Consider the following 224824-nt stretch of genomic DNA (forward strand, 5'->3'; position numbering starts at 1 on the left):
GGCCGAAGACGTGAAGTTTCACCGGGCCATTGCCGACGCCACATGCAATCCGTTTTTGATTCAGACTCTGGAATATTTGGGCCAGTTTTTGCATGGGGCGACGCAAGTGACCCGAGCCAACGAAGCCAGGCGCATGGACTTTGCGACAGAAGTTCAATCCGAGCACCAAGCCATCTTGCATGCCGTCAAAGCCGGCGACGCTGCTGCAGCCAGGCAAGCTGCAGCCACGCACATGGGCAACGCCATCACCCGAATCCGCAGCGCAGACCCCGCCTTCTGGCTGCAAGAAGGCGAGCGACTGGCGCAGCCCCTGGTCAAAGGTCTTAAGGCTTGAATCACTCCGCCTTGATGTTGGCCCCTTTGACCACCGCCGCATAGCGCGAAAGGTCACGCGACAGGTCACGACCAAAACGTTCCGGGCCGCCTGGGCTGGCTGCGATACCCAAGGTGTTCAAGCGCTCGCGCACAGCCGGGTCGTTGAGCACGGCGTTCAGCTCGGTGTTGAGCTTGTCCACAATCGCCCGGGGCGTTTTGGCTGGGGCCAGCAAACCCACCCAAGAGTTGATGTCGAAATCGGCCACACCCGATTCCATAAATGTCGGCACATCGGGCATGGACGGTGCACGCTGCGCACTCGACACCGCGACCGCATGCAGCTTGCCCGACTTGACGTGCTGAATGGCGCCCGCCACGGCGGTGTAGACCAGGGGAATGTTGCCGCCCATCACATCGATCATGGCCTGACCGCCGCCTTTGTAGGGGATGTGCGTCAGGTTGGCACCCGTGCGTTGCTTGAGCAGCTCACCCGCAATGTGCGGTGTGCCGCCCGTGCCGGATGTGCCATAAGACAGGCCACCCGACTGGGTTTTGGACAAGGCAATGACCTGTTGCAGGGTCTTGGCAGGGACGCCGGGGTGTGAGACCAAAATCAATATGGCATCGCCAATTTTGCCAATCGGTGCAAAGTCCTTCACGGTGTCAAAACCCACTTTGGGAAACACATGCGGGTTGATCACCAAGGTGCCGTCAAAGCCCAAGAGCAAGGTGTAGCCATCGGGCTCGGCCGCGGCCACCATTTGCGTGCCGATGTTGCCCGAGGCCCCCGGCTTGTTGTCCACAATCACCTGCTGCCCCAAACGCTTGGACAGCTGCTCGGCGATGAGTCGGCCACTGGTGTCGGTCACGCCACCCGTGGCAAAAGGTACCACCAGACGAATGGGCTTGGCAGGGTATGTCGCTTGCGCAGACGCCGTGCTGGCGCTCAGCCCCAGACCGCCGCAAGCGGCAGCCATCCAAGCGATGCTCAGCGTGGTTTTGAGCCATTGGCGGCGGGGTGCTGTGGTCTTTTTTTGCATGTTTGTCTCCAAAGGGTTTCAGGGGAAATCACTCGGTCTCGGCGTAGCGTTTTTCAAATGCCCACACGTCTTCAAAACCCATGAGCTGGGTCAGGTCGGCAAAGTCATACAAAGGTGTGCTGCCCTTGGCCGACGAGCCCGTGTCCTTGAACTGTTTGTACACCTGCGTCATGGCCTGCACACCTGCCAGCAGGGCGGTGACCGGGAAGATGGCGATCTTGTAGCCCAGCGCTTCCAGCTCGGGGCGGGTCAACACGGGGGTGCGGCCTTTTTCAACCATATTGGCCACCAATGGCACGTCAAAACTTTGGCCAATGCGGCGCATTTCCTCCTCGGTCTCAGGCGACTCGACAAACAGAATGTCAGCCCCGGCCTTGGCATAGGCCTCGGCCCGGCGCAAGGCTTCATCCAGGCCCAGCGTGGTGCGTGCGTCGGTGCGGGCGATGATCAAAAAGTCTTTGGACTCGCGCGAGTCCACCGCCACCTGGATCTTGCGCACCATGTCGGCCATGGGAATGACGCGGCGACCTGGCGTATGGCCACATTTTTTGGGGAACTCCTGGTCTTCGAGCTGGATGGCGCAAGCGCCAGCCGCCTCATAACCCCGAATGGTGTGGCGCATGTTGAGCAAGCCCCCGTAACCCGTGTCGGCATCGGCAATCAAAGGCGTGCGGGCCATGCCCGCCATGGCCGTGACGCGCCCGACCATGTCGCTGTAAGTGGCCAGGCCAGCGTCGGGCAAACCCATGTGCGAAGCGACCGTGCCGTAGCCCGTCATGTACAAGGCATCAAAGCCAAAGCTGTCGGCCAGGCGCAATGACACCATGTCAAACACGCCCGGAGCCACCACCAGACCGGGTTGGTTCAATCGCGCACGCAAAGCAGAGGTTTTGGTATTCATGAGGCAAGTGTGGTTGAAGGGTGTTTAAATTGCGAAATCCAATTTCATCATTTCATCAGAAGAGAACCCCATGGACCTGCACCTGCGCGACAAACATGTTTTGATCACTGGCGGTAGCAAAGGCATTGGCTTGGCTTGCGCCCATGCCTTTTTGGAAGAAGGCGCCAAAGTGACCCTCGTTTCACGCGAGGCCGCCAACCTGAGCGCGGCGCGTCAAAAACTGCAAGCCACTTTTTCCGCCGAGCGCATCCACACCGTGGCGGCCAATTTGCGCGATGCGGCTGCGGCCTTGAGTGTCCTGGATTCGGCAGAAAACACTTTTGGACCCGTCGATGTACTGGTCAATTCGGCAGGCGCGGCCAAACGAACACCCGCTCCAGAGCTCACACCCGTAGCCTTTGCCGACGCCATGCAGGCCAAGTACTTCACCTATGTCCACATGATCACCCCCACCATCCAGCGCATGGCAGCTCGTGGCGCGGGTGCGGTGGTCAACGTGGTGGGCAATGGCGGCAAAGTGGCCAGCCCCATCCATCTGCCCGGGGGTGCTGCCAATGCCGCGCTGATGCTCGTGAGCGCTGGCTTGGCAGCGGCTTATGGCGAGCAAGGCATTCGCGTCAATGCCATCAACCCCGGCCTGACCCTGACCGACCGTTTGCAAGAAGGCTTGGCGGCCGATGCGCGTCTCAAAGGCATCGACACCGCAGAAGCCATGGCCCAGGCCGTGTCCAAAATCCCATTGGGCCGCATGGCCGAGCCCGAAGAAATCGCGAATGCCGTGCTGTTTTTGGCATCGTCCAAAGCCAGTTACGTCACTGGCATTTGCATGAGCATGGACGGGGCGATGACCCCGATTGTGGTTTGATGCGCCGCTTCTTCACTGGCGGGCTGGGGCTGGTCCTGATCTGCTGCACAGCCCTGAACCCTGCACTGGCTGAGCTGGCACCGCTGAAAACCGTGCCCTCGGTCGATGTACCGCGTTACATGGGCACCTGGCATGAGATTGCCAAATACCCCAACTGGTTTCAGAAGAAATGCGCCAGCAGCACACAAGCCACTTACTCGCTGCAAGCCAATGGCCAAGTGCAGGTGCTCAACCGCTGCAAAACCGACAAGGGCGAATGGAGCGAGGCCTTGGGTGCGGCCCGGCAAATCGGCGGGGCGAGCTCCCCCCAGCTCAAGGTGCGCTTTGCACCCGAGTGGCTGTCTTTCATCCCCTTGGTTTGGGGCGATTACTGGATCATCGACCTGGACCCGGACTACCAATGGGTGGTGGTGAGTGAACCCCAGCGCGAGTACTTGTGGATTTTGTCGCGCACGCCGCAAATGCCTGCAGCCACTTACCAGGCGCTGCTGGGCAAGCTGGACAGACTTGGCTTTGACACCCAGCGCATAGAAGCCAGCAAGCCCTGAGAACCTTCGCTCACAGGGGTGAGCTCCATCAAGAGTCAAATAACTTGAAGGTCAGTGCGCCGTTTCGGCCACACGCACCAAGTGCGCTTCACTGGACTGCAACCAACCATGGTTGGCAGCGGCGTGTGCCAGCTGGGCGATCAGAGCGTGGACATCTGCATTGACCATGGCCACGGGTTGCAAACGCAGCGCAGCGTCAGAAAAATGGTGCACCACTTCGGCCACGTCGTCAGCGTCCAGGGCCGTGGGTTTCAAGACGGGGATGCATGGGGCTTTTTGGCCCAAGGCGCGGTAAAACACCGCGGCCAAGTGGCTTGACGCGCCATACACACTGCGCTGCTGGCCCGCAGCGGTCACACGCAGGGTGTAGCCATATTTGCCCTTGACGCACTCGGCTTCGCTGATGTCTTTCAGGGCCACATGGTGGACCAAGGTGCCGCTGTCATTCTCTGAAATCAGCAAGTTTTGATCGGTCAACAACCACAAACCACGGCCCGCCATAACCACACGACCCAACACATAAGCCAACACGCGCTCGCCAGGCTGAAGGTGGTCACGCATCTGGTCGACATCGGCTTGCTTGAGCAGTTGCGCACCATAGGGGTTTTGGCCCTCGATCAAAAGCTCACTCAGTTCATTGCCATTTTTCAAAAAGTCCAGCCAAGCCATCAGGTTCTCCCATTGATGCACGATGTTCGGTCATCCACCACCCCAACTGGCATGCCCAAGGACAATAAACCCACAAGCTACAAGGTCATCGCCCAAAACCCGTGGGGGAGAACGTCTATTGGCTGCGTCCCTGCAAACTGGCGACCGCTGCTTCAAACTGCTCACAACGCAGATTGCTCGCCCCATGCCCATACCCTCATTCTTTTTACCGCCCTGCCCGGCATGGCTAGAACCGATCCAAGCGCAGGTTTCGGCACGGCTCAAAACCCAGCTGGGGGAGCGGGTCCGGACCATGACGGGGGCCACCGGGGATGCGCGTGACTTTCTGCAGCCCGCGGGCGACCTAGGTCTGTTCGGACCTGACTCGGCCGCTTGGCAAGTCCATGCGCACTTTGTGGCGATGATGACCGGCGGTTTGTCCTCACTCATGCTGCAAGCCTTGCACCCTCGGGCTTTGGCTGCGGTCTGGGACCATTCCAGTTTTCGCACCCAGCTCCAATCTCGACTGGGGCGTACAGCCTTGTTTGTGGCCACCACCACCTATGGCGGCACGGCTGCCGCCATGCAAACGATTGAGCGGGTCAACCACATCCATGCACGGATTCGCGGCACGCTGCCCGACGGCACGCCCTATGTGGCCAATGACCCCGCGCTGATCCGCTGGGTGCACCTGGGCGAGACAAGCAGCTTTTTACGCGCCTACCAAGACTTGTCCTTGCAGCCTTTGGGGGCAGCGCGGCAAGACCAGTACTTTGCAGAAATGGCACGAGTGGGCCATCTGCTGGGGGCCCGAGACTTGCCGCAGACACGGCACCAAGCCCTGACGCAATTGCAAGACTACCGGCCTGAACTGCGGGTGGATGAGCGCACCCGAGAGACCTTGCACCTGATTGAAAACTACCCCTGTGCGCCGCTGGATCGCCCTTTGGTCAGTCTGATCGTGCGAGCCGCTTTTCACCAGCTGCCTGAATGGGCGCTGAACCTGCTGGGACGAGAACGTGCATGCGCTTTGGAGCAAACCGCTGTGCGCACCGCCTTGCAAAGCGTGGGCGCGTCACTCGCTTGGGCTTTTGCCGACACGGGTGTTGCAGCGCGGGCCCTGCAGCGCATGGCACCCCAGGTGAAGACTGCGGGGGCGAACCTCGAACACTGAGCTGGAAAGTTGAATCGGCCGGTCACTGGGGCGCAAGAGTGCCTTGTCAGCCGTGCCGCCGATCGGAAATTCCGCCGGTGCTTGCGCCCAAGCTGTGGCTGTGGTCGCCAGCATGCTGGCGACCACACACTGACACATGTTGTGTTGGGTCATGACGGGCTCCGGTGTTTGTCCATCGGCCCATCTTCGGCTGCTGCGGTTGACGCGTCTGTGCGCTGTCACGCCCAGACACGAAGCTTTGACACTCAGGCGTGGAAGATCGACACCGTCTTGGTGTTCAGGTAGGCCTCCAGCGCCTCTGGGCCGCCTTCGGAGCCGTAACCCGAATCCTTCATGCCGCCAAAAGGCAACTCAGGCCATGGCGCTGCGGGTTGGTTGACCCACAACATGCCCACGTCCAAACGCTGGTTCAACTGGTGCATGGTTTTCATCGAATTGGTGAAGGCATAGCCGGCCAAACCAAAAGGCAAGCGGTTGGACTCGGCGATGGCGTCTTCGATCTTTTCGAAACTGCGGATTGCAGCGATCGGGCCAAACGGTTCATTGACCACGACGTCGGCGTCGAGCGGCACATGCGAGAGCACCGTGGGCGCAAAGAAATTGCCTTGCGTGCCGATGCGCTCACCGCCTGTGAGGACCTTGGCGCCTTTGGCTCGGGCGTCTTGCACGATGGCCTGCATGGCTGCCAAGCGGCGCTCATTGGCAAGCGGCCCCATTTGCGTGCCGGCAGCCAACCCGTCGCCGACCTTCAGTGCTTGCGCTTGTTCGGCAAAACGCTGCGCAAATTCGTCGGCAATCTTGTGGTGCACCAGAAAACGGGTGGGCGAGATGCAAACCTGTCCGGCGTTGCGGAACTTGGCAGCTCCTGCGGTCTTGAGGGCCAGGCCGATGTCGGCGTCTTCGGCCAAGATGACCGGCGCGTGGCCACCCAGCTCCATCGTCACACGCTTCATGTGCTGACCAGCCAAGGCGGCCAGTTGCTTGCCCACGGGTGTGGAGCCAGTGAAGGTGATCTTGCGGATCAGGGGGTGCGCGATCAGGTAGTTCGAGATTTCGGCGGGCGTGCCGTAGACCAAACCGATCACGCCAGCGGGCACACCCGCATCATGGAAAGCGCGGATCAATTCGGCTGGGGCGGCAGGCGTTTCTTCGGGCGCTTTGACGATGATGGAGCAGCCTGTGGCCAAGGCGGCGGACATCTTGCGCACAGCCTGGTTAATGGGGAAGTTCCAGGGTGTGAATGCAGCCACAGGTCCTACTGGCAACTTCAGCACTTGCTGCTGCACGTTCACATTGCGCGGCGGCACGATGCGGCCATACACGCGTCGGCCCTCTTCGGCAAACCACTCGATGATGTCAGCGGCCGACATGGCCTCGACCTTGGCTTCGCCCAAGGGCTTGCCTTGTTCTTGTGTGAGGAGTTCGGCGATTTGCGGGGCCCGTTCGCGCATCAGCGCCGCGGCTTTGCGCATGATGGCGCTGCGTTCATTGGCAGGGGTGTCGCGCCAAATTTCAAAACCCTTTTGCGCGGCTTGGGCGGCTCGCTCCAGATCCGGAATGCCCGCATGGGCCAAGCGACCGATTTCGGTGCCCGTAGAAGGGTTGAACACGGGCAGTGTGCGGCCGCCTTCGGCATCGCTCCATTCGCCGTTGATGAAGAGTTGGGTATTGGGATAGGTCATACCGGCATTGTGGCGCGAAACGAAGGAAGCAGCGTCAACACCGTGACACTCCCAACCCGGCACTCGCAGGGTCCACCACCGCACATCCAGTAGTCTCTACACTTGGTACTGTTCATTTTCAGCACAAGAACCCTTTCATCTTTCAGGAACAGACATGCAAAGCCTGCGCATCGGCATGATCGGCCTGGGCCTTATGGGCCTGGGCATCGCCACCAACATCGTTAAAAAGGGCTACGCCCTCACCGCCATGGTGCATCCGGGCAACCAACCTTTGGCCGCTTTGATTGAATCTGGCGCACGCACCGCCAGCACGGCCCAGGCCGTGGCACAGGCCAGCGATGTGGTGATTTTGTGTGTCAACGGCTCTGCACAGGTCGAGGCTATCTTGGCGGGCGACACCGGCTTGCTGGCCGGTCTGCGCGAGGGCATGACCGTGATCGACTGCTCGACCAGCATGCCCGAATCCACCTTGCAGGTGGCTGAACAATTGGCACAGCGGGGCGTTCGCTTCATGGACGCGGCCATGACCCGAACTCCCAATGAGGCCATGCAAGGGAGGCTGAATTTGTTGGTGGGGGGCGATGCCGCATGGCTCGAAGCTTGCCGTCCCCTGCTGTCCACTTTTGCCGAAAACATCGTCCATGCAGGCGCTGTCGGTGCCGGCCACCGCATGAAACTGTTGCACAACTTTGTCTCATTGGGTTCGGTCACCCTGCTGGCAGAAGCAGCGGCATGCGCACGCAGATCGGGCATTGACGACGCGGTGTTTGTGGAAGTTTTGGAAAAAGGCGGCGGCTGGGGTGCAGCACTCGAACGCCTCAAACCCTATCTGCTGCACGGCGAAAGCACGGGACTGCGTTTTTCAATGGGCAATACCCTGAAAGACTTGGGCTACTACGGCGACATGGCGCGAGAAACAGGCGCTCACGACACCGTGGCCAAGGCGTTGCACGCGACAGTCGCACAAGCCTGCCAACAGCAGGACCCCCAAACTTTGCTGCCAGAAATCGTGCAGTACTTGTCCACCAAAGGCGCCTGAGGCCCATCCCACCCCCATGACTCCCAACCGCTTGCCCGCATTGCGCCCTGTCTTGTTTGTGCCCCATGGCTCGCCCATGTTTGCCCTGCACCCTGGCGCTGCGGGTGCTGCCATGAGCGCATTGGTGCCTCAACTGGGCTCGCCCCGAGCCATTGTGGTGATCAGCCCCCATTGGGAAACCGCCGTGCCGACCGTGGGCTTCGCCAGCCGACCCGAGACCATCCACGACTTTGGCGGTTTTGACCCCCGCTTGTACGACATGCAGTACCCCACCCACGGCAGTCCAGAAGTGGCGGCGCTGGTGGTCAGCGCCCTGCAAAACGCAGGACTGCCTGCGGCGCAAGATGCGCAACGCGGCTTAGACCATGGTGCTTGGATTCCGCTGCGTCAGATGTTCCCCATGGCCAACGTGCCGGTGGTCCCTTTGTCGGTTCAAAGCCACCTTGGCCCTGCACATGCTTTGCGGATCGGGCAAGCCCTGTCCTCTTTGGCCGATCAAGGTGTCTTGCTCATCGCTTCGGGCAACATCACGCACAACTTGCGTGATCTGATGATCTTGCGACGCCAAGGCGGATCTGCCCCAGACTATGTTCAGGCATTTGCAGACTGGGTTCACAGCCGCATGATGGCGCACGATACAAGCGGCTTGATGGCCTACCGGTCACAGACTGCCGGCGAACGCGCCCACCCCACAGATGAGCACCTGCTGCCTTTGTTCAGTGCCATCGGTGCAGCGGGGCAACAGGCCCAAGCCAGCGCTTTTTTTCGAGGCATCAGTGACGACGTCATTGCCATGGATGGCTACACGTTTCACTGAGCCCTGCAAGAGAAACCCCCTGCGTCAGTCGATCTTCGCGCCCGAGGCCTTGACCACTTGGGCCATGCGCACATAGTCCGCCGCCAGCAGTTTGGCGAAGTCGGCGTTGCTCATGTCCCGTGGCTCGATACCCTGCTTGTCCAGACGCGCCAAAACTACCGGATCTTTGAGCAACTTGCTCACAGCCGTGTTGATGCGATTGGCCTCGGCAGCAGGTACGCCCGCAGGGCCCAAAAAGCCGAACCAAGAGTCAAACTGATACCCAGGCAGGCCGCTCTCGGCGATGGTGGGTAAGTCCGGCAGGTATTTGCTCCGCTGGGGCGAGGTCACGCCCAGCAAGCGCACGCGGCTGTCTTTGGCAAAAGAGAGCGCTCCAATGCTGGCTGCGATCACCGCTTGCGCACGGCCTGAGAGCACCTCGTTGATGGCTTCGCCCGTGGCCTTCAGCGGGATGTGCACCACGTCCGTGCCCGACAGGCCCGTGAAATAGGCCATGGCCAAGTGGGTGGCACTGCCCACACCAGCGCTGGCGTAGTTCATCTTGCCGGGGTTGGCCTTGGCGTAGCGGATGAATTCGGCCGCGTTTTTGGCGGGCACATCGGGGTGCACCATCAGTACATAGCTCGCGCTACCGATGTGGGCCAAAGGTGTGAAATCCTTTTGCGGGTCGTACGCGAGCTTGGTGTAAAGCGATCCGGCAATGTTATGGCTGGCCGCAGCCGCCACCATCACCGTGCCATCGGCCTCAGCACGCGCGACATAGCCGGTTCCCACGGTGCCGCCAGCACCGGCGCGGTTTTCCACAATGACCGTTTGGCCCAAGGCGGTTGTCATTTCTTGTGACAGCGCACGGGCGAGTGTGTCTTGCACGCCCCCGGCCGCAAAAGGCACCACGATGCGCACCGTTTTGGTGGATTGCGCTTGGGCCAAACCCACAGCGGACAGCAAAGCTGTCCCCAAAGTCGCCGTCAAAATTTCACGCCGTTGCATCATGAGAGTTTCCTTGTGAAAGTTTCAAACCGTTAAAAATCAAGACACGATCAGGCCACACAGACCCTGTCGGCCAGGCGGCGCATGAAGCGCTCGCACCAGGCCAGCTGATCCAGCGTGACCCATTCGTTGGGCTGGTGCGCCTGCGCAATGTGGCCGGGGCCGCACACGATGGTGGGCACACCCGCCTGGTGGAACAGAGCCGCTTCCGTGCCAAACGACACCTTGCCTGCGCCACTGGCCGGATCGACCTCAGCGCAGTCAAAACACAGCTGCGCGATCTCGCTGTCAGCCGCCGTGGCGAAGCCGGGCAACACCGATTTGAGTTCGTGGGTGATGCCCGTGTCCGGCGCGACCGCTTGCATGGCGGGCACCAGGCTCTCGCCAAAGGCCTTGGCCCGTGCAAACAGGTCTTCGGGCGTGTTCATGTGGTGGTGGCGGATTTCCCAGGTCACCTCGCACTGACGCGGGATGATGTTGAGCGCGGTGCCGCCTGCGATCACGCCTGTATGGACCGTGGTGTGGGGCACGTCGTAGATCGGATCGAACGGGCCGTTTTGCACCAGCTCTCGGTGCATGCTTTTGAGGTTGGCGACAAACTCGCAAGCGATCTCGACCGCATTCACACCCAGCGGCGTGAGCGAAGAATGCGCCTCAAAACCGTGCACCGTGGTTTTGTACGAATGCTTGCCTTTGTGCGCAATCACCACCTGCATGCCGGTGGGCTCGCCCACGATGCAGCCTGCAGGCTTGTACCCCTGGGCCTGGATGTCGGCAATCATGCGGCGCACGCCAATGCAGCCAACTTCTTCGTCGTAACTGAAGGCCAAATGGATCGGGCGCTTGAGTTTTCTTTTGAGCAACTCGGGCACCATCATCAAACAAGTGGCCCCAAAACTTTTCATGTCGGTCACACCCCGGCCATACATCTTGTCACCGATCACCGTGACCTTGAACGGGTCGGTGTCCCAGGGTTGACCGTCGACCGGAACCACGTCGGTGTGGCCCGACAACACCAGGCCGCCGATTTTGGTTTCACCGTCGTGCGCGGGCAGCGTGGCCCAAAGGTTGGCTTTTTGACCACTGTCGTCGTAGGTGCGGCTGCAGCTGATGCCCAGATCGTTCAGGTAGGACTCTGTCCAATCGAGCAAAGCCAGGTTGCTGTCACGCGAGACGGTGGCAAAGGCGATCCATTTTTCAATCAGGGGCAGGGCGGCCAAATCTGCGGCTTGGACAGCGGCCGCAACAGGGGCCAGCGCGGCGGGGGAGATTGGAGCGTTCATGGCAAATTCCATCAAAAATGCCCATGGCGGGCGTTTTTTGATCTTACAGGGCCGGTTACATCAAGGCGTCACCTTGCCGACAGGTCAACAGGGCGTGTGACCCTAAAGTAAACCGTCGTTTTTAACCACTGTTGGAGATCCCATGGCCATTTACGAGCTGCGCACCTATTCCGTGATCGTCGGAAAAATGTCCGAAGTCATTTCGCTCTACAAAAACGAAGGCTGGCCTGCGCTGGCCAAGCACCCACAAAAACTGGTGGGCTATTTCACGGGCGATGTGGGCGCGATCAATGAGCTGATCCATGTCTGGAAGTTCGACGACGATGCCGACCGCCGCGCCTTTTGGGCCGGGGTGTTTGCCGACCCCGAATTCATGGCCTTTGCCGCCAAGATTCGCCCGCTGATGCGCGAGCAAAACAACAAGCTCATGCTGTCTGCACCTTGGGGCCCGCAGCCCTGATGCAGGCGACATGATTTTGCAGGTCTATGACTCTGCCGCGGTCGCTTGCTGCATGGGACCGTTGATCTTCTGGGTTTTATAAATCCAGGTGGATCACCCCCCCGGCCTGCTGGGCGCGTGAGCAGCACAAAATGATTTTGTGCTGACGCTCTTTTTGGCTCAGCACAAAGTCGCGGTGCTCCACCGCATCAGAGGCTTGTGCATCGTAAGGCAGGGCGCACACGCCGCACAGGCCGTCGCTGCATTTCACGCTGACGCCCACGCCCGCCTCGGCCAACACCTCGGTGGCGCTGCGCTCGGCAGCCACCTGCAGGCGGCGGCCCGACTTTTGCAGCACCAATTCAAAGGCTTGGTTCACCCAAGCGTCGGCCTCGGGCACGCTGAAGTATTCGCGGTGCAAGGCGTCTTGCGGCCAGCCGTGCGCTAGGGCGGCTTCGAACACACCGTCCATGAAGCGCGGCGCGCCGCAGGTGTAGACATGCTGGCCAGGCGCAAAGTCGGGCAAGATCTGCAACAAGTCAGCCCGCTGGCCTTCGTCCTTGAAGTGGAACTGCACCCGATGGGCCCAAGGGGCCTCGGCCAGGTCTTTCAAAAAGCCCGCTGTTGTTCGGCTGGCCGCGCTGTAGTGAAAGTCAAACGGTTTGCCCAGCGCGTGCAGGCGGTGCGCCATGGCGATCATGGGCGTCACACCAATGCCACCGGCCATCAGCCAGCTGTGGGTGGCGTCTTCGTGCAGTGCAAAGTGGTTGACCGGGCGCGAGACAAACACCCGGCGCCCTTCGCGAAAGGCCCGGTGCATCAGCGCCGAGCCGCCGCGCCCGCCCGACTCGGGCGGCTCGCGCAAGACGCCCAGCACATAGCGGCTGCGGTCGGCCGGGTCGCCCGCCAGGCTGTAAGGCCGCTGATATTCGGGGGCGATCACCACGTCAATGTGCCCGCCTGCCGTGAAGGGCGGCAGCTCGCGGCCATCGGGTGCTTTGAACTCGTAACGCGCCAGGCCCTCGGCCATCTCTTCGCGTTTGTGCAGCACCACCGGAAACACGGGCGGCTCGGCCGGCAAGGGCTGCGGCCCCGGGGCCAGACCCTCGGTCTGGCCTGCTGCCAAGCGGGCTTGGTATTGCGCGGGCGTGAGCAAGGCCTGGTAGCGGGCAATGCCTTCTTCGCGGTTGACCGGGTAAGTCACCGGGTAAGGCTGCGGCATTTTGTCGGCCGGGTACACGGCCAGAGTCTGGTCTTCGTAGCGCAGGTCCAGGTCTTTTTGCAGGGTGCGCTGGTGGGTTTGCGCCGCTTCCACATAACGGCCCGTGCGCTTGTCCAGCTCGATGTCCCACCACCACTTCTTGACCGGGTTGATGCTGCCGCGATCGAGCAAGTCATCGAGCCGCGCCAGCGCCGGTGCAGCGGCGGGCAGCTTCATGGCCACTTGCCGCCACAGGCTGTCGGCCAGCAGACCTTCCAGGTTCCAGGGGCAGGTTTTCATGCAGCGCCCGCACATGCCACCTGCCGCGTTGGTGATGCGGTAGCGGGCGCATTTTTCGGCGTCACTTTTCCAGATTTCGTAGCCGTTGTACATCAGCTTGGGGCCAGCGGTGATGGCCCCGGACGGGCATTCGCGGGCGCACTTGTTGCAGCTTTCACAAAAGCTTTGCAGGCCAAAGTCGATGGGGCGGTCGGGGGCCATGGGCATGTCGGTGGTGACGCTGCCGCTTTTCAGGCGCGGACCCAAAAACGGGTTGAGGATCACCTCGCCAATGCGGCTGACTTCGCCCAGACCCGACAGCAGGAGCAATGGCGGCTGCAGCACATCGCCGTCCAGCACCGAATGCACCCGGGCCGAATAACCGAGCCGCCGAATCTGCTCGGCCAAGATGCCACCCATCAACGAGAAGCGCAAATAAGCCCGCATGCTCTGCGCCACCGAAATCCAGTCGTCGCCGCTGGCGCCCTCCATGGTTTCGTGGCCTTGGTCGATCAACAGGTTCAGCGCGTTGGCGTGGTAGGCCGGCATGGGGTTGCCGCCCGCGTCGTGCGAGTAATAGGCCCACTCGGGCACGGCGCACAGGCCCACCGCGTCCACCCCCAAATAGTAAGAAGCGGCTTTGAGCTTGTCGGCGTTGCGTTGGGGGTCGAGCGTGCTGGCGGCCACCGGGCCACGCGCCGGGCCAAACTGCAAGAGCAGCAAAGCGCCCAGCGCCCTGCGGGCACAAGCCCCGATGGGGCTTTTCATCACGTAGTGCGCGTTCTTGGCATCGTCTTGCACCGACTTGCCCAAGTCGCCAAACAAGGCCCGGGCAAAAAAGTCGGCCCGCTTCGGGAATCGAGGCACCCGGTCGTGGTCGATGAAGGTGGTGGGCGTGTCTTGACGCTTGAGCGTTTCAAACGGGTGCGCCCCTTGGCGAAACTCCCGCCGAGCATAAGCGTCGCGGTGAAACGCGCCTTTGAAGGTGCCTTGGCCCAGCCACCAGGCCGGGCCGTGGCTTTGCCAGCGGTTTTGTTGTGGGTCTAAGGCTTGGTCCGGAGCCAGCGCCAAAGTGGTGCTGACGGCGGCCAGGGCATAGCGCTGGCCCACATAGGGGTTGCCGCCATCGGGCAAGGTCAGGCCTGCGGCCAGGGCCAGGCGGGCCAAATCCACATCGCTGCAGCTGGCGCTGTGGGCGCGGGCCTCGTGGCCCAGCATGCGCAAATAACTCGACAGCAGCACGGCTGTTTGCGCCGCCAGCACGGCGGCACGGGGCTCTTGTGTGCCCTCCAGCCAGTCGCAGCCGGGCTCACCCGGTTTCGGGTCCCGCGCAAATTCCACCAGGATCACGATGGCGTGGCTGTGGTGATTGATGGGGCCATGCACCGTGCGCGCCGACTCCAGCACATCGGCCAAGATCATGTCCATGCCCGCCGCAAAACTGGCGGGCTGGCTTTGTGCCAACTCTTCGCCCAAGGCAGGCACAGCGGGGTTGCGGATCGGCTCGGCGAGCCAGGCGCTGGCGGGCAGGGCGCAAATACCCATCATTGAGGCGTCAAAGTAATACCCCGCAGCCTTCAGATGCCGGGCGCGTTCGTTGGGCTCGGCCGGGATCTCGCCGCTTTGCGGGTTCACGGCCCCATCGCGCACCAGATCGAACATGGCCATGTAACGCGCCATGGCGTGGGCCATCGATTCGGGGTCATCGTGTTCAAAGCGCAGCGCCTGCATGGGCGGCAAGGCGCTGTCGTCGGGGGCTGCAGTGGTGCAGCGCAAGCGCTCCAGAGAGTAGGGCCCCAAGTGCACGGGGCGGTCGCGGTAAGAGAACAAGCGCATGGGCTAGCCAAGTAGGGGTCAATCTTTCAGCTTACAGGCAGCATGGACGTACGCGCTGTCACCTGCGCATTGCATGATTTCAGTATTTGGCAAGCTGACACCCATCGAATCACTTTCAGCGGTTCCCCGTGTTCTCCCTGATGCTGGGGTCTTGCAAAATTTGTATGATGACCTGATTAATTTAGATCAGGAGTTCCCATGCAACGCAGAAATTGGATCGCCGCAACAGCTACCGTGCTCGCCATGTCGCCCTTTTTGGCCACCACCGCTTCGGCGCAGGCCTGGCCCGCCCGCCCCATCAAACTGGTAGTGCCTTTTCCACCGGGCGGCCTGATCGACAACATGGCCCGCCTGATCGCCCCCAAGCTGGGCCAAGAACTGGGGCAGCCCATCGTCATTGACAACAAGCCCGGTGCCGGGGGCAACTTGGGCGCGGCCGAAGCGGCCCGTGCCACAGCCGATGGCTACACGCTCTTGATGGCGTCGCCACCGCTCACCATCAGCCCGGCGCTGTACACCAAGCTGCCCTACAAGCCTGAGCAAATCGTGCCAGTGGGCCTGCTCGGCCGCGTGCCCAATGTGCTGGTGGTCAACCCGGCCTCAGGCATCCAGAGCGTGGCCGATTTGAGCGCCCGCATCAAAGCCAAGCCTGGCCAACTCAATTACGCATCCAACGGACAAGGCACGTCCTTGCACCTGAGCGCTGAGCTTTACAAAAGCCTGGGCGGTATTTTTATCACGCACATCCCTTACCGGGGTGCCGCGGCGGGCCTGACGGCGGTGATGGCCGACGAGGTCAGCATGATGTTTGACAACCTGCCCTCGGCTCTGGGCCTGATCAATGGCGGCAAGCTCAAGGCCTTGGCCGTGACCACACCCCAGCGCAGCAGCGCCTTGCCCAATGTGCCCACCATGGAGGAGGCAGGTATTAAGGGTTACCAAGTGTTTGCCTGGTTCGGCGTGGCCGCGCCTGCGGGCTTGCCTGCACCGGTGGCACAAAAGCTGGAACAAGCGCTGGAGCGCGTGGCCAAGCAGCCCGAAGTTCAGGCGGCCATCCAGAAGGCCGGCGCCGAACCCACCTGGGTGAACGCCCAAGGCATGGCCAGCTTCATGCAAGCCGACATGGCGCAATGGAAAAAAGTGGCGGCCTACGCCAAGATCAACCTGGATTGAGAGAGCAAACATGACAACAGTTGGACTGATTGGTTTGGGGGCGATGGGCTCGGGCATGGCGCAGTCTTTGCGCCGAGCGGGGCACAGCGTGCAGGTGTTTGATGTGCGCCGCGAGGTGGCCGAGGCCTTCACCCATGCGGGCGGCACCGCGCACGACACACTGGCCTCGTTGGGCGCAGCCTGTGATGTGGTGGTATCGGTGGTGGTCAATGCCGCGCAGACCGAAGCCGTGCTGTTTGGCGATGGCCAGACGCCCGGTTGCGCGGCCAGCATGAAGCCCGGCAGCGTGTTCGTGATGTGCTCCACTGTCGACCCCAACTGGTCGGTGGCTTTGGAAGCGCGCCTCGAAGCCATGGGCCTGCGCTATGTGGACGCGCCCATCTCAGGCGGTGCGGCGAAAGCGGCATCCGGCCAGATGACCATGATGACCGCGGGCAAGCCCGAGGCCTATGCCGTGGCCGAGCCGTTTTTGAATGCCATGGCCGCCAAGGTCTACAAGCTCGGCGACAGCGCGGGTGCGGGCAGCAAGGTCAAGATCATCAACCAACTGCTGGCGGGCGTGCACATCGCCGCTGCGGCCGAAGCCATGGCCCTGGGCTTGCGCGAAGGCGTCGACGCTGCCGCTTTGTACGAGGTGATCACGAACAGCGCAGGCAACAGCTGGATGTTTGAAAACCGCATGGCCCATGTGCTGGCAGCCGACTACACGCCGCTGTCAGCCGTGGACATTTTTGTGAAGGATCTGGGCATCGTGCTCGACATGGCGCGTGCCAGCAAGTTCCCACTGCCACTGTCCAGCACCGCGCACCAGATGTTCATGCAGGCCAGCACTGCGGGCTTTGCCAAAGAAGACGACAGCGCTGTGATCAAGATTTTCCCGGGCATTGAGTTGCCTGGTCCCAAAGGTTCCTGAAGCTTGTGGGCGGCCGCCCCTGCGGCCGAAAGCCTTCGCGCGAAGGGAGCGCGCTCCCACAACAATGCGCACGCAGGGACGGCCTTCCACAACAACACCCAAACACAAGCCAACCATGACCAAAACATTGAAACTGGGCTGTATTGCAGACGACTTCACTGGCGCCACGGATCTCGCCAACAACCTGGTGCGCTCAGGCATGCGTGTGGTGCAGACGATCGGTGTGCCCAAGTCCCCGCTGGCCGCTGATGTAGACGCGGTGGTGGTCGCGCTCAAGTCGCGCACCACCCCCGCCGCCGAAGCCATTGCCCAATCGCTTGACGCCTTGAAGTGGCTACAGGCACAAGGTGCAGAACAAATCTATTTCAAATACTGCTCCACCTTTGACAGCACGCCCGAAGGCAACATCGGCCCGGTGACCGAGGCGCTGATGGACGCGCTGGGTACCGACTTCACCATCGCCACCCCGGCGTTCCCCGATAACGGGCGCACCGTGTTCAAGGGCTACCTGTTCGCGGGCAATGTGTTGCTCAACGAATCGGGCATGCAAAACCACCCGCTCACCCCCATGCAGGATGCCAACTTGGTGCGCGTCATGCAAGCGCAGACGAAGCGTAAGGTGGGTTTGATCGACTACAAAACAGTGGCGCAGGGCGAAGCCGCGATCCGCGAACGCATCGCCGCTTTGCGTGCTGAGGGTGTGGGCGTGGCCGTGGTGGACGCGACGAGCAACGATGACCTGCACCTGCTCGGGCCTGCCTTGAAGGGCATGCCGCTGGTGACTGCCGGTTCGGGCGTGGCCATTGGCCTGCCCGCCAACTTTGGCCTCCAGCCTTCGCTGCAAGCGAGCCAATTGCCAGCGGCCAGTGGCTTGCAAGCGGTGGTCTCGGGCAGCTGCTCTTTGGCCACCAATGCGCAAGTGGCGCACTTCAAAGCGACAGGCCGCCCAGCGATGGCGATCAACCCCGCCAGCCTGATGAATGGCCAAAGCGGAGCTGTCGTGCAACAGGTGCTGGCCTGGGCCGCGCCGCTGCTCCAGGGCGGCCCGGTGCTGGTGTATTCCACCGCAGAGCCCGAAGCCGTCAAAGCCGTGCAAGCGCAGCTGGGCGTGGCCGAGGCGGGTGCTTTGGTCGAACACGCACTGGCCGCTGTGGCGCGTGGTTTGGTCGGTCTGGGTGTGCAGCAGCTGGTAGTGGCAGGCGGCGAAACCTCGGGCGCGTGTGTGCAGGCGCTGGGCATTGCGCAGCTGCAAATCGGCCCGCAAATCGACCCCGGTGTGCCTTGGTGCCATGCACCAGGTGACAACGGTGGCGTGCACATCACGCTCAAGTCGGGCAACTTCGGCACCGAAGACTTCTTCACCAAAGCCTTTACAGTGTTGGCATGAATCTCACAGAATCCCAAGCCCGCGAAGAAATCTGCCGCGTGGGCCGCAGCTTGTTTGAGCGCGGCTACTTGCACGCCACGGCAGGCAACATCAGCGTGCGGCTGGACGATGGTTTCTTGATCACGCCCACCGACGCGTGCCTGGGTTTTCTCGACCCGGCGCGCTTGGCCAAGCTGGACCTGCAAGGCCAGCAGCTGAGTGGCGACAAAGGCAGCAAGACCATCGCTCTGCACCGCCAGATTTACGCTGCGGCCTGTGAGTCGGATACCGACACACGCTGCGTGATCCACACCCACAGCACCCACTGTGTGGCGCTCAGCCTCAACACCCACGGGCCTGAGTTGTTGCCCCCGATCACGCCCTACTTTGTGATGAAGGTCGGCCATGTGCCGCTTGCGAATTACCACCGCCCGGGCAGCCCGGATGCGGCCCAAGAAGTGGCCGATCTGATCCGCAGCCACGCCGCACAAGGCACACCGATCCGCGCCGTGATGCTGCCACGCCTTGGCCCCAATGTGTGGCACAACAACCCAGCGGCGGCCATGGCCACGCTCGAAGAACTCGAAGAAACCGCGCGGCTCATGCTGTTGCAACCCCACACCCCGCCGCTGCGGGCCACCGATCTGGATGAGTTGCGCCAGACCTTTGGCGCACGCTGGTGACCCCGTCAGAGCGGCGCCCTCGCCGCGAAAAACTTATCTGAACACCGAAAGAACCTCATGCCCCGTTTTGCCGCCAACCTCTCCATGATGTACCCCGACCTGCCTTTTCTGGACCGCTTTGAAGCGGCGGCCAAAGACGGGTTCAAGGCCGTGGAGTACTTGTTTCCTTATGCCTTTCCTGCACAAGAGCTGGCCGCGCGTTTAAAGGCCAATGGTTTGCAGCAAGTGTTGTTCAACACGCCCTCGGGTGGGACCGAGACCGACAGCTTTGCCCAAGCTTGGGAAACAGGCAGTCGCGGCACAGCCAGCGTGCCTGGGCGCGAAGCCGAGTTCCGCACGGGCTTTGCGCAAGCCTTGATTTATGCAGAGGCCCTGAACTGCCCGCGCATTCACGCCATGGTGGGCTTACGCGCCGAGGGTGCCAGCTCAGAGGTCGCAGATGCCACCTTGGTCAGCAACTTGAAGTGGGCAGCCGCCGAAGCGGCCAAAGCTGGACGCGATGTGCTGGTCGAGCCCATCAACACCCGCAGCGTGCCTGGCTTTCACCTGAACCGCCAAGACCACGCACACCGCATCGTACAAGCCGTGGGGGCGTCCAATGTCAAAGTACAAATGGACCTTTTCCACTGCCAGATTGTTGAAGGCGACCTCAGCACCAAAATCGCCCAGTACCTCCCCACGGGTCAAGTTGGACATTTCCAAATCGCCGAGGTGCCTCACCGCCACGAGCCCGGCACAGGCGAAGTGAACTGGACGCACATCTTCCAGGTCATCGACAAGGTGTCGGCCGAATGCGGTTGGAATGGTTGGATCGGCTGCGAGTACAACCCGGCCGATGCCACATCAGGCGGCACATCAAGCGGCCTCGGCTGGGTGCGTCCTTATTTGTGAGTCAGGGGCGGCATGACTTGAGCTGTGATGGGTGATCTTCACTACCTGGTCTGGGCGGGACTGGCTGCAGCCATGGTGGGCTTGTCCAAAGGCGGCTTGCCCACGGTGGGCATGCTGTCTGTGCCCATCCTTTCGTTGTTCATGTCCCCGGTCAAAGCGGTGGTGATGCTGCTGCCGATTTACATCATCTCTGACATGGTGGGGCTGTGGCTGTACCGCAAAAATTTCAGCGCCATCAATCTCAAAATTCTCGTTCCGGCGGGTGTGGGCGGTGTGCTGGTGGGCTGGCTCACGGCGTCGTTGGTGTCTGACACGGCCGTGAAAATGATGATCGGCCTCATGGGCGTGGGCTTTGTGCTCAACGCTTGGCGCAAGCGCAACACCGCGCAAGCACCTCGGCCAGCCAGCTGGAAAAAGGGGTTGCTTTGGGGCAGTTTGTCCGGCTTTACCAGCTTCATCTCGCATGCGGGTGGCCCCCCGTTTCAGGTTTACCTGCTGCCCCAACAACTGCCGAAACTGGTGTTTGCCGGCACATCGACTTTGTTTTTTGCTGTCATCAATTTGGCCAAGTTGGGGCCCTACCACCAGCTGCAACCTTATGGCAGCACTGAACTGACCAGTGCATTGGTGCTAATCCCATTTGCCTTGGTGGGCACGGTGGTGGGTGCTTACCTGACCCGCAAAATCGCCGACGACTGGTTCTTCAAATGGGTGCAACTGGGCTTGCTGGCCATTTCCATCAAACTGATCGTCGACGTCATCGGGGCTTGAAGCTAGGCCTCAATGCCAAGGCATGGCTGCCTTGGCATTGGGGGGGTCACGCTCAAACCATTGGCAGTGGCAAGGCTCGCAAGCGTTTGCCATTGATCGAGGCGATCGCGTTGGCAATGGCTGGAGCCAAGGGAGGCAGGCCCACTTCGCCAATGCCGCCAGGGTGGTTGTCGGTGGGCATCACCTTCACCATCACTTCGGGCGCTTCGTTGGCACGCAGCACTTGGTACTTGTTCAAGTTGGTTTGCTGGGGCTCACCCGCCCTGAAGTCCATGTGTTCGTGCAAGGCCGCCGACAAACCAAAGATCACCGAACCTTCAATTTGCGCCTGTACGTTTTGCGGTTGCAAAGCGTGACCGCAATCTACCGCCGACCAGACCTTGTGCACCTTGGGACGACCGTTGACGATGGAGACTTGCACCACCATGCCGCAGAAGGTGTTCCAGGCGTCCGAGAACGCCAGACCCAGTGCGTGCCCTTTGGGCAGCTTGGCTTTGCCCCATTGCGACATGTCAGCCACCGCTTTGAGAACAGCCTGTCCACGCGGGTTTTTCTTCAGCAAGTCCATGCGGTAAGCCAGGGGGTCTGCTTTCACGCCACGCGCGACTTCGTCGATCAAGGTCTCGATCGCGAATTTGGTGTAGCCAGGGCCCACCGCACGCCAGAAGCCGGCTTGGATGCCGCGCTCTTCAATCATGAACTGCACGCTGTGGTCGGGGATGTCATAGGTGATTTCGGTGCCTTCCATCACAGGCGCGTCTTTGCCACCCGAAGCCTTGAATGCAGGCGGTACCACACGGGCGTAAATGCCCTCGGACACCACGCGGTGCAACAAGCCAACGATCTTGCCTTGGGCATCCACACCGGCCACCAAATGCTGCCCGGTCATAGGGCGGTATTTGTCATGAACCATGTCGTCTTCGCGGGTCCAGATCACCTGAATCGGTGTGCCTGGCATCGCCTTGGCCACCAAAGCCGCATCGGCCGAGTAGTCGGCTTCCACACGGCGACCAAAACCACCACCCAACAAAGTGATGTTGACTTTGATGTTTTCTGGCTTGAAGCCGGCTGCGCCCGCCACTGTGCCCGTCACAAACGAGGCCGATTGGGCAGGTGCCCAGACTTCGATTTTGTCGCCGTCTACCCGCGCCGTGCAGTTCATCGGCTCCAGGCAAATGTGGCTCACCATTTCGCTGGTGTAGGTGGCGCTGAAGGTGCGGGTGGCACCTGCCAACTGCTTGGCCGCATCACCGTGGGCAATGAAGGCGATGCCTTTGTCGTTCAAGTCTTCTGCGCGCTTGGTGTATTCCACGCGCATTTGGTCGGTGTACTGCACACGGGCCTTGGACTTTTGACTCCAGACGACCTTGAGTTTGTCGCGCGCCATTTTGGCGGTGTAAAAAGAGTCAGCGACCACGGCCACGCCGTAAGGCAAACGCACCACGTTTTTGACGCCAGCCACCGCACGGGCGGCGGTGTCGTCCACGCTCTCAGGCGTCTCACCTTGCACCGGCGCACGCAGCACCGAGGCCCACAGCATGCCGGGCAAGCGCTGGTCAATGCCGTAGAGCGCCTGGCCGCTCGACTTGGAAGGCACATCCACACGGGGGATGTCTTTGCCGATCAGGCGGAACTGCGCCATGGGCTTGAGCATGCTCTTGTCCACCTTGGGCAACTCGGCAGGAACCGTGGCTACCTTAGCGATGTCGGCATAGGTCATGGCACGTCCACTGCTATGGATCACGCGGCTGGCTTCGCTGCGCAGCTCGGCAGCTGGCACACCCATGGCTTGCGCCGCAGCGTTCACCATCACCAAGCGGGCTTGGGCACCCGCCAGGCGCAGCGGCTCGTAATAACCCTGCACCGTGCGCGATGCGCCTGTGGTCATACCCCCACCAAAACGGGGATTGCCAAAGCGCTTGGGATCGCTGGGCGACTGCACCACACGCACTTGACTCCAGTCCAGATCCATCTCTTCGGCCAGCAGCATGGGCATGGCAGTCATGGTGCCTTGGCCCATTTCTGCAGCGGGCGACATCAAGGTCACCACGCCATCCAAGCCAATGTTGATCCAGCTGTTGGGGGCAAAGCCGCCCGCGCCAGGAGCCTGGGCCAGAGCCAATTCGGTTTGTGTGAGGCCAAAGGACAAGCCCAAAGCCAAACCGCCCGAGCCGAGGATGAAGGAGCGGCGAGAGACGCTCGGTGTCAGAGAGGTGTTCATCGTTTTCATGCCTTGCCTCCTTTGAGGGTTTTCTGGGCGTGCGAGACGGCGCTGGCAATTTGGTTGTAAGTGCCGCAGCGGCAAATGTTGCCGCTCATGGCTTCCAAAATTTCGGTGCGGCTCAGGTCTTTCTTGACCACGCTGATCACCTTGGCGGCTGTCATGAGCTGGCCCGACTGGCAGTAGCCGCATTGAGGCGCTTGGGCTTTGACCCAACCGGCTTGCAAAGCTTGACCGGTCGGCGTCTTCATCAGGCCTTCCACGGTGGTGATGTTTTTGCCTTCCACGGCCGACACGGGCAATGCGCAGGAGCGCACCGGGTCACCGTTCAGGTGCACCGTACAGGCGCCGCACTGGGCAATGCCGCAGCCGAACTTGGTGCCCGTGAGGTTGAGCTTTTCGCGGATGACCCACAGCAAAGGGGTCTCCGGCGTGGCATCGACCGAGACGGCCTCGCCATTGACTTTGAATCGAACCATGCGTGTCTCCATTGGTGTCTTGCGGTGCAGCCTGCCAGCGGCCGCGCAAAACCCATGCTTTGCGCCTGCACCGTCAACCCATGAAGTTAAAGCGACCACAGCGTCCAACATGTCGCACAAGGCTCAAACCCGGGCAAACCCTGAGCGTCTTGGCGCCTCAAGGCACCGACACAAGGCTCAAGCGCTCAGCCCGCACACCGTTTTGGAGCCTTGCCAGTTGCTGAGCGCCTGGCTCAAATCCGTGCCCCGGCGCATGGCGGTCATCTCAGCCACGATGCTCATGGCGATTTCGGGGGGCGTCAGAGCGCCAATGTTCAGACCCACTGGGCCGTGCAACTGCTGCACTTCCGCTTCGCTCACGTCAAAGTCCAGCAAGCGTTTGCGGCGCTGCGCGTTGTTGTGCAGCGAGCCCAATGCGCCCACATAAAACGCGGGCGTTCGCAGTGCTTCCATCAAGGCCAAGTCGTCCAGCTTGGGGTCGTGCGTCACCGCCACCACCGCGCTGTTGTGGTCCAAGCGCATGGCCAACACCAGGTCGTCGGGCATCTGCGTAGACAAGGTCACACCCGCCATGGCCTCCCAGCCCTCGTGGTATTCCACACGCGGCTCGCACACGGTGACCTGGTAGTCCAGCATCACGGCCATGTTGGCCAAATAGCGCGAGAGCTGCCCACCACCAATGATGAGCAAGCGCAAGCGTGGGCCGTGCACCGTGGTCAAACTTTGACCATCAAATTGCAACTTGTCGCCTTCGGTCGCAGCCCCCATGCGCACCATGCCGGTCGCCATGTCCATGCGGCGCTCGACGCGTTGGTGCTGCTCGATCAGCACCAGCAATTCGCGCAGTTGCGACTGTGCAGAGAGCGGCTCCAGCACCACCTGCACCGAGCCGCCGCAAGGCAGACCAAAGCGGCGCACCTCTTCAGCGGTCTGGCCATAGGTGGTGCTTTCGGGCAGGCGCAGCGCCAGCTCGCCAGCGGCCACGCGGCGGATCAAATCGTCTTCGATGCAACCACCCGAGACCGATCCGGCCACTTGGCCGTCGTCACGGATGATCATGAGCGAGCCCGGCGGGCGGGGGGCCGAGCCCCAAGTGCGCACCACCGTGCCCATGACCACGCGGTGGCCCCGGCTTTGCCAGTCCAGCGCGGTGCGGATCACGTCGATGTCGATGCTGTTCATGTTTGTCTCTGAATTAGCGGTCCAAATCGTTGGGCCAGCGCAGGCTTTGCCCCGTCAGTTGCTCCACAGCTTGGCGGTCTGCTTCATTGTCCACATCCAAGCGGTAATGGCCATGGGGAGTTTCCCAGTGGTAGACGGCTGCGGGGTGGGCCAACTGCCATTGGCGTGCGCCCATGAGGTCGTCTCCCGCCAGAATTTGCGCCATCACCGAGCCAGAAAAAACCACCGGGTTCCCAGGCAAACCTTGCACTTTGGGTTGGAGCAGTTGGGTGCCTGCCGGGCGCTGTGCAAAGGCTGCCAGCAGCGCTTGTACACCTTGCACATCGATCAAGGGCTGATCGGCCAGCGCCACCACCACCGCGTCCAGCCCAGCGGGCAAGGCCTTCAAGCCCAGGCGCAATGAACTGACATGACCGTCATCGGGCTGAGGGTTGTGCACCGGCTGGGCCGACCAACGGGCCAACACCCCTTCTTGCAAGATGCGCTCTGCATGGTGCCCCAGCACCACCCGAATGGGCGTCACACCTGCCAAGGTCAAGGCCTGCAATTGACGCTCCAGCAGAGTCATGCCATCGAATTGCAGCAGGCATTTGGGCCGGTGGCCCATGCGGCTGCCCGCACCCGCGGCCAGCACCAACCCGCCCACGCGCAGGGCAGGCTCTGTGGTGTGCTGAACCAGCGTTGTCACGTTCAATCGGGCGCTCCGTGTGGGTGGTGGAGCGGCCATTGTGCCGAGGTCCTGCGCCCGAGCTGCCGCTTTGGCGTCACCTCTGTGAATGCCCGCCGTGGTCAGTCTGTTCCAAACACGCTAAAGTGTTTTTCTTTTGTGCCGCCCCGAGGAGCCCCCACCATGAACGCCCCCCTGCACCGCGAAATGCCCGGCAACCTGCTCGACAGTGCCCGCGCCCTGAACGACGTGACCCAAGCTTGGGACAGCTCCATCGTGCCCGAGCTGAAAAACTACATCGAGATTCCCGCCAAGTCGCCTGCGTTTGACGCCGACTGGGCCGCGCACGGCCACATCGAATCGGTGTTGCGACGCGCCGCCCAATGGGTCGAGGCGCAAAAGGTGGAAGGCCTCACGCTCGAGATCATCCAGCTGCCCGGTCGCACGCCCGTCATGTTTTTTGAAGTGGCCGCCACCCGCGCGGCCAGCGAGGGCTCGGGCCAAACGGTGCTGATGTACGGCCACCTGGACAAGCAGCCCGAGTTCAACGGCTGGCGCAATGACTTGGGGCCTTGGACCCCTGTGTATGAAGACGGCAAGCTTTATGGCCGAGGCGGCGCAGACGATGGTTACGCGGTCTACGCCAGCATTGCCGCCGTGCAGGCGCTCAAAAGCCAAAAGACACCGCACCCGCGCATCGTCGGCCTGATCGAGACCTGCGAAGAGTCCGGCTCGTACGACCTGCTGCCTTATGTGGACGCGCTGCGCACCCGCATGGGCGATGTGGGTCTGGTGATTTGTCTCGACAGCGGCGCGGGCAACTACGACCAGCTGTGGCTCACCACCAGCCTGCGCGGCATGGCCAGCGGCACGCTCAAGGTGCAAATCCTGACCGAGGGTATCCACTCGGGCGACGCCTCGGGCCTGGTGCCGTCGAGCTTTCGCATCATGCGCCAGGTGCTCGACCGGCTCGAAGACAGCACCACCGGCCGCCTGCTGCCCGCGAGCTTCCATTGCGAAGTGCCTGCCGAGCGCTTGGCGCAAGCACAGGCCACAGCCGCCATCTTGGGCGACGAGGTGTACAAGCGTTTTCCCTGGGCGCACTACGACTGCGGCGGCTCGACCAGCTTTGCCCTGCCCACCACCACCGACCCGACACAAGCCCTGCTCAACCGCACCTGGACACCCACGCTGAGCGTGACCGGGGCGGAAGGCTTTCCGGCGCTGAAAGATGCGGGCAATGTGCTCAGGCCTTACACCGCCTTCAAGCTCAGCCTGCGCCTGCCCCCGCTGGTGGACGCCGCGCAAGCCGTGGCCGAAATGAAAGCCCTGCTCGAAGACAACGCGCCCTACCAGGCCAAGGTCACGTTTGAAAGCGGCGGCGGTGCCACGGGCTGGAACGCGCCCGACACCTTGCCTTGGTTTGAACAAGCCCTCAACAGCGCCAGCCAAGCGCACTTTGGCGCGGGCGTGGGTTACATCGGCCAGGGCGGCACCATCCCGCTCATGAACATGCTGAGTGCTGGTTTCCCCAAAGCACAAATGATGGTTTGTGGCGTGCTCGGCCCCAAGAGCAACGCGCATGGGCCGAATGAATTTTTGCATGTGCCTTACGCCAAGAAACTCACAGCGGCAGTAGCCGAAGTCATGGCGCGGATGCCTTGATGAACGTCATCGCACGTCCCTCTTTGCCACGTCCCCAAGTTTCAGGCTTGCAGGGCGAGGCAGGCCCTCTGGCCTTGTACGACTGGGCCATGCCTGCCAGCAAGCCGCTGGGCACCGTGCTGTTGGTGCACGGCCTGGGCGAACACGCCGGGCGCTACGGCGAGGTGGCCGCGCATTTGCACCAGTGGGGTTTTGCCGTGCGGGCGTACGACCAGCAAGGCCACGGCCAGTCAGAAGGTCCGCGCGGTGACATGCTGCACCCCGGCAGTTTGCAGGCCGATCTGTGCCGGGTGATCGACGACACCCGGCAGCGGCCAGACCTGGTGGGCACCCCGCTCATCTTGCTGGGCCACAGCATGGGGGGCTTGGTGGTGGCCCGCACGCTGGCCGAACAACTGCGCCCAGTGGATGCAGCGGTGCTGTCATCACCTGCACTGGGCGCGTTCCCCAACTTGTTTCAAAAAATGCTGCTGGCCACCTTGCCACGCGTGCTGCCCCACCTGCGGGTGGACAACGGCCTGAAAGCCGATTTCGTGTCGCGCGACCCCGACGTGGTGAAAGCCTACAAAGCCGATGGTTTGGTGCATCGCCGCATCTCCACAGGCCTGGCCGCCTGGATTTTGGAAAACGGCGAGAGAACCTTGCACGATGCGTCGAAGTGGCAAGTACCCACCTTGCTGCTTTATGCGGGCCAAGACAAGCTGGTCAACGCACAAGCCACCGCTGACTTTGTGAATGCCGCGCCGCAGGCGGTGGTGCAGGCCCAGTGTTTTGAGGCCATGTACCACGAGATCTTCAACGACCTCTACCGCGCTCAGGTGTTCACCGCGCTCAAGCGCTGGCTGCTGGCACGCTTTTCTGTTTGATCACCATCCACACCAGCGCCAAGCCGGTCAGCGTCACGGGCAAAAGAGAGCCAATGTTGAGCCAAGTCCAGCCCTGTGTGGTGACCAAGGCGCCAGAAGCAAACGAAGTCACCGCCATGGTGGCAAACACAAAGAAGTTGATCGCCGCCTGACCTCTGTCTTTTTCAGCAGGGGTCCAGGCCTTCATGGCCAGCGTGGTGCTGCCGGTGAACAGGAAGTTCCAGCCCAAGCCCAGCAAGAACAGTGAGATCAGGAACTGGTGCAGTTCGACCCCCGTCAATGCAATGGCGATGCAGGCGAAATTGATGAGCACACCCACCGCCATGATCTGCAGCGTGCCGAATTTCTTGATCAAGTGGCCCGTGAAAAAGCCCGGTGCGAACATGCCAATCACATGCCACTCGAGCACCAGCGCTGCATCGTCAAAACTGAAGCCGCACACCTGCATGGCCAATGGGGTAGCGGCCATGAGCAAGTTCATCACGCCATAACTCAAGGCTGCAGCGGCTGCGGCCACGATGAACACGGGCTGGCGCATGATCTCGGACAGTGGGCGGCCCACACTGTCGCCCGGCTTTTTGGCGGGTACGGCTGGGAAGCGGATGAAGTTCATGCACACCATGGCCAAAATGGCCACCATGCCAAGCGCCATGTAAGCGCCCAAAAACGGCACCTCGTACAAAGTGCGGGTGCGTGAGGCCAAATTGGGGCCGACGATGGCCCCGATCAACCCCCCCGCCAGCACCAGCGAAACCGCTTTTTCCTTGAACCCATCAGCCGCCAACTCGGCTGCGGCAAAACGGTACAACTGGCCGTTGGCGCTGTAATACCCCGCAATGACCGTAGCCGCGACCAACAACCAGAAGTTGTGGCTCCAAGCGGCATAAGCGGCCAGCAGCGCCGACAACAAGGCCACGCCCAAACCCAGCTGAAACGACACCTTGCGCCCCCAGCGAGACTGGCTCTTGGCCACCAAGCCGGTTGACAGTGCGCCGCCCACCACATAGCCCATGACAGGCAAAGTGGCCATCCAACCCAAAGGGGCCATGGACAAACCCACCAAGCCGTTGATGGCAATGAAGGTGACGTTGTTCGTAAAGAACAGCCCTTGGCAGAGGGTGAGGAGGATCAGGTTAGGGTTCATAAAGGGCAGTGTATCGCCAGTCGCTTATGAATTGATGTCGCCTCGGCGCCCTCGCCGCGACGAAGCTTCGTGGTCCACCACCCATCGCCCACCACCCATCGCCCGCAGGCTTCAGGCGCAAATGGCCAACACCGCCAAGGGGGCGGTTTCGGCCCGCAGCACGCGCGGGCCCAATGTGATGGGGGCAAACCCTGCGGCCAAGGCACTGGCTTCTTCGCTCGGGCTCAGGCCCCCTTCAGGGCCGCTGAGCACGGTGACGGGGCCGCTGCCGGTCATGGCAGACAGGGCTTGCGTGCCTTCTGACAAAGACAACACCCAGCGTTCCCCTGCCTCGGCCCATGCCAACCACTCTTTGAGCGTGACCGCCGCGTGCACCGTGGGCACACGGTTGCGTCCGCACTGCTCGGCCGCCGCCACGGCCACGCCTTGCCAATGCGCCAATTTTTTTTCAGCGCGTTCGCCTTTGAGCTTGAGCACGCTGCGCTCGGCCACCAGGGGCGTGATGCTGGCCACGCCGAGCTCGGTGGCTTTTTCGACCAACCAGTCCATACGCTCGTTGGCGGTGATGCCAGCCAACAGGTGCACTGGGCGGGCGGCCTCGCGCTCGATCGGGTTGTGAACGCCCACCTCGATATCGACATCGCTGCGGCCCATGCGGGTGACGGTGGCGTCAAACTCGCCGCCCTCGCCGTTGAACAAGGTGATGACATCGCCAGGCTGCAGGCGCAGCACCTGCACATGGCGGGCAGCGCCAGCAGGCAGGCTGAGCGCCAAGCCGGTTTGCAGGGGAGCGGGGCAATAGAAACGGGGCATGAGGAACTTACATCCGTCCGTAAGCAAAACCGACCTGGGGCGTCGTGCCCTCGATTTCGTCGATCAGCTTGAGCAGCGGGCCCAGCTCGCGGTAACGGTCACAAGCTTTACGGATGTAGTGGATGAAGCGCGGCGCATCGGCCAAATACTTGGGCTTGCCATCGCGCAGGGTCAGGCGGGCAAAGATGCCCGCCACTTTCAAGTGGCGCTGCAGGCCCATCCACTCCACGGCGCGGTAGAAGGCGCCAAAGTCGCTGTGCCAGTCTTCAAAATCCATCAAGCCCGCTTTGCGGGCTTTTTCCCAGTAGCGGATGGTGACGTCGAGGACAAAGTCTTCATCCCAAGTCAAAAACGCATCGCGCATCAAGCTGGCCACATCGTAGGTGACAGGGCCGTAGACCGCATCCTGGAAATCCAGCACCCCCAGTTGTGGATTCGCGCCGAAAGGCATCATCAGATTACGCGGCATGAAGTCGCGGTGTACGTACACGCTGGGCGCGGCCAGATTGCGCTGGACGATGAGGGCGAAGGCCTTGTCAAACACCTCGCGCTGCGCGCCTTGCAGCTGCACGCCCCGGTGCTGGGCCAAATACCAATCTGGAAACAAACTCAATTCGCGGTTCAGCAAAGCAGCGTCATAGGGCGGCAGCACACTTGGGCGCGAGGCCAGTTGCCACTGCACCAGCGTGTCCACCGCTTGCATGTACAGGCCATGGTTGGCCTGAGGGCGCTCGGGGTCAATGGCCGACATCATGGTGGCGTCGCCCAAGTCGCTCAGCAACATGAAGCCGTGGGCCTCGTGCCAATCCAGCACTTCAGGGGCATTGAGGCCTGCTGACGTCATCAACGCAGCGATGCGCACAAAGGGTTCGGAGTTTTCCTTGTCGGGCGGTGCGTCCATGACGATGCGGCTTTCGCCTTGAGTCGTGTCTACCCGCAGGTAGCGGCGAAAGCTGGCGTCGGCCGAGGCAATCCTCAGGGTTTCAGGCAACAGTCCGTACGCCTTGGCCATGCTGGCCATCCAAGCCGTGAACAAGCCTTGTCTTGCGGGGTCTGCCCAAGGAACAGCGGCAAAAGGTACCGACGAAGGTGCGGTCGAAGAAGTCAACGGGGAAATAGGGGGGGAGGAAGGGTGGCTCATGGATAATCCCATTCTACAAAGCCTGTTGCGGCCTCCGTGAGCGGGCGACAGGCTGACTCTTTTGTAACTTTCCCTATTTTGTGGCCTCTCATTTCGCATTTTTCTGTTTGTCGATCAGCCGGTCAACGGCTCATGGCCGTTCCGTCCGGGTCATGGCCTTGCTGTTGGCTTGGAGCATCGGTGCGACTTGGGCCCAACCCGCGCCATTGCCCCTGCGCACCAGCCCTTTGCTGGAAGAGGCTGTCTCGGAGCGCCAGCGCTCCGAAGGGGCCGTATTTGTCAAGGGCGCGCAAATCACCGCACGCCCTGACATGGATCTGGTGGTGCAGGGCGAAACCAGCATCCGACGCCCCGGCTTGGCATTGAGCGCAGATCGCCTGGACTACGACCAAACGCAAGACGTGGTGGACGCCAAAGGCCAAGTGCGCATCAGCACGCCCACCAGCGTTTTTTCAGGGCCACACCTGAAACTCAAAGTGGACAGCTTCCAAGGCCGCTTTGAAAGTCCGGAATTCGAGCTGTATGCCAGCGGGGGGTACGGACAAGCCAGCGAAGTTGAGTTTGTGGACAACCAACGAACCATTGTTCGCCAAGCCAAATACACCACTTGCCGCAGAACGCCTGGCCCCGAGTGGCTCCCTGAGTGGCTGCTGAAGGCCACGAAACTGACCATCGACGAAGAAGAGTCAAGCATCCTCGCGCAAAACGTTCAGCTGCGCTTTCAGGATTTGACCGTCTTCACCGTGCCCTCCATCAGCTTGCCCCTGACCAATGAGCGCAAATCGGGTTTTTTACCGCCCCTGTTGAGTGTGGACACGGTCAACGGCATCGAGGTGGCACAGCCCTATTACTTTGACATCGCTCCCAACCGCGATGCAACGGTGACCACACATGTCATGAGCCAACGCGGCATCGCCGCCGACACCGAGTTCCGCTACCAGGAGCGCGACTACAGCGGCCAGCTGCGCCTGAACCTGATGCCCTCTGACAAGTTGCGCGACGAGCGTCGCTGGGGCTTGTCCAGTCAACACAACGGCAGTATTGACACAGGCAATGACAGCGTTGGGCGCATCGGGCTTGGCCTGACCCTGAACCGCGTCAGCGACAACAATTACTGGCGAGATTTCCCCCGCTCGGGCTTGGTGCTGACCCAACGCATCCTGCCCTCTACAGGCGTCCTGTCGTGGGGACGGGGTGACTTCAGCATGAGCGCCCAAGTGCAGCGCTGGCAAAACTTGCAAGACTCGGCTCCGCCTTATGACCGGGCCCCACAGATCACCATGCGCTATGGCCAATGGAATGCCGATGGACTCGACTGGTCGGTGATGGGCGACACCACCCGTTTTGAAGCCGATTACTCGCGCGTGGCGAGTTTGGTCAACGCCGGGACGCTGCCCCGTAACGGCGAGCGCAGTTTTGTGCAAGCCCAAGTCAGCCGTCCCTGGATTCGCCCTTGGGGATTCATGACCCCCAAACTGCAACTGCACGCCACGCGTTACCAGATGGACCGGGCGCTTGACAACGGCGCCACGGCGGTGAACCGGGTCTTGCCCACCTTCAGCCTGGATGCAGGGTTGGTGTTTGAACGCGAAACCCGCTGGTTCGGACGCGACGTGCTGCAAACCCTCGAACCCCGCGCCTTTTATGCCCGAACACCTTACAAAGACCAAAGTCTCCTGCCGGTCTACGACAGCGGTGCGACCGACTTCAACCTGTCCACCATTTACAGCGAAAACACCTATGTAGGCCATGACCGGTTGGTGGACAACAACGCCCTGACGCTGGGCGTGAGCAGCCGGTTTTTTGATGTGGGCACAGGCGCTGAAATGCTGCGGGTCGGAATGGCACAACGCATCCGGTTTTCAGACCAGCAGGTGGTTTTGCCGGGGCAAATCCCCAGCACCACGGGTCTGAGCGATATCTTGTTCGGTGCAGGCATCCGCTGGGACGACCGCTGGTCACTTGATGCCACCGTGCAGGCCAACAACCAAACGCACGACATCGCCCGGACCACCTTGCAGGGACGCTACAGCCACAGCGCTTACCGCGTGATCAATGCGGCTTACCGCGCCAACAACCAAGCAACGCCCAAGTCTGAATTTGTGGAAGTGGGCTGGCAATGGCCTTTGAGTGACCTGGTGGGCGCCACAGACCGGCAAACTGAAAACGCTTGGTCGCGAACGCCCGGACAAGGCCTGGGGCCAGACCGTTGGTACTCGGTCGGTCGACTCAACTACAGCCTGAAAGAACGCAGCCTCGTGGACACCCTGGTCGGCCTGGAATACGATGCGGGCTGCTGGCTGGGCCGAATTGCCTTTGAACGGCTCCAAACCAACATTTCCAACATCGTCGTCAGCAACGCCACCAGCGCCACCAGTCGCATTCTTTTTCAACTGGAGTTCATCGGTTTGGCACGCGTAGGCGTGAGCCCCTTGAAGAGCCTCAGTGACAACATTCCACGCTACCAATACCTGCGCGACAGCACGGTTCAACCCAGCCGGTTCCAGCACTATGAATAAATCGTTTTTTCCTGTTCGCTCGATGCTTTGGCAAACACTTTGGGCCGGTATGGGCTTGCTCAACGTGAACGCAGCCATGGCTCAAGCCAGCGCCAGCAGTGCTGCAGTCACACCTGTTCGCCAAGCCGATTTCATTGTGGCGGTGGTGAATTCAGAGCCCATCACCAACCGCGAGGTGCAGCTGTTGCGCCAACGTTTGGCCAACGATGCGGCGGCCCGCGGTGGCAACAAACCAGAAGCCTCTGAACTGACCCGCGCGGCGGTCGAGCAGCTCATCAATGAAAAGGCACAGCTTCAGCAGGCCAGAGAAAGCGGGATCAAAATTGAGACCGAAGCCGTTGATCAGGCCGAATTGAACGTGGCCAGCAGCAACCAGTTGTCGCGGGAAGACATGCACAAGCGCTTGGCTCAAGAGGGCATCTCGGTCAGTGCGTTTCGCGAACAGTTGCGCACCCAACTGACCCTCACCCGTTTGCGTGAGCGCGAGGTTGAAGGCCGTGTCCGTGTGAGCGATTTGGAAGTGGAACAATTTTTGAGTGAGCAGCTCAAGGCCCAAGCAGCCCAGGTGCCCGCCCAATTGAATTTGGGCATGGTGCTGATTGCGGTGCCCGAAAACAGCAATGAATCCGCCATCAAAGTCTTGGGCGAACGCGCTGCCGATGTGGCCCGTCGCGCCCAAACTGGCGAAAACTTCGCCGACCTGGCCAAGGCGTTTTCTCAAACGTCCGACCGGGGCGCCAATGGCGGCGAGATGGGCTTGCGCCCTGCCGACCGCTACCCTGAACTGTTTTTGGAGGCCACGCGCAACCTCAAGGCGGGTGAAGTGGCTGCGCCCGTGCGTTCTGCCGCTGGTTTTCACATCCTCAAAGTGCTGGAACGTCGCCAAGTCACCACCTTGCTGGTGACCCAAACCCGCGCCCGACATATTTTGTTGCGGCCATCGGCACAAATGTCACAGGCCCAGGCTGTGGCCAAATTGACCGACATTCGGCAAGCCGTGGTGTCCGGGAAATCCGATTTTGCGGCGCTGGCCCGCGAGATGTCGCAAGACGGCAGCGCCCAGCAAGGTGGCGATTTGGGTTGGGCCAACCCCGGCATGTTTGTGCCCGAGTTTGAACAAGTCATGAACCGCCTGCGCCCCGGCCAAGTCGCGGAACCCCTAGTCTCCCGCTTCGGAGTTCACCTGATCGAGGTGACCGATCGCCGCAATGCCCCCATGAGCGATCAAGAACAACGCACATTGGCACGCAGCGCCCTGCGCGAGAAAAAGCTCGACGAAACCTACGCCGCTTGGGTGGAAGAGATCCGTGGGCGTGCTTACGTTGAGATGCGCGAGCCCCCTCAATGAAACACATCGCCCGCAAACGGTTCGGTCAGCATTTTTTGACAGACGGCGGCATCATCGATGCCATCGTGGACGCCATCAACCCCGAAGCAGGGCAGCCGATGGTCGAAATCGGCCCAGGTCTAGCAGCCTTGACACAGCCCTTGGTGGAGCGTTTGGGCCACCTGACGGTGATCGAGCTGGACCGCGATTTGGCCGTACGCCTGCGCGAGCACCCTCACCTGTCGGTGGTGGAGTCGGACGTGTTGAAGGTCGACTTCAGGACACTGGCCTCGCAAATGCTGGCCAAAGCGCAAACGCCAGCCACCGCCGCCAAAATCCGGGTTGTGGGCAACCTGCCTTACAACATCTCCACACCCATCTTGTTCCACTTGCTGGAGCAGGTCGATGTGATCGAAGACCAGCACTTCATGCTGCAAAAAGAAGTCATTGACCGCATGGTGGCCAAGCCTGCCACCTCTGACTACAGCCGCCTGTCGGTCATGCTGCAATGGCGCTACGACATGGCCAATGTGCTGTTCGTGCCACCGGAGAGCTTTGACCCGCCCCCGCGCGTAGACAGCGCGGTGGTGCGCATGGTGCCCTTGGCCCAACCACCCGATGTCCATGTCAAAACGCTGGAGACGCTGGTGCAGGTGGCCTTCAGCCAACGCCGCAAAATTTTGCGCAACACATTGGGCAAATGGCTCGATGAAAAAGGCTTTAGCGGCACATTTGACCTGCAGCGCCGCGCCGAAGAAGTGCCTGTCGCCGAATTCGTGGCTTTGGCACAGGCCGTTTAAACCGCATTGCACACCCTGGTCGAGGACCAAACCAACGAAAAAGCCCGTCTTGAACGGGCTTTTTCATGGATGCCGCATGAGCGGCTCTCAGGGTATCAGGCTGCGGCGAGCCAGTAACCTGCGTTGAATGGGCTGCTCATGCGCAGCGCCAAAGGCGAGACATCCACCAGTTTGTCGGTGGGCATTTTTTCGCCTTCTTCGATCGATTCGGCCATCACGGCGTCCTCGGTTGTTTGTGCCTCAATCGCCCGTCCTGCTTGGCTGTTTTGCGCAGAACGGGCTACAGAAAAGAATAGAAGCATCGGAAGGGTATCTTCCTGTCTCCCCAGTAATCGGCGGTGTCACGGAAGATGTCCAGCAATTGCTCGCGGGCTTCCTTGTCAAATTTGACGTGCGCAGGAATTTGCTCCAGCACCACGATGAAGCCAGGCTGTGGGCCTGACTTGTGCAAGGGGTCGGTCATGCAGTCGTACAAGGCATCAAAGTTCTTGCCAAAGTGCGAAGGCAGCGTGAATTGCGCACCAATGAGGTCGAGCACGTCTTGTTTGCTCTGGGCTTCGGCCAGGTTGGCGTACAAAAAGTGGTGGCCCAGTCCTTGGGCGGCTTCCTGCAGATCGCTCACGCGGTAGGCGCGAATCGACTGCACGATGTTGGACCGCACGCCCTTCAGGGGCGCCTCTTGGTCGTGACGAATCGGCATGTCCATCTTCGTGGTCTTTCTCTAAAATCAACAATCAAGGCTTGACGACAATCATGCGAAAACTCGCGTAATGGTCGCTCGTGTAATAACAGGCTTCTGGCTTTCGAGGGGCTTGCCCACCACAAACGATGCGCCGCGCTCCGCGATGCTTGATACCCGGTGTTCTGACGGTGTATTCACGGTAAAACCCCCGCATCGCACGGGGCAGCAGTCGCTCACGGTTGCCAAAAACTGTCCCGTCCTTTTCGTAGGGAAAAGGACCTCCTTGATGGATAAGTTGGTACGTTTCTTGGCCTTCCCGCGGCAAGTCTGACACCCACACCGTGGGCGAGTCTTGTGCGTCGGCGGCTGGACGGGCTTGCACTGCAAGAGTGCAAATTGATAAGAACAACCCCAAAAACACCGTTATCCAGCGCTTTGGGGCGGCCATGGGTCGAGCCACCTTCATGAAAACACCTTTCAGAAGCCTCCGGGTTAACCCGAAAACTCGAAGGCGCTAGTGTGAGGCAATCGCGCTAAAAAAGCAAGCGATTGCCCAATAAACAAGCAGGACTTGTCAGGGCACTCACTGTTTAAGTGAGCGCCCGCTCTAGTTTTAAGCCTTACCGCGCCGCATTGGCATCGGCCACCGTGAGTGCCGTCATGTTCACAATCCGGCGTACCGTAGTGCTGGGCGTCAAAATGTGCACCGGTTTGGCCGCACCCAGCAAAACCGGCCCGACAGCGATGTTGCCACCGGCCGCGGTCTTGAGCAGGTTGTAGGCGATGTTGGCGGCGTCGATGTTTGGCAAAACCAGCAAATTCGCGTCACCGATCAAGCTGGAGTTGGGCATGATGACCTGGCGCGCGGCTGTGTCCAAGGCCACATCGCCGTGCATTTCGCCATCCACTTCGAGCCAAGGCGCGTTTTGACGCAACAAGGCCAACACGTCGCGCATTTTGATGGCGCTGGGTTCATTGGATGAACCGAAGTTGGAATGCGACAACAGCGCGGCTTTGGGCTGAATACCGAAACGGCGCATTTCTTCGGCAGCCATGACGGTGAATTCGGCCAATTGAGTGGCTGTGGGGTCGTAATTGACGTGGGTGTCCACCATGAAAACTTGACGACCGGGGAGCATCAGGCCATTCATGCAGGCAAATGTGTTGACGCCGGCTCGCTTGCCCACCACTTGGTCAATGTAATTCAGGTGCATGGGGTTGGTGCCCCAAGTGCCACAAATCATGCCATCCACATCGCCTTTGTGCAGCAACATGGCGCCAATGAGCGACAAACGGCGGCGCATTTCGATCTTGGCGATCGACTCGGTGACGCCTTTGCGCTCGGTCATGCGGTGGTAGGTTTGCCAGAAATCGCGGTAACGGTCGTCTTGCTCCACGTTGACCACGTCGTAGTCCAGTTCTTCTCTCAGACGCAGGCCGAATTTTTCGATGCGCTCGGCGATGACGGCTGGGCGGCCAATCAAAGTGGGGCGGGCAATGCCTTCGTCCACCACGATCTGGGAAGCGCGCAACACGCGTTCCTCTTCGCCTTCGCTGTACGCGATGCGCTTTTTCAGGGCGCGTTTGGCGGCGGTGAAGATCGGCTTCATCATGGTGCCCGAGGCGTACACAAAGCCTTGCAGGCGCTCGCGGTAGGCGTCCATGTCAGCAATCGGGCGCGAAGCCACGCCGCTCTCCGCTGCGGCTTGGGCCACGGCAGGGGCGATTTTCATCATCAGGCGCGGGTCAAACGGCTTTGGAATCAAATACTCGGGGCCAAAAGCCAGCGGCTCGCCCACATAGGCTGCCGCCACCACTTCGCTTTGCTCAGCCTGGGCAAGCTCGGCGATCGCGTGCACGGCGGCGATTTCCATCTCCAGCGTGATGGTGGTGGCGCCGCAATCCAAAGCACCCCGGAAGATGTAGGGGAAGCACAGGACGTTGTTGACCTGGTTGGGGTAATCGGTGCGGCCTGTGGCCATGATGGCGTCGTCGCGTACGGCTTTGACGTCTTCGGGGTTGATCTCGGGATTGGGATTGGCCAGCGCAAAGATCAGGGGCTTGGGGCCCATGGACTGCACCATGTCTTGCTTGAGCACACCGCCTGCCGACAGGCCCAGGAACACGTCCGCCCCGGCAATCACGTCGCGCAATGTGCGGTGCTCGGTCTTTTGCACAAACTGAATCTTGTCTTCGTCCATCAGTTCGGTGCGGCCTTCGTAGACCACACCCGCCAGGTCGGTGACCCAAATGTTTTCACGCGGAATGCCCAGCTTGACCAACAGCCCCAAGCAAGCCAAAGCTGCTGCGCCTGCGCCGGATGTGACCAGCTTGATCTTCTTGGGGTCTTTGCCCACGATTTTCAAACCGTTGAGGATCGCCGCGCCCACCACGATGGCGGTGCCGTGCTGGTCGTCGTGGAAGACCGGGATCTTCATCCGCTCGCGCAACTTGCGCTCGATGTAGAAGCAATCCGGGGCCTTGATGTCTTCGAGGTTGATGCCGCCAAAAGTGGGTTCGAGCGAAGCAATGATCTCGACCAGTTTGTCCGGGTCTTTTTCGTTGATCTCGATGTCGAACACGTCGATGCCCGAGAACTTCTTGAACAGCACGCCCTTGCCTTCCATGACCGGCTTGCTGGCCAGCGGGCCAATGTCGCCCAGGCCCAGCACGGCGGTGCCGTTGGTCACCACGCCGACCAGGTTGCCCCGGCTGGTGTATTTGAAAGCGTTGGCCGGGTCTTTGACGATTTCTTCGCAAGGTGCAGCCACACCGGGCGAGTAGGCCAGCGCCAAGTCGTGCTGGTTGACCAGCTGTTTGGTGGGGGCGATGGCGATTTTGCCGGGGGTGGGGAACTCGTGGTATTCGAGTGCGGCTTTGCGCAGTTGGGCGCGTTTTTCTTCGGCTTTAACCTTGTCGGTCATTGTTTTGGCTCCGTTGTAGGAATGTGCTGTCAGGGTTGCCGGGGTTCAGCAAACACGAGCGAAAGGCAATCATTTGTCAACGCTCTGGGCGACAGTCGGTCGATATTTTCATTGTAGACCTCGGATTCAAGTCCTGTAGCCCGGGTAATACCCTTCTCAAGTGAGTTGGCTTTTGACTTTTGCGCACAAATGGCGGTGGTTCAGCGCAAATGCTTCCAGGCTTTGTGTTGCAGGGCCTCGGTCACGCAGGTCGAGCGCGACCCTGGCAGAACTTGGCATGGAGCCCCAGCTTGCAAAAAGCCGGGTTTGTCGACCGCCAAGTAAAAGCCACAGCGCCCGCTTTGCACCATGTCTTTGGCGGCCAAGGGGTAACCCATGACGGCGTTGAACTTGCCGCAGGGCTCGCGCGGCTGCGTCACACGCAAGACCACCTCACCAAAGTCAAGGCGGTCACCAATGAACAGCTCTTGCTCGATCAGGCCTTGCAAGCTCAGGTTTTCGCCCAAATAGCCTGGCGCCAAGGGTTCTTCAAACATCGTCGCGCCATGCAACTGGCGCTGTGCCTGCCACCAAGGCAGGTGCTCCGAAGGCAAGGCGTACACCGCTTTGCTCAGGCCCCCATGGACCGACAAATCGGCTTGCTCGTCACCCGCCAGACCCAAAACACCAACCTCGATGGGACCAGCAACAGGCGTTTTGCCAATGGCCGACACCAACTTTCGCCCACCCACCATCAGGGGGCGAACCCGGCCGGTCTGGATGGCAAGCAGCGTGCCCGATAAACCCGGCGGCGAACTCGTCGGCATGGCCGCTTCAGCCACGCATCAATGCTTCGATCTCGTCGGCCTTGACCGGCACGCCGCGTGTGATCAGCTCACACCCGGTAGCGGTCACGATGGCGTCGTCTTCGATGCGGATGCCGATGTTGTGGAATGGCTCGGGCACGCCGGGGGCAGGGCGCACATACAGGCCCGGCTCGATGGTCAACACCATGCCCGGCTGCAGGATGCGGCTCGGGCGGTCCTTGATCAGCTCACCACTCAGCGGGTCTTGGCGTTCACTGACCTGGCCCACCTGCGAGGGCTCGACATAGCTGCCGCAGTCGTGCACGTCCATGCCCAGCCAATGGCCGGTGCGGTGCATGTAGAACTGGAAATAGCTGCGGTTGGCGATCACGTCTTGTGCGTTGCCCACCTTGTTTTTGTCGAGCAAGCCCACATCGAGCAGGCCCTGCGCCAGCACGGCCACGGTGGCCTCGTGCGGGTCCACAAAACGGGCACCCGCTTTGGTGGCGGCCACGGCGGCGTCTTGCGAGGCCAGCACCAAGTCGTACAAAGCGCGTTGCGGCCCGGTGAATGTGCCGTTGGCCGGGAAGGTGCGGGTGATGTCGCTGGCGTAACCGTCCAGCTCGCAACCTGAATCGATCAGCACCAAGTCACCGTTTTGGATCAAGGCCGTGTCGGCACGGTAATGCAGCACGCAGGCATTGGCACCGCCCGCCACGATGGAGCCATAGGCCGGATACTGCGAACCGCTTTGGCGGAACTCGTGCAGCAACTCGGCGTCCAGGTGGTATTCACGCACCTCTTGGCCTGCACGCAACATGGCCGCGCTGCGCTGCATGGCGCGGATGTGGGCGCGGGCGCTGATGGTGCTGGCGCGGCGCATGATGTCTTGTTCGTGTGCGTCTTTCACCAAGCGCATCTCATCGAGCAAACTGCACAGATCTCGCTGCTGCTCAGGACACAAAGCGCCGTAACGCACCCGCGCACGCACCGACTGCAGCCAGCTGTTCACCAGACTTTCCAGCCCGGTGTGGATGGCAAAGGGGTACCAAACAGTGCTGCGGTTTTCCAGCAGCTTGGGCATCTGCGCAGCCATCTCGCCGATCGGCAAAGCCCGGTTCACGCCCAAAGCAGCGGGCGCGGCTTCTGGGCCCAAACGGATACCGTCCCAGATTTCGCGCTCCAGGTCTTTGGCTTGGCAAAACAGCGTGCACTCGCCCTCGGCCGTGATCACCAAACTGGCGTGCGGCTCGGTGAAGCCGGTCAGGTAATAAAAGTAGCTGTCGTGCCGGTACAGGTAATCGCTGTCGCGGTTGCGCTGGCGCTCGGGCGCGGTGGGGATGATGGCGATCCCGCCTGCGCCCAGTTGGGCAGCGAGGCGGGCACGGCGTTGGGCGTAGATCGTGTGAGAGGTCATTTGAACATTGTAGGAGCGGTGACGCTTGTAGGAGCGGCGCCCTCGCCGCGATAGGCCAGCCATGAACTGGAAACCATCGCCCCGGGGGCGGGGCTCCCACAAAATTTCCACCCCAGTGGATCAAGGGTGACGCTCAAATGTTTAACAGCGCTAACCGCTCAGGGGTGCCCACATCGGTCCAGTCGCCCGCATACACCTCACCCGTCACCTGCCCACGGTCCATCGCCGCACGCAACAAGGGAGCCAGCGCCAGCGCGGCGCCCTGGGGGTTGCCTGCAGGCACACCGCAATCGGCAAAAAAGGCTTTTTTGTAGAGCGCAATGGTGCTGAAAGTATGGTCACGGCCTGCCGCCTCTTTGGGCAGGTTCAACACCAGGCCTTCGGCTGACAAGCCAAAGTCTCCGCCCAGGTTGTGCGCCGGGTTGGGCACCAACCACAGGTGGGCCAATGCAGGGCTGGCGGCAAAACGTTGAAAGGCCTGGGCCGTGAACACGAAATTGGGTGCAAACACATCGCCGGCCACCACCCAAAACACCTCGGCCAAGCGGGGCAGAGCGCGAACAATGCCGCCAGCGGTTTCCAGCGCCTGGCCAAAGTCCTGGCCTTCATGGGAGTAATTGATCTGCACCTCGGGCAATCCGGGCCAAATGGCGCGGTCGCCAAAGTGCGCGGGAATCTGCTCGCCCAACCAAGCGGTATTGATCAGTTGATGGGAAAAACCGCCCCGCGCCAAGGCCTGCATGGGCCACTGCATGAGTGGCTGGCCGCGCACGGTGAGCATGGGTTTGGGGGTGGTGTCGGTGAGGGGGCGCATGCGCTCGCCGCGTCCGGCAGCGAGAACCATGGCTTGGGCTGGGGCCGTAACGAGCGTAGACGGGATCGGAGCGTTTGAAATCGACATGGTGGGATGTTGCCATGCTTTCAGGCGCTCACGAGACAGAGCAAACCTACCCGTCAGTCCTACACTGTTCCCTGCACAGCCAACCCTCAGACTCCTATGACACGCCCCCTGCCCGCCGTCATTGCCGCCGCACAAAACGCCTCCGATCGCATGGCCGACCGGCACACACCTTTTGTCATGAACGACTGGTACGTGGCCGCCTTTGCCGAGGAAATCAAGGAACAACTGCTGGCCCGCACCCTGCTGGGACGCCGTCTGGTTTTTTACAGAACCAGCACGGGGCAGGTGGTGGCACTCGAAGACCGCTGCCCGCACCGCTCCATGCCACTGTCGGCTGGCACATTGACCCAAGACACTATCGTGTGCGGTTACCACGGCCTGCGCTTCAACGCCAAAGGCGACTGCATCGAAGTCCCCTCACAAGCCAACTGCCCCAAAAACGTGGGCATCCGGTCCTACCGCACCCATCAGCGCGGTGCGGTGGTTTGGATTTGGATGGGCGAGGCAGAGCTTGCCGACCTGTCCAAGCTGCCGCCACAAGACTGGATGGAGAGCCCTGAGTGGGAGCGCTCACAAGGCTATTTGAGCCTGCAAGGCAGTTATGTGCGCCTGCACGAAAACCTGCTGGACCTCACACATTTGAGTTTTTTGCACGCCAAAAGCTTTGGCACGCCCGATTACGCCAAAGCAGCTTTTGAAAGCGTTATCGGCGATGGCCAATTCGCCTTGCTGCGCAACGTGGTGCCGACCACCTTGCCCCCGGTGTGGGCCATCCCGACAGGCTTGACCGGGCAGGGCCAGGCTGCCCGAATCGTGCGCTCGGAGTTCCGCAGCCTGGGGCTGCATGAGGTGTCGGTGACTTTCTACGATTGCCACCTGCCGGAAAACGAGCGTCCCGAGTACCGCATCCGCACCGCCCACATGCCCACCCCGGAAACAACCACCAGCAGCCACTACTTCATCGTGCACGGGCGCGATTTTGCATTGGGCAAGCTCGAGACCACGCGCTTCATGCACGATCAGTTGTTTGTGGCTTTTCAAGAAGATGTGGACGGCTTGGCGCTGCAAGAGCAGGCCTTGGCCAGCACCCCACCCGAAGATTTGTACGAGTTTTCTGTAGCGGCCGATGCCCCGGCCGTGGCCATGCGCCGTTATGTGCTGGCTCGCCAGCGCCAGGAAGCACCGAACTGAAGCTGGCTTGGTTCTTCGCCCTCCCAGCGCTATCCCAGTGACTTAGGCCCCAGCGGACAACCGCTAAAATCACGGGTTTTCCCGACCTCATCACCGGAGTTGCCCCCATGGCCAATACACACAACATGGCGAACGCCATCCGCGCCCTCGCAATGGACGCCGTTCAACAAGCCAACTCCGGTCACCCCGGCGCCCCCATGGGCATGGCCGACATGGCCGTGGCGCTGTGGGGCGATCACCTGCAACACAACCCCAGCAACCCGCACTGGGCCAACCGCGACCGTTTTGTGCTGTCAAACGGCCACGGCTCCATGCTGATTTATTCGGTGCTGCATCTGACCGGCTACAAGCTGCCGATCGATGAACTCAAGAAATTCCGTACCTTGCACAGCAAAACCGCTGGCCACCCCGAAGTGGGCGTGACGCCCGGCGTGGAAACCACCACCGGCCCGCTGGGCCAAGGCATCACCAACGCCGTAGGCATGGCCCTGGCCGAAAAAATGCTGGCCGCCGAGTTCAACCAAGAAGGCCACGCCATCGTCAATCACCACACCTACGTGTTCTTGGGTGACGGCTGCCTGATGGAAGGCATCAGCCACGAAGCCGTGGCCCTGGCCGGAGCCTGGAAGCTGAACAAACTGATCGCTCTCTACGACGACAACGGCATCTCGATCGACGGCAAGGTCGCCCCTTGGTTCATCGACAACACGCCCCAGCGCTTTGCCGCTTGCGGCTGGAACGTGATCGACGCTGTGGACGGCCACGACGCAGCGGCGGTCTCCAAGGCCATCGCTACCGCCAAGCACAGCGCGGACAAACCAACCCTGATTGTCTGCAAGACCGCCATCGGCAAGGGCTCGCCCAACCGTGCAGGCACCTCCAAAGCCCACGGCGAGCCATTGGGCGCCGAAGAAATCAAGCTCACCCGCGAAGCCCTGGGCTGGACGGCCGAGCCTTTCAAGATCCCCAAAGAGGTCTATGCCGACTGGGACGCCAAAGTGGCTGGCAAAGCCCGCGAAGCCGAGTGGAACACCACTTTTGCCTCATACAAAGCCGCCTTCCCGGCACTAGCCAAAGAGTTTGTGCGCCGCATGAAGGGCGAGCTGCCCAAAAACTTCAACCAAGTGGCGTTTGACGCCGTGGTCGCAGCTCACACCAAGGGCGAAACCGTGGCCAGCCGCAAGGCCAGCCAGCTGGCGCTGGAAGCCTTCACCGCTGCCCTGCCCGAAATGCTGGGCGGCTCGGCCGACCTGACCGGCTCCAACCTGACCAACACCAAGAGCACCCCCGCTTTCCGCGTGGACTTGGCCGGTGATGTGGTCAAGACAGCAGAAGGCCAAATCGGTCGCCACATCAACTATGGCGTGCGCGAATTCGGCATGGCTGCCATCATGAACGGCGTCGCGTTACATGGCGGTTACATCCCATACGGCGGCACCTTCCTCACTTTCTCTGACTACTCACGCAACGCCATACGCATGGCCGCGCTGATGAAGCAGCGTGTGATCCATGTCTTCACCCACGACTCCATTGGTCTGGGCGAAGACGGCCCGACCCACCAGTCCATTGAGCACGCGGCCAGCCTGCGCCTGATCCCTGGCTTGGACGTGTGGCGCCCCGCCGACACGGCCGAAACCACCGTGGCCTGGGCCGTGGCACTGCAAAACGCCCACCGCCCATCGGCCCTGCTGCTGTCACGCCAAAACCTGGCTTATTCACCCAAGAGCGATCTGGGCGACATCAGCCGTGGCGCTTACGTGCTGGCCGAGCCCAGCGAAGTCGGCATCAAGAAGACCCACGGCGTGATCATCGCCACCGGCTCTGAAGTGCAACTGGCCCTGGCCGCACAAAAACTGTTGGCCGAACGGAAAATCGGTGTGCGCGTGGTCTCCATGCCCAGCACCAATGTGTTCGACCGCCAGGACACCGAATACAAGCAAAGCGTGCTGCCCAAAGGCCTGCCCCGCGTGGCGGTCGAGATGGGCTCCACCGACGGCTGGTGGAAATACGGCTGCGCCGCCGTCGTCGGCATCGACACCTACGGCGAGTCGGCCCCAGCGCCTGTGCTCTTCAAACACTTCGGCTTCACCGCCGAAAACGTGGCCGACACGGTCCACGCCGCACTGCTCAAGGCCTGATCGTTCGCCACGCCGCCCCTCACGGGGCGCTGCGTGCCACAACGGCCACTGACCGGCCGGACACCTTCCTCGCCCAAAAGGCGCTGAAGCCACGTCCGGGGATCAGGATTCTGAAAGGGTCTTGGTTTCCAATCCGGTTACGTAACGGTTTAGTAACTTATCTCCTGAGGCTCTCACCATGACCATCAAGCTGGGTATCAACGGATTTGGCCGCATCGGCCGTCTGGCTCTTCGCGCCGCCCTCAAACACGGCTATGACGACATTCAGATCGTCGGCATCAACGACCCCAAGCCGTCCGACTACTTGGCCTACATGCTCAAGTACGACAGCGTGCACGGCCGCTTTGATGGCACGGTGGACTTCACCGAAGACACCCTCATCGTCAACGGCAAAAAGATCAAGCTTTCGCACGAGCGCGATGCACACAACCTGCGCTGGGGCGAGATGGGTGTGCACACCGTGCTCGAATGCACAGGCCATTACCTGACCGAGCCCACCAGCCAGATGCACTTGGCCGCTGGTGCCAAAAAGGTCGTGATCTCGGCCCCGTCCAAAGACAGCATCCCCATGTTCGTCTATGGCGTGAACCACAAAAAATACGCCGGCGAAGCCATCGTGTCGAATGCGTCATGCACCACCAACTGCCTGGCACCGGTTGTGAAGGTGCTCAACGACAAGTGGGGCATCAAGCGCGGCCTGATGACCACGGTGCACGCCGCTACCGCCAGTCAAATGACCGTGGATGGCTCATCGCGGAAAGACTGGCGCGGCGGCCGCGGCATCTTGGAAAACATCATCCCCAGCAGCACGGGCGCAGCCAAGGCCGTGGGCGTGGTGATCCCCGAGATCAAAGGCAAGATCACCGGCATGGCCTTCCGTGTGCCAACCTCTGACGTGTCGGTGATTGACCTCACGGTTGAGCTCAACAGCGACGCCAGCTACGCCGACATCTGCGCCGAAATGAAAGCGCAAAGCGAAGGGGCCCTCCAAGGCGTGCTGGGTTACACCGACGAAAAAGTGGTCTCTACAGACTTCCGTGGCGAGTCCTGCGCGAGCGTGTTCGACGCGACGGCCGGTATTGCCTTGGACAAGAGCTTCGTCAAGATCGTCGCCTGGTACGACAACGAATGGGGCTACGCCAAGCAGTGCCTAGAGATGGTGCGGGTGGTGGCCAAGAAGAAGTGAGTTGAACCGGCAGGCAGCGTCAGGGCTCCCCGCAGGAGCTCAGAGGCGCTTCGCTTTGCCACATCGCCCCTGCGGGGAGCCCTGACGCTGCCATGGGCCATCGCTCAAAGCGCCTTCGGGCGCTTTTTTCATGGCCGACTGGCGCGTATCCAATCCGCCGCCTTCTCTGCAATCATGATCGTCGGCGCGTTGGTGTTGCCGCTCACGATGCGCGGCATGACCGAGGCATCGACCACGCGCAGGCCGGGTACACCGTGCACGCGAAGCTGAGCGTCCACCACCGCCATCTCGTCTTGCCCCATGCGGCAGGTGCCCACCGGGTGGTAGACCGTGTCGGCGTTTTGGCGAACCCAGTGGTCGAGTTGTTCGTCGCTATGGGCATCGGCGGATGCTGCCCACTCTTTGCCATACGCCGCCAATGCGGGCTGGGCCAGAATGCGCTGGGCTTGGCGAACCCCTTCGCGCAAGCGCTGCAAGTCTCGCGGGTCGCTCAAAAATTGAGGGTCAATCAGCGGCGCACTGTTGGGGTTGCGGTCGGCGAGTTGCACACGCCCACGGCTGTCCGGTTGCAACAAGCACACATGCAAAGAGTAACCATGCCCCAGCGTGAGTTGCCGGCCGTGGTCCACCAATTTAGCCACCACAAAGTGGAGTTGGATGTCCGGGTGCGCCTCATCAGGTCGGCTTTTGTAAAACGCGCCGCCCTCGGCAAAGTTGGTGGTCAGGCGCCCTTTGCGGTGCTGCCGCCAGGCCCACATGGCCTGCAAGGTGTGCCACATGCCTTTGGGTGACACACCGATCAAATCGGTTTGCCCCGGCGCATCGGCCACCAGCACCGCGTCCGGGTGGTCGTGCAGGTTTTCGCCCACGCCGGGCAAGTCGCGCAGCACCTCAATGCCCAGGCTTTCCAAATGCGCGGCAGGCCCCATGCCTGAGCGCATCAGGATGGCGGGCGACTGGAAAGCGCCTGCACTCAAAATGATTTCGCGGCGGGCCGTCAAGCTCATGGGCTGGCGGCCTTGCAAGGCATGCACCTGCCGCGCCACACCATCCACCAAACCAATGCGGTCCACCGTGACGCCGGTCATGACGTGCAAGTTGGGTCGGCCCAAGTTGGGCGTCAGGTAGCCCTTGGCGGCGCTGAAACGCTCGCCTGCCTTTTGCGTGACCTGGTACAGGCCCACGCCTTCTTGTGTGGGGCCATTGAAGTCGGTGGTGTGCGCCAAACCCGCTTGTACCCCCGCCTCGACAAACCGTTTGGCAAAAGGATTGGGGCTTTGCAGATCGGCCACGTTCAAAGGGCCGTTTTGGCCATGCCACTCGTTGTGAATGCGTTCGTTGTGCTCGGCCTTGAGAAAGTAGGGAAACACCTCGGCCCAAGACCAACCTTGGCAACCCATATCGGCCCAGGTGTCGTAATCCACGGCTTGGCCACGGATGTAGGCCATGGCGTTGGTGGAGCTAGAGCCGCCCAAAGTACGGCCACGCGGCTGGAATCCGATGCGGCCGTTCAAGCCGGGCTGCGGCACGGTGTTCAGGCCCTCCGAGACGATTTCGGTACGGGCCATGAGCGCGATGCCCGCAGGGCAATGGATCAAGGCGCTGTTGTCGGGCGGGCCGGCTTCGAGCAGGGCCACCTGCACGGCAGGGTCTTCGCTCAAGCGACTGGCCAGCACACAACCGGCCGAGCCGCCGCCCACGATCACATAATCAAATTCCATGGCTTACCCCACCCAAAGTTTTATGGAACCAATGTAAGGGCTGGCGCCTGTCAGGGCCTGTCATGCATGCGTCAAACCTGGCCGTAGACAAACCCTCACAATGGCTGGACTTTCAGGAATACACCATGTGGACTGTCATTGATATTTCTCGCACGCATCGTCTCAACAGGCCTCAGCCATGAGCAACGCAGCGCTTGAATTCAAAGAGGATTGGCAAGACAAGCGTTGGTGGTGGCTGCTGAGTCCTTCCATACCCCTGGCGTTCACGGCCTCCTTGCTGGCTTTCGTCTGGACGGGCCAATGGTGGTGCATGCTCCTGGCCCCGGTGGTGATCCATGTCTTGTTGCCACTGCTCGACCGCGTGTTTGGCGAAGACTTTAGCAACCCGCCCGAGTCTGCGGTGGCGCAGCTCGACCAAGACGTGTTTTACCGCGCCTTGGTGTGGGCCTATGTGCCCGTGCAATGGATCGGCACCGTGTTGGGCGCCTGGATCGCGGCCACGCAGCCCTTGCCCTGGATGGGCTATGTAGCCTTGGTGTTGACGGTCGGGGCCATCAACGGCATTGGCATTGGCACCGCGCACGAGCTGGGCCACAAAAAAGAGGCCCTAGACCGCTGGCTGTCCAAGATCGCATTGGCACCCAGTGCGTACGGCCACTTCTTTGTAGAGCACAACCGGGGGCACCACAAACGCGTGGCCACCCCGGAAGACCCGGCCAGCGCACGCATGGGTGAAAGCTTTTGGGCCTTCTTGCCGCGCTCGGTGTGGGGCAGCTTGCAATCGGCCTGGGCTCTGGAACAAGAACGCTTGAACAAACAAGGCCACAGCGTTTGGCATCTGCAAAACCACAACCTGCAAGCATGGGGTTTAACGCTGCTCTTGTTTGGCGCTCTGGTGGCGTGGTTGGGCTGGGTGGCGCTGCCCTTTTTGCTGGTGCAGGCCGTGTATGCGTCCTCCATGTTGGAGGTGGTGAACTATGTGGAGCACTACGGTTTGCTGCGCCAGCGTGACGCGTCTGGCCGCTATGTGCGCTGCGAGCCCGAGCACTCCTGGAACAGCAACCACTTGGTGGGCAACTTGTTGCTTTACCAGCTGCAAAGGCATTCGGACCACCACGCACATCCCAGTCGGCGATACCAAGCACTCCGGCATTTCGCAGCTGCGCCGCAACTGCCCGCTGGCTACGCCACCATGATCACGGTGGCTTATCTGCCACCCCTGTGGTTTGCGTGGATAGACCCACGCGTGATGGCGCACTATGGCGGCGACTTGGGTTTGGTCAACCTGCAAACGTCGGCTCGAAAAAAACTCATGAAGACATGGAATTGAGCCATGCATCACATTGGGCACAGTGGCGGATATCCCAAAGGAAAAAGCTGCCGTCCCTTGTGAGGCAGGCAGCTTTTTACAAGCTACAAGTTGATCACTTGGCGGCAGGCATGGCCTTTTTAGCGGCTTCTGCGTGCGTTTGAGCGTGCATCAAGTGCTCTTGCGCCACTTTGTCGTGGGCTTGAGCGCCAGTGTGGTCGTTCGCGGTGATGAGCTTGGCCACTTCTTTGTGTGATTTGGCGGCCAATTCCAAATGCTCAGCTGCCTTGCTGTGGTGCTGCTCAGGCTTGAGCAACGTGGGCGCAGGTGCAGCGGTTACGGGGGTTTTGGTTTCGAATGTCATGGTGAGCGCTTTCAAAAAGGGTGAAGATGCCGAGGTGTGAACCATGTGCACCTGATTCACCTGGTCATTCTTGAGCGCCCACATCCTTCCGTATGTGGGTCTGCACACGGATGGCATAAATGATGAAAATTCTGCTTCCAACGATCCGTTGGGCTGGCCCACCTCAGACGGGAAATTGGTACAACCGCTGCGGGTTCACCACCAACAACTTTTCCAGCTGTTTGGGCGTGGGTGCAATTTCAGACAGTGCATCCACCAGTTCGCCATCGTCCGGGATGTGTGTGTGGTTCGGATGCGGCCAATCCAGACCCCAGACACATTGGTCCGGAAACTTCTCCACCAAGCGCGCTGCCAATTTCACGCCCAAGGGGTAGCCACTGCCTGCACGCGATGTGGATTCAATGCGGTCAATGCCGCTGACTTTCACATGCAAATGCGCGTGGTCTAACAACTTCATCAAGGCTTGGAAATCTTCGTGGCCCTCACCCAAAGTGGCATCCACTCGGCCCATGTGGTCGATGACCACGGGAACGGCACTTTTGGGCAGCTCTTGGCCAATGGTGTGCACCAGTAAGCTTTCAAAATGAACCTGTAAATGCATGCCTACGGCGGCCAAACGCGGCGTGAGTTTGACCACGTCGGCCACATCATGGCCGCCAGCAAGGTGCTTCATGAAGTTGAAACGAACCGCCCGAAATCCACGACCGGCCAACCTTTTGAGCTCTTCATCGCTCACACCCATCTCCACCAAAGCCACGCCAAGGTAGCGTCCGCCCCCGGCCTCGATGGCATCCTCGATCACGGCATTGTCCGTGCCGTGTGTCATCGATTGAACGATCACACAGCGGGTGATGCCCATCTTTGCATGCAGCGCAAACAGCTTTTCCTTCGGGGCTTCAGCGGGTGTGTTCTGGCGCAGTGGTGAATAGGCAAACCGCGACATGGGACCAAACACGTGCACATGGCTGTCACAGGCATTGGCGGGTAAAACCAGCTTGGGAAGTCGAGGCTGATCCAAATAGGTTTGGACCACGGTGTCTAAGGATGTTGTGTTCATGTCAGCTTTCAAGCCTGCAAAGGGCGCACGGGCAATCCAATCAATTTGGAAAGTTCAGACACATCCAGACCATCGACAATGTCGATCAATTCGAGGCCATGGGGTCCACATGCCAGGGTGGCCAAATCAGAATAAATGCGGCTAACGCAAGCCACGCCGGTCAATGGGTATGTGCAAGTCGCCACCAGTTTGCTGTCTCCGGACTTGGTCAGCAAATCCATCATGACCCAGGTTTGGCGTGCGCCAACGGCCAAGTCCATCGCACCGCCCACTGCAGGGATGGCACCCACCTCACCCGTGCTCCAGTTGGCCAAATCCCCTTTTTCAGAAACCTGAAATGCGCCCAGCACGCAAATGTCCAAATGGCCGCCACGCATCATGGCAAAACTGTCTGCATGGTGGAAGAATGCCCCACCTGCGAGCAAAGTCACGGGCTGCTTGCCCGCATTGATCAAATCAAAATCTTCATCACCCGTTTCGGGGGCTGGGCCCATGCCGAGGATGCCGTTTTCGCTTTGAAGAACGACTTCCCGACCTTTGGGAATGAAGTTGGCCACCAAGGTGGGCTGACCAATGCCCAGATTGACATAGGCACCCTCAGGAATGTCTTGGGCCACTTTGGAGGCCAATTCTTCTTTGGTGCGTCGTTTGTACGGGTTCATAGAAGTTCCTTACACCGAGGGCTTGAAGCCACCGCCCAGGGTGGCCTTGTGGTCGATCTGAACGATGTGGCTCACAAAAATACCTGGCGTCACAATGGACTCAGGGTCCAGCTGACCCAGCTCCACCACTTGGTGAACAGTTGCAATGGTGCGTTTAGCCGCCATGGCCATCACAGGCCCAAAGTTTCTGGCGGCTTTGCGGTACACCAAATTGCCCCACCGGTCCCCTGTCTCGGCTTTGATCAGGGCCACATCACCATGAATCGGGAATTCCAAAACTTGGTGTTTGCCATCCAAGAAACGGGTCTCTTTGGGCGTGCCGTCCGCATTCAATGCCAAAGGGGTGCCATAACCCGTGGGGGTGAAAAACGCCCCCACACCTGCGCCTGCAGCCCGAAGGCGTTCGGCCAGGTTGCCTTGTGGCACCAACTCCAGTTCAATTTTTCCGCTGCGATAAAGTGCATCGAACACATGCGAATCGGCTTGGCGAGGAAAACTGCAGATGATTTTTTTCACACGACCTGCTTTGAGCAGCGCTGCCAATCCGGCCTCCCCGTTGCCCGCATTGTTGTTGACCACGGTCAGGTCGCGTGCGCCTTGAGCCATCAGGCCATCAATGAGTTCATTGGGAATACCTGCCGTCCCAAAACCGCCTATCAACACCGTTGAGCCGTCTTGAACGCCTTCAAAAGCTTGCGCCATTGAATCTGCAATTTTGTTGATCATGTTGGCGCTTGAGAGGTGTGGCGAATAAACAGTTGGCGAACGGTGTTCATGAACATGGGGCGAATTCTGGAACTCCACGCCGTGTGCCGAATGGCCAACCATTCCTGGCTTTCCATGACTGCAGGGGACAACAATTCGTAGCAGGCGATGTAACGGGGCGAACCGGAAAGGCGCAAATAGCGCTGGGCACGGATCGTTCCAGGCACTCGCGATAAACCCGGCAAATGCTCAGTGTTGTACCAAGCATTGAATTCTTCTTCTGACGCTGTGGAGATGTCGGTCTCCACAATGTAGTGGTAGTTGCCACGCTCACCATGGCTTGCACCCTCCAACGAAGTCAAGAGCTGAATTTCTGTCGCCTTGCCTGATGTGTCTGGAGGGCCATCAACATAAGCACGCCAGTTCTGGCCATCGGCCGACTTCCACCAAGTGAAGGTGGATGGCGTTGCCGCCAACGCTGGTTGTGCAGCACCTGCTTGCTCAATGAGGAATTGGGTTGTCATGGCTGCCCCATCAATGAACAATGTTCAGGGCCACCAGAAAACGGGACACCATGTTGTACGCCGCCACGGTGGCCACCAGTTCAACCACTTGCCCCGTACCATAACGTGCGGTCACCTCTTGCATCAATGCGGCGGGCACTTCAATGTCACGCGTCATGTGGTCGGTCATGGTGAGGATCAGCTTTTCTTCGGGGCTGAATCTGGCCGACAAGTCCATCCATTGGATGTCGTCAATTTTTTCTTGCAACACGCCTGCTTTTAAAGCGTGAGGAATGTGGGCCTCAAATTCAAAACTGGCCTTGTTGAGCACCGCCACACGCAAGATCATCAACTCACGCAAATCGGCAGGCACCGATGTTTTGTTGCGCACCGCAGTGAGCATCCCCTCCCACCCTTGGGCGATGGGTGCGCTGTTGAGCAAGACTTGGTAAAGCAGTGAGATGCGGCCCCGCTCTTGAAGGATTCGGTCCTCAATCTCTTTGAGCTCAGGCCTGGTGCCTTGCACCACCAAAGGCACGCGGATGTGATCGGTGCTCATTCGTCACCCGTGATGTTGCGAGACTTGATCACTTGCGCCCACTTTTCGGTATCCGCTTTGAGGATGGCACCCAACTCTTCTGGCGTAGACGACTTAGGCTCGGCGCCCGATTGCGTCATCTTGGCATTGGCCGTTGGATCTGCAACGGCTTGTTGCACCGCACGGTTCAACTGCTTGATCACCTCTGGCGACGTTTTAGCGGACGCAAACATGCCATACCAGTTGTTGGTGTCCACTGATTTGAAGCCTAGTTCTTCAAACGTTTTCACATCGGGCAGCAAGGGATGGCGGGTCTTGGAGGCCATGCCCAGCGCTTTCACACGCCCACCTTTGATTTGTGCCATCACAGCAGGCACATCTGCAAAGAAACCATCAACTTGGCCACCCAGGAGGTTGTTCAAGGCAGGCGCCATGCCATTGAATGGGACATGCAACAAATCTGCCCCGGTCGATTGTTCGAGTTGCACCAAAGCCAAATGGGGAATGCTGCCCTTGCCTGATGAGCCAATCGGTGTGGGCTCTTTCTTGGCTTTGGCGTTGGCAATGAACTCCTTGGCGTCTTTGGCAGGATTTTTCTCATTGGCGACAAACACCTCCACGTTGTTGGCCACCAAAGATACAGGCGTGAAATCCCTTTGCATGTTGTACGTCAGCTTGGGGAAGAGCGCTGGGTTGATGGCCGCAGCACCCACACTCGTCAACCACATGACACTGCCATCGGCTTCGCTTTTCAAAACTTCACCTGCCCCGATCGCACCGCTCGCGCCGGGCTTGTTCTCGACAATCACCGTGCGGCCAAGGCTCTTGCCCAAGGGTTCGGCGATGGTCCGCGCCATGGCGTCCACAGGGCCACCGGGAGCAAAGGCCACGATGATTCGCAAGGGCTTGTTGGTCACTTGGGCCGTAGCGTATGGCGCAGAAAATACAGACAAAAGGGCGATGAGCAGTGTGCGTTTTTTCATGGTCGATCTCCTGGGTTGATGTTAATCGCAGCGTGCTGTCATGCCGCCGTCGACGATGATTTCGGTCCCGGTGATGAAGCGCGCCTCATCACTCGCCAAAAATAATGCTGCATTGGCCGTGTCGCGGCCATCGCCCATAAAACCAAGCGGTATACGTTTGACGCGAGACGCCAACAGTGCCTCCACATCGCCGCCCGTGCGTTGCTTTGCCAATCGCACTTCCACCATGGGCGTGTGGAGTTGACCAGGCACCACCGTGTTCACGCGGATGCCCATAGGGGCATGCTGAACCGCCACCACTTTGGAGAGTTGAATCACCCCCGCCTTGGTGGCTGCATACGCCACCTGTGCGCTGCCCGTCCAACGAATGCCTGAAGTGGAGGCTACGTTGACAATCGCACCACTTTTTTGGGCGATCATGGTGGGCAATACATATTTGCAGGTCAAGAAAACACTTTTTAAATTGACATTGATCTGTGCGTCAAACACCTCTTCGCTCATCTCAACAGGTCCACCGGCAGCAGAACCGCCCACGTTGTTGATCAATATGTCTATCGTTCCAAACTTGTCCAAACACGCTTGAACCATTTTTTGAATGCTTTCAGAGCTGGTGACATCGCAGGCATACGTTTCTATGGCGCCTTTGGCGTCACCGGCCAACGCCAAGGTTTCGGCCAGACGTTCTGGGTCGTGGTCAACGGCAAAGACACGGGCACCCTCCTGCGCCAACTGAACGGCCATGGCACGACCATTTCCCCATCCGGACCCTACACAACCAGCACCCGTGACGATGGCGACTTTTGATTTGAACCGATTCATATTTCACCGCTTGATAGAAGTTGATTTCAGAGAGTTTGAAGGAATCAAACCCAGAGGTAAACTACATACGACCTATATCAGATATGTTTTTAAACTATGGATTTGAAGCAGCTGGCCTATTTTGTTGAAGTGGTCGAACGGGGCAGTTTCAGCAAAGCCGCCGTGTCGCTCAACCTCGCCCAGCCCAGCCTCAGCAGGCAAATTGCCTTGCTGGAAAAGGAACTTGGCCACCGCTTACTGGAAAGGACAGGGCGCGGGGTCAACATCACAGAGGCTGGTTTGGCGCTAATGTCCCACGCCAAAGTCATGCTGAACGCGGCTGAAGAGGCCAAGTTTCAGATCAAAGAGATGAGAAACGACCCGACCGGAAAAGTCGTGGTGGGTCTGCCGCCTCGTGTCTCCATGGGTTTGTGCGTCCCCCTGATCCAAAGGTTCAGAGCCCAATGGCCTAACGCTCTGATCACCGTTGTTGAAGGATTGAGTTTGTCGCTCAGAGAGGGGCTGATCAACGGACGCATCGACATTGCGTTGCTGTTTGATCCTGCCCCCACACCCTTGCTGAAGTACGAAACCTTGATGCGAGAACGATTGATGCTGGTGGCCCCCGCATCGGTGCATTTGCCCAAACAAGCCAGCCTGCCAATGCTGAAAGACTTTCCCATGGTGCTGCCCAGCCGCCCCAACCCCATCAGAAACCTGATTGATGCTTTTTTGTTGCCCAAGAAAATTGATCTGAACATCGTTGCCGAGGTGGGTGCCGTGCACTCAGCGCTCGCGCTGGTGGAGACATCCATGGCTTGCTCTATCTTGCCGGAGAGCGCCTTGAACTTGGGCGCGGACAACCCGAAGTTTTCGTTTTCACCGATCGGCCCACCGGCCATGTGGAACCAATTGATCTTGGCCATCCCAGCTGCACGGCCCATGAACAGGTTGACCACCGAAACCAGCAAGCTGTTGCGCGGGCTGGACTTTAGAAACAGCCGTGCGCCATCCACCCCTTGAATGGGTCCAAACGCTCCACAAACTCATCTTTTGAACTGGCACAGTTCCTGAGTTACTAAACCCGAACAAACCAAGAGACAGGGCATTCCCTGTAATAAAGTTTCACAAGTTCGAATACGATGGTTACATCGCCAGCGCCTATGTCGCTGTCTGGCTGCTGCATTCATACCTCTAACGAAAGTGAGACCCCTATGACCACCAAGATCGGCATCAACGGCTTTGGCCGCATCGGACGCATGGTACTGCGCGCTGCAGTGCAAAATTTCCAGGATGTGCAGATCGTGGGCATCAACGACCTGCTGGAGCCTGAATACCTGGCCTACATGCTGGAATACGACAGTGTGCATGGCCGTTTTCAAGGCACGCTGGCCGTGGAGGGCTCCACCCTGATCGTGAATGGCCAACGCATCCGCCTCACACAAGAGCGCGACCCGGCCAACCTCAAGTGGAACGAGGTGGGCGCGGACGTGGTCATCGAGGCCACAGGTTTGTTTCTGGACAAAGACAGCGCGGGCAAACACTTGACAGCGGGCGCCAAGAAGGTGGTGATGTCGGCCCCCTCCAAAGACGATACGCCAATGTTTGTTTATGGGGTGAACCATGCGTCGTATGCGGGTCAAGCCATCGTCAGCAACGCCAGTTGCACCACCAACGCGCTGGCCCCCATCACCAAAGTGCTGAACGACAAATGGGGCATCAAGCGCGGCCTGATGACCACGGTGCATGCCACCACTGCCACCCAAAAAACCGTGGATGGCCCCAGCAACAAAGACTGGCGCGGCGGACGCGGCATTCTGGAGAACATCATCCCCAGCAGCACCGGCGCGGCCAAGGCGGTGGGTGTGGTGATTCCTGAGATCAAAGGCCGACTGACCGGCGTAGCCGTGCGTGTGCCCACCAGCGATGTGTCGCTGGTGGATTTGACCGCCGAGTTGAACACCCCGGCAACCTATGCCGAAATTTGTGCCGAGATGAAAGCGCAAAGCCAAGGGGCCTTAAAGGGCGTTTTGGGCTACACCGAAGCCAAGGTGGTGTCGACCGATTTCCGGGGCGAGGTGTGTACCAGTGTGTTCGACGCCGAAGCGGGCATGGCGCTCGACAGCACCTTCATCAAGGTGATGGCTTGGTACGACAACGAGTGGGGTTACTCCAACAAGTGCCTCGAGATGGCGCGGGTGGTGGGCAAGGCATAAGCCCTCGCGCTCGTGCTAAGGGTAAGGTTTGCGCCGTACCCGCCAAGCCACCTAAGGCCTTAAGCCTTGACGATCGTGACCTGGTTGAGCTGGGCTTGCGCCTTGACCAGCGAAGGCACCATCTCGCTGCCATAACCCAAAGCCACGGCCGTGTTCAGGGCCTGGTGCACGCTGGTGCCGATCATGGAGGGCACTTTCATGCTCTCGGTCAGGTGAGAGTAGTAACGCAAATCCTTGGCCGCGTTGTTCAGCTCGAACTTCATGGCGCCGTAGTCCCCCTGCAGGGTTTTGGCCATCAGCTGGAACAGGCCCGAATTCACGCCGCCAGCCGAGATGACCTGCACCAGTTGGTTCAAGTCCACCCCCGCCTTGGCCCCCACCGCAAAGGCTTCTGCTGTGGCGGTGCAAATGGCCTGCGCCACAAAGTTGTTGAGCAATTTGATGACGTGGCCTGCGCCCATCTCACCCACATGGAACACGTTTTCGCTGTAGGCGCGAATCACTGGCTCGATGCGGGCAAACACCTCGGGCGTCGCCCCCACCATGGAATTGAGCTTGCCCGCCTCTGCCTCGATGGGCGTGCGTGTGAGCGGTGCGTCCACATAAACCACGCCTTGCGCAGCGCACAGCCCAGCCAGGCGGCGGGTGGACTCGGGCTCGCTGGTGGAGGTGTCGATGACGATCAGGCCCGCGCGTGCCTTGGACAACAAGCCGCCCGGCCCGGCCACCACCGCCTCGACTTGGGGTGAGCCGGTCACGCAAATGAGCACCACATCACAGACGGCCAAGTCGGCATAACTGCCCACCTGAAGGGCACCTGCGGCCAACAGGTCTTGCACGGGCGCGGTGCGCTGGTGCACCGTGATCGACAAATCAAACCCCTTGGCCCGGATGTTCTTGGCCATGCCATGGCCCATCAAACCCGAAGCGCCGACAAATCCGATGTGTTGCATGTGAGTCTCTGGTGTGTGGTGAAAGAGATGTTCATTTTGGAAGAAATTCCAAGGTCAGGGTGTCGCCTGGGCAGCCTTCACAGCTTCAAAGTCTGACTACCATCGTGCATGCACCTGACCACCACATCCCCTGTCTTGTCCTTGGCCGACATCCGGCACATCGAAGCCACCCCGTTGGCACAAACCATGCCCTGGGCCAGTACCTACACACTGATTGCCGCCAGCGCACAAGCCCATGCAGACCAACCCGCCCTGACATTTTTGAGCACCGGGCGGCCGGGCGGCGCTTCAACCACTTGGTCCTACCGTGACTTGCTGCAAGGCATTCACCAGACAGCCAATTTGCTGCACAGCCTGCACCTGGGTCCACAAGACGTGGTGGCCATCTTGCTGCCCGGCGGTCTGGCCTACCACCTGGCCCTGTGGGGTGGCGAGGCGGCGGGCATTGTGCAACCGCTCAACCCTTTGCTGAGCGAAGACAAACTGCTGTCTCTGCTGTGCGCCAGCCAAGCCAAAGTGCTGATCGCCCACGGCGTAGACGATGACAGCCGCCTGCGTGAAAAAGCGCTGCGACTGCAAGCCCAATTGCCCGACTTGAAAACCGTGTTGCTGGTTCACCCGGAGGGCGCCCCCTTGCCACCCGATCTGCCGCCAGGCACACAAGACTTTCATGCCCTGCGCCAGCAACAAGTCAGCGACCACCTGCTGAGCGGGCGGGTCTTCCAGCCGAGCGACATCGCCGCTTACTTCCACACGGGCGGCACCACGGGTGCGCCCAAACTGGCACGGCACAGCCATGGGGCGCAAGTCTTCACGGCTTGGGCCAACGCCACGATGCAAGGCTTTCAGCCCACCGACGTGACGATCAACGGCTACCCGCTGTTCCATGTAGCGGGTGTGCTGCCCGGCGCACTGTGTTCACTGGCCATCGGCATGCATGTGATCATTCCCACGCCCAGCCTGTTTCGCAACCGCGAAGTGGTGCAAAACTACTGGCGCCTGGCTGAGCACCACGGCTGCACGCTGATGTCGGGCGTGCCCACGGTGCTGGCGGCTTTGGCGGGGGTGCCGCTGGATGGCGCAGACATCTCACGCCTGCGCTCGGTGCGCACCGGGGCGGCGCCGCTGCCGCCTGAGCTGGCGCAGCGCTTCGAACAAACCTTTGGCCTGCAGATCAACGAAAGCTTGGGCATGACCGAGACCGCAGGTTTGAGCACCGTGGCCCCGCCTGGCCTGAGCGCCCCGGCAGGCTGTGTGGGCTGGCCATTGCCCTATGCGCAGGTGCGCATCGTGGCCTTGAACAACGACGACCAAGCCACCGGGCAGGACCTGCCCGCTGGCGGCAAAGGCATGGTGCTCTACAAAGGCCCCAATTTGTTCTCGGGCTACCTGGACGCAGCGGAAACCGCACGCAGTTTCACGCCGGATGGCTGGCTCATCACCGGCGATGTGGGCTTCATCGACGAACAAGGTCGATTGCACCTGTCTGGCCGCGCCAAAGACTTGATCATTCGTGGGGGGCACAACATCGACCCCAAGGTGATCGAAGACGCTTTGGGGGCGCACCCTGCAGTGGACTTGTGCGCCGCCGTGGGTGCGCCAGATGCCTATGCGGGTGAACTGCCTGTGGCATTTGCCACGCTCAAGGCAGGCGCACAGGTGAGCGAAGCCGAGCTGCTGGCCTTCACTGCCGAGCGCGTGGACGAAGCCCCTGCCAAACCCAAGCGCATCACCATCCTTGACCGCATGCCAGTGACCAACGTCGGGAAAATTTACAAACCCGAACTGCGCACCTTGGCCACAGCGGCGGTGGTGCAGATCCTGATCGACCAAGCGCTCAAACCCTTGCAAACCCCAGCACCGCAATGGCCGAGCGTGCATGCGGCAGGCGATGGGCCTGTCGAGGTCGATGGCCGCGCGACGCCAGCAGCTGTTTGGGCGAGCCTTCAGCCCCTGCTGGCCGCACTGCCGGTCAAGCTGGTGCTGCACGCGCCCTGACAGCTTGTGTCCAAAAAATGCCACAACTACCGTGGCATTTTTCAGGGGGGCATGTGCAGACTCAGCTCAGGTGCTTGCCGATGATCCCGGCCAACTCGAACATGGTGGCGCTGTCCTTGCCAAACACCGCTTGCAGCTTGCCATCGGCCTTGATGGAGCGCTTGTCTGCCGGGTCTTGCAGGTTGTTGGCCTTGATGTAGTCCCAGATTTTCTTGACCACCTCGGTGCGGGCATAGGTGCCGTCACCGATCACGGCGGCCAATGAAACGCTGGGCTTCAAGGTGCCCACAGCCGCTTTGCGCGGCGCTTTGGGCGCGGCAGTCTTGGCGACTTTTTTGGCAGCGGGTGTTTTGGCTGACGTGGTTTTGGCCGCGGCTTTCTTCACCGCCACCTTGCCAAACGGCGTCTTTTTGGCTACCGTTTTGCGGGGTGGGTACTTCTTGCCGCCTTCGCGCTGCTCAAACTCAAACGTCACCTTGCCCTCTTCGGGGTTCCAGGCCAGCATGGCCTTGAAGCTTCGGCGGGTGCGGTTGCTGATGAATTTGTCGAGCAAATCGGTCTTGCCGGTTGCTAACAGCTTGGTCACCTGCTCGCGCTCCACCGGTTGCTGCAAGATGATCTTGCCACTCTTGAAGTCGCAGCTGGGCGTGGGTTGCTCGTTGGTGGGAACGGCTTTGCTGCAAACGTAGTTGCTGCCGTGCTCATGCACCGGGCTGCCGCACTTGGGGCAGACGCCCAGCGACTCGTCGGTGAACTCAACAATCTCGCCACTCTCTTCGTTCTTCTTGTCGTCACCGAAGTCGAACTCGAGCTTCCAGTTCTTTTCTTCTTCGTTGTACTTGAGCGCCATCTCGGCCACAAAAGGCCAACCGGCTTTGGAACGGAAGCCTTCCAGCGGCCCGATCTTTTTGTCACGCATGAATTGCTCGACTTCGGCTGGCTCAAAAGTGCGGCCTGCAGGCGTCTTGCCAAACGAGAAACCGCAGCCTTCGCTGGCGCCGTCGATACCCGTGCAGGTGTAACGTCGGTAGTTTTCTTTCACCACGCCACCACAGGTGGGGCAGGGCGTGGTGACGGTGGCGTAGTCACCGGGCACAGTGTCGCGGTCGTACTCTTTGGCTTTCTTGACAATGTGCTCGGTCATGGCCGCGATCTCGGCCATGAAGGTGGCGCGGCTCAATTTGCCTTGCTCCATTTGGGCGAGCTTGTATTCCCACTCCCCGGTCAACTCAGGTTTGGAGAGTTCTTCCACCTGCAGACCACGCAGCAGCGTCATGAGCTGGAAGGCCTTGGCCGTCGGGATCATCTCGCGGCCTTCGCGCAGCATGTATTTCTCGTTGATCAGGCCTTCGATGGTGGCAGCGCGGGTGGCAGGTGTGCCCAAGCCTTTTTCTTGCATGGCTTCGCGCAGCTCGTCGTCGTCGACCATCTTGCCCGCGCCTTCCATCGCGCCCAACAGCGTGGCTTCTGAATAACGTGCCGGGGGGCGGGTCTTCAGGCCCTTGGCCTCCACCGAGTCCACACCGACCTGTTCGCCCGGCTGCACGGGCACCAGGTTCTGGCCTTTGTCGCCGTCCTTGGCGTCTTCCACTTCTTCTGCGGCTTCTTTGCCGTAAATGGCCAACCAGCCCGGCTTTACCAGCACCTTGCCCACCGTCTTGAAGCTGTGGCCTGCGGCCACGCTGATGCGGGTGGTCACTTGGTATTCGGCGCTGGGGAAGAACACCGCCATAAAGCGGCGCACCACCAGGTCATACAGCTTTTGCTCGGCCTCAGACAGGCCGCTGGGCGCTTGCAACGTAGGGATGATGGCGAAGTGGTCCGAGACCTTTTTGTTGTCGAACACACGCGGGATCTTGCGCACATAACTGTTGTTGAGCGCGGTGAGGGCGTGTGGGGCCAAGTGCTTCATGCCGCTGTCCGCCAGCATCTCGAAAGTCTGTTTGGCCACGGGCACATAGTCTTCGGGCAAGTGACGCGAGTCGGTACGGGGGTAGGTCAGGGCCTTGTGACGTTCGTACAGGCTTTGTGCCAGCGCCAGCGTGGTCTTGGCCGAGAAGCCGAACTTGCCGTTGGCTTCTCGCTGCAGGCTGGTCAGGTCAAACAGGCCAGGGCTGGCTTGTGTGGTGGGCGTGGCCTCTTCGGTCACGCTGGCCGTTTTGCCGCGCACAGCGTCCACAATGGCTTGCGCCTCGGCAGCTGTCCATTTCCGGTCGGCTTTTTTCTCAGCGTCTTCTTCTTTCTTCCACTTAGGGTCGAACCACTTGCCGGGGTAGGTCCCGGCGGTGGCCGCGAACTCGGCATGGATTTCCCAATAGTCACGGCTCACAAACTTGCGAATCTGCTCTTCGCGCTCCACCACCACGGCCAGCGTGGGGGTTTGCACCCGGCCCACGGTGGTCAAGAAGAAGCCGCCGTCGCGCGAATTGAAGGCGGTCATGGCACGCGTGCCGTTGATGCCCACCAGCCAATCGGCCTCAGACCGGCTACGGGCGGCATCGGCCAGGCCCTGCATCTGGGTGTTGGTGCGCAGGTTGTCAAAACCGTCTCGGATGGCTTGTGGCGTCATGGATTGCAGCCACAGGCGCTGCACGGGCTTGTCCAGCGTCTTGGTGCCGCCTGCATACTGCTCGATCAAGCGGAAGATCAATTCCCCCTCGCGCCCCGCGTCACAGGCATTGATGAGGGCGTTCACGTCTTTGCGCTTGGCCTGCTTGACCACCGCAGAGAGGCGGCTCTTGGTTTTGTCCACCGGCTTCAAGTCAAAGTGTGGCGGAATCACCGGCAAGTTGGCAAAGCTCCACTTGCCGCGTTTCACGTCGTACTGCTCGGGGGCCTGGATCTCCACCAGGTGACCCACAGCGCTGGTCACGACGTAGGTGTCGTTCTCAAAGTGGTCATCGTGTTTCTCGAACTTGCCCGAGGTCGGGGTCAAGGCTTTGACGATGTCTTGAGCCACCGAAGGCTTCTCTGCAATTACCAAGGTCTTCATGTCATTACAATCCGTTGTCTCGCGTGTGCGCACGCGCCCGGGCACGCGCTCACGCACGCGCCCACATGAATTCACCATAACAAATTTTTGACGCCGTGGCCAAAACCCTTGTTTCATCCCCCAGCCGCTCCACCGACAAACCTGCTGTTGCTTCAGGCAAACGCATTCAGGTGCGCCGCTCAGGTGTGCATGGCAAAGGCGTCTTCGCGCTGCAGGACATCGCTGAAGGCGAAACCCTGATCGAGTACGTGGGCGAGGTCATCAGCTGGGACGAGGCGCAAGACCGCCACCCCCACGACCCCAAAGACCCAAACCACACCTTCTACTTCCATGTGAACGAAGACCGTGTCATTGACGCGCTGTTTGGCGGCAACTCTTCGCGCTGGATCAACCACAGCTGCAACCCCAACTGTGAAGCCGACGAAGACAATGACCGCATCTTCATCAAGGCGATCCGCAACATCAAGGCGGGTGAAGAGCTGAACTACGACTACGGTCTGATCATCGACGAGCCCTACACCAAGAAGCTCAAGGCCGAGTACCCCTGCTGGTGCGGTGCCAAGAACTGCCGCGGCACGCTGCTCTCCCCCAAAGACCGCGCAGACACCCCCAAGACTCCCAAGCAAAAAAAGGGCAAGACCCAAGTCAAGCCTGAAGTCAAATCCAAAGGCAAAGTGGCCAAGCCTGCAAAAGCCGACAAGGCCTTGAAGGGCAAGAAGTCGGCCAAAGACGCCAAGCCCGTCAAAGCGGAAAAGGCCCCAAAGTCGGCCAAAAAGCGCTGACGCCTGCTGGCCTGCAGCCCTTGCCCCTCGGATGAACACCCCTTGGCCCGCTGAAGCAATTTGGGAACAGGTCTTCCCCCTGTTGCCCGACTTCACGGTCGAAGTGCTGCCCGAGATCGATTCGAGCAACAGCGAACTCATGCGCCGGGCGCGCGCAGGCCAACATGAAGCGACCTTGCTGGTGGCCGAGCGTCAAACTCAGGGCAGGGGCCGGATGGGACGTGCCTGGCAAAGCCAGCCTGGCGACTCGCTCACCTTCTCACTGAGCTTGTCCCTCGCACCCCAAGACTGGTCCGGCTTGTCTTTGGCCGTGGGCTTGAGCTTGGCGGAGAGCCTGCATCCGGGTGTGCAGCTGAAATGGCCCAACGATTTGTGGTTCGAAGACCGCAAAATCGGCGGCATCTTGGTGGAAGCGGCCAGCATGGCTGGGCGCAGCCAAGTGGTGGTGGGCGTGGGACTGAACATTCGTCTGCGCGGAGCCGACGGCCTGAACACACCGCCTGCTGCCTTGACCGAATTGCTACCCAACTTGACCGGGCCCGCATGTTTGGCACGCGTGGCTCTCCCGCTCATCCAGACGCTGCTCACATTCGAGAGCGAAGGCTTTGCGCCGCTGCAAGGCCGATTTGAATCGCGTGATGCACTCAAGGGCCGCCGGGTTCACACCAGCGATGGCCAAGTGGGTGAGGCGCTGGGTGTCGGCCCCACAGGCGCCTTGCGCTTGCAGACCGATGCGGGGGTGCAAGAAATCCACAGCGCCGAGATCAGCGTCAGACCCTTTCCTGTTTCGGACCCGAAGCCATGACCCGTTTTTTGATCGCTGTTTTGTTGGTCTTGAATGCCCTCACACTGGCTTGGCAGTGGGACGCTTTTGCACGCTGGGGCTTTGGCCCCAACACCGCACGCGAGCCTGAGCGGCTGGGCCAACAGATTCGCCCAGAAGCCTTGACCATCGAAAGCCCTGAAGCTGTGGCGAAACGCTTGGCCGCTGAAACCCCTTAAAACCCACTGAAAACCGAGATTGACCATGACCCTGAAACTTTACTTCTCCCCGGGTGCTTGCTCTTTTGTGCCCCATGCCCTGTTAGAGATGAGCGGCGCCGAGTTTGAGCCGAGCATGGTCAAGCTGTACAAAGGTGAGCAAAACAGCGATGACTACAAAGCCATCAACCCACGCGGCCAGGTGCCCGTGCTGGTGAGCAACGGCCAAGCCATCACGCAAATTTTGGCCATCGTGCTGCACCTGGACCAAGTGTTCCCTGAAATGGGTTTTCTGCCCACCGAGCCGCTGGCCCGTGCCCAAGCCTTGTCCACCTTGGCTTGGATGAACAACACGGTTCACCCCACTTTCACGCACATTTTCATGCCGCAAAAGTTCTCGGACCTGCCCGAAGTGCAAGCGTCACTCAAACCCTACAACATCCAATTGTTTCGCGGCATGTTGGGCGAATTGCAAGCGCTGGTGGAAAAGGCCGCAAGCCAAGGTCAAGCTTGGCTCAGCGGTGACCGATTCGGCCCGCTCGACGCCTACAGCCTGACACTCACGCGATGGGGAACGATCGCCGGCATTGCACCCGAAGAACACCCCGTGCTGTGGGCCTTTGTGCAAAAAGTCGCGTCAGAGCCTGCTGTCGCCCGGGTGATCGAGCGCGAGCGTTTACAACTGAACATGGGCAAGCCCGCCTGAGCGGGTTCACGCCAAAGGACTGAAGCGCAGCGTGAAGCATGCACCCGGGGGGGTGTGCCCGGGGTGTGACGCATCCACCGTGATGGAAGCCCCGTGCTGCTGAGCAATTTCCTTGACGATGGGCAGGCCCAAGCCCGACCCGTCCACGTTGGTGCCCAGCGCACGGTAAAAGGGCTGAAACACCAGTTCACGCTCAGCCACCGGAATGCCGAGGCCGTTGTCTTCGACCTGAATGACCAAGGCTTTGCTGTAGGGGTCGACCAACACGCGCACCGTGACCACGCCTTGGCGCTCGGGCGTGCTGGGTGTGTAATGCACCGCGTTTTCCACGAGGTTGCGCAGCATTTCCTTGAGCAGGATAGGGTTGCCCATCACCTGTGCGCCCGGCGTGCCCGGGTCCACGCCTTCGTAGCCCAGGTCCAAGCCTTTGTCCATGGCGCCTGGCAGACAGTCTTGTAAGACATCGCTGGCCAGTGTGACCACGTCGCAACTTTGTTGGGACTGGTGCACGCCGCCGCCTTCGGCGCGTGCCAATGACAACAACTGGTTCACGGTGTGGGTGGCCTGAACGCTGGCGCGTCCAATCTGCTTCAACGATTTCTTCAAATCCTCTTCACTCGAGCCCGAACGCTGCGCCAAATCGGCCTGCATGCGCAAACCGGCCAAAGGGGTCTTGAGTTGGTGCGCAGCGTCGGCCAAGAAACGTTTTTGCGTGACGATGGAGTCTTTCAAGCGCTCAAGCAGATCGTTCACCGAGACCACCAAGGGTGCCACCTCCATGGGCACGGCTTTGTCGTCGAGTGGGCTCAGATCGTCGGGTTTGCGGGCGCGGATTCGCTCCTCCAGCTGCGACAAGGGTTTGATGCCGCGCACCAGTGCCAGCCACACCAACAGCACCGCCAAGGGCAACAAGGCGAACTGGGGCAGCATCACGCCCTTGATGATCTCGGCCGCCAGCACCGAGCGCTTTTCACGCGTTTCGGCCACCTGTACCAAAGCCGGATTTTTGCCCTCAGCGTCCAGGCGGATCCAGGTGTAGGCCACACGCACTTCCAAGCCGCGCATTTCGTCGTCGCGAATGTGCACTTCGTAACTGCTGCCCTTGTCTTGATCGCTCGGTGGCATGGGCAAATCGCGCTCACCGCTCAGGTGCTCTTTGGCACCACCCAGCACTTGGTAATAGACCAAGTCGGTCTCATCGGCACGCAGCAGTTCACTGGCCGGTTGCGGCAAGTTGAACTGCACGCGTTTGTCTGGCCCCAGCTTGACCTGTTGCGCCAGCGCTTGCACGTTGTAAATCAAGGCACGGTCAAAGGGTTTGTTGGCCAAGCCCTGCGCCACCAACCAGGTCAAGGCCAAGCTGATCGGCCACAGCAAGAGCAAGGGCGTGAGCATCCAATCCAGGATTTCGCCGAACAAGGAGCGCTGCTCACGCTTGAAAAGTCGCACACCCCAGCCGCGAGACTTCATGGCGTGCTGGTCCTTGTTGCTGCGAATGTGGATTTCAAATCAACCGGCGTTCAGCCCGGGATTTTTTCGAGGCAATAACCCAATCCACGCACAGTGGCGATGCGGATCGGGCCTTTTTCGATCTTCTTGCGCAAACGGTGGATGTACACCTCGATCGCGTTGTTGCTGACCTCTTCGCCCCATTCGCACAGGCGTTCGACCAGTTGGTCTTTGCTGACCAGGCGGCCTGCGCGCTGCAACAAAACTTCGAGCAAGCCCAACTCGCGGGCCGACAACTCGACCATCTTGCCGTCGATGGTGGCCACCCGGCCAGATTGGTCGTAAATGAGCGGGCCATGCTTGATTTGTGATGTGGCACCGCCCATACCGCGGCGGGTAAGGGCCCGCACGCGGGCTTCGAGTTCTTGCAAGCTGAAGGGCTTGGCCATGTAGTCGTCAGCGCCGTAATCCAGCCCTTTGACCCGCTCTTCCACGCTGTCGGCCGCGGTCAGGATCAACACGGGCAACACTGAACCACGCGAGCGCAAACGTTTGAGCACTTCCAGTCCGTGCATTTTGGGCAAACCCAAATCCAGGATCAACAGGTCAAACTCGTTGTTGGTCATCAGGGCGGCATCGGCCTCGCTGCCACTGGCCACATGGTCTACCGCAGCACCCGCGCTGCGCAAGGTGCGCAACAAGCCATCGGCAAGCACCTGGTCGTCTTCGGCTATCAGAATGCGCATGTCTGTCTCCTGTTGTTGTGGCGGCGGCCTGGGCTCATGAGCCCTGCCGCTTGATTTTAGTGTCAGGTTTGTGTCTTGCCGCCCGTTGTTTGCCGTGTTCGCATCAATGGGCGTAGGCTTCCAGGCCCAAAGCGACCACCGTGGCCACCTCTTTGCCCACCGCTTCGCGGAACTCGGCCTCGGCTTGGGCCACCGCGTCCTTGAACGCTTGCAGCCAAGCCAAGCCGACGGGCGTGAACACCACGCGCCGGGCCCTCGCATCCAATGGGTCGGGTTCGCGTTGCACCAAGCCCCATGCGGTGCATTGGTCCACCAGATCACCCATGGCCTGCTTACTCATGCCTGCCGCCTTGGCCAAATCGGTCAACCGAGAGCCTTTCAGCCCCAAATGCCGCGTGATGTGGACATGCGCGGCGCTGATCTGGTCACGCGAGGCCAAATTGGCCAAAGCCAAGGGCACGCCCTCGTTACCGGCCATCAGGTGCAGCACCCGCTCGTCAAAGCGCCGCATGGCGTGGCCCAGCAAACGACCCAAATGCGTCTGACGCCAGCGATCGTCCTGCGTTTCAGGGTCTTGCGGGTGTGTTTCAAGGGCCAATGTCATGGTCCCACAATGATAAGGCAAACTGACCAAAAATATCGTTTACAGGTTTGTACAGGTCGTTTACAGTACTGTTCACGCATCCAGTAAGCAGCACATCAGCGCTGAGCCAGGTGCCCCAACCCATTGATATTCAAGGAGATTCCCATGAGCGACGACAACAGCGAAAAGTCCAAAGCCCTGCAAGCCGCCCTGGCCCAGATTGAAAAACAATTCGGCAAAGGCACCATCATGCGCCTGGGCGAAGGCGAAGTGATCGCCGACATCCAGGTGGTCTCCACCGGCTCTTTGGGCCTGGACATCGCTTTGGGCGTGGGCGGCCTGCCCCGTGGCCGCGTCATCGAGATTTACGGCCCTGAGTCTTCCGGCAAAACCACCCTGACCCTGCAAGTCATCTCTGAAATGCAGCGCCTGGGCGGCACCTGCGCCTTTGTGGACGCCGAGCACGCGCTGGACGTGCAATACGCCCAAAACCTGGGCGTCAACCTGCAAGAGTTGCTGGTCAGCCAGCCCGACACGGGCGAGCAGGCCTTGGAAATCGTGGACAGCCTGGTGCGCTCCGGCGCAGTCGATCTGGTCGTCATCGACTCGGTCGCGGCCCTCACGCCCAAGGCCGAAATCGAAGGCGACATGGGCGACAGCCTGCCCGGCTTGCAAGCCCGTTTGATGAGCCAGGCCCTGCGCAAGCTGACCGCCACCATCAAAAAGACCAACTGCACCGTCATCTTCATCAACCAGATCCGCATGAAGATCGGCGTGATGTTCGGCAGCCCCGAAACCACCACCGGCGGCAATGCGCTCAAGTTCTACGCCTCGGTGCGTTTGGACATCCGCCGCACCGGCACCATCAAAAAGGGTGACGACGCGATCGGCAACGAGACCAAAGTCAAAGTGGTCAAGAACAAAGTCGCGCCGCCCTTCAAAACGGCCGAATTCGACATCCTGTTTGGCGAGGGCATCAGCCGAGAAGGCGAGGTCATCGACATGGGCGTCACCGCCAAGATCGTCGACAAGTCCGGCGCTTGGTACGCCTACCAAGGCGAGAAAATCGGCCAAGGCCGTGACAACGCCCGCGAGTTTTTGCGCGAGAACCCGGCTTTGGCCCGCGAGATCGAAAACAAGGTGCGCGAATCGCTGGGCATCCGCTTGCTGGAATCGGCCATTGCCGTGCCCAAAGGCGAATAAACAGCCATTGCCAAGAGACAAAGCTTGAACAAACCAGGCTTTCAACCCTCGCTCAAGGGGCGCGCTCTGCGCCTTTTGAGCCAGCGTGAACACTCGCGCATGGAGCTGGAACGCAAACTGGCCCAACACGAGGAAGTGCCCGGCGAGTTGGCCAAAGCGCTGGACGAGTTGCAAGCACGGGACTTCATCAACGACGGGCGGGCGATTGAGTCGGTGGTACACCGCCGCGCAGGCAAACTGGGCGCAGCTCGCGTCAAGCAAGAGCTGGCGGCAAAGGGTTTGTCGGGTGAAGCCGTGGCCGCCGCCATGGAAGGGTTGCGAGAGACCGAACTCGACCGCGCACTGGGCGTCTGGCGCAAAAAGTTTGGAAGCCCAGCCACTGACGCGAACGAGCGGGCCAAGCAAATCCGGTTTTTATTGACCCGCGGCTTCAACGCCGAGGTCGTGCGCAAAGTGGTGCAGGGCGCCGACGAGGACTTTTAAAGAAGCGGTTGACAACGCGATTTACAAACCGAGCATCAACTCGATGTTCTGAACCGCAGCGCCACTGGCGCCTTTGCCCAAGTTATCCAGACGGGCGATGACCACCGCTTGGCGAGCCTCTTCGTTGCCGAACACCCGGATTTCAAGCTTGTTGGTGTCGTTCAGCGCCGTGGCGTCGAGCTTGGCGTCGGCCGTGGCAGGCAGCACACTGACCCAGCCTCCTGCTTCTTGGCTTGCGGCGTAGTGCGCGCGCAAAGCTTCGTGCACAGCAGCAGCCGTCGGTTTGCCTGGCAAGCTGTCCAGGTGCAGGGGCAGCTGAACCAGCATGCCTTGGCGGAAATTGCCCACTGCCGGCACAAACAAGGGGCGGCAGGTCAGCCCGGTGTAGCGCATGATTTCAGGAATGTGTTTGTGCTTAAGGCCCAAAGCATAGGCCTCAAACAGGGGGGCTTTGCCGGATTCGTAATCCTCGATCATGGTTCGGCCGCCACCGGAGTAACCACTCACAGACGGCAAACAGACCGGAAAGTCACGGGGCATCAGTCCCACGTCCACCAAAGGGCGCAAGATCGATATGGCGCCCGTTGCATAGCAACCGGGGTTGGCCACGCGCTGGGCTTGGCGCACAGCAGCCAACTGGTCGGCAGCCAATTCTGGAAAACCAAACACCCAGTCCGGGTGGCAGCGGTGGGCGGTCGAGGCGTCCACAATGCGTGGCTTGCGCCCGGGCAGGCTATCGATCATGGCCACCGACTCGATGGCAGCATCGTCGTGCAAGCACAGCACGACCAAATCGGCGGCGGCCATCAACTCACGCTTGGCCTCAGGGTCTTTGCGGCGGGCCGGGTCGATGCTGAGCACCTCGATCTGGGGCATCAACGCCAAGCGCTCACGGATTTGCAAACCTGTGGTGCCGGCTTCGCCATCGATGAATATTTTGGCCATGGGTATTACTTCCTCAATGATTCAGGTTCTCAGCGTCAAGTCAATGTAAGACGCAAGGATCAGGATTGGTGCATTGCAGCATGATACAGTCGCAGGCTGCAGTGTCCAGAGCCTACTGGCGGATGAATCACCCCAGCGGACCGGTCAATCAACTACCCTCTGAGAGAAGACCTCATGAAGATTCACGAGTACCAAGGCAAGGAAATCTTGCGTCAATTCGGTGTGCCAGTTCCACGCGGCATCCCGGCGTTCACCGTTCAAGAGGCTGTCGAAGCCGCACAAAAACTGGGCGGTCCAGTGTGGGTGGTCAAAGCCCAAATCCACGCCGGTGGGCGTGGCAAAGGCGGCGGCGTCAAAGTGGCCAAAACCGTCGATGACGTCAAACGCATCTCTGGCGAAATCTTGGGCATGCAGCTCAAGACACACCAGACCGGCCCTGAAGGCCAAAAAGTCCGTCGCCTGTACATCGAAGACGGCGCCGACATCAACAAAGAGTATTACGTGTCTGTGGTCACCGACCGCGCCACCCAAAAGATCGCTTTCATCGCTTCGAGCGAAGGCGGCATGGACATCGAGGAAGTGGCTCACTCCACCCCCGATAAGATCATCACCGAGTTCATCGATCCCCTGACTGGCTTGGGCGACGCTCAGGCCAAGAAGATCTCTGATGCCATCGGCATGCCAGCTGACTCCACCGCACAAGCCGTGGACATCTTCAAGAAGCTGTACCAGTGCTACATGGAAACTGACGCTTCTTTGGTGGAAATCAACCCACTGAACCGCGACAGCAAAGGCAACGTGATGGCACTGGATGCGAAGTTCAACTTCGACTCCAACGCCCTGTTCCGTCACCCAGAAATCGTGGCTTACCGCGATCTGGACGAGGAAGATCCTGCAGAAGTGGAAGCTTCCAAGTTCGACCTGGCCTACATCAGCCTGGACGGCAACATCGGTTGCTTGGTCAACGGCGCTGGCTTGGCCATGGCCACCATGGACACCATCAAGTTGTTTGGCGGCGAGCCCGCGAACTTCTTGGACGTGGGCGGCGGTGCAACGGCTGAAAAGGTCACTGAAGCCTTCAAGATCATGTTGGCCAACAAGAATGTCAAAGGCATTTTGGTCAACATCTTCGGCGGCATCATGAAGTGCGACACCATCGCCAGCGGCGTGATCACCGCTTGCAAAGCCGTGAACCTGTCCGTGCCATTGGTGGTCCGCATGAAGGGCACCAACGACGAGCTGGGCAAGAAGATGCTGGCCGATTCCGGTCTGCCCATCATCTCCGCCGACACCATGGCCGAAGCCGCGACCGCCATCGTCGCAGCCGTTAAGTAATGACTTTGGGGACAGATCTTTAGCTCTGTCCTCAACTGATTAGGAACAAACATGTCCATCTACATCAACAAAGACACCAAAGTCATCACACAAGGTATCACCGGCAAAACCGGTCAATTCCACACTGAGAAATGCCAGGAATACGCGAACGGCAAGAACTGCTTCGTCGCGGGTGTGAACCCCAAGAAGGCTGGCGAGTCCATCTTCAACATCCCAATCTACGCATCGGTCAAAGAAGCGGCTCACAACACAGGCGCCACCGTGTCCGTGATCTACGTGCCCCCAGCAGGTGCAGCCGCTGCCATCTGGGAAGCCGTTGAAGCCGACCTCGACTTGGCGATTTGCATCACCGAAGGCATTCCAGTGCGTGACATGCTCGAAGTACGCAACAAGATGAAGGCCAAAGAAGCGGCTGGCGGCAAGCGCACTTTGCTGCTGGGCCCCAACTGCCCAGGCCTGATCACCCCTGACGAAATCAAGATCGGCATCATGCCCGGTCACATCCACCGCAAAGGCCGCATTGGCGTGGTGTCCCGTTCGGGCACTTTGACCTATGAAGCCGTGGCGATGTTGACCGAAGTGGGCTTGGGCCAATCCAGCGCTGTCGGTATCGGTGGTGACCCGATCAACGGTTTGAAGCACATCGACGTGATGAAGGCTTTCAACGACGATCCAGACACCGACGCCGTCATCATGATCGGCGAAATTGGCGGCCCAGACGAAGCCGAAGCCGCTCAGTGGTGCAAGGCCAACATGAAAAAGCCCATCGTGGGTTTCATCGCCGGTGTGACTGCCCCTCCCGGCAAGCGCATGGGCCATGCTGGTGCTCTGATTTCTGGCGGCGCCGACACGGCAGATGCCAAACTGGCCATCATGGAAGAGTGCGGATTCATCGTCACACGCAACCCATCTGAGTTGGGCAAATTGCTCAAGGCTCAGCTGAAGTAATCAGGGTTTACCCGCGGGCAAAAAGCCCGTTCCCTGAACAAGGCTGTGGTTTGCCACAATAGCCAAGCCGGATGTCCTGCGGGACAATCCGGCTTTTCGTTTTTTGAACTCATGATTCGTCGAACCCGCGTCGGCGACTAAGGAACACCGTGGAAGAATTTCTGACCCCTACTTTCTGGTTTGCCGTCGGGCAGATCATCATGATCGACATCCTGCTGGGTGGCGACAACGCTGTGGTGATCGCGCTGGCGTGCCGCCAGTTGCCTGACCACCAACGCACCAAAGGCATCATGTGGGGCACCGCCGGTGCCATCGTCTTGCGCGTCATTCTGATCTTTTTCGCGCTCACCCTGTTGGCTATCCCCTTCCTCAAGTTTGTCGGGGCGCTCTTGCTCATCTGGATTGGTGTGAAACTGCTCACCCCTGATGAAGATGACGACCACAGCAACATCCAGGGCAGCGACAAGCTCTGGGGCGCAGTCAAAACCGTGATCATTGCAGATTTGGTCATGAGCGTGGACAACGTGATCGCCATCGCCGGTGCCGCCCAGACCTCGGGCAACGCCGACCACCAAATGCCTTTGGTCATCTTCGGCTTGCTGGTCAGCATCCCGATCATCGTCTGGGGCAGCCAGTTGGTGCTCAAGTTGATGGACCGTTTCCCGATCATCATCACCGCTGGCGGTATGCTGCTGGGCTGGATTGCCGGCACCATGATCCAAACCGATCCAGGCTTGGTGGCTTACCTGCCACAAGACAAAGCTTGGGGCTACGGCTTGGGCATTGCAGGCGCCTTGCTGGTGTTGGCCTTGGGCAAACTGATCATGGCCCGCCGCACTTCCAATTCAGAAGACGCGGCAATTTGATCCTAAAGTAGGCATTTTTTGGTGAATGATTTACCATCGGGTGCCCTACTACAGGAGACTAAACCATGGCTAAGAAACAACAAGGTTTGACACTGATCGAGCTGATGATCGTGATCGCGGTCATCGGCATTCTGGGTGCACTGGCTTTGCCTGCGTACCAAGATTACGCCATCAGGGCCAAAGTGTCTGAAATGCTGTTGGCCGCCAACGGTTGCAAAACAGCCGTCAATGAGGCCATCAGCTCTTCGGCCGATACCAATGTGTCTTCCGCTTTGCCCAAGGTCTGCGACAGTCAGGCCAGCAAATACGTGGCCAGTGTGGCGGTCGATGGCAATGGTGTGATCACCGTCGTGGGTCAGCATGATGCACTGCGTGGCAGCACCAGCGCTTCAGCCAACGCCATTGCCCTGACCCCGCTGCAAACCGGTGACACCCCAGTCAACGGCAGCACCGATGGTGGCAAAACCATTTCGGGCTGGCGCTGCGGCCCAGCCAGCAGCAATGGTTTGCCCGTGAAGTACCTGCCCGCTTCGTGCAAAGCGTCCTGATCTTGTTCAGCCCTTCCAACGCCCTGCTGAACCCAGGGCGTTTTTCATGGTGATGCCCGCATGTTGAGTCGCCCCACACCGCACATCGCCAATCAGAAGCAAACGCATCTGCAAAGCTTGCTGTGGGGGCTGCTTTTGGTCCTGCCATGGGTGGCGCCCTGGTCGCCCGGGCCGCAAGCCAACACGGTGCCCTTGCTCATCAGCTGGGGTTGCATTGGTTTGCTGTTGGTCATTGGGCATGGCATTCAAGCCATCGACATCGCCAAGGCTTGGGCCATCGCGGCCTTGATGAGCAGCGCCATGGGGCTCATCCAATACTTTGGGGTGGCCGAGGGCTTGAGCCCTTGGCTTCATCCATCTGCACTGGGTGACGCAGGCGCCAACTTGCGCCAACGCAACCAACTGGCCACCTTGCTGGCCATCGGCACCTTGGCCGTGCTGTGGTGGCAGGCCCATGGACTCAAAACCGGGCACGCTCTGTGGCTGCTGGCACTTCTGGCCCTCGGCAATGCGGCCACCTCGTCGCGTACAGGCTTGCTTCACATGCTGCTGGTCAGTGGTTTGGCCGTGTTTTGGACTTATCGCTCCCGGCTACAAACAACCCGACTGTCTGCAATCTTGAGCTTCTGGGCCTTGGCCCTTTATTTGCTGGGCAACTGGGCGTTGCCTTGGAGTTTGAGCGTGCTGTCTGGACAAGACATCGTTGATGCCTTGAGCCGCATGGGCCACAACGAGGGCTGCGGGAGCCGACGCGTGCTGTGGGCGAATGTGCTGGAGTTGATCAGCCAAAAGCCCTGGACCGGTTGGGGCTGGGACGAGCTCAAATACGCCCACTACATCACACCCTATGACGGCGGCCCCGAACAAAGGTTCTGCAACATTTTGGGCAATGCCCACAACCTGCCTTTGCACATGGCATTCGCACTGGGCGTTCCGGTCGCCGCTGGATTGGGTCTTTTACTGCTGGCAGTCTTGGCACGCGCAAGGCCGTGGAAGAGCCAAAACGCAAGTCATCAGTTGGCGTGGTCGGTATTGGCCGTGATCGGTTTGCACAGCCTGCTGGAATTTCCGCTTTGGTATGGGCCGTTCCAGATGGCCGTATTGCTCTGTGGGGTGTTGCTGCTGCGCCCAAACGCTGGCATCGGGGCTGGCACCTCACGCGGCCTTCAACTGGTGGGCTGCTGGGTGCTGTTGATCGTTTGCATGGTGGGAGCGGATTACGTCCGTGCACGCCAAATCTATATGCCCGCCACGCAGCGCTGGGCCGTGTGGCGCAACGATCCATTGGCGGCGTCCCGCAGCAGTTGGTTTTTCAAGCGTGCAGGCACTTTTGCCGAACTGACCACCACCCCCATCACACCAGAGAATGCCGAATGGGTGCTGGCCACCAGCCAGGAGATGCTGCACTACTCACCCGAGGTCAAAGTGGTGCGCCAACTGATTTTGAGTGCCCACAGGCTAGGGCGACAGGATTTGGTGGACTTGCATGCCGCCCGATGGCAGGCGGCGTTTCCTTCAGAGCCGCTACCGGGGAAAAAGCTCTGACATTCGGTCCATCGCGGATATCACTTCCCCGCGACAAAACTCCCACTCTTGCCCCCATGCTTTTCCAGCAAGGTCACGCCGTTCATCGTCATGCCGCGGTCCACGGCTTTGCACATGTCATAGATCGTCAGCAATGCCACTTGCACAGCCGTCAAGGCTTCCATTTCCACGCCAGTCTGTCCGATGGTTTCGGCAGTCGCGGTGCAAACGATCGCGTTGTCCGCGGGCAGCACCTCAAATTCGACCGCCACACGGGTCAGGCCAATCGGGTGACACAAGGGGATCAGCTCGCTGGTTTTCTTGGCGCCCATGATGCCGGCGATGCGGGCAATGCCCAGCACATCGCCTTTTTTAGCAGTACCTGAAGTGACCAGTGCCAGCGTCGCAGGCAACATCTCGATGCGCCCCGTAGCGACCGCGATTCGGCGGGTACTGGTCTTGCTGCCTACATCCACCATGTGGGCTTGGCCTTGGGCGTCAAAGTGTGTCAAAACATCGGTCGACTGGGTCATGGCTGAATTGGTAAAAACCAGTTACAAAGGGTTGATCAGATTGGCGCATCATACGGGTAACACCAGGAGAAATGATGGCTCCTGTTCTCTCTTGATTCATGAAAACCAAGACCTTGAAACCCTTCTTTCGTTCTTCCAATGGGCTCTTGGCCCTGCTGGTCGGTGCCTTGGCCATGCAGCCGGCCTGGACCCAAAACAACACCTTGCCCTCTTTGGGCAACGGCGAAGGGATTTCGCTCGGTGTGGAGCGCCAATTGGGCGACCGGATCGCCCGCGAGCTTTACCGCGATCCTGACTATCTGGAAGACCCGGTTCTGGACGAATACATCCAGCGCCTGTGGACGCCCTTGGTCAAAGCCGCTGCTGCGCGCGGTGAGTTGTCACCCGAATTACAAGAGCGTTTTGCTTGGCGCATCTTGCTGGGGCGCGACCGGTCGGTGAACGCGTTTGCTTTGCCTGGCGGCTATCTGGGCGTGCATTTGGGCCTGATCGCGGTGGTCAGTTCCGATGCCGAGTTGGCTTCGGTCTTGGCGCACGAATTGAGCCATGTCACTCAACGCCACATCGCCCGCTCCATGGATGAGCAGTCCAAAATGACGCCGTGGGTGATCGGCTCGATGATTTTGGGTGCGATTGCAGTGAGCAAAAATCCACAAGCCGCACAAGGGCTGATCGTCGGTGGCCAAGCAGCGGCTATTCAGTCTCAACTCAGTTACTCGCGAGACATGGAGCGCGAAGCCGACCGAGTGGGCTTTGGCGTGCTGAGCGATGCCGGCTATGACCCGCAAGGCTTTGTCGGCATGTTCAACAAACTGCAGCAGTCGGCTGGCGTGAATGACAACGGCGCTTACCCCTACCTTCGCAGCCACCCATTGACCACCGAGCGCATCGCCGACATGCAGGCGCGTTTGCAGCTGAACGGACCGGCTAAAACCACGCCCGGCGACATGGTGCAAGCGATGCTGGGCGCTCGGGCCAAGGTGATGTCACAAAATGGCGTGGAAGCTTTGAGGGCTTGGACACTGGACAGCAAGGCCACATCAGCACAAGTCACCCTCGCCCAAAAAGCGGGTGCCCTGTATGCCGCCACATTGGCTCATTTGCAGCTCAGAGACGGGCCCGCTGCCGAAACCGCTTTGCAAAGTCTGCTGCCATTGACGGTCCAAAACCCTGAGGCCCATCGATTGGCCACACTGCTGCAAGCAGAATTGGCCATCCGGCAAGAGCGCTTTGCATCGGCCCTTCAAATATTGGAAGCCGCCAGCAGCAAACCTTTCAAGCGCCCAGAGTTGATGGCCGCTGCACAGGCCTTGCTGCGGTTGCCACCACGCCCTGAGCGCGCCGCCATCACACTTCAACTGCGCGAATGGGTCACTCAAGTACCGAACGATGCACAAGCTTGGAACACACTGGCCAGCATGCTCAACTTGCAGGGCCAAGCCCTGCCATCGCTGCGCGCCGAAGGCGAAGCCCAAATGGCCCGCATGGACTGGCCAGGTGCGGTAGACCGATTTCGTGCAGCGCAAGATTGGGCAAGGAACAACCGACTTCAAGCAGGTGACCACATCGAGGCATCGATTGTGGATACGCGCTTGCGACAGGCTCAAGCCCAAATCAGGGCGATCCAAACTGAGCGTTGAAATTGCATGCAGGATGGCGCTATGATCGCGCTCCCATTTGAGACAGAACATGGCCGGCATCCACATCACCGACATCGAAGCCGCCATCAACCATTGGCGCACCAAGAACCCCTCGCCTGATGGGGTGACACTGCCGCGCGAGTTGCGGGCACTGGCCGAGGTGTATGCCTTGATGGTGTATTACAAACAAGACTTGGCAGACGAATTCACCTTGCCCTTGGCCGCTGCCGAAGCTTGGCAGGACTGGTACGCCAGCACGCCCGATACGCCTTGCATCGCCATTTGCTCCACCAGCCAAGGCGATGAAGTGTGCAAGGGCTGTGGACGCAGCTTTGAAGAGGTCCAGCTGTGGATCGAAATGACGCCCGGAGAGAAGCGTGGCATCTGGCAACGCATCACCGCCGACGGCACGTCGTGGCGTTTCAACAAATACGCTGAACGCGCCGCCGAAGATCGCCACTGGGCGAGAGCGGCGGCCGAGGCGCAAACAGCACTCGACCTGAAACCAGCCGATTAAAAAGTCACTTCCAGCGAATCAGCTCGATGTGCACGCTGCCTTTGTCGCTACTGAAGGTCACGCTGCCTTCTTGAACGGTGGCTTGCAGCTGCATGCTGCGCTCGGCCAGCTTGGCCAGCTCTTGAGAGCCTTCGGTCGGGACACGCCAGACTTGCAACTTGTCCAAACGCGTGAGTTTGGTCTCGATGCCCTTCCACCAAACTTCGGCCGCGTGGTTGAAGCAGTACAACAAGACTTCATCGGCTTTTTGACAAGCTTTCATGATCGGCTTGTCTTCGGGCTGGCCGACTTCGATCCACATCCGCGTTTGGCCTGTGAAATCGCGCAGGCTGCAATCGGGGTCATCCGGGTCTGACAAACCGGCTCCAAAAGCCAGCTTGCCGTCACCGTTGCACACTGCCTGCAACTTGTAGGCATTGATGGCCAGCGCCAGCAGGCGGATCATCATGCGCTCGTCGGTCTCGCTGGGGTGGCGTGCGAGCGTGAGCTGGTGGTCTTCGTAATAGCTGTGATCGATGTCAGCGATCGACAGATTGGCTTTGTAGATGGTCGATTTGAGGGCCATGGTTCAGACCCGGCGTGCCAACTCAGCGGCTTTGCCGATGTAGCTGCCCGGCGTCATGGCCAGCAGGCGGTCCTTGTCGGCTTGCGGAATCTCCAGCGCGGCGATCAAGCCATGCAGATCGGCCGCAGTGACGGTCTTGCCGCGTGTCACTTCCTTGAGCTTTTCATACGCGCCCTGCACGCCATAGCGGCGCATGACGGTCTGGATCGGCTCGGCCAGCACTTCCCAAGCGGCATCCAAGTCCTCCGCCAGCGCTTCTTCGTTCAGCTCCAGTTTGTTCAATCCGGTCATGAGCGACGCATAAGCCAGCGCGGTGTAGCCCAGACCCACGCCCATGTTGCGCAGCACGGTGGAGTCGGTCAGGTCACGTTGCCAACGGCTGATGGGCAGCTTTTCACTCAAGTGTTTGAGCACGGCATTGGCCAAGCCCAAATTGCCTTCGGCATTTTCAAAGTCGATCGGATTGACCTTGTGCGGCATGGTGGACGAGCCGATCTCGCCCGCCTTCAAGCGCTGCTTGAAATAGCCCAAGCTCACATAGCCCCAAATGTCGCGCGACAAGTCAATCAGGATGGTGTTGGTACGCGCCACGGCGTCGAACAACTCGGCCATGTAGTCGTGCGGCTCGATTTGAATGCTGTAAGGCTGAAATGTGAGGCCCAAGCCCCAGTGGGCAGACTGCGTGTCGCTGATCTCGGGCGTCTCGACCACTTGGCGAGCGAAGGCTTCCCAATCAAAGTCTGGCCAAGCAGACAGGTGGGCGTTGTAATTGCCTACAGCGCCATTCATCTTGCCCATCAGCTGAACTGCCGCAATTTTGGTGCGGCAGCCGTTCAGGCGCATCACCACGTTGGCCATCTCCTTGCCCACGGTGGTGGGGCTGGCCGTCTGCCCGTGTGTACGGCTGAGCATGGGCACCTCGGCAAATTGGTGCGCCATCTCACGCAATTTGGCGATCAGGCCGTCAAGCCCCGGCAAGATCACTTGGGCGCGCGCCCCCTTGAGTTGCAAGGCGTGGCTGGTGTTGTTGATGTCTTCACTGGTGCAAGCAAAGTGGACAAACTCCGCGGCTTTTTCGAGCTCGGGCCGGTCTTTGAACTTGGACTTGATCCAGTACTCCACCGCCTTCACATCATGGTTGGTGGTCTTCTCGAACTCCTTGATGGCCAAGGCGTCCGCTTCAGAAAAGTTTTTCACCAAACCGGTCAAGTAACTGCGTGCACCTGGCGTCAGCGGCTTGAACTCGTCAAAACCCGCGTCAGACAAGGCGATGAACCAGGCGATTTCAACCTGCACACGGCGGTGCATATAACCTTGCTCGCTCATGAGCGGGCGCAAGGCATTGAGTTTGCTGGCGTAACGGCCATCCAGCGGCGACAGAGCGGCAATGGGGGTGAAATTCATGCTTTGATTGTAATTCCCGCCACCCTCACGTTCTGCGCCATGTCAAATGGGCGCAGGGCCTGAATTTTCCACGGTGTTTCACCTAGAATCGGCCATCATTCAACGGCATTACCCGCATCCTCTATGAAACTCATCGGCTCCGTCACCAGTCCTTATGTTCGCAAGGTGCGCATCGTCATGGCCGAGAAAAAATTGGACTATCAGTTTGTCACTGAGGATGTGTGGTCCGCACAAACGAGCATTCACGCCACCAACCCATTGGGCAAGGTCCCTTGCTTGGTCATGGAAGGTGGTGAAGCGGTGTTCGATTCGCGCGTGATCGTGGAGTACTTGGACACTTTGTCACCCGTGGGCAAACTGATTCCAAGCGCTGGCCGTGAACGCGCCGAAGTCAAAACCTGGGAAGCTTTGGCAGACGGTCTGCTGGATGCGGCCTTGCTGGCCCGCATGGAAGCGGTCTGGACCGAGCGCCAGGACAGCCAGCGCAGCCAAGCCTGGATCGACCGTCAACTTGACAAAATCCAACACGCCTTGCGCGCCATGAGCCACGGCCTGGGGGAAAAACCCTTTTGCTCCGGGATCCACTTGACTTTGTCTGACATCGCGGTGGGCTGTGCCGTGGGCTATTTGGACTTCCGCTTCCCGCAAATCGACTGGCGCACGCCGCATCCGAATCTGCACAAGCTGTACGATAAATTGTCTCAGCGGCCAAGCTTCGCGGACAGCTTGCCCGGCTGACATTCGGCAGCGCTTGCGCGCACTCAGGTGTTGGCGCGTTTTTTCAGCCAGCGCATCACCCCACCCAGCACCGGAAGTTTCTCGTAGAGCTCTTCCGCAGCATCCCAATAGTCACGGTGCATCGTCACCAAGCCCTGTGCGTTGAACGCCACGTGGCTGGCGCCGCGCACGCTTTGCAAGGTGGTGGTGTCAAAGCGCTTGAAGCGAAAGCGGAACTCCCACGTCAAAAAGGCCTGTGCACCATCAACCACTTGCCCAGTGATGACGAAGTGCGGCTGGTCCAGCGCCACGTACATGTGCCGAAAAATGCGTTCGATCTCGGGCAGGCCCTGCACTGCGTTGAACGGGTCCTTGAAAGTGGCTTGCGCGTCATAGACCGTGTGCAACTGTGCCACGCTTTGTGGCGACAGGGTTTCAAAAAACGTAGCGAGGTTTTGTGTGGCTTGTCGTGTGTCCATGATCGGCTTTCATTTCAGGCTCACAGCCCCGTGAACCGGCGTACCAAGGGGAAGTACAGGCGATAAGGCAGCACGCGCAACAGTTTGAGCCAAAGCGTGAAACGCTTTGGGAAATGGATGTCAAACTGCCCTTTGGCCCAGCCCTTGAGCATCTCGCGTGCAGCCTCTTCGGGGCTGATCAAGGCCGGCATGGTGAACTGGTTTTGTGCGGTGAGCGGTGTGGCCACAAAGCCGGGGTTGACCACGCTCACATCAATACCCTGGTCTTGCAAATCCAAATACAGCGTCTCGGCCAAGTGGGTGAGCGCAGCCTTGGTCGGGCCGTAGGCCAAGCCGTTGGGCAAACCGCGCCAACCCGCCACACTGCTGAGAAAACTGATGTGGCCGCGCCCTTGGGCGAGCATGCCGGGCAGCACCGCATCGATGACCTGCAGCGCGCCTTGGTAGTTGACTTTGTCGTGCTTGAGCATCTCTGCCAAATCCATGGCGCTGGCGCGTTGGGCTTGGTAGTAACCTGCGGCATAGACCACCATGTCGAGCGAACCTTCGGCCAGCAGGGCTTGGGCCGTGGCCTGCACTTGGGGTCCGTCGCACACATCGAGCGCGCGCCACTGCACGCCAGTATCTTGCTCGGCCCACTGCGCCACGCCTTGCGGGTTGCGCGCTGAGACCACCACTTGGGCGCCCGCCGCACGCAGTGCCTGTGCGCAAGCCAAACCAATACCGGTCGATGCACCCACCAACCAAACGCGGCGGCCTTGCCAGTCTGAAATTTTCTGATTCAAGCTCATGCGCATCAACCTGGCTTGGCCGTCAAAGGCGTGCGGCGGGTAAAGGACAAGGTGACCTCGCCCAGCTTCACGCCCCATTTGCTCATGCTGGCTTTGTTGAGCATGACGCGTTCGTCCATCAGGTACATCCAGTCGTCAAAGTCAACGTGCCAGACACGGCCATCCACCGGCAACGCCAGGGTGTAGCCCCAGCGGAATGCGTTGCCGCTGACTTGGCCCCTGGCCTCGCCCACCACGTCGTCGGCGCGACCCGTGTAGTTGCCGTTCGGTCCGGCCCTGAGTTTCCAGATGCGGCGCTGCTTCGTACCGTCCGAGTACACAAAAGCTTCGTCCAGCACCCCTTCATCGCCATTCCAGCTGCAATCCATGACCACGGTAAAGCGTTTGACCACTTGGCCGCTGCGGTCGGTGAAAACACCCCAAGCATCGATGGCGCCGTTGAAGTAAGTGCGCAAATCCAAAAGCGGTTTTTCTTGTGCGTAGCTTTGCACTTGGGGTCCAGCGCAGCTGGCCAAAAAAGGTGTGACCACTGCCACGGGCAAAACGGCCAGTCGGGTCAAGGCCGTGCGGCGTTGGATGAGGGTGTTTTGATGGCGCATGTTGGGACTTTCCTTGTGTCGGTTCAAAGCGGCTTCAAGCCGAAGGGTGGGCCGTTTCGGGCACCGAAATCAAATCGGGGCGGCGCATCAGGCCGGCATACAAAGCCAATCCGGCCAAGAGCTTGAGCACACAGGGCAGCAAGCCATAAGCCAGACTCAAAGCCAGCACGGCATCAGCGCCCTGCTGGCCAGGTGCGTAGCCCCACAAACCGAGCAAGGGCAACGACAATCCGGCGGCCAAGGCCAAATTGAGCTTGGTCGCCAGATTCCACCAGCCCATGAAGGCACCGTCTGTGCGGCCGCGCTCACCACAGCGGTCAATCAATTGGTTGAGCAGGGCACCGGGCACGGTGAGGTCAGCGCCCAATGCCATGCCCGATACCGCACACACCAGCAAAAATCCTGTGGTGTCGCCCGCGCCCAGCGTCACCACACTGACAAAGGCCAACACCGACAAAGCCATGCCGGTGGCCCAGGTGCGCAGGAGGCCGATGCAGTCGATCACCTTGAGCCACAGCGGAAACGACAACGCCCCCGCCGCGAAATACAAACCCAAGAACAGTGGCTCCATGGCCTTGGGCGCTTGCAAAAGGTCTTGCACAAAAAACAGCACCAGCGTGGCAGGCACGGCGCTGGCCAGACCGTTGAGCATGAACACCATCAAAAGGCGGCGAAAACCCGCGTGCTGCCAAGGCTGCCATAGACTGCCAACTGCATGGGCATGGGCATCGCCATGCGGCACCGTCACAGCAGATGGGAAGGCGCGGCGTGCAACGCGCTGCCAAGTGAACAAGCCCAGCGCCAGCATGGCGACCAACAAAACCGTGGTCAATGGCCAACCCCACAGCGCGGGCAAAGCCGATGCCAACAACACACCCACCAGCGCAAAGCCTTCACGCCAAGCAACCCAGCGACTTTGCACCATGGCGCCACCGCCCTGACGCGCAGCCCAAGCCTGGTGCAAGATACCCAAACCGCTGTAGGCCAAATGGCTGAGTGTGAGCGCGGCGCCCACCCACACCAATAAGCCCGAAGGCGACAAGGATGCAGCAGGCGGGAAAAACAAGGCCGCAAAACCCAACGCCACGGCCAACGCCAAGAACACCGCCGTCAGCCACACGGCCCGCCACGAGTGACGGTAAAGGCTGTCGCCCCAACGCCCAAGCCACGGATCCACCACCGCGTCCACGGTCCGGCCGATCAGCAACACCCCCCCCAGAGCGGCTAACGGCACGCCGTACTGGTGGGCGTACAAATTGGGCAAATGCACATACACAGGCAGCGCCACAAAGGCCAGCGGTAAGCCCAGCAAGCCATATGAAGCGAAGGCTTGGCTTGGTGCTGTAGTGCTAATGACTTGGGTCACAGCACTCATGGCTGCAAGCCTTGCAAGAGCTGGGCGCGCATTTTGGGCTCAGAGGTGCGTTCGTCGAGCCAGATGCCAAAAAACAAGCGCGCAAAGGCCACGTCCTTGACCGTCCCCACGCGCTGGCCGTTGACCCAAAACTCGGCACCAACACCTGGCAGGTTCACGCCCGTGATGCGCTCGCCCGCTGACACATTGGGGAATATTTCTCGCATGGCTGTTTGCCAGTTTTGCACTTGCGCCTCGCTGAGGCTGGCCACACGCCGCATTTCTTCGATCGAGCGGCTGGCAATCGCGGCCCCTTCGATCCTGCGAAGGTACTGCAACTCCAGTGCGAATGGGAACTGAACAGCTTGCCCGTACCGAAAGCCAACCGGCGTCCAAAGGCGGGCGTCGTACACCTCAAAACCCCAGACCCGCAAGCGCACGGGTGGGGTGGGCACGACCCCCTTCAGAGCGGCCACTTCGGGTCGACTGAACTCAGCGTTGAGCGCGTGATCCTTGGCTTGCGTCTGTGCCTGTGCATGGCTGAAAAGAGCGAGAAACATCCAACCACTGACGATGAGCGCCACGCAATTTGCTGGAGACACAAACTGCCTGCAGCGCTTGGCTTGCATCGTTTTCAGAGGTTTTTGCATGTTCTGGTCAGCCGGGTTTGGCCAAAGTGAACTGCACCACGTCGATGTTGGCCTCATCGAACGCGGCTTCGCAATACGCCAAATAAAAGGACCACAAACGGATGAAGCGGTCGTCAAATTTCAGCATGCGCACGGTATCGAGTTGGGACATGAAGCTTTCGCGCCAGCGGCGCAGGGTTTCGGCGTAGTCGGGGCCGAAGTTCAATTCATCAACCACCTGCAAGCCTGCCGCCTGAGCCTGCTTGCGAAACTCACTGGGGCTTGGCAAACAGCCACCCGGAAAAATGTACTGCTGAATGAAATCGGTCGATTGCAAGTAACGCTCAAAAAAGCGGTCGTCAATCGTGATGCTCTGCACGCACGCGCGGCCACCGGGCTTGAGCATGCGGCTGATGGTTTGAAAATAAGTCGGCCAATATTCCTGGCCCACCGCCTCGATCATCTCGATGGAGCAGACCGCGTCGTAGGGCCCATCGTCGATGTCGCGGTAGTCTTGCAAGCGCAAATCCGCGCGTTGTTGCACGCCGTGCGATTGCATGCGGGCGTTGGCAAACGCCAGCTGCTCGGTGGACAAGGTCACGCCCGTGATGTGCGCCCCAAACTCGGTGGTGGCCGCTTCGGCCAAAGCGCCCCAGCCGCAGCCAATCTCCAGCACGCGGTCACCTGGCTTGGCGTTGACCATACGCAGGGCGCGGCGCACCTTGGCTTTTTGGGCCTCCGCCATGTCTTTCGTGTGGTCGCCTTCAAACCAGGCCGACGAATAGTTCATCGTACCGTCCAGCCACAGCTCGTAAAAGGCGTTACCCAAGTCGTAATGGGCGTGGATGTTTTTGCGGCTGTTGCTGCGGTTGTTGCGGTTGAGCAGATGCTTGATGCGGTAAAACAATCGCCCCAACCAGTGGCCATAAATGGCGCTCTCGATGTGGTCGCGGTTGGCAATCGTCAAGCGCAGCAAGGCTGCCAAATCCGGCGTGGTCCAGTCGCCAGCCATATAGCCCTCGGCAAAACCAATGTCGCCCGATTTGAGGACCTCGGCACACATGTCCCAGCGGTGGATGTGCAGGGCCGCAAACGGAGCCTCGTGCGTGCCAAAGACTTGGAGGTTGCCGTCGGGCGCATGCACCGTGAGCTTGCCGATTTTCAGACGGGTCAAGAGGCTGAGCAAACGCACGGCGGCTTTGGGAAGGCTGGCATGCGAAATGGTGGTGGCGCGTGGGCCCAAGGTTTGGGCAGAGTCGGCTGTCTTCATGGTGGGTGGCATCCGGTGGGGTCCAGTGTTCATCGGGTCACAAAATCGCGGGGCGGTTCGGGCTTGTGCCAAAACGGTACTTTTTTCAGCCACAGCAGCAAGGCGTGCCAATGGATGCGGGCCACCACCCCCAAGGTCAGCAGCGGAAATCGCCACACCACGCGGCGCAAGGCCGTTGAGGTGGCGGGTTCGAGCACACCGCTCCAACTGGTGTCAATCAAGGGGCCATCGGCATCGCCATGGTCCACACGCGCCACGATGCGGTCTTGCCCGCCGTGCGTCACGCGCATGAAGCGAAAGCGGTACTCGCCTTGCACATCACAAAAAGGTGAAACGTGGAAAACCTTGTGCGCCAGCATGGTTTGACCATATTGAGGCTCGGGCAAGAGGTAGCAATGGCGCTCGCCAAAGGTGTTGTTCACCTCCGCCACGATGGCGGCCAGCCGACCATCGGCGCGGTGCACATACCAAAAACTCACAGGTTTAAAGGCGTGGCCCAGCACACGGGGGAAAGCCTGCAGCCAAACTTCGCCCGTGGCGTCTTCAATCCCTTCACGCTGTAGCAACTCATCGAGCCAGGCCAGTGCGCCGCCAGTCTCGACGGGCCGACCATCGCCGTGATCGGCGTCATGAAAGGCAAACCAAGCGCGGCGGTTGATGGCCAATGCCGTGGTGCAGTTACCCGCTTGCATGCTGCGCATGGGCAACATCAAAAACGCTGTCGGGTACGCAAAGGCATGGTGCGCAGGGCGGTGGCGTGTGTGCCGCACCTGGCCCCAACCGATGAGCGCAGTGGCAGGCTTCATGCAACCCACTTGTCGTGCGACGATTTGCTCTGATCACCGATCAGCTGAAGCAAAGACCGGCCCACTTGCAGGCCAGACTTCAGGCCGTCTTCGTGGAAGCCATAACCTGTCCAAGCCCCTGCGTACCAAGTGTGCTGCTGGCCTTGCAACAGAGGCAAGCGCTTTTGCGCTTCGATGGCGGCCAAGTCAAACACCGGGTGGGCGTAGTCGTATTCACCCACGATGGTGGCCGGATCGATGTCTTGCAGCGGGTTGAGCGAAACCACCACGGGCTGTGCAAATGGGATGCGTTGCAAACGGTTGAGCAAGTAATGCAGGCACACCCGCGAGGACTCGCGCTCGCTGCTGGCCGCACGCTCATAGTTCCAAGCAGCCCAAGTCTTGGGCTGGGCAGGCAACACGCTGGCATCGGTGTGCAGCACGGCGCGGTTTTCTTGGTAGCGGATGGCACCCAGCAAACTGCGCTCATAAGTGCTGGCCTCACGGAGCATGCCGAGTGCCTGGTCGGTGTGGGTGGCAATGACCACTTGGTCAAAGCGCTCTGCATGCCCATCGGTGACGATGCGCACGCCTTGTGCGTCGCGCTCAATCAAGCGCACAGGCGTGTTCAGGCGTTTGTCGTGCACGCCTGCCAAAATTTTCTCGACGTAGTTTCGAGCACCGCCCACCACGCTGAACCACTGGGGGCGGTTCGTCACCTGAATGAGGCCGTGGTTGTGACAGAACCGGATCATGGTCGCGACCGGGAACTGCAGCATCTGATCGGTTGGGCAACTCCAGATGCAGCCGAGCATGGGCAAAAAATACCAATCGCGAAACGGCTCGCTGAACTTGTGCGTGCGCAAAAAGTCTGCGAGTGGCTGCTGCAGCTCTGTTTCTCGCTGCTCTTTGGCAATGCGGGTGCACAGTGCATTGAAACGCATCACATCAGCCAACATGCGCCAAAACCGTGGGTTGACCAAGTTGCTGCGTTGCGCGAACACGCTGTTCAGGTCGGTGCCGCTCCACTCCAAAGTGCGGCCGTTCAGAGCGCCCGGCACCTTGACCGAAAACGACATGTCAGACGGCGCAGTCTCGACATTTAGGTCGGCGAACAGGTTGATGAGGTTGGGGTAGGTGCGTTCATTGAAAACCAAAAAGCCGGTGTCCACACCGTGCGTGACCATGCCTTGCGGCGTGGGCAGGGTGATGTCCACCGTGTGGGTGTGGCCGCCAAAGTAGTCTCCAGCCTCAAACACGGTGATGTCGGCATGGTATTTCAAGGTATGGGCCACGGCCAAGCCGGAAATACCCGAACCCACAATCGCCAGTTTCATGCGCGGCTTGCTTGTCGCGCTCATGGCTGGGCTTTCAAGGCTTTGTCGATGGCCGACAACAGCGTTTTGCTTTCCGGCCCAGTCATGCTGCTGTACTGGTCAATGACCTTGCCGTCACGGCCAATCAGGTATTTGTGAAAGTTCCAGCGCGGCTTTTGCCCTGTTTGTGCGGTCAACTGTTTGAACAGAGGCGCAGCGCCATCGCCTGTGACCTGTGTTTTGGTGAACATGGGGAATTTCACGCCAAAGGTACTCTCGCAAAAGTCAGCGATCTCTTTGTTGCTGCCTTTCTCCTGTGCAAAGTCATTCGAGGGAAAGCCCAAAACAACCAAGCCCTTGTCTTTGTATTGGCCACTCAGCGTCTCCAAGCCCTTGTATTGCGAGGTGAAGCCACAAAAGCTGGCGGTGTTGACCACCAAAACCACTTTGCCCGCGTATTGGCACAAAGACTGCGGCTTTTCGTCCTGCAGACGGTCAAACGTGTGGTTCAAGAGCGCGGGGCACGTGGCTGTCGGGCTGGCGGCTTGAGCCATCTGCACAAGCAAACCGAGCACTGCTGCCAAGATGACCCAAGCCAAGCGGCTGACCCAAGGATTGACTCGTAAGTTATTCATTTGCACTTAAAAACCTATTTTGTGACTGATGAGTTTAAACTCGATTCTTCAGATTGTCACTTTTGCCCTTGCGCTCAAGGAAAGCACCATGACCAAACCCTCAGGTTTCAAAGGGAACAAACAGGATTTGCCCCAAAAACCCTGTCTGGTTTGCGGCCGTCCCATGAGTTGGCGAAAAAGCTGGGCCAAGAACTGGGACCAGGTTTTGTACTGCAGCGACCGCTGCCGAGCCGCCAAAAACAAAGCACCCGTGACGAAAGTGCCCGCATGACCCGCCACCTGATATTGGTCCTGGGTGACCAGCTGGGCTGGGACAACCCCGCACTGGACGACTTTGACCCAAGCCAAGACCGTTTGTTGCTGATCGAAGCCGACAGTGAAGCGCAGGAGGTCTGGAACCACAAAACCCGCATTGCCTTGTTTTTGTCAGGCATGCGCCACTTTGCCAACGAAGCACACCGCCGCTGCAGGCCCTGCACCTACTTGAAGCTGGACGACAGCGAGCTGCCCATCGACTTTGCAGGACGCTTGGCCCATGCGCTGCACACGCACGCCCCCCAAGCCTTGGTGGTCATGGAGGTCGGGGCCTGGCGCATGGAGCGGCTGATTGAAGACGCCGCCGAACAGGCGCAGACACTGCTGCGCTGGGTGGCTGACACCCACTTTTTGTGCAGCCGAGCCGCGTTTGCCAAATGGGCGGGCGACAAAAAAGAGCTGCGCATGGAGTTCTTTTACCGCGAGATGCGCAAGCGCCACGGGATCCTGATGGAGGGCAAAGAGCCGATTGGCGGCCAATGGAACTACGACGCCGAAAACCGCAAAGGCTTTGGTGCCAAAGGCCCCGGCACCGTGCCGCCGCCCGCCCGCTTTGCGCCAGACCGCGTGACGCAAGACGTGATCGACATGGTCAACACACGTTTTGCAGAGCACCCCGGCACGCTGGACCACTTTGCCTGGCCCGTGACGCGCGAAGACGCGTTGGTGGCGCTGCAACACTTCATTGACCAGCGATTAGAGAACTTTGGCGCCTGGCAAGACGCGATGTGGACCACGCTGCCCTTTGGCTGGCACGCCCTGGTGGGCAGCAGCCTGAACCTGCACTTGCTCAACCCACGCGAAGTGGTAGCGGCGGCCGAGCAGGCTTATCACGCACGCGGCCTGCCGCTGGCCAGCGTGGAAGGCTTCATCCGCCAAGTGCTGGGCTGGCGCGAGTTCATCCGCGGTGTTTATTGGCTAGACATGCCCCACCTGGCCGAGGCCAACCACTATGGCCACACCCGCGACCTGCCCAAGTGGTACTGGACAGGCAACACCCACATGACCTGCATGCAAGCGACCATCGGCCAGACCCTGCAACACGGTTACGCGCACCACATCCAGCGGCTCATGGTCACGGGACAATTTGCGGTGTTGGCAGGGCTATCACCGCAGCAAGTCAGCGCCTGGTACCGCGCCATGTACGTGGACGCGGTGGAGTGGGTGGAAACGCCGAACACGCTTGGCATGGCCCTGCACGCCAACGGCGGGCGCTTCACCAGCAAGCCTTATGTGGCCAGCGGCCAATATGTGAGCCGCATGAGCAACTACTGCAAAGGCTGCCGCTACCAACCCGAGGTGCGCACAGGCCCCAGCGCCTGCCCCATGACCACGCTGTATTGGGACTTTTTGATCCTCCACGAAAAAGACTTTGCCGGCAACCCGCGCACCGCGCTCATGGTGAAGCATGTGGGCCGCATGAGCGAGGAAGACAAAGCCCAGATACGGACCCAGGCCGATGCCACTCGGGCAGGGCTGGACAGCGTCTGAGACGCCACGGTCATTTGCGCCGACTGATTTGTTGGAGCACATGCTGCTTGAAGGCCAGCGCCAGCGGTGAGAGTTTTTTGCCCGCTGGGTAGACGATGTGCCAGGCTGAGGGCAGGGGAAAGCCCTGCACATCGATCACGCTGACGCCGTTTTCTTTTTGGTGGCCATGCAGAGCGTGGCGTGACACCACGCCGACGCCCAATCCACCCGCCACCGATTCCTTGATGGCCTCGTTGCTGCCCAGCTCCAGCCGCACATCGGGGCGGAACTTCATCTGGCGGAAAAACTGGTCGCCTGCCATGCGTGTGCCCGAGCCTTTTTCGCGAAAGATGAAGCGACGCTGCACCAACTCATTCAAAGGCACGGCGCTACGTTTGGCCAAAGGGTCGGACGTAGAGGCGATGACCACAATCGGGTTGGGCATGAAGGCCTCGTCGCCCAAGTCCATGTCTTTGGGTGGCATGGACATGATGTAGAGGTCATCGCGGTTGTCACGCAGACGCTGCACCACCCCGTCGCGGTTCAGGATTTCGAGCGACACATCAATCGCCGGATGCCGCTTGCAAAAGCTGCCGATCAGGTGCGGCATGAAGTACTTGGCCGTACTCACCACGGCCACCCGCAGCTTGCCACGCGACAAGCCCTTCGCTGCATCCACGTTTTGCTCAAAAGCATCCCAGGTCTGTGCCACCGCTCGGGCTGTTTGCGCCAACTCCTGTCCCACCTGGGTCAGGTAAAGCTTTTTGCCCACCAGTTCGTACAAAGGCAAGCCCACGGCCCCAGCCATGTCCTTGAGTTGCATCGAGGCCGTGGGCTGAGTCACATGCATCACTTTGGCCGCTGCACTCACACTGCCAGTTTCAGCCAGTGCCAAGAACAAGCGCAGTTGTCGAAAGGTGATGTTCATAGATTTTTATCTATAGTCAAACGCATAAGAATCGATTTTACAAGCAGCACGGCAATTTTTATGATCAAAGCAAGGAACCACACCATGCAAAATCTGATCGACCCCGCCATCCTCTTTTTCATTTTTGGCGTGCTGGCGGGCACCGTCAAATCGAACCTCGAAATTCCGCCCGCCATCTCTCGCTTCCTTTCTCTCTACCTGCTAATGGCCCTGGGTCTCAAGGGTGGTTTTGCGTTGTCGCAATCAGGCCTGACTGCGACCGTGGGCATCAGTCTGGCCGCCGCCGTGACGCTGGCCATCGTCATTCCTCTCATTGGCTACACCGTGTTGCGTCGGTTTGTATCGGGCTTTGACGCAGCGGCTGTCGCGGCCACTTATGGTTCGGTCAGCGCCGTGAACTTTGTCACAGCGGTGCAAACGCTAGAGAACCAAGGCGTGCCTTATGGCGGCCACATGGCCGCGGCCATGGCCCTGATGGAATCACCCGCCATCATCCTGGCTGTGGTGTTGGCCAATTCGCTGCGGCAAAAAACGGCCTCGCAGGTCGTGGTGCAAGCGGGTGGAGCGGCCGTTCTGGGTGGGCCCATATCGCCTGCTGGCAGCTCTGTCGGCAAAATTCTTCACGAGTCTTTCACCGATGGTGCGCAGTTGCTGCTGCTGGGCGCGATGGTCATCGGTCTGATCACGGGCGAGGCTGGCAAAGAAGCGATGGCGCCCTTCTCAGTGGACCTGTTCAAAGGCATGCTGGCCTTCTTTTTGCTCGACATGGGCTTGATGGCGGCACGCAACCTGCCGCAAGTCAAGGGCCAGTCGCCCGTGTTGATCGCCTATGCGGTGATCGGCCCCCTGGTGCACGCAGGCCTAGCCCTGGGTCTGGCCATGCTCTTGAAACTGAGTCCGGGTGACGGGGCCTTGCTGATGGTGCTGGCGGCCAGCGCGTCTTACATCGCCGTGCCCGCCGTGCTGCGCACCGCCTTGCCTGAAGCCAAACCTGCGCTCTATTTTGGGCTGAGCCTGGGGCTGACCTTTCCCTTTAACATTGTGCTGGGGATCCCGGTTTATTTGGCTGTGGCGCAGTCCGTTCTGACCTGACGTTGACGGGTTTTCAGTGTGCCCCTAAACCGAGCGCATCAAGCCACCATCAACCCGAATGTTCTGGCCCGTGATGTAGGCCGCGCCTTCGGAGGCCAAAAAGGCGATGGTCGCGGCCACTTCCTCACTGCTACCGTAACGTTGCATGGGCACACTTTGGCGGCGCTGTTCCTGGGCGGGCAGGCTGTCGATCCAACCGGGCAGCACGTTGTTCATGCGCACGTTGTGCACGGCATGCTCGTCGGCAAACAGTTTGGTGAATGCGGCCAAGCCTGCGCGCGCCACGGCTGAGGTCGGGAACATCGAACTGGGCTCGACCACCCAGGCGGTGGAGATGTTGACGATGGACCCCGCCTTTTGCTGAACCATGATGGGCGCCACCAGCCGCACGGCGCGCACCACGTTCATGAAATACATGTCCATGCCCAAATGCCACTGCGCATCGGTCAATTCCAGCAAAGGGCCCTTGGGGCCGTGGCCTGCGCTGTTGACCAGCACGTCGATGCGGCCCCAACGCGCCATGGTTTGATCGACCAGTTTTTGCAGGTCTTCACTCGATTGGTTAGAGCCCGTCAGGCCGATGCCCCCCAACTCACGGCCCAGCGCCTCGCCCTTGCCGGACGAAGACAACACCGCCACCTGAAAACCATCTTGCGCCAGCTTGCGGGCCGCCGCTGCGCCCATGCCACTGCCGCCACCCACCACCATCGCTACCTTGTTGCTCATGTCTTGCTCCTTGTTTGTGTGAGTTTTCTAAACATGCGGCCAGACCACTGCCCCAAATCATCCAGGTAAGTGAACACCACCGGCACCACCAGCAAGCTGAGCACCGTGCTGGTGAGCAAGCCGCCGATCACGGCAATGGCCATGGGCGAGCGGAAGCTCGCGTCGGCTGCGCCCCAGCCCACAGCAATGGGCAACATGCCCGCACCCATGGCAATGGTGGTCATGACGATCGGGCGTGCGCGTTTGTGGCAAGCGTCCAAAATCGCGTCCCAGCGGCTCATGGGGGCCACAGCAGGGTGGTCGCCCTCAGCCGGTTTGCCGCGCCGCGCTTCGATGGCGTATTCCACCAGCAAAATCGAGTTTTTGGTGGCGATGCCCATGAGCATGATCAGGCCAATGAGCGAGGGCATGGAGAAGCTCTTTTGCGCGATGAGCAAACCCACAAACGCACCGCCCAATGACAGCGGCAGCGCCGCCAAGATGGTGATGGGGTGCAAGAAGCCTTTGAACAGCAGCACCAACACGATGTAGATGCACAGCACACCGATCATCATGGCCAGACCAAAGCTGGCAAAGAGCTCGCCCATGACTTCGGCGTCGCCCACTTCCACCACCTTCACGCCCGGTGGCAAGCTTTGCAGGGCAGGCAGCTTTTGCACTGCCGCCGTCACATCACCCAGCGGCATGCCCGACAGCTCGATCTCGAAGTTGATGTTGCGCTGGCGGTCGTAGCGATCAATGACCGCCGGGCCGCCCGCCACCTCGATGCTGGCCACCTGGCCCAGCATGACGGGGCCACGGCTGCCGGGCACCATCAGGCGCTCGAGTGTGCTCAGATCATGCCTCGACTCGTCACCCAACTTCACGACGATGGGCACCTGCCGCTCCGACAAATTGAGCTTGGGCAATGCCTGGTCGTAGTCGCCCAGCGTGGCCACACGCAAGGTGTCGCTGATGGCCGCGCTGGTCACGCCCAAGTCAGCCGCCTTGGCAAAATCGGGACGCACCGCGATCTCGGGGCGCACCAAGCTGGCGGTGGACGCAATCGACCCCAAGCCCTGGATGGTGCGCAGGTCACGCTCCACCGCCATGGCGGCGGTTTGCAGGGCTTGCGGGTCTTCGCCCGTGAGCACCAACACGTACTTCTCGCCTGAGCCGCCCAAGCCCACCTTGCTGCGCACGCCGGGCAGCTGTTGCAAAGCGGTGCGGATGTCGTTTTCAATCGCTTGCTTGCGCGGGCGTGTGCCGCGCTCGCTCAGCTGAATGGTGAGCGTGGCCTTGCGCACTTCGGCCGCGCCGCCACCCGCAAACGGGTCACTGCCTGCGCTGCCGCCGCCAATGGTGGTGTAGACGCTCTTCACGTTGTTCACCGTCATGAGCAGTGTGCGGGCGTGTTCGGCACTGGCCTGGGTTTGCGCCAAAGTCGAACCCGGTGGCAGCTCCACATAAACCTGGGTTTGCGAGTTGTCGTCTGGCGGGATGAAGCCCTTGGGCAACAAAGGCACCAGCATGATGGAGCCGATGAAAAACAGCGTGGCCAGCACCATGGTGACCAAGCGGTGCTTCATGCACCAAGTGGCCCAGACCATGTAGCGCTTAAGCCAGCCGGGTTCGTGCGCGGCCGTGACGATGGGCTTCAAGATGTAAGCCGCCATCATGGGCGTGAGCACCCGCGCCACCACCAGCGAGGCAAACACCGCGAGCGACGCCGTCCATCCAAACTGCTTGAAAAACTTGCCCGGAATGCCACTCATGAAAGCCGTGGGCAAAAACACCGCAATCAAGGTGAAGGTGGTGGCAATCACCGCCAAACCGATCTCGTCGGCCGCTTCCATGGCCGCCTGATACGGCGACTTGCCCATGCGCAAATGGCGCACGATGTTTTCCACCTCGACAATCGCGTCGTCCACCAGCACGCCAATCACCAAAGACAGCGCCAGCAAGGTCACCACGTTGATGGAAAAACCCAAGTAAGCCATGCCAATGAAGGCAGGGATGACCGACAGCGGCAGCGCCACCGCCGACACAAAGGTGGCCCGCCAGTCGCGCAAGAACAGCCACACCACCACCACCGCCAAAATCGCGCCTTCGTAAAGCAAGACGAGTGAGCCGTCGTATTCCTCTTCCACCGGGGTCACGAAGTCGAAGGATTCGGTGATCTCGATGTCCGGGTTTTGCAAGCGGTATTCGGACAGCGCCTGGCGCACCAGGCGGCCCACGGCCACTTCGCTCTCGCCCTTGCTGCGCACCACCTCAAAGCCGACCACGGGCACACCGTCCAAAGTCGCTGCCGAGCGGGCATCCGCCAGCGTGTCGCTCACCGTGGCCACTTGGTCCAGGCGAACGCTGCCGCCTCGGGATGTGGCCAGCTCGATCTGACCCACCTCTTGCGCCGTTTTGACGGTGGCCAGCGTGCGCACAGGCTGCTCGCCCGCACCCAAATCCATGCGACCACCCGAGCCTTCTTGTTGCACCTGCTTGAGTTGGCGCGAGACTTCGGCTGCCGTAATGCCCAGCGATTGCAGGCGGTTCACATCGAGCGCCACACGCACCTCACGCGTGACTCCGCCCACGCGGTTGACGGCACCCACACCACGCAGCGACAAGAGCTTGCGGGTGATGTCTTTGTCCACCAACCACGACAAGGCCTCGTCGTCCATGCGCGACGAGCGCACCGTATAGGCCAGCACGGGCGAGCCGGCCAGGTTGAGCTTTTGCACCACCGGGTCACGCAGGTCACCGGGCAAATCGGCCCGCACACCCTGGATGGCCGAGCGCACATCGTCCACCGCTTCTTGGGTGGGCTTTTCCATGCGGAATTCGGCGGTGATGGACACCACGCCGTCTTGCACCTTGGTGGTGATGTGTTTGAGGCCTTGCAGCGGCGCCAGCGCGTTTTCAAGCTTGCGGGCCACATCGGTTTCGAGCTGCGAGGGCGCGACACCGGGCAAGCTGGCAGTCACCGAGATGGTGGGCACGTCCAAGTCCGGAAAGTTTTGCACCTTCATCGAACCAAAAGCGATGAAGCCTGCCACCGTCAGCAGCACAAACAGCATGACGGCCGGGATCGGGTTGCGGATGGACCAAGAGGAGACGTTGAGCATGACGTCCCTTTATTTGGCGGCTGGGGCTGCTGGAGGCGCCGGGGCGTCCACCACACGCACCGTGTCGCCGTGGTTGAGGAATGCACCGCCACTGGCCACCACGCGGGCATCGGCTTTCAAGCCGCTCACCACCTCCACGCGGTCACCGCTTTGGCGGCCGGTTTGCACTTTGAGCTGGTTGACTTTTTGGTCGACTCCGACGGTGTAGACATAACTGAAGCCATCGCGCACCACCACCGCCGCTTGCGGCACGGTGAGCGCCTGGCTTTGGCCTAGGGCGATCTCGCCTTGGGCGTACATGCCTGCCCGGGCGCTGCCGGTGGCTGTTGGCAAGTCGACGTAGACCAAGGCATTGCGGGTTTGTGCATCGACCGAAGGCGCCACCATGCGCACTTTGCCTTGCAGCAACTGACCGCTGGCGGCTTTGATCTGCACAGGCGCACCCACCTGGATGCGGCCAATTTCGGTGGCCGTCACTTCAGCCCGCCACTCGATGCGACCTTGGCGAATGAGGCGGAACAACTCGGTGCCCGCACCCACCACGCTGCCCACGGTGGCCTGCCGGGCTGAGATGACGCCGGCATCGGACGCACGCACCTGGGTTTGCGACAGGCGCACGTTTTGCAGCTGCACCATGGCGCGGGCCGACTGCACGCGGGCCACAGAAGAGGCCTCAGCGGCCAGCGCTTGGCTCAATTGCGCATTGCTAAAAAAGCCTTGCTGCTGCAGGCTGCGGGCGCGATCTGCTTGGGATTTGGCCTCTTGGGCGCTGGCCGTGGCTTCGGCCAAAGCGCCTTCGGCCTGTGCCAACTCGGCCTGCAAGCTGTCGGCTTGCAAAACAGCGAGCACATCGCCGCGCTGCACCCGGTCGCCCACATTCACGCGCACCTCGGTGATCTTCAGGCCATTGGCCTCGGCACCCACGATGGCTTCTTGCCAAGCGACCAGGTTGCCGTTGGCGCTGATTTTTTGCGCCAAACTGCTGGCTTGCGGGGTGGTGACCGTGACCGTCAAGCTGGGCTTGCTGACTGCGCTGGCTGACCGCTCATCTGCAGCCCATGCCATGCTGGCGTTCCCCAGCGAAACGCACACCCAAACCGCCAAACAACCACCCACTTTTTTCATGACGCTTCTCATTGTTGAACGCCTCGTTGGCGCCTCAAGAGTTTAGCGGTTGAACATGACCGTATGGGGTCTATACCTTTCGATCAAGGGGTGTATGCAAGGCTCATTGCATGACGGATTGCCAAACTTTCAAGACCGCATCACGCTCAAGGGCCAATTGAGCCACGGGAACATCGGTGGGCTCTTCGTTCAGGCGAGCGTGGTGTTGAACCCGGCGCATTTCTCGGTACGCATTGGCCGCAGCATGGCCCATACCTTCGGGCAACAAGCCCACCGTTTCCGCACGTTGCAGCAGCGCGATGTTGCCCACGTTGGCGGCCAACTCGGGGTGGGCTGCGGTGTGCAGCAGCACCAAAAACTGAACGGCGAACTCGGCATCCACCATGGCACCCGGGCTGTGCTTCACATCAAAACGATCGGCCTTAACCGGGTGACCTTGGCGTACCCGCTCACGCATGGCCACGATTTCGGCTTTCAAACTGGCGGCGTCACGGTTAGCACCGATGACCGCGCAGCGCACAGCGTCAAACTGAACCGCCAAGCTCGGCAAACCCATGACAAACCGGGCCCGGGTCATGGCTTGGTGCTCCCATGTCCAAGCGGTGTTGCTGCCGCGCTGCTGCTGGTAGTCGGCGTAGGCTTCAAAACGTGTCACCAGCAAACCCGAGTTGCCATTGGGGCGCAGTGCGGTATCGATTTCGTACAAATCACCTTCAGCTGTTTTGACCGTCATCCAGTTGATCAACTTGCGCACATAGTTGGCATAGATTTCCTGGGCGCGTTCGTCTTCGTCTTCATAAACAAACACAATGTCCAGGTCACTGCCATAACCCAGCTCCTTGCCGCCCAACTTGCCGTACGCAATGATGGCAATCGCAGGCTCTTCGCGGTGACGGTTTTTCAGCCGACTCCAACACCAGCGGGCCGTCACACGCAGCACCGCATCGGCCAAGGCACTCAAATCGTCAGCCACTTGCTCCACCGTGAGCACACCTTCCACATCACGCGCCAGCGTGCGGAACTGCTCAGCATGGTGGGCGCGGCGCAGCAAATTGAGCAAGCTTTCCTCGTCATCTTCGCCCGTGCGTTGCAGGGCCAACAAACGGGCCTGCAACTCCCCTTCAAATTCGGCGGCATCAAAGCGGCTGTCAAACAGATTGCCGCCAGCCAGCTCATCGATCACCCCCGGGTGCTGCAGCAGGTATCGGGCAGGCCACTTGGCCGCCCCCAAAAGGCGCAACAAGCGCTCGTGAACCGAAGGCCGCTCGAGCATGAGGGCCAAGTAACTCTCACGGCGCAGCAGGGGCTCGATCCAGTCGACCATCCGCAGAACGGCTTCCTCACTCACGCGGCCCACGTCCAGCCACTGGGCTGTGCGTTGCAACAAACGCATCAAGCGGCCCCGCGCATCCTCGCGCAATGCTTGTACACGAGGGTTATCCGCCCACTGCGTCAAACGTTCACGCAGCGCGCCATTGAACTCGGTCAGTACCGCATCCAACTCGGCGGGTTCACGGGTGTTTTTTCCGCTCTTGCTGTTGCAGGTTTTGCAATCGCGGTCTCCACCCAACAAGGTGTCGAACTCTTGCGCCACCACTTCACGGTGCGCATCCAGGTCGACGAGAAATGCCCCGGTATCGGCGTAGGCCATCGTCTGCGCAATCCAGGCCAAATCGTCGTCGCGGGTAGGCAAGACATGGGTTTGCTGGTCGTCCAGGTACTGGATTCGGTGCTCCACCTTGCGTAAAAACACATAGGCAGCACCCAAGGCGGCGGCGGTGGTCTGCGGCATGAGCCCGGCTTTGGCCACGCGTTGCAAAGCGTCCAGGGTGGGGCGGGTGCGCAACTCCGGAAACTGACCGCCTCGCACCACCTGCAAAAGCTGAACGGTGAATTCGATCTCGCGGATGCCACCGCGCGACAGTTTCACGTCGTTAGCGCGTTCGGGATGGCCCGCGCTGCGTTTGGACGCGTGGTCACGGATTTGTTGGTGCAGCGTGCGCAGCGACTCAAAGACGTTGTAGTCAAGGTAACGCCGAAACACAAAGGGCAGGACCACCCCCCGCAGTGCCTGGGCTGAACCATTGAGCACCGCACTGCGTGGGGCCACCACGCGGCTTTTCATCCAGGCAAAGCGCTCCCATTCGCGGCCTTGCACGAGCAAATACTCTTCCAAAGCATCCAGCGACACCACGCTGGGGCCGGAGTTGCCGTTGGGGCGCAGCGCCAAGTCCACCCGGAACACAAAGCCGTGCTCGGTGGTCTCGCCAATGAGCGCGTACATGCGCTTGACGGCGCGGGTGAAATACTCCTGACACGAGACCTTGTTTCGCCCTTCGCTGTTGCCCAAGCTCTGTCCGTCTTGGTCGTAGACATAAATCAGGTCAATGTCACTCGACACATTCAACTCGCGGGCACCCAACTTGCCCATACCCATGATCCACATTTCGGCACGTTGACCATCGGCTTTGGTTGGTGCGCCGTGCAATGCGTCCAAATCTGCCGACACCTGTTGCCAAGCCATGTCGAGCGTGACCTCGGCCAGCCACGTCATGCCGTAAGTGACTGTTTGCAAGTCCGCTCTGCCCGAACAGTCCAGCCAAGCCAAGCGCTCCAGCGTGAGCTGACGCAAGACGCGCAAGGCGGCGCTGGTGTCCAGCCCCCGAGACACCAAGGCGTCGTAGGCAGCACTCAAGCTGTCGCGGGTGGGCGGGCCAGGGGGCAAAAGAGGCAGCTCTGCGCCATAACGGCGGTGCAAACGCTGCAGAAAGCGAGAATACAGCGGCAAATCGTCCAGGCCGACATCATTTGTGGCGGCGATCTCGTCCATCGGCTGGCTGCGGGTCATAATTCCTGCTGACTTTCTAATTCAAATGGTTGCGCCGTCTTTGCCACTTTTCCCCCGTCTGATCCATGTGCTGTCGCGCCTTGTGCGGCTGATCGCGTGGATCTTGTTGTGCGTGGGTCTTGTGCTGGGCATGGGCTGGGCAACCCTGCATTTTTGGATTGTGCCGCGAATCGGCGAGCATCGCCCGGCCTTGGAGCGCTTAGCCCAGCAAACCCTCGGGGTTCCGGTTCGCATCGGCCAAATCTCGGCCGAATCGACCGGCTGGGCCCCCTCGTTTGAATTGCGCGACATCGCTTTGCTTGACCCCGAAGGTCGCACCGCTTTAAGCCTGCCCAAGGTGTGGATCGCCATCAGCGTGCGCTCGGTGATGGGCCTGAAGCTGGAGCAACTGGTCTTGGATGCGCCTGAGCTGGACATTCGGCTCTTGGCCAATGGCCAATGGCGCATCGCCGGGCTCGAGATGAAACAAAGCTCAAGCGGCGACAACGCGGTCACCGATTGGTTGTTCGCTCAACGCGAAGTGGTTGTGCGCGGCGGCACGGTCCACTGGACGCGAGAAAAACCGACAGCGTCTGCAGCCCTAGAGGTGCCCAAGACCTTGTCCCTGCGGGATGTGGACGTCTTGTTGCGCAACTCGGCCAGACACCACGATGTGCGGGTGGACGCCACCCCCCCAGAAGAGGGTGGTCAGCGCTTCGTCACCATGGGGCGCTTTAAGCGCAATCTGTTGTCTCTGCATCCGGGTCGATGGGCCGACTGGACTGGACAGGTTTATGCCTATTTTCCGCACATCGATGTGGCGCAATTGGGCACGCACTTGCCACTCAATAATCCACTAGCCGCTGGCCAAGGCAGCCTGCGCGTGTGGAACGATGTGACCCAAGGGCAATGGGCTGGCGGGCTGGCCGATGTCAACCTCACCGGACTTCAAGCGGCATGGGCACCCGACAAGGCTCCGCTCGGATTTGAACGCTTGTCTGGACGTTTGGCGGCCAAGGTCAACCCACTGGGTTTTGCGGTCTCGACCCAGCAACTGGCTTTTGTGAGCGATCAAGGCTTGGTTTGGCCCGGCGGCAACGTGGCCCTGAGCTTCAACCACCCTCAAGGCAAATCCCCTGCGCGAGGTGAACTGCAAGCCGATCAACTTGACCTTGTAGCCCTGCGCGACATTGCTTTGCGCATGCCTTTGCCCGAGACTTGGCGGCAGAACTTGCAACTGCAAACCGTCCGCGGTCAGGTGGATGCGCTCCAATGGCGCTGGCAAGGTGACTGGGAAAAGCCCCTCACTTACGACGCACAAATTTCGGTGCAAAACCTGTCGCTCCCCACGCCTGAAGCCCCCCCCGCCCATTCGGCCATCCGCTGGCCTGGCGTTCAGGGCGCACAAGTCAAACTCAAGCTGAACCAAGACAGTGGCCGCATCGATGTGAGCATGGGTGCAGATGGGGCCATCTTTTTGCCGGGCATTCTGGATGAACCAGAGGTGCCTGTGCAGAGCTTGCAAGCTCATGCATTGCTCAAACACGAGTCCGAAAAGTGGCATGTGCCCGAATGGAAACTGCAGGTCAGCAACTCAGACCTGCAAGGCGAATGGCAAGGTCAATGGCATCCGAGCGCTCAAGGAGAGGGACCCGGGAAACTGGACTTGCAAGGCAAGATCAAGCAAGTCAACGCCTTTCGTGCTTACCGCTACCTGCCCCTGACGCTGCCCAAAGACGTGCGCCAATACGTGCGCGATGCGGTGCGCAAAGGGGTGTATTCAGATGTTCAGATGAAGATCAAAGGGGACTTGGCCAAACTGCCCTTCACCAACCCCAAAGACGGCGAATTCCGCTTCGCTGGTCGCATTCAAGACGTCGAGCTGGACTTCTGGCCAGCGGCCTTGCAGCCACGCCAAAGCTTGCCTTGGCCTCGCCTGCACCAACTGACGGGCCAGCTGGTATTTGACCGCTTGAGCATGAAGCTGAGCAAGGCTTCCGCAAGGGTAGACGACGCACGATCAGGCCTGACTTTGAACGACGGCGATGTCGAAATCGCCAACATGGCCAACTCGGCGGTGCTGAACGTTTCGGCAGAAAACAAAGGCCCAGCCGGTCAAGTGCTGGGCTTGGTGCAAAAGTCACCCTTGGATGCCCTGTTGTCAGGCGCATTGCGCCAAACACAGGCAACAGGCAACGTGCAAACCCGCTTCAAATTGACAGTGCCCTTGCTCAACCCGATCAACACCAAGGTTCAAGGCACCGTGGTGCTGGCCGGAAACGATGTGCGCATGACGCCTGAGACGCCCTTGCTGGAGAAGCTCCAAGGCAACGTGCAATTCACCGAGTCGGGCTTCAGCTTGAATGGTGCACAAGCGCGGATGATGGGTGGCGCAGTCCGCATCGAGGGGGGCATGCGGCCCATGCCCATCGGCTCTGGCGCACCGAGCAACGAAGTCAGCTTGCAGTTGCGTGCACAAGGCCAGGTGACCGCCGAAGGACTGCGCCAAGCCAAAGAACTTGCACCACTGAACGAGTGGGCCAAACAAGCCACTGGTGCCACCAACTACAGCGCACAACTGGGCTGGCGGCAAGGACAACCAGAATTCACGCTGCAAAGCCAGCTGGACGGTCTGGCGCTGAATTTACCTGCGCCCTTGGGCAAATCTGTGGCGTCCATTGCACCCATCTCCTTGCGCACACGGGTGAGCGGCTCGGGCACCAGTCTGCGGGAACAACTGCAACTGGAATGGGGCAACATCGCTTCTGCCCACTATGTGCGGGACTTGTCGGGCAAAGCGCCCGTGGTGCTGCGCGGCAGCTTGACCTTGGGTTTGCCCGCCTCTCAAGCCCCGGCCATGCCAGCCTCTGGCGTGAGCGCCACGGTGGCACTCGATAACCTGATGCTGGACGATTGGCAAAATCTGCTGCCCAATGACCCAAGCCCCGCAACACGGCCGGGCGGCGCAGCCTTCGGCAGTTGGGATGCCTATGCGCCGAATCGCATTGGCCTGCAAGCCAACACCATCCAAGCCGACGGCCGCACTTTGCACCAAGTGGTCGCCGGGGGCCTGCGTGAAGGCAACACCTGGCGAGTGAACGTCGATGCACGCGAACTCAATGGCCATGTGGTCTACCGCCAGCCCTCGGGAGATCAATTGGGTCACCTCTTTGCCCGCTTGTCGCGCCTGAACTTGCCGCCCTCCAGCGTGTCCGACGTCGAAGGCCTTTTGGAGACCCCACCCGTCAATTTGCCAGCACTGGACATCGTGGTGGACCAACTCGAATTGCGTGGCAAAAAACTCGGCCGGGTCGAGATTGAGGCCCTCAACCCAGAGCAACCCAAATCACGCGCCAGGGTGGCCGCCGAATGGCAGTTGAGCAAACTCAACGTCACCTTGCCCGAAGCCACTTTGCGCAGCACCGGGCGATGGCTCAAAACCTCCGAAGGCAGCTCACAACGCAAAACGGAGATGAACTTCAAACTGGACGTGTCCGATGCGGGCGCCTTGTTGACCCGGCTGGGCACGCCCAATGCTTTGCGTGGGGGTTCGGGCCAACTGGAGGGCGTGGTGTCCTGGCAAGGCTCGCCCTTGGCTCTGCATTACCCCAGCATGTCTGGACAATTTGGCGTCACCATGGGTCGGGGGCAATTCCTCAAAGCCGATGCCGGGGCCGCCAAATTGCTGGGCGTCTTGAGCCTGCAAGCCTTGCCGCGTCGTTTGCTGCTGGATTTTCGCGACGTGTTCTACGAAGGTTTTGCCTTTGATTCGGTGCGAGGAGATGTCACTATTGCACAGGGAATCGCCCAAACCCGGAACATGCAAATCAAAGGGGTCAATGCGCTGGTGCAACTCGACGGCTCGGCCGATATTGCCCAGGAAACCCAAAAATTGAGGGTGGTGATTTTGCCATCCCTCGATGCTGGCACGGCCTCGTTGGTCGCAGGCATTGCGGTCAACCCTGTGGTGGGTCTCACGGCATTTTTGGCCCAATTGTTTTTGCAAAAGCCCTTGATCAAAGTGAACACGCAAGAGTTTCTGATCGATGGCAGCTGGACGGACCCCCGAGTGACCAAAGTCAACAGTGATGCCAAAGCATCGCCAGCCGTCACCACCTCTCCTTGAAACCCATGAACCCGCTTGGCGCCACCCGCCCAATGACCACTCAGCGGCAGTTTCTGAACCAGGCCCGAGCCAAGCTCGACGAATCTCTGCCATGGGATTCGGGTCGTCGTTCCTTGTGGGCAGCACTCATTGCATTGGTCTTGGCGGTCTTGGTCACGCTGGTCTGGCTGGCTGGACGTTATGAAGCGAGTCAAGTACAAGCCGAGCTGGAACAAGACACCGCCAACGCTGTGGGTGACTTGCGTGGCGGCCTGAGGCGCCAAGTTCAGGCCTTGCAGGCATTGCAATCAAGTCATTTTTCACCGTCCGACTGGCAAACCAGAGCACTGGAATTGCTGCGTGATAACCGGGACTGGCTGCGCGTGGAGTGGCGTGACAAATCATGGCAACTCCAAGCTTTTGCGGACTCGCCTCTGCGCGCCTCTGCATTTGAACGCATTGCCCGCACCGACGTGCTGAACGATGCCAACCAAGCCTGCCAGCGAACCAAGCGACTCAATGGCCCCGCCTACTCCAGCACGTATTTTCTCCCTCAAAGCGATGGCCTGGGCATGGAGGTGATGGAGCTGTGTTTGCCGGTGACGCAATCGGGTGATCTCCTGGGCTACATGGTGGTGACCTACAGTTTGCAGGAGCTGCTGACCGAGCGTCTGGGCGCCACTTTTGGGCGCAAAAACGAGTTGTCCTTCATCGAGCCAGATGGCACAAGGCTGGCGATTGCTGGCACACAAAGACGCGAACAACGCGTCTTCACCAGTCAACAGCTGGTGGACTTGCCAGGCAACACTTTGTTGCTGCGCATGGACGGCCGCCGCGGAGCCCCGGACTTGTTTCCGAACGTATTGACGGCCTTGGTCACGGGCATGTCCATGGCGCTGATCACGGTGATGGTGCTGCTCACCAAAGACGCCCGGAGACGCCAAAAAGCCGAACGGGATCTGGCTGAAGCATTGGCTTTTCGCAAAGCCATGGAGGACTCACTGGTCACCGGGCTTCGGGCTCGGGATCTGAAAGGCTGCATCACCTATGTGAATCCTGCGTTTTGCCAAATGGTCGGATGGGAAGCCGAAGCGCTCATTGGGAAAAATGCGCCCATGCCCTACTGGCCGCCCGAAATGGTTGACGAATACCAGCAGCGTCAGGCGATTCGTATGGCGGGCAATGTGCCACCACGAGAAGGCTTTGAGTCGGTGTTCATGCGGCAAGACGGTGAACGCTTTCCGGTGCTCATCATCGAAGCCCCGCTGATCAGTGTGCGGGGCGAGCAAACAGGATGGATGGGTGCCGTGATCGACATCAGCGAGCAGCGCCGCATTGAGGAAGTGTCTCGCGCCAGTCAAGAACGGCTGCAAGCCACCGCCCGTTTGGCCACCGTGGGTGAAATGGCGTCCTTGCTCAGCCATGAGCTGAACCAGCCCCTGGCAGCCATTGCCAGTTACGCCAACGGCTCGCTCAATCTACTCCAAGACCCCCAAGCCGTGCCGCAAACCCTGGACGATGTGCACATGGCCTTGCGGCGCATCGCCGAACAAGCCGAACGGGCTGGTCGCGTCATCAACAGCGTGCACGACTTTGTGCGCAGACGCGACCAAAGCCGAGAGCCGGTGCCCCCCCAAGCCCTGCTGGATGCCATTGCACCCCTGATGAACCTGCAAGCTCGCAAACTGCAAGTTCGTGTAGTCATGCGGGTTGAGCCCCACCTGCCTTCTGTCTGGTGCGACCGCACCATGGTTGAGCAGGTTTTGCTCAACTTGGCGCGCAATGGCATGCAAGCCATGGATACACCGCAATGCCTTGACCGGGTCTTGGCGTTGCAAGTCCAGCGAACCATGACACACGCTGAAGAAGCTGGCGTTGAATTCAGTGTGACCGATCTGGGCGCTGGCATTGGACCCGATGTGGCAGCGCAATTGTTCAACCCCTTTTTCACCACCAAAGTCGAAGGCATGGGCTTGGGTCTGAGCCTGTGCCGTACCGTGGTCGAACAACATGGGGGGCAATTGGAGTTTGAAGAACTGCAACCCCAAGGCACGGTATTTCGCTTCACCTTGCCTGTGGCCAACAGCAGCAAGCCAAACCTGTCCAACGCCTAAAATCGCCCCATGCAACTTCCTTTTGACAGCATGGTCTACATCGTGGACGACGACATCGGCGTGCGTGAAGGCATGGCCTGGCTGTTGCGCACGCGGCGCTTGTTGAGTGAGTCTTACGACAGCGCCGAAACCTTTTGGGAAATGCTGCAAACCAACCCGCCAAGTGAATGGCCTGCCGCTACACCATCACCCAGCCATTTGCCCTTGGCATTGCCCCGGCAAGCGGGTTGCATTTTGCTCGATGTGCGCATGCCCGGCATGAGTGGTCTGGCTCTGTTTGAACAGCTTCAAGCCTGCGGCATCGCGCAAGCTTGGCCCGTGATTTTTTTGACCGGACATGCTGACGTTCCGACCGCGGTGGACAGCGTCAAACGTGGCGCCTTTGACTTTTGCGAAAAACCCTTTTCGGACAACGCTTTGGTCGACCGGGTTGAACAAGCGCTGCTGCTGTCCGAAGAGCGCCTGAAAGCCCGCACGCAACAAGCATTTTTGCAATCGCGTCTGGGTGAATTGACCGAGCGCGAACGCGATGTGATGCGCTTGGTGGTTGAAGGTTTGCCCAACAAACTGATCGCCGACCAACTGGACATCAGCGTGCGCACTGTCGAGGTGCACCGCTCGCGCGTGTTTGACAAAATGGAAGTGAAGTCGGCTGTCGAATTGGCCAATTTGTTGCGGGCGCTGACATGAGACGGACTTGGGTGCCGCCCTTGACGAACGGGTTCAGCCGCTCCCCTCATTGCGCAGGCCTGCTCATGGTTTTGGCTTTGTTGTTGTCTGGCTGCTCAGCCCCCCCAAAGCCGAGCGACAGCCCGCACGCGCCAACGCCAACGGAGAACCGCAGCGCTTACCACCCCAAACGCAACGACTTGGCCTTGTTTGCTCTTTCTTTGCTCGACACGCCTTACAGCTGGGGCGGTCGTGGGCCGGCCACAGGATTTGACTGCTCAGGTTTGGTGTCGCATGTGTACCGCGAAGCCGCGGGTTTACCTGTGCGCGGCAGCTCGGCCGATCTGGGCAAAAAAACCCGCCCGGTCGATCCCTCGCGCATCCAACCCGGTGATTTGTTGTTCTTCAACACCTTGGGCGCTCGCCATTCGCATGTGGGCATCTATGTGGGAGACGGCCGTTTTGTGCATGCCAGCAACCCGCGAACAGGCGTTCGGGTCGACCAACTGAGCAACCGCTATTACGCGCAGCGCTTCGAAGGGGCGGGCACGCTACTGGACTGATGCAGCCCGAGCGTGAAAAGGTCAGGGCGCTTTGTCGTCAGGGTCTTTTTGTTCAGCTGGCGGCAGCTCGCCATTTTTTCGCCCAGAAAACATGGTCCACCAAACGATCACGACGAACACCAGCAAGGCCAACAAGGCTTCCAGCAAAATAAGCGCCATGAACACGTTCCCATTTCTTGGTTTGCGCCGGACGGCCTCCAGCGGTTTGATCGCAGCGATTGTAGGCAGCCTCGTGGCCTGCTCGGTCACGCCCGTGTTGGATGAGCCCGAACCAACACGGTCATCCACCACCAGCCCTGCCGCCAAGGCACCCAACGCACAAAACGCACCAATGCTGGAGCCCGGCCCTTTGCCACCGGTCATCACACAAGCCAAAAGCCGCTGGGTTCCCGTGCCTTGGTCGGACTTGCCGGGCCTGGAGACCGATGACCTCAAAGAAGCCTGGCCAGCTTGGTTGCAAAGCTGCACGCGACCAGCGGCAGGCTGGGCAGCCCTGTGCCCCGAAATCCGGCAATTGGCCAGTGCCACGGCGTCTGTGCAGCGGCAATGGATGCGGCAAAAGTTGCAAGCCTATCGGGTGGAGTCGCCCACACCCGCGGGCAACGGTTTGTTGACCGCTTATTACGAACCCGTTTTGAACGCCCAACGGCAAGCGCGGCAGGGGTTCAATGTGCCGCTGTATGCCCCCCCCGCTCAGCTGCAAACACGCAAACCCTGGTACACCCGCCAAGAAATGGAGACCTTACCCGCTGCCCGGGCTGCATTGCGGGGGAAAGAACTGGTTTATCTGGCCGACCCGGTGGATGCCATGGTGCTGCACATCCAAGGCTCGGGCCTGATCAATGTGACCGAACGCGATGGCAGTCAACGCATGGTGCGCTTGGCCTTTGCCGGCACCAACGATCAACCCTACAAAAGCATCGGCCGCTGGCTGCTGGACCAAAACCTGATCCGCGACGCCTCTTGGCCGGGCATCAAGGCCTGGATCGACCGCAACCCCTCGCGGGTGAATGAGTTGCTGTGGCAAAACCCGCGCGTGGTGTTCTTCAAGGAAGAGGCACTGCCCGCAGGCGTCGTGCCGCCGGGCCCCAAAGGTGCGCAAGGTGTGCCCCTCACCGCAGGTCGCTCTATCGCGGTGGACCGGGGCAGCATTCCTTATGGCACCCCCGTTTGGTTGAAGTCCAACGGTCCCCAAACCAACTTAGACCGTTTGGTCTTGGCCCAAGACACAGGCACCGCGATCGTGGGTGCAGTCAGGGCCGACTATTACGCAGGCTCTGGACCCGAAGCGGGCGAATTGGCCGGGCGGGTGAAACAGCCCTTGCAACTGTGGGCTTTGTGGCCACGATAAGCAGGATGCCTTTGATCGGATGACTTTAACCTGCCGCCCTGGCTGCGCCGCTTGCTGCACCGCCCCATCCATCTCCTCACCCATCCCCGGCATGCCTCAAGGGAAACCAGCGGGCGTGCCTTGCTTGCAACTTGACGAACAACTGCGCTGCAAAATTTTTGGGCAACCCGAACGGCCTGCGGTGTGCGGTCAGCTGCAAGCGTCGGTGGAGATGTGTGGGGCTGTGGAGGATGGCGGTGTGCACGCCCGGGCTTGGTTGATGCGGCTGGAGGAGATGACACGGCCGGGAAGCCCGAACTGAGCCAGTCACCTAAACGTCATGGCACTCGGCGGTTCATGGGTAAGCTGGGTTTTTTGACATCGGAGTACAGCGATGGCGTTTGAAATTCCTTCTTTAAAAGACAGCGTTCACCCCGATGAATGGCAGCTGCGGCTGGACTTGGCCGCGTGTTACCGGCTGGTGGCGCTTTACGGCTGGAGCGATCTGGTGTTCACCCACATCAGCGCTAAGCTGCCCGAGTCGGTGGCGGGCAAAGACCATCAGTTTTTGATCAACCCCTACGGCCTGATGTTTGACGAGATCACCGCGTCCAGCCTGGTGAAGGTGGACATGCAGTGCAACAAGCTGCACGACAGCCCCTTTCCGGTCAACCCGGCGGGCTTTGTGATCCACAGCGCGGTACATGAGGCGCGGCCAGATGCCGGTTGTGTTTTGCACACCCACACCCGGGCTGGCGTAGCCGTGAGCGCACAGGCGCACGGCGTGCTGCCCATCAGCCAGCAAAGCACTTTTGTGCTGGCCTCGCTGGCCTACCATGGCTACGAGGGCGTGGCCATTCGCGACGAAGAAAAGCTGCGTCTGCAGGCCGATTTGGGCGAAGCCAATTACCTGATGCTGCGCAACCACGGCTTGCTCACCGTGGGCAAAACCATTGCCGATGCGTTTTTGTCGATGTACACCTTCGAGAACACCTGCCGCATCCAAGTCGATGCACTGGCCGGGCAGTCAGGCCCGAAAGACCTGACCGCGGTAGACCCGCAAATTTTGAACGGCGTGGCCAACGCCATGCGCGTGCAAACCGGTGGTTTGGGCGGCGCTTTTGTTTGGCCTTCGCTGCTTCGCAAGCTGCAACGCGAGAGCCCGGGCTACGAAGTTTGAATACGGCCCTACTTGGACGTGGTGAGGGGGCAATCCAATTGTCCATTTCGCGCCCAACGGTCCAGTAGGGGCCATAGCTTCTGCTGTACCTGGACGCCCTTGTTCGTTCGCAAGGCATGGTTGGCGCTCGGCCAACGCCACGAGCACAGAACCATAGCTCGATCTTGGCTAGGCTGAGAGAAGGCAAGATACGCTGAGAGAGGCACGTACTCATCGGCATCTCCCCAAACCAGCAATACAGTCGCTCGACTGGCCCCAAGAGGTTCTGCCAAAGACCAGCTCCACAGGTCACGCCAATACCGCAGACTGCGGCCATGAACAACATGGTCGTCGGGCCAGGTCGATCGCACCATTGCCTGCAACTCTGTCCACACCTCTTCGCGTCCCATCTTTTGGAGCTGCAGCTGAAAGGTTTGCGCAGGATCCAGTCCGGCCGCAGACAACAGAACCAGGCCCATTAGCGCGCTCCCACTTTTGGCGGCTAAGGCGGGCAAGATTTCCGCCCCCTCTGAAATTCCCAGCAACAACACGGGCAATGGCGATGGCTGCTGCAATAAGGACTCCAATGCAACCAAAGCGTCAGCTTGCCAACGGGCCAAACTGTCGTATTGAACGAAGTCGCTTTCACACTGGTCCGGTGGTGTCGAGACCCAGGGCCGGCTAAAGGGCTTGTGAAAGATCCAAATTTCTGCAGTTTGTAGGCCTTCGAAATACCGCTGGGCCACAGGGCCCATACCTGCGCAACCAGAGCCAGGAATCACGACCAACCGATAAAGCGCTGAACCATGGCTGGCAGCTCGCCACAAAACCTGTACGTACCGATCAGCATGGACCGTCGGAACTCGATAAATTTTCCAAGCAGCAGGACTATCAGCGGGTTGTGCGACCAGCGGCATTAACAGCGCCATGACCACTGAACACCAACCCAACAAAGAGCGGCTCGGCTGCATGCCCAACCAATGCATGTTCAACTAGACCTGTAACAATCAACGGAGTATTAACACTTGCTCGGCAGCCGCTGGTTGAGCCTGGCCTGCAGGAACGGTAACACCTGATTGTGCTGGCCGAAGGCGTTGGGACATGGGGGCGTCCATACCCATCTGAGCAGCCAATTGTTCGTACACGCTTCGCGAGAGGCTTTGTGATGTTTCTCGCATCACCTTGGCGCGGTTGGGTGGAACAAGGTCGCCACGGGCAGACAACAACTTGGTGTCGTTGCCATTGCCTTGTGCAGAAAACGCAGCCTTAATTTCCAATGTTTTTGTATTGATCAAAGAGAAATCTGCCAACAGATCCAGTAAGAACTGGTGACTGGAACTACTGGTGCCTTGAATCGGCGTCAATTGGTCACGAAATTCAATACTAGAAAGCTGCCCAAACAGAACGTAGTCAGCGCCCGAAAATTCGCCCTTCTTGATGCGAGCAATGATGTCATTCACCTCAGGTTGACGCACGGGCTGGGCCATTTTGCCTGTTTGTAATTGTTGCAAGGCCTGCTCGGCTTTGGTGGGTTGGGGGTCTCCCGCGTCAAAGCCTTTCCCCTGAACCAAACGGAAAGTTGTTCCTTGGATCAATTGACCCTTAATGTCATTGGTGAACGAGCGCAGTTCTCGTTGCTCCAAATAGCTGTATTTACCCGCCACATACGTGCCACTGCCACTGTAACTGGCCGTGACGGAATTTCGGTTGGCATTGAGTGAAGCTTTCTCACTGTAGGTGCCTGCTTCAAAATATTGAGAAACTGCACGGGTATAAGCCAAGTCTGTCACCGCCACTTTAGGCGGATTTTGCGCCCAAACATAAGGCGTTAAGCAGGCACTGGACAGAGCAAGGAACGCCAAAAGAAATTCGCGTTTCATGGTTTGTTTCATGTTTACTTCCTTTTCAGCGCTTGCTGGTCTTGCGAATTTCTTTTTCTTCTTGCCACTCGATCGTTCCCTCTTCAACGTCGAACATCTTCAACGTAAATTTATAGAAAACATCCTTGGTGGTGTTGTTTTGCTTGACGATGCTGGTCAGCTCACCTTCAAGGCTGTACTTGGCTGCGGTCATCTTGCCCACCTTGGCTGTTGTGTTGGACTTATACAGACCGCTTTGATTCTGGCGATTTAACTCGTCAACGCCCGATTGCATCTCGTTAATAGACCGCGTGAAACGCACCTTGCCCGATTTGACCAATGAAGTCTGTATCGAGTTCATGACGTTGGTGGTATCGATGTATTCGCTGGTTTTGTTGCGCACGGTGGAAATGGTGACCGTTGGGCGACCTTGGAAAATGCCCGTTTCCAGCAAGCTACCCACCATTTTTTCGGCCATCATTTGCAAATCTGTGGAGCCAAACTCATTGGTTACCAATTCGACGGCCTTGGCATCACCATAATTGACCTGCCGGTCAAAACGCACCACAGGTGACGTGACTGCTGTGGTGCATGCACTGAGCGTGCAAGTCACCAACAGGGCCAAAAAGAGTTGGGAGATTTTCATGTCGTTTACTTTCGTCTGTTCCTGATTTATTTCTTTTCGAAGCTCAACTCCAGACGGAAGTCTGTGGCGTTCGAATGGTGAGCAACGCCTTTGATCGTTTGCTGACCTTGGCCCATGAGCATGATCTGCTTCCAGGATTCGCCATCACCTATCTGGTTTCCCACCCCGTCTAACCAGCGATAACGGTAAAACACCATTCGATCGGCAGTCGCCTTGTTGTGCAATTCAGACTGTACGGTCAGGATGTCGTTGCGGCGTACAACACGCATCTCTGGGATCACCACTTCGGGCGCATCGCCACGAGAAATCAACTTGGCGGACACTGCCGCAGGCGTTACTACTCCGGGATTTTGAGCCCATACGGGGTAGGAACTGATCGATCCAGCCACGAAGAAAGCAATTAAATTTAATGTTAGATATCGTGTCATTTGTTATCTTTCGCTAAGCTGACCACCATTTGATGGCCATCAGCACTGTATTTTTTATTCCTTGTTCTTGACGATGGATTACCGAAGCAGTGAGGGATGGCCTCGGTTGTTCCTTATCATGGCAACTGGCCCATAAAAGCCACCGAACTGGTCAAGTTCAGGTTTTCATACAAGCGCAAAGGTACAAGCGCATATTGACCATCGATTTTGATAGGACCAAAACTTCGACCTGCAACTGTGATCGTATGCTCTCCTGGCGGCAGGTGAGCACGCGCAAGATAGACTCGGCCAGGTAGCATCCTCCAAATGCGGTCATCGGCTTGCTCAGTAACCGCGGAGGCAACGGCTCCGATCAAGCCCCCCCATGGTCCTGCATTTTTTTCAAGCTGTTCTTGCATTAGCCCCTTCGCAACAGCACGCGTGAAACCACGCAAAACCATTCCAGGCATTTCATCTTTGAGGGCGCGACGGGCCATGACGTTCAAGTCCACTACCTTACTCAAAGGCAAGCTGTTATTACCCCACTGCAAACTATCCAAAATGGGGTCTTTAGAGGGTTGAATCGTAGGGTATGAAATGCTCACTGTCCTTACGCGGCGCCCAGTTGGTACAGGTAAGGTGAAAGCGCGAGGGATTCGGGCGGGAGCAGTACCCGCTTCCACCACAAACAAAACATCGGTCATGCGCTGTTTACGTTTCCACGTGAAACTGGTGCGATCGTCGAGGCCACGCAATCCTTCCTCAAGTGCAGGCGCATTTGGGGTCAACTCAATTGCCTTACGGTAGCCCGGCGCAGCCAAACCCGGCTCATTGAGCGCTTCGTACAAAAACCCGGCCAGATAATGGCTCAATGCGTTTTGATAGCCGTTCTTCAGTGCCAAAACCTCCGGATCATTCAGCGACTCAACGGGGTAACCGTTGATTTCCTTACCCTGAACCTGTGCTCCCTTAGCTTTGGCTTCCTCTTCGGCCTTGCCTGTCTCCTTGCTGCGGAATTCGGCAATCACCGCTTCCCGTTCATGCGTTCGTTTGACATCAACCCGGGCTTTGTCGAGGTCCATCTGCCCAATCCGATTGAGTGCGATACGTGTGGTCAACCACACTTTTTCGTAATCCTGCCCCTCATAGACTTTCAGCCGCTCACTCACTACGGCAGCTCCCAAAGTACCCAACAGTTTTTGTGGGTTTGTCTTGGCTGCCTCTTCCCACTCGATCACTTTGGCGTCAGCGGCAAGGTATGCTTGTGTGCTTTGATCAAATTGCTTGTTCAAACGGAGCAACTCGCCTTTCTCCATGTTGTACAGGAGTTCTTTTTTGGCCTCTTCCGACTTGTTGCGCTCGTCTAGCTGACGCAGGGCCGACTGAAAATCGCCTTGTTGACTTACACCCTGAATTTTTTGAGCCGTCTCATTGTGGCTTTGCATGCTCGCACAGCCGGTGAGCAAAACCAATATGGTTATTGCAACAAAGTAGCGTGATTTATTCATTCTTGACCGTTCAAATTTAAATAATTTATTTTAATACTTGAAAGCACCTGAACATGTCTCTTTTTGAAAAATACACAGCGGGATCTTTGATGTTGGCCTCACGCATCGTGATGGCTCCACTCACACGCAACCGCGCACCCGGCTCGCTGGCCAACGCCCGCATGGCCACCTATTACCGCCAACGCGCCAACCCGGTCACGGGGGCGGGCCTGATCGTCACCGAGGCCACGGCCATCAGCCACCAAGGCCAGGGCTACGCCGATGTGCCCGGCATCTGGAGCGCGGAGCAAGTCGCCTCGTGGAAACAGGTCACCGATGCCGTGCACGCCGAAGGCGGCAAGATCGTGATGCAGCTGTGGCATGTGGGCCGCGTGTCGCACACAAGCTTGCAGCCCGGTGGCGCAGCGCCTGTAGCGCCATCGGCCCTGACAGCTCAAACCAAAACCGTGCTGCTGGTCGACGGCCAGCCCAAGTTTGAGCCCGTGTCCGCGCCGCGTGCGCTCGACGCGTCCGAGCTGCCGGGCATCGTGCAAGACTACTGCCGCGCTGCGGCCAACGCGATTGCCGCTGGGTTTGACGGCGTGGAGGTGCACGCGGCCAATGGCTATTTGATCGACCAGTTTTTGCGCAGCAGCAGCAACCACCGCACTGATGCGTATGGCGGCTCCATCGAGAACCGTACCCGCTTTTTGCAAGAAGTGATGCAAGCCATCGTGGCCGAAATTGGTGGTGCACGCACGGGCATCCGCATCTCGCCCGTCACACCCGCCAACGGGGTGAGCGACGAACAGCCTCAGCCTTTGTTTGAGCATGTGGCGCGTTTGTTGGCACCGATGGATTTGGCTTTTGTGCATGTGATCGAAGGCTCGACGGGCGCTGCGCGTGACCACCAGCAAGGCGACACGCCGTTTGACTACGCCGCTTTGCGCCAGGCCTACACCCAAGCGGGTGGCCGCGCCGCATGGATGCTGAACAACGGCTACGACCTGAGCTTGGCCGATCAGTCTCTGGCCAGCGGTGCAGACCTGATCGCCTTCGGTCGCCCCTTCATTGCCAACCCCGATTTGGGTGCACGCCTGCGCCAAGGCGGCCCCTTCAACACACCCGACCGCGCCACTTTTTATGGTGGTGGGGATGCGGGGTACATCGACTATCCCTTCTTGCCGCAGGCTTAAGGATGCGGCACAGTCCTCAGCCCAAACCAATGGGCGCGGGGGCGCGTGTGACGATCAGGCTGAAGAGCCTTTCATAGGCCTCAGCGGGCCGGTAATGGCCTGTGAGAGGGTCAGCGTTTTCGGCAAACGCCTCGTTCAGCAGCCGCCAGTCTTCGTCCGAAAAGCAGCGCTCGGCCTCGGGCAGGATGACGTTTTCTTCCAAGTTCATGTGCTCCAAATAAGCATCGATGTACTGGCCAATGGCTTCTTCAAATTCCGTGCGCCTGCTCGGGCCCAACAAATCCCAAGCCAACAGCAGGTGCTGTAAATCGCGGGCGGCTTTTTCGCTGCGCATGTGGTCACGTTCGAGCTTGTCCACCGCGCCCATGACTTTGGGGGCGAGCTTGACCACTTTAGGAAAGAGCAGGTTTGACTCTTTGGGGTGGTGCAGGCGCTCCGGGAATTCGTCGATGTAAAACAGCATGCCGCGCAGCACATCAAAAAACTGGCGTCGGTTGTCGCCCGGCCCTTTTTGCACCATGAGCCGCATGGATTGCAGCATGGCGGCCAAACTCGCGTGTTCGTCGCGGATGGTCTGAAGGGCGCTGTGGCGGGTCATGAAATTTCTCCGTGAAGTGAATGCCTTCACTCTGCGCTTTTGTCCCACTCCTCGCCATGATGCACGTCAAGAAAATGTGCTTCAGGGCTTCCAACGCTTCAGCAGCAATGCGTTGGCCATGACACACACCGAGCTGAGCGCCATGGCTGCGCCCGCCATCATGGGGTTGAGGTAACCCAAGGCAGCCATAGGGATGCCCGCCACGTTGTAGGCAAAGGCCCAGAACAGGTTCTGCCGAATCTTGGCCACAGTGCGGGCCGAGATATCGAGCGCCGCGCCCACCAAAGCTACATCGCCGCGCATGAGGGTGATGCCCGCCGCGTGCATGGCCACATCGGTGCCATTGCCCATGGCCATGCCCACATCGGCGGCGGCCAAGGCGGGCGCGTCGTTCACCCCGTCGCCCACCATGGCGACCACCTTGCCACCCGCACGCAGTTTTTGCACCTGCGCCGACTTGTCACCGGGCAGCACATTGGCCAGCACTTCTTCCGCTTCGGGGCGCAAGCCCAAGCGGCGGGCCATGGCTTCGGCAGCGGCTTGGTTGTCGCCCGAAATCATCACCAGCTTCAAGCCGCGATCGCGCAACACCGTTAATGCTTGCGCTGCGCCCACTTTGGGTTCATCCCCAAAACCCATGAGCAGCAGGGCATGCAACCCCGCATCGGTGCGCTCTGCCAAAGCCGACAGGCTTGCGCCTTGCGCCTGCAAAGCGTTGATGTCTGGCTGCCACATGCCGATGTTCAGACCTTCTTCTTGCAGCCAGCGCAAACTGCCCAGCAACAGCTGTCTACCGTCCACCTTGGCCAACACGCCCTTGCCGGGCACGGCTTGCAGCTCTTGCGCGGTGGGGCCTGACAGGCCCAGCTTTTCTGCGGCACTCACCACCGCACGCGCCAAGGGGTGTTCGCTGCCACTTTGCACCCGTGCGGCCAAGGCCAACGCCGTTGTTGCATCGTTGCCGGGCGCAGGCACATGGGCCAGCAAGCGTGGTTGGCCCACGGTGAGCGTGCCGGTTTTGTCAAAGGCCACGGTTTGCACGCGGTGCGCCAACTCCAGCGCCTGCACGTCTTTGATCAAGATGCCGTGTTTGGCCGCCACACCCGTGCCCGCCATGATGGCCACGGGCGTGGCCAGGCCCAGGGCGCAAGGGCAGGCAATGACCAGCACGGCCACCGCGTGGATGAGTGCTGTTTCAAAATCTGAGCCCACGGCCATCCACGCACCCAAAGTGATCAGGGCGATCACCAGCACCAAGGGCACAAACACTTCGGCCACTTTGTCCACCAGCCGCTGAATGGGCGCCTTGGCCGCTTGCGCGTCTTCCACCAGGCGGATGATGTGCGAGAGCACGGTTTCGTGGCCCACGGCTGTCACGCGCATGAGCACGCGCCCTTCGCCATTGATGGAGCCGCCCGTCAAGGCCGCACCCGCAGCCTTGGCCACGGGCAAGGGCTCGCCGGTCAGCATGGATTCGTCCACCTGGGTTTGGCCTTCGACCAGTTCACCGTCCAGCGGAAAACGCTCCCCAGGCCGCACCACGATAAGGTCGCCCACCAAGATTTCGTCCACAGGCACATCGACCTCGCCGTCTTCGCCCAACCAATGGGCTTTGTCCGGGCGCAAGGCGTGCAAGGCACGGATTGCCTCGGTGGTCTGGCGTTTGGCACGCGCCTCCAGCCATTTGCCCAGCATCACCAAAGTGATCACCACGGCCGAGCCTTCAAAGTACAGATGCGGCGCGTACCCCTCATGCGCGTTAAGCCACAACCACACCGACAAGGCCCAACCTGCGGTGGTGCCCAAGGACACCAGCAAATCCATGTTGCCCGTGAGCGCGTTCAGCGCATGCCAACCGGCTTTGTAAAAACGTGCGCCCAACACAAACTGCACAGGCGTGGCCAGTGCAAATTGAACCCAAGCGGGCAGCATCCAATGCTGGCCCCACAGCTCGGCCAACATGGGCAAGACCAAGGGCGTGGTCAGAAGCAGACCTACACCCACCGGCATGAAGCCTGCCCAGGGTGATTCGCGGCCTGCATCAGCCTGTGCTTCGGGTGTGCGAGGCTCGTACCCGGCGTCGCGCACCGCGCGGCGCAGCCGTGCGTCGGTCACGTCAGTGGACGCCACTTCGATGCGGGCCGATTCTGTTGCCAGGTTGACCGTGGCGCTGAGCACACCGGGCATTTTTTTCAGGGCTTTTTCGACCCGCGCCACACACGAGGCGCAGGTCATGCCGCCGATGCCGATATCGTAGGTGAGTGGAGGTTCGTTCTTGATCTGTGTCATGGCATGAAGTCCTGGATGGTCTATGCTCAGACCAGACCCCAACGGGTCGTGTTCAGTTCATTAAAGAGGATGCATCATGAACCAAATTTTCACCGTTGAAGGCATGACGTGTGGCCACTGCGAAAAAGCAGTCACCAAAGCTTTATTGTCTTTGGACGCACAAGCCAAGGTTGTGATCGACCGCACACACAACACCGTGCAAGTGGATTCAGAAAAAAGCCGCGACGTTTTGGCCCAAGCCATTGCCGATGAAGGTTACCGCGTCACCGTTTGAATTTTTTACCCCCTTAGGAGTTTCATATGACTAAAAACATTGGCAACATCGAACGCATCATCCGCATTGTGGGTGGTCTTGTATTGATCGCTCTGGCCGCGACAAGCACTGTGGGCGTTTGGGGCTGGGTGGGCCTGGTGCCATTGGCCACGGGCTTGACGGGTTGGTGCCCGCCTTACAGCTTGCTGGGCATCAACACTTGCAAGAATAAAAACATTTGATTTTTAGATCCGGTGTGCTGCTCTGTGATTTTTGAGTTTTGACACATGTCAATCTTTTGCAAGATCACCTTGGGTAAGCTGTGGTCATGCAAGATCCATCACCCACACCTCCAGTTCACCCACGTCTTGAGCTCTTTTTACCGCCCATATTGCCCCTGCTGAAAGACCAGCCCATGCAATGGCTGGCTTTGGGTTTCAAGGATCTGGCACGGTCTCCCCTGCTGAGCATGATGCATGGCTTGGTTTTGGCTTTGCTGGGGGGGCTCATCACTTGGGTGGCACACGACCGCTTCTGGTTATTGGCAGGCTCCATGTCTGGCTTCATGGTGGTTGCTCCAGTTTTAGCCACCAGTTTGTATGCGATGAGCCGAGCCATGGAACGGGGTGAAAAAGTTGATTTTCGGCTCTTGATCAACACTTGGACCCAGTGGCAAATGCGCTTGCGGCATGAACCCGACAGTTACTGGAGTCTGATCCGGTTTGGTTTGTTGTTGGGTCTTGCTGCCACAGGCTGGGTCATCACCTCGGCTGCATTGATCACTTTATTGGCACCTGTACCGATCCACACACCGATCGATTTCATCCGCCATGTGGTGTTGGCTAAACAAGGGTATTTGTTTGAAATATGGGTGGGTCTAGGCGCCATGATGGCCTTGCCCATGTTCGCTTCGAGTGTCATTTCGATGCCCTTGTTGCTGGACCGCCAAGTCACTGTCATGCAAGCGGTACTGACCAGTTGGAAAGCCGTGCTGACCCATCCTTTTCAGATGACTTTTTGGGCTTTCCTCATCGTGGGCTTCAGCTTGCTGGGCATTTGTTCATTGTTCTTGGGTTTGATTTTGGTGGTCCCTATGCTTGGCCATGGCAGTTGGCATGCCTACCGCCACATGGTGGATGTGTCCGATTTGAGTGAACGCCTCACCGAGCAAGGTGAGCGCTGATGTTCGGATTCAGTGAAGAACAATTTGCTTGGTTTGGCCTGACCATTGGTGTTGGGGCCTTCATGCTGTACATGCTTTTCATCATTGGTCAGCTGGCCTGGGAATCCAAAGCTGGCAAATTTGGAACTTTTGTGATTTTTTTAGGCTTGGCTTTTGGCATGCTGGGTTTTGTGGCCAAAGGGGTCATCCAATGGCTGATCGGTGGCTGAAAACCGACCGGGATAAACCTGTGGATAAAAACCATGGAATCTTATGGTTATCCACAGCTTGGTCTGCCATGGCCAAGTTGTTCATTTTGACGTGACACCAAAAAATCAGACTCACACACACCCTTGAAAGCAAGATAAGTCTATGTCACTGCTCAATAAACATGACTTGTGCACAGATCTGGCCTTTGCTTACTACTACGACTATTTAAAGATATAAAACTAAAGAGAGATAGCAAAGAAGAAGTGCGCTGTTAAGATTTGCATCTTTCCATCCCAGTCTGCACCATGGCGATCGTTTCAGAAGACCCTTCTCAACCCTGTTACGACATCAAAAGCGCTGATTTGTCTTTGTTGGCTTTGTTACTCAAGACCACTGACATCACTGCTGTTTCATTGGCATTGAAGCAACAATTGTCTGAGACACCTGGTTTTTTTGACCAAGATCCTGTGGTGGTGGATGTGAGTGCTTTGGGTCTAGACGCCGATCAAACACTGGACTTGCCATCATTGATGGCTGTTTTGCGAGAGCATCAATTGGTTCCCTTGGCCATCAAAGGTGCCCACGAGGCACTTTTATTGCAAGCCAAGGGGCTGGGCTTGGTAGATGCTTCAGATGCCCGAATTCGGCGTTCTGTGGCTGTTGAACAGCCATCGATGCCGGAGACTGCACCTGCCCCCATCGTTTCACAGCCTGCCACGGTAGCCCCATTGGGCGCGATGGTCATTGATAAACCTTTGCGATCAGGTCAGCAGGTGTATGCCAAAGGGCGAGACCTGATTGTTTTGGCCATGGTCAACGCAGGTGCTGAAGTGATTGCCGACGGGCATATCCATGTTTATGGTGCATTGCGTGGCAAAGCCATTGCAGGTGCGCGGGGCAACACACAAGCGCAAATCTTTGCCCAAGTGATGGAGCCTGAGTTGATTTCCATCGCGGGTGTTTACCGCACCAGCGAAAATGCTTTACCCAAGGATGTTCTGGGCCAAGTGGCCCAGGTGTGTTTGCAATCTGGCCCTGATGGGGACAAATTGCTGATCACAGCCCTCAAGTCCTAATTTTTCAATCGAGTCCAAGAAAGTTTTTCCATGGCAAAAATCGTTGTTGTGACCTCTGGCAAAGGCGGCGTGGGTAAAACCACGACCAGTGCCAGTTTCGCTACCGGCCTGGCCCTCAGGGGCTTCAAAACCGCTGTCATTGACTTTGATGTGGGTCTGCGCAATCTGGACTTGATCATGGGCTGTGAACGCCGCGTGGTGTATGACCTGATCAATGTCATCCAGGGCGAAGCCAACCTGAACCAAGCCCTCATCAAAGACAAGCAGTGCGAGAACTTGTATGTGTTGGCAGCTTCGCAAACCCGTGACAAAGACGCTTTGTCGCAAGAAGGTGTTGAAAAGGTATTGAACGACTTGAGCGGCATGGGCTTCGAGTACATCGTGTGCGATTCGCCTGCAGGTATCGAGACGGGTGCCTTGATGGCCATGCACTTTGCCGATGAGGCTTTGGTGGTGACCAACCCCGAAGTGTCTTCGGTGCGCGATTCCGACCGCATTTTGGGCATGTTGGGCAGCAAGACCAAACGCGCCATTGAGGGATCTGAACCCATCAAAGAGCACTTGCTCATCACCCGTTACAACCCCAACCGGGTGGAAGAAGGACAGATGTTGTCCTTGCAAGACATTCAAGACATTCTGCGCATCAAGTTGTTGGGCGTGATTCCTGAAAGCGAAAACGTGTTGCAGGCTTCTAACCAGGGCACACCCGCGATTCACATGGCCAACAGCGATGTGTCGGAAGCCTACAAAGATGTGATCGATCGCTTCTTGGGTGAAGACAAGCCGATGCGCTTCATCGAAGCAGAAAAGCCTGGTTTCTTCAAACGTTTGTTTGGAGGCAAGTGAGCCATGTCCTTTCTTTCCTTCCTGCTGGGTGAAAAGAAGAAAACCGCCAGCGTTGCCAAAGAGCGCTTGCAGATCATCTTGGCCCATGAGCGCAGTGGTCGTAACGTTGCCGAGCCCGATTACTTGCCTGATTTGCAGCGTGAGTTGGTGGCGGTGATCAGCAAGTACATCAAGATCAATCCCAACGACATCAAAGTCAATTTGGAACGTCAGGACAATCTGGAAGTGCTCGAAGTCAAAATCGAACTGCCTGACGCACGCTGATTTTTTTCGGTCCAACCGCACATGAACCATCGCCTTGAAAAAGGCGATGTTTTTTTATGGGTGTCCTTGTTTTACTGAGCGCTCAGTGAAGCCCACAGAGTCCGTGCTGCACGGATGTTGCGTTCTTTGACGTGACCAAAACCTTTGATGTTCTCAGGCACGCGTGCCACATTGACCGCATGGGTGTGTGAATCGGCTGTCAAGTTCTCCAGCACGTCATCGATGTGTTGCACATATTCGCGTATCAAAGCACGCTCGGTTTGGCGCTCTTCGGTTTTGCCAAAGTAGTCCAGCTTCGTGCCGCGTAGTCCTTTGAATTTGGCCAAAATTTTGAACCCTGTCAGCATGATCGGTCCAAACTTGCGCTTGACCAATTCGCCTTGGCTGTTGTGTTTGGCCCAAAGTGGCGGGGCAAGGTGGAAGTGCACTTTGAAGTCGCCTTCAAAGCTATTTTGAATGCGCTCCATGAAGCCTGTTTGGGTGTGTAGACGGGCGACTTCGTATTCATCCTTGTAGGCCATCAAGCGGTACAGCTGACGAGCCACGGTGTCGCTGAGCAGGGTCTTGCCCAAAGGTGCTTCGGTGGCCTGAACGCGTGCCACGATGCTTTGGTAAAGCTGTGCGTAAGTGCTGTCTTGGTAGTCGGTCAAACGTGCCATACGGTCGGCTATCAGGTCTTCTAAAGAATCGCGTTTTTTGAACTGGATCACCTGTTTGGGGTGCATTTGTGCCATCAGCGCATCCAACTGGTGCGCGGCGTGGCGTCCCCATTCAAAAGCGGCCAGGTTGTTTTTGACTTGCACATCGTTGAGCTCGATGGCCCGCACCAAAGACTCGCGGTGCAAAGGCACCCAACCCTTTTGCCAGGCGTAACCCAGGATCATGGGGTTGACGTAAATTGTGTCGCCCATCAGTTTTTTGGCCAAAGCATCCGCATCAAAAGCACCGACGCCTTCCACGCCGACTTGCGCTGTGATTTCGGCCACGCATTGCTCGGCCGGGTTTTGCCAGTTGCCGTTTTTCACAAAAGCGGCAGTGGGTGTGCTGTTGCTGTTCAGGGCTACATGGGTGCGGCCCGCGCGCATGCGCAAAGTGGTTTCTTTGGATGCGCTGACGATCGGGTCACAACCGATGATCAAGTCGGCTGCGGCCATGCTCACACGCGTGGTGCGGATCTCGTCTTGGTGGTTGGCCAACAAGATGTGGCTCCAGGTGGCGCCGCCTTTTTGGGCCAAGCCTGCAGAGTCTTGTGTGACGATGCCTTTGCCTTCCATGTGCGCAGCCATGCCCAGCAGCTGGCCGATGGTGATGACGCCAGTGCCGCCCACACCGGCCACCACCATGCCCCAGGGTTCGTGGATGGTGGGCAGAGTAGGTTCTGGCAATGCGCCCAGGCTGGCTGGGTTGATGCTGGTGGTGGTCGAAGTGGCTTTCTTTTTGAAAGTGCCGCCTTCCACCGTGACAAAGCTGGGGCAAAAGCCTTTGAGGCAGCTGGTGTCTTTGTTGCAGGTGCTTTGGTTGATGGTGCGCTTGCGGCCCAAAGGGGTTTCAAGAGGTTCGACCGACAAGCAGTTGGACTGCACACCGCAGTCGCCACAGCCTTCGCACACTTCTTCGTTGATCATCACGCGCACGGCGGGGTCGACCATGGTGCCGCGTTTGCGGCGGCGGCGTTTTTCGGTGGCGCAGGTCTGGTCGTAAATGATGACGGTGGTGCCTTTGATTTCGCGCATTTCGCGTTGGATGCGGTCAAGTTCGTCGCGGTGGAACACACGCACGCCATCCACTAAAGCCACGCCGTCGTACTTCTCTGGCTCGTCGGTCACCACCACAATTCGCCCTGCACCTTCCGCCTTCATGCTCATGGCGATTTGCACCACACTGTGGCCTTCGGCACGCTCACCCACAGGCTGGCCACCGGTCATGGCCACCGCGTCGTTGTACAAAATCTTGTAGGTGATGTTCACACCCGAAGCCACGCTTTGGCGCACGGCCAAGATGCCGCTGTGGAAATAGGTGCCGTCGCCGATGTTGGCAAAAATGTGCTGGTCGGTGCAGAAGGGTTGCTGGCCCGTCCATGGCACGCCTTCGCCGCCCATTTGGGTGAAGCCCGTGGTGCTGCGGTCCATCCAGAGGCTCATGAAGTGGCAGCCAATGCCCGCCATGGCGCGTGAACCTTCGGGCACCTTGGTGGAGGTGTTGTGGGGGCAGCCTGAACAGAACCAGGGAGTGCGGTCGGCGGCCGCGCCCAAGGTCAATGTTTGCAAGGACTTTTCTTTGGCGTCCAGCACAGCCAGGTGCGCGTCGATGCTGGCCGTCGTGTCGGCATCCACGCCCAGTTTTTTCAGGCGTTTGGCAATGGCCCTTGCAATCAAGGCTGGGGTCAGGTCGGCGTTGGCCCGCAGCAATGTGCGTTGGGTAGGATTGGGCGTCGACCATTCGCCGCCTGAGGTGTCGCCATCGGCTTCGTCGAATTTGCCCACGATGGCGGGGCGTACATCGTCGCGCCAGTTGTACAGCTCTTCCTTGAGTTGGTACTCGATGACTTGGCGCTTTTCTTCGACCACCAAAATCTCGCGCAATCCGGTGGCGAATTCGCGGGTGGTGTGCGATTCAAGTGGCCAGACCACGCCCACCTTGTGCACCCGGATGCCTAGGCGCTGGCAGGTGGCGTCGTCCAGACCCAGATCGAGCAAGGCTTGTCGCGTGTCGTTGTAGGCCTTGCCGCTGGCGATCAGGCCAAACCGATCGTTGGGCCCCTGGATGACGTTGTGGTTGAGCTTGTTGGCGCGGATGTAGGCGAGAGCCGCATACCACTTGTAGTCGAACAAACGCGCTTCTTGTTCCAGCGCAGTGTCTGGCCAGCGGATGTGCACGCCACCGGGCGGCATCACAAATTCGGGCAGCACGATTTGCACGCGCTCGGGGTCGATGTACGCGGTGGCGCTCGACTCGACAATTTCCTGGATGGTCTTCATGCCCGACCAGATGCCCGCAAAACGGCTGAGCGCGAGGGCGTGCAAGCCTTGGTCCAGGATGTCTTGCACGCTGGCCGGGAAAAACACGGGCAGGCCGCAGGCCTTGAAGATGTGGTCGCTCTGGTGCGCGGCGGTGGAGCTTTTGGCCACATGGTCGTCGCCCGCCACGGCCAGCACGCCGCCCCAAGGCGTGGTGCCCGCCATGTTGGCGTGCTTGAACACGTCCGAGCAGCGGTCCACGCCTGGGCCTTTGCCGTACCAGATGCCGAAGACACCGTCAAACTTGTTGGTGCCTGGGGGTGCAAAGCCCAGTTGTTGCGTGCCCCACAAAGCGGTGGCGGCCAGCTCTTCGTTGACGCCGGGCTGGAACACGATGTGCTGGGCTTTGAGGTGGTCCTTGGCCTTCCACAATGACTGGTCGTAGCTGCCCAAGGGCGAACCACGGTAACCGCTGATGAAGCCCGCCGTGTTTTTGCCTTGCAAGGCGTCGCGCTGGCGTTGCAGCATGGGCAGTTTGACCAGGGCCTGCACGCCACTCATGAAAGCGCGGCCCACATCGAGGCTGTACTTGTCGTCCAGCGTTACCGTCTCTAAAGCCTGGCGGATCGATTCGGGCAAGGGAGCGTTCATGGTCTGTCCTGCGACTGAAATAGAAATCACAGTGTAGAGCGTGCCTGTCGACAAGTGCTTGCTTTCGGAGACAGGATTTGCCCTATGATTTGAAAGAATCTTGCTCAAAGAGGCCTATTTTGGAAACATTGGATAAATTTGACTGGGCGATCCTGAACGAATTGCAAAAGGACGGACGGCTGACCAATGCCGAACTGGCGCAGCGTGTGGGTTTGTCTGCAGCGCCATGTTGGCGTCGCGTGCGGGCGCTGGAGGAGTCGGGCGTCATCAAAGGCTACCGCGCGGAGATCGATCGACAAAAGGTGGGGCTGGATGTGCTGGCCTTTGTGCGCTTGGATGCTGAACGCAATCGGGGCGACATCACGCGCCAACTGGAAGAGGCGATTCGCATGATTCCCGAGGTCGTTTCATGCCATTACATCAGCGGCACCGGCACCTTTGAGCTGCAGGTGGTCAGCAAAGACCTGAACACCTTCAGCCAGTTTGCCCGTGATGTGTTGATCAACCTGCCCAATGTGAAAGACCTGCACACCAGCTTTTCACTGGGCGAGGTCAAGGCGGCAGGGGCCTTGCCATTGCGTTTTTGAGTCTGTGTGGAATCTGGCACCTGCCTGTAAAATAAGCAGCTTCAACCGACCCCGTGGCAGGGCGGTCTCCGGCGCAGGCGGTGCCTATTTTTGGCCTTTATTCAAGGCGGACTTCTCATGCTTTACCCTCAAGAATTCGATGTGATCGTGGTTGGTGGCGGCCATGCCGGAACCGAAGCCGCGCTCGCGTCCGCCCGCATGGGCTGCAAAACGCTCTTGCTCAGCCACAACATCGAGACGCTGGGGCAGATGAGCTGCAACCCCAGCATTGGCGGCATTGGCAAGGGGCACTTGGTCAAAGAGGTCGATGCTTTGGGCGGTGCCATGGCCTTGGCGACCGATGAGGGCGGCATCCAGTTCCGCATTCTCAACAGCTCCAAAGGTCCAGCCGTGCGCGCCACCCGCGCCCAGGCCGACCGCATTTTGTACAAGGCCGCCATCCGCCGCATGTTGGAAAACCAGCCCAACCTGTGGCTGTTCCAGCAGGCCGTGGACGACCTGATGGTTGAAGGTGACCGCGTGGTCGGCGCTGTGACGCAAGTCGGCATCCGTTTCCGTTCGCGCACCGTGGTGCTGACGGCGGGCACTTTCCTGGATGGCAAGATCCATGTGGGTTTGCAGAATTACGCGGCGGGCAGGGCAGGCGATCCGCCGGCGGTCAGTCTGTCGGCGCGGCTCAAGGAACTGAAGCTGCCGCAAGGCCGCTTGAAGACCGGCACACCACCGCGTCTGGATGGCCGGACTATTGACTTTTCCAAATGCTTGGAACAACCCGGCGACGGTGTGCCCGGCGGCATGAACCCCGAGGGCGGGGTGCCGGTGTTCAGCTTCATGGGCAACGCAGGCATGCACCCGCAGCAAGTGCCGTGCTGGATCACCCACACCAACGAGCGCACACATGACATCATCCGCTCCGGTTTTGACCGCAGCCCCATGTTCACCGGCAAGATCGAGGGCGTGGGCCCGCGCTATTGCCCGAGTGTGGAGGACAAGATCAACCGCTTTGCCGACAAGGACAGCCACCAGATTTTTCTGGAGCCCGAAGGTCTGACGACGCACGAGTACTACCCCAACGGCATCTCGACCAGCTTGCCGTTTGACATCCAGTACGACCTGGTGCGCTCGATGAAGGGCCTGGAAAACTGCCACATCCTGCGCCCCGGCTATGCGATCGAATATGACTACTTTGACCCGCGGGCTTTGAAGAACAGTTTTGAGACGCGCCAGATCAATGGCCTCTTCTTTGCTGGGCAGATCAATGGCACCACCGGTTACGAAGAAGCTGCTGCACAGGGATTGTTTGCGGGCATCAATGCCGCGCTGCAATGCCGGGGCGAAGCAGCTTGGACGCCAGCGCGCGACCAAGCTTATTTAGGCGTATTGGTGGACGACTTGGTGACCCAGGGTGTGACCGAGCCCTACCGCATGTTCACCAGCCGCGCCGAGTTCCGTCTGCAGCTGCGCGAAGACAACGCCGATGCGCGCCTGACCGAAGTGGGCCGGCAAATGGGCTTGGTGGACGACGCCCGCTGGGATGCCTTCAGCCGCAAACGCGATGCTGTTTCACGTGAAACAGAGCGTCTCAAATCGGTTTGGGTGAACCCACGGAACTTGCCTGCCGAAGAATCGGTTCGTGTCTTGGGCAAAGCCATTGAGCACGAACACAACCTGTTTGATTTGCTGCGAAGACCGAATGTGAGTTATCCGGCCCTGATGACGCTCGACGGCGGTCGCATGGCCAGCGCAGATGTTTCACGTGAAACATTGGGCGACCTGAGCCCCTCGGTGATTGAGCAGGTGGAAATTGCCGCCAAGTATTCCGGCTATATCGACCGTCAAAAAGGGGAGGTGGAGCGGGCTGCGTTTTACGAGCACCTGCGCTTGCCCGAGAGTCTGGACTACATGCAGGTGTCGGCCTTGTCGATCGAGGCGCGCCAAAAGCTGGCCAAACACCGCCCCGAAACCCTGGGCCAGGCCTCTCGCATTTCGGGCATCACGCCTGCCAGCGTGTCCCTGCTCTTGATCCACCTGAAAAAGGGTGGCTTCAAAGGCTTCATGCAAGCCACAGAAGATCGTGTTGAGATGGGCGTGCAGGCATGAGCGTGAATTTGGAGGCGGGCCTGCGCTCGGGTGCGCAAGCCTTGGGCTTGAGTCTGCCGGAGGGGCAAATCCAGCATTTGCTGGGCTACGTGGCACTCATCCAAAAATGGAACAAGGTCTATAACCTCACGGCGCTGCGCGACCCGGCGGACATGCTCACGCACCACCTGTTGGACAGTTTGACCGCCATCGCCCCCTTGCGCCGGCACACTCAAGGCCAATCCGTCCGGGTGCTGGATGTCGGTTCGGGTGGTGGTTTGCCCGGGGTGGTGTTGGCCATTTGCATGCCCGAGCTGAATGTGAGCTGTGTGGACACCGTGGCCAAAAAAGCCGCGTTTGTGCAGCAGGTGGCCGTGAGCCTGAAGCTGCCCAACTTGCGTGGCCTGCATGCGCGGGTCGAATCCCTGACCGATCCGTACCAGGTCATTTGCTCCCGGGCCTTTGCCTCCTTGCCAGACTTTGTGACCTGGTCGCGTTCGGCTTTGGCCGTGGGCGGTGTCTGGATGGCCATGAAAGGCAAGCACCCGCAAGACGAAATCGATGCTTTGCCAGCGGACGTCAAAGTGTTTCACGTGGAACCATTGACGGTGCCAGACTTGGACGTCGAGCGTTGCATGGTCTGGTTGCGACCCCAAAACGACTGAATCGCTGTTGTTTCACGTGAAACACGCGCCATGCGTGGTTTGAAAAAGAGCGGGCCGGGGCGCATCACTTACACTCGCCCCATCCCCTTGAAAGTACATGCATGTTTGGTATTTCGGATTACGGCGCGTTTTCTGCGGCCTTTGTCCTGTTGTTGTTTTTACCCGGCCCAGGCAATTTGGCCTTGATCAGCTCGGCCAGCAAGGGTGGTTTGTCGGGTGGTCTGGCCTCGGTGCTCGGCCTGTTGGTGGGTGATCAGGTCTTGTTGTGGCTGACAGTGGCAGGTTTGGCGGCTGTGCTCACAGCTTTGCCACCCGTGTTTTTGGCATTGCAGTGGGCGGGAGCGGCCTATTTGACGTGGTTGGGTTTCAAAATGTTTACCGCTCAACCCGGAGAAGGCCCCAGCATCCAAATCACGCCCGGGCATTACTTTCGCGAAACCTTGTTCATCACCTTGCTCAACCCCAAGGCGATCATGTTTTACTTGGCTTTTTTTCCTCAGTTCATTGACCCGGTCAACCATCAAGGCTGGATCACCTTTGCAGCGATGGCGCTGACCATTGTTGTTTTGGGCTTTATCTATTGTTTTGGGGTGGTGCTGGTGACGCATTTCATGGCCGAGCGGATTCGTGCCCACCCCAAGCTTTCGAGTTTTTTGCAAAAAATGGCAGGGGTGTGTTTGATTGGCTTTGGTTTGAAGATGGTTTTCACCAAATAATGGCCAACGTGCCCGTGTGCTTTTTGAAAGTCTCTCATGTTCTTTGGCATCTCTGACTACAGTGCTTTTGTCGCCGCCATCGTCTTGTTTTTGGCCATTCCTGGGCCGGGTAATTTGGCGCTTATCACCTCCACCAGCAAAGGGGGTGTGTCCGGCGGTTTGATGGCCACCTTGGGGGTGATCGCAGGCGATCAGGTCTTGATGTGGTTGGCGGTGGCTGGGGTGGCGACGGTACTGGCCACTTACCCTGCTGCGTTTGCTGCCATTCAGTGGCTGGGCGCCGCTTACTTGGCTTGGCTGGGCTTCAAAATGCTGTCGGCCAAGCCCGGCGATGCCCCTGTGTTGAACATCCGGCCTCGGCAGTATTTTCAGCAGGCGCTGGCCATCACCTTGCTCAACCCCAAAGCGATTGTTTTTTACATGGCGTTCTTCCCTTTGTTTGTGGACCCACAAACTCATTTGGGAATGATCAGCTTTGGCGTGATGGCCGCCACCATTGCGGCACTGACCTTTTTGTACGGGCTGGGCATGACACTGCTGACGCACCACTTGGCCGAGCGCATGCGTGCAAACCCCGTGGTGGGCCGCGTGCTGGAAAAAGTGGCGGGCCTTTTCTTGGTGGGTTTTGGCCTCAAACTGGCCTTGTCCAAATAGAGCGCACGCTGCCACCGCTGACTGTTGTACGAATTGATTAACCTGAGCGCAATTTATGGCCACCATTTTCTGCATTGCCAACCAAAAAGGGGGGGTGGGTAAAACCACCACCACCGTCAATCTGGCCGCTGGCTTGGCCAAAGTCGGGCAGCGCGTGCTGTTGGTCGACTTGGACCCTCAGGGCAACGCCACCATGGGGTCGGGCATCGACAAACGCACCGTCGAGTTGAACGTGTACGACGTGTTGTTGGAGTCCGCCACGATTGCGGAAGCCGTGGTCAAAGCCGACAAGTGTGGTTACGACGTGATCAGCGCCAACCGCGAATTGGCCGGAGCCGAGGTGGAGTTGGTGCAACTGGAGCACCGCGATCAGCGCCTGAAAAATGCCTTGAAGGAGGTCGATGCCGATTACGACTTTGTGCTGATCGACTGTCCACCCTCGCTGTCCATGCTCACGCTCAATGGCCTGTGTTCAGCCCACGGCGTGATCGTGCCCATGCAGTGCGAGTACTTTGCGCTCGAAGGCCTCACGGACTTGGTCAACACCATCAAACAGGTGCATGCCAACCTGAACAAGGACCTCAAAATCATTGGTTTGTTGCGCGTCATGTTCGACCCGCGCATCACCTTGCAAATGCAAGTGAGCGACCAGCTCAAGGCCCACTTTGGCGACAAGGTGTTCGACACCGTGATCCCGCGCAATGTCCGCCTGGCCGAAGCGCCCAGTTACGGTTTGCCGGGCGTGGTGTTTGACGCCTCCGCCAAGGGCAGCCAAGCCTATGTTGAGTTCGCCCGTGAGCTGGTGCAACGTGCACCTACGCTCTGAGCTTTGGCACTTTTCGAACCATGACGGCTGCAACCTACGCCACCACTGCCAAGCCAGGTGCAGGCTTGGTTGAGCCGGCGGCCACGGTCTTGATCTTGCCCGGGTGGCAGGGCAGTGGCCCCGGCCATTGGCAAATGCACTGGGCCCGCATGCCGGGCTGCAGCGTTGTGGAGCAAAACGACTGGCAGCACCCGTTGCGCGGCGACTGGCTGGCTCGCTTGGACGAAACGGTGATCGACGCCCCGGGCCCGGTGGTGTTGGCGGCGCACAGTTTGGGCTGCATTTTGGTGGCGGCGTGGGCGGGCGTTTCTCGGCACACGGCCCGCGTGCGTGGCGCATTGTTGGTGGCGCCCGGTGACACCGAAGCCCCCGGTTTGAAAGACCGGCTGCCCGGCTGGTCACCGATTGCCCGGCAAGCACTCCCGTTTCCAAGCATTTTGGTCGGCAGCCAAAACGACCCGTATTGCACGTCAGCCCGGGCCCAAACTTTCGCCCGTGACTGGGGCGCCCGATGGGTGGACCTGGGCGCTGCTGGGCACATCAACGCCGACTCTTCTTTGGGCGAATGGTCAGAAGGCCAGGCGCTTTTGCAAACACTTTTGAAGGATTGACCATGGTCACTAAAAAACCCAAAGGCCTTGGCCGTGGACTGGAAGCTCTGCTGGGGCCCAAAGTGCAAGATGCGCCGGCTGCCGACATGACGGCCGAAACCGGTGTGTCCACCCAGCTCAAACTCGACCAGATGGTGCCTGGCATGTACCAGCCGCGCACTCGCATGGACGAGGGCGCTTTGTATGAGTTGGCCGAGTCCATCAAAGCCCAGGGCATCATGCAGCCGATTCTTGTGCGCCAATTGACCGAAGGCGAGAACGCGGGCAAGTACGAGATCATCGCGGGCGAGCGGCGTTTCAGGGCCAGCAAGTTGGCCGGCCTGGATGCTGTTCCGGTCTTGGTGCGCGACGTGCCCAACGAGGCCGCTGCGGCCATGGCCCTTATCGAGAACATCCAGCGCGAAGACCTCAACCCACTCGAAGAAGCCCAAGGCCTGCAACGCCTCATCAAAGAGTTTGGGCTCACGCACGAAACGGCAGCCCAAGCGGTGGGTCGCTCGCGCAGCGCAGCCAGCAACTTGCTGCGCTTGCTCAATCTGGCCGATCCGGTTCAAAGCATGCTCATGGCGGGGGACCTGGACATGGGCCATGCCCGCGCTTTGCTGTCGCTCGACAAAGCGGCGCAAATCACGGCCGCTAACCAGATTGCCGCCAAAAAACTGTCGGTGCGCGAGGCGGAAAGCCTGGCCAAAAAGCTGGGTGCCGAGTTCAATCTGGTCACCCAAAAACCCAAGAAAGAAAAGTCACGCGACGTGCGCCGCGTGGAAGAAGAGCTGTCAGACCTGCTGATGGCGCAGGTCGAGGTGCGCGTCAAAAAACGCGTCAAGCGCTTGGGCAAGCTCGAAGAGATGGGCGAGCTGAGCATCCAGTTTGGCTCACTCGACGAGCTCAATGGCTTGATCGAAAAACTGCGCGGCTAAGGTAACAGGGCGATGGCTGGTTTCAGCAAGCTCGAGATGCTGCGCAAGCAGCTGAGCAGCTCGCTTTATTTTCGGCAAAGTTTGTTGGCGACCTATCTGCTGGCCGTCAGTCTGAGCTCGTTCATTTTTTACCTGTTCCCGCCCGGCAATTACGCACGCCATGTCAATCTGATTTTTTCAGCATTGACCATCGGCATGTTGCCTCTGGTTCGGGTCCGTGCGCTGTTCACCCCCCTGATTCATCTGGTCACCTTTCTGAGTCTGGTGCTGGTCACTTACATCGCGTCCCAGACGGGGGCCATCAACTCTTCGGCTCTGGTTTGGCTCAATGTCCTGGCGGTTCCCGTGCTCTTGTTGCAAGGGCCGCGTGCCGCTGTGGCATGGATCGTGATTGTGCTGGTGACCCTTTTGATGCTCCTCGTGGGCTCTTTCACGGGCCACTTGGACAGCCACATTCGCCTGACACAGCAAGCGGTGCCTTGGGCGTTCATGAACCAAGCACTGGCCATGGGCAATCTGATGCTGGCGGTGCGGCTTTATGAGTACCTGCATGAGCAGCAAATGCAACAACTGCATGCGCGCAACGCCGAAATTCAGCGCACCCACGAAGCCTTGCTGTTGGCCCAGGCCCACAAGGATGAGTTTGTGGCGGCGGTGGGGCACGAGTTGCGCACCCCCATGAACGCAATTTTGGGCTTCAATGGCGTGCTGCGCCAGGAGCTCGCAGACCGTCCTGAACAGGTGGAGGTGGTGGACCACATACGCCGCTCTACGGGCCATTTGCTGCAGGTGGTCAACGATATTTTGGATTTTTCGCAGCTGCAAGCGGGCAAGCTGATGCTGCACTTCGAAGACTTCGATCTGCAAGCGTTGATGGACGAGGCCCTACAGGCTGACCGCGCCAAGGCGCTCGAAAAAGGCATTGGATGGCGCGGCACAATCGACCCAGCGTTGCCTGCGCGCGTGCGCGCCGACCGACAGCGCCTGCTGCAGATCTTGCGCAACCTGTTGGGTAACGCACTCAAGTTCACGCCGAGAGGCGAGGTACTGCTGCACATCCATGCCGGCCATGACCGCCTGAACTTTGAGGTGCGTGACACCGGGCGCGGCATTGCGCTGGACCAGCAGGCCCACATTTTCCGGCGATTTGAACATGCCGATGTGCAGACCACCCGCGCTTACGGGGGGACCGGCCTGGGCTTGTCCATTTGCGAAAAACTGGTGCAACTGCATGGCGGCCAGATCGGTGTGCGCAGCCTCGACGGCCAGGGCGCCACGTTCTGGTTCCATGTGCCTCTGTTGCAAGCCCCAACAGGACCCACCACGCTGCAGCTGGACGAGGCCTTGCCCGAGAACGAAGCCCTGCGCATTTTGGTGGTGGACGACAACGCCATGAACCTGATGGTGGCCCGGCTCCAAATTCAAAAATGCTGGCCCCGCGCGGACATTGTCACGATCGACAGCGCGGCCAAAGCTTTGGCCCTGCTGGACGAGCAGACGTTTGATGTGGCCCTGGTCGACATGATCATGCCCGACATGGACGGCATGGCGTTGACCCGCCAAATCCGCCAGCAGTTCCCTGCCATTACTGCCCGCATGCCCATCATTGCACTCACCGCCAACACCAACCCGGTGGAGCGCCAGCGTTGCATGGACGCGGGCATGGACGATGTGCTCGACAAACCGATGGATCTGCAGACCTTGGTGCGCAGTGTGAGCCGCCATGTGTTGAAGGCGAGGGTTTGAACATGCAGATCAAAGGCGTTTTACAGCGCGGTTTTGAGCGACAGGTTGCCCGCTTGCCCAGGGCATACCGTGAAGGCAAGATGCCCTACATCGTGTTTTTCGTGACGGTGGTCATCGCCATCTTGCTGGTGTACTCGGCCATCAGCCCGTACCACAATGCGACGCCTTTGTTCTTGTCGATGGCTGCTTGGCTTACGCTGCTGTTGGTGTTGGTCAACTACGGCATGCCCTTGTCTTGGGGTGTGCATTTGGGAACAGCGGCGGGTGCCTGTGTGCTGACCTATGCGGTTTGGAACGCTGGGGGCGTATTTTCTCCGCGGCTGACGTGGCTATTGATCCTGCCACTGACTCCTTTTTACGTCATCAGTCGCCGTGCTGGCTTGGCCTGGATGCTGCTGGTATGGGTGGGGCAGGCGGCCTTCGCATTGGCCAATCATTTTGGTCTGCTTCCTCCGTTTGAGCCGGGGCCCGAGCACGCCTTGTCCTCTTGGGTCACCTTCAGTCTGGTGACCGGCATGCTCATCATCGTGCCCCTGATCTACGACCGTTTACAGACCATGGCGTTGAAGAAAAGCCTGCGCTACCAGCAGGAGCTCGAGACCAAACGCCACGAGTTGGAGTTGGCGCTGCATATGCGCGAGCACTTCATCGCCACAGTGAGCCACGAGCTGCGCACGCCGATGAACGCGATTCTGGGCTTCAACGCTTTGTTGCTGTCCAATGTCGAGGGCAAGCCCGAAGCGCTCAAGGTGCTCAACCACACCCGCCAGTCGGCCGACCACCTGATGACGGTGATCAACGACATCCTCGACTATTCGCAGCTGCAGGCGGGCAATCTGGTGGTGCAGCCCGAAACTTTTGAATTGCGCCGTGTGGCCGAGCACGCTTTTGAGCTTTTCAAACCACGCGTCAACAGCATGGAGCTGAACTACCGCATCGAGTTGGACCAACAACTGCCTGCTTGGGTCCACACCGACCGCCACCGCCTGATGCAGGTGCTGGTTAACCTGCTGGGCAACGCACTCAAGTTCACCCACCAAGGCTCAGTGGTGCTGCGTGTGCAGTGGCAAAACCCGGGCGTACTCTTCTCGGTGCAGGACACGGGCATTGGCATTCCCACGGAACGTCAGCTCAACATTTTTAAGCGATTTAGCCAAGCCGAAGACGACACGCAGGCCCGCTACGGTGGCAACGGCTTGGGCCTGGCCATTTCGCAAAAACTGGCCCATCTGCTCGGTGGTGAGATTGGCTTTGAAAGCGAGCAGGGGCATGGCTCGCGGTTCTGGCTGCATTTGCCATTGACAGCTGCCGCTGCGCCGACCAAGTCATTCGAAAAACACCAACAGTTGCTGCAAAGCGCCGATCGGCCCTGGACTTTTTTGGTAGCCGATGACCATCCGGTCAATCGCTTGCTGCTCAAGCAAGTCTTGAAAAACGCATGGCCGAACAGCGTGGTGCTGGAGGCGGTGGACGGGCAAAAGACCTTGGACGTTTTGCACGCGCAAACGGTGGACATGGTCTTCATGGACATGGTCATGCCTGTCATGGACGGCATCGATGCAACCCGGCTCATCCGCCAAGACGCCATCGACCGCATCCGTCGGGTTCCCGTGCTGGGTTTGACGGCCAATGTGAACCCTTTGGAGTTGGATCGCTTCAAGGCCGCAGGACTCAGTGACGTGATGCTCAAACCTTTTGAGCCTGCTGAGTTGTGTCACCGGGTCGAGTCCTTGCTCTTGAACATGGGCAACCCCACATGAGGCGCATTTGGCGTGACTTTTCGGTTTCCACTTGGATGGCCGGCTTTGTGGCGGTGCTGGTGGGCTTCACCAGTTCTGCTGCGATTGTGTTTTCTGCCGCGCAAGCTTTGGGCGCTACGCCTGAACAAACGGTGTCCTGGATGTGGGCACTGGGCATCGGCATGGGCGTGACCAGTTTGGGTTTGAGCCTGTGGTACCGGCAGCCTGTTTTGACGGCATGGTCCACGCCCGGTGCAGCGGTTTTGGCCGTGAGCCAAGGCGTGACCTTGCCGGAGGCCACAGGTGCTTTCATGGTGTGCGCCTTGTCGACCATGGCCGTGGGTTACAGCGGCTGGTTTGAGCGCTTGATGAACAAAATCCCTTTGGCCTTGGCCAGTGCCTTGCTGGCTGGGGTGTTGGCGCGCTTTGCGCTGGACGCTGTCGGTGCGGTTGCGCATGCGCCCGCGCTGGTGATGGCCATGACCGTGGCTTATGTGTTGGGCCGACGCTGGTGGCCGCGCTGGTCGGTGCCTGTGGTGTTGCTGGTGGGGATGGGTGTGGCGGCCTTGCAAGGCCAGCTGCGCATGTCCAGCATCGACTGGTCTTGGGGCTTGCCCGTATGGGTCAGTCCAACTTGGAGTTGGGCGGCCATGGTCGGCGTGGCGTTGCCGCTTTTTGTGGTGACCATGGCCTCACAAAACTTGCCTGGCGTGGCTGCGCAACGTGCTTCGGGTTTTGATATTCCGGTGTCCCCTGTGGTCGGGGCGACCGGTTTGGCCAGCTTGGTCTTGGCCCCATTTGGGGGTTACGCGCTCAATTTGGCAGCGATCACAGCGGCGATCTGCATGGGCAAAGAAGCCCACACCGACCCAACACGCCGCTATACCGCTTCTGTCTCTGCCGGGGTTTTGTACATCGCTTTGGGCTTGGCCGGCGGCACGATCGTCAGCCTGATGGCCGCCTTTCCGCAAGCGCTGGTGTTGGCGGTGGCAGGCCTGGCATTGCTCGGCACCATCGCCTCGGGTTTGTCGGTGGCGTTCAAAGACGAGCAGCAACGCGATGCGGCCCTGCTGACATTCTTGGTGACGCTGTCGGGTCTGACCCTGGCCGGCGTGGGCTCAGCCTTTTGGGGCGTGGTGGTGGGTGGTTTTGCGCAGTGGTTTTGGACGCGGCGCCAAACGGCCTCACATTGAAAAAATCTTCCCCGGGTTCATGATGTTGTGCGGGTCCAGCGCCCGTTTGATGGTGCGCATCATGTCCACTGCGCCTTCGCCGGTTTCGGTGCGCAAGAAGTCCATCTTGTGCAGGCCAATGCCGTGCTCGCCGGTACAGGTGCCGCCCAAGCGCAGCGCCCGGCTGACCAATTGTTGGTTTAGTGCTTCGGCGGTTTCGCATTCCTGTGGGTTGTTCGGGTCGATCAAATAGCCGAAGTGGAAGTTGCCGTCACCCACGTGGCCGACCAAAAAGTAGGGCAGGCCGCTGGCATCGGTTTCGGTGATGGAGTCCAGCAGGCAATCGGCCAGGCGGCTGATGGGCACGCAGGTGTCGGTGCTGATGGCACGGCAGCCCGGTTTGCTCTGGATGGCCGCAAAGTAGGCGTTGTGCCGTGCGGTCCACAGGCGGGTGCGCTCTTCAGGTGTGGTGGCCCATTCAAACGCATTGCCGCCAAATTCGCTGGCGATTTCTTGCACCGTTTCGGCTTGTTCTTTCACGCCTGCAGGCGAGCCGTGGAATTCCATCAGCAGCATGGGCTCTTCGCGCAGGCCCAGCTTGGCGTACTGGTTGACCATGCGCACGGTGTTGTGGTCGATCAGTTCCACGCGGGCGATCGGCACGCCCAGCTGAATGGTCTGGATGACCGCCCGAACCGCCGCTTCGATGCTGGGGAAGGAGCAAATGGCCGCCGAGATGGCTTCGGGCAAGGGGTAAATGCGCACGGTGACTTCGGTGATCACGCCCAAAGTGCCTTCGCTGCCCACCATCAGGCGCGTCAGGTCGTAACCCGCGCTCGACTTTTTGGCGCGGGTGCCGGTGCGAATCACCTCGCCCGCTGCGGTGACCACTTCCATTGCCAACACGTTCTCGCGCATGGTGCCGTAACGCACCGCGTTGGTGCCGCTGGCGCGTGTCGCGCTCATGCCGCCAAGGGTGGCGTCTGCGCCGGGGTCGATCGGGAAGAACAAGCCGGTGGACTTGATCTCTTCGTTGAGTTGCTTGCGCGTCACGCCCGGTTGCACCGTGACCGTCAGGTCTTCTGCGTTGATGGTCAGCACCTTGTTCATGCGTGTCAGGTCAATGCTGATACCGCCTTGCACCGCCAGCAAATGGCCTTCGAGCGAGGAACCCACACCAAACGGGATCACCGGCACTTTGTGCTCGGCGCACAGCTTCACCGCATCGGCCACATCCTTGGTGTTTTCGGCAAACACCACCGCAGCCGGTGGCGGCACATGCGTGAAGGCCGACTCGTCACGGCCATGCTGCTCACGGATCACCAAGGCGGTGGAGCAGTTGTTGCCAAATCGGGCTTTCAGCGCCGTCAAAAAAGCTTCGGGCACAGCGCGTTGAGCGATTTCGGGGGCCAGGTGGGCGGCGGGTGTGGGGGCGTTCATGGTGTCTCCTGAAGCGGCGGTTAGAACCCGCCATGCATGCTAAACGGCAGTTTACGCCGCAAACAGTGTCTTTGCTGTCCTTTGTCAGACAAGCCAAGGGGACTTGGTCGACAATAAAGCCTTGTTGCAGGAGCCCATGTCTGTGGGCATTTCATTCATTCCCTGCACGCTTGAGCGAATAAAAAGAAAGCAACACCATGGGCAACCGACTTACACAAATCGCCACCCGCACCGGCGACAACGGCACCACCGGCTTGGGTAACAACCAGCGCGTGTCGAAAAACAGCCTGCGCGTGCACGCCATGGGCGAGGTGGACGAGCTCAACTCCCACATCGGCTTGCTGCTTTGCGAGGACATGCCCGCTGATGTGCGCGACTTGCTGGTGGAAGTGCAGCACCAGCTTTTCAATTTGGGTGGCGAGTTGTCGATTCCCGGGTTTGAGTTGCTCAAAGAAGAGGCTGTAGCGGCATTGGACGAGGCCCTCGAAAAATACAACGCACAGCTGCCCAAGCTCGAAGAGTTCATCTTGCCTGCAGGCACACGCGGCGCGTCGCAGGCCCATGTGTGTCGCACCGTGGCCCGCCGTGCAGAGCGCGCTTGTGTCGCCTTGGGCAACGAAGAAGCGCTCAACGACACCCCGCGCCAGTACCTGAACCGCTTGTCAGACCTGATGTTTGTCCTGGCCCGCGTGCTCAACCGCTTGAATGGCGGTGACGATGTGTACTGGAAAAGCCAGCGCATGAGTCAAGACGACAAGTCCAAGCCTTCGGCTTGAGATGTTCATGCGTTTCGCAAGTCTCGGGCTCTTGTTGTGGGCGATGCTCAGCCCAGCATGGGCAGCACCGTCTGCGGTGGTCTTGAGTTGCGCCGTGGCTTACATGCCCCAGCGCAGCACTTGGGTGCGGGAGGTGCGCATCGATTGGGATAAAAAAGCCATTCGCCGCTTGCGCATCGACGGCTTGGAGCCTTATGGTTTTTCTCTGGTGCCGAATGGCGTGATGACTGCGGTAGACAACGAGCGCATCCAAATCGACCTGAGTACACGGCAATGGCAAAGTGATTTTCGGGGCCATGCCACAGGCCAAGGCCGCTGCGAAACGGTGCCGGGCTGACGCGCCAATGCACTGTCACCTAGGTGCATGTTTCAGGGTTCTTGCGCGTGACAGCGGTGCACGGGCGCTGATACCCTGCAGCCCATGAACACCGCGACAACACCTCCTGTTTCTGTCACTGACGCCCCTCCTTATTTGCCGCAAATCCGGGTGTACCAAAACTGGCTGCGCGACAAGCGTGGCCTGAGTTTTGCCACCTACAACGACCTCTGGCGTTGGTCGGTGACCGAGCTGGACGCGTTTTGGCAAAGCATTTGGGATTACTTCGACTTCCAGTCGCCCACGCCTCACACCGCGGTGCTCGCCAACAACGTGATGCCCGGTGCCAAGTGGTTTCCGGGTGCCCAAACCAACTACGCTCACCAAGTCCTGCGCCATGTGCAGCCCGCGCATGACGCAGGGTTTTTGGCCGTCATCAGCCACAACGAAAAAGGCCTGCGCCGTGAGATGACTTGGCCCGAGCTGCGCCGCCAGGTCGCCGCCATGGCGCTGCACCTGCAGGCCCAAGGTGTGCAGCCAGGTGACCGCGTGGCGGCGTATCTGCCCAATATCCCCGAGGCCATGGTGGCGTTTTTGGCCACCGCCAGTGTGGGCGGCGTGTGGAGCATTTGCGCCCCCGACATGGGCACCAACGCGGTGCTCGACCGGTTCAAACAGATCGAGCCCAAAGTATTGATTGCGGTCGACGGCGTGAGCTACGGTGGGCGCGACTTTGACCGCATGGGCGTGGTGCAGGAGTTGCGTGATGCTTTGCCCAGCGTGCAACACGTCATCATTCACGACAACCTGGGCACCTTGGATCTGACCAACTGCGATGTGGGCAGCAGCGTGCAGATGTCGGCGATCATCGCGCGGGATGACGCCGAAGTGCAGGTCTTTGAGCCGATGTGGCTGCCCTTTGACCACCCGCTGTGGATTGTGTATTCGAGCGGCACCACTGGCTTGCCCAAGCCCATCGTCCACGGCCATGGCGGCACGGTGATCGTGGCGCTGGCCAACAAAATTTTGCACAACGATATCGGTTGCAGCTACCACCCCAACAGCTGGGGCGAGCGCTTTCACTGGTACAGCTCGACCGGCTGGGTGATGTGGAACGCACAAGTCGCGGGCCTGCTCAACGGCGTGACCTGCGTGATCTACGACGGCAACCCCGGCGGCAGCAAAGACAACCCGGACTGGGGCATTTTGTGGCGCATGGCGGCGCAGGAAAAAGTCACGTTTTTTGGCGCAGGCGCAGCCTACTTTGCCAATTGCCACAAAGCCGGTTTGGACATTTCCCGCAGCGGCGACCTGTCCCTGATCCGCGCCTTGGGCACCACCGGATCGCCCTTGTCGGCCGACACACAAACTTGGGGCGTGGAGCAATTCAAGGCCATTGGCACCGACATCTGGTGGTGCAACATTTCGGGCGGCACTGACTTTGCAGGCGCCTTTGTGGGTGGCCACCGCGAACTGCCGCAGGAGCCTGGCGTCATGCAATGCCGCGAACTCGGCTGCGCGGTCGAGGCCTGGAACGAAGCCGGTGAGCCGGTGATCGGCGAAGTGGGCGAGTTGGTCTGCACCCAGCCCATCCCGTCCATGCCGCTGTACTTTTGGAACGACAAAGACAACGCCCGCTATCTGGCCAGCTACTTTGAGATGTATCCCGCAGGCCATGGACGCCAACCTGGCGGCGGCGACGGCCCGGCCAGCATGGGCGGGGTGTGGCGACACGGCGACTGGCTGCGCATTGGCGACGCCAGTGGTCAGGGCGAAGGCTGTGTGATTTTTGGCCGCAGCGACGCCACCATCAACCGCTATGGCCTGCGCATGGGCACCAGCGAGCTTTACAGCGCCGTCGAAGCCTTGCCTGAAGTCATGGACTCGATGGTCGTCGACCTGGAGTACTTGGGCAAAGAAAGCTACATGCCGCTGTTTGTGGTGCTGCGCCCGGGCACGGCGTTTGACGAGACGATCAAAGCCAAGCTCAACAACGCCATCAAGGTGGCGCTCAGCCCGCGCTTCATACCCAACGAGATCTTTCAGGTGGCCGAGATTCCTCGCACCCTGTCCGGCAAGAAGCAGGAACTGCCGATTAAAAAACTCATGCTCGGCCAGCCCCTCGAAAAAGTGGTTAACCGAGACGCCATGGCCAACCCAGGGTGTCTGGACTGGTATGTGGAATTGGCCAAGCAGCATTTGGCCAAGGTGTAAACCGTTTCACTCGTCTTGCGCTCACAAGGCCTGAGCGCAGGACATCAAGGCGTTTGGCGTCTGAACAAACGCAAAAACGGTGCCAGTGCAACGCTTTTGATACGGCCAAACAAGGCAAGCAAACGGGTGACCAAAGCCCCTCTTTGGCCAAAAATGCGGCGCTGCGGATCGGCCTGTGGTTTGGGCAAATTCCAGCGGCTTCCTGGGCCCCAGATGCTGGTCACCACCAAATGAAGTGCTGCCAACAACAGCAGCACTTGCAAGCCAAACAGGAAGACAAAGCCCCATGCAAGATCTGGCCACAGCTTTCGCATCAGCCACATGACCAAGGGCAGCAACAAACTGGCCGATGCGGCCAGCTTGACGCTCGAGGAAAGCCGTTCCAGCATGGCTTATACGGATTCAGTTCTTGTGCAACTCGGCGTTCAACTCGCCCCAGCTCTTGTTGCGCGGAATGGCGTGCAAGGCGCCCGACTGTGAATCGCGGCGGAACAGGATGCCGTTTTTGCCGGACAGCTCTTTGGCTTTCATGACCGAGCCATCGGGCATCTGAACGCGGCTGCCGCCAGTGATGTAGCAACCCGCTTCCACAATGCAGTCGTCGCCCAGCGAAATGCCGATGCCCGCGTTGGCGCCCAGCAAGCAGCGCTTGCCGACCTTGATGACTTCTTTGCCGCCACCCGACAGCGTGCCCATGATGGACGCGCCGCCGCCGATGTCGCTGGCGTCATCGACCACCACGCCCGCGCTGATGCGGCCTTCGACCATGCTGGCGCCCAGCGTGCCCGCATTGAAGTTGCAAAAGCCTTCGTGCATGACCGTGGTGCCGCTGGCCAGGTGTGCGCCCAGGCGCACGCGGTCGGCGTTGGCTATGCGCACGCCGGACGGGATCACGTAGTCGGTCATCTGTGGGAACTTGTCCACGCCTTTGATTTCCAAAATTTGGCCAATGGCGCGGGCCTTCATGCGGGCGGCAGGCACTTCGCTCACGGCGCAAGGGCCAAAGTTGGTCCAGGCCACGTTGGCCAGCAGGCCAAAAATGCCGGTCACGTTGGCGCCGTGCGGCAACACCAGGCGGTGGCTCAGCAAGTGCAGTCGCAGGTAAGCGTCGTGGGTGTCGGCAGGCGCGTCGGCCAGCGACTTGATCTCGGTTCGCACAGCCACCACGGTGGTGCTGCGCACAGCGCAGGCACTCAGCGCCTTGGCCACGTCAGCGCCCAGGGCCGCCACAGCTTCGGCTTCGGTCAGTCGGGTGCTGCCGCTGGCGGCCACATCGCCAGCCAATTCGGGGGCAGGGAACCAGGTGTCCAGCACGGTGCCGTCAGCGGCGAGGGTGGCCAGGCCCGTGGCGCGTGCGCCGGTGGTTTGGAAAGTGCTCATGGGGTGCTCCGCAAAAGAAGGCCCGCCAGGATCTGAACAGGGCGGGCCGTTGAAAATCAGAAGGCGTGATTATCGGGGACTTCAGCGGTTGACGTTCACCACCACCCGCCCACGCACCTGCCCGGCCAGAATTTCCGCCCCCAAGCCGATCGCGTCGGCCAGGCCCACTTCGCGGGTCATGCGCTCCAGCTGCGCGGTGTCCAGGTCTTGGGCCAAACGTGCCCAGGCTGCTTCGCGCAAAGCCCGAGGGGCCATCACGCTGTCGATACCCGCCAGAGTTACGCCGCGCAAGATGAAGGGCGCCACGCTCGACGGAAAGTCCATGCCTTGGGCCAGGCCGCAGGCCGTGACCACGCCGCCGTATTTCATGCTGGCGCAGGCATTGGCCAGCGTGTGGCTGCCCACGGTGTCAACCACGCCCGCCCAGCGCTCTTTGGCCAGGGGTTTGCCGGGGGCAGACAACTCTGCCCGGTCCATCACGTCGGATGCGCCCAGCTGGCGCAGGTAGTCGGCTTCTTGCATGCGGCCTGTGCTGGCCACCACGCGATAACCCAGCTTAGCCAACAGCGCGATCGCCACGCTGCCCACGCCGCCGCCCGCACCGGTGACCAAAATGTCGCCACTGCCGGGTGTGACGCCGTGCTTCTTAAGCGCCATCACACACAGCATGGCGGTGTAACCGGCGGTGCCAATGGCCATAGCCTGGCGCGGGGTGAAGGCATTGGGCAACTTGACCAGCCAGTCCCCTTTCAGGCGCGCTTTTTGCGCCAAGCCGCCACTGTGGCTCTCGCCCACGCCCCAGCCGTTGAGCACGACTTTTTCGCCCACATTGAACAGTGGGTGCTGGCTCTCGGTCACGGTACCCGACAGGTCAATGCCTGGTGTGAGCGGGAACTTGCGTACGACGGGCGATTTGCCGGTGATGGCCAGGCCGTCTTTGTAGTTGAGGGTGGAGTAGTCCACCTGGACCGTCACGTCGCCTTCGGGCAAGGCGCTGTCATCGAGCGTTTGCAGCGTGCAGCGGTAACCGGCGTCGTCTTTGTGGATTTGCAGGGCTTGGTAGGTCATGGGCGGCGTTCCTGAAAGATGCGTAACTGTGCACCAAAACAGGTCCACGGGGTAGCGATGGTCGTCACCTGTGCGCTAGCATGTCATGGACTGAAAGGATGGCCATGCGCATGAACCGATTTTTCATTGGGGTGTGTTTCTTCTGGAGTATTGGGCTGACATCGGTAGTTGCCGCGCCCGACGAAGCCGCGCTGTGCAAAGACCAGGGTTACCCCGTGGGCAATCCACGCAACTGGTTTTTTGACGAATGTGTGCGGGTGGGCTCATTCACGCACTATGCCGAAATTCCCGGACTGATGGGTGGGCGCGCAAATGTCATGGCACCCGCCGAGCAGCCTTTGGCCTTGCCCAAAGCCGCACAAGAGCCCGCTTACCGTTGGAGTGTCGATGCGCTCAAAGGGCTGACCGTCGACGACTACATGAACCGCCAGCGGGTCATGGCTTTGTTGGTGATCAAAGATGGCGTCATCCAGGTCGAGCGCTACCAATATGAGCGCAACGCCCAGCAGCGTTTTTTGTCCAATTCGATGGCCAAGACCATTGCGGCCATGGCGGTGGGTTTGGCGCTGCGCGAGGGGCGCATCCAGTCACTCGATGACCGCGCCGACCGCTATGCCCCGTCGCTTGCAGGCACGCTGTACGGCGAGACCACGGTGCGCAATCTGTTGCGCATGGCCTCGGGCGCGAAATTCGAAGAACGCTACGACGGCAAGGACGATTTGGCCCGCTACGGCATGGCCGCATTCCGAGGTGGGGCGGCAGAAGGGGCCCGCGTGATCACTGAAAGATTGCACCCGCAGGGGCAGTTTTTCAATTACGCCAGTGCCGAGACCGACATGCTGGCCTTGGTCATGCAAGGCGCCACAGGCCAAACGCTGAGCAGCTATTTGCAAAGCCGCTTGTGGCAGCCCATGGGCGCAGAGACCTCCGGACTGTGGCGTGCCGGGGCCAACGGGCTCGAACGTGCCGGCGGCAACTTCAACGCCACCGCGCGTGACTACGCCCGGCTGGGGGTGTTGTTGGCCAACGATGGCCAGCGCCCTGACCGTCCCGACTTGGGCGATATATTGCCCCGCGACTTTCTATTGGAGGCCACAGACTGGAAGCAGCACCCGCAGGCCTTTGCGCCGCGCAAGGCCACGCCTTATTACGGCTATGGCTATCAGGTGTGGACTTTCCCTGGCCAGCAGCGCCGCTTTGCCTTGTTGGGCGTTTACGGGCAAGCCATTTATGTGGACCCGGCTCAAAAGTTGGTGATGGTGCACTTGGCGGCCAATGCCACGGCCAAGGCAGGGCAAACCAGCATGGGTCGCGAGATGGGCTCGCTTTGGTACGGCCTGGTGACCCACTACGGAAAGTGGTGAGGGCTGAACGCCTTCAGCGTTTGTTGACCAACACGATGCCCACGGCCACCAGCGCCAGAGACAGCGCCAACGTCAGGGTCACGGCCTCGCCCAGCCAGAGCATGCCAAACAGCAAGGCGAACAGCGGCGTCAGAAAGACAAAGGCCGAGATCTTGGTGGCGGGGTAGTGGCCCAGCATCCACATCCAGGCCAAGTAGCTGGCGAATGCCCCGCCCACGGTTTGCAGCGCCACCGAGCCCATGGCAAAGCGGCTCCAAGTGCCACTCCAGGGTTCGCCCAGCAGATGCGACAGCAGGAGCAGGACCACGGTGCTCACGGCCAACTGGTAAAACAGCAGTTTTTCTGCGGCCAGTCGCGTGAGGTTGGCCGCCCGAATGGCCACCGTGGTCAGGCCCCACAAGGCCCCGGCGGCCAGGCCCATCAGGTCGCCCGTGGCCCCGCCGCCGCCAAAACCTTCGCGCAGGGCAAAGACCACGGCGGCAAACGCGCAAGCCATGCCCAGCCACTGCACGGGCCGCAGCCGCTCTGTGCGGATGAAGAATGGCAGCAAGGCTGCCACCCAAAAAGGTGAGGTGTACAAAAACACCGTCAGCCGCGAGGCCGCCGTCTGCTGCAGCCCAATGTAAATGAAGGCAAACTCTGCCGCAAACAAGCAGCCCACCAGCAAACCCGCCCACAAGCTGCCATCGCGCTCAAACAGGCGCACCCCGCGCCACTGGCACCACAGCCACAGCAGCAAAGTGGCCCCCACGCCGCGCACGGCCGACTGGAACACGGGGGGCAATTCGGCCACCGTGGCTTTGACCAGCACTTGTTGAAAGCCCCAAAACATGCAGCACACCAGCAAGATGCCCACGGCCAGGGCGTCAAGGTGGTCTTTTCGGGGTCGGGTCGAAGTGCTCATGCAGCCCATTGTGTCGCCGCCGAGCCTGCACGTCTGTCACCTCGAGGCAAGTGGCACTTCGGCAGGCCAGCATCAAGTGTCAAGAAGTGCCCGGTTAACATGCCCATTGAATTTCTCCCACACGACCTGAACGCCCTGCCGACATGAAACAAGCCAAGATGTCTCGCCGAGAAGTGCAGCGCCGGGCCTTGGCCCTGGCCTTGATGCCCTGGCTGGGCGCGGGCGCACAGGCGCAGTTGCTGCAGGGCGCTGTTTTGGGCCATGGGCCGCGCTGGCAAGTGGACCCTTTCAGTTTGGGCGTGGCCAGTGGCCAGCCGCAGCCCAGCAGTGTGGTGTTGTGGACACGCTTGCGCATCCTTGATGCCGATGCGGCCTTGAAGGCGCAAAGCCTGGAGGTGGTGTGCGAGGTGTTTGCCGATGCGGCCTTGCGCCAACCGGTTCGCCAGTGGCGCGTGCAAACCGATGCCTCCAGAGCGCACAGCGTGCATGTGGTGGCCAGTGGTTTGCAGCCGGGCCGACCTTACTGGTACCGTTTTGTGTGCGGGAACGCCATGAGCCCCGTGGGCCGTGCACGCACCAGTCCTGGCTTGGAAGACCCGGTGGACCGTTTGCGCATTGCCTTGGCTTCTTGCCAGCATTACGAGCAGGGCTACTTTGTCGCTCACCGCGAGATGGCCCAGCGGGACCTCGACTTGGTGCTGTTTGTGGGCGATTACATCTACGAAAGCTCCAACCCACAGTACATGCTGCGCAAACATTTGGGTGTCGTGCCCAGTTTGCTCAGCGAGTACCGTGAGCGGCATGCCCAGTACAAAAGCGATACCGATTTGCAAGCCTGTCACGCGGCGCATACCTGGGCCATGACTTGGGACGACCACGAGGTGGTCAACGATTACGCCAACGACCTGGACCGCAACTTCACTGCTCCGCAGAGCTTTTTGCGTCGGCGGGCGGCGGCTTATCAAGCTTATTTTGAGCACATGCCGCTGCGCCTGGGCCCTGACCCGGTCAATGCCAGCCAAATGCGCATCCATGACCGCATGGCTTGGGGCAAACTGGCCGACTTGTGGACGCTGGACTGCCGCCAGTACCGTGACCACCAGGCTTGTCTGGACCCGAATCGGGGCGGCGGTCGCGTGGTGGTGTCTTGTGACGCTTTGACCGATCCAGCGCGCAGCATGTTGGGGATGGCGCAAGAGCAGTGGATTCACGAGGGGCTGACCCGCAGTCAGCGGCGCTGGAAGCTGGTGGCGCAATCTACCCAAATGAGTTCAAGTGGCGTGAACACCCCTTTGGGGCGCAGTGCTTTCACCGATGGTTGGGACGGTTATCCGCAGGCGCGCGCCAGGCTCTTGGGGACGGTGGCTCAGGCGGGGGTGCAAAACGTGGTGATGCTGGGCGGCGATGTGCACATGAACGTGGCTGCCCAGCTGCGCGTGCAAGCCAACGATGAACGTTCGCCCGTGGTGGCCAGCGAGATCGTGACCACCTCGGTCACGTCACGCGGTCTGGGTGCGAAGTTGCTGGCCCAAATCCGTGACAGCAACCCCGACATTGCCCATGCCCGTTCGGATGAGCGGGGATACACCTTGCTGGATGTGCGGCCCGAAGGCATCAGTGCTGAGTTCCGGACCACGGCCAATCCCGCGCGGGTGGACGGGGTGTTCAAGACCCAAGCCCAGTACGCCATTCGCTCGGGCGTGGCCGGGGTGCAAAAAGCCTGATGGGGCGTCGCTCAGGCGGCTGCCCCTGCGCCGTCATGTGAACACTTTGTTTTGGTTGAGGGCGACTCAGTAATGACCCGATGGTATTTTTTTAGACTTGCGGGCTAGAATCTGATCATGAACACCCAAGCACCGACCTTGCCTAAAAAGTCCTTCAAGATCCAGATGTTGGCCGCCCGCGAGACGGCGATCATCCAATCCGTGAACCGCTTGTTGGCCGAAAAAGGCTTTGATGCGATGACGGTGGACGAAGTGGCTGCAGAGGTGGGCATTGCTAAAGCTAGCCTGTACAAACACTTCACCAGCAAGGAAGAGCTGGCTTGTGCCGCCATGGTGACGGCCATGCGCAAAGCGCAAGAGTTCATCCAGTCTTTGCCCGCTGAGCAAATGGCCATGGACAAAATCAAGGCGGTGACGCGTTGGACCATGACACTCAAGCTCCAAGGCTTGATGCCTTCTTTGCCCAGCCAAAATTCCAGTCTGCGTGCCACGTTGATGGGCAGCAAAGACTACATGGATGGCTTGATGGAAGTCAGCGAAGCGCTGGGCGGCTGGATCGAAGAGGCGCAGGCCAAGGGCCACATCAACAAGGCCTTGCCTGCGGTGGCGGTCTTGTACACCTTGTTCGCCCGCGCCTGCGACCCGGTGCTGGAGTTTCTCAAAATGGGCGAGCAGCACACCGAAGAGCAAATCCTCGATCTGGTGATGAGCACTTGCTTTGATGGGCTGAGCGCCCGCTGAGTCTTCAGCGCACCAACAAAACGGGCACTTTGCAGTGCGCCAGCACTTGGGTGGCGACGGAGCCCATGACCAGGTTGCCCAAGGTGCCGTGGCCGTGTGAGCCCATGACCAACAAGTCGAACTTGCCGCTGTCGGCAAATTTGGAAATGGTTTCGCCCGCATGGCCAATTTTGGACACGGTTTTCGCATCGATGCCGTGGCGCACCAAGAACTTGGTGACGGGTGACAACACTTTTTCGGCTTCTTCGCGCTGGTAGGCCTCAACGACATCCTTGCCCACAACCGAGCGTGCGCGTGGGGGCAGTTGAGGGTTCACGGTCAGCAAGGTGTAGCTGTTGTGCGGGCCAAAAAGCGCCTCATGTGTGGCCAGGTAGGCCAGCATTTTTTTGGTGAATTCACTGCCATCGACGGCCAATAAGATTTTCATCACGGACTCCTGTTGCGACTCAAAACAAGCGTTCACTTTAGGCTTGGCTATGTTTGAAGGCCTTGACCTAAGTCATGAGAACAGGAGCTTCGCAAGAGGCCGGTACACCAGTGCGTGCGCGGCTGCCCTCTTTTTCAAATAGCCCATGTGGCTTGGGCTTTGAATTGCACTTGTTCGTTTTTGCGGGCATAGCCCAAGGGGTTGGCGACCACACGGCAGCCGTGGTGGGTGTAGTCGCTGGCGCAATGCAAATGCCCATGTAGCCACAGCTGTGCCTGGGGCAGCCAATGGTCGAGTGCGTTGCAAAAACCTGCCGTACCGGGGACGTGGCCGTAGCGGGGGTCGGCGCTGTGCAGGCTGGGTGCAAAGTGGGTGACCACCACGGTGGGTCCGTCAAACGGGGTGTTCAGGGCTTGGCTCAGCCAGTCTTGGCATTGCAGGGCTTGCTCTCGCATTCCTTCGGCCAGCCAAGGCTCGCCGTGCCTCGTGGTCAGGGTTTTGCGCAGGTAATAGTTGGCGGCCCGAAACGCTTTGTCCCGGGCTTTGAGGTGGCGGGTGTATTGGCTGTTGGGGTGGCTGAAGTGCGCCGGGATTTTCTCGGGCAAGGCTTGACCCGCCAGCGGCCCGAGCGCGTCAAAGTCGGTCCACAGTGTGGTACCCACAAAGCGCACGCCGCCCAGTTGCAGCACTTCGCGCTCGAGCCAAGTGATGCCCAGTCGGGCGCAGGTTTCTTGCAGTCGGGCGTGGGCTTCGTCGAAGTCCAAGCCGTCGTATTCGTGGTTGCCGGGCACAAACAGCACTGGCGTGGGCCAGCCGTGGTTTGGAGAAAATCGTTGCAGACCAAAGTCGGTATCGCCTGCGGCGCTGAGTGCAGAGTCTGTCTGGTACGAGCCGATGTCGCCCGCCAACACCAGCACATCGGCACCTTCTGCCGGGGTGGGCATGAAGTTGGGGTTCGACTCCAGGTGCAGGTCGGAGAGCAATTGGATGTTCATCTCAATTCCTGTGCCGAGAACGCGGCTTGCGCCACCTGCAGCAGTTGGCCGCGCAGCCATTGGTGCGCGCTGTAGTGTTGTTGTCGGCGGTGCCAAAGTGCTTCCACATGCACGGGGGGCACGTTCAGTGGCAATTCCCGCAGCACGAGTTGGTCACCCATGCCCGTGGTGGGCACAAAGTGGCGCGGCAGCACCGTGAGCAGGTCGGAGTTGACCACCACTTGCCCGGCCGTGAAAAACTGGTTCACCGTCAGCACGATGCGCCGCTGGCGGCCAATGCTGGCCAGGGCTTCATCGACAAAACCATAGGGGCGGCCCGAAAAACTCACCAGCAAATGGCGGGCTGAGCAATAGGCGTCGAGCGTCATGGGTTGGTCCGCCATGGGGTGCCCTTGTCGCATGACACAGACGTATTCACCCGCGTACAGTCGCTGGTGCTCAAAGGACACGGATTCGCCCGCTTGTGCACGCCCGGTCAGATCGGTCAACACGGCGGGGAAGTAGCCCAATGCGATGTCGGCCACGCCCTCAGCGAGAAGGCTGCGCGGGTCGCGTGTGGTCAGGGGCACCACCCGCAGCGACACGCCGGGTGCTTCGCTTTGCAATTGACGCGCCAATCCGCCCATGAGTTCTGCAGCCGTGGCATCGGCCATGGCCAAAATGAGCGTGTTGCTGGCCTCATGGGGCACAAAAGTGCTGGGCACGATGGCCTCTTGCAACTGGCGCAGCGCCTCGCGCACGCTGGGCCACAGCGCCAGCGCACGCGGTGTGGGCTCAATGCCGTGGCCATGCCGTCGAACCAGTTCATCGTCCAACGCATCGCGCAACCGGCGCACAGCATTGCTGACGGCCGGTTGGGTCAGCGAGAGGTTGTGGGCGGCACGCGTCAGGCTGCGCTCGGCCATGACTTCGTCAAATATCCGAAGCAAGTTGAGGTCAAGTGTGCGAAACGACGCGGGTATGGATGAGTTCAAGCAATCACCTTTGATGTATCACCATTATGAATGAATATCATCATGAATATAAAGTTGAATCGCATGGGTAAAAACCCTATGATCCCGTTATTGAGTTTGCCGTTTTGAACTGCCAAAAGCAAAAACGTCCAATTAAGGGAATTAAAAATGAATACCACCACCCAATCTGTTTTAGGCGCTGCGCCTACCATTCAAGCAGCCACCGCAGCACCCCGTTCATCCACCAAAACCTTGGCCTCATGGATGCTCGCCGCTGGCGTCGCTGCCTTGGTGGTTTTGGCCGACCACCTGATCGACGACTGGGCCGATACGCATGTGTTGGCTGCTTGGCTGGCGCTGTGGGCGGTGGCGGTTGTGGCGATTGCCGCACTGCGCGGTGTGAGTCGGCTCTTGGCGCAAAACCTGATGACAGGTTTGGACGGCTGGTCTGCCCATGTGGCCCGTCGCCGTGCCGATGAGCGTTTGTGGGCCATGGCCCAAAACGACAGCCGTTTGATGACCGATTTGCAAACCGCGATGGACCGTGCAGAGGACAGCCAAGCGCCTGCCACAGACTTGACGACTTACATGACCCGCCGCGCAGCACGCATGGTCAAAAACCGCCTTTATTACATCTGATCGCTGTTTAAGATCCAGGTGCCTTGTGCACCTGTTCATGCAAAGGCCTCCATTCCGAGGCCTTTTGCTTTTCAGGTGACAGCTTTGACCGCTGTCGGCTTGGACGCCAGGTAGATGCCGGGCAAAATCAAGGCGGCACCCGCGACATGGTGCCAGCCCAATGACTCGCCCAGGACGGCCCAGGCGGTCAGGCCGCCATACAGCGGCCCCAGGTACAAGCTGGCAGCGACTCGGCTCGCCCCCAACACTTTCTGGCAAAAACCATAGGCCCAATAAGCGCCCACGCCCGGTACCAACCCAGCGACCACGACCAAAAGCGTGGCTTGCCAGCTCCAAGCGGGTGTCGACGTTTGTTGCCATTCCCAAGCGGCAAAGGGCAAAAGCACCAGCACCCCGCCTGCGCAGATGGCGGCCAAACGTGCCGTTGCACCCAGCGGGCTGGCCCATTTTTTTTGCAGCAATGCAAAACCGGCCCATGAGACCATGGCCAGCACGATCCAGCCATCCCCTGCAATCCACTGCACTTGGCCCAAGGTGCTCCATTGACCTTTGACGACAACATGGAAGACGCCGGACATGGCGATCAACACGCCCAAGCCTTGCCGCCAGGAAAACCGTTCGCCCAGCCAAAGCACTGCTGCCAAAGCGATCAACACTGGCGAGGCGGCATAAATCAGGGCGATGTTCATGGCGCTGGTGGTTTGCGCACCTTCGTAAACCCAGGCCCCGCAAACCAGCATGCCCAAAGCGCCCAGCACCAAGTACTGTCCAGCGTGCGCCAGGGTGCTGCGGCGTTCGCGCCAGAGTTCACTGCGCGCAATGAAGCCCACGATCAAGCCCGCCAGAGCCCAACGCCCCAAAGCCAGCATGTGCGGTTCCACCACGCCGGAGGCGGTTCGGGCGACGATGTAATTGACGGACCACAGCGCAGGCGTGACCCACAAGAGCCAAAGGGCCCGGCGTTCTCGGGATTCGGGGGTGTTCAGAAACGGCATAAGAGTGCCAATTGTGCAGTCGAAAAAAAACCGCCCGGGCTTGAAACCTGGGCGGTTTTTTTGTGCCGCGCCTTTGGGGCGCGGTATCGCCGAGATTTAAGTGGCCAGCTTGGCCTGCAAAGCCGCCTTGGTGTCCAGCAGCGCTTGAGGCAAGTGGTAGCTCAGTTGGGCAAAGTGCTCATCGTGCAGCTTGAACTCGGCTTGCCAGGCGGCAGCGTCGATGCTGGTCACGGCTTTGAATTGCTCGGCGCTGAAGTCCAGACCGGTCCAGGTGATTTCGCCATAAGTGGGGGCCACGCCGAACATAGTGTCTTGGCCAGCGGCTTTACCTTCCAGACGGTCGATCATCCACTTCAGAACGCGCATGTTGTCGCCGTAGCCGGGCCAGACAAACGAGCCGTCTTCGCCCTTGCGGAACCAGTTCACGCAGTACATGGCGGGCAGCTTGTGGCCAGCGGCCTCAGCCTTGGCGCCGGTGTCGAGCCAGTGCTGGAAGTAGTCGCTCATGTTGTAGCCGCAAAACGGCAGCATCGCGAACGGGTCGCGGCGCACCACGCCTTGCGCGCCAAAGGCGGCAGCGGTGGTCTCGGAGCCCATGGTCGCGGCCATGTAAACGCCTTCGGTCCAGCTGCGTGCTTCGGTGACGAGCGGCACGGTGGTCGAGCGGCGGCCACCAAACATGAAGGCGTCGATCGGCACGCCCGCAGCGTCGTCCCAGGCGGGGTCGAGTGCGGGGTTGTTGGCAGCAGCCACGGTGAAGCGGGCGTTGGGGTGAGCGGCCTTGGCGCCGGTCTCTTTGGCGATCTGGGGGGTCCAGTCCTTGCCTTGCCAGTCGATCAAATGGTCGGGCAGCTTGCCGGTGTCTTTTTCCATGCCTTCCCACCACACGTCGCCGTCGTCCGTCAGGGCCACGTTGGTGAAGATCACGTCCTTGTGCAGGCTCAGCATGCAGTTGGGGTTGGTCTTCATGTTGGTGCCAGGGGCCACGCCAAAGTAACCGGCTTCGGGGTTGATGGCGTACATCTTGCCGTCGGTGTGCGGCTTGACCCAGGCGATGTCGTCACCGATGGTGGTCACGCTCCAGCCTTCAAAGGCCTTGGGTGGCACCAGCATCGAGAAGTTGGTTTTGCCGCAGGCGCTGGGGAAAGCCGCTGCGACATGGTACTTTTTGCCTTCGGGGTTGGTCACGCCCAAGATGAGCATGTGCTCGGCCAACCAGCCTTGCTCGCGGCCCATGTTAGAGGCAATGCGCAGCGCAAAGCATTTCTTGCCCAGCAGCGCGTTGCCGCCGTAGCCCGAACCGTAAGACCAGATCTCGCGGGTCTCAGGGTAGTGCACGATGTATTTGGTGGTGGGGTTGCAAGGCCAGCTGGTGGTGTCTTTTTGGCCAGCAGCCAAAGGTGCGCCCACGGTGTGCATGCAGGGCACGAATTCGCCGTCGCTGCCCAGCACGTCAAACACGGCTTTGCCCATGCGGGTCATGATCTTCTGGTTGACGGCGACGTAAGCGCTGTCGGTCAGCTCGATGCCGATGTGGCTGATGTGCGAACCCAGCGGGCCCATGGAGAAAGGCACCACGTACATCGTGCGGCCAGCCATGCAACCGTCAAACAGCGGGTTCAGCGTAGCGCGCATTTGCGCGGGTTCCATCCAGTTGTTGGTCGGGCCCGCGTCTTCTTTTTGGGCCGAGCAGATGTAGGTGCGGTCTTCTACGCGGGCCACGTCTGAAGGGTCAGAGCAAGCCAGGAACGAGTTGGCGCGCTTGGCGGGGTTGAGCTTTTTGAAGGTGCCGGCAGCGACCAGCTCGGCGCACAGGCGGTCGTATTCTTCTTGCGAGCCGTCACACCAATAAATGTTGGCTGGTTTGCACAGGGCGGCCATTTCGGCAACCCAGGCGATCAGCTTGGCGTTCTTGACGTAAGCGGGCGTATTGAGGTTCAGGCCCTGCATCACGGGTGAGTTCATGGGAAAGCTCCAAAGTTTAAAAATCGTTTTTTCAAAAACCCTGAGCAGGGGCTTTGAAAAAACGGCTGCTTGGCTGAGATACTGGGTGACCAACCCAAATGGGTTCTGTAACGGCTTGGTAACCTGCGGGGTCTCGATTTTAGGGAGCCTGCCTGTTGTGTGCCTGTCAGTTGTGACCAAAACACCTTTATATCTATGCAAAAAATGCATAACCCAATTTTGCCTCAATTAACGCGATCAAAGACTCAAGGGCGCAGGCAGAACTTGTTAGCGGCTGGCGCGGTCTTGCTTTTGGCGACCATGGCCCCTTGGTTGGCCCAAGCCCAAACCAAAGCGCCTATGCCAGAGCGCATCAAAATCGCAGCCGCCAGTAACTTGAAGTTTGTACTGGCTGACTTGGTAAGCCAGTACAAGCAACAAACCAGGGTTCAGGTGGAGGTGAATTTGGGTGCGTCCGGTAACTTGGCGCGGCAAATTTTGCAAGGCCTGCCGGTCGAGCAATTCATCTCGGCCGATGAGGCATGGGTGGCCGAATTGGTCAAAGCCGGACGCACAGTGGATGCCGGGCAGCGCTACGCCACGGGGCGCTTGGCATTGATTCTGCCTAAAAATTCAGCACTGCCTTTGAGCCAAGGTTTGGCGGCAGTTGTCCGCGCCATGAAGCCGGGGGATAAATTCGCCATCGCCAATCCGGCGCTGGCGCCTTATGGCGTAGCTTCCGAAGAGATCTTGCAGCGAGCAGGAGTCGGTCCATTGCCCACTGCAAACAAGGTGTTGGGGGACAACATTGGCCAAGCCACGCAGTTTGTGGCCACGGGCGCGGCGCAGGCGGGCATCACCGCATTGGCATTGGCCCAAGCCCCCGAAATCGCCGTCCATGTGCAGGCCATGCCTTTGCCCACTGACTTGCACGCGCCCCTTCACCACCGCATGGTGTTGCTCAAGGGTGCTGGCCAAGCGGCAACAGATTGGCATCGGTTTTTGTTGAGCCCATCCGCACAAGCGGTGTTTGTACGTCATGGTTACGCCTTGCCGCAATAATCAGGTTTCACCCTCAAACCCCACACCATGGATTGGTCTGCCCTTCACGTTTCGTTGACGCTCGCCGTCTTGACCACCTTGGCGCTGCTGCCGGTGGGCTTGGCGCTGGCCCGATGGCTGGCTGTCACCGCTTGGGCAGGCCGCCCCATCCTAGAGGCTTTGCTGCTGCTGCCCTTGTTGTTGCCACCCACCGTCATCGGCTTTTACTTTCTAGTGGCTTTTGGCCAGGACAGCGCCCTTGGCAGTTGGCTGGCGGCCTCCGGCATTCGGTTGGTGTTCACCCTGGAAGGTCTGCTGCTGGTGAGCGTGCTGGTCAATTTGCCATTCATGGTGCAGCCGATTCAACGTGCCTTTGCGGCGGTGCCACACAGCCTGCGCGAGGCGGCCTGGGTGTCGGGCTTGTCGACTTGGCAGACCTTTTGGCGCATCGAATTGCCGCTGGCCTGGCCTGGTTTGTTGGCCGGCATGGCGCTGACGGTGGCGCACACGCTGGGTGAGTTTGGTGTGGTGCTCATGGTGGGCGGCAACATCGAGGGCGAGACCCGCACGCTGTCGGTGTCGCTTTATGACAAAGTGCAAGGCATGGATTTGCAGTCGGCCCATGTGATGGCGCTGGCGCTGGTGGGCGTGTCTTTGATGGCGCTCAGTCTGGTGTTGGCATTTGACCGGGTGGGCCAGCGCGGCCGTGCCTTGCAGGAGCGCTGATGCAAGGCTTGCAAGTGCAATTGCGCTCCGCCAGTCCGATCCGGCTGGAGGCTGAATTCGACTGCGGCGCTGGCGAGCTGGTGGCGCTCGTCGGGCCTTCGGGCAGCGGCAAAACCAGCATGTTGCGCGCCATCGCGGGCTTGTGGACGCCCGCCGATGTGCAAGGCCATATTCGGGTGGCGGGCGAGCCTTGGATGGACACGGCGGCTGGCGTGCAGCTCAGCCCGCAGCAGCGCCGTGCAGGCCTGGTGTTCCAGCACTACGCCCTGTTCCCCCACATGACGGCACACGCCAATGTGGCGCTGGCCGCCGAGCCAGGTTGGTCGGGCGAGGATGTGCAGACTTTGCTGGCCCGTTTAGGTCTGGCAACACTGAGCCAGCGCAGGCCCTCGCAACTTTCGGGTGGTCAACAGCAGCGTGTGGCGCTGGCACGGGCGCTCGTGAGGGTCATGTCCACACCCTCTTTGGCAGCTACCCCTGACCACTTGCCCGGCGTTTTGTTGCTCGACGAACCCTTTTCTGCGGTGGATGCGCCCACGCGACAAACCCTGTACCGCGAGTTGGCCGCCTTGCGCCAGAACGTGTCGGTGCCCATGGTGTTGGTGACGCATGACTTGCAAGAAGCTCGCCGTCTGGCAGACCGTGTGGTGATTGTGGACGCAGGCCAGACCCTGCAAATAGACACACCCGCCCGCGTGTTTGCCAGCCCGCGCAATGCGCGCGTGGCCGAGTTGGTGGGCATTCAAAACCACTTTGAAGGACATTTTTTCAAAGACCAGCCAGGATGGGGGCGCTTGCGGTGGACCGACTCAGCGCAGTCCGACCAAGGCTTGAATCTCAGTGTGTTCGACAAAAATAAGATTGACGATGGGACGCCCGTGACCTGGGTGCTCAACGGCGAACAGGTGGATGTGCTGGCCGATAACGGGCTGTTAAGTGCTGCCGAGCCCGGCCACACCCGCTTGCGCTGCCAGCTGCTAGAGGTTTTGTCACTGGGCGAAATCAGCCTGTGCACGCTGGAGCCCGAAGCCTTGCCGAGCCAAACCATCACCTTGAACCTGACCACACGCCTGCTGGACCGTTTGCAGGTGCAAGCCGGGGGGTGGGTTCAGTTGTTGATCGCCCCTGGGGCGCTGCACATCATGCCGGTGCGCACAAAATAAAACCCGCAATGCTTGCGCCGATGCGGGTTGGGGGATGAGCGGTGCGAAGCGAACAGCGCACTGCTTCATTCAATAAAGCCTCAGGCCATGAACACGGCAATGAAGGCCAGCAAGAAAATCAGCACGGCACCAGCGGCTGGAATGACCACGGGAATGTGTTTGACCACGTTTTCAACGGGATCGTCGGATGTGTGAGTGTCGTTGTGAGCGGACATGTGGAACCTCAAAAAATAATGGGCTTATTGTAGCCAAGCCAGGCTGGCGGTCTGCTGACAAGCCGTTGACACAACCTGACTCACATCATGGCATAGGTGGTGCTGGCCCGGAAAACGCTTTTGCCGTCGTTGGCTCCGGCCAGGTCGATCTCTCCAAAGGCCATGGCTTTTCCTGCGCGTAAGACGCGGGCCGTGACCAACGCATCCTGATCCGACAGCGGTTTCATGAAGGTGCTGGACAGTTGCACCGTGCTGCAAGGCCGAAACTCACCAAAGTGCGCGATGAGCGCCAAGACCATGGCCGTGTCGGCTGCGGCCATCATGGCTTGCCCGCACAGCATACCGCCCACGCGCGACAGCTGATCGCTTTGCGGCAGGCGCAAGGTCACGCTGTCGGCGTCAAAACGTTCGATCTTCAGGTTCAGCGACTGCACCCAAGGGGCAAACAGATCGGACAGAGATTGCTGCAGTGTTTCGGTGGTGGTGCTCATGGCCACAGTTTAAACAGAGCAAAAACGCCACCCTGACCCTGACCCTGGCCCCGGCAACTTTAACCCTCTCTATACTGCGCGCATGGCCTCTTCCATCCTTGTTTTGGGCGCCGGCATGGTCGGCACCTGCACCGCCTTGCATTTGCAGCAACTCGGTTTTGAGGTCACCTTGGTGGACCGCCGTGCGCCCGGCCAAGAAACTTCGTTTGGCAATGCCGGTTTGATTCAGAGCGAGGCGGTCGAGCCTTATGCTTTCCCGCGCGATCCAGGCTTTTTGTTGAACGTGGCCTTGGGTCGCGGGGCCGAGGTCCATTGGCATGCGCGGGGTTTGTGGCACATGGCGGGATCGCTGCTGCGCTACTTGCGCCATTCACACCCCAAGCTCCATGCGAAAGCCACCGAAGCCTACAGCCGACTGATTGCCCATGCCACGGAGGAACATGAGCTGCTGATGGTGGCCGCAGGCGCAGAGGATCTCGTCGCGCGTGAGGGCTTTCGTTTTGTGTTCCGCACGCCCAAAGCATTGGAGGAAGCGGCGCAGCGTGCGGCGGTTTTGTATGACCGCTTTGGGGTGCGTTACCAAGCAGAAAACACCACCCAGCTGGCGCATGCCGAGCCTGCCTTGCGCCCATCGCTGGCGGGTGCTGTGCATTGGTTGGACCCTTGGGCAGTCAACAACCCCGGCGCATTGGTACAGCGCTATGCCGACTTGTTTGTCGCACGAGGCGGACGCGTGCTGACCGGTGACGCTGGCAGCTTGCAACCCAGCGGCGCGGCTTGGTCGGTCAAGACCACCGAGGGCCATGTGGATGCTGGGCAAGCTGTGCTGGCTTTAGGGCCTTGGGCCGACGGCGCCATCCGCCAACTGGGTTACCGCTTTCCCTTGTTCATCAAGCGCGGTTACCACCAGCATTACAGTGCGCCTACTCCAGTGAGACAGCCGCTGCTCGACGCCGAACGCGGCTATGTGCTGGCACCGATGCAGCGTGGCCTGCGCTTGACCACGGGTGCAGAATTTGCCCCTATTGATGCGCCGCCCACCCCCGTGCAATTGGCCAAGGCCGAAGCCCTGGCGCGCGAACTGGTGGACTTGGGGCAGCCGCTGCAGGAGCCGCCTTGGATGGGTGCCCGGCCATGCACCGCTGACATGTTGCCTGTGATGGGACCCGCGCCGAACCACAAAGGTTTGTGGTTCAACTTTGGCCATGCGCACCAAGGTTTCACTTTGGGGCCTGTTGCTGGGCGCTTGTTGGCGGAGATGGTTCAGGGGCAGACGACGTGGATAGACCCGAGACCCTACTTGCCTTCGCGCTTTGACTGACGAGTTGGGGTCGGCACTTCAAAGAACCCTGTAAAAACTCAAGAAAACCCCGTCGGGCGCACGCCGTCCGGTGCCGATGAATTGGCTCTCGCTCAGCCAGGCCCACTCTGGTGTGGTGGCTTCCAGTTTCGGTTGACAGCGAAAATAAACAGCACTGGGGTCGACGGGCTGGCCATTCATGATGCGTTGAGAGTTCTCAAGCGAGGCTACGCGCAAGGCCGTGTTTTGCACAAATACCCGACTGCCATCGTCCAGCTCAATCACATAGCGCGCATCCAAATGCGCTTGCGTCCCGCCATTCAGGATGAGCTGAAAGTCTGCCCCTCCCGCCATCACTTTGCCATTCAGTCTGGGGCCGGTCACTGTGCCGCCTGTGATGGGAATCATGCGGCGCAATCCGGCGGGGGTGTGGCCGACTTCCACGGGGGGAGCGATGGTCACGGCCAAATCGCAAACATGCTCCAACTGGGGTGCGGGCAAGGTCATGGTCAGGTCCCTTTAAACTCGATTGAACAATCAGGCGACTTTACACATGCTTTCCACCCAAGACAAAACCCGCATCGACGACACCCGCATTGCCTCGGTGCGCCCTCTCATGACACCCGCGTTGCTCGAAGAGCGTTTGCCCGCCTCCCCCGCGCACTTGGCGCTGGTGGAGAGTTCGCGCCAAAACATCTCGAACGTGCTGCAAGTCCAGGATGACCGGTTGGTCGTGGTGGTCGGTCCGTGCTCGATCCATGACCACGACCAGGCCATTGCCTACGCCAAACTGCTCAAGGCCGAGGCGGACAAACACGCCCAAGACTTGCAAATCGTCATGCGTGTCTATTTTGAAAAACCCCGCACCACCGTGGGCTGTAAGGGCTACATCAACGACCCGCACTTGGACGGCAGCTTCGCCATGAACCAAGGCTTGGAAATGGCCCGCAAACTCTTGCTCGACATCCTGGACTTGGGTTTGCCCGTGGCCACCGAGTTTCTGGACTTGCTCAGCCCGCAGTACATCAGTGATCTGGTCACCTGGGGTGCCATTGGCGCCCGCACCACCGAAAGCCAGAGCCATCGACAACTGGCCAGCGGCCTGTCTTGTCCGGTGGGCTTTAAAAACGGAACGGATGGCGGCGTCAAAGTGGCTGCAGATGCGGTCGTGGCGGCCAAAGCGCCTCACGCCTTCATGGGCATGACCAAGATGGGCCAAGCGGCCATTTTCGAGACGCGTGGTAACCAAGACGTGCACATCATCTTGCGCGGGGGCAAGACCCCCAACTACTCGGCTGCAGATGTCGATGCAGCCTGCAAGGCATTGGAGGTGTCAGGTATCGCGCCGCAGGTCATGGTCGATGTGTCGCACGCCAACAGCAGCAAACAACACGCCAAACAGATCCAGGTGTCCCACGATGTGGCCGCGCAGGTGGCAGGAGGAGACCGCCGCATCATGGGCCTGATGATCGAAAGCCACTTGAACGAAGGCCGGCAAGACCTCAAAGAAGGCCAGCCCTTGGCACATGGCGTATCCATTACCGACGCCTGCATCAGCTTTGCGCAAACCGTGCCAGTGCTGGACGCATTGGCGCGGGCAGTGCAACAGCGACGGCATCACGCCTGAGCTGACCAGCTTCAGTCCAGACTCAGACCAATCTTGCGCGACACGGCGCCCCATTTGGCAAAGTCTTTGGCCACTTTGGCGACCGCCTGCTCGGGCGTGCTGCCAATCACAACCTGGTCGGAGGCTTTGAGCCGCTCGGTGGCCTCTGGGTTGCGCAGCGCGTCGACCACCGCCTGGCGGAATTTGGCCACGATGTCATCGGGCACTTGTTTGGGGGCGATCAAGATCAGGCTGAAATCGGCCTCGTAGCCCTTCACCCCAGCTTCTTCGATGGTGGGCACTTCGGGCAGGGAGGGCGAGCGCGCTTGGCCCGACACCGCCAGCGCCGTCAACTTGGCCGAGCGCACATGCGGCAGCACCGTAGGCCCGGCCAACAAGCCACACGGCACCTGGTTGGCCAGCACGTCTTGCATGGCGGGGGCAGGCCCTTTGTAGGGGATGTGTGTCATCTGCATGCCGGTCATGTTCAGCAGCAATTCGGTCGACAAATGCCCCGGCACACCGGCACCGCCCGAGGCATAGCTCAAAGAGGTAGTTTTGGATTTGGCGATCAGCTCGGACACTGTTTTGACACCCAGCGAAGGGTTGCACACCAAGGTTTGGCTGAACGAAGACAGCACGCTGATGGGCTTCAAGTCGTCGAGCTTGAAGGGCATGGATTTGTACACATGCGGGTTGACGGTGAGCAGCGTGTCGGTCGCGAACAAAAAGGTGTAGCCGTCGGGTGCGGCACGCGCCACGTTGGCCGCGCCGATGTTCCCGCCCGCACCGGGCTGGTTCTCGATCACGATGGGTTGTTTGAGGTTGGCCAAGATTTTCTCGGCCGCTGTGCGCATGACCAAGTCACTGGGGCCGCCGGGCGGGAAGGGAATGACAACTTTGATCGGGCGCTGCGGCCAGCTTTGGGCCAGGGCGGCGCTGCTGGCACACACGGCCAACACTGCGATGGACAAAGCCTGCCGCCAAGAATGGGAAGTCAAATGCATGAACAAATCTCCAACAATAAATTTCATCCTAGCAAAGACCACGATGGATCCCAAGGCTGAAAACCCCTATGACGGCAGTCTCGTGGCGTACTTCGGGCCCAATATCGGCCCGGTGCTGGAATCGACCTGCTGGGCTCAGTGCAGTGAGGACAAAAACTGCTGCAATTCCGGCGTTTTCGGGTTGGCAAAGAGATCGGCAGGAGCACCTTGCTCATGCACCAAACCTTGGTGCATGAAGATCACACGGTCGCTGACTTTGCGGGCAAAGTTCATCTCGTGCGTGACCATCAAGAGCGTCATGCCCTCTTGTGCCAGCGACTCCACCACAGCCAGCACTTCGCCCACCAGTTCGGGGTCGAGCGCCGAGGTGATTTCGTCGCAAAGCAAGATGCCGGGTGACATGGCCAGTGCCCGGGCAATCGCCACACGTTGCTGTTGTCCCCCGGAGAGTTGATCAGGAAAGGCGTCAAACTTTTCTGCCAAGCCCACGCGGGCCAACAAGCGTCGCGCTGCAGCTTCAGTCTCGGCGGCGGGCAGCTGCTTGACCAGACCGGGCGCGAGCTGGATGTTCTTGCCCACCGTGAGGTGCGGAAACAGGTTGAAGGACTGGAAGATCATGCCGACTTGCTGGCGCAGGGTTCGCATGGCCGCAGGGTCTGAATACACCAAAGGCTGACCTTGCACGGTCAGGCTACCGTGCTGAAAGATCTCCAGCCCGTTGATGCAGCGCAGCAGTGTGCTTTTGCCCGAGCCACTTTTGCCGATGATGGCAATCACTTCGCCTGGCTGCACCTGCAGGTCAATGCCTTTGAGGACTTCGTTGTTGCCGTAAGATTTGCGCAGCCCCGTGATGGCAACGGCGGCGGTAGATGCGTTAGCGTTGAACATGGAATTTGCCTTCGAGAGAGCGTGCATACAGGCTGATCGGGTAGCAGATCAGGAAATACATCACAGCCACACAGCTGTAGACCACAAAGGGTTTGAAAGTGGCATTGGTGATCATGGTGCCAGCCTTGGTCAGCTCCACAAAGCCAATGACCGAAGCCAGTGCGGTGCCCTTGACCACTTGCACCAAAAAGCCCACGGTGGGCGCGATCGCAATGCGTGCTGCTTGCGGGAAAATCACATAGCGCAATTGCTCGACAAAGTTCAGCGCCAGGCTTTGTGCGGCCTCCCACTGGCCTTTGCCAATCGATTTGACGCAGCCGTGCCAAATTTCGGCGAGGAATGCGCTGCTGTAAAGCGTGAGAGCCACGGCCGCAGCCGTCCAGGCCGAAGTTTCCACGCCCAGCATGGCCATGCCGAAGTACGCCAAGAACAGCTGCATCAGCAAAGGCGTGCCCTGAAAGACCTGCACATACAGGGCCACGGCTTGTTGCAAGCTGCGGCTGGGCGTGGTGCGGGCCACCAGCAGGGCCAGGCCCACCAGGCCACCGCCCACAAAAGCGATCAAGGACAACACAATCGTCCAGCGTGCGGCCAGCAACAAGTTGCTGACGATGTCCCAAAGAGAAAACTCAACCACGGCGGCCCCCGAACAAGAAGCGTTGGCCGAACCAGTTCAGCGTGGCGCGGGTGGCGATCGACAGCAACAGGTAAATGGCGGTGGCGACGATGAAGGCTTCAAAGGCGCGGAAGTTGCGGCTCTGGATCAGGTTGGCGGCAAAGCTCAGCTCCTCGGTCGAGATCTGTCCGCACACCGCTGAGCCCAACATCACGATGATGATCTGGCTGACCAGCGCAGGCCACACGCGCTGCAGGGCCGGTGGCAAAACCACCCAAATGAAGGTCTGCATTCGAGAAAGGGCCAAGCTCATGGCCGCTTCGATTTGCCCGGCAGGCGTGGTCTGGATGCCGGCCCGCACGATCTCAGCCGAATACGCACCCAAGTTGATCACCATGGCGATCACCGACGACCACTCGGGACTTAGGCGCACACCCATGGCCGGCAGGCCAAAGAAGATGAAAAAGAGCTGGACAATGAAAGGCGTGTTGCGGATCAACTCCACATAAGCGGCCACGCCAGGGCGGCTCCAGCCAGGCCCCTGCGTGCGCACCCAGGCGCAGCCAATGCCCAACAAAACGCCCAGCACTGCCGACACGGCCGTGAGGCCGAGCGTCAACGCCACACCCTTGACCAACAAGGGCCACTCGGTCAAAACCGCCGCAAAGTCCAGCTCAATGGCCATGGTGTCAGCTCTTCAAGTGCTTATTCGGGCAACTGGCCAGCAGGGCGGCCCAGCCACTTTTGCGCCATCTTGTCGATGTCGCCTGACTTCTTGCCGTCAGCAATGATGGCGTTGACCTTGGTGCGCAGCGCGTCTTCGCCCTTGCCCACACCGATGAAGTTGGGGCTGTCTTTGAGCAGCAACTTGTATTCGGTGTTGAGCTGAGGGTTCTTTTGCATCATCACGCCCGCCACCGACACGCCCGTGGCCAACAACTGGGTTTGGCCTGCGACGAAAGCCGAGACGGTGGCGTTGTTGTCTTCAAAGCGTTTGATGTCAGTGCCCGCTGGGGCCACTTTGGTCAATTCCTGGTCTTCCAAAGCACCGCGAGTGGCCGCCACGGTCTTGCCTGCCAAATCGGCCATGGACTTCACGTTGATGCTTTTGGGACCGTAAATGCCTTGGAAGAACGGCGAGTAGGCCGATGTGAAGTCGATCACTTTTTCACGCTCGGCGTTTTTGCCCAAGGTGGAGATGACCAAATCTGCCTTTTTGGTTTGCAAGTAGGCGATGCGGTTGGCACTGGTCACCGGCAGCAATTCGATCTTCACGCCCATTTTGGCGGCGATGTAATTGGCCATGTCGATGTCCAGGCCTTGGGGTTTGAGGTCGATGCCGACAAAGCCATAAGGCGGGAAGTCGGTCGGGATGGCGATCTTGATCAGCTTGGCTTTTTGAATGTTGTCCAGGGCTGCTTGGGCGTGGCTGGCACCGGCCAAAGTCAAGAGGCTGGCGACCACAGCGGTGGACAAGACAAGGCGTTTCGAGAGTTTCATAGCAAGGCTCCTAGGTAAGTGGAAGGTGAGGTTGGAGAAGGGGGTTTTAGAGATGCGATTCGGACCGTTTTGGGTGGTGAAGCACGAGCAGCACTCATGGGCGCCAATGCCAGACGCAACTCGGCCAACGGGTCAGCAGGTGCGGCGTTGATCTTCAAGGCCGATTGCACCTGGCCAATGTGCTCAGCCATCAGTTGTTCGGCGGTTTCTTTGTCACCACGCTCGAGGGCTTGCACGATCTCGATGTGTTCCTGACAGGATTTCACCGCGTCGTGGCTGGATTGGTAGAGCATGGCGATCAGGGTGGTGCGGGCTGTGAAGTCGCGCAGCGTATCGGCCAGCAGCTGGTTACCCAAGCACTCGGCCAGGCACACATGAAAGTCGCCGAGCAAGAAGCTGCGCCGCCCTACATCGTCTTGTTTGAGCGCAGTTTTCTCTTGCTGGATGTGCTGCTTCAGGCGCTTGAGTGTGGTCTTGTCCATGGCTCCGGCGCTGCGGATCAGGCCGGTCTCGATCACCCTGCGGGCTTCAAAGGCCTCACGGGCTTCTGTCTTGGAGGGTTGCACCACATACCAGCCCCGGCGTGAGCTGACCTGCACGATGCCGCGTGCGGCCAGTTGCATCAGCGCTTCGCGCACCAAAGTACGGCTGCAGTCAAACAGGATCGACAAAGCCTGCTCGCCCAAGCGAGCGCCGGGCGTCAGCTTTTGGGCGAGGATCGCTTCCACGATCCGGTCGGCAATGTCTTTGGAGTTCACGGGCGAGGGATTCCTTTGCTTGAACCTCTAGCGAATACCATGCCACTTGTTTTGGCATCTTGTATGCAAGATTTGTGCATCATAGGTGTGCGCAAATCAGTTGTGGCTCATGGATTTCCCTTGCTTGGTGCGCGGGTATGCACCAATTTGCGTCGTTTGCCGGCTCCAAAACAAAAGGGCCTGACGGGAATGACCCGTCAGGCCCTTCAAGGAAAGGGGTGGGCTTAACCCGCCAAGCCCACAAATACGTTCTGCACGTCGTCGTTGTTGTCGATGGCGCCCAAAAAGGCTTCGATTTCTTCCAGTTGCTCGGCGCTCAGGTTGGCCGGGTCGACTGGGTTTTTCGGTTTGTAGCCCAGCTTGGCCGACACCACCGTGAAGCCGTGTTCGGGCAGGGCGCGGCTGACCAAGTCAAGGTCGGTCGCTTCGGTGATGAACACGGTCACGCCGTCTTCGTCGGCGGGTTCAAAGTCTTGCGCTCCGGCTTCGATGGCGGCCAGTTCGGCGTCAGCCCCGGCTTGGGTGGGTTCGGCTTCGATAAAACCCACATGGTCAAAGTCCCAAGAGACTGAGCCCGAGGTGCCTTGCTGGCCCTTGCGGAACAGCACGCGCATTTCAGAAGCGCTGCGGTTCACGTTGTCGGTCAGCACCTCGATCATCACCGGCACTTGGTGCGGGGCAAAGCCTTCGTAAATCACGCGGTCAAAGCTGACGGCATCGCCCAAAAGGCCAGCGCCCTTCTTGATGGCGCGTTCCAGCGTTTCTTTGGGCATGGACACTTTGCGGGCCTGCTCGACCACCAAGCGCAGACGCGAGTTGGCGGCGGGGTCGGCCCCGTTGCGGGCCGCGATCATGATGTCCTTGGCCAGACGACCAAACAGCTTGCCTCGTGCGTCTGCTGCCTGTGCTTTGCCTTTTGCTTTCCACTGCGCGCCCATGGGGAATTCCTAGGTTTTGGTCGGTGCAGTCAAGGCACAGACCGGGTCAATTGAGTGCCAAACACCGGGGTTTGACACAGCTCTGTAGGGCCATCAGTTTAATCGTCTGGGGGCATGCGGCCATTTCGTCCTAGCGCAGCTGTGCAGTGTGTGTCCTTTTGTCAGTCAAACCAGGGGTCTTTTGAGATAAAGTCACGGGCTGAACCACCTTATAAGGGCGGTTTTTCTGAATCCGTTCGACGTACCGCCGAACGCCGTGTTCGTTGAGACACATCTTGATAACGAGAAAAGAAAGTACCTATGGTTGCAGACAAATCCAAGATCATTTACACCCTGACAGACGAGGCCCCCTTGTTGGCCACGGCATCGTTTTTGCCCATCATTCGGACTTTTGCGGCTCCCGCAGGCATCGAAGTGGCTGAAAGCGACATCTCGGTGGCGGCCCGTATTTTGGGTGAGTTTTCGGACATGTTGCCAGCCGAGCAACGCGTGCCTAACAACCTGGCCGAGCTGGGCAAACTGACGCTGAACCCATCCGCCAACATCATCAAGCTGCCCAACATCAGTGCCTCCGTGGGCCAGTTGACCGCCGCCATCAAAGAGTTGCAGGGTAAAGGCTATGCCTTGCCTGATTACCCAGAAAACGCCAAAACCGACGAAGAAAAGGCCTTGAAGGCCCGCTACAACAAGTGCACCGGCTCGGCCGTGAACCCTGTTTTGCGCGAAGGCAACTCCGACCGCCGTGCCCCTCGCGCCGTCAAAGAATTCGCCCGCAAGAACCCCCACAGCATGGCCGAGTGGAGCCAAGCCTCGCGTTCACACGTCTCGCACATGCACGCTGGCGATTTCTACCACGGCGAAAAGTCCATGACCTTGGACCGCCCCCGTGACGTGAAGATGGAGCTGATCACCAAGAGCGGCAAGACCATCATCCTCAAGCCCAAAGTTTCTCTGCTCGACCGTGAAGTCATCGACAGCATGTTCATGAGCAAGAAAGCCTTGCTCGAGTTCTATGAAAAAGAAATTGAAGACGCCCACAAAACCGGTGTGATGTTCTCGCTGCACGTCAAGGCCACCATGATGAAGGTGTCTCACCCGATCGTTTTCGGGCACTGCGTGAAGATCTTCTACAAAGACGCTTTTGCCAAGCATGCCAAACTGTTCGAAGAGTTGGGTGTGAACGTGAACAACGGCATGGCCGATCTGTACAGCAAGATCACCGCATTGCCTCAGTCAAAGCAAGACGAGATCAAGCGCGACCTGCACGCTTGCCACGAAGGCCGCCCTGAGCTGGCCATGGTGGACTCGGCCAAGGGCATCACCAACTTCCATTCGCCCAACGACGTGATCGTGGACGCGTCCATGCCCGCCATGATCCGCAACGGCGGCAAGATGTGGGGGGCTGACGGCCGCCTGAAAGACGTCAAGGCCGTGATGCCCGAGTCGACATTTGCCCGTATTTACCAGGAGATGATCAACTTCTGCAAATGGCATGGTGCGTTCGACCCCAAGACCATGGGCACAGTGCCCAACGTGGGCTTGATGGCCCAGCAAGCCGAAGAATACGGCTCACACGACAAGACTTTCGAGATCTCGGAAGACGGCGTGGCCAACATCACCGACATCAACACGGGCGAAGTGCTCTTGTCTGAAAACGTGGAAGCTGGTGACATCTGGCGCATGTGCCAAGTCAAAGACGCTGCGATCCGTGACTGGGTCAAGCTGGCGGTGACACGTGCCCGCAACTCCGGCATGCCTGTGGTGTTCTGGCTCGACCAGTACCGTCCACACGAAGCCCAATTGATCACCAAGGTCAAGATGTACCTGCATGAGCACAACACGGCCGGCCTGGAAATCCAGATCATGAGCCAAGTGCGTGCGATGCGTTACACCTTGGAGCGCGTGGTGCGCGGTTTGGACACCATCAGCGCGACCGGCAACATCTTGCGCGACTACCTGACCGATTTGTTCCCCATCATGGAGTTGGGCACCTCGGCCAAGATGCTCTCCATCGTGCCTTTGATGGCAGGCGGCGGCATGTACGAAACCGGTGCAGGCGGCTCCGCCCCCAAGCATGTGCAGCAACTGGTGGAAGAAAACCACTTGCGCTGGGATTCTTTGGGCGAGTTCTTGGCTTTGGCCGTGTCTTTCGAAGACTTGGGCCTGAAGACAGGCAACAAAAAAGCCGGGGTCTTGGCCAAAACTTTGGACGCCGCGACAGGCAAGTTGCTCGACAACAACAAGAACCCTTCTCCCAAGACGGGTCAGTTGGACAATCGCGGCAGCCAGTTCTACTTGGCCATGTATTGGGCTCAAGAATTGGCCGCCCAAACAGAGGACGCAGCGCTGGCGGCCCAGTTCGCACCTTTGGCCAAAGCCTTGACCGACGGTGAAAAGAAGATCGTGGACGAGCTCAACGCCGTGCAGGGCAAGCCTGTCGACATTGGCGGCTATTACATGCCTGACCAAGCCAAGTTGGCCACGATCATGCGCCCCAGTGCCACCTTCAATGCCGCGTTGTCTTCGGTGAAGGCCTGATGTGATTTGGCTCAGCGGTTTGAATCGCTGAGCCGCTGAGCACAGTGCCGACATGGCGCCAGACAAAAAGCCATTCAGGTTCTACCTGGGTGGCTTTTTTCATGGGTTCATCGGCTGTAGGCCAGGCCCAGCGCGACACCGCCAAATAAATCGCCTTCGACCAGTTTCACACCTGCAAATTCGGCCTGAAGTGCTTGCTGGAACGTGCTCAGGGCTGATGAGCCGCCCGTGAGGTAAATCGCGTCGAGTGACGCATCGGTCAAGTTGGCACGTTGCACGCACTCGCGTGCGCACGCCAAGGTGCGGCTCAACAAATCGTGCAAATGCGCTTGCATGTCGGGCACGCCCAATCTGGCTTGCAAATCGCGTTCGATCACCGACAAGTCAATGCCCGTATCGCATTTATTCACCGAGCAGCGGATTTTGGCTTGCTCTACTTCGTGCGCCATCAGGTGACCATGTCGCTCGGTGAGTACCCGCATCAGCCGTTCGTGCAGCTGCGTCTCGCGGTAGTTGCTGCGCAGCGTTTTAGCGTGGGCGATGGCTTTGGGTTGGTATTGCCAGTGAATCAGGTGCCAAGTGGCCAGGTCAAAAAACACCCGGCTGGGCACTTCGCGGTGTTCGGGACCGATGTGCTTGTAGCCCAACAGCGGCATGACTTGTGCCAGATTGAGTTGCCGGTCGTAGTCAGTACCACCAATGTGCACGCCCGTCGTGGCCAAGATGTCCGCACTGCGGTCTTTGTGCTGCATGCGTTCAGGCCCTAGGCGCACCACCGTAAAGTCCGAAGTGCCGCCCCCGAGGTCAACGACCAGCACGGTACTTTCCTTTGTCAGACGCTGTTCGTAATCGAGTGCGGCAGCAATGGGCTCCAGTTGAAAAGACACTTCATCAAATCCCACCGACTGCACGGCTTGTCGCAGTGATGTCTCCGCTTGCGCATCCCTTTCGGGATCGTCGTCCACAAAGTGCACCGGACGACCCATCACCACACGGCGTGGGGCCTTGCCCAGGCTTTGCGTCGCGCGTTCGCGCAGGGTGGCCAAAAAGGTGGCAATGATGTCTTGAAAGCTGATCTGCTGGTGGCCGATCTGCGTCGTCTCCAGCAGCAAGGGGCTGCCCAGCAGGCTTTTGAGCGAGCGCATCAAGCGGCCTTCGGTGCCTTCCAAGTAATGTCTGAGCGCGTCTCGACCGAAATGGGTGCGGTTGTCTTCGAGGTTGTAGAAGACGGCAGTGGGCATGGCCATGGCCTCATGCTCGAGGGGGATCAGGTGGGCGCTGCCTTGTGCGCCCAGCCAAGCCATGGCCGAGTTGGACGTGCCGAAATCGATGCCGAGCGTACCGGCAGGGGAAGAGATCATGAGGGGGTAGACAGAAGCCGACGGTCAGAGTGCGCGTGCCTGACACACCTGTCAGGCCTCGAAGACCGGGCATTTTGCCATCATGTGCAGTGGCGTGGCGAATACGAGCACTTTCTCTGTTTCTTTGCGCTGTAGACCTGCAGCGCGCCAGTCGAAAAGCACGACAAGACTCTTTCAATGACCTCGCAGTGCACTCAGCGTCGGTTGAAATATTGGCGCATTTCCGCAAGAGTTTGCGACTCTTTGGGCTTGACTGTTCCAATCTTGGGAATGCTGCCCGGAAAAATATCCTCTTGTGTCAGATTGTATTTTTCCATGACAGCCATGATCTGAGCAGTGCCTTGGTCTACGGCTTGTTGGCGCAATCGTGCTTGCTCCAAATCAAGGTCCATCTTTTTCAAGATTTCCAATGACTGTGTAATTTTCAGATCGAGCTCGGCTTTTTGCTGCTCAAGCTGTTTCAGTGAAGACATGGTGTGGACTCCAAAATATGAGTGAAGAAGACGGATTGAAATCTAACAGTCGCCCTCGTGTGAACCCACATCAAAAATCATGAAAACACACAGATGCTCACAGTCCATCGGGCATTCGTTGTTGCTCGGCTGCAAATGCTCACAGTTGCTCTCACTTTCAATGCGGCATTTGGCTTGAATTGACATAGAGGCGGTTTATGCCATGTCAAACTTCTATGATGCAAAGCATCTATGAAACGCTTGTGTTGCCTTCTGCTGTTGTTATTTATTCAACTCTCCTTGCACGCAGGGCAGGATCGCTACGAGCTCGAAACAGCGTATTTCCACGACGAGCAACATCAGCACACCTTCGAAAGCGCGCAAGCTCAGACATTCAAGACTTATCGGGGTCAATTGCGCTTGGGGTTCATCGGGGGTGAAACATGGATACGCATTCGACTGAAAGATACCCAGCCGAACAAATGGGCTGAGAAAGCATCACCTTTGGTGTTGAGGGTGGAGCCATATTCTTTGGACACCTTGGTCTTCCACCAAAAAGATGAAGGCCATTGGACCCAACAGGTGGGGGGTGAAATGCAAATGCAAAAGAAAAAATTTTGCATTGAACTCCAGCACTGTTTTGCATTCAGCGCTTCGAACGCCGATGACAATTTTGCGTATTTGAAAGTGGAAACGACCGCCGTTCGCATTGTGAGAACTGAAGTGATGACGGCGGATGATGTGCTGAAGACGACGATTTCAGCCGTTAAAAGCGTCAATACCGCGTTGAATCTTTCGATCGCTTTGCTGATTCTCTCGGTGGTGTTTTTCTTCTTTGAGCGATCTCGGGTGTTGTTGGTTTTTTTAGGTTTTCAATCGGCAGTGGTGGTGGCGATTTGCGCTTTTTCTGGCGTATTGCCCCAAGTTTGGGCGCCTATGGCGGCTGTTCAACCCAATGCCGTGGCTGGCTTTGCTTTGGTCATGCGGATGGCGATGCTCGTCCTGTTGGCGTGGGTGGTGGTTTATGCCTACAAACCCAGCGACGCCTACAACAAATGGGTTGCAGTTGTTCTTGCGCTTTGTGGCCTTAATCTACTGCTTGTTTTCTCAGGCTATGAAACAGAAGCTGGCCTGTTCAACTATGGCGTCGGTTTTATCAGCCCCTTTATCCAAATTTGGGGGGCTCGGACGATCCGTGAGCCTATGCCTGGCAGGTGGATCTTCACGACTGGATGGATGTTTTTTCTGCTCATTATTGTGATGGGATACCCCTACAGTGTTGGTAACCCAGACTGGCGAGACCCGTATGACTTTGCACAGTCCAGCGGTGACTTGCGGTTCAATGGAGTCGCAATTGGCATTGTTGTGTTTTGGTTGGTCGCCACCGAAAAAATCAGCCGCAACCGGAAGAAAATTTTGGAGCTTCAAGCATTGCAGATTCAGGCCGCAGAGTCGAAAGTCTACGAAGAAGGTTTGAAGGAGCGTCGTGATTTGATTGACATGCTGACGCATGAATTGAAAACGCCTTTGAGCACCATCAAATTTGCGATGGCTTCGCTCAAAAGAATGGCCATGGCGCAGGGCGAATCTGCTGAAAGAGTTCTGCACATCAATACCTCCGTGGAACGCATGGACGCGATGATTGAGCATGTAGCCTTGTCTAACAAAATTGAACGCATGGACGCACAAGGATCGGAGGAGAACGTGTCGGCCATCGAACTGATGAGCGTGGTGATGCAAGAGTACCGTGAGCCGGATAGTTTTGAGCTCGACATTCAGGAGGGTGTGGCGTTTCGAGCGGCCCCCCACTTTTTGGCCTTGATCATTGAAAACCTGGTGAGCAATGCCGTCAAATATGCGGCTGAGGGCAAAATCAAGATATCCATTCGAGACGAAACAAACAGCGTGACCTCTTTCCGCATCAGCAACCGCGTGGCAGCAGAGAATCACCCCGATGAAGCCCGTTTGTTTGAACGTTATTACCGCCACCCCAGCTTCCAGAACAGCCCGGGCATGGGCATTGGTTTGAGTCTGGTGAGTTCGGCGGCTCAAAAGATGGGGGCTCAAGTGAAGTACCAAAAAATCGACCAAGAAGTGGTCTTTGAAGTGAGATTCCCCCGTTGAGCCCATTGCACCGCGACACCCGAGACGCACCTTGGCCCTTGGTTCTGGCTTTGGTCGAGGACGACCGCTTGCTGCGTGAAGAAATCGAAGTTCATTTGCGGGCGAACGGATTCGACGTCTACTCGGCCAACAGCGCATCGGGCTTGGACGATTTGAGTGCCCGCATTGCCTTTGATCTTTACTTGATTGACCTGAACCTACCCGGTGAAAATGGCCTGAGCCTGTGCCGCCGAGTCCGGCAGTCCCGACCCGATGCCGGCATCGTGATCATGACCGCCCGGGTCGCTCTGAATGATCGGATTGCGGGGTACAAGCAAGGCGGCGCAGACATTTACCTGACCAAGCCCGTGTCACCGGATGAACTGGTTTTGGTTCTGTTGAGTTTGGGGCGACGTCTGAAGCAGACGCAAGCGGAGAATGAATGGTCTTTGAGTTTGCGTGATCGCACATTGCTGGGACCAGAACCTGAGCAGAAACTGCGGTTGACCAGCAAAGAAAAAACGATTCTGCTGGCCCTTGTTCAGGCCAAGGACAACACGCTGGAGTCCGGTGTGCTGTGTGATTTGTTTGCAGAAGAGGACGATGATGCCCCGATGAGCAAGCATGCCTTGGAAGAATTGATCGCCCGTTTGCGCAAAAAATTCAAAAGTGTTCAGGCTGAGGGCGATGAGCCTGCCATCAAATCGGTGTGGGGCGTCGGATACCAGTTGTGTGTGAAGATCAAATTCATCCATTGAGGTTGATGTTTGCTACGTAAGCGGGCAAAAACTCAAAAAACGCTTGGGTTTTGGTATAGATTCGGTAGCTTTTAAAAGTCCAATGTCATGACCGATACCGCCCCAGAAGCAACGACTCGCCCCGAATTGCCAGACCGTTTGTCCATCGACGCTCGCAGCCCGCACCATGTGCGCGCCGTGTTCGAGCACGACATCGGCATCCGCTTCAACGGCAAGGACCGCAACGATGTCGAGGAATACTGCATCAGCGAAGGCTGGGTGCGCGTGCCCGCTGGCAAAACTTTGGACCGCAAGGGCCAACCCCTGCTGATCAAGCTCAAGGGCAAAGTCGAAGCGTTTTACCGCTGAGTTTGCGCATGAACGCCCCCGCCCGAAAACTCCCGCTCGAAGGCCTGCGCGTCGTCGAGTTCACCCACATGGTCATGGGCCCCACCTGCGGCATGGTGCTGGCCGACATGGGGGCCGAAGTCATCAAGGTCGAGCCCATCGAGGGCGACCGAACTCGGCACCTGCTGGGTTCGGGCGCGGGTTTTTTCCCGATGTTCAATCGCAACAAAAAGAGCATAAAACTCAACCTGCAGTCACCCGAAGGCGCCGAGGTGGCGCGACGCCTGTGCGCCACGGCCGACGTGGTGGCCGAGAACTTCAAGCCCGGCTCCATGGCCAAGTACGGCTTGGACTACGCCAGCTTGTCTGCTAAGCACCCCAAGCAGATTTACGCCAGCCTGAAAGGCTTTTTGCCCGGTCCGTATGACCACCGCACTGCGCTTGACGAAGTCGTGCAAATGATGGGGGGTCTGGCCTACATGACGGGGCGTCCGGGCGACCCTTTGCGTGCAGGCACCAGCGTGAACGACATCATGGGCGGCATGTTTGGTGCGATTGGCGTGCTGGGTGCGCTGATCCAGCGCGGCATCACCGGGCGCGGGCAAGAGATCCAGTCGGCCTTGTTTGAGAACAATGTGTTCTTGGTGGGCCAGCACATGCTGCAGTACGCCATCACGGGCAAAGCGGCCGAGCCCATGCCCAACCGCATCTCGGCCTGGGGTGTGTACGACGTGTTCACTGTGAAAAACGGCGAGCAAATTTTCTTGGCAGCAGTGAGTGACGCACAGTGGGCTGTTTTCTGTGATGTGCTGGGTTTTGCCGATCTCAAGGCTGACCCGCGTTACAGCGACAACAATGCTCGCGTATCGCAGCGCGATGTGATGATGCCCGAGTTGCGCAGCCGCTTAGAGGCCTTTACCGCCGCCGAGCTGACGGCCATTTTTGAAAAAGCAGGTCTGCCCTTTGCGCCCATCGTCAAGCCTGAAGAGTTGTTTGACGACCCGCACCTCAATGCCACTGGCGGTTTGGCCGATGTGCGACTGAGCGATGGCCCCAAGGCGGGCCAGACTGCGCGGGCTGCGCTGTTTCCTTTCACCATGGATGGGCAACGCTTGGGCGTTCGCCGTCAGCCCCCCACGCAAGGTGAAAACACCAACGAGCTGCTGCAAGGGTTGGGCATGAGTGCGGCAGAAATTGCCCACTTGCGCAGCATCCAAGCGGTCGCTTGATCGCTTTGGTTCAAGGTTGCATGGACCCAGCCATTGCAGGCACACGCGGGCAGGGTTTTAGCGCTTGACACACTGAGCGCCAGCGACGACCATCGACCCCATGTCCATCCAGGTCTTGATTTTCGGTATCCACCTCGCGCGCAGCACGCGAGGCAAGCCCTGCGCGCCGCCGCAGGCTTCTTAAGCATCCTCCCCCTTTTTGTTTGACCGATTTCAAGTCGGGCCCCGCTCACCCAGCAGCGCGGCCCGGTTCAATGCTGGAGATTTTTATGACCGATCTGTTTGACAACCCCATGGGCCTGTGCGGCTTTGAGTTCGTCGAGTTCGCATCCCCTGTTGCCAACACCCTGGAGCCCTTGTTTGAAAAAATGGGCTTCACGCTGGTGGCCAAACACCGCTCCAAAGACGTGGTGCTTTACCGCCAGGGCGACATCAACTTCATCGTCAACCGCGAGCCCAAAAGCCTGGCCGGTTACTTTGCCGCCGAGCACGGCCCTTGTGCCTGCGCCTTGGCTTTTCGGGTGAAGGATTCGCACAAAGCCTATGAACGCGCATTGGAGATGGGTGCGCAACCGGTGGAAGTTCCCACCGGACCGATGGAGCTGCGCTTGCCCGCCATCAAGGGCATTGGCGGTGCGCCTTTGTATTTGATTGACCGTTTTGAAGACGGCAAAAGCATTTATGACATCGACTTTGAATTCATTGAGGGCGTAGACCGCCACCCACCGGGCCACGGCTTCAAGCTCATCGACCACCTGACGCACAACGTCTACAAAGGCCGCATGGCGTTTTGGGGTGGTTTTTACGAGAAGATCTTCAACTTTCGTGAGATCCGCTACTTCGACATCCAAGGCACACACACGGGCCTGACCAGCCGAGCCATGACCGCGCCCGATGGCATGATCCGCATCCCACTCAACGAAGAGTCGGGCAAGACCGGTGGCCAGATCGAAGAGTTTCTGATGCAGTTCAACGGCGAAGGCATCCAGCACATCGCGCTGCTCACCGATGACATCTTGAAGAGCGTGGATGCCTTGCAGATGGCGGGCATCCCCCTCATGACCGCGCCCAACGACATCTATTACGAGATGCTCGAAGAGCGCCTCAAGGGCCACGGCGAGCCCGTGCCCGAGTTGCAGGCGCGCGGCATCTTGATGGACGGGTCGACGGCCAATGGCGAAAAGCGCTTGCTGCTGCAAATCTTCAGCCAGACGCTGCTGGGGCCGGTGTTCTTCGAGTTCATCCAGCGCAAAGCCGACGAAGGCTTTGGCGAAGGCAACTTCAAGGCGTTGTTTGAAAGCCTGGAGCGTGATCAGATTCGGCGCGGGGCGATTCAGGTCGACGCCTGATCAAGTTGCCCCGTTGCACACCCGCAGCACTTGCTCGCCATAGGCTTCTAACTTTTTCACGCCCAGCCCGCTGATGCCTTGCAGGTCACTCAGACTTTGCGGGGCGCTTTCAGCAATCGCGGCCAGCGTGGCGTCGTGGAAGATCACATACGCGGGCAGGTTGTGCTCTTTGGCCACTTCGGCGCGCCAAGTTTTGAGGTTGATGTAGCGCACCATCGCGTCCTGGCCCAAGTTGGCGGCTGCTGGGCCAGGTGCACTGCGTGTGCGGCTCTTTTTGTCGGCGCGCTGGCTGGTGCTTTCGCGCAGCTGCACCGGCACCTCGCCTTTGAGCACGGCGCGTGATGCCTCGGTCAGGTGCAGGGTGCTAAAGCCGTCTTCGGTGTGCACATGCAGCGCGCCAATCGCGATCAGCTGGCGCATCACGGCGCGCAGTTGCTGCTCGCTGTAGTTGGCACCCAAGCCAAAGGTACTGATGCTTTCGTGGCCGCGTTGCGCCACTTTCTCGGTCTTCTTGCCGCGCACGATGTCCATGGTGTGGCCCGCGCCAAAGTTGTGTCCACTGCTTTGCTGCGTGCGGTACACGGTGGACAGCAGTTTGCGTGCCGCATCGGTGCCGTCCCAGACTTCAGGTGGGTTCAGGCAGTTGTCGCAATTGCCGCAAAACGGCATATACACGCCAGCTGAGCTGTCGTTCTGCCCTTTGTAGGTTTCGCCAAAGTAGCTCAACAAGCGCACGCGGCGGCAGTCGGTCGCCTCGGCCAAGCCCAGCAATGCATCGAGCTTGCCGCGCATGACCTGCTTGAATTCTTCTTCGGCCGGGCTTTCGTCGATCATCCGGCGCTGGTTGACCACGTCTTGCAGGCCATAGGCCATCCAGGCGTCTGAAGCCATGCCATCTCGCCCGGCGCGGCCCGTCTCTTGGTAGTAGCCTTCGATGTTCTTGGGCATGTCCAGGTGCGCCACAAAGCGCACATCGGGCTTGTCGATGCCCATGCCAAAGGCCACGGTGGCGACCATCACCACGCCTTCTTCACGCAGAAACTCGTTTTGGTGTCGCTGGCGCATGCCTGCATCCAGGCCCGCGTGGTAGGGCAGCGCGTGGATGCCCGCTTCGCACAACATGGCCGCGATCTCTTCGACCCGCTTGCGCGACTGGCAATAGACCACGCCCGCTTCTTCGGGGTGTTCCCGCTCAATGAAGCGCAGCAGCTGGGTACTGGCGTCTTTTTTCTCAACGATGGTGTAGCGGATGTTGGGCCGGTCAAAGCTGCTGATGAACAGCTCGGCGCTTTCCAGCTGCAGGCGTTCCACGATGTCGGCACGCGTCAGCGCATCGGCTGTTGCCGTGAGCGCCACACGTGGCACGCTGGGGTAGCGCTCGTGCAGCACCGACAGGCCGCGGTACTCGGGCCGGAAGTCGTGGCCCCATTGGCTCACGCAATGCGCTTCGTCGATCGCAAACAGGCTCAGCAGCCCGCGTTCGAGCAGCGAATCCATCTGCGCCAAAAACCGACCGTTGGTCACGCGTTCAGGCGCGGCATACAGCAGCGTGATCTCGCCGCGCATCAGCCGACGCTCGATGTCGCTGGCTTCGTCGCTGGTGAGGGTGGAGTTCAAAAAGGCGGCGCTCACGCCCGCTTCGTGCAGTGCACCCACTTGGTCGTGCATCAGCGCGATCAGGGGCGAGACCACTACCGTGATGCCGTGCCCAGCACGCTGGCGCGCAATCGCCGGAATCTGATAACACAGCGATTTGCCCCCGCCCGTGGGCATGAGCACCAGAGCATCACCCCCAGCCGCCACATGGTCGATGATGGCTTGCTGCGGGCCGCGAAAGGCGTCGTAGCCAAAAACTTCGCGCAGGATGGGGAGGTGGGGGGACACTGGGGTTGGACGGTTTTTTGAAGGCTTGATTGTCCGCTATTGATGGCTTGGGTTTTGGGTCTGGCGCTTGAGTTTTTGCGGGTGTGGTGTGGGTGAGTGAGGGTGGGCACAGGGTTCTTCATGCGGCGGGGGTACGCCAAAATCGTCACCCTCTGCCCGCCCTCACCCACCCACTCAAGACCATTGCAGCGTTACCATCCCACCCCATGCACACCTCAGCCCTCGTCCTGTTTTCTGGTGGTCAGGACTCCACCACCTGCCTGGCCCACGCTTTGTCACGTTATGAACGTGTCGAAACCCTGGCTTTTGACTATGGCCAGCGCCACAAAGTCGAGCTGGACGCCCGGTTGAACGTGCTGGCTGCGATCAAGGCGCGCTTTCCGCAATGGGCCCCCAAAATGGGCGAGGACCATTTGCTGGACGCTGGCATCCTGGGCCAAATCAGCGAAACGTCCCTGACCCGCGACACCGCCATCGAGATGGAAAGTTCGGGCCTGCCCAACACCTTTGTGCCCGGGCGCAACCTGCTGTTCCTCACGCTGGCGGCGGCGCTGGCTTATCGCCGGGGCTTGCAAGTCATCGTCACCGGCGTGTGCGAGACCGATTTTTCGGGCTATCCCGATTGCCGCGACGACACCATGAAAGCCATGCAGGTCGCCCTGTCGCTGGGCATGGACCGCAAGCTGTTGATCGAAACCCCGCTCATGTGGATCGACAAGGCGCAGACCTGGCAATTGGCGCACGACCTGGGCCAAAAGGCCGACCCTGCGCAAGGCGGGCCAGCGCTGGTGGACTTGATCGTGGAGCACAGCCACACCTGTTACCTGGGTGAGCGCACGCAACGCCACGACTGGGGCTATGGCTGCGGCCAGTGCCCGGCGTGCCAGCTCAGGGCGTCGGGGTTTGATCGATTTCAAAAGGCTTGAATCCCGCACTTTTACAATAGGGGCCATGAAGACCCCTGTTTACACCCGCGCCCAGGCGCTGCCCGAGATCCTGAAAACCCGCATCGCCATCCTCGACGGGGCCATGGGCACCATGATCCAGCGCTTTAAGCTGACCGAAGCCGACTACCGGGGCGAGCGTTTCAAAGACTTCCCCAAAGACGTCAAGGGCAACAATGAGTTGTTGAGCCTGACCCGCCCCGACGTGATCCGCGACATCCACGAGGGCTATCTGGCCGCTGGTGCCGACCTGATCGAGACCAACACCTTTGGCGCGACCACCGTGGCCCAGGCCGACTACGACATGCAGGACCTGGCCCGCGAGATGAACTTGCAGTCCGCCAAATTGGCCCGCGCTGCCTGCGACAAGTTCTCCACCCCCGACAAGCCCCGCTTTGTGGTCGGTGCCCTCGGCCCCACACCCAAGACCGCCAGCATCAGCCCCGACGTGAACGACGCTGGTGCCCGCAACGTGACCTTTGAAGAGCTGCGCGCCGCGTATTACGAGCAGGTCGAAGCCCTGGTCGAAGGCGGCTCCGATGTGCTGCTGGTCGAAACGATTTTTGACACGCTCAACGCCAAGGCCGCGCTGTTTGCCATCGAAGAATTCTTTGAAGCCAGTGGCCAGCGCCTGCCCCTCATCATCAGCGGCACCGTCACCGATGCTTCGGGCCGCATTTTGAGTGGCCAGACCGTCACCGCCTTTTGGCACAGCGTGCGCCACGCGCAGCCCCTGGCCATTGGCCTGAACTGCGCCCTGGGTGCCACGCTGATGCGCCCCTACATTCAAGAGCTCAACAAGGTTGCTGGCGACACCTTCATCAGCTGCTACCCCAACGCCGGGCTGCCCAACCCCATGAGCGACACCGGTTTTGACGAAACGCCCGAAGTCACCAGCCGCCTGATCCACGAATTTGCTGCCGAAGGCTTGGTCAATATCGTGGGTGGTTGCTGCGGCACCACGCCAGATCACATCGGCGCGATCAGCCGTGCCGTGGCTCCGCTGGCTCCGCGCGGTGTGCACGGCGGCTTCTTCTACAAAGAAGCGGCCTGATCAGGCTTCCAGCAGCATCCGCTTGAGCTCTGCCAGCTCTTGCGGGCTCAGGCCAATGGCCCCGTTCAAATAGTGGGCCATGCCGCCATGCTGTGCATCCACCGCTTCAAAAGCGGCATGCAAAAACTCGGGCTGCACCTGCCACAGCACCTTCATCACATGGGCTGGGCCTTTGCCTTCCAGGCGGGCGTCACGTTTGTACAGTTGGTTGGTGAGCAGGTAGTCGTGCTCGATGGTGGCCCGGTCCACCCCCAGCGCTGACAACAGCAGCGCTGCCGCAAAACCCGTGCGGTCTTTGCCGGCGGTGCAGTGAAACACCTGCGGTGTGGGCTCATCGAGCAAATGCTTCAAAAAACGGCCGAAAGTGTCCGCGTTGTGGTTCACAAAGTCGCGGTAGGTCTCGCGCATCAGCTCCACTGTCTCTTCTGTGCTGGGCACAATGCCTTGCGCCACCAGCGCCTGCATGCGCGCGATCACCGTGGGCTCAATCGTCAGGGCCACGCGTTCGATGCCTGCAATGGCGTAAGGCGTGGCGGTGTATTCGGCCACGCCCCGAAAGTCCAGGCTGTGGCGCACGCCCAGTGCTTGCAGGCGGGCCACATCACTGTCGGTCAGCCCCGCCAGATGGTCCGAGCGGAACACCCGACCACGCCGCACGCGTTGCCCGTCAGCGGTCAGGTAACCGCCGACGTCGCGGAAGTTGGAGGCACCTTGGAGGGGGTCGAATGAATTGGGTATGAGGGTCATGTGCGTTTTACAAGGGATGGTCTCATTGTGCGGTTTTCAAACCGGCCAACCTGTCATCTTGGTGCAAAGAGGGGGTCGATCTTCCCTTTCAGCCCTCCGGTTAAAATCCTCACCTTCCCAAGGAGCGTTGCAGCCCGCCGCCGTTAAGGCGCCGCAGGTCAGGCTTGGGGCCTTCAATTCCTGATTGTTTTGCACAACGACGCTCACCTGTAAGCCCAAGGTGAGCCTGTGTCTGTTGTCGCGTCTTCCATCGTGTCTGTCCCCCCCATGAAGTTGTCCGGTCTGGAGCCAGTCTCCATCGGCGAGGGTTCGCTGTTTGTCAACGTGGGCGAGCGCACCAACGTGACCGGCTCCAAGGCCTTTGCCCGCATGATTTTGAACGGCGAGTATGAGCAGGCTTTGGCCGTGGCGCGTCAGCAGGTCGAAAACGGTGCACAGGTGATCGACGTGAACATGGACGAAGCCATGCTCGACAGCCAGGCGGCCATGGTGCGGTTTTTGAACCTGATGGCGGGCGAGCCCGACATCGCCCGCGTGCCGGTGATGGTGGATTCGAGCAAGTGGACGGTGATCGAAGCCGGTTTGCGCTGCATCCAGGGCAAGGGCATCGTCAATTCGATCAGCATGAAAGAAGGTCTTGACGAGTTCAAGCGCCAAGCCAAGCTGGTCAAGCGCTACGGCGCTGCCGCCGTGGTGATGGCGTTTGATGAAAAAGGCCAGGCCGACACCTACGAACGCAAGATCGAGATTTGCGAGCGCGCTTACCGTGTGCTGGTGGACGAGGTGGGCTTCCCGCCCGAAGACATCATTTTTGATCCGAACATTTTTGCGATCGCCACCGGCATCGAAGAGCACAACAACTACGCGGTGGACTTCATCGAAGCCACGCGCTGGATCAAGCAGAACCTGCCGGGTGCCAAAGTCTCGGGCGGCGTGTCGAACGTGTCGTTCAGCTTCCGGGGCAACGACCCGGTGCGCGAGGCGATCCACACCGTGTTCCTGTACCACGCGATCAAAGCCGGCATGGACATGGGCATCGTGAATGCGGGCATGGTCGGCGTGTACGACGACTTGGAGCCCACGCTGCGCGAACGGGTGGAAGACGTGGTGCTGAACCGCCGCCCCGATGCGGGCGAGCGTTTGGTCGAAGTGGCTGACAGCGCAAAAGGCGCGGCCAAAGACGAGAGCACCAAGTTGGCTTGGCGCGGCACGCCCGATGCGCCTGTGAGCGTGGCGCAGCGCTTGAGCCACTCGCTGGTGCATGGCATCACCGACTTCATCAGCGACGACACCGAAGAGGCCTACCAAGAGATTCTGGCCAAAGGCGGACGCCCGCTGCATGTGATCGAAGGCCCGCTGATGGACGGCATGAACGTGGTCGGTGACCTGTTTGGCCAGGGCAAGATGTTTTTGCCGCAGGTGGTCAAGAGCGCCCGCGTGATGAAGCAGGCCGTGGCGCATTTGTTGCCCTACATCGAGGCCGAAAAGCTGGCGCAAGAAGCCGCTGGCCACGACGTCAAAGCCAAGGGCAAGATCGTGATCGCCACCGTCAAGGGCGATGTGCACGACATCGGCAAGAACATCGTCACGGTGGTCTTGCAGTGCAACAACTTTGAGGTGGTCAACATGGGCGTGATGGTGCCCTGCCATGAAATTTTGGCCAAAGCCAAAGAAGAAAACGCCGACATCATTGGCCTGTCGGGCCTGATCACGCCCAGCCTCGAAGAGATGCAGTACGTGGCGGCCGAGATGGAAAAAGACCCGTACTTCCGCGAGCGCCAAATGCCGCTGCTGATTGGCGGCGCCACCTGCAGCCGCGTGCACACCGCCGTCAAGATCGCGCCCAACTACTCCGGCCCGGTGGTCTATGTGCCCGATGCCTCGCGCAGCGTGGGCGTGGCGCAGGGTTTGCTGTCTGAGCAAGCGGCCAAATTCATCGCCGACTTGAACACCGACTACGACAAGGTGCGCGAGCAGCACGCCAACAAAAAACAAACGCCCATGTGGACGCTGGCGCAGGCCCGCGCCAACAAGACGCCGATCGACTGGTCGCAAGGCGTGCCCGCCGCGCCCAAGTTCATTGGCCGCCGTGTCTTCAAAAACTACGACCTGGCCGAGATCGCGCAGTACATCGACTGGGGCCCCTTCTTTCAGACCTGGGACTTGGCCGGGCCTTTCCCCGCGATCCTCGATGACGAAGTGGTGGGCGAGCAGGCCCGCAAGGTCTATGCAGACGGCCAAGCCATGCTGCAAAAAATCATCGACGGCCGCTGGGTCACGGCCAACGCGGTGCTGGGCCTGTACCCCGCCAACAGCGTGAATGACGACGACATTGCGCTCTACACCGACGAGTCCCGCAATCAAGTCGCCATGACTTGGTGCGGCCTGCGTCAGCAGACTGAAAAACATCGCATTGAAGGCGTGATGCGCCCCAGCCGCTGCTTGGCCGACTTCGTCGCGCCCGCAGGCGCCGCGCCAGACCATGTGGGCGTGTTCGCCGTCACGGCAGGCATCGGTGCCGACAAACGCGCCGCCGCCTTTGAAGCCGCGCACGACGACTACAGCGCCATCATGCTCAAGTCACTGGCCGACCGATTGGCCGAAGCACTGGCCGAGTGCCTCCACAAAAAAGTGCGTACCGACCTGTGGGGTTACGCCGCGGGCGAGGCACTGAACAACCAAGAGTTGATTGCCGAAAAATACCAAGGCATCCGCCCCGCACCCGGTTACCCGGCTTGCCCCGACCACAGCGCTAAACAAGCGATGTTCGACTTGCTGCAATGCCAAGACATCGGCATGGGCCTGACCGAGAGTTTGGCCATGACGCCTGCGGCCAGCGTGAGCGGTTTCTACATCGCGCACCCCGAGGCGCAGTATTTCAACGTGGGCAAGGTGGGTGAGGACCAGGTTCAAAACCTCGCGCAACGCAGCGGGGTGGAAGTCAAAGACTTGCAGCGCTTGTTGGCCCCCAACCTCTGAACACCATGCACAATTTCTGGACCGCCTGCGGTCACCAACATCTGACCCGCAACGCGCGGGGCTGGATGTGCCCCACGCCCGACTATTGGCGGCTGTGGCTGCAGCGCCCGGAGTTGGCCTTGGTGCCTGAATCGTGCAAGGCCGAAAAGCGTTTGCATGCCGCCTTGACCGATGCGCCCAACATGCAGGTCACCCCTGCAGACTACAAACATTTCAAGGACGACGATGTCCGTGAAAATTACAAACTGTTTTTGCGGTTCCGTGACGAGGTGGAAGCTGCGGGCTCGCTGGAGTCGGCCTGCATGGCCTGGCAGCAAAGCGGCAACATCCAACTGCCTCCGCTCTTCATTGACCTGGTGGTGCAGGCCATCGTGTGCAATGTGCTGGCCGATGTGCAGGACGCTTGGGTCTGGCGTGCCGCTGAACTGCTGTTTCGCCGCCAACGCATCACCATCGAAGGCGGCCGCGTGCTGTCGGGCGACAGCGAGACACTCGACAGCCTCAAATCCACAGGCGGTTTGGGCGAGATGGGCCGCCTCTTGATGGAAGGTGGCGCCACGCTCAAGGCGGTCGATGTGAAGGTGCTGCACCAGGACAACGCCGAGCGCTATTTTGCGCAGCGTGAGGGCCTGGGCCGTTATGCGTTCTTGCTCGACATGACGCACGAACTCCAAAACGAATTGCCGCACGGTTTGATTTTGAGCATGGTCAATGCCCGCTCTGGACTCAAGGCTTTGTCGGTGGTGTTGGCCCGTTGGGTGCAGCACTTTTTGGGCGTGGCCGTCAGCATCGAGCCGGTCCAAAAAGTCGACGACCCGGCTTGGCGTTGGCATGTGGGGCTGGACGTGACCGCGACCGCTTTGCTCAACGACCTGTACCAAGGCACCGAGCTGGACGCCAAGCGCCAGCAGCAACTCATCAGCCTGTTCAAATTGCGTTTTGACAACCCGCAAGACATGCGTGCCGATGTGCAGGGTAAACCGGTGTATCTGGGGCTGGCCATGAACGAGCAGGGCTTGCTCAAACTCAAGCCGCAAAACCTGTTGCTCAATTTGCCTTTGGCGGGCGCGGTTTAAAGACGGCGCCGCGCCGCGATGTCATCTCACCAACGCAGCATTCGAGAACCCAACACCGCGCCCACACCCGACACCAAGGCGATGCCACCGGCGTACCAGACAGCAAAAAACGTCAGGCTGGTTTCGGTGCAATGCAGTGAATAGATGCTGGCGGCCAAGCTGCCCGCCAGCATGCCAGCCACCGCGCCCGTCAAGGCGGGGCGCGTTGGGGCCAGTTGGCGCAAGGCCCACAGCAAAGCGCCCAGCACGGGCAAAGACAGCGCCACGATGTTCACCGAGCACACTTCCCAAGAGCCGCCCATCCACTGCGCCGAGCGTGCGCCCGCATCGGCTTGCAGCCACTGCATGACACCCAGGCTGCCCATGGCCAGCAAAGCCAAGCCCAGACCCACGAGGGTGTGACCTGCGCCCACCCCGGGTCTGGCCAAGCGAAACAGGCCGTACAAGCTGAAACCCATCAAGGCCGTGAGCCACAGCATTTTGGTGATGAAGGCCGGATGCACCGCCATTTGATCCATCTGTGGGTTCAGGCCAAACACGGCCAACAACAACACGCCACAGACCAGCGCACCCAACAGCAGTTGGCGCAGCAGCTGCTGACGTACAGGTTTTTGCGGCTGCAGTGTGTCGGTGGCCAGCAAGGCAATCAGGTCATTGGTTTTCATGCTTTGGCTCCCCATTTGGCCATCAAGGTTTTCAGGCCCCGGTGGATGTTCACTTTGACCGAAGCTTCGCTTTGCCCGGTCCGCTCGGCGGTTTCGGTAATTGACAAACCCATCAAGCGCGTGTGCTCGATGGCCTCGCGTTGGCGCAGCGGCAAGTCTGCCAACACGACCTCCAAGTCCTTGTGCGCATCGCTGGCTTCTTCTTCACTGTCCACCGCCAAGGTCTCAGACCAGTCGTCGATGTCGTCGTGCAGCCCCTCGCGGCGACCATGTGCGCGCAAATGATCCACCCATTTGTAGCGCGCAATCGCGTACATCCAGGCTGTCAAAGGCTGGTCGCTTTGGTAGGTGTGGCGCTTTTGGTGGATCGCCATCAGGGTTTCTTGCACAAGGTCCTCGACATCGCTGAGTTGGGATTGCATCCGTTTTTGCAGAAAGCGCCGCACATGACCACTCATGAGGCCGAGGGCACGTTGGTAACTGGCGTGATCGCCTTGCAGGGATTGCATCCATGCGGCGTGCAGTTCGGCTTCTTGGGTTTGCAGGCTTTCGCTCAAGTCAGTTCGTCCAAAGGGGTGGAAAAGTTACAGATACAAAATGAAACAAATGGCGTGCATTTTTCGTAACTTTTGAATGTTCCGGCGCGGATTACACCATGACAGCGATGAACAAGTGCCACGCGGTACAGCTCAAAGCGGTCAACAACCTCACTTCAAACTTTCAGGAGCATTTCATGAACAAGCAACACTTCATCACCATCGCTTTGGGCTCAGCCTTTGCCGCAGCCACCTTGCTGCCCGCACACGCTGCTGGCAACCCCTTTGCCGCTAAGACCCTGGACGCTGGCTACCAAGTGGCCCAAGCCGACACCAAGGCCAAAGACGGCAAGTGCGGCGAAGGCAAGTGCGGCGGCGACAAGAAAGCCACCAAGGCCAAAGATGGCAAGTGTGGCGAGGGCAAGTGCGGCGCCGACAAGAAAGCCAAAGAAGCCTCTTGCGGTGGCGACAAGAAAAAAGACGCCTCTTGCGGCGCCAAAAAATCTTGATTCAAGACTGAAGCAGTCAGCGGATGCTGTGCACACCACGGTGTGCTTGGCGTTCGCTGACGCCACACCGATACAAGACGATGAACATGGTGCTTACAACTTTCAATCCAGCCGGTCTGGGCTTTCGCCGTGAGTTGATCCCGGCATTGCAGCAAGCCGTGCCGCCCGAGATCGGATTTTTCGAAATCGCCCCAGAAAACTGGGCCGGTATGGGCGGTCGTTCTGCGCACACGCTGCGTGCCTTTACCGAACGCTACCCCTTTGTGTGTCACGGCCTGTCGCTGTCATTGGGCGGACCTGGGGCACTCGATGAAACCTTGCTGCGCCGCACCCGAGACTTCATGCGCACGCACGGCATCACCCTCTTTACCGAACACCTGTCCTGGTGCGCTGACGACAGCCACCTGTATGACTTGCTGCCCATTCCCCAAACCGAAGAGGCTGTGCGCTACACCGCCGAGCGAATTGCCCGCGCACAAGACATTCTGGGCATGCGCATCGGTGTGGAAAACGCCTCCACCTACATCGCGCCCCCGGGTGCTGAAATGAACGAACCCGAATTTGTGCGGGCCGTGGTCGAGCGGGCCGATTGCCTGCTGCACCTGGATGTGAACAACATCTATGTCAACAGCCGAAATTTTGGCTTTGACCCACACGCCTATCTGGCGCAGCTGCCGCTGGAGCGCACCTGCTATGTGCATGTGGCCGGACACTATGTCGAAGAAGACGGCCTGGTCATTGACACCCATGGCAGCGAGGTAATCGATCCGGTCTGGCAACTGCTGCAAGCCGCTTACCAGCGCATGGGCCATTCGGTGCCTACCTGCTTAGAGCGCGACTTCAACATCCCCGATCTGCCCACCCTGGTGCAAGAGGTGGCGCACATCGCGCACTTGCAGCACCAGGCCTTCGGCGCGCAAGCTGTTGCGCAATGGGGTGCCCAAACCCAATCCCTCATCAGGCAGGTGGCGTGATGCTGGCCTTCCAAGAATTCCAGCACCAGATGGCCGCGCACCTGCGCGACCCACACCACACACGCCGCCCACCGGGCGTGCCCAAGCGACGCATGGGCGTGTACAACGATTTGTTGTTCAACAACGTTTGTGGTTTTCTGGACAGCTGCTTTCCGGTCAGCCGACAACTGCTGGGCGAGGCCCGTTGGCGCAGGCTGTGCCGCACTTTTTACCGCGACTGGCCTTCGCACACGCCTTGGTTTCGCGAGATCCCGCGCGAGTTTGTGCGCTACCTGAGTGAGCACCACATCGCCCAGCCCTTGCCAGTCTGGCTGGCCGATTTGGCGCGTTACGAATGGGCCGAACTGGCGGTGGATGTGATGGACGTTACGCCCCCCCCGCACGACCCGCAGGGCGACATGATGCGGGCAAGCGTGTGCCTCAACCCTGCACGGGTGGATGTGGTCAGTCCCTGGCCCGTGCACCGCATTGGCCCCGACTGGCAGCCGCGCCAAGCAGAGCCCACATTTTTGGTGGTGTTTCGCGATGCGCAGCTCGATGTGCAATTTACCGAAATCAATGCCGTCACGGCCCATGTGCTGGGCTTGCTGGACCAAGGCCTGAGCGGCCAACAAGCCTTTGCTCAACTCGCCACCGACATGAACCACCCCGACCCGCAAGCCTTGCAAGGCTTCGGACAACAACTCCTCATCAGCCTGCGCGAGCAAGGCGTCTTATTGGGCACATGCACATGAACAACACCCCCCAACTCGCCCGTCGCGGTATCCATGCACTCGATTTGCTCGGTCTTTGGATCGGCCTGCTCAGCTTGAGATTGCTGCTGGCTTGGGAATTTGGCGAAGCTGGTTTTGAAAAGCTGCACGGCAGCAACTGGTTTGCCGACATCCAAGATCAATTTCCTTGGCCTTTCAAGCTGATCCCCGCTGACCTCAATTGGGCCTTGGCCACAGGCTTTGAAGTTGTGGGGGCCATCGCCTTGGTCATCGGATTGGGCACGCGCTTTTTCTCGGCCTCACTGATCGTACTCACCGTTGTGGCCATGCTCAGCGTGCACTGGCCCGAGTCGTGGTCCAGCCTGAGTGAATTGCTCAAGGGCTACGCGCTCACCAACGACGGTTTTGGCAACTTCAAAATGCCCGTGATCTACATCGCCATGCTGCTGCCGCTGGTGTTCATGGGGCCGGGTCGGTTGTCGATGGATACGTTGTTTTCTCGGCAGCTCCTGCAATCCAACACCTGAATGGTCTACAGTTTGGGCCGACAGACATTCTCCGTTGATCTTTTGCGATCTCAAGTTATGCATTTCAATCCAGTTGCCATCACCCATCCGTCATTTAGGCTGAACCGACGCCAAGCCTTCGCTGCAGCTGCTGCCTTGGTCGCCCCCGCTTGGGCGCAAGCGCAAAAGGCAGATTGGGCCGACACCGAGCGCGCCGCCCGTGGTCAGACGGTGTACTTCAACGCCTGGGCAGGCAGCGAACGCATCAACGCCTACTTGCAATGGGCAGCGGCTGAGTTGCAGCGCGACTTTGGCGTCAAGCTGCAGCACGTCAAGATCAGCGATGCGGCCGATGTGGTCAAACGCATTCGCGCCGAAAAGCAAGCTGGCCGCAAAGACACCGAAGGCACGGTGGACCTGGTCTGGATCAACGGAGAGAACTTTGCCGCCATGAAGCGCGATGGTTTGTTGTCTGCGCCCTTTGCACAAGCCTTGCCCAATTTCCAGTGGGTAGATGCCGTGGGCAAGCCCACCACGCTGGTCGATTTTTCGGTGCCCACTGATGGTCTCGAATCGCCCTGGGGCATGGCCCAGCTCACGTTTTTTGCCGATGCCCAGCGTCTGCCCAAACCACCACAAAACATGGCCGAGTTGCTGGCCTTGGCCCGCAGCCAACCCGGGCGCATCACGTACCCGCGCCCGCCCAACTTTCATGGCACCACCTTCGTCAAGCAGGCCTTGATCGAACACGCGCCGGACGTGAAAGCGTTGGCCCAGCCCGTGACGCCCGCAGCTTTGGCGGCGCAGGCTGCGCCGCTGTGGCGCTTTTTGGATGCGTTGCACCCGCATTTGTGGCGCGGTGGCAAACAGTTCCCGCAAAACTCGGCAGCCGTGCGCCAGATGATGGCCGATGGTGAGTTGGTGATGGCGCTGACGTTCAACCCCAATGAAGCGGCCAACGAGATCGCCGCCAAACGCCTGCCCGCCACGGTGCAGAGCTGGCAGTTCGCCAAGGGCACGATTGGCAACACCCACTTTGTGGCCATTCCGTACAACGCGCCCAGCAAAGCGGGTGCGCAGCTGGTCGCCAACTTTTTGCTGTCACCCGCCGCGCAAGCACGCAAGGCTGACATTGATGTGTGGGGCGACCCGACGGTGCTGAATGTGGCCCGCTTACCTGCGGCTGATCGTGCGCGGTTTCAGTCGGCTTCACGTCCCGGGCAAGTGGCCGTGACGGCCCCCGTGCTGCCCGAGCCGCATGCGTCCTGGGTTGATGCACTCGAAAAAGAGTGGACCCGCCGTTACGGCGTGTGAGCTTCTTGCCCACCTTTTTGCTGGCCTTGATCGCTGCCGTGCCCATGGGCTGGGCGCTGTGGGCGGCCGCTTCGCAAGCGTTGGATATCAGCGCTTGGCAGGCCTTGTGGGCCGATCCGCAAGCGCTGCGTGCTTGGGGCATGACCCTGTGGACCGGGCTGGCCTCCACGGTGCTGGTGTGGTGGACCGTGGCGCGTTTGTTGGCCCATGGTTTCATTCGGCAGCAATTGGCCCGCTGGCTCAGCCATGTGCCCGCCTTGCTGGCCACGCCGCACGCGGCCATGGCCATTGGCTTGGTGTTGTGGCTTTCGCCCAGCGGCTGGGCTTTGCGCCTGGTGTCGCCGGGCCTGTCGGGTTTTGATGCACCACCGCCTTGGTTGACCACACAAGACCCGTGGGGCTTGGGCTTGATTTTGGCGCTGTGGCTCAAAGAAGTGCCGTTTTTACTCTGGGTGGCGGCCACGCAATTGCAACGCGAAGACCTGCGTAGACGATGGCAGGCCGAATTTGCACTGGCCCAAACTTTGGGCCACACGCCCGCCACCGCCTTTGCCCAAGTGGTTTGGCCACAACTGGCCCCGCGTTTGCGCTGGCCGCTGCTGGCGGTGTTGGCCTATGGCCTCACGGTGGTGGACATGGCGCTCATCATTGGCCCTGCGACGCCACCCACTTTGGCGGTGCTGGCCTGGCAATGGCTGGGTGATGCCGATGCGGCCATGCAGGCGCAAGGTGCGGCAGCGGCGGGGTGGCTGACGGGCACGGTGCTGGTGGCGGGTGTGCTCACTGTGATGGCGTTGCGAGTGGTCGCGGCCATGCGCACATTCGCGAGCAGGGGCTCGCTCCCACAAAAAATGCTGCCTTGGGTTGGGCGTTTTTGTGGGAGGCTGCCCCTGCAGCCGAATGGTCACTCAAGCAAACATGCGCATTCAGCAGCAGGCCTCTTGCGCGGACGAATATCCGGCCTGGCGCTCGCCATCGGCGGTGCCTACCTCGCCGTCTGGTTCGCCCTGATCGTGGGCAGTGTGTCTGGCGTCTGGCCTTTTCCGCAGCTTTGGCCATCGCTGTGGACGGGAGATGCCTGGTTGCAAGTGATCGCCAGTGCCCCCACGGTGTGGACCACCTTGGGTTTGGCGGCGGCCTCTGCCAGTGTGTGCCTGGGTTGGTCGGTGGCCTGGCTGGAGCTGACACCGCGCCGCTGGCAACAGGCTTTGCGGCCCTGGTGGTTGCTGCCGCTGGTGTTGCCCTCGGTGCTGTGGGTGGTGGGCCTCTACAGCGTGGCGCTGCAGTGGCGACTGGAGGGGCAGTGGCTGGGCCTGCTTTTGGCGCATGCGGTCATGGTGCTGCCGTATGTGCTGCTGGCCTTGGAGCCCGCCTATTTGGCGGTCGATCCGCGTCAATCGGCCGTGGTGGCCAGCTTGGGTCAGGGCCGATGGACTGACTTGCTGCGCATCAAATGGCCGCTGCTCAGACGCGCCATCGCCTCGGCTTGGGCGGTGGGTTTTGCGGTCAGTGTGGCGCAGTATTTGCCCACCTTGTATGTGGGGGCGGGGCGCTTTGCCACGGTCACCACCGAGGCCGTGACACTGGCGTCTGGCGCGCAGCGCTCGCTCATGAGCGCTTATGCCGCTTTGCAAATGCTCTTGCCCGTGTTGGCCTTTGCTTTGGCCGCTTACTTGGGCAGGCCACGCCAATTTGAGAAGATCGGGCCGATGAAAGACAACACATGAACGCGGGACTCCAGATCGACATCGACCGCTTGGGCACGGCGGCGCAGACCTTGGTGCAAGACCTGCACCTGAATGTGCCCGCAGGCGAGATCCTCACGCTCATGGGGCCGAGTGGTTGCGGCAAAAGCTCGGTGCTGGCAGCCACTGCGGGCACGCTGGCCAGCGTGTCCGAAGGTTTGCAGCCTTTGCAGTTTGAAGGTCGCGTGCAGCTGAACGGCCGTGACCTCACCGCCTTGCCCACGCACCTGCGCAGTGTCGGCTTGGTGTTTCAGGATGCTTTGCTGTTTGCGCACATGACGGTGGCCGAGAACCTGCTGTTTGCCGTTTCCCGCACCTTGCCGCTTGCACAGCGCCAAGCGCGTGTGCAGCAAGCGCTGCAAGAAGCCGAGCTGAGCGGCATGGGCGAGCGCGACCCGTCCACGCTCTCGGGCGGTCAGCGTGCGCGTGTGGCGCTCATGCGCGCCTTGCTGGCCGAGCCGCAAGCGCTGCTGCTCGATGAGCCGTTTTCCAAACTCGACGCTGCCTTGCGCGCCCAGCTGCGCCCGTGGGTGTTTGCACATGTGCGCGAGCGGCGCATCCCTGTGGTGCTGGTCACACACGACGAACAAGACGTGGCCGATCCGCAGCGCGTGGTGCAATTGCGCGCCACCGAAGAAAGCAGTAACCATGTTTGACCGCCACGCCCAAACCCTTTTGCGCCCCGCACTCAACGCCGCCGCACACGGCTTGGTGCGCGCAGGCATCAGCGCTGACGCGCTGACCTGGCTGGGCTTTGCCATCGGCATGGCCGCCGCCGTGGCCATTGCGCTGCAAGCGTGGTGGTGGGGCCTGGCGCTGCTGCTGGCCTCGCGCCTGCTTGACGGCCTGGACGGCAGCGTGGCCCGCCTGACCCAGCCCACCGACGCGGGCGGCTTCTTGGACATCGCACTCGACTTCGTGTTTTATGCCGCCATCCCCCTGGCCTTTGCGGTGGCCAACCCCAGCGCTAACGCATTGCCCGCCGCAGCCCTGCTGGCCAGCTTCATCGGCACCGGCAGCAGCTTTTTGGCGTTTGCCGCACTGGCCGAAAAACGCGGCCTTGCTGACACCGCCTTGCCGGGCAAAAGCTTTTACTTCTTGGGCGGCCTGACCGAAGCCACCGAGACCATCACCGTCTTTGCCGCCATGTGCATCTGGCCTGAACACTTTGCGGTGTTGGCTTATGGGTTTGCGGGGTTGTGTGCCATCACCACGGGGATGCGGGTTTGGTGGGGGTATCGGCGGTTGGGGTTAGGTTAAGCGGCCATTTGATCGGCTGGGATGGGGCTGATAAGCATGGACATCTAACTTGGAGGTCACTGGCGCAGCGCCGTTTCATTGTGGAGCGTCTGTGTGTATTTCCGGGCCGGGCGTTTAGTAGGTGTTGCCTTCATAAAGTGCGAATGAGACCTTGCTACTTGAGGCCGTAGTACTTGAGTAGTGCCTCTTTGACGACGTCCATGGCGACTGCGACACCCATATTCCATGTACCAGATACCGCTTTCTTCAGGTTCTCAGCGAACCAACTACTAACGCGAGGCCCCATCGGTTCTGCGCTGCTATCAGGCTGCTCTGATGCCGCGAGCCGGGCTAGTTCGTGTGCGTCCTCCTCCGCCATTCCCGAGCCAGTCAAAAACTGTACCAAGCTATTTGCGTCATGCGGTCCCACTGCTACTTGAATCGTAGCCCCATCACCAGTGGCTGCAATTGACGTGAAGTTCCCGTAAATGATTTGCTGCGCAATCTGCGTTGCCGCAGCCGAACTAGGTGCCGATGGCAAAGCGGCAGGGCCGATTGTGATTGATGTGGCGTCTGGAATCGATTTCTCGAGTTCTAGCGTGAGCTCGAGAACACGACTTCGTACCGAATGTCGAATAGCAGCAAGTGATGAGCGAGAAATACTTCCTGTGACCGAGTTGCATGCGTAGTCCGCGTATACATTGCCTTGTAGCAGAAGGATTAGGTCGGCAGCATTAATTCCCAGCTGCCCGCCTTTCTCGGCTGTGGTCATCAAGTTGTCTACGGCGGCAATGCTCTCGCGCACCTCGTGTCGCACCCACTGCTCCCCAGCGAATTTTTTAATCAAGTAGGGCGAAATTGGAGCGTTATTAATTCCAGACCCAAACGGTCCCGAGAAGCTGGCTGTATAACTGACCGGGATGAATCGATAGTCCGGCAAAGCCGTATCGCGTGGGTAGCCTTCTGACTCATGTCGCACCCACTCTGCGAGCGACTGACTTCCGACGCGAGCAGCCAAGAGTCGGAGCCTAAGAAGGATTGGCCCAAGGTCAGAGCCGTCCTGTAAAACTGCTGTTTGAATTTCGTGAAGTAGGCTCACTTATGCTCCTGAAATGTTGCGCAACTTGGTTTACGGTTTATTGCCATCACTGACCACTTGCTCGATTGCTTTAATGAGTGCTGCGATCCAATCTACGTCAGCCACAACCTGCACAGGATCAACATCGTTGTATTTCAGCTTTTGTGGGCGTGATGCGCGTGTGATGTCTCCCTCGTGAACAATTTGATTACGGCGATGGACCAGAGAGTTAAGACGAGACTTTATGGCGTCAGCTTCAATGCCAAGTTTCCCACCAACGCGCGACCAAGGTTTTTCGACACCGGCCCAAGAAAATGCGATGCCTACTTGCTCATACGACTGGAATGTTTCTTTGAGCAGCCGTTTCTGCATCGCATTTTTTATTTGAACCCAAGGTCGAGTGTCCACACCATCTCTTCGGCCACGAACTGTTGCGTCGGCGAGGGCCGCGATATCAGTGAAGGGTAAGTCAAGCTTTGCAAGGGATTTTGGAAGATCGCCCTCTTTTCGAACTTCTGATATTTGCCGGTAAACCAACCAATGCATGTATGAATCAACTGCCGTTATCGCCATCACAAGAGCAGACCGGCGTAGATCGTTTTTGACTTTCGCATCGGGCAGCGTCTGCCCTGAAAGCGCCAAAAGGCGACGACTACGGCGGAGACATGCATCTGAAGCGTTAATTGGATGGAATGGCATGATTAAGACGCCCATCGTGATGCAGACCGCAAAACCCGGGTGATACAACTGGTCTGAGTCGACATATCTTTTTTATTGAAATTGTTGTAATTAGCTTGCGCCTTGGGTTTCAGATCTAACCCAGCACCTAGCACCCAGCCCTCACAACATCCCCGCTGCACTATCTAGGCAGCAGGCATGAAGCGCACAACTATATCCAAATAAATACGAAAAATTAGCTATAAAACACCGTTACGTGTAAACCCCCATCAGACCCTCAAACCCACCCCAAGCACAAACCGGCACGCGCGATTGCGGTGAATATGCCGCTTATTCGCCGCACTATTTGCGGTGAATGGTGAATCTCAACGCCACCACAACCTAGATTGCACGACACTATCACTTGCAAGCGCGACACATTGAGCGACATAATGACCATCAATACTGTCGCTCTTAGTTGCGCTTAGCCCCGTGAGCGCGACAAATGACCCCTCAAAAGGCCTCCCCATGCCCCGCATCACCCCCGCCGACGAATTGCAACTGATCGAATCCATCGTGGCCGCGCACCCGGTCGGGATCGGTATTGCCGAGATCGAGCTGGCCATGGCGCAGCGTCAGGGCGGGGCGCTGAACCGCCGCACTTTGCAGCGCCGCTTGCTCAAACTGATCGATGCGCAGCGGATCGCGTCTGAGGGGCAGAGCATTGCGCTGGTCTACAAGCCGGTGGCGCAGGCATGGGCGCAGCTTGCGGGCGGGGGCGTCAGTGCCCCTTTGAGCATGGGAGTCGGTGTAGCCGAGGCGGAACCCGATCTGCTGGTTTCGCCCGCAGGCGCCAGCATCCGTGATCAGGTTCGCCAGCCGCTGATGCACCGCCGCCCGGTGGGTTATCGGCGTGAGTTTTTAGAGGCGTATCAGCCGGGCGTCACGTTTTACTTGCCAGCCGCCCTGGGAAGCCAGCTGCATGAGATGGGCCGCACGCCCGCCGACGAACGGCCCGCAGGCACCTACGCCCGCGACATCTTGAGCCGTTTGCTGGTGGATTTGTCGTGGGCTTCATCGCGGCTGGAGGGCAACACCTACAGCCGCCTGGACACGCAAAATCTGATCGAGCACGGTCAGGCCGCGCAGGGCAAGGACGCCATCGAAACGCAGATGATCCTGAACCACAAAGCCGCCATCGAGATGCTCATTGAGGACACGGATGACGTGGGTTTTGATGCCTTCACGTTCAAAAACTTGCATGCCGTCTTGTCGCAAGACCTGATGCGCGACCCGCAGGCCAGTGGCCGTCTGCGTCGGCGCGTGGTGGAGATTTCGGGCACGGTGTTTCACCCCGTGGCCATGCCCCAGGTGATTGAGGACTGTTTTGAGCTGCTGCTGAGCAAAGCTGCCGCCATTCCCGACCCGTTTGAGCAGGCGTTTTTCCTCATGGTGCAGCTGCCGTATTTGCAGCCGTTTGAAGATGTGAACAAACGCGTGTCGCGCATTGCCGCCAACATGCCGCTGATCCAGCACAAGCTGTGCCCTTTGTCGTTCATCGATGTGCCCGAGCGGGCATACATCGAAGGCACTTTGGGGGTGTATGAGCTCAACGAGGTCGATTTGTTGCGCGACGTGTTTGTGTGGGCGTATGAACGTTCGTGCCAGCGTTATCTGGCCATCACCCAAACCATGGTCGAGCCCGACCCCCTCAAAATCAAATACCGCGAAGCGCTGATTCTGGCCGTGCAGATGGTGGTTAAGGGTCTGCAAGCGCCTAGCCTAGACGCGCTGGCCCCTGTGGTGGCGCGTATGCAGGTGCCCACAGCCGACCAAGACGCCTTCACCCGCATGTTGGCCGAGGCGCTGCAGCAGTTGCACGAAGGCAGTGTGGCCCGCTACCGGCTGCGTCGCTCTGAATACCTGGCTTGGCAGTTGGTTTGCTCGGGTGGTGACGATCACCTGTAACTTTTTGCCCAACCGCACCGAACTGTCAGTTCATCAGCGTTATCGTTCACGGTCTTGGGCAGTGCACATCTCGCACCATCCGCCAAGTGATCGCCCCATCAGGAGTTTCCCCTCATGCGCCTTCGTCAAATTGTTTTGCTGCTCTTGCTGGCGCTGGCCATCGGCATGTTTGTGGCGCTGGACCTGGGGCGTTATCTGAGCTTTGAGCAGCTCAAGGCCAGCCAAGCCAGTTTTGACCAGCTTTATGCGCAGCAGCCTGTGATGGTGGCCGCCGTTTACTTTGGGGTGTACGTCTTGGCCACGGCGCTGTCGATTCCGGGCGCGGTCATCATCACCTTGGGCGGCGGAGCGGTGTTTGGCCTGTGGCAGGGTTTGTTGCTGGTGTCGTTCGCTTCCACCCTCGGTGCCACCTTGGCTTTTCTGGCTTCGCGCTTTGTGCTGCGCGAGTGGGTGGAGGCGCGTTTTGGTCAGCGCTTGGCCGACATCAACGCAGGCGTGGACAAAGAGGGCGCGTTTTACCTGTTCACTTTGCGCCTGATTCCGGTGGTCCCGTTTTTCCTGATCAACCTGCTCATGGGTCTGACGCGCATGAAGACCTGGACCTATTACTGGGTGAGCCAGTTGGGCATGTTGGCGGGCACGGCGGTGTATGTGAATGCGGGCACGCAACTGGCGCAGCTGGACTCGGTGCGGGGCATTCTGAGCCCGGCGCTGTTGGGCAGCTTTGTGCTGCTGGGCATCTTTCCCTTGTTGGCGCGGCGCATCGTGGCGGCTGTGCAAAAGCGCAAGGTCTATGCCCGCTGGGCCAGCGTGCGCCCCAAGACTTTTGACCGCAACCTGATCGTGATCGGCGGTGGCGCGGCAGGTTTGGTGTCGGCCTACATTGCCGCTGCCGTCAAAGCCAAAGTCACTTTGATTGAAGCCCACAAGATGGGCGGCGACTGCCTGAACTACGGCTGCGTACCGAGCAAGGCCTTGATCAAAAGCGCCAAGCTGGCCCACCAAATGCGCCACGGCGCGAAGTATGGCCTGAGCGACGTCGCGCCCAGCTTCAGTTTCAAGGCGGTGATGCAGCGTGTGCACGATGTGATCAAAGCCATCGAGCCGCACGACAGTGTGGAGCGTTACACCGGCTTGGGTGTGGAGGTGCTGCAGGGTTACGGCAAGCTGGTGAACCCCTGGACGGTGGAAGTGACTTTGAACGACGGCCAAGTGCAGCGACTGACTGCCAGGAGCATCGTGATTGCAGCAGGCGCACGCCCGATGGTGCCGCCTTTGCCGGGCCTCGATGACGTGGGCTACGTCACCAGCGACACGCTGTGGGACGAGTTTGCCAAGCTCGACGACATCCCGAAGCGCATCGTGGTGCTGGGTGGCGGGCCGATTGGCTGCGAGCTGTCACAAAGCTTTGCCCGCTTGGGTGCACAGGTCACGCAGGTCGAGATGGGCGAACGCATCATGGTGCGCGAGGACGAAGAGGTGTCTGCGCTGGCACGGGACGCGTTGCAGGCCGACGGCGTGCGGGTGCTCACCGGGCACAAGGCGCTGCGCTGCGAGCGCCGGGGTGAAGACAAAATTTTGGTGGCCTCCACACAAGGGCAAGAGGTCGAGATCGTGTTTGACGCTCTGGTCTGCGCTGTGGGCCGTGTGGCCCGTCTGCAAGGTTATGGCCTCGAAGACATTGGCGTGCCCACGCACCGCACCGTCGATACCAACGAGTATTTGCAAACGCTCTACCCCAACATCTACGCCGCAGGCGATGTGGCCGGGCCTTACCAGTTCACCCACACGGCTGCGCACCAGGCTTGGTATGCGGCAGTCAACGCGCTTTTTGGGGACTTCAAATCCTTCAAGGTCGACTACCGCGTGATCCCCTGGGCCACCTTCATCGACCCCGAGGTGGCGCGTGTGGGCCTGAACGAACAAGAGGCGCAAGCCCAAGGTATCCCGTACGAGGTCACGAAGTACGGCATCGACGACCTGGACCGGGCGATTGCCGACAGCGAGGCGCATGGCTTTGTGAAAGTGCTCACCGTGCCGGGCAAAGACCGCATTTTGGGCGTGACCATCGTGGGCTCGCACGCGGGTGACTTGCTGGCCGAATACGTGCTGGCCATGAAGCATGGTCTGGGCTTGAACAAGATTTTGGGCACCATCCACACCTACCCGACCATGGCCGAGGCCAACAAGTACGCGGCCGGTGAATGGAAGCGCGCCCACGCGCCGCAAAAGTTGCTGGCATGGGTGGAGAAGTTCCACGATTGGCGGCGCGGATGAACCGTATGTTGAAACCCATCCCCGCGCTGCTGGCGCTGAGCATGGCCTGCGCCAACGCACCTGCCTTCGCACAAAGCTTGTCGCCTTTGGTGCCCGCCGATGGCGCAGCCGCCAACACATGGCGCTTTGTGGGCTTTCCCAAGTCCAAGGCCGACATCCCTGCCACCCGCTTCGAGCTCGCCGATGTGCAGGGCGAGCGGGCGCTCAAGGTCAGCACCCGCGCTTCGTATGGCACCTGGGTACACGACTTGCCCAAAGTTGAGCTGGGTCGCTTGCAATGGCGCTGGCGTCTGGACCAGCCACTCACAGACGGCAAAGTCGTCGCCGACATCCAAACCAAAGCCGGTGACGACGCGGCGCTCAAAGTGTGTGTGATGTTCGACCACCCGCTCGATCGCGTGCCGTTTGTAGAGCGCACCTTGCTGCGCATCGCCCGCAGCGTGAGCGGCGAAGACTTGCCCGCCGCAACGCTCTGCTATGTGTGGGACAGCGTGCACCCCGCAGGCCTGCAAGGCGCCAACCCCTACACCCAGCGCGTGCGCTTCATCACGCTACAAGGCAAGGGCGCGCCTTTGGCCCAATGGCAAACCGAAACCCGCGATGTGGCTGCCGACTTTGCGAAGTTGTTTGCGGACGAGCTGCCCCAAGGCGCTGCCGTGCCGCCGGTGCGCGCCGTGCTGATCGGGGCCGACAGCGACAACACCGGCAGCCGCAGTGTGGGCTGGGTCGGTGCGATCGGCTGGCAACCCTAGCGGGTGCGCTGGACGCTTAAGAGTCGGCCTTGAAGGCGAGGGCGGTCACCAAACGACGCGCCATTTCCGAGTCATCAGCCAAGCGGCGTGTGTGTTCGGCCGTGGTGCTGGCTTCGAGGTTGGCGGCCAAGGGGGTCACAAAATCACGAATGTCTTGCTGGCCCATGGCTTGGCGTAACGCCGCATTCAGGTTTTGCTTGACCGCTTCGCTGACCCCTGCAGGCGCGAAGAAGCCAAACCATTCACGCACCAGCAATTCGCCAAAGCCTTGCTCGCGGTAAGTGGCCACATCGGGCGTAAAAACCGCACGATCGGGGCCTGAGGTGGCCAGAATTCGGATCTTGCCGCCTTTGTGGTGCTGCACCCAATCGCCCAGTGGTGATGACATGCCCGCGAGCTGCCCGCCCATGACTTGCGGAATGGCGGGGCCAGAGCCCGCAAAGGGGACGTTGGTGATTTGGAAGCCACCCAACATGGCCAAGCGACCGGCCAGCAAATGGGGCATGGAGCCCGCAGCAGGATTGCCGATGCTGGCTTTGCCTGGATTGGCTTTGGCCCATTCGACGAAGTCTTTGATGTTTTTGACCGAATCGGGCACGGCAGGTCCGACCACAAAAGCGTGGTCAGTGGAATGTCCAATGCCGATGGGGGTCACATCGGACTGCGCGTAATTGAGTCGGCTGTAAGAGTGCGGGTAAATCGTCAGCATGGAAGCGGGCGAATACAGGATGTGGGCGCCGTCAGCCGCCGCAGACTTGAGGGTGGTGACGCCGATTTGGCCACCAGCGCCAGGTTTGTTGTCCACGATGACGTTGTTGGCGTAAGTGCCACGCATCTTCTCAGCGATCCGGCGGGCAAATGCATCGGTCGTACCACCGGGCGGGAAACCCACAATGATGCGAAGATTTTCCAGGCGAGTTTGCGCAAAGTTGGGCAGATGGGCCAAGCCCAGCATGCTGGCGGCAGCGCCTTGCATCAATTGGCGACGGGTGGTCATGGATCGAAACTCCTCAGGTCGTGGAAGGGAAAGAAACCTCCAGATTGAAGCATTTCATGCCGCCTAGCCACAGAGGGTATTCACTGATCACAGGGCGGCCCGATCCAGCCGTTCGGGCACCTGCGCCAAGGTCAGTCTTGGGTGGGATAGCCTGCGGGTGCCACGGCCGCACCTTTGATTTGGTGCCGAACAAATGCCTCGGCCACCCAGCCGGAGCTTTTGGCCTCTTCTACAAACGCATTCAGCTGTTCACGCGCTGCGGCGCTGCGCTGGGCAGGCATGCCCATGGCTTGGTGAATGACCATGAAGCGGCCGGGCAACAAGCGCACACCGGGCAGGCGCAGCGCATCGGCTTCCAGTTGCTGCTTCACGCCTGCGGCCACTTCCAGTTGTTGGGCCATGAACACCTCGACCACGGCGGGTGAGCTAGGTGCGCGCACGATGCTTGCGTGCTTCAGGTGGCGGGTCAAAAACAAATCGTAAGCACTGCCAGCGCCCACAGTCACGCGGTGGGCGGCCTGGTCGACCTCGTCGTTGCTTTGCAGAGGCGAGTCGCTGCGCACCATGTAGGCCCCTTCGATCTGCACATACGGCGGTGAAAAATGCAGGCCTTCGCCCCGCACCGGGTCGATGGCAAAAAAGCCAATGTCGGCCTCGTCAGCGCGCACGCATTTCACCGAGTCGTCGGCCTTTTTGAAAATGCGCCATTCAATACCCACACCCAACCGTGCGGCCAATGAACGTGACAAGTCAGCCGAGATGCCCGAGGGTTCACCCGCCGAATCGAGCCCGGCCAGTACCGGGTTGCCCAAATTGATGGCCACACGCAAAGTGCCATGAGGCGCAATGAAAGGCGCCATAGAGGCGAGCGAAGGCGTGTGCAAAGGGGCGTTCATGGTGTGTCGTTCAAGGTGGCCGGTTTAAGCCAGGTATCTTAAAAAACCAAGTCCTGCGGGTGGCTTACAAGTGTCCTGTTTTCACCAGGATCAAGCAGCCTTCGCGGCTGAAGGGTTGGTGTTGGCTCATGTGGGGGCTGCGCAGCCAACTGCCTGCAGGGTAGTCGCCGTGTTCGTCCGAGAACACGCCCTCGACCACCAAAATTTCTTCGCCTCCCCAATGCCGGTGCGGGTTGAAAAACGTTTGCGGTGCCCAGCGCACCAGGGCGGTGTTTTGCGTCTCGAAGGTGTTGAGCGGCAAGACCTTGAGGCCTTCCACCATGCCCTGACGCCATTCGCTGCGGCGCGTGTCAATGACCACGCGCTCATCGTCGCGTGCGTCCAGGTGGCGCAGCTTCACAAACAATGTGCAGCCTTCCGGCGAGGAGGGCGCGTGCGAGCTGCCCACCGGGTTTTTGATGTAAGTGCCGGGGCCATACACCCCATGTTCATCTTGCAACGTGCCTTCGAGGACCAAAATTTCTTCGCCTCCGCCGTGCGTGTGGCTGGAAAAAGCCGAGCCCGGTGCATAACGCACGATGGACGTGGCGCGAGCTACTTCACCACCGTCACGCTCCAGCATGCGGCGCGACACACCCGATGAGGGTGAGTCCACCCAGTCGAGCGAGGGGCTGTGGACGATGCAGCGCTGGGTCCGGTCGGCGTTCAGTGTGATGGGTTGCGTGAGGTGTTCGGTGGTCATGAAGGTTCAGTTTTTTCCAGGTGCGAAGGCGCTCAGGTTTTCAGCAGCACCGGCTCGATGGCTTCGCCTTGCGCAGTGATGCGGCCAATGATGGCGGTGTGTGAGTAGCCTGCTGCTTTGAGCGCTTGCACGCATGCCGTCGCTTGGGCGGCGGGCACGCTGGCCAACAGGCCGCCTGCAGTTTGCGGATCAAACAACAGGGGGTAGCGTGGGTCACTCACAAATTCGTCGGCGTTGCGCAGGGCTCGGCGCAGGCGCACATTGGCGGGCTGCAACGAGCTGACGATGCCCGCTTGGACGCAGTCCACCGCGCCGTCCAGCAGGGGCAGTGTGCTCATGTTCAGCTCGGCATCTACGTTTGAAGGGCGCGTCATTTCCACCAAGTGGCCCAACAGGCCAAAACCGGTCAGGTCGGTGCAGGCGGTGGCGCCATGGGTGCGCAAAATGTCAGCACCCATTTGGTTGGACTGCAGCATCGATTGCAGCGCCGCATCGATCCAGCGGCCCTTGGCGGCGTAGCGGGCATGCGCGGCAAACAAGGTGCCGGTGCCAATCGGTTTGGTCAGCAGCAGCACATCGCCCGGCTGCATGCCGCCCTTGCGCATCACGCTGTCCATCTTCTCGTCGATCAGGCCGTTGATGGCAAAGCCCAGGGCCAGCTCGGCGCCTTCGCCCGTGTGCCCGCCCACCAGGGCGCAGCCTGCTGCGTTCAGAACCTCGATCGCGCCACCCATCATTTGGTTCAGCAGGTCTTCGACCTTGCTCTCCAGTCCCGGCGGCACGGTGACCACGGCGGTGGCCGTTTGCGGCGCGCCCCCCATGGCAAAAATATCGCCCAGCGCGTGGTTGGCCGCCACTTTTCCAAACAGATAGGGGTCGTCGATGAAGGCCCGGAAAAAATCCACCGTCTGCACCACGGCCATGCCCGGCGGCACGCGCACCACGGCCGCATCGTCTGGCGAATGCAGGCCGATCAAAACATCTGGCCGCTCCATGGGCTTCAAGTTGCCCAAAGCCCGGGACAAAATGTTGGAGCCGACTTTGGCGCCGCAACCGCCGCAGCGCATGGCAATGGCTGAGATGGCTTGCAGTGACTCTTCGGATGTCAAATTCAGCCGTGTGGTGGGGGCGCGGCCTTGGGCCTGGATGTCTTTGAGAACTTGGCCCATCGACTGAATGGCAGTGCGCAACTGGGTGCCCGGTGAGTTCCAGCCCATCACGGGAAGTTCGGTGAAGCGGCGCATGAATTCCCGGTCGATGCGGTCCTTCCATTGCCAAACCCAGCTGCCTGCAAAGCCAAGCGAACCGCGTGAAGCCACAGCAAAACGGTTACCGGTCGAGATCAGGGCCAGCCAGTGGCGTTGCGGTTTGTAAGCCACCAGCTTTTGGCCGCGCAAGCTGCGGCGCAAATTCTCTGCCAAGGGTTTGGCCATGCGCACGGCAAACACACCGGCTTTTTCCAGCGGGCGGTCCACCAATGAAGCGATGTCGCCCGCCGCGAACACCAGCGGGTCATTCAGGCTTTGCAGCTGGGGGTGCACCAGGATGAAGCCCTGTTTGTCGAGCGCCAGACCCGTGCTTTGCAGCCAAGCGGGGCCACCTGCCTGGGTGACCCACATGGTTTCGTCTGCGTCGAAGGTGCGGCCGTCGCGCGTGTGCAGGCAGCCGGGCGAGACCTGCACCACCTCGGCTTGGGTGTGCACCTCGACATTGCGCTCTTGTAAGACCTTGGCAAACCGCGCGCGAACGCCAGGGTTGTGCGTGGGCAAGATCGTCTCGCCAGAACTCAGCAGAACAAATTTCAGGTCTTCAGGGCTGCGCCCCAAAGCCTTGAGCTCGTTGCGCAATCGGTATTGCATGGACAGTAAAAGTTCTACGCCCCCTGCGCCACCCCCCACCACCGCGATCGTCATGCGACCACGGTGCGTTGGCCATTGCCGCGCTTTGTCCAGCAATGCCAGCCAACGCTGGTTGAACTGTGCAATCGGTTTGACCGGTACAGCCAGCGTTTGTGCGCCTTCAACTTGTTGCACCTGGGGGGTTGAGCCGATGTTGATGGACAAAAAATCGTAGGCCACGGGTGGGCGGTTCTTGCAAATGACGGTTTGGGTTTTGCGGTCGATGCCGATCACGGCATCGTGGTACAGCCGCGCACCCGCAAAGGCACACAGGCGGCCGAGGTCGATGTGCACTTCGTCAAAGCTGTAATGGCCCGAAATGTAGCCCGGCAACATGCCCGAATAAGGCGTGTCAACGTCTGTGCAGATCACCGTGATGCGCACGCCCGGTTCAGGCTTCATGGCAAACATGCGCAGCACGCCGACATGGCTGTGGCCACCGCCGACCAGCACCAGGTCGCGCAACACGGGTTGATCAGATGGTTTCATCAAATTGTCCAGAGGTCTTGCACCCAGCGGTGCAAGGCGGCACGTTCGGCCTGAGGTTCAAACAAGGGTGCGCGCAAGGCGCACTGATGCTGCAAGTGTGCCATCAGCGCATGACCGGTTTGTGGCGCTCGGCAGGCAAGCATTCCATTGGCCAAGGCCTGCGAGTTGCCAGGCTCAAACAGACCATCGTAGTGTTCGCCCAACAAGCCCACATTGCCATCGATGCGTGAAGCCAACACGGGCGTGCCGCTGCAAATCGCTTCCATGAGCACATGGGCGCCGCCTTCCATGCGGCTGCAGTGCACCAACAGGTGCGCGCGTTGAATGCGTTGCAGGGTTTGGCGGTGTGACAGTGCACCCAACCAGCGGTAGTGCGGGCACTGCGCCTGTGTGGCCAGTGCAACCTGGCCCAGTGACGGGTCGAGCGCTGCGCCAATGTGGTCGATCAGGATGCCGCTGGCTGGGGACAGCAGACGTGCTGCTGCCATCAACGTGCGCGGATCTTTTTCTTCGCGCAAATGCCCCACCATGACGATGCGCAGATGCCGGTTGGTTTTAGGCAAGGTCTGACGGGTGCTACTGGATTGGTAAATCACCCGGGTTTTTTCTTGGTGCTGGTGTGGCAAGGATTCGGGACCCAGCCCTTGCAGCACCACCAAAGATTGGGCCAAAGCCAAAGATCGCTGGGCTTGTGGGTCGTGCGCAATGTCTCTGTACAAGTCGGTGCCGGTCAAGGCCAGACCCAATCCACGTTGACCGTGCTGTGCGTACCAGGCTTGTACGGCCTCGGCCGAACGCCGGGCGTGCAGGGCCAGCATCACCTCGTCTTGCCTGGCTTGGGCATGGGCGGCTGGATCGTTGCCGGGCCATTGCCGCACGATCCGAACATGGTGTGGTGCCAGCAAGCGCTGCCATCGGCGCGCCGTTTGCCAGTTGCCGTTGTTGGCATCTGCCAAGGCGGGGCTGACGATGACCACACGGCGATTTTGCATGGCCGGGTTATACCTGAATGGCTGTATCCGAGCGCTGTCCAAGGAGGCGCTTGGTGTCTCAGGATTTCAACATCAGGGCTTGGTCGTAACCCTTGCCGGTCGTGCCCTCATTTCGCCATCGAGCAATGCCCGCCACTCGTGGCCTGGCCCGAGCCTGCCGCAATCAGGGGCGGCTCGTTGCGCAGGTCCACCGGGTCGGAGGCCTGAAAGTCCCAGGCCAAAAAAGCGGCCAGGATGAGCCAGAAAACCGTTTGCAGTTTGTGCGTCGTGTTCATGTGGCCTCCATCAGAACTGGTAATGGCGGCGCACGCGCACGCCAATCAAGGTGCCCGCAAAGGCCAAAGGCACCCACAGCCAACCGTGCAAGCTGCCGGTGGAGATGCCGCTGAGCATGGCGCCGATGTTGCAGCCAAAGGCCAGGCGCGAGCTGTAGCCCATGATGAAACCGGCCACCAGGCCAATCACCCATTGCTGCGTGGTGAGGGGCTTGCTGCCGGCCGGGGACTTGGCCGAGACCCACAGCGCACCGCCCAGAATGCCGATGTTGGTGATGGTGGTTACGTCCATGAACACGGTTTGTGTCAGGCGTTGCGCGTTGCTTGCTTGGCCCCAAAAGGCGTTGGCCGTGGGGTCAAACGCGCCCAGCGCCACCGACACCTTGGCGGCCCACAGGCCAAAGCCGTAAACCACACCCCAAGCCTGGCCCGCCAGCAACAAGTTCAATGTCGCCAGCACGGCAAGTGCTACCGCGCCCCAGATCCAGCGTTTGTCTAACCAGCTTTGGCCCGCGCCCACCCACAGGCGCACGGCCACCAAAACGGCGGCCAGCAGGGCCAGCGTCAAGGCCAAAGCGCCGCCCGTGCCGTATTCGGCGGCAAAACTGACCGGGGCCGTTTGGCCCAGCGACAGCCAGCTGTCCAGGTGCACCGAACCTAAAAAACTGCCCAAGGCGAACAGCGGCAAGATGCCCATGTTGAGCGGCACGCCCAGGCCCGCCTTGTACAAACTGCCCGAGCCGCAGCCGTCGGCAATTTGCATGGTCAGCCCGAACACAAAAGCGCCCACCAGCAAGCTCACGCTCGGTGGCCCGAGGGCTGCGTGCAGTTCAGAAAACTGGCCCAGCAGCGGCAGCGCCGCCAAGCTGGCCAGTGCCAGCAGCAGCACCTGCCCGGTCACGCCTTGCGGGTTGCGTTGCTCAATGAGCTGACGCCAGCCGGTGGTGAAACCAAAGCGGGCGGCAGCCAAAGCCGCGCCCATGCCCACGCCCACCAGCATCAGAACGGCTTGGCGGATGGACACGGACAGCGCCAAAAAGATGAAAAAGGCGGCCAGCAAGGCCGCCAAAGGAAGGCGTTTCATGACCTGAATTTACTTGAAGGTTTTCTCAGCCCAGAACTTGGCGTCGATCAGGAGTTGCTTGGGGCGGCTGGGCACGTTGGCCATTGGCAGGCCGCTGGCGTCTTTGGACCACTCCACCATGGAGCCCGCATAGAGCTTCACGTTTTTCTGGCCCAGCACCTCGGACATGGCAAACCAGTTGGTCGCAGCCCAATGGCCGGTGTTGCAAAAGGACACGGTTTCTTTGGCCGGGTCAATGGGGCTGGCGGCTGCCACTTTTTGGGCCTGCTCGGTGTTCACAAAGGTGGAGCTGCCAGGGGCAAACCATTTGTCGTGTTCGACGTTCACTGCACCTTGCAAGGTGCCGGGCACGCTGGCGGCCACGTGGCGGGTGTCGCCCTTGAAGAATTCGGCCGGGCGGGCGTCGATCAAGGCGGCGTCACCGGCTTTCACGCGGGCCACCAGCTCTTCTTTGGTGGCGACCAGGCTCTTGTCGATTTGCGGCTGAAAGCTGCTGGCCGCCACTTTCACGGCCTGGTTGTTTTGCGGCAAACCGGCCGTGGTCCAGCCCTTCACACCGCCATTGAGCACCGACAGCTCTTTGAGGCCCAGGACTTTGAGGGTCCAGTAAACCCGGGCCGAAGCGCCAAAGTCGGTGGCATCTGCACCGCTGGACACAATCACCGCGTGGGTGCCGGGGGTCAGGCCCAGGCTTTGCACCAAGGTGGTCAGCTTGGGCAGAGCGGGCAATTCGCCAGGGTTGCTGGCCGGGCCGCGCCAAGTGCCATAAGGCGCACTCACCGCGCCAGGGATGTGGTTGGCGGCATACGACTTGGGGTCGCGGATGTCGATCACGCGCACGTTGGCATCAGACAGTTTGGCCTGCAGCTCGGCGGGGCTGAGCAGGGGCTGGGCGGCCAAAGCGGGCACGGAGAAAGCGGTGGCCGATAAAGCCAGAACCAAGGCAGAGATGCGTTTCATGAGGGTCGTTCCTGAAGGTGATGAACAGAAGATGGCGCGATTGTGGCCAGCCGCTTCAGACATGGGAACGATTTTTTAGTTGGTTATATATGCCAATGTGGATATAAAGGCGCACGGAACTCGGGTCAGCGCACGGGCTTGAGGGCAGAGCGTTGCGCGGCCCAGAGTGCTACGGTGCCCAGCAAGCTGGCAATCAGCAACCACCAAAGTGCCAGGGCGTAACCGTGTTGCGGCGACCACAGCAGGCCCAGCGTCAAGGGTGCTGCGGCCCGCGCCAGCGCAATCGGCAAACCCAGCAGGCCATTGAGTTGCCCCACATGCGCGCGGCTCACATACTGGGCCATGGCCGTGCCTTTGACGATGGTGTTCATGCCATTTCCCAAGCCGTAGAGCAACACAAACACCAATGCAGCCAGTGGTTGCAGGCCACCGATCAACAACACCAGCACACCCGCCGGGATCAGTGTTGGAATCCAGCGGTTGGCAGCGTGTACATCCCAGTAACGCTCAAACATGAACAACACCAAACGCCCCAGCACCTGAATGACCCCAATGGCTGCAGGAACACCGAGCACCCAAGCGGGTGACAGTCCTGACTCTTGCAGCAAGGCAATCATGTGCGCGGGCAGGGCTGACGTCACCGACATGGTGAGCACCATGAACAAGGCCAGCAGCCAAAAGGGCGCATGGCGCAGGTGTTCGCGCACAGGTAAGGCGATATCTGGCTTTTCGGTATGACCGATTTGTTCAGGATGCGTGCGATGGGCTGGGTTGACTTGGGTGCCCGCGGCCTCTTGCAGCAGCCAAGCGTGCAAAGGTGCACAGACCAACAACTGGAGCCCAGCCAGCGCCCACAGCGCCACGCGCCAGCCCCACAGGTCCATCCACCAAGCAAACAGCGGAATGAATACCGTGCTGGCCAGCCCGCCTAAAAACGTGAGCGTGATGATGGCGCGGCGAAAGTCTTGTGGGAAGCGACGCGTGACCACCGCAAATGCAGGGGTGTAAAGCGTCGCCGCTAGGCCCAAACCCAACCAAATCCAAGCGGCATAAAAACCCATGACCGAGTTCACAAAGCTGTGGGCCAGCAAGCCTGCGCCGATCCAAATCGAGCCCAGTGTCATCACCATGCGTTCGCGACCAGCGTCAATCCACCGCCCGACCCAGTAAGCCATCAGTCCTTCAGCCAGCAAGGCCATGCTGAAAGCCAGTGAGGATTGCGCGCGTGTCATGCCCAGCTCGGCTTCGAGCGGGGTCATGAGCAAAGAGAAGGTGTAAAAAACGCTGCCCCAAGTGATGAGCTGGGGCAGGGAAAGCCAGACGCTGAAGTGCCCTAAGGCCAGTGTGTGTGAGCGGCAGAAAAAACGCATGCCCCATTATCGTGAAGTCAAAACCACAGACCTTGCTGGTCTGTGACTTCAGCTTTCGGATGTTCGCCTCAGCTCAAGTTGCACGCAGGGTAAGAAGCCACCGACTTACGTGCCGGTGGTGTAAGGGAAAAATGTTTGAACTTGTTGAAATGTGGGCATCGCGGTCACAGCACCGTGAGCCTGTGTGGACAAAGCCGCTGCAGCGTTAGCCCAATGCAAGACTTCGGGCCAAGGTGCTTTTCTGGCCAAGGCAGCGGCTAAGGTGCCGGTAAAAGTGTCGCCCGCCCCGATGGTGTCTACCACTTGCATGGTGTGGCCAGGTAGCCGCAGGGGTGCGGCGTTTTGTCGGAACAAGGTACAGCCGCGCTCGCCCAGCGTGACCACCACGGCCCCAACGCCACGTTGCAAAAGCAGGTCGGCAGCAGTGTCGATGTCCGCTGCGCCAGTCAGCATCAGCAACTCGCCTTCGTTGGGCGTGAGCACATCGATCAAAGGCCACAGCCCATCGGGTATGGGCATGGCAGGAGCCGGGTTCAAAAGGGTCAGCACGCCGTGGGCGCGGGCGGTTTCAAATGCACTTTGGGTGGCTGCCAAGGGCACTTCACAAGAAGCCATCACCACGCGGGCATTCGCCAGCATGGCGGAGGCCGATTGAACATGTGTGGCGCTCAAGCCTGCACCTGCGCCTGGGTAAACGGCAATCGAGTTGTCGCCATCTTCGTACACCAGGATCAGCGCGGTGCCGTTCGTTTCACCAGCGCCACGTACCACATGCTGGCTGTCAATCTCTTCATGGGTCCACAGGTCCAAGCCCATTTGGCCGAAATCGTCGCCACCAATCCGAGCAATCAGTCCGACCTTCGCACCTTGGCGCGCAGCGGCAATCGCCGCGTTGCTGCCCTTGCCGCCGGGTAGGCGCTCAAAGGCATTCGCCATTCGGGTCTGACCACGTTCAAGCGGTTGGGGAATGTGGGCGATCAGGTCCACATTCCAGCTGGCCACGCAAACGACTTCGACGGACATCAGGTCCCACCCGGTGTGCCGTAGCCCATGGTCTGCGGCAACCACAAGACGATTTGAGGGAAGACGGTGATGGCCACCAAGAGGCCTAGGAGCATTAGCAAAAACAACCATCCTTCGCGCATCATGTCGCCAATTGGAATGCCGGTCAGCGCTTTGGTCACAAACAGCAGCATGCCAAAGGGTGGGTGGATCAGGCCAATCATCATGTTTAGCACCACCAGCACGCCAAAGTGCACCAGGTCCACACCCAACAGTTTGGCTGCAGGCAGCAACATGGGCACGAACACCAGCAGCAGCACCGACACATCGAGGAAACATCCCAGAATCAGGAACAAGGCGTTGACCATGAACAGAAACTGCAGCCGACTCAAGTGCAGGCTGTCCACCCATGCGGCCATGGCTTGGGGTACTCCCTCAGCGGTGAAGGCGTAGTTCAGCATGAAAGAGCCGGCCAAAATGATGGTGATCACAGCACTCGATCGGGTCGATTCGAGCACCACGCCCCAAAATGCGCGCCAGCTCAATGCCCTAAATACAAAGGCAGCCAACAGCAGGGCATGAAGGGCCGCCACAGCCGCAGCTTCAGTCGGTGTGAAGGCGCCCGAATAAATGCCGCCCAATAACACGATGGGCATGGACAAAGGCAGGGCCCCACGGAACAGGATGGTTGGCCACTCCTTCAGCGGAATGGGGTCTTCGCGCGGCATGTTCCGCTTGCGGGCAATGAAGTGCACCACGCTCATCATCAGGATGGTCATGCAAACGCCCGGCACCACACCTCCCAAAAACAGGGCGCCAACGGAAGCGCCGGAGACCAGCGCATAAATCACCATCGGGATGGACGGCGGAATGATGGGCCCCAATGTGGCACTGGCCACCACCACAGCGCCGGCAAAGCCAGGGGTGTACTCGGGTTTTTTGAGCATTTGCTTGATGGTGACCAAGCCGGGACCCGCGGCGTCGGCAATGGCGCTGCCGCTCATGCCCGAGAAGATCACGCTCACCAGAATGTCCACCTGCGCGAGGCCCCCGCGCATGCGGCCCACCAGGATGCGGCAGAAGTCAAAAATGCGTTCACTCACCGTGCCCGCGTTCATGATGTTGGCCGCAAACACAAACAGCGGCACCGCCAGCAGCACATAGCTGTTGTACAGGCCGTTGCTCACTTGCTCGGCCACAAGGCCCAGGTCTTGCCCTTTGACCAGCAGGTAGGCCACACCGGCCATGAGCATGGAAAAACCGATGGGCATGCGCAGCAGCATGCCCGAGACCACCACGCCCACCAGGGCCCACAAAGCCAAACTCATGTTGGAAGTCCCTGGGCTTCAAGGCCCTGTCCTTTGATCGCCTGCCAGATGTTCCAAATGCTGCGCAACACCAGCGCTACGAGCAGCAGAACAAACGGTAAAAAAATCCATTGGAATGAAATGTCCAGCACGGGAGACGACTCCCGCGCCATGAAGTGCACATAGTCCCAGCTGGCCGGAATGGCCACCAAGGCCAGGCCCCCGATCATGAGGTTGCCTACGATGCGCATGACCCGGCGTGTTTTCAGGCTGGCACTGTTCCACAACAGATCAAAAACCACTTGCTCGCGTTCGGGCACCATGAAGGCGGCAGCCCACAAAATGGCCCACAGGTAAAGGATCACGGCCAGCTCGTCTGACCAAGGCAGCGGCTTGTTGAAGCCGAAGCGGGCCGTGATCTGTACCAAAAAGGTCAAGAAGAGGCAGAGAAAAACAAGGCCGCCGAACGTGTCGGCGGCTTTTTTGAACCATCGCATGTTCAGCGGGTGTTGTTGATGCGCTCAAGCATGCCGGCGGGCCACACTTTGGCGTATTCCGATTTGGCATAGGTGTCCTGCACCGACTTGCGGAAAGCTTCCAAATCGGGCGTGGTCACTTGCAAGCCTTGTTGCTTGAAGAAGTCCACGATCTGGGCTTCTTCCTTGATGCGGTTTTCATTGTTGAACTGGGCTGCAGCTTGTGCAGCGGCTTTGACGTTTTGCTTTTGCGCGGGCGTCAAAGCGTTCCAGGTCTTGTTGGAGATCGCAATGAAGATGCTGTCCACCAAATGGTTGGTCAGCACCAATTGTTTGGTCACTTCATAAAATTTGGCCGCACGTACTGTGGGCAGGGGGTTGTCCTGCCCGTCGATGGTGCCGGTTTTCAAGCCCAGGTAGACCTCACCAAAGGCCAGTGGTGTGGCCGTGGCGCCCAGTGCTTCGCCCAAAAACAGCCATTCTTTGGTGCCGGGCATGCGCAGCTTGATGCCTTTGAGGTCGGCAGGTGTCTTGACGTTGCGCGCTTCGCGCAGGTTCACTTGGCGGGTGCCCAAGTAGGCGGTCGACAAAATGGTCACGTCCATTTTTTCGGAGACGGTTTTGAACAGACCTTCACCGATGGGGCCATTGAACACCTTTTGTTGGTGTGCGGGGTCGCGTACCACATAGCCTGCAGTGAAGATCGAGAACTCGGGCACCAGCTTGGCCATGTCAAACGCCGAAATGGCCGAAAGCTCCAGGTTGCCACGTGCCATGGCAGCAGGCTCGGTGCCTTGCTTGAACAAAGAGGCATTCAGGTTGATCTGGGTGTCGAACTGGTTGGGCGAGGATTTGTCCAGCGAGTCCTTGAACACGGTCCACATCTTGGCGTGCCAGTCGTCGGGCACGGCAGGCGTGGAAATGCGCATTGGAATTTTGGCTTGCGCCAAGGCTTGTGTGCTCACGCCGAGCATGCTGCCAAGGGCCAGCGCCGAAACGCTGGCAGCCAACAGGCCGCGACGCAAAGTGGATGTGTTTTTCATGCTTGTCTCCTGGAGTGGTGGTGGGTAAACGAAAGGTATGAATCGAAAGGTGCGAATCGACTTATTCGCGCGTGGCGTCAATGTTGAACTGCTTTACTTGATGGGCAAATGCGGTGTGTGCCTCAGGCGTCATGGCCACCAAAGGTGGGCGCACCCGCAGCCAGCTGTTGTCGTTGTGCAAGGTGGCCATCACGCTTTTGAGGGCGGGCATCAGCGAATGGGGTTTGAGCAAATCCAAAATGGTTTGTACCCGTTGTGCATCGTGCGCCGTGCTGGAGGCTGTGGGTTCAAGCACCATGCGATGCACGATGCGTGGCAAAAAGTTGGCCAGTCCGCTGATCGCGCCAGTGCTGCCCATCGGCCCCATGGTGGGCAGGTCGGGTTCAAAGCCGACATAGACCGTGAGCGGCGGCATGAAGGCTTGAGCCAGGGTTACTGAATGCGCCCTGTCACAGCTGCTGTCCTTGATGCCCGCAATGATGCCGGGGTAGCGTTTGATCAATTCGGCAATCACGCCGTGAGTCAGGTAGACCCCGATGACCTGGGGGATGTGGTACAGGTATAGGCGCCAGTCTTTTCTGTTCACGCCCTCGATGATTTGGACGTAGCCGTTCAGGATGCCTTCATCGCTGACGCCCTTGAAAAAGAAGGGTGGCAGAACCAAACAGCCATGCACCCCCAAGTCCACCGCATGACGTGTGAGTTCCAGCGTTTCGGTGACGGCGGTGCAGCTGGTCGAGACCATGATTCGCTCGGCGGGCACGCCATTGGCGATCAATTGTTCAACGGCTTGCTTGCGCTCTTGTAATGAGAACGAAGGCCCTTCGCCCGTGGTGCCAAAAATCGTCACGCCCCCGCACCCTGAATCAATCAAGGACAAAGCGTGTGCGGCCAATTTGGGGTGGTCGATGTTCAGTTGTGCATCGAGCGGCGTGAGCATGGCAGGCCAGATGCCCTGAAATCCATTGCGGCTGTTGGTGAGTGAGGGTGTCAAGAGAACTCCGTGAGGATGGGGGTAGAAGTGTCGACTGATGAAGGTGCAAGCTTGTCAAGCCGGGCAGGTGTTGAGAGGACGCGGCGGTCTTGTCCCAAAACCCTTTGGTGGGCACTGTGGATGTGAAAGGCCACGTGCTCTGCCACGGCCAATGGGTCGCGCAATTTGAGGGCCGCAATCAGGTTCAGGTGTTCCTGCATGGCGGGCAGCAAAACTTCAGCCGACAAAGTCGAGCGTTCCAGATGGATCAAACGCACACGCAGACTGTTGATGCGGTAAGTTTGGGAAATCAGGTCATTGCCCAGCGTATCGATCATGAGGTCGTGCAGGCCCCAATCCACTGAGGTGGCTTCAGTCAGCAGTTCATCGGTAATGGGGCCCTGCCCGGCGCGCTGCACGATGTTCAGGTGCGCTTGCTCAATATGGGCCAGTTCCTCATCACCGACTGTCTGCACAAAATGCAGAGCGGCTTCTCGTTCCAGCATGCTGCGCAATTGGAATGCGTTGTGGATCAGCTTGAGGTCAACATGCGCAATTTGCAGGCCCCGTTGTGGCACGGTGCGCAGCAGGCCCTCAGCTTCCAAGCGGGGGATCAACTCGCGCACGGCGCCCAGCGGCATGTCGAGCAACTGCATCAACTCGCGTTGTGATACAAATTGGCCGGGTTGCACATGGGCCTGCAGGATCTGTTGGCGAAAATTTTCATAAGCGCGGGCGCGCAAGGTTTGGGGATTGGACGTTGTGGCCATGGTGTCAATCGGTCGAGATGACACCCTTGCGCAGCAGGATGTTGGCGTATTTGCGCAGATCGCCCGTTTGAACCACCAGCCTGGCCGAGCGGGCTTGCTCGTAAAAAGCGAAGCGCTCCAAGCTGCCCGGCTGGTTTTCGCCCGCATCGTTCAGCGCTTGCTTGAATTCAGCCACTGGGGCTGGCACCGACTGCGCATCCCCGACCACTTGCATGGTCCAGCTGCAGGGGTTGTCAAAGCTGTCCAGTGGCAACACGCTGAGCACGGCCTGTAGCACTTGTGTGGTGGTCAAACCTGGCAGCTGCACCAGAATGGCGTGTGCTTGTTCGGCAATGCGATCGGCAGGAAAGTTGGCATCCACCAGCGCCACATCGTCGCCATGACCGAGCTTGGCCAAGCCAAACAACAGTTGTGGTGTCAAAAGTGGGGAAATGTTTTTAAGCATGACTGACTAACATGTTAGCGATGATCGGGTACCGATCTCTCAGTGAATACCCGTGTTTGGGTGTTTTACCCACAGCACTGGTCAGCGGCTGTTTTGCCCTCTACGATGGCCACCATGTCTTCTCTCATCAGTCTATGAAATCGCCTGCTTTTTTGCCGTGTAATGACGGCGCTCGACTGGGATTGGGCGGTGCACCGCTGGGCAATCTTTTTGAAGCCATGAGCGACGGGCAGGCCCGCGCCGTGGTCGATGCCGCATGGGCGGACGGCTGCCGCAGTTTTGACACGGCCCCGCATTACGGCCACGGCCTGTCTGAGCGGCGAATGGGCGATGCCTTACGCGGCCACCCGCGCGGCAACTTGAGTCTGTCCAGTAAAGTGGGTCGATTGCTTACACCACAGGCCCAAGTGCCGCATGAACAGCACAGCTATGTGCACACACTGCCCTTTGTGCAGCACTGGGATTTGTCGGCCAACGGTGTGCGCCGCAGTGTGGAAGACAGCCTTCAGCGTTTGGGCCTGGCCCAGCTCGATGCGGTCTACATCCACGACGTCGACGCTGGCACGCATGGTCCAAACGCTGCTGCCGTGTTGCGCCAGGTGCTGGAAGAGGCCCTGCCCGAGCTGGCCAAGCTCAAACAAGCCGGCCTGATCAGCCACATCGGTCTGGGTGTGAACGACCATGACATCGTCGAACAGGTGCTGCGCCACGCCGATCTGGATGTGCTCATGCTGGCGGGACGCTACACCTTGCTTGACCAGGCGGCCCTGCCCACGCTCATGCCGCAATTGGTCAGACGGCAGGTGGCCTTGGCGCTCGGTGGGGTGTTCAACTCGGGCATCCTGGCCAATCGCGTGGCGACGGATCGGCCCATGACCTTCAACTACGCGCCTGCCGCTCAAGTCTGGGTAGACAAAGCATTGCGCATGCAAAGGGTGTGCGACCAGCATGGCGTCAGTTTGCCAGCTGCTGCGGTGCAGTTCGCTTTGGCCCACCCAGCCACGCAAATCGTCATGCTGGGGGTGCGCAATGCTGACCAATGGCAAGCGGCTCGGCAAGCCGAGCGTGAAGTGGTGCCGGCAGATTTTTGGCTGCAACTGCGTCATGAAGGCCTGATTCCTGCCGAGGCTCCGACACCAGAAAAAGCAGCATGGTCAGGAGAGCGGCCATGATCGATGCACACTTTCATTGCTGGCAACTGGCGCGAGCCGATTACGGCTGGCTCACGTCCGATCTGGCGCCTATCTACCGCGATGTGGCCGTAGCCGACTGGCAGCAACAAGCCTTGGCTTGGGGTGTGAATGGCGGTGTGTTGGTGCAGGCTGCACCTACGGCGCAAGAAACAACTTTTTTGTTGCAGCAAGCGCATGACAACCCTTGTGTGTTGGGGGTGGTGGGCTGGATTGACATGTTGGCTCCGGACGCTGTCGATCAGGTGGCGCAATGCGCCGCTCAGCCCATGCTCAAAGGTCTTCGTCCCATGCTGCAAGACCTGAGCGATCCAGACTGGATCTTGCAGCCCGCCATCCAGCCTGTGCTGTCGGCCATGGCGCAAAGTGGGTTGGTGTTCGACGCCTTGATCAAACCAGTTCACATCCCAAGAATTTTGAAGCTCACCCAAGCCCATCCAGATCTGACAGTGGTGGTGGACCATGGCGCCAAGCCAGTGATCGATGCACTGGCCATGGACGCTTGGGCGCAGTCCATTACACAACTGGCGCGCGAGACCCATCCGGATCGGGTGGTTTGCAAAATGTCGGGTTTGTGGACCGAGGCTCCGAAGGGCCAGCCGGTAGAAGCGGTGAGACCATGGTGTGAAGCCCTGCTGGCCATTTGGGGGCCGCAGCGGTTGCTGTGGGGCAGTGATTGGCCAGTGTTGGAGCTATCAGGTACTTATGGTGCTTGGCGAAAATTGACATTGGAGGTGCTTTCCAAATTGTCAGCGCATGAAAAAAATGCAGTGTTGGGCGACAACGCGAGGCGTACTTATCGACTTTGAATAGTCGCTTAGCCAAGGTTGCTGAACCTCCAGCGCTTGTTCTTCAACTTTCCTTGAGCACCCGCCGGTACTGAATGGCTTCGGCCACATGTGCCACTTCAATGGTGCTGCTCCCCGCCAAGTCTGCGATGGTGCGGGCGACTTTGAGGCTGCGGTGGATGCTGCGGCCGCTCCAGCCGAGTTTGGCTGCGGCTTTTTGCAACAAGGCGGTGGCCTTGTCTTCTAAAAGGGCCTGTGCATCGATGGCCTGCCCTTGCAAATCGGCGTTGGCACAACCTTGGCGAGCCAAAGCGCGTTCGCGAGCAGCCAAGCTTCGGGCGGCAATGGCTTCTGTGCTTTCTCCAGCTGGCGCATTCAGCAGGTCGTTGGCGGGTAGGCTGGGTACTTCGATGTGTAAATCGATCCGGTCCAGCAAAGGTCCGCTCAGTTTGCCTTGGTAGCGGCTGACTTGGTCGGGCGAGCAACGGCAGGTACGGGTGCTGCTGCCTAAATAACCGCATGGGCAGGGGTTCATGGCGGCAATCAATTGAAAGCGCGCTGGAAATTCGGCCCGACGCGCTGCTCGAGCGATGGTGATGGTGCCTGTTTCAAGTGGTTCACGCAGAGCCTCCAGCGCTGCGCGTGGGAATTCGGGCAGCTCGTCCAAAAACAGAACACCGTGATGCGCGAGAGAGATTTCGCCGGGCCTTGGCGGCGAGCCGCCACCCACCAGTGCCACCGCACTGGCCGAATGGTGCGGCTGGCCCGTGGGCCGCTGCGCCCAGCGCGCCAGCTCAAAGCGCCCGGCCAGACTGGCAATGGCAGCCGACTCCAGAGCCTCTTCGACCGACATGGGCGGCAGCAGGCCCGCGAAGCGTTGCGCCAACATGGACTTGCCCGAGCCCGGTGGGCCGACCATGAGCAGCGAGTGGCCTCCTGCGGCGGCGATTTCCAGCACGCGCTTCACACCCGCTTGGCCTTTCACATCTGCCAAGTCAGCGTAACGCGGCGGGGCGCTGGTGGTGGTGGGGGCCATGCGCGCCCAACCCGCGCTGGGCTCGGGTGGGGGTTCGTTGGAGGGCGGTAAAAACTGCTGCACCACGTCGAGCAGGTGTTGGGCCCGGAAGACTTCCGCATCAGGCACCAGCGCCGCCTCTTCGGCACTCCCCGGCGGCAGCACCAGTCGTGTTCGCACTTGTTGTTGGCGCAGCACCAGGCTCATGGCCAATGCGCCGCGCACAGGGCGCAACTCGCCCGAGAGGGATAACTCGCCCGCAAATTCGTGGCCAGCCAATTTGCTGGCATCAATTTGTCCGCTGGCCGCCAAAATGCCCAGGGCAATCGGCAAGTCCAGCCGGCCCGAGTCTTTGGGCAGGTCGGCGGGGGCCAGGTTGACGGTGATGCGCTTGTTGTGCGGAAACTCAAGCCCACTGTTTTGGAGTGCTGAGCGCACCCGTTCGCGTGCTTCTTTGACCTCAACATCCGCCAAGCCCACTAAGGTGAAGCTGGGCAAGCCATTGGCCAAATGCACCTCCACAGTGACCGCGGGCGCTTGCAGGCCGATCAATGCACGGCTATGCACCAAACTGAGACTCATTTTCCCTCCGTGCCCCATGCTGGTGCATGGCATGAATTCGGGCGCCCGTGACTGGCGCGCAGGGCATCTTCCAAAATGATTCAACCACAAAAAGACTACTTAAGTAATGGTTAATTCCCTTGCATAGGGATTGCACTAGGTTGGCACGCTCCCTGCTAGACCAAAAGGTCATTGTTCACTTTTTTATTGGAGTCCTTTATGAAATTCGCATCTAAAAAAACCTTGTTGGTCTCTTTGTTGGCTGTTGTGCCATTTGTCGCCAGTGCCCAACTCTCGACCAACATTTCCCTGACTTCCAACTACAAGTTCCGTGGCCAAGACCAAGATCTCGGTTCCACCAAAGATTTCAAGCCAGCTTTGCAGGGTGGTTTTGACTACGCTTTCAGCAACGGTTTTTATGTCGGCAACTGGAACTCCAGCGTTAACTGGTTGACAGGCAACTCTTTGGAAGTGGATGTCTATGGTGGTTACAAGGGCGAGATGAGCCCAGGCTTGGGTTACGACGTGGGTGTGTTGACCTACGCTTACCCAGGTGCTTCGTCAGCTAACACCACCGAGGTTTACGGTGGCTTGAGCTACGGCCCCTTCTCAGCCAAGTATTCGCAGACCGTGTCGAACCAGTATTTCGGTGGCTCTAAAGCTTCTTACCTGACAGTTGGCTATGCGCAAGAAATCAGCAAGGGATTGACCTTCAAAGCCGCCGCTGGTATGACCAACTTCAAAACGGGCAATGATTTCTCTGACTACAGCGTGGGCCTGTCCTATGACTTGGGCGAAGGTTACAGCTTGGGTGGAGCCTACGTCGGCGCAACCAAGAAAGCCGCATACGGCTCTGTCAATGATGGCCGCGTTGTGCTGTCCTTGACCAAAGCCATGTAATTCTGACCCTAGCTTTCAAATCAAGGAGCCATCATGAAACTGGTGACCGCCATCATCAAACCCTTCAAGCTGGACGAAGTGCGTGAAGCGCTTTCGGGCATCGGCGTGCAGGGCATCACCGTGACCGAAGTCAAAGGCTTTGGTCGTCAAAAGGGCCACACCGAGCTGTACCGTGGCGCGGAATATGTGGTCGACTTTTTGCCCAAAGTGAAGATCGAAGCCGCTGTCTCTGACGAACTCGTCGAGCGCGTGATCGAAGCCATCGAAGCCGGTGCCCGCACCGGCAAGATCGGCGACGGCAAGATCTTTGTGTACGACCTCGAACAAGTGGTTCGCATCCGCACCGGTGAAACCGGCGCAGAAGCCCTTTGACAGACAAGAAAGAGAGTCGACAAATGAAAAAACTACTCGCTACCCTGGCCTTGGGCCTGAGTCTGGGTCTGGGTCTGGGTGTGTTCGGCACGGTATCCGTTGCCACCGCACAGACCGCGCCCGTTGCTGTGACGGCCCCTGCTGCTGACGCCAAGCCAGCCGATGCAGCCCCGGCACCTGCCGCGCCAGCGGCCGCAGCACCCGCTGCAGCCGAAGCCGCGCCTGTGCTCGTGCCCAACAAGGCAGACACCGGCTGGATGATGCTGTCCACGATCCTGGTGATCTTGATGGTCATTCCTGGCTTGGCGCTGTTCTACGGCGGTTTGGTGCGCAGCAAAAACATGCTGTCCGTGCTGATGCAGGTCGTCGTCACCTTCTCAATGATCACGGTGTTGTGGTTCGTTTACGGCTACAGCTTGGCGTTCACTGAAGGCAATGCGTTCATTGGTGGGTTTGACCGCCTGTTCATGAAGGGCATTTGGGACAACGTCGCGGGCACATTTGCCAACGCCGCCACTTTCAGCAAAGGTGTTGTGATTCCTGAAATCTCGTTCGCTGCCTTCCAGGCCACGTTCGCAGGCATCACTTGTGCACTGATCGTCGGCGCCTTCGCTGAGCGCATCAAGTTCTCTGCTGTGCTCGCCTTCATGGTGCTGTGGTTCACCTTCAGCTACCTGCCTGTGGCGCACATGGTCTGGTTCTGGATGGGGCCTGACGCTTACACCGCCAAAGAAGTGGCTGACGAGATGACCAGCAAAGCCGGTCTGCTGTGGCAGTGGGGTGCTCTGGACTTCGCTGGCGGTACGGTGGTGCACATCAACGCCGCTGTCGCAGGCTTGGTCGGTGCCTTCATGGTGGGCAAGCGTGTAGGTTATGGTCGTGAATCGATGGCGCCTCACAGCCTGACATTGACCATGGTCGGCGCCTCCTTGTTGTGGGTGGGTTGGTTCGGTTTCAACGCCGGCTCCGCTTTGGAAGCCAACGGTTTCGCAGCACTGGCCTTCATCAACACCTTGATCGCGACAGCTGGTGCTGTGTTGGCCTGGTGTGTGGGTGAAGCGCTGATGCGCGGCAAAGCGTCCATGTTGGGTGCTGCTTCGGGTGCTGTGGCCGGTTTGGTCGCCATCACACCAGCAGCGGGCAACGTGGGTCTGGGCGGTGCTTTGATCATCGGCTTGATTGCTGGCTTCGCTTGCCTGTGGGGTGTGAATGGTCTGAAGAAGATGCTGGGTGCAGACG

General features: G+C 59.8%; 212 protein-coding genes and 1 riboswitch (2 of these 213 running past the window's edge). Of the genes, 106 read left to right on the top strand and 106 right to left on the bottom strand.

What is annotated here, in order from left to right; genetic code table 11:
- Positions 1-334, top strand: the end of a protein-coding gene (locus tag SWE17_RS02045; RefSeq protein WP_322991467.1) for a FadR/GntR family transcriptional regulator. Its footprint begins 440 nt before the window's first position; 334 of the gene's 774 nt are visible here — the last part of the coding sequence; the start codon falls outside the window, past its left edge; the stop codon is at positions 332-334.
- A 1-nt stretch (position 335) separates the two neighbouring features.
- Here SWE17_RS02045 and SWE17_RS02050 read toward each other — a convergent pair whose 3' ends face one another.
- On the bottom strand, positions 336-1355 hold the full coding sequence (locus SWE17_RS02050; RefSeq protein ID WP_416234952.1) for a Bug family tripartite tricarboxylate transporter substrate binding protein: 1020 nt from the start codon (positions 1353-1355) through the stop codon (positions 336-338).
- Between the two features lie 28 nt (positions 1356-1383).
- Positions 1384-2256, bottom strand: coding sequence for an isocitrate lyase/PEP mutase family protein (locus tag SWE17_RS02055; protein ID WP_322991468.1), 873 nt, complete (start codon positions 2254-2256; stop codon positions 1384-1386).
- A 70-nt stretch (positions 2257-2326) separates the two neighbouring features.
- Between SWE17_RS02055 and SWE17_RS02060 the strand changes: the two genes are divergently transcribed.
- Positions 2327-3121, top strand: coding sequence for an SDR family oxidoreductase (locus SWE17_RS02060; RefSeq protein WP_322991469.1), 795 nt, complete (start codon positions 2327-2329; stop codon positions 3119-3121).
- On the top strand, positions 3121-3669 hold the full coding sequence (locus tag SWE17_RS02065; RefSeq protein ID WP_322991470.1) for a lipocalin family protein: 549 nt from the start codon (positions 3121-3123) through the stop codon (positions 3667-3669). The genes SWE17_RS02060 and SWE17_RS02065 overlap by 1 nt, the downstream gene beginning before the upstream one ends.
- Before the next feature lie 51 nt (positions 3670-3720).
- Here SWE17_RS02065 and SWE17_RS02070 read toward each other — a convergent pair whose 3' ends face one another.
- Positions 3721-4338 carry a hypothetical protein gene (locus SWE17_RS02070; protein ID WP_322991471.1) on the bottom strand — a complete coding sequence of 206 codons (618 nt, stop codon included), beginning with the start codon at positions 4336-4338 and terminating at the stop codon, positions 3721-3723.
- A gap of 184 nt (positions 4339-4522) precedes the next feature.
- On the opposite strand from SWE17_RS02070, the gene SWE17_RS02075 reads away from it, so the two are divergent.
- Positions 4523-5491 (top strand): oxygenase MpaB family protein, encoded by a 969-nt coding sequence (locus SWE17_RS02075; protein ID WP_322991472.1) that lies wholly within the window; start codon positions 4523-4525, stop codon positions 5489-5491.
- A 245-nt stretch (positions 5492-5736) separates the two neighbouring features.
- Here the strand turns inward: SWE17_RS02075 and SWE17_RS02080 are convergent, their stop codons facing one another.
- Entirely contained in the window at positions 5737-7173 is a 1437-nt protein-coding gene (locus tag SWE17_RS02080) for an NAD-dependent succinate-semialdehyde dehydrogenase (protein WP_322991473.1), read from the bottom strand.
- A gap of 154 nt (positions 7174-7327) precedes the next feature.
- On the opposite strand from SWE17_RS02080, the gene SWE17_RS02085 reads away from it, so the two are divergent.
- Both SWE17_RS02085 and SWE17_RS02090 read left to right on the top strand, forming a co-directional pair.
- A complete protein-coding gene (locus SWE17_RS02085; protein WP_322991474.1) occupies positions 7328-8212 on the top strand; it encodes an NAD(P)-dependent oxidoreductase in 885 nt (294 codons plus the stop codon).
- 16 nt (positions 8213-8228) lie between these two features.
- Positions 8229-9029 carry a class III extradiol ring-cleavage dioxygenase gene (locus SWE17_RS02090; protein WP_322991475.1) on the top strand — a complete coding sequence of 267 codons (801 nt, stop codon included), beginning with the start codon at positions 8229-8231 and terminating at the stop codon, positions 9027-9029.
- Between the two features lie 24 nt (positions 9030-9053).
- On the opposite strand, the gene SWE17_RS02095 is transcribed toward SWE17_RS02090, so the two are convergent.
- Positions 9054-10022 carry a tripartite tricarboxylate transporter substrate binding protein gene (locus tag SWE17_RS02095; protein ID WP_322991476.1) on the bottom strand — a complete coding sequence of 323 codons (969 nt, stop codon included), beginning with the start codon at positions 10020-10022 and terminating at the stop codon, positions 9054-9056.
- Positions 10023-10069: 47 nt separating this feature from the next.
- The gene (gene argE, locus SWE17_RS02100; RefSeq protein ID WP_322991477.1) at positions 10070-11302 is read right to left on the bottom strand and encodes an acetylornithine deacetylase; all 1233 of its coding nucleotides are present in this window, start codon (positions 11300-11302) and stop codon (positions 10070-10072) included.
- A 142-nt stretch (positions 11303-11444) separates the two neighbouring features.
- Between argE and SWE17_RS02105 the strand changes: the two genes are divergently transcribed.
- Positions 11445-11762, top strand: coding sequence for an NIPSNAP family protein (locus tag SWE17_RS02105; protein ID WP_322991478.1), 318 nt, complete (start codon positions 11445-11447; stop codon positions 11760-11762).
- 76 nt (positions 11763-11838) lie between these two features.
- Here SWE17_RS02105 and SWE17_RS02110 read toward each other — a convergent pair whose 3' ends face one another.
- Complete coding sequence (locus SWE17_RS02110; RefSeq protein WP_322991479.1) at positions 11839-15057, bottom strand: 4Fe-4S double cluster binding domain-containing protein; 3219 nt, start codon at positions 15055-15057, stop codon at positions 11839-11841.
- 198 nt (positions 15058-15255) lie between these two features.
- On the opposite strand from SWE17_RS02110, the gene SWE17_RS02115 reads away from it, so the two are divergent.
- From SWE17_RS02115 to SWE17_RS02140, 6 genes are all read left to right on the top strand, one after another.
- On the top strand, positions 15256-16230 hold the full coding sequence (locus tag SWE17_RS02115) for a tripartite tricarboxylate transporter substrate binding protein (protein WP_322991480.1): 975 nt from the start codon (positions 15256-15258) through the stop codon (positions 16228-16230).
- A gap of 10 nt (positions 16231-16240) precedes the next feature.
- Positions 16241-17143, top strand: a complete 903-nt coding sequence (gene ltnD / locus SWE17_RS02120; RefSeq protein ID WP_322991481.1) for an L-threonate dehydrogenase — start codon at positions 16241-16243, stop codon at positions 17141-17143.
- A gap of 115 nt (positions 17144-17258) precedes the next feature.
- Positions 17259-18530, top strand: coding sequence for a 3-oxo-tetronate kinase (gene otnK / locus SWE17_RS02125; protein ID WP_322991482.1), 1272 nt, complete (start codon positions 17259-17261; stop codon positions 18528-18530).
- Positions 18527-19192: an aldolase gene (locus SWE17_RS02130; protein ID WP_322991483.1), complete on the top strand. Its 666-nt coding sequence runs from the start codon at positions 18527-18529 to the stop codon at positions 19190-19192. Before otnK ends, SWE17_RS02130 begins: the two co-directional genes overlap by 4 nt.
- A gap of 57 nt (positions 19193-19249) precedes the next feature.
- Positions 19250-20083: a 2-oxo-tetronate isomerase gene (otnI, locus tag SWE17_RS02135; RefSeq protein ID WP_322991484.1), complete on the top strand. Its 834-nt coding sequence runs from the start codon at positions 19250-19252 to the stop codon at positions 20081-20083.
- A 27-nt stretch (positions 20084-20110) separates the two neighbouring features.
- Positions 20111-20854 (top strand): sulfite exporter TauE/SafE family protein, encoded by a 744-nt coding sequence (locus SWE17_RS02140; protein WP_322991485.1) that lies wholly within the window; start codon positions 20111-20113, stop codon positions 20852-20854.
- 52 nt (positions 20855-20906) lie between these two features.
- Here SWE17_RS02140 and SWE17_RS02145 read toward each other — a convergent pair whose 3' ends face one another.
- The 4 genes from SWE17_RS02145 to SWE17_RS02160 all read right to left on the bottom strand — a co-directional run bounded on the left by SWE17_RS02145 (position 20907) and on the right by SWE17_RS02160 (position 25463).
- On the bottom strand, positions 20907-23084 hold the full coding sequence (locus SWE17_RS02145) for a xanthine dehydrogenase family protein molybdopterin-binding subunit (protein WP_322991486.1): 2178 nt from the start codon (positions 23082-23084) through the stop codon (positions 20907-20909).
- Positions 23081-23554, bottom strand: a complete 474-nt coding sequence (locus tag SWE17_RS02150; RefSeq protein ID WP_322991487.1) for a (2Fe-2S)-binding protein — start codon at positions 23552-23554, stop codon at positions 23081-23083. The genes SWE17_RS02145 and SWE17_RS02150 overlap by 4 nt, the downstream gene beginning before the upstream one ends.
- Positions 23555-23731: 177 nt before the next feature.
- A complete protein-coding gene (locus SWE17_RS02155) occupies positions 23732-24736 on the bottom strand; it encodes an XdhC family protein (protein WP_322991488.1) in 1005 nt (334 codons plus the stop codon).
- Positions 24737-24749: 13 nt separating this feature from the next.
- Entirely contained in the window at positions 24750-25463 is a 714-nt protein-coding gene (locus SWE17_RS02160; RefSeq protein WP_322991489.1) for a nucleotidyltransferase family protein, read from the bottom strand.
- Positions 25464-25586: 123 nt separating this feature from the next.
- Here SWE17_RS02160 and SWE17_RS02165 point away from each other — a divergent pair, with 123 nt between their 5' ends.
- Positions 25587-27068, top strand: coding sequence for a M20 family metallopeptidase (locus SWE17_RS02165; RefSeq protein WP_322991490.1), 1482 nt, complete (start codon positions 25587-25589; stop codon positions 27066-27068).
- Entirely contained in the window at positions 27068-27934 is an 867-nt protein-coding gene (locus tag SWE17_RS02170; RefSeq protein WP_322991491.1) for a lysophospholipase, read from the top strand. Before SWE17_RS02165 ends, SWE17_RS02170 begins: the two co-directional genes overlap by 1 nt.
- Here SWE17_RS02170 and SWE17_RS02175 read toward each other — a convergent pair.
- The 3 genes from SWE17_RS02175 to SWE17_RS02185 form a co-directional block, all read right to left on the bottom strand.
- Positions 27900-29078, bottom strand: coding sequence for an MFS transporter (locus tag SWE17_RS02175; RefSeq protein WP_322991492.1), 1179 nt, complete (start codon positions 29076-29078; stop codon positions 27900-27902). The two genes, SWE17_RS02170 and SWE17_RS02175, sit on opposite strands and share 35 nt — an antisense overlap.
- A 111-nt stretch (positions 29079-29189) precedes the next feature.
- Positions 29190-29891: a 16S rRNA (uracil(1498)-N(3))-methyltransferase gene (locus SWE17_RS02180; RefSeq protein WP_322991493.1), complete on the bottom strand. Its 702-nt coding sequence runs from the start codon at positions 29889-29891 to the stop codon at positions 29190-29192.
- 7 nt (positions 29892-29898) lie between these two features.
- Entirely contained in the window at positions 29899-31032 is a 1134-nt protein-coding gene (locus SWE17_RS02185) for an aminoglycoside phosphotransferase family protein (protein ID WP_322991494.1), read from the bottom strand.
- A 152-nt stretch (positions 31033-31184) separates the two neighbouring features.
- Here SWE17_RS02185 and SWE17_RS02190 point away from each other — a divergent pair, with 152 nt between their 5' ends.
- The 3 genes from SWE17_RS02190 to rsmA are packed head-to-tail and all read left to right on the top strand — an operon-like array spanning position 31185 to position 35678.
- Positions 31185-33551, top strand: a complete 2367-nt coding sequence (locus tag SWE17_RS02190) for an LPS-assembly protein LptD (protein WP_322991495.1) — start codon at positions 31185-31187, stop codon at positions 33549-33551.
- Positions 33544-34899 (top strand): peptidylprolyl isomerase, encoded by a 1356-nt coding sequence (locus SWE17_RS02195; protein WP_322991496.1) that lies wholly within the window; start codon positions 33544-33546, stop codon positions 34897-34899. Before SWE17_RS02190 ends, SWE17_RS02195 begins: the two co-directional genes overlap by 8 nt.
- Positions 34896-35678, top strand: coding sequence for a 16S rRNA (adenine(1518)-N(6)/adenine(1519)-N(6))-dimethyltransferase RsmA (gene rsmA / locus SWE17_RS02200; RefSeq protein WP_322991497.1), 783 nt, complete (start codon positions 34896-34898; stop codon positions 35676-35678). The genes SWE17_RS02195 and rsmA overlap by 4 nt, the downstream gene beginning before the upstream one ends.
- A gap of 95 nt (positions 35679-35773) precedes the next feature.
- On the opposite strand, the gene SWE17_RS02205 is transcribed toward rsmA, so the two are convergent.
- From SWE17_RS02205 to SWE17_RS02235, 7 genes are all read right to left on the bottom strand, one after another.
- Positions 35774-35980 carry a hypothetical protein gene (locus tag SWE17_RS02205; RefSeq protein ID WP_143473937.1) on the bottom strand — a complete coding sequence of 69 codons (207 nt, stop codon included), beginning with the start codon at positions 35978-35980 and terminating at the stop codon, positions 35774-35776.
- Positions 35959-36384 carry a barstar family protein gene (locus tag SWE17_RS02210; RefSeq protein ID WP_100118130.1) on the bottom strand — a complete coding sequence of 142 codons (426 nt, stop codon included), beginning with the start codon at positions 36382-36384 and terminating at the stop codon, positions 35959-35961. The genes SWE17_RS02205 and SWE17_RS02210 overlap by 22 nt, the downstream gene beginning before the upstream one ends.
- 28 nt (positions 36385-36412) lie before the next feature.
- Positions 36413-36826 (bottom strand): ribonuclease domain-containing protein, encoded by a 414-nt coding sequence (locus SWE17_RS02215; RefSeq protein WP_416234953.1) that lies wholly within the window; start codon positions 36824-36826, stop codon positions 36413-36415.
- Positions 36827-36980: 154 nt separating this feature from the next.
- Entirely contained in the window at positions 36981-39284 is a 2304-nt protein-coding gene (locus SWE17_RS02220) for an NADP-dependent malic enzyme (RefSeq protein WP_322991498.1), read from the bottom strand.
- 200 nt (positions 39285-39484) lie between these two features.
- Positions 39485-40090, bottom strand: a complete 606-nt coding sequence (locus tag SWE17_RS02225) for an MOSC domain-containing protein (protein WP_322991499.1) — start codon at positions 40088-40090, stop codon at positions 39485-39487.
- A gap of 7 nt (positions 40091-40097) precedes the next feature.
- A complete protein-coding gene (locus SWE17_RS02230) occupies positions 40098-41486 on the bottom strand; it encodes an aminopeptidase P N-terminal domain-containing protein (protein ID WP_322991500.1) in 1389 nt (462 codons plus the stop codon).
- A gap of 133 nt (positions 41487-41619) precedes the next feature.
- The gene (locus SWE17_RS02235; RefSeq protein WP_322991697.1) at positions 41620-42330 is read right to left on the bottom strand and encodes a nucleotidyltransferase family protein; all 711 of its coding nucleotides are present in this window, start codon (positions 42328-42330) and stop codon (positions 41620-41622) included.
- A gap of 153 nt (positions 42331-42483) precedes the next feature.
- Here SWE17_RS02235 and SWE17_RS02240 point away from each other — a divergent pair, with 153 nt between their 5' ends.
- The 3 genes from SWE17_RS02240 to gap (SWE17_RS02250) all read left to right on the top strand — a co-directional run bounded on the left by SWE17_RS02240 (position 42484) and on the right by gap (SWE17_RS02250) (position 46902).
- Positions 42484-43578, top strand: a complete 1095-nt coding sequence (locus SWE17_RS02240; protein WP_322991501.1) for an aromatic ring-hydroxylating dioxygenase subunit alpha — start codon at positions 42484-42486, stop codon at positions 43576-43578.
- 107 nt (positions 43579-43685) lie between these two features.
- Positions 43686-45716 carry a transketolase gene (gene tkt, locus SWE17_RS02245; protein WP_322991502.1) on the top strand — a complete coding sequence of 677 codons (2031 nt, stop codon included), beginning with the start codon at positions 43686-43688 and terminating at the stop codon, positions 45714-45716.
- 178 nt (positions 45717-45894) lie between these two features.
- A complete protein-coding gene (gene gap, locus SWE17_RS02250; RefSeq protein ID WP_322991503.1) occupies positions 45895-46902 on the top strand; it encodes a type I glyceraldehyde-3-phosphate dehydrogenase in 1008 nt (335 codons plus the stop codon).
- Positions 46903-47030: 128 nt separating this feature from the next.
- Here the strand turns inward: gap (SWE17_RS02250) and SWE17_RS02255 are convergent, their stop codons facing one another.
- The gene (locus SWE17_RS02255) at positions 47031-48623 is read right to left on the bottom strand and encodes a GMC family oxidoreductase (RefSeq protein ID WP_322991504.1); all 1593 of its coding nucleotides are present in this window, start codon (positions 48621-48623) and stop codon (positions 47031-47033) included.
- Between the two features lie 178 nt (positions 48624-48801).
- On the opposite strand from SWE17_RS02255, the gene SWE17_RS02260 reads away from it, so the two are divergent.
- Complete coding sequence (locus SWE17_RS02260) at positions 48802-49953, top strand: alkane 1-monooxygenase (protein ID WP_322991505.1); 1152 nt, start codon at positions 48802-48804, stop codon at positions 49951-49953.
- Between the two features lie 94 nt (positions 49954-50047).
- Here SWE17_RS02260 and SWE17_RS02265 read toward each other — a convergent pair whose 3' ends face one another.
- The 8 genes from SWE17_RS02265 to SWE17_RS02300 all read right to left on the bottom strand — a co-directional run bounded on the left by SWE17_RS02265 (position 50048) and on the right by SWE17_RS02300 (position 55563).
- Positions 50048-50296, bottom strand: coding sequence for a hypothetical protein (locus SWE17_RS02265; RefSeq protein ID WP_322991506.1), 249 nt, complete (start codon positions 50294-50296; stop codon positions 50048-50050).
- A gap of 163 nt (positions 50297-50459) precedes the next feature.
- A complete protein-coding gene (locus tag SWE17_RS02270; RefSeq protein ID WP_322991507.1) occupies positions 50460-51353 on the bottom strand; it encodes an amidohydrolase family protein in 894 nt (297 codons plus the stop codon).
- Positions 51354-51361: 8 nt separating this feature from the next.
- Complete coding sequence (locus tag SWE17_RS02275; RefSeq protein WP_322991508.1) at positions 51362-52015, bottom strand: 3-oxoacid CoA-transferase subunit B; 654 nt, start codon at positions 52013-52015, stop codon at positions 51362-51364.
- 9 nt (positions 52016-52024) lie between these two features.
- Entirely contained in the window at positions 52025-52741 is a 717-nt protein-coding gene (locus SWE17_RS02280) for a 3-oxoacid CoA-transferase subunit A (protein ID WP_322991509.1), read from the bottom strand.
- Positions 52738-53244, bottom strand: a complete 507-nt coding sequence (locus SWE17_RS02285; protein ID WP_322991510.1) for a hypothetical protein — start codon at positions 53242-53244, stop codon at positions 52738-52740. Before SWE17_RS02285 ends, SWE17_RS02280 begins: the two co-directional genes overlap by 4 nt.
- Positions 53245-53254: 10 nt before the next feature.
- Entirely contained in the window at positions 53255-53782 is a 528-nt protein-coding gene (locus SWE17_RS02290) for a carboxymuconolactone decarboxylase family protein (RefSeq protein ID WP_322991511.1), read from the bottom strand.
- A complete protein-coding gene (locus SWE17_RS02295; RefSeq protein WP_322991512.1) occupies positions 53779-54744 on the bottom strand; it encodes a tripartite tricarboxylate transporter substrate binding protein in 966 nt (321 codons plus the stop codon). Before SWE17_RS02295 ends, SWE17_RS02290 begins: the two co-directional genes overlap by 4 nt.
- A gap of 21 nt (positions 54745-54765) precedes the next feature.
- Positions 54766-55563 (bottom strand): SDR family NAD(P)-dependent oxidoreductase, encoded by a 798-nt coding sequence (locus tag SWE17_RS02300; RefSeq protein WP_322991513.1) that lies wholly within the window; start codon positions 55561-55563, stop codon positions 54766-54768.
- A gap of 96 nt (positions 55564-55659) precedes the next feature.
- Here SWE17_RS02300 and SWE17_RS02305 point away from each other — a divergent pair, with 96 nt between their 5' ends.
- Both SWE17_RS02305 and gap (SWE17_RS02310) read left to right on the top strand, forming a co-directional pair.
- Positions 55660-56565, top strand: a complete 906-nt coding sequence (locus SWE17_RS02305; RefSeq protein ID WP_322991514.1) for a LysR family transcriptional regulator — start codon at positions 55660-55662, stop codon at positions 56563-56565.
- Between the two features lie 191 nt (positions 56566-56756).
- Complete coding sequence (gene gap, locus SWE17_RS02310; RefSeq protein WP_322991515.1) at positions 56757-57758, top strand: type I glyceraldehyde-3-phosphate dehydrogenase; 1002 nt, start codon at positions 56757-56759, stop codon at positions 57756-57758.
- A 59-nt stretch (positions 57759-57817) separates the two neighbouring features.
- Here the strand turns inward: gap (SWE17_RS02310) and SWE17_RS02315 are convergent, their stop codons facing one another.
- Positions 57818-58711 (bottom strand): NAD(P)-dependent oxidoreductase, encoded by an 894-nt coding sequence (locus SWE17_RS02315; protein ID WP_322991516.1) that lies wholly within the window; start codon positions 58709-58711, stop codon positions 57818-57820.
- 108 nt (positions 58712-58819) lie between these two features.
- Here SWE17_RS02315 and SWE17_RS02320 point away from each other — a divergent pair, with 108 nt between their 5' ends.
- On the top strand, positions 58820-60709 hold the full coding sequence (locus tag SWE17_RS02320; RefSeq protein WP_322991517.1) for an acyl-CoA synthetase: 1890 nt from the start codon (positions 58820-58822) through the stop codon (positions 60707-60709).
- A gap of 61 nt (positions 60710-60770) precedes the next feature.
- Here SWE17_RS02320 and SWE17_RS02325 read toward each other — a convergent pair whose 3' ends face one another.
- Positions 60771-63701: a DNA topoisomerase III gene (locus SWE17_RS02325; RefSeq protein ID WP_322991518.1), complete on the bottom strand. Its 2931-nt coding sequence runs from the start codon at positions 63699-63701 to the stop codon at positions 60771-60773.
- A 95-nt stretch (positions 63702-63796) separates the two neighbouring features.
- Here SWE17_RS02325 and SWE17_RS02330 point away from each other — a divergent pair, with 95 nt between their 5' ends.
- From SWE17_RS02330 to SWE17_RS02345, 4 genes are read left to right on the top strand one after another with little or no spacing between them, the layout of a single operon-like run.
- Entirely contained in the window at positions 63797-64483 is a 687-nt protein-coding gene (locus tag SWE17_RS02330; RefSeq protein ID WP_322991519.1) for an SET domain-containing protein, read from the top strand.
- Between the two features lie 31 nt (positions 64484-64514).
- Complete coding sequence (locus SWE17_RS02335; protein WP_322991520.1) at positions 64515-65288, top strand: biotin--[acetyl-CoA-carboxylase] ligase; 774 nt, start codon at positions 64515-64517, stop codon at positions 65286-65288.
- Positions 65285-65485 carry a hypothetical protein gene (locus SWE17_RS02340; RefSeq protein WP_322991521.1) on the top strand — a complete coding sequence of 67 codons (201 nt, stop codon included), beginning with the start codon at positions 65285-65287 and terminating at the stop codon, positions 65483-65485. Before SWE17_RS02335 ends, SWE17_RS02340 begins: the two co-directional genes overlap by 4 nt.
- Positions 65486-65510: 25 nt before the next feature.
- On the top strand, positions 65511-66170 hold the full coding sequence (locus SWE17_RS02345; RefSeq protein WP_322991522.1) for a glutathione S-transferase family protein: 660 nt from the start codon (positions 65511-65513) through the stop codon (positions 66168-66170).
- Positions 66171-66176: 6 nt separating this feature from the next.
- Here the strand turns inward: SWE17_RS02345 and SWE17_RS02350 are convergent, their stop codons facing one another.
- The 3 genes from SWE17_RS02350 to SWE17_RS02360 form a co-directional block, all read right to left on the bottom strand.
- The gene (locus SWE17_RS02350; protein ID WP_322991523.1) at positions 66177-67640 is read right to left on the bottom strand and encodes a sensor histidine kinase; all 1464 of its coding nucleotides are present in this window, start codon (positions 67638-67640) and stop codon (positions 66177-66179) included.
- Positions 67641-67690: 50 nt separating this feature from the next.
- Positions 67691-68365 carry a response regulator transcription factor gene (locus SWE17_RS02355; RefSeq protein WP_090044111.1) on the bottom strand — a complete coding sequence of 225 codons (675 nt, stop codon included), beginning with the start codon at positions 68363-68365 and terminating at the stop codon, positions 67691-67693.
- Positions 68366-68468: 103 nt separating this feature from the next.
- A complete protein-coding gene (locus SWE17_RS02360; protein WP_322991524.1) occupies positions 68469-68969 on the bottom strand; it encodes a helix-turn-helix domain-containing protein in 501 nt (166 codons plus the stop codon).
- 144 nt (positions 68970-69113) lie between these two features.
- On the opposite strand from SWE17_RS02360, the gene recA reads away from it, so the two are divergent.
- Positions 69114-70151, top strand: coding sequence for a recombinase RecA (gene recA, locus SWE17_RS02365; protein WP_291912247.1), 1038 nt, complete (start codon positions 69114-69116; stop codon positions 70149-70151).
- Positions 70152-70175: 24 nt separating this feature from the next.
- The gene (recX, locus tag SWE17_RS02370; RefSeq protein WP_322991525.1) at positions 70176-70634 is read left to right on the top strand and encodes a recombination regulator RecX; all 459 of its coding nucleotides are present in this window, start codon (positions 70176-70178) and stop codon (positions 70632-70634) included.
- 21 nt (positions 70635-70655) lie between these two features.
- Here recX and argC read toward each other — a convergent pair whose 3' ends face one another.
- A complete protein-coding gene (gene argC, locus SWE17_RS02375; RefSeq protein WP_322991526.1) occupies positions 70656-71579 on the bottom strand; it encodes an N-acetyl-gamma-glutamyl-phosphate reductase in 924 nt (307 codons plus the stop codon).
- A gap of 174 nt (positions 71580-71753) precedes the next feature.
- Here argC and sucC point away from each other — a divergent pair, with 174 nt between their 5' ends.
- The 5 genes from sucC to SWE17_RS02400 all read left to right on the top strand — a co-directional run bounded on the left by sucC (position 71754) and on the right by SWE17_RS02400 (position 76821).
- Positions 71754-72914, top strand: coding sequence for an ADP-forming succinate--CoA ligase subunit beta (sucC, locus tag SWE17_RS02380; protein ID WP_322991527.1), 1161 nt, complete (start codon positions 71754-71756; stop codon positions 72912-72914).
- A gap of 51 nt (positions 72915-72965) precedes the next feature.
- Complete coding sequence (sucD, locus tag SWE17_RS02385) at positions 72966-73862, top strand: succinate--CoA ligase subunit alpha (RefSeq protein ID WP_295521289.1); 897 nt, start codon at positions 72966-72968, stop codon at positions 73860-73862.
- A gap of 149 nt (positions 73863-74011) precedes the next feature.
- On the top strand, positions 74012-74728 hold the full coding sequence (locus tag SWE17_RS02390) for a TerC family protein (protein WP_322991528.1): 717 nt from the start codon (positions 74012-74014) through the stop codon (positions 74726-74728).
- 65 nt (positions 74729-74793) lie between these two features.
- Complete coding sequence (locus tag SWE17_RS02395) at positions 74794-75276, top strand: pilin (protein WP_322991529.1); 483 nt, start codon at positions 74794-74796, stop codon at positions 75274-75276.
- Positions 75277-75336: 60 nt separating this feature from the next.
- Entirely contained in the window at positions 75337-76821 is a 1485-nt protein-coding gene (locus SWE17_RS02400) for a PglL family O-oligosaccharyltransferase (RefSeq protein WP_322991530.1), read from the top strand.
- A gap of 20 nt (positions 76822-76841) precedes the next feature.
- Here SWE17_RS02400 and moaC read toward each other — a convergent pair whose 3' ends face one another.
- Positions 76842-77333 carry a cyclic pyranopterin monophosphate synthase MoaC gene (gene moaC / locus SWE17_RS02405; RefSeq protein ID WP_322991531.1) on the bottom strand — a complete coding sequence of 164 codons (492 nt, stop codon included), beginning with the start codon at positions 77331-77333 and terminating at the stop codon, positions 76842-76844.
- Positions 77334-77431: 98 nt separating this feature from the next.
- On the opposite strand from moaC, the gene SWE17_RS02410 reads away from it, so the two are divergent.
- The gene (locus SWE17_RS02410) at positions 77432-78973 is read left to right on the top strand and encodes a M48 family metalloprotease (RefSeq protein WP_322991532.1); all 1542 of its coding nucleotides are present in this window, start codon (positions 77432-77434) and stop codon (positions 78971-78973) included.
- A 49-nt stretch (positions 78974-79022) separates the two neighbouring features.
- The gene (locus SWE17_RS02415) at positions 79023-79490 is read left to right on the top strand and encodes a DUF3717 domain-containing protein (RefSeq protein WP_322991533.1); all 468 of its coding nucleotides are present in this window, start codon (positions 79023-79025) and stop codon (positions 79488-79490) included.
- Positions 79491-79494: 4 nt separating this feature from the next.
- Here SWE17_RS02415 and SWE17_RS02420 read toward each other — a convergent pair whose 3' ends face one another.
- Both SWE17_RS02420 and purB read right to left on the bottom strand, forming a co-directional pair.
- On the bottom strand, positions 79495-80055 hold the full coding sequence (locus SWE17_RS02420) for a YaeQ family protein (protein ID WP_322991534.1): 561 nt from the start codon (positions 80053-80055) through the stop codon (positions 79495-79497).
- Between the two features lie 3 nt (positions 80056-80058).
- A complete protein-coding gene (gene purB, locus SWE17_RS02425) occupies positions 80059-81459 on the bottom strand; it encodes an adenylosuccinate lyase (RefSeq protein ID WP_322991535.1) in 1401 nt (466 codons plus the stop codon).
- 123 nt (positions 81460-81582) lie between these two features.
- On the opposite strand from purB, the gene SWE17_RS02430 reads away from it, so the two are divergent.
- Positions 81583-82197, top strand: coding sequence for a glutathione S-transferase N-terminal domain-containing protein (locus tag SWE17_RS02430; RefSeq protein WP_322991536.1), 615 nt, complete (start codon positions 81583-81585; stop codon positions 82195-82197).
- A 23-nt stretch (positions 82198-82220) separates the two neighbouring features.
- Here the strand turns inward: SWE17_RS02430 and SWE17_RS02435 are convergent, their stop codons facing one another.
- The 9 genes from SWE17_RS02435 to SWE17_RS02475 are packed head-to-tail and all read right to left on the bottom strand — an operon-like array spanning position 82221 to position 90034.
- On the bottom strand, positions 82221-82655 hold the full coding sequence (locus SWE17_RS02435; protein WP_322991537.1) for a nuclear transport factor 2 family protein: 435 nt from the start codon (positions 82653-82655) through the stop codon (positions 82221-82223).
- 20 nt (positions 82656-82675) lie between these two features.
- A complete protein-coding gene (locus SWE17_RS02440; protein WP_322991538.1) occupies positions 82676-83446 on the bottom strand; it encodes an SDR family NAD(P)-dependent oxidoreductase in 771 nt (256 codons plus the stop codon).
- A gap of 5 nt (positions 83447-83451) precedes the next feature.
- Positions 83452-84045, bottom strand: a complete 594-nt coding sequence (locus tag SWE17_RS02445; protein WP_322991539.1) for a DUF3833 domain-containing protein — start codon at positions 84043-84045, stop codon at positions 83452-83454.
- 34 nt (positions 84046-84079) lie between these two features.
- Positions 84080-85420, bottom strand: coding sequence for an MFS transporter (locus SWE17_RS02450; protein ID WP_322991540.1), 1341 nt, complete (start codon positions 85418-85420; stop codon positions 84080-84082).
- A complete protein-coding gene (locus SWE17_RS02455; protein WP_322991541.1) occupies positions 85417-86049 on the bottom strand; it encodes a chalcone isomerase family protein in 633 nt (210 codons plus the stop codon). The genes SWE17_RS02450 and SWE17_RS02455 overlap by 4 nt, the downstream gene beginning before the upstream one ends.
- Before the next feature lie 7 nt (positions 86050-86056).
- The gene (locus tag SWE17_RS02460) at positions 86057-87298 is read right to left on the bottom strand and encodes a cyclopropane-fatty-acyl-phospholipid synthase family protein (protein ID WP_322991542.1); all 1242 of its coding nucleotides are present in this window, start codon (positions 87296-87298) and stop codon (positions 86057-86059) included.
- Positions 87299-87327: 29 nt separating this feature from the next.
- Positions 87328-88104, bottom strand: a complete 777-nt coding sequence (locus SWE17_RS02465) for a DUF1365 domain-containing protein (RefSeq protein ID WP_322991543.1) — start codon at positions 88102-88104, stop codon at positions 87328-87330.
- Positions 88101-89420, bottom strand: a complete 1320-nt coding sequence (locus SWE17_RS02470) for an NAD(P)/FAD-dependent oxidoreductase (RefSeq protein ID WP_322991698.1) — start codon at positions 89418-89420, stop codon at positions 88101-88103. Before SWE17_RS02470 ends, SWE17_RS02465 begins: the two co-directional genes overlap by 4 nt.
- Before the next feature lie 20 nt (positions 89421-89440).
- Complete coding sequence (locus SWE17_RS02475; RefSeq protein ID WP_322991544.1) at positions 89441-90034, bottom strand: glutathione peroxidase; 594 nt, start codon at positions 90032-90034, stop codon at positions 89441-89443.
- A gap of 88 nt (positions 90035-90122) precedes the next feature.
- On the opposite strand from SWE17_RS02475, the gene SWE17_RS02480 reads away from it, so the two are divergent.
- The gene (locus SWE17_RS02480; RefSeq protein WP_322991545.1) at positions 90123-90305 is read left to right on the top strand and encodes a DUF2256 domain-containing protein; all 183 of its coding nucleotides are present in this window, start codon (positions 90123-90125) and stop codon (positions 90303-90305) included.
- Complete coding sequence (locus SWE17_RS02485) at positions 90302-91840, top strand: cryptochrome/photolyase family protein (RefSeq protein ID WP_322991546.1); 1539 nt, start codon at positions 90302-90304, stop codon at positions 91838-91840. The genes SWE17_RS02480 and SWE17_RS02485 overlap by 4 nt, the downstream gene beginning before the upstream one ends.
- Before the next feature lie 10 nt (positions 91841-91850).
- On the opposite strand, the gene SWE17_RS02490 is transcribed toward SWE17_RS02485, so the two are convergent.
- Positions 91851-92747 (bottom strand): LysR family transcriptional regulator, encoded by an 897-nt coding sequence (locus SWE17_RS02490; RefSeq protein WP_322991547.1) that lies wholly within the window; start codon positions 92745-92747, stop codon positions 91851-91853.
- An 84-nt stretch (positions 92748-92831) separates the two neighbouring features.
- Here SWE17_RS02490 and SWE17_RS02495 point away from each other — a divergent pair, with 84 nt between their 5' ends.
- Positions 92832-93839: a sodium-dependent bicarbonate transport family permease gene (locus tag SWE17_RS02495; RefSeq protein WP_322991548.1), complete on the top strand. Its 1008-nt coding sequence runs from the start codon at positions 92832-92834 to the stop codon at positions 93837-93839.
- Positions 93840-93863: 24 nt separating this feature from the next.
- Here SWE17_RS02495 and SWE17_RS02500 read toward each other — a convergent pair whose 3' ends face one another.
- From SWE17_RS02500 to glnE, 4 genes are all read right to left on the bottom strand, one after another.
- A complete protein-coding gene (locus tag SWE17_RS02500; RefSeq protein WP_322991549.1) occupies positions 93864-94565 on the bottom strand; it encodes an SDR family oxidoreductase in 702 nt (233 codons plus the stop codon).
- Positions 94562-97669 (bottom strand): efflux RND transporter permease subunit, encoded by a 3108-nt coding sequence (locus SWE17_RS02505; RefSeq protein ID WP_322991550.1) that lies wholly within the window; start codon positions 97667-97669, stop codon positions 94562-94564. The genes SWE17_RS02500 and SWE17_RS02505 overlap by 4 nt, the downstream gene beginning before the upstream one ends.
- Before the next feature lie 9 nt (positions 97670-97678).
- A complete protein-coding gene (locus tag SWE17_RS02510; protein WP_322991551.1) occupies positions 97679-98794 on the bottom strand; it encodes an efflux RND transporter periplasmic adaptor subunit in 1116 nt (371 codons plus the stop codon).
- A gap of 103 nt (positions 98795-98897) precedes the next feature.
- Positions 98898-101642, bottom strand: a complete 2745-nt coding sequence (gene glnE, locus SWE17_RS02515; RefSeq protein ID WP_416234954.1) for a bifunctional [glutamate--ammonia ligase]-adenylyl-L-tyrosine phosphorylase/[glutamate--ammonia-ligase] adenylyltransferase — start codon at positions 101640-101642, stop codon at positions 98898-98900.
- 40 nt (positions 101643-101682) lie between these two features.
- Between glnE and SWE17_RS02520 the strand changes: the two genes are divergently transcribed.
- Genes SWE17_RS02520 through SWE17_RS02535 form a run of 4 tightly spaced genes read left to right on the top strand, consistent with a single transcriptional unit; the run spans position 101683 to position 109072 of the window.
- Entirely contained in the window at positions 101683-105747 is a 4065-nt protein-coding gene (locus SWE17_RS02520) for a YhdP family protein (RefSeq protein ID WP_322991552.1), read from the top strand.
- A gap of 5 nt (positions 105748-105752) precedes the next feature.
- Positions 105753-107840 (top strand): PAS domain S-box protein, encoded by a 2088-nt coding sequence (locus tag SWE17_RS02525; protein WP_322991553.1) that lies wholly within the window; start codon positions 105753-105755, stop codon positions 107838-107840.
- A gap of 9 nt (positions 107841-107849) precedes the next feature.
- Positions 107850-108530 (top strand): response regulator transcription factor, encoded by a 681-nt coding sequence (locus SWE17_RS02530; RefSeq protein ID WP_322991554.1) that lies wholly within the window; start codon positions 107850-107852, stop codon positions 108528-108530.
- On the top strand, positions 108527-109072 hold the full coding sequence (locus SWE17_RS02535; protein ID WP_322991555.1) for a C40 family peptidase: 546 nt from the start codon (positions 108527-108529) through the stop codon (positions 109070-109072). The genes SWE17_RS02530 and SWE17_RS02535 overlap by 4 nt, the downstream gene beginning before the upstream one ends.
- A gap of 21 nt (positions 109073-109093) precedes the next feature.
- Here the strand turns inward: SWE17_RS02535 and SWE17_RS02540 are convergent, their stop codons facing one another.
- Positions 109094-109231: a hypothetical protein gene (locus SWE17_RS02540; RefSeq protein WP_322991556.1), complete on the bottom strand. Its 138-nt coding sequence runs from the start codon at positions 109229-109231 to the stop codon at positions 109094-109096.
- Between SWE17_RS02540 and SWE17_RS02545 the strand changes: the two genes are divergently transcribed.
- The 3 genes from SWE17_RS02545 to SWE17_RS02555 all read left to right on the top strand — a co-directional run bounded on the left by SWE17_RS02545 (position 109230) and on the right by SWE17_RS02555 (position 111582).
- Positions 109230-110423, top strand: coding sequence for a murein transglycosylase A (locus SWE17_RS02545; RefSeq protein WP_322991557.1), 1194 nt, complete (start codon positions 109230-109232; stop codon positions 110421-110423). The genes SWE17_RS02540 and SWE17_RS02545 overlap by 2 nt on opposite strands.
- A 19-nt stretch (positions 110424-110442) precedes the next feature.
- The gene (locus tag SWE17_RS02550) at positions 110443-110724 is read left to right on the top strand and encodes a YkgJ family cysteine cluster protein (RefSeq protein WP_322991558.1); all 282 of its coding nucleotides are present in this window, start codon (positions 110443-110445) and stop codon (positions 110722-110724) included.
- A gap of 72 nt (positions 110725-110796) precedes the next feature.
- Positions 110797-111582, top strand: a complete 786-nt coding sequence (locus SWE17_RS02555) for a class II aldolase/adducin family protein (protein ID WP_322991559.1) — start codon at positions 110797-110799, stop codon at positions 111580-111582.
- 986 nt (positions 111583-112568) lie between these two features.
- On the opposite strand, the gene SWE17_RS02560 is transcribed toward SWE17_RS02555, so the two are convergent.
- The 4 genes from SWE17_RS02560 to SWE17_RS02575 form a co-directional block, all read right to left on the bottom strand.
- A complete protein-coding gene (locus tag SWE17_RS02560; RefSeq protein WP_322991560.1) occupies positions 112569-113453 on the bottom strand; it encodes a hypothetical protein in 885 nt (294 codons plus the stop codon).
- 13 nt (positions 113454-113466) lie between these two features.
- Positions 113467-114066 carry a penicillin-binding protein activator LpoB gene (gene lpoB / locus SWE17_RS02565; protein WP_322991561.1) on the bottom strand — a complete coding sequence of 200 codons (600 nt, stop codon included), beginning with the start codon at positions 114064-114066 and terminating at the stop codon, positions 113467-113469.
- Positions 114067-114092: 26 nt separating this feature from the next.
- The gene (locus SWE17_RS02570) at positions 114093-114389 is read right to left on the bottom strand and encodes a YcfL family protein (protein WP_322991562.1); all 297 of its coding nucleotides are present in this window, start codon (positions 114387-114389) and stop codon (positions 114093-114095) included.
- A 221-nt stretch (positions 114390-114610) separates the two neighbouring features.
- Positions 114611-115981, bottom strand: a complete 1371-nt coding sequence (locus tag SWE17_RS02575) for a hypothetical protein (protein ID WP_322991563.1) — start codon at positions 115979-115981, stop codon at positions 114611-114613.
- Positions 115982-116034: 53 nt separating this feature from the next.
- On the opposite strand from SWE17_RS02575, the gene SWE17_RS02580 reads away from it, so the two are divergent.
- Positions 116035-117156, top strand: coding sequence for an alkene reductase (locus SWE17_RS02580; protein WP_322991564.1), 1122 nt, complete (start codon positions 116035-116037; stop codon positions 117154-117156).
- Between the two features lie 16 nt (positions 117157-117172).
- Here SWE17_RS02580 and SWE17_RS02585 read toward each other — a convergent pair whose 3' ends face one another.
- Both SWE17_RS02585 and SWE17_RS02590 read right to left on the bottom strand, forming a co-directional pair.
- A complete protein-coding gene (locus tag SWE17_RS02585) occupies positions 117173-117754 on the bottom strand; it encodes a hemerythrin domain-containing protein (protein WP_322991565.1) in 582 nt (193 codons plus the stop codon).
- Between the two features lie 81 nt (positions 117755-117835).
- Positions 117836-120043: a heavy metal translocating P-type ATPase gene (locus SWE17_RS02590; protein WP_322991566.1), complete on the bottom strand. Its 2208-nt coding sequence runs from the start codon at positions 120041-120043 to the stop codon at positions 117836-117838.
- A gap of 76 nt (positions 120044-120119) precedes the next feature.
- Here SWE17_RS02590 and SWE17_RS02595 point away from each other — a divergent pair, with 76 nt between their 5' ends.
- The 7 genes from SWE17_RS02595 to minE all read left to right on the top strand — a co-directional run bounded on the left by SWE17_RS02595 (position 120120) and on the right by minE (position 123854).
- A complete protein-coding gene (locus SWE17_RS02595) occupies positions 120120-120317 on the top strand; it encodes a heavy-metal-associated domain-containing protein (RefSeq protein WP_322991567.1) in 198 nt (65 codons plus the stop codon).
- A gap of 26 nt (positions 120318-120343) precedes the next feature.
- A complete protein-coding gene (locus tag SWE17_RS02600) occupies positions 120344-120538 on the top strand; it encodes a DUF2892 domain-containing protein (protein WP_322991568.1) in 195 nt (64 codons plus the stop codon).
- A gap of 86 nt (positions 120539-120624) precedes the next feature.
- Positions 120625-121479 (top strand): DUF2189 domain-containing protein, encoded by an 855-nt coding sequence (locus SWE17_RS02605; RefSeq protein ID WP_322991569.1) that lies wholly within the window; start codon positions 120625-120627, stop codon positions 121477-121479.
- Positions 121479-121688, top strand: coding sequence for a DUF2788 domain-containing protein (locus tag SWE17_RS02610; protein WP_322991570.1), 210 nt, complete (start codon positions 121479-121481; stop codon positions 121686-121688). The genes SWE17_RS02605 and SWE17_RS02610 overlap by 1 nt, the downstream gene beginning before the upstream one ends.
- A gap of 285 nt (positions 121689-121973) precedes the next feature.
- Complete coding sequence (gene minC, locus SWE17_RS02615; RefSeq protein WP_322991571.1) at positions 121974-122744, top strand: septum site-determining protein MinC; 771 nt, start codon at positions 121974-121976, stop codon at positions 122742-122744.
- Between the two features lie 30 nt (positions 122745-122774).
- Positions 122775-123590 carry a septum site-determining protein MinD gene (gene minD / locus SWE17_RS02620; protein WP_322991572.1) on the top strand — a complete coding sequence of 272 codons (816 nt, stop codon included), beginning with the start codon at positions 122775-122777 and terminating at the stop codon, positions 123588-123590.
- Between the two features lie 3 nt (positions 123591-123593).
- Positions 123594-123854: a cell division topological specificity factor MinE gene (gene minE, locus SWE17_RS02625; RefSeq protein ID WP_090044154.1), complete on the top strand. Its 261-nt coding sequence runs from the start codon at positions 123594-123596 to the stop codon at positions 123852-123854.
- Between the two features lie 71 nt (positions 123855-123925).
- Here the strand turns inward: minE and SWE17_RS02630 are convergent, their stop codons facing one another.
- Positions 123926-127462, bottom strand: coding sequence for an indolepyruvate ferredoxin oxidoreductase family protein (locus SWE17_RS02630; protein WP_322991573.1), 3537 nt, complete (start codon positions 127460-127462; stop codon positions 123926-123928).
- Positions 127463-127581: 119 nt separating this feature from the next.
- On the opposite strand from SWE17_RS02630, the gene SWE17_RS02635 reads away from it, so the two are divergent.
- The 11 genes from SWE17_RS02635 (at position 127582) to SWE17_RS02685 (ending at position 139198) form a co-directional block, all read left to right on the top strand.
- The gene (locus SWE17_RS02635) at positions 127582-128049 is read left to right on the top strand and encodes an Lrp/AsnC family transcriptional regulator (RefSeq protein ID WP_322991574.1); all 468 of its coding nucleotides are present in this window, start codon (positions 127582-127584) and stop codon (positions 128047-128049) included.
- A gap of 117 nt (positions 128050-128166) precedes the next feature.
- Positions 128167-130149 carry a tRNA uridine-5-carboxymethylaminomethyl(34) synthesis enzyme MnmG gene (mnmG, locus tag SWE17_RS02640; RefSeq protein ID WP_322991575.1) on the top strand — a complete coding sequence of 661 codons (1983 nt, stop codon included), beginning with the start codon at positions 128167-128169 and terminating at the stop codon, positions 130147-130149.
- Complete coding sequence (gene rsmG, locus SWE17_RS02645) at positions 130146-130793, top strand: 16S rRNA (guanine(527)-N(7))-methyltransferase RsmG (RefSeq protein ID WP_322991576.1); 648 nt, start codon at positions 130146-130148, stop codon at positions 130791-130793. Before mnmG ends, rsmG begins: the two co-directional genes overlap by 4 nt.
- A 101-nt stretch (positions 130794-130894) precedes the next feature.
- Positions 130895-131509 carry a LysE family transporter gene (locus SWE17_RS02650; protein WP_322991577.1) on the top strand — a complete coding sequence of 205 codons (615 nt, stop codon included), beginning with the start codon at positions 130895-130897 and terminating at the stop codon, positions 131507-131509.
- A 36-nt stretch (positions 131510-131545) separates the two neighbouring features.
- Complete coding sequence (locus SWE17_RS02655; RefSeq protein ID WP_322991578.1) at positions 131546-132163, top strand: LysE family transporter; 618 nt, start codon at positions 131546-131548, stop codon at positions 132161-132163.
- Positions 132164-132218: 55 nt separating this feature from the next.
- Positions 132219-132989 (top strand): AAA family ATPase, encoded by a 771-nt coding sequence (locus SWE17_RS02660; protein ID WP_322991579.1) that lies wholly within the window; start codon positions 132219-132221, stop codon positions 132987-132989.
- A gap of 20 nt (positions 132990-133009) precedes the next feature.
- On the top strand, positions 133010-133600 hold the full coding sequence (locus SWE17_RS02665) for an alpha/beta hydrolase (protein WP_322991580.1): 591 nt from the start codon (positions 133010-133012) through the stop codon (positions 133598-133600).
- Between the two features lie 2 nt (positions 133601-133602).
- Positions 133603-134520, top strand: a complete 918-nt coding sequence (locus tag SWE17_RS02670; RefSeq protein WP_322991581.1) for a ParB/RepB/Spo0J family partition protein — start codon at positions 133603-133605, stop codon at positions 134518-134520.
- A 12-nt stretch (positions 134521-134532) separates the two neighbouring features.
- On the top strand, positions 134533-136266 hold the full coding sequence (locus SWE17_RS02675) for an ATP-binding protein (RefSeq protein WP_322991582.1): 1734 nt from the start codon (positions 134533-134535) through the stop codon (positions 136264-136266).
- Between the two features lie 2 nt (positions 136267-136268).
- Entirely contained in the window at positions 136269-138026 is a 1758-nt protein-coding gene (locus tag SWE17_RS02680; RefSeq protein ID WP_322991583.1) for an ATP-binding protein, read from the top strand.
- Positions 138023-139198: a benzoate/H(+) symporter BenE family transporter gene (locus SWE17_RS02685; protein WP_322991584.1), complete on the top strand. Its 1176-nt coding sequence runs from the start codon at positions 138023-138025 to the stop codon at positions 139196-139198. Before SWE17_RS02680 ends, SWE17_RS02685 begins: the two co-directional genes overlap by 4 nt.
- On the opposite strand, the gene SWE17_RS02690 is transcribed toward SWE17_RS02685, so the two are convergent.
- Complete coding sequence (locus tag SWE17_RS02690) at positions 139190-140617, bottom strand: FAD-binding oxidoreductase (RefSeq protein ID WP_322991585.1); 1428 nt, start codon at positions 140615-140617, stop codon at positions 139190-139192. The two genes, SWE17_RS02685 and SWE17_RS02690, sit on opposite strands and share 9 nt — an antisense overlap.
- 197 nt (positions 140618-140814) lie before the next feature.
- Between SWE17_RS02690 and SWE17_RS02695 the strand changes: the two genes are divergently transcribed.
- The 3 genes from SWE17_RS02695 (at position 140815) to SWE17_RS02705 (ending at position 143923) form a co-directional block, all read left to right on the top strand.
- Positions 140815-141393 (top strand): cob(I)yrinic acid a,c-diamide adenosyltransferase, encoded by a 579-nt coding sequence (locus tag SWE17_RS02695; protein WP_322991586.1) that lies wholly within the window; start codon positions 140815-140817, stop codon positions 141391-141393.
- Between the two features lie 7 nt (positions 141394-141400).
- Entirely contained in the window at positions 141401-141730 is a 330-nt protein-coding gene (locus SWE17_RS02700; RefSeq protein WP_322991587.1) for a hypothetical protein, read from the top strand.
- An 84-nt stretch (positions 141731-141814) separates the two neighbouring features.
- The gene (locus SWE17_RS02705; protein WP_322991588.1) at positions 141815-143923 is read left to right on the top strand and encodes an acetoacetate--CoA ligase; all 2109 of its coding nucleotides are present in this window, start codon (positions 141815-141817) and stop codon (positions 143921-143923) included.
- Between the two features lie 44 nt (positions 143924-143967).
- Here the strand turns inward: SWE17_RS02705 and SWE17_RS02710 are convergent, their stop codons facing one another.
- From SWE17_RS02710 to SWE17_RS02720, 3 genes are all read right to left on the bottom strand, one after another.
- Positions 143968-144312 (bottom strand): hypothetical protein, encoded by a 345-nt coding sequence (locus SWE17_RS02710; RefSeq protein WP_322991589.1) that lies wholly within the window; start codon positions 144310-144312, stop codon positions 143968-143970.
- 13 nt (positions 144313-144325) lie between these two features.
- Positions 144326-145303 carry a 2,3,4,5-tetrahydropyridine-2,6-dicarboxylate N-succinyltransferase gene (gene dapD / locus SWE17_RS02715; RefSeq protein WP_322991590.1) on the bottom strand — a complete coding sequence of 326 codons (978 nt, stop codon included), beginning with the start codon at positions 145301-145303 and terminating at the stop codon, positions 144326-144328.
- A gap of 81 nt (positions 145304-145384) precedes the next feature.
- Positions 145385-146371 (bottom strand): MDR family oxidoreductase, encoded by a 987-nt coding sequence (locus tag SWE17_RS02720; RefSeq protein ID WP_322991591.1) that lies wholly within the window; start codon positions 146369-146371, stop codon positions 145385-145387.
- Between the two features lie 110 nt (positions 146372-146481).
- Between SWE17_RS02720 and SWE17_RS02725 the strand changes: the two genes are divergently transcribed.
- Positions 146482-147735, top strand: coding sequence for a serine hydrolase (locus tag SWE17_RS02725; RefSeq protein ID WP_322991592.1), 1254 nt, complete (start codon positions 146482-146484; stop codon positions 147733-147735).
- A gap of 13 nt (positions 147736-147748) precedes the next feature.
- Here SWE17_RS02725 and SWE17_RS02730 read toward each other — a convergent pair whose 3' ends face one another.
- Complete coding sequence (locus SWE17_RS02730) at positions 147749-148639, bottom strand: DMT family transporter (protein WP_322991593.1); 891 nt, start codon at positions 148637-148639, stop codon at positions 147749-147751.
- A 143-nt stretch (positions 148640-148782) separates the two neighbouring features.
- Here SWE17_RS02730 and SWE17_RS02735 point away from each other — a divergent pair, with 143 nt between their 5' ends.
- Positions 148783-150363, top strand: coding sequence for an alkaline phosphatase D family protein (locus SWE17_RS02735; RefSeq protein WP_322991594.1), 1581 nt, complete (start codon positions 148783-148785; stop codon positions 150361-150363).
- A 117-nt stretch (positions 150364-150480) separates the two neighbouring features.
- Positions 150481-151104, top strand: a complete 624-nt coding sequence (locus SWE17_RS02740; protein WP_322991595.1) for a helix-turn-helix domain-containing protein — start codon at positions 150481-150483, stop codon at positions 151102-151104.
- A gap of 4 nt (positions 151105-151108) precedes the next feature.
- Here the strand turns inward: SWE17_RS02740 and SWE17_RS02745 are convergent, their stop codons facing one another.
- The 3 genes from SWE17_RS02745 to SWE17_RS02755 all read right to left on the bottom strand — a co-directional run bounded on the left by SWE17_RS02745 (position 151109) and on the right by SWE17_RS02755 (position 153500).
- Positions 151109-151531: a universal stress protein gene (locus SWE17_RS02745; protein ID WP_322991596.1), complete on the bottom strand. Its 423-nt coding sequence runs from the start codon at positions 151529-151531 to the stop codon at positions 151109-151111.
- Positions 151532-151665: 134 nt separating this feature from the next.
- Positions 151666-152526: a metallophosphoesterase gene (locus tag SWE17_RS02750; RefSeq protein ID WP_322991597.1), complete on the bottom strand. Its 861-nt coding sequence runs from the start codon at positions 152524-152526 to the stop codon at positions 151666-151668.
- Positions 152523-153500 (bottom strand): LysR family transcriptional regulator, encoded by a 978-nt coding sequence (locus tag SWE17_RS02755; protein ID WP_322991598.1) that lies wholly within the window; start codon positions 153498-153500, stop codon positions 152523-152525. The genes SWE17_RS02750 and SWE17_RS02755 overlap by 4 nt, the downstream gene beginning before the upstream one ends.
- A 147-nt stretch (positions 153501-153647) precedes the next feature.
- Between SWE17_RS02755 and SWE17_RS02760 the strand changes: the two genes are divergently transcribed.
- Entirely contained in the window at positions 153648-154118 is a 471-nt protein-coding gene (locus SWE17_RS02760) for a hypothetical protein (RefSeq protein WP_322991599.1), read from the top strand.
- Between the two features lie 71 nt (positions 154119-154189).
- On the opposite strand, the gene SWE17_RS02765 is transcribed toward SWE17_RS02760, so the two are convergent.
- Together SWE17_RS02765 and SWE17_RS02770 are read right to left on the bottom strand one after the other, a co-directional pair.
- Positions 154190-155113 (bottom strand): DMT family transporter, encoded by a 924-nt coding sequence (locus SWE17_RS02765; protein WP_322991600.1) that lies wholly within the window; start codon positions 155111-155113, stop codon positions 154190-154192.
- A 96-nt stretch (positions 155114-155209) separates the two neighbouring features.
- Positions 155210-157078, bottom strand: coding sequence for a phosphoenolpyruvate carboxykinase (GTP) (locus SWE17_RS02770; protein ID WP_322991601.1), 1869 nt, complete (start codon positions 157076-157078; stop codon positions 155210-155212).
- Between the two features lie 300 nt (positions 157079-157378).
- Here SWE17_RS02770 and modA point away from each other — a divergent pair, with 300 nt between their 5' ends.
- The 3 genes from modA to SWE17_RS02785 are packed head-to-tail and all read left to right on the top strand — an operon-like array spanning position 157379 to position 159987.
- Positions 157379-158119, top strand: coding sequence for a molybdate ABC transporter substrate-binding protein (modA, locus tag SWE17_RS02775; RefSeq protein ID WP_322991602.1), 741 nt, complete (start codon positions 157379-157381; stop codon positions 158117-158119).
- A gap of 27 nt (positions 158120-158146) precedes the next feature.
- Positions 158147-158824, top strand: a complete 678-nt coding sequence (gene modB, locus SWE17_RS02780; protein ID WP_322991603.1) for a molybdate ABC transporter permease subunit — start codon at positions 158147-158149, stop codon at positions 158822-158824.
- Entirely contained in the window at positions 158824-159987 is a 1164-nt protein-coding gene (locus SWE17_RS02785; RefSeq protein WP_322991604.1) for an ABC transporter ATP-binding protein, read from the top strand. The genes modB and SWE17_RS02785 overlap by 1 nt, the downstream gene beginning before the upstream one ends.
- An 80-nt stretch (positions 159988-160067) precedes the next feature.
- On the opposite strand, the gene SWE17_RS02790 is transcribed toward SWE17_RS02785, so the two are convergent.
- Complete coding sequence (locus SWE17_RS02790; RefSeq protein ID WP_255417455.1) at positions 160068-160202, bottom strand: hypothetical protein; 135 nt, start codon at positions 160200-160202, stop codon at positions 160068-160070.
- 80 nt (positions 160203-160282) lie between these two features.
- Positions 160283-160693 (bottom strand): PaaI family thioesterase, encoded by a 411-nt coding sequence (locus SWE17_RS02795; protein ID WP_322991605.1) that lies wholly within the window; start codon positions 160691-160693, stop codon positions 160283-160285.
- An 82-nt stretch (positions 160694-160775) separates the two neighbouring features.
- Between SWE17_RS02795 and SWE17_RS02800 the strand changes: the two genes are divergently transcribed.
- Complete coding sequence (locus tag SWE17_RS02800) at positions 160776-162014, top strand: FAD-binding oxidoreductase (RefSeq protein ID WP_322991606.1); 1239 nt, start codon at positions 160776-160778, stop codon at positions 162012-162014.
- Positions 162015-162032: 18 nt separating this feature from the next.
- Here the strand turns inward: SWE17_RS02800 and SWE17_RS02805 are convergent, their stop codons facing one another.
- The gene (locus tag SWE17_RS02805; RefSeq protein WP_322991607.1) at positions 162033-162500 is read right to left on the bottom strand and encodes a DUF3237 domain-containing protein; all 468 of its coding nucleotides are present in this window, start codon (positions 162498-162500) and stop codon (positions 162033-162035) included.
- A gap of 46 nt (positions 162501-162546) precedes the next feature.
- Between SWE17_RS02805 and SWE17_RS02810 the strand changes: the two genes are divergently transcribed.
- The gene (locus tag SWE17_RS02810) at positions 162547-163620 is read left to right on the top strand and encodes a 3-deoxy-7-phosphoheptulonate synthase (protein WP_322991608.1); all 1074 of its coding nucleotides are present in this window, start codon (positions 162547-162549) and stop codon (positions 163618-163620) included.
- A gap of 11 nt (positions 163621-163631) precedes the next feature.
- Here the strand turns inward: SWE17_RS02810 and SWE17_RS02815 are convergent, their stop codons facing one another.
- The 7 genes from SWE17_RS02815 to SWE17_RS02845 all read right to left on the bottom strand — a co-directional run bounded on the left by SWE17_RS02815 (position 163632) and on the right by SWE17_RS02845 (position 169306).
- Positions 163632-164606, bottom strand: a complete 975-nt coding sequence (locus SWE17_RS02815) for a tripartite tricarboxylate transporter substrate binding protein (RefSeq protein WP_322991609.1) — start codon at positions 164604-164606, stop codon at positions 163632-163634.
- A 135-nt stretch (positions 164607-164741) separates the two neighbouring features.
- On the bottom strand, positions 164742-165494 hold the full coding sequence (locus SWE17_RS02820) for an amino acid ABC transporter ATP-binding protein (RefSeq protein ID WP_322991610.1): 753 nt from the start codon (positions 165492-165494) through the stop codon (positions 164742-164744).
- Positions 165481-166131, bottom strand: a complete 651-nt coding sequence (locus SWE17_RS02825) for an amino acid ABC transporter permease (RefSeq protein ID WP_322991611.1) — start codon at positions 166129-166131, stop codon at positions 165481-165483. The genes SWE17_RS02820 and SWE17_RS02825 overlap by 14 nt, the downstream gene beginning before the upstream one ends.
- Entirely contained in the window at positions 166124-166795 is a 672-nt protein-coding gene (locus tag SWE17_RS02830) for an amino acid ABC transporter permease (protein WP_322991612.1), read from the bottom strand. Before SWE17_RS02830 ends, SWE17_RS02825 begins: the two co-directional genes overlap by 8 nt.
- Before the next feature lie 20 nt (positions 166796-166815).
- Positions 166816-167610: a transporter substrate-binding domain-containing protein gene (locus SWE17_RS02835; protein WP_322991613.1), complete on the bottom strand. Its 795-nt coding sequence runs from the start codon at positions 167608-167610 to the stop codon at positions 166816-166818.
- Positions 167607-168368, bottom strand: a complete 762-nt coding sequence (locus SWE17_RS02840) for a GntR family transcriptional regulator (protein ID WP_322991614.1) — start codon at positions 168366-168368, stop codon at positions 167607-167609. Before SWE17_RS02840 ends, SWE17_RS02835 begins: the two co-directional genes overlap by 4 nt.
- 224 nt (positions 168369-168592) lie before the next feature.
- Positions 168593-169306: a YebC/PmpR family DNA-binding transcriptional regulator gene (locus SWE17_RS02845; protein ID WP_322991615.1), complete on the bottom strand. Its 714-nt coding sequence runs from the start codon at positions 169304-169306 to the stop codon at positions 168593-168595.
- Between the two features lie 300 nt (positions 169307-169606).
- Here SWE17_RS02845 and SWE17_RS02850 point away from each other — a divergent pair, with 300 nt between their 5' ends.
- On the top strand, positions 169607-171844 hold the full coding sequence (locus tag SWE17_RS02850) for an NADP-dependent isocitrate dehydrogenase (protein ID WP_322991616.1): 2238 nt from the start codon (positions 169607-169609) through the stop codon (positions 171842-171844).
- Positions 171845-171951: 107 nt separating this feature from the next.
- On the opposite strand, the gene SWE17_RS02855 is transcribed toward SWE17_RS02850, so the two are convergent.
- Both SWE17_RS02855 and SWE17_RS02860 read right to left on the bottom strand, forming a co-directional pair.
- Entirely contained in the window at positions 171952-173205 is a 1254-nt protein-coding gene (locus SWE17_RS02855) for an Hsp70 family protein (protein WP_322991617.1), read from the bottom strand.
- Positions 173206-173399: 194 nt separating this feature from the next.
- Positions 173400-173678, bottom strand: a complete 279-nt coding sequence (locus SWE17_RS02860; protein ID WP_322991618.1) for a hypothetical protein — start codon at positions 173676-173678, stop codon at positions 173400-173402.
- Between the two features lie 231 nt (positions 173679-173909).
- Here SWE17_RS02860 and SWE17_RS02865 point away from each other — a divergent pair, with 231 nt between their 5' ends.
- The 5 genes from SWE17_RS02865 to hppD all read left to right on the top strand — a co-directional run bounded on the left by SWE17_RS02865 (position 173910) and on the right by hppD (position 179423).
- Positions 173910-175781: an ATP-binding protein gene (locus tag SWE17_RS02865; RefSeq protein WP_322991619.1), complete on the top strand. Its 1872-nt coding sequence runs from the start codon at positions 173910-173912 to the stop codon at positions 175779-175781.
- Positions 175778-176518: a response regulator transcription factor gene (locus SWE17_RS02870; RefSeq protein ID WP_322991620.1), complete on the top strand. Its 741-nt coding sequence runs from the start codon at positions 175778-175780 to the stop codon at positions 176516-176518. The genes SWE17_RS02865 and SWE17_RS02870 overlap by 4 nt, the downstream gene beginning before the upstream one ends.
- Positions 176519-176605: 87 nt before the next feature.
- Complete coding sequence (locus SWE17_RS02875) at positions 176606-176866, top strand: DUF3297 family protein (protein WP_322991621.1); 261 nt, start codon at positions 176606-176608, stop codon at positions 176864-176866.
- Positions 176867-176874: 8 nt separating this feature from the next.
- Entirely contained in the window at positions 176875-178074 is a 1200-nt protein-coding gene (locus SWE17_RS02880; protein WP_322991622.1) for a CaiB/BaiF CoA-transferase family protein, read from the top strand.
- Between the two features lie 269 nt (positions 178075-178343).
- Positions 178344-179423: a 4-hydroxyphenylpyruvate dioxygenase gene (gene hppD, locus SWE17_RS02885; RefSeq protein WP_322991623.1), complete on the top strand. Its 1080-nt coding sequence runs from the start codon at positions 178344-178346 to the stop codon at positions 179421-179423.
- Here hppD and recQ read toward each other — a convergent pair whose 3' ends face one another.
- Positions 179424-181307 carry a DNA helicase RecQ gene (gene recQ / locus SWE17_RS02890; protein ID WP_322991624.1) on the bottom strand — a complete coding sequence of 628 codons (1884 nt, stop codon included), beginning with the start codon at positions 181305-181307 and terminating at the stop codon, positions 179424-179426.
- Positions 181308-181513: 206 nt separating this feature from the next.
- Here recQ and queC point away from each other — a divergent pair, with 206 nt between their 5' ends.
- Positions 181514-182233 carry a 7-cyano-7-deazaguanine synthase QueC gene (gene queC, locus SWE17_RS02895; RefSeq protein WP_322991625.1) on the top strand — a complete coding sequence of 240 codons (720 nt, stop codon included), beginning with the start codon at positions 181514-181516 and terminating at the stop codon, positions 182231-182233.
- A gap of 25 nt (positions 182234-182258) precedes the next feature.
- Positions 182259-183305, top strand: coding sequence for a homocysteine S-methyltransferase family protein (locus SWE17_RS02900; RefSeq protein WP_322991626.1), 1047 nt, complete (start codon positions 182259-182261; stop codon positions 183303-183305).
- Here SWE17_RS02900 and SWE17_RS02905 read toward each other — a convergent pair whose 3' ends face one another.
- Positions 183306-184052: a tyrosine-protein phosphatase gene (locus SWE17_RS02905; RefSeq protein ID WP_322991627.1), complete on the bottom strand. Its 747-nt coding sequence runs from the start codon at positions 184050-184052 to the stop codon at positions 183306-183308.
- A 113-nt stretch (positions 184053-184165) separates the two neighbouring features.
- Positions 184166-184264: riboswitch (S-adenosyl-L-homocysteine riboswitch) on the top strand.
- 55 nt (positions 184265-184319) lie between these two features.
- On the opposite strand from SWE17_RS02905, the gene metH reads away from it, so the two are divergent.
- Both metH and SWE17_RS02915 read left to right on the top strand, forming a co-directional pair.
- Positions 184320-187031: a methionine synthase gene (gene metH / locus SWE17_RS02910; RefSeq protein ID WP_322991628.1), complete on the top strand. Its 2712-nt coding sequence runs from the start codon at positions 184320-184322 to the stop codon at positions 187029-187031.
- Positions 187032-187036: 5 nt separating this feature from the next.
- The gene (locus SWE17_RS02915; RefSeq protein WP_322991629.1) at positions 187037-188107 is read left to right on the top strand and encodes a DUF6352 family protein; all 1071 of its coding nucleotides are present in this window, start codon (positions 187037-187039) and stop codon (positions 188105-188107) included.
- Positions 188108-188133: 26 nt separating this feature from the next.
- Here the strand turns inward: SWE17_RS02915 and SWE17_RS02920 are convergent, their stop codons facing one another.
- Positions 188134-188772: a DUF1109 domain-containing protein gene (locus SWE17_RS02920; protein WP_322991630.1), complete on the bottom strand. Its 639-nt coding sequence runs from the start codon at positions 188770-188772 to the stop codon at positions 188134-188136.
- Positions 188769-189329: a sigma-70 family RNA polymerase sigma factor gene (locus tag SWE17_RS02925; protein ID WP_322991631.1), complete on the bottom strand. Its 561-nt coding sequence runs from the start codon at positions 189327-189329 to the stop codon at positions 188769-188771. Before SWE17_RS02925 ends, SWE17_RS02920 begins: the two co-directional genes overlap by 4 nt.
- 176 nt (positions 189330-189505) lie before the next feature.
- Between SWE17_RS02925 and SWE17_RS02930 the strand changes: the two genes are divergently transcribed.
- The 8 genes from SWE17_RS02930 (at position 189506) to SWE17_RS02965 (ending at position 196329) form a co-directional block, all read left to right on the top strand.
- Positions 189506-189817: a hypothetical protein gene (locus SWE17_RS02930; RefSeq protein WP_322991632.1), complete on the top strand. Its 312-nt coding sequence runs from the start codon at positions 189506-189508 to the stop codon at positions 189815-189817.
- Positions 189818-189897: 80 nt separating this feature from the next.
- Positions 189898-190791 (top strand): DUF692 domain-containing protein, encoded by an 894-nt coding sequence (locus SWE17_RS02935; RefSeq protein ID WP_322991633.1) that lies wholly within the window; start codon positions 189898-189900, stop codon positions 190789-190791.
- A complete protein-coding gene (locus SWE17_RS02940) occupies positions 190791-191525 on the top strand; it encodes a DNA-binding domain-containing protein (protein WP_322991634.1) in 735 nt (244 codons plus the stop codon). The genes SWE17_RS02935 and SWE17_RS02940 overlap by 1 nt, the downstream gene beginning before the upstream one ends.
- On the top strand, positions 191522-192031 hold the full coding sequence (locus SWE17_RS02945; RefSeq protein WP_322991635.1) for a DoxX family protein: 510 nt from the start codon (positions 191522-191524) through the stop codon (positions 192029-192031). Before SWE17_RS02940 ends, SWE17_RS02945 begins: the two co-directional genes overlap by 4 nt.
- A gap of 57 nt (positions 192032-192088) precedes the next feature.
- Positions 192089-193324, top strand: a complete 1236-nt coding sequence (locus SWE17_RS02950) for an ABC transporter substrate-binding protein (RefSeq protein WP_322991636.1) — start codon at positions 192089-192091, stop codon at positions 193322-193324.
- The gene (locus SWE17_RS02955) at positions 193321-195051 is read left to right on the top strand and encodes an ABC transporter permease (protein ID WP_322991637.1); all 1731 of its coding nucleotides are present in this window, start codon (positions 193321-193323) and stop codon (positions 195049-195051) included. The genes SWE17_RS02950 and SWE17_RS02955 overlap by 4 nt, the downstream gene beginning before the upstream one ends.
- Positions 195048-195725, top strand: coding sequence for an ATP-binding cassette domain-containing protein (locus SWE17_RS02960; RefSeq protein WP_322991638.1), 678 nt, complete (start codon positions 195048-195050; stop codon positions 195723-195725). The genes SWE17_RS02955 and SWE17_RS02960 overlap by 4 nt, the downstream gene beginning before the upstream one ends.
- Entirely contained in the window at positions 195718-196329 is a 612-nt protein-coding gene (locus tag SWE17_RS02965) for a CDP-alcohol phosphatidyltransferase family protein (RefSeq protein WP_322991639.1), read from the top strand. The genes SWE17_RS02960 and SWE17_RS02965 overlap by 8 nt, the downstream gene beginning before the upstream one ends.
- A gap of 154 nt (positions 196330-196483) precedes the next feature.
- Here SWE17_RS02965 and SWE17_RS02970 read toward each other — a convergent pair whose 3' ends face one another.
- Positions 196484-197407, bottom strand: coding sequence for a hypothetical protein (locus SWE17_RS02970; RefSeq protein ID WP_322991640.1), 924 nt, complete (start codon positions 197405-197407; stop codon positions 196484-196486).
- A 30-nt stretch (positions 197408-197437) separates the two neighbouring features.
- Complete coding sequence (locus SWE17_RS02975; protein WP_322991641.1) at positions 197438-198100, bottom strand: HEPN domain-containing protein; 663 nt, start codon at positions 198098-198100, stop codon at positions 197438-197440.
- Between the two features lie 471 nt (positions 198101-198571).
- Between SWE17_RS02975 and SWE17_RS02980 the strand changes: the two genes are divergently transcribed.
- The 3 genes from SWE17_RS02980 to SWE17_RS02990 all read left to right on the top strand — a co-directional run bounded on the left by SWE17_RS02980 (position 198572) and on the right by SWE17_RS02990 (position 203040).
- Complete coding sequence (locus tag SWE17_RS02980; protein WP_322991642.1) at positions 198572-200011, top strand: Fic family protein; 1440 nt, start codon at positions 198572-198574, stop codon at positions 200009-200011.
- Positions 200012-200125: 114 nt separating this feature from the next.
- A complete protein-coding gene (locus SWE17_RS02985; protein ID WP_322991643.1) occupies positions 200126-202288 on the top strand; it encodes an FAD-dependent oxidoreductase in 2163 nt (720 codons plus the stop codon).
- Between the two features lie 5 nt (positions 202289-202293).
- Positions 202294-203040 carry a DUF3047 domain-containing protein gene (locus SWE17_RS02990; protein ID WP_322991644.1) on the top strand — a complete coding sequence of 249 codons (747 nt, stop codon included), beginning with the start codon at positions 202294-202296 and terminating at the stop codon, positions 203038-203040.
- A gap of 16 nt (positions 203041-203056) precedes the next feature.
- Here SWE17_RS02990 and SWE17_RS02995 read toward each other — a convergent pair whose 3' ends face one another.
- The 16 genes from SWE17_RS02995 to SWE17_RS03070 form a co-directional block, all read right to left on the bottom strand.
- Positions 203057-204037 carry a tripartite tricarboxylate transporter substrate-binding protein gene (locus SWE17_RS02995; RefSeq protein ID WP_322991645.1) on the bottom strand — a complete coding sequence of 327 codons (981 nt, stop codon included), beginning with the start codon at positions 204035-204037 and terminating at the stop codon, positions 203057-203059.
- A 131-nt stretch (positions 204038-204168) separates the two neighbouring features.
- Positions 204169-204933, bottom strand: coding sequence for an ABC transporter substrate-binding protein (locus SWE17_RS03000; RefSeq protein ID WP_322991646.1), 765 nt, complete (start codon positions 204931-204933; stop codon positions 204169-204171).
- A gap of 64 nt (positions 204934-204997) precedes the next feature.
- Complete coding sequence (locus tag SWE17_RS03005) at positions 204998-205675, bottom strand: cupin domain-containing protein (protein WP_322991647.1); 678 nt, start codon at positions 205673-205675, stop codon at positions 204998-205000.
- Positions 205676-205707: 32 nt separating this feature from the next.
- Positions 205708-208062 (bottom strand): selenide, water dikinase SelD, encoded by a 2355-nt coding sequence (gene selD, locus SWE17_RS03010; protein ID WP_322991648.1) that lies wholly within the window; start codon positions 208060-208062, stop codon positions 205708-205710.
- Positions 208062-209054, bottom strand: coding sequence for a selenoneine biosynthesis selenosugar synthase SenB (senB, locus tag SWE17_RS03015; RefSeq protein ID WP_322991649.1), 993 nt, complete (start codon positions 209052-209054; stop codon positions 208062-208064). Before senB ends, selD begins: the two co-directional genes overlap by 1 nt.
- A gap of 107 nt (positions 209055-209161) precedes the next feature.
- Positions 209162-209329 carry a hypothetical protein gene (locus SWE17_RS03020; protein ID WP_322991650.1) on the bottom strand — a complete coding sequence of 56 codons (168 nt, stop codon included), beginning with the start codon at positions 209327-209329 and terminating at the stop codon, positions 209162-209164.
- A 10-nt stretch (positions 209330-209339) separates the two neighbouring features.
- Positions 209340-210413, bottom strand: coding sequence for a YeeE/YedE thiosulfate transporter family protein (locus SWE17_RS03025; RefSeq protein ID WP_322991651.1), 1074 nt, complete (start codon positions 210411-210413; stop codon positions 209340-209342).
- Between the two features lie 9 nt (positions 210414-210422).
- Positions 210423-211373 carry a sulfurtransferase gene (locus SWE17_RS03030; RefSeq protein WP_322991652.1) on the bottom strand — a complete coding sequence of 317 codons (951 nt, stop codon included), beginning with the start codon at positions 211371-211373 and terminating at the stop codon, positions 210423-210425.
- Positions 211374-211498: 125 nt separating this feature from the next.
- Positions 211499-212743, bottom strand: coding sequence for an MFS transporter (locus SWE17_RS03035; protein WP_322991653.1), 1245 nt, complete (start codon positions 212741-212743; stop codon positions 211499-211501).
- Between the two features lie 105 nt (positions 212744-212848).
- Positions 212849-213766, bottom strand: coding sequence for a ribokinase (locus tag SWE17_RS03040; RefSeq protein ID WP_322991654.1), 918 nt, complete (start codon positions 213764-213766; stop codon positions 212849-212851).
- Positions 213766-215073 carry a TRAP transporter large permease gene (locus SWE17_RS03045; protein WP_322991655.1) on the bottom strand — a complete coding sequence of 436 codons (1308 nt, stop codon included), beginning with the start codon at positions 215071-215073 and terminating at the stop codon, positions 213766-213768. Before SWE17_RS03045 ends, SWE17_RS03040 begins: the two co-directional genes overlap by 1 nt.
- Positions 215070-215549 carry a TRAP transporter small permease gene (locus tag SWE17_RS03050; protein WP_322991656.1) on the bottom strand — a complete coding sequence of 160 codons (480 nt, stop codon included), beginning with the start codon at positions 215547-215549 and terminating at the stop codon, positions 215070-215072. Before SWE17_RS03050 ends, SWE17_RS03045 begins: the two co-directional genes overlap by 4 nt.
- 2 nt (positions 215550-215551) lie before the next feature.
- Positions 215552-216571: a sialic acid TRAP transporter substrate-binding protein SiaP gene (locus SWE17_RS03055; protein ID WP_322991657.1), complete on the bottom strand. Its 1020-nt coding sequence runs from the start codon at positions 216569-216571 to the stop codon at positions 215552-215554.
- A 61-nt stretch (positions 216572-216632) separates the two neighbouring features.
- A complete protein-coding gene (locus SWE17_RS03060) occupies positions 216633-217565 on the bottom strand; it encodes a dihydrodipicolinate synthase family protein (RefSeq protein ID WP_322991658.1) in 933 nt (310 codons plus the stop codon).
- Entirely contained in the window at positions 217562-218314 is a 753-nt protein-coding gene (locus tag SWE17_RS03065; protein WP_322991659.1) for a GntR family transcriptional regulator, read from the bottom strand. Before SWE17_RS03065 ends, SWE17_RS03060 begins: the two co-directional genes overlap by 4 nt.
- A 4-nt stretch (positions 218315-218318) precedes the next feature.
- Complete coding sequence (locus SWE17_RS03070; protein WP_322991660.1) at positions 218319-218759, bottom strand: RbsD/FucU family protein; 441 nt, start codon at positions 218757-218759, stop codon at positions 218319-218321.
- 134 nt (positions 218760-218893) lie between these two features.
- On the opposite strand from SWE17_RS03070, the gene SWE17_RS03075 reads away from it, so the two are divergent.
- Positions 218894-219931, top strand: a complete 1038-nt coding sequence (locus SWE17_RS03075; RefSeq protein ID WP_322991661.1) for an aldo/keto reductase — start codon at positions 218894-218896, stop codon at positions 219929-219931.
- Positions 219928-220758: an amidohydrolase family protein gene (locus SWE17_RS03080; RefSeq protein ID WP_322991662.1), complete on the top strand. Its 831-nt coding sequence runs from the start codon at positions 219928-219930 to the stop codon at positions 220756-220758. Before SWE17_RS03075 ends, SWE17_RS03080 begins: the two co-directional genes overlap by 4 nt.
- Positions 220759-220801: 43 nt before the next feature.
- Here the strand turns inward: SWE17_RS03080 and SWE17_RS03085 are convergent, their stop codons facing one another.
- Positions 220802-222334 carry a YifB family Mg chelatase-like AAA ATPase gene (locus SWE17_RS03085; protein ID WP_322991663.1) on the bottom strand — a complete coding sequence of 511 codons (1533 nt, stop codon included), beginning with the start codon at positions 222332-222334 and terminating at the stop codon, positions 220802-220804.
- 198 nt (positions 222335-222532) lie between these two features.
- Between SWE17_RS03085 and SWE17_RS03090 the strand changes: the two genes are divergently transcribed.
- The 3 genes in view from SWE17_RS03090 to SWE17_RS03100 are tightly spaced (at most 33 nt apart) and all read left to right on the top strand, a layout consistent with a single transcriptional unit that may run on beyond the window.
- A complete protein-coding gene (locus SWE17_RS03090) occupies positions 222533-223213 on the top strand; it encodes a TorF family putative porin (protein ID WP_322991664.1) in 681 nt (226 codons plus the stop codon).
- A gap of 33 nt (positions 223214-223246) precedes the next feature.
- Positions 223247-223585 carry a P-II family nitrogen regulator gene (glnK, locus tag SWE17_RS03095; protein WP_062406859.1) on the top strand — a complete coding sequence of 113 codons (339 nt, stop codon included), beginning with the start codon at positions 223247-223249 and terminating at the stop codon, positions 223583-223585.
- A 23-nt stretch (positions 223586-223608) separates the two neighbouring features.
- Positions 223609-224824: the 5' portion of an ammonium transporter gene (locus tag SWE17_RS03100; RefSeq protein WP_322991665.1), read on the top strand. Its footprint extends 326 nt past the window's final position; 1216 of the gene's 1542 nt are visible here — the first part of the coding sequence; its start codon is at positions 223609-223611; its stop codon lies beyond the right edge, outside the window.

This window comes from Limnohabitans sp., assembly GCF_034680285.1.
Classification (GTDB): Bacteria; Pseudomonadota; Gammaproteobacteria; order Burkholderiales; family Burkholderiaceae_C; genus Limnohabitans_A.

Coding starts and splice junctions, on each gene's coding strand:
- SWE17_RS02410 (WP_322991532.1), top strand. CDS start 77,432: ATGAAAACCAAGACCTTGAAACCCTTCTTTCGTTCTTCCAATGGGCTC.
- SWE17_RS02075 (WP_322991472.1), top strand. CDS start 4,523: ATGCCCATACCCTCATTCTTTTTACCGCCCTGCCCGGCATGGCTAGAA.
- SWE17_RS02735 (WP_322991594.1), top strand. CDS start 148,783: ATGAAACAAGCCAAGATGTCTCGCCGAGAAGTGCAGCGCCGGGCCTTG.
- SWE17_RS02580 (WP_322991564.1), top strand. CDS start 116,035: ATGTCTCTTTTTGAAAAATACACAGCGGGATCTTTGATGTTGGCCTCA.
- SWE17_RS02340 (WP_322991521.1), top strand. CDS start 65,285: ATGACCCGTTTTTTGATCGCTGTTTTGTTGGTCTTGAATGCCCTCACA.
- SWE17_RS02170 (WP_322991491.1), top strand. CDS start 27,068: ATGAACGTCATCGCACGTCCCTCTTTGCCACGTCCCCAAGTTTCAGGC.
- recA (WP_291912247.1), top strand. CDS start 69,114: ATGAGCGACGACAACAGCGAAAAGTCCAAAGCCCTGCAAGCCGCCCTG.
- SWE17_RS02700 (WP_322991587.1), top strand. CDS start 141,401: ATGCGTTTCGCAAGTCTCGGGCTCTTGTTGTGGGCGATGCTCAGCCCA.
- SWE17_RS02810 (WP_322991608.1), top strand. CDS start 162,547: ATGCTTTCCACCCAAGACAAAACCCGCATCGACGACACCCGCATTGCC.
- minE (WP_090044154.1), top strand. CDS start 123,594: ATGTCCTTTCTTTCCTTCCTGCTGGGTGAAAAGAAGAAAACCGCCAGC.
- SWE17_RS02965 (WP_322991639.1), top strand. CDS start 195,718: ATGTTTGACCGCCACGCCCAAACCCTTTTGCGCCCCGCACTCAACGCC.
- argC (WP_322991526.1), bottom strand. CDS start 71,579: ATGGCCAAAATATTCATCGATGGCGAAGCCGGCACCACAGGTTTGCAA.
- SWE17_RS02355 (WP_090044111.1), bottom strand. CDS start 68,365: ATGCGCATTCTGATAGCCGAAGACGACCAGGTGCTTGCCGATGGCTTG.
- queC (WP_322991625.1), top strand. CDS start 181,514: ATGCACACCTCAGCCCTCGTCCTGTTTTCTGGTGGTCAGGACTCCACC.
- SWE17_RS02065 (WP_322991470.1), top strand. CDS start 3,121: ATGCGCCGCTTCTTCACTGGCGGGCTGGGGCTGGTCCTGATCTGCTGC.
- metH (WP_322991628.1), top strand. CDS start 184,320: ATGAAGTTGTCCGGTCTGGAGCCAGTCTCCATCGGCGAGGGTTCGCTG.
- SWE17_RS02295 (WP_322991512.1), bottom strand. CDS start 54,744: ATGAAAAAACGCACACTGCTCATCGCCCTTTTGTCTGTATTTTCTGCG.
- SWE17_RS02525 (WP_322991553.1), top strand. CDS start 105,753: ATGAACCCGCTTGGCGCCACCCGCCCAATGACCACTCAGCGGCAGTTT.
- SWE17_RS02465 (WP_322991543.1), bottom strand. CDS start 88,104: ATGAAGCCTGCCACTGCGCTCATCGGTTGGGGCCAGGTGCGGCACACA.
- SWE17_RS02585 (WP_322991565.1), bottom strand. CDS start 117,754: ATGACCCGCCACAGCGCCCTTCAGACCATCCGCGACGAACACGCGAGT.
- SWE17_RS02190 (WP_322991495.1), top strand. CDS start 31,185: ATGGCCTTGCTGTTGGCTTGGAGCATCGGTGCGACTTGGGCCCAACCC.
- SWE17_RS02820 (WP_322991610.1), bottom strand. CDS start 165,494: ATGTTCAACGCTAACGCATCTACCGCCGCCGTTGCCATCACGGGGCTG.
- SWE17_RS02480 (WP_322991545.1), top strand. CDS start 90,123: ATGACCAAACCCTCAGGTTTCAAAGGGAACAAACAGGATTTGCCCCAA.
- SWE17_RS02415 (WP_322991533.1), top strand. CDS start 79,023: ATGGCCGGCATCCACATCACCGACATCGAAGCCGCCATCAACCATTGG.
- SWE17_RS02470 (WP_322991698.1), bottom strand. CDS start 89,420: ATGAAACTGGCGATTGTGGGTTCGGGTATTTCCGGCTTGGCCGTGGCC.
- SWE17_RS02275 (WP_322991508.1), bottom strand. CDS start 52,015: ATGAACCCGTACAAACGACGCACCAAAGAAGAATTGGCCTCCAAAGTG.
- SWE17_RS02085 (WP_322991474.1), top strand. CDS start 7,328: ATGCAAAGCCTGCGCATCGGCATGATCGGCCTGGGCCTTATGGGCCTG.
- modB (WP_322991603.1), top strand. CDS start 158,147: ATGGATTGGTCTGCCCTTCACGTTTCGTTGACGCTCGCCGTCTTGACC.
- SWE17_RS02675 (WP_322991582.1), top strand. CDS start 134,533: ATGGCTGGTTTCAGCAAGCTCGAGATGCTGCGCAAGCAGCTGAGCAGC.
- minC (WP_322991571.1), top strand. CDS start 121,974: ATGGCGATCGTTTCAGAAGACCCTTCTCAACCCTGTTACGACATCAAA.
- modA (WP_322991602.1), top strand. CDS start 157,379: ATGGCCCCTTGGTTGGCCCAAGCCCAAACCAAAGCGCCTATGCCAGAG.
- SWE17_RS02850 (WP_322991616.1), top strand. CDS start 169,607: ATGGTTGCAGACAAATCCAAGATCATTTACACCCTGACAGACGAGGCC.
- SWE17_RS02555 (WP_322991559.1), top strand. CDS start 110,797: ATGGCGTTTGAAATTCCTTCTTTAAAAGACAGCGTTCACCCCGATGAA.
- SWE17_RS02905 (WP_322991627.1), bottom strand. CDS start 184,052: ATGACCCTCATACCCAATTCATTCGACCCCCTCCAAGGTGCCTCCAAC.
- SWE17_RS02740 (WP_322991595.1), top strand. CDS start 150,481: ATGAACACCCAAGCACCGACCTTGCCTAAAAAGTCCTTCAAGATCCAG.
- sucC (WP_322991527.1), top strand. CDS start 71,754: ATGAAGATTCACGAGTACCAAGGCAAGGAAATCTTGCGTCAATTCGGT.
- SWE17_RS03005 (WP_322991647.1), bottom strand. CDS start 205,675: ATGACCACCGAACACCTCACGCAACCCATCACACTGAACGCCGACCGG.
- SWE17_RS02595 (WP_322991567.1), top strand. CDS start 120,120: ATGAACCAAATTTTCACCGTTGAAGGCATGACGTGTGGCCACTGCGAA.
- SWE17_RS02835 (WP_322991613.1), bottom strand. CDS start 167,610: ATGAAACTCTCGAAACGCCTTGTCTTGTCCACCGCTGTGGTCGCCAGC.
- SWE17_RS02660 (WP_322991579.1), top strand. CDS start 132,219: ATGGCCACCATTTTCTGCATTGCCAACCAAAAAGGGGGGGTGGGTAAA.
- SWE17_RS02745 (WP_322991596.1), bottom strand. CDS start 151,531: ATGAAAATCTTATTGGCCGTCGATGGCAGTGAATTCACCAAAAAAATG.
- minD (WP_322991572.1), top strand. CDS start 122,775: ATGGCAAAAATCGTTGTTGTGACCTCTGGCAAAGGCGGCGTGGGTAAA.
- SWE17_RS02915 (WP_322991629.1), top strand. CDS start 187,037: ATGCACAATTTCTGGACCGCCTGCGGTCACCAACATCTGACCCGCAAC.
- SWE17_RS02725 (WP_322991592.1), top strand. CDS start 146,482: ATGAACCGATTTTTCATTGGGGTGTGTTTCTTCTGGAGTATTGGGCTG.
- SWE17_RS02545 (WP_322991557.1), top strand. CDS start 109,230: ATGAACACGTTCCCATTTCTTGGTTTGCGCCGGACGGCCTCCAGCGGT.
- mnmG (WP_322991575.1), top strand. CDS start 128,167: ATGCTTTACCCTCAAGAATTCGATGTGATCGTGGTTGGTGGCGGCCAT.
- ltnD (WP_322991481.1), top strand. CDS start 16,241: ATGACAACAGTTGGACTGATTGGTTTGGGGGCGATGGGCTCGGGCATG.
- SWE17_RS02680 (WP_322991583.1), top strand. CDS start 136,269: ATGCAGATCAAAGGCGTTTTACAGCGCGGTTTTGAGCGACAGGTTGCC.
- SWE17_RS02975 (WP_322991641.1), bottom strand. CDS start 198,100: ATGGGCGTCTTAATCATGCCATTCCATCCAATTAACGCTTCAGATGCA.
- SWE17_RS02800 (WP_322991606.1), top strand. CDS start 160,776: ATGGCCTCTTCCATCCTTGTTTTGGGCGCCGGCATGGTCGGCACCTGC.
- SWE17_RS02060 (WP_322991469.1), top strand. CDS start 2,327: ATGGACCTGCACCTGCGCGACAAACATGTTTTGATCACTGGCGGTAGC.
- SWE17_RS02995 (WP_322991645.1), bottom strand. CDS start 204,037: ATGACCACCCGTCGCCAATTGATGCAAGGCGCTGCCGCCAGCATGCTG.
- SWE17_RS02705 (WP_322991588.1), top strand. CDS start 141,815: ATGAACACCGCGACAACACCTCCTGTTTCTGTCACTGACGCCCCTCCT.
- SWE17_RS02450 (WP_322991540.1), bottom strand. CDS start 85,420: ATGAGTGCTGTGACCCAAGTCATTAGCACTACAGCACCAAGCCAAGCC.
- SWE17_RS02685 (WP_322991584.1), top strand. CDS start 138,023: ATGAGGCGCATTTGGCGTGACTTTTCGGTTTCCACTTGGATGGCCGGC.
- SWE17_RS02315 (WP_322991516.1), bottom strand. CDS start 58,711: ATGCAACACATCGGATTTGTCGGCGCTTCGGGTTTGATGGGCCATGGC.
- lpoB (WP_322991561.1), bottom strand. CDS start 114,066: ATGAAAATCTCCCAACTCTTTTTGGCCCTGTTGGTGACTTGCACGCTC.
- SWE17_RS02490 (WP_322991547.1), bottom strand. CDS start 92,747: ATGAACATCACCTTTCGACAACTGCGCTTGTTCTTGGCACTGGCTGAA.
- SWE17_RS02945 (WP_322991635.1), top strand. CDS start 191,522: ATGAACAACACCCCCCAACTCGCCCGTCGCGGTATCCATGCACTCGAT.
- SWE17_RS03080 (WP_322991662.1), top strand. CDS start 219,928: ATGATCGATGCACACTTTCATTGCTGGCAACTGGCGCGAGCCGATTAC.
- SWE17_RS02155 (WP_322991488.1), bottom strand. CDS start 24,736: ATGAACAGCATCGACATCGACGTGATCCGCACCGCGCTGGACTGGCAA.
- glnK (WP_062406859.1), top strand. CDS start 223,247: ATGAAACTGGTGACCGCCATCATCAAACCCTTCAAGCTGGACGAAGTG.
- SWE17_RS02400 (WP_322991530.1), top strand. CDS start 75,337: ATGTTGAGTCGCCCCACACCGCACATCGCCAATCAGAAGCAAACGCAT.
- SWE17_RS02360 (WP_322991524.1), bottom strand. CDS start 68,969: ATGACATTGGCCCTTGAAACACACCCGCAAGACCCTGAAACGCAGGAC.
- SWE17_RS02900 (WP_322991626.1), top strand. CDS start 182,259: ATGAAGACCCCTGTTTACACCCGCGCCCAGGCGCTGCCCGAGATCCTG.
- SWE17_RS02540 (WP_322991556.1), bottom strand. CDS start 109,231: ATGGCGCTTATTTTGCTGGAAGCCTTGTTGGCCTTGCTGGTGTTCGTC.
- SWE17_RS03035 (WP_322991653.1), bottom strand. CDS start 212,743: ATGCGTTTTTTCTGCCGCTCACACACACTGGCCTTAGGGCACTTCAGC.
- SWE17_RS02985 (WP_322991643.1), top strand. CDS start 200,126: ATGCGCCTTCGTCAAATTGTTTTGCTGCTCTTGCTGGCGCTGGCCATC.
- SWE17_RS02280 (WP_322991509.1), bottom strand. CDS start 52,741: ATGATCAACAAAATTGCAGATTCAATGGCGCAAGCTTTTGAAGGCGTT.
- SWE17_RS02980 (WP_322991642.1), top strand. CDS start 198,572: ATGCCCCGCATCACCCCCGCCGACGAATTGCAACTGATCGAATCCATC.
- SWE17_RS02670 (WP_322991581.1), top strand. CDS start 133,603: ATGGTCACTAAAAAACCCAAAGGCCTTGGCCGTGGACTGGAAGCTCTG.
- SWE17_RS02920 (WP_322991630.1), bottom strand. CDS start 188,772: ATGAAAACCAATGACCTGATTGCCTTGCTGGCCACCGACACACTGCAG.
- SWE17_RS02730 (WP_322991593.1), bottom strand. CDS start 148,639: ATGAGCACTTCGACCCGACCCCGAAAAGACCACCTTGACGCCCTGGCC.
- glnE (WP_416234954.1), bottom strand. CDS start 101,642: ATGACCCGCAGCCAGCCGATGGACGAGATCGCCGCCACAAATGATGTC.
- SWE17_RS02475 (WP_322991544.1), bottom strand. CDS start 90,034: ATGAATAACTTACGAGTCAATCCTTGGGTCAGCCGCTTGGCTTGGGTC.
- SWE17_RS02265 (WP_322991506.1), bottom strand. CDS start 50,296: ATGACATTCGAAACCAAAACCCCCGTAACCGCTGCACCTGCGCCCACG.
- SWE17_RS02865 (WP_322991619.1), top strand. CDS start 173,910: ATGAAACGCTTGTGTTGCCTTCTGCTGTTGTTATTTATTCAACTCTCC.
- SWE17_RS02105 (WP_322991478.1), top strand. CDS start 11,445: ATGGCCATTTACGAGCTGCGCACCTATTCCGTGATCGTCGGAAAAATG.
- SWE17_RS02115 (WP_322991480.1), top strand. CDS start 15,256: ATGCAACGCAGAAATTGGATCGCCGCAACAGCTACCGTGCTCGCCATG.
- SWE17_RS02095 (WP_322991476.1), bottom strand. CDS start 10,022: ATGATGCAACGGCGTGAAATTTTGACGGCGACTTTGGGGACAGCTTTG.
- SWE17_RS02335 (WP_322991520.1), top strand. CDS start 64,515: ATGAACACCCCTTGGCCCGCTGAAGCAATTTGGGAACAGGTCTTCCCC.
- SWE17_RS02260 (WP_322991505.1), top strand. CDS start 48,802: ATGAGCAACGCAGCGCTTGAATTCAAAGAGGATTGGCAAGACAAGCGT.
- SWE17_RS02495 (WP_322991548.1), top strand. CDS start 92,832: ATGCAAAATCTGATCGACCCCGCCATCCTCTTTTTCATTTTTGGCGTG.
- SWE17_RS02785 (WP_322991604.1), top strand. CDS start 158,824: ATGCAAGGCTTGCAAGTGCAATTGCGCTCCGCCAGTCCGATCCGGCTG.
- hppD (WP_322991623.1), top strand. CDS start 178,344: ATGACCGATCTGTTTGACAACCCCATGGGCCTGTGCGGCTTTGAGTTC.
- SWE17_RS02875 (WP_322991621.1), top strand. CDS start 176,606: ATGACCGATACCGCCCCAGAAGCAACGACTCGCCCCGAATTGCCAGAC.
- SWE17_RS02050 (WP_416234952.1), bottom strand. CDS start 1,355: ATGCAAAAAAAGACCACAGCACCCCGCCGCCAATGGCTCAAAACCACG.
- SWE17_RS02175 (WP_322991492.1), bottom strand. CDS start 29,078: ATGAACCCTAACCTGATCCTCCTCACCCTCTGCCAAGGGCTGTTCTTT.
- SWE17_RS02285 (WP_322991510.1), bottom strand. CDS start 53,244: ATGACAACCCAATTCCTCATTGAGCAAGCAGGTGCTGCACAACCAGCG.
- otnK (WP_322991482.1), top strand. CDS start 17,259: ATGACCAAAACATTGAAACTGGGCTGTATTGCAGACGACTTCACTGGC.
- SWE17_RS02210 (WP_100118130.1), bottom strand. CDS start 36,384: ATGGACATGCCGATTCGTCACGACCAAGAGGCGCCCCTGAAGGGCGTG.
- SWE17_RS02165 (WP_322991490.1), top strand. CDS start 25,587: ATGAACGCCCCCCTGCACCGCGAAATGCCCGGCAACCTGCTCGACAGT.
- SWE17_RS03020 (WP_322991650.1), bottom strand. CDS start 209,329: ATGAACACGACGCACAAACTGCAAACGGTTTTCTGGCTCATCCTGGCC.
- SWE17_RS02460 (WP_322991542.1), bottom strand. CDS start 87,298: ATGAAGACAGCCGACTCTGCCCAAACCTTGGGCCCACGCGCCACCACC.
- SWE17_RS02760 (WP_322991599.1), top strand. CDS start 153,648: ATGAATACCACCACCCAATCTGTTTTAGGCGCTGCGCCTACCATTCAA.
- SWE17_RS02590 (WP_322991566.1), bottom strand. CDS start 120,043: ATGACACAGATCAAGAACGAACCTCCACTCACCTACGATATCGGCATC.
- SWE17_RS03090 (WP_322991664.1), top strand. CDS start 222,533: ATGAAATTCGCATCTAAAAAAACCTTGTTGGTCTCTTTGTTGGCTGTT.
- SWE17_RS02795 (WP_322991605.1), bottom strand. CDS start 160,693: ATGAGCACCACCACCGAAACACTGCAGCAATCTCTGTCCGATCTGTTT.
- SWE17_RS02455 (WP_322991541.1), bottom strand. CDS start 86,049: ATGCAAAAACCTCTGAAAACGATGCAAGCCAAGCGCTGCAGGCAGTTT.
- SWE17_RS02930 (WP_322991632.1), top strand. CDS start 189,506: ATGAACAAGCAACACTTCATCACCATCGCTTTGGGCTCAGCCTTTGCC.
- SWE17_RS02270 (WP_322991507.1), bottom strand. CDS start 51,353: ATGAACACAACATCCTTAGACACCGTGGTCCAAACCTATTTGGATCAG.
- SWE17_RS02770 (WP_322991601.1), bottom strand. CDS start 157,078: ATGAACTCACCCGTGATGCAGGGCCTGAACCTCAATACGCCCGCTTAC.
- SWE17_RS02255 (WP_322991504.1), bottom strand. CDS start 48,623: ATGGAATTTGATTATGTGATCGTGGGCGGCGGCTCGGCCGGTTGTGTG.
- SWE17_RS02440 (WP_322991538.1), bottom strand. CDS start 83,446: ATGAGCTTGAATCAGAAAATTTCAGACTGGCAAGGCCGCCGCGTTTGG.
- SWE17_RS02070 (WP_322991471.1), bottom strand. CDS start 4,338: ATGGCTTGGCTGGACTTTTTGAAAAATGGCAATGAACTGAGTGAGCTT.
- rsmG (WP_322991576.1), top strand. CDS start 130,146: ATGAGCGTGAATTTGGAGGCGGGCCTGCGCTCGGGTGCGCAAGCCTTG.
- SWE17_RS02845 (WP_322991615.1), bottom strand. CDS start 169,306: ATGGGCGCGCAGTGGAAAGCAAAAGGCAAAGCACAGGCAGCAGACGCA.
- SWE17_RS03040 (WP_322991654.1), bottom strand. CDS start 213,766: ATGTCCGTCGAAGTCGTTTGCGTGGCCAGCTGGAATGTGGACCTGATC.
- SWE17_RS02150 (WP_322991487.1), bottom strand. CDS start 23,554: ATGGTTCGATTCAAAGTCAATGGCGAGGCCGTCTCGGTCGATGCCACG.
- SWE17_RS02550 (WP_322991558.1), top strand. CDS start 110,443: ATGACTTTAACCTGCCGCCCTGGCTGCGCCGCTTGCTGCACCGCCCCA.
- SWE17_RS02610 (WP_322991570.1), top strand. CDS start 121,479: ATGTTCGGATTCAGTGAAGAACAATTTGCTTGGTTTGGCCTGACCATT.
- SWE17_RS02935 (WP_322991633.1), top strand. CDS start 189,898: ATGAACATGGTGCTTACAACTTTCAATCCAGCCGGTCTGGGCTTTCGC.
- SWE17_RS02860 (WP_322991618.1), bottom strand. CDS start 173,678: ATGTCTTCACTGAAACAGCTTGAGCAGCAAAAAGCCGAGCTCGATCTG.
- SWE17_RS02230 (WP_322991500.1), bottom strand. CDS start 41,486: ATGACCTCTCACACGATCTACGCCCAACGCCGTGCCCGCCTCGCTGCC.
- SWE17_RS02530 (WP_322991554.1), top strand. CDS start 107,850: ATGCAACTTCCTTTTGACAGCATGGTCTACATCGTGGACGACGACATC.
- SWE17_RS02485 (WP_322991546.1), top strand. CDS start 90,302: ATGACCCGCCACCTGATATTGGTCCTGGGTGACCAGCTGGGCTGGGAC.
- SWE17_RS02445 (WP_322991539.1), bottom strand. CDS start 84,045: ATGCGCCATCAAAACACCCTCATCCAACGCCGCACGGCCTTGACCCGA.
- selD (WP_322991648.1), bottom strand. CDS start 208,062: ATGAAACCATCTGATCAACCCGTGTTGCGCGACCTGGTGCTGGTCGGC.
- SWE17_RS02080 (WP_322991473.1), bottom strand. CDS start 7,173: ATGACCTATCCCAATACCCAACTCTTCATCAACGGCGAATGGAGCGAT.
- SWE17_RS02240 (WP_322991501.1), top strand. CDS start 42,484: ATGACACGCCCCCTGCCCGCCGTCATTGCCGCCGCACAAAACGCCTCC.
- SWE17_RS02605 (WP_322991569.1), top strand. CDS start 120,625: ATGCAAGATCCATCACCCACACCTCCAGTTCACCCACGTCTTGAGCTC.
- SWE17_RS02560 (WP_322991560.1), bottom strand. CDS start 113,453: ATGAAACAAACCATGAAACGCGAATTTCTTTTGGCGTTCCTTGCTCTG.
- SWE17_RS02880 (WP_322991622.1), top strand. CDS start 176,875: ATGAACGCCCCCGCCCGAAAACTCCCGCTCGAAGGCCTGCGCGTCGTC.
- SWE17_RS02940 (WP_322991634.1), top strand. CDS start 190,791: ATGCTGGCCTTCCAAGAATTCCAGCACCAGATGGCCGCGCACCTGCGC.
- SWE17_RS03055 (WP_322991657.1), bottom strand. CDS start 216,571: ATGAAAAACACATCCACTTTGCGTCGCGGCCTGTTGGCTGCCAGCGTT.
- SWE17_RS02690 (WP_322991585.1), bottom strand. CDS start 140,617: ATGAACGCCCCCACACCCGCCGCCCACCTGGCCCCCGAAATCGCTCAA.
- SWE17_RS02505 (WP_322991550.1), bottom strand. CDS start 97,669: ATGCTCAACGTCTCCTCTTGGTCCATCCGCAACCCGATCCCGGCCGTC.
- SWE17_RS03085 (WP_322991663.1), bottom strand. CDS start 222,334: ATGAGTCTCAGTTTGGTGCATAGCCGTGCATTGATCGGCCTGCAAGCG.
- SWE17_RS02195 (WP_322991496.1), top strand. CDS start 33,544: ATGAATAAATCGTTTTTTCCTGTTCGCTCGATGCTTTGGCAAACACTT.
- SWE17_RS02090 (WP_322991475.1), top strand. CDS start 8,229: ATGACTCCCAACCGCTTGCCCGCATTGCGCCCTGTCTTGTTTGTGCCC.
- SWE17_RS02990 (WP_322991644.1), top strand. CDS start 202,294: ATGTTGAAACCCATCCCCGCGCTGCTGGCGCTGAGCATGGCCTGCGCC.
- SWE17_RS02305 (WP_322991514.1), top strand. CDS start 55,660: ATGGATTTGAAGCAGCTGGCCTATTTTGTTGAAGTGGTCGAACGGGGC.
- SWE17_RS02950 (WP_322991636.1), top strand. CDS start 192,089: ATGCATTTCAATCCAGTTGCCATCACCCATCCGTCATTTAGGCTGAAC.
- SWE17_RS02420 (WP_322991534.1), bottom strand. CDS start 80,055: ATGGCCCTCAAATCGACCATCTACAAAGCCAATCTGTCGATCGCTGAC.
- SWE17_RS02830 (WP_322991612.1), bottom strand. CDS start 166,795: ATGGCCATTGAGCTGGACTTTGCGGCGGTTTTGACCGAGTGGCCCTTG.
- tkt (WP_322991502.1), top strand. CDS start 43,686: ATGGCCAATACACACAACATGGCGAACGCCATCCGCGCCCTCGCAATG.
- SWE17_RS02535 (WP_322991555.1), top strand. CDS start 108,527: ATGAGACGGACTTGGGTGCCGCCCTTGACGAACGGGTTCAGCCGCTCC.
- SWE17_RS03045 (WP_322991655.1), bottom strand. CDS start 215,073: ATGAGTTTGGCTTTGTGGGCCCTGGTGGGCGTGGTGGTCTCGGGCATG.
- SWE17_RS02805 (WP_322991607.1), bottom strand. CDS start 162,500: ATGACCTTGCCCGCACCCCAGTTGGAGCATGTTTGCGATTTGGCCGTG.
- SWE17_RS02235 (WP_322991697.1), bottom strand. CDS start 42,330: ATGGTTCTCGCTGCCGGACGCGGCGAGCGCATGCGCCCCCTCACCGAC.
- SWE17_RS02710 (WP_322991589.1), bottom strand. CDS start 144,312: ATGCTGGAACGGCTTTCCTCGAGCGTCAAGCTGGCCGCATCGGCCAGT.
- SWE17_RS02720 (WP_322991591.1), bottom strand. CDS start 146,371: ATGACCTACCAAGCCCTGCAAATCCACAAAGACGACGCCGGTTACCGC.
- SWE17_RS02435 (WP_322991537.1), bottom strand. CDS start 82,655: ATGGACACACGACAAGCCACACAAAACCTCGCTACGTTTTTTGAAACC.
- SWE17_RS02500 (WP_322991549.1), bottom strand. CDS start 94,565: ATGAGCAACAAGGTAGCGATGGTGGTGGGTGGCGGCAGTGGCATGGGC.
- argE (WP_322991477.1), bottom strand. CDS start 11,302: ATGAACGCTCCAATCTCCCCCGCCGCGCTGGCCCCTGTTGCGGCCGCT.
- SWE17_RS02220 (WP_322991498.1), bottom strand. CDS start 39,284: ATGACCGACAAGGTTAAAGCCGAAGAAAAACGCGCCCAACTGCGCAAA.
- SWE17_RS02655 (WP_322991578.1), top strand. CDS start 131,546: ATGTTCTTTGGCATCTCTGACTACAGTGCTTTTGTCGCCGCCATCGTC.
- SWE17_RS02575 (WP_322991563.1), bottom strand. CDS start 115,981: ATGAATAAATCACGCTACTTTGTTGCAATAACCATATTGGTTTTGCTC.
- gap (WP_322991515.1), top strand. CDS start 56,757: ATGACCACCAAGATCGGCATCAACGGCTTTGGCCGCATCGGACGCATG.
- SWE17_RS03030 (WP_322991652.1), bottom strand. CDS start 211,373: ATGAAACGCATCTCTGCCTTGGTTCTGGCTTTATCGGCCACCGCTTTC.
- moaC (WP_322991531.1), bottom strand. CDS start 77,333: ATGACCCAGTCGACCGATGTTTTGACACACTTTGACGCCCAAGGCCAA.
- rsmA (WP_322991497.1), top strand. CDS start 34,896: ATGAAACACATCGCCCGCAAACGGTTCGGTCAGCATTTTTTGACAGAC.
- dapD (WP_322991590.1), bottom strand. CDS start 145,303: ATGAGCACTTTCCAAACCACCGGCGCACGCGCCACGGGCCTGGCCACC.
- SWE17_RS02630 (WP_322991573.1), bottom strand. CDS start 127,462: ATGAACGCTCCCTTGCCCGAATCGATCCGCCAGGCTTTAGAGACGGTA.
- gap (WP_322991503.1), top strand. CDS start 45,895: ATGACCATCAAGCTGGGTATCAACGGATTTGGCCGCATCGGCCGTCTG.
- SWE17_RS02215 (WP_416234953.1), bottom strand. CDS start 36,826: ATGAAGGTGGCTCGACCCATGGCCGCCCCAAAGCGCTGGATAACGGTG.
- SWE17_RS02650 (WP_322991577.1), top strand. CDS start 130,895: ATGTTTGGTATTTCGGATTACGGCGCGTTTTCTGCGGCCTTTGTCCTG.
- senB (WP_322991649.1), bottom strand. CDS start 209,054: ATGCAAAATCGCCGTGTGGTCATCGTCAGCCCCGCCTTGGCAGATGCC.
- SWE17_RS02180 (WP_322991493.1), bottom strand. CDS start 29,891: ATGCCCCGTTTCTATTGCCCCGCTCCCCTGCAAACCGGCTTGGCGCTC.
- SWE17_RS02140 (WP_322991485.1), top strand. CDS start 20,111: ATGGGTGATCTTCACTACCTGGTCTGGGCGGGACTGGCTGCAGCCATG.
- SWE17_RS02855 (WP_322991617.1), bottom strand. CDS start 173,205: ATGATCTCTTCCCCTGCCGGTACGCTCGGCATCGATTTCGGCACGTCC.
- SWE17_RS02430 (WP_322991536.1), top strand. CDS start 81,583: ATGAAACTCATCGGCTCCGTCACCAGTCCTTATGTTCGCAAGGTGCGC.
- SWE17_RS02130 (WP_322991483.1), top strand. CDS start 18,527: ATGAATCTCACAGAATCCCAAGCCCGCGAAGAAATCTGCCGCGTGGGC.
- SWE17_RS02345 (WP_322991522.1), top strand. CDS start 65,511: ATGACCCTGAAACTTTACTTCTCCCCGGGTGCTTGCTCTTTTGTGCCC.
- SWE17_RS02300 (WP_322991513.1), bottom strand. CDS start 55,563: ATGAATCGGTTCAAATCAAAAGTCGCCATCGTCACGGGTGCTGGTTGT.
- SWE17_RS02695 (WP_322991586.1), top strand. CDS start 140,815: ATGGGCAACCGACTTACACAAATCGCCACCCGCACCGGCGACAACGGC.
- SWE17_RS03025 (WP_322991651.1), bottom strand. CDS start 210,413: ATGAAACGCCTTCCTTTGGCGGCCTTGCTGGCCGCCTTTTTCATCTTT.
- purB (WP_322991535.1), bottom strand. CDS start 81,459: ATGAATTTCACCCCCATTGCCGCTCTGTCGCCGCTGGATGGCCGTTAC.
- SWE17_RS02790 (WP_255417455.1), bottom strand. CDS start 160,202: ATGTCCGCTCACAACGACACTCACACATCCGACGATCCCGTTGAAAAC.
- SWE17_RS02110 (WP_322991479.1), bottom strand. CDS start 15,057: ATGCGCTTGTTCTCTTACCGCGACCGCCCCGTGCACTTGGGGCCCTAC.
- SWE17_RS02325 (WP_322991518.1), bottom strand. CDS start 63,701: ATGAAGACCTTGGTAATTGCAGAGAAGCCTTCGGTGGCTCAAGACATC.
- SWE17_RS03065 (WP_322991659.1), bottom strand. CDS start 218,314: ATGGCCACAACGTCCAATCCCCAAACCTTGCGCGCCCGCGCTTATGAA.
- SWE17_RS02320 (WP_322991517.1), top strand. CDS start 58,820: ATGCACCTGACCACCACATCCCCTGTCTTGTCCTTGGCCGACATCCGG.
- SWE17_RS02395 (WP_322991529.1), top strand. CDS start 74,794: ATGGCTAAGAAACAACAAGGTTTGACACTGATCGAGCTGATGATCGTG.
- SWE17_RS02600 (WP_322991568.1), top strand. CDS start 120,344: ATGACTAAAAACATTGGCAACATCGAACGCATCATCCGCATTGTGGGT.
- SWE17_RS03000 (WP_322991646.1), bottom strand. CDS start 204,933: ATGAACGCCCCTTTGCACACGCCTTCGCTCGCCTCTATGGCGCCTTTC.
- SWE17_RS03050 (WP_322991656.1), bottom strand. CDS start 215,549: ATGCGATGGTTCAAAAAAGCCGCCGACACGTTCGGCGGCCTTGTTTTT.
- SWE17_RS03075 (WP_322991661.1), top strand. CDS start 218,894: ATGAAATCGCCTGCTTTTTTGCCGTGTAATGACGGCGCTCGACTGGGA.
- SWE17_RS02960 (WP_322991638.1), top strand. CDS start 195,048: ATGAACGCGGGACTCCAGATCGACATCGACCGCTTGGGCACGGCGGCG.
- sucD (WP_295521289.1), top strand. CDS start 72,966: ATGTCCATCTACATCAACAAAGACACCAAAGTCATCACACAAGGTATC.
- SWE17_RS02225 (WP_322991499.1), bottom strand. CDS start 40,090: ATGCCGACGAGTTCGCCGCCGGGTTTATCGGGCACGCTGCTTGCCATC.
- SWE17_RS02350 (WP_322991523.1), bottom strand. CDS start 67,640: ATGAAGTCTCGCGGCTGGGGTGTGCGACTTTTCAAGCGTGAGCAGCGC.
- SWE17_RS02185 (WP_322991494.1), bottom strand. CDS start 31,032: ATGAGCCACCCTTCCTCCCCCCCTATTTCCCCGTTGACTTCTTCGACC.
- SWE17_RS02510 (WP_322991551.1), bottom strand. CDS start 98,794: ATGAAAAAAGTGGGTGGTTGTTTGGCGGTTTGGGTGTGCGTTTCGCTG.
- SWE17_RS03070 (WP_322991660.1), bottom strand. CDS start 218,759: ATGCTTAAAAACATTTCCCCACTTTTGACACCACAACTGTTGTTTGGC.
- SWE17_RS02750 (WP_322991597.1), bottom strand. CDS start 152,526: ATGAACATCCAATTGCTCTCCGACCTGCACCTGGAGTCGAACCCCAAC.
- SWE17_RS02145 (WP_322991486.1), bottom strand. CDS start 23,084: ATGAAAACGATGAACACCTCTCTGACACCGAGCGTCTCTCGCCGCTCC.
- SWE17_RS02290 (WP_322991511.1), bottom strand. CDS start 53,782: ATGAGCACCGATCACATCCGCGTGCCTTTGGTGGTGCAAGGCACCAGG.
- SWE17_RS02665 (WP_322991580.1), top strand. CDS start 133,010: ATGACGGCTGCAACCTACGCCACCACTGCCAAGCCAGGTGCAGGCTTG.
- SWE17_RS02055 (WP_322991468.1), bottom strand. CDS start 2,256: ATGAATACCAAAACCTCTGCTTTGCGTGCGCGATTGAACCAACCCGGT.
- otnI (WP_322991484.1), top strand. CDS start 19,250: ATGCCCCGTTTTGCCGCCAACCTCTCCATGATGTACCCCGACCTGCCT.
- SWE17_RS02765 (WP_322991600.1), bottom strand. CDS start 155,113: ATGCCGTTTCTGAACACCCCCGAATCCCGAGAACGCCGGGCCCTTTGG.
- SWE17_RS02205 (WP_143473937.1), bottom strand. CDS start 35,980: ATGCTTCTATTCTTTTCTGTAGCCCGTTCTGCGCAAAACAGCCAAGCA.
- SWE17_RS02815 (WP_322991609.1), bottom strand. CDS start 164,606: ATGCATTTGACTTCCCATTCTTGGCGGCAGGCTTTGTCCATCGCAGTG.
- SWE17_RS02160 (WP_322991489.1), bottom strand. CDS start 25,463: ATGGCCGCTCCACCACCCACACGGAGCGCCCGATTGAACGTGACAACG.